Source organism: Stenotrophomonas sp. EMP41, from assembly GCF_047495535.1.
GTDB lineage: Bacteria > Pseudomonadota > Gammaproteobacteria > Xanthomonadales > Xanthomonadaceae > Stenotrophomonas > Stenotrophomonas sepilia.
This window is the reverse complement of sequence record NZ_CP179923.1, coordinates 2546706-2771129: the sequence shown is the minus strand read 5'-3', so window position 1 is coordinate 2771129 and position 224424 is coordinate 2546706. Positions and strand designations below refer to the sequence as shown.

The following is a 224424-nucleotide window of genomic DNA, read 5'->3' as shown; positions in this document are numbered from 1 at the left end:
CGCTCGCTGGCCGCCTGCGAAGGCGCGCTGCTGGTGGTCGATGCGGCGCAGGGCGTGGAAGCGCAGTCGGTGGCCAACTGCTATACCGCAGTGGAGCAGGGCCTGGAAGTGGTGCCGGTGATCAACAAGATCGACCTGCCCACCGCCGACATCGAGCGCGCCAAGGCCGAGATCGAGGCCGTGATCGGCATCGACGCCTCCGACGCCGTGCCGGTCAGTGCCAAGACCGGCCTCAACGTGCAGGACGTGCTGGAGGCGATCGTCCATCGCATCCCGCCGCCGGTGCCGCGCGACACCGACAAGCTGCAGGCGCTGATCATCGACTCGTGGTTCGACAACTACCTGGGCGTGGTCTCGCTGGTGCGCGTGATGCAGGGCGAGATCAAGGCCGGTGACAAGCTGCAGGTGATGTCGACCGGCCGCAACCACCAGGTCGACAACGTCGGCGTGTTCACTCCCAAGCGCAAGGTGCTGCCGGCGCTGCGTGCCGGTGAAGTGGGCTGGGTCACCGCCAGCATCAAGGACGTGCATGGTGCGCCGGTCGGCGACACCCTCACCCTGGCCGGCGATCCGGCACCGAAGCCGCTGCCGGGCTTCCAGGAAATGCAGCCGCGCGTGTTCGCCGGCCTGTTCCCGGTCGATGCCGAGGACTACCCGGACCTGCGCGAAGCGCTGGACAAGCTGCGCCTGAACGATGCCGCGCTGCGTTTCGAGCCTGAAAGCTCCGAAGCAATGGGCTTCGGCTTCCGCTGTGGCTTCCTGGGCATGCTGCACATGGAGATCGTGCAGGAGCGCCTGGAACGCGAATACAACCTGGACCTGATCAGCACCGCGCCGACGGTGGTGTATGAGGTCCTGAAGACCGACGGCTCGATCATCAACATGGACAACCCGGCCAAGCTGCCGCCGGTGAACCAGGTCGAGGAGATCCGCGAGCCGATCATCCGCGCCAACGTGCTCACGCCCGAGGAGTACATCGGCAACATCATCAAGCTGTGCGAAGAAAAGCGCGGCAGCCAGATCGGCATCAACTACCTGGGCAGCCAGGTGCAGATCAGCTACGAGCTGCCGATGGCCGAGGTGGTGCTGGACTTCTTCGACAAGCTCAAGTCGGTCAGCCGTGGCTATGCCTCGCTGGATTACCACTTCGTGCGCTTCGACGCTGGCCCGTTCGTGCGCGTTGACGTGCTGATCAACGGTGACAAGGTCGACGCACTGTCGCTGATCGTGCACCGCAGCCACGCCGACCGCCGCGGCCGCGAGCTGTGCGAGAAGATGAAGGACCTGATCCCCCGGCAGATGTTCGATGTGGCCATCCAGGCCGCCGTCGGCTCGCAGATCATCGCCCGCACCACGGTCAAGGCGATGCGCAAGAACGTGCTGGCCAAGTGCTATGGTGGCGACGTCTCGCGCAAGAAGAAGCTTCTGGAAAAGCAGAAGGAAGGCAAGAAGCGCATGAAGCAGGTCGGCCGCGTGGAGATCCCGCAGGAAGCGTTCCTGGCCGTACTGCAGATGGACAACAAGTAAGCCCGCACCGGCCTCGCGGGGCCGGTCGTCTGGTGACGTTGCAAAGGACCCTGAATGAAACTGTTTGAGATCCTCCTGGTCGTGCTGACCCTGGCCTCGGGCCTGATCCTGCTCGCCGACAAGCTGTACCTCGCCAAGCGTCGCGCCCAGCGTGCGGGCCTGCTCGATTCCGAGCCGGTGCTGGTGGACTACTCGCGAGCGTTCTTCCCGGTGCTGGCGATCGTGCTGATCGTGCGCAGTTTCATCGCCGAGCCGTACAAGATCCCGTCCAGCTCGATGATGCCGAACCTTCTGATCGGCGATTTCATCCTGGTCAACAAGTTCTCCTACGGCCTGCGCCTGCCGATCAGCAACACCAAGATCGTCCCCTTCGGCGAGCCGTCGCGCGGCGACGTGGTGGTGTTCCACTTCCCCGGCCACAGCGACAACGACCCGGCCAAGGGCGAGAACTTCATCAAGCGCGTGATCGGCGTGCCGGGTGACACCGTGGTCTTCGAAGGCGACGGCGTGATCCTCAATGGCGAACCGCTGAAGTACGACAACAAGGGCATCTACGCCGGCCACAAGGGCCAGGGCGAGGGCGCCAACCTGCTGGTCGAGCACCTGCCGGGCCGTACCCATACCGTGCTGGAGACCGACTATCCACGCGGCCAGGGCCAGTGGACCGTACCGGCCGGCAAGTACCTGGTGATGGGCGACAATCGTGACAACAGTGACGATGGCCGCTTCTGGGGCCTGCTGCCGGAAGAGAACCTGCGCGGCAAGGCCTTCCTGATCTGGCTGAACTGCCAGGGCTGGTTCTGCAAGGATGGCTTCGAGCCGTCGCGGATCGGCTCGAGCATCAACTGAGTACCTTCACATCCAACGCGTATCTGGGGAGAACGCAATGAAGACGATGAACACGCAGCGTGGCATGACCCTGACCTCGTTCCTGGCGGTCCTGATCGTGGTCGGTTTCTTCCTTTACATCGGCATGAAGCTGTTCCCGATGTACCAGGAGTATTACGCGGTGCGCTCGGCGATGAAGAGCCTGGCCAAGGAGCCGGGCGTGGGCAGCATGGAGCCGGCCCGGATCCAGGATCTGTTCTTCAAGCGCCTGTACATCAATTACTCGGAGAACGTGAAGCCGGCCAACGTGAAGTTCGACCGTCGCGACAATGGCTGGACCCTCAAGGTCAACTACGAAGTGCGCCGTCCGCTGGTCGGCAACCTGGATGTGGTTGGCAAATTCGATTCATCCCAGGACCTGACCCGAAGCGGTGCCGAATAAACCTTTCCAACGTGGTGACCTGATCGGTCATCCCTTCCGCGACCCGGCGCTGCTGAAGCAGGCGCTGACGCATCGCAGCGCCGGTGCGCCACACAACGAGCGCCTGGAATTCCTGGGCGACAGCATCGTCAACATGATGGCGGCCGAGGCGTTGTACCGACGCTGGCCCAAGGCTGACGAGGGCGCGATGACCCGTGCCCGCGCCGAACTGGTGCGTGAGGGCGCGCTGGCGGTGATTGGACGTACCCTGGAACTGGGCGAGCGGCTGATCCTGGGCCCGGGCGAAATGAAGTCCGGTGGCCACCGTCGTGATTCGATCCTGGCCGACGCGGTGGAAGCCGTGGTGGCTGCGATCTACCTGGATGCAGGTTTCGAGGCCTGCCGGGCGGTGGTACTGCCCTGGTTCAGCGCTTCGATCGAGGCACTGCCGGCCTCCGGCCGGCCCGAGAAGGACCCCAAGACCCGCCTGCAGGAATGGCTGCAGGCCCGACAGAAGGCGTTGCCGCAGTATGAACTGGTGTCAGAATCCGGTGACGACCACGCCAAGCACTTCCGGGTACGCTGCAACGTAGCCGACCCGGCCGCCAGCACCGAGGGCGAAGGCGCCTCGCGGCGGCTTGCCGAACAACAGGCGGCTGCGGCCGTCCTAGAACAACTGGATTCCAAGTGAGCGAACAAACTCCCCATCATTGCGGCAGCGTGGCCGTCATCGGCCGCCCGAACGTGGGCAAGTCGACCCTGACCAATGCCCTGGTCGGCGCCAAGGTCAGCATCGTCTCCAACCGTCCGCAGACCACGCGCCATCGCCTGCTGGGCATCGCCACCTATCCGGAAGGCCAGCTGGTGCTGGTCGACACCCCCGGCCTGCACAAGGTGCAGAAGCGGGCGATGAACCGGGTGATGAATCGCGCCGCGCGTGGCTCGCTGGAAGGCGTCGATGCCGGCCTGCTGGTGATCGAAGCCGGTCGCTGGGATGAAGAGGACAGCCTGGCGTTCAACGTGCTGCGCGACGCCGGCATCCCGGTGGTGCTGGTGGTCAACAAGATCGATCGCCTGAAGGAAAAGGGCGCGTTGCTGCCGTTCCTGCAGCAGGTGACCGAGGGTCGCGACTTCGCCGCCGTGCATCCGATCTCCGCGCAGAAGCGCAACGGCCTGGAAGCGCTGGTGCGCGACGTGCTGAAGCTGCTGCCGGAAGCCCCGCCGATGTTCGGCGAGGACGAGATCACCGACCGCAGCCAGCGTTTCCTGGCCGGTGAACTGGTGCGTGAGCAGCTGATGCGCCAGCTCGGCGAGGAACTGCCGTACGCCACCACTGTCGAGATCGAGCGCTTCACCGAGGACGGCAACCTGCTGCGCATCGGTGCGGTGATCTGGGTCGAGCGTGAAGGCCAGAAGGCCATCGTGATCGGCAAGGGCGGCGCCCGCCTGAAGGAGATCGGCGCCAAGTCCCGCCTGCAGATGGAGCGTCTGTTCGGGGCCAAGGTGTTCCTGGAGACCTGGGTGCGCGTGCGTGAAGGCTGGTCTGACGATGAGGCCGCGCTGAAGGCCTTCGGTTACGAATAAGCCGCGACGGTCGCTTCGATGATGATCGAGGACGACACCGGCTTCGTGCTGCATGCACGGGCCTACCGCGAGACCAGCCTGCTGGTCGAAGTGTTGAGCGCGCAGCATGGCCGTATCGGCCTGCTTGCGCGTGGCGTGTCCACTGCCAAGGGCCAGGTGCTGCGCGCCGCCCTGCAGCCGTTGCAGTGGATCCGCTTCAGTGCCCAGCAGCGGGGGGAACTGGCCCAGCTGCGCGGCGCTGAAGCATTGGATGCCGCGCCACGCCTGGTCGGCCAGGCGATGCTGGCCGGCTTCTACCTGAGTGAACTGACCCTGCGCCTGGCCCCGCGCCAGGACCCGCTGCCGGAGCTGTACCTCGCCTACGGCGAGGCGCGTGCGCGGCTGGCGGTGGGCGCAGGCCTGGCCTGGACCCTGCGCCGTTTCGAACGCGAGCTGCTGTCTGCGCTGGGCCTGGGTTTCGAGCTGGACAGCGCCAGCGATGGCCAGCCGATCGACCCGGCGGCGCGGTACGAACTGGACCCGCAGGAGGGTGCGCAGCGCCTGCTGAGCGAGCGCGGCGGGGAGCGCCGGGCGGCGGCCACTGGCTCGGCGCTGCTGGCCCTGGCGGCCGACGAAGAGCCGGATGCCGCCGATCTGGCCAGCCTGCGCCTGCCAATGCGGCGGGTGCTGGCCCATCACCTGGGGCCGCGCGGCCTGAAGTCCTGGGAAATGCTCGAGCAGCTCGCGCCGCGCAGGTAGGGGGGGGCTTTGGCAGGGCTTGCAGCCCTGCACCTGCCGAGGCCGAAGCAACAGCAACAGCAACAGCGTGCATTCCGTGGGATGGCGGGGTGGGTCCGGTTGAGGGGGGCGCTGCAAGTACGTCCATGTAAGCTCGGTCGCCGCATCCATGCGGCTCACGCCCCCTCAACCGGACCCACCCCGCCTTCGACAGATTCTTGCGAGCTGTCGGAACGGCGTGGGGTCGGATCCATTTTCCGCAGGAAAACGGATCCGACCCCGGATTGATTTCGACACCTGACAGAAATTCATCCACCCATGGCGTGGATGGTCCAACCGTCACCGGAAATCTGTCGGGGGTGGGGCGATGTGGGTGGGCAGGACCGTTGGCGCCATGGGCCCGAGGCATGCCTCGGGCGGGTTGGGCAGGACGCCCAACCCCGGTCTTGCCGTGTGCGCAGGACAGCGCACACGAGCAAGGCGCCATCGAGCCCCCATGGGTGAGGGCGGTTTGTTTGCGAAGCACTGCTTCGCAAGCGCCCGAACGCACAGCCGCCAGCGGCTGGGCCGGACCCCGGAGAGGGGTTTACGGCGTGTCCTGCCCACCCACACCGGCCCGCCCAACAAGCAGAAGGCCAGAGCCGCTCTGGCCCTGGCCTTTGGTGTTGCTCTGGCTTGAAGCATCTGCGGGTGCAGGGCGCAGCCCTGCCGAACAGTCCTCAATGCAGCAGGGCCGCCACCGCCGCGCGGAACCCATCCTGGGCTGGCCTGGATTCCGGTGCATGATGCAGCTGGCGCACCGCCCGGCCCAGCCGGGCCGCCCCCACGAAGCCACAGCTCGCCTGCAACCGGTGCAACTGGCTGCGCAGCTGGCGCTCGTCGTGCTGGTCCACCGCCTGCTCGACCGCGTCGCGCACACCGGGCAACTCGGCCAGGAACAGTTCGCGCAGTGCGATCAGGTGGTTGCGCTGGCCATTGAGCGCGGCCAACGCCGCAGTCTCGTCCCAGTCCTGCACCTGCAGTTCGACGGCGGCCGGGGCCTGCGCCACGAAAATTCCCGCCGGGCTGTTGACCAGGGCGCGGCGCACCGCTTTCAGCAGCTGGTCGCGTCCGAGGGGCTTGACCAGCGTGTCACTGAAGCCGGCTTCGCGCAGGCGGGCGTGGATGTTGGCATCGCCGTCGGCGGTATGCGCCAGCGCCGGCGTGTCCGGATGTGATCGGCGCAGCTCGCGCAGCAGCTGCGCGCCATTGCCGTCCGGCAGGTTGACGTCGATCAGCCACAGGTCATGCGAGCCGGGCTCGGCACTGGCCAGGGCACTGGCCAGGGAATCTGCGGTGTCCACATCCGCCGGTAACGTTTCCAACGCCGCCTTGAAAAAACCGCGGCTGATGATGTCGTCCTCGACAAGCAGGAAGCGGGGCCGTGCGGCCCGCGGGGTCATCTGCATCAGGGCTGCCTCCATGTCAGCTGTCCCAATCATCAAGCACGGCGGCCACGGGCGCAAGCGGGTCCGGGCCCCATCGGTCAGGATCTGCGACAATACGCCCCCATTTTTGCCCGCAGCCTGTTGCCACGTGGCCCGATCCCGCTCCCGCACCGACCGTACCCCGTTCCAGACCGAGATCCTCGACCTCAGCCATGATGGTCGCGGTGTCGCCCGCCGTGAAGGCGAGGGCGGCAAGGTCACCTTCGTCAGCGGCGCCCTGCCCGGTGAGGTGGTGATGGCTGAACAGACTGCCCGCAGCCGCCATTTCGACGAGGCGCGCACGCTGGAGGTGCTGCAGGCCTCGCCGCAGCGGGTGACCCCCAAGTGCCCCCATTTCGGTACCTGCGCAGGCTGCGTGCTGCAGCACCTGGACGAAGACCAGCAGATCGTCGCCAAGCAGCGCGTGCTGATGGATAACCTGGAGCGGATCGGCCATGTGAAGCCGGGCACCGTGCTTGCGCCGCTGGTCGGCGAGAGCTGGGGCTACCGCCGCAAGGGCCGCTTCTCAGTGCGCCGGGTCGAGAAGAAGGACAAGACCCTGGTCGGCTTCCGTGAACAGGATCCGCGTTTCGTCGCCGACCTCAGCCAGTGCCTGACCGTGATTCCGGAGATCGGCACCAAGGTCGAGGCGTTGTCCACCTTCATCGAAACGCTCGATGGAAAGCGTGACATCCCGCAGATCGAATTCATCGCCGGTGACCAGGCGGTGGTGCTGACCGTGCGCCACCTGCGGCCGCTCAGCGATGCCGACCGCGCTGCCTGGGCCGCCTTCGGCCAGCAGCATGGGTTCGTGATCTACCTGCAGTCCGGTGGCGTGGACACCGTGCAGCCGTTGGACGGGCAGGGCGTGGCGCTGTCGTTCCGGCTGGCGCCGTGGGATGTCGAGCTGGCGTTCCGCCCGTTGGATTTCATCCAGGTCAACGCCAAGCTCAACGAGAAGATGATCGCCCACGCCCTGGACCTGCTGCAGCCGGGTGAGGACGAGCGCGTGCTGGACCTGTTCTGCGGCCTGGGCAACTTCACCCTGCCGTTGGCCCGCCGTGTGCGTGAAGTGGTGGGTGTGGAAGGCGATGCCGGCCTCGTCGCGCGTGCGCGTGAGAACGCCGAGCGCAACGGCCTGGCGAACGCGCAGTTCTTCAGCGCCGACCTGACCCAGGACCAGCGCAGCACGGCGTGGATGCGCCAGGGCTTCGACAAGCTGCTGCTGGATCCGCCGCGCTCGGGCGCGATCGAAGTGCTGCAGCAGCTGCCGCTGAAGCAGTTCAAGCGCATCGTCTACGTCAGCTGCCACCCGGGCTCGCTGGCGCGCGATGCCGGCTATCTGGTCAACGAGCAGGGCTTCACCCTGGTCAGCGCCGGTGCCATGGACATGTTCCCGCACACCGCGCACGTGGAAAGCATCGCGGTATTCGAAAAGCGCTGAGCCGCTGTCATCACCCGTGGCGCATAATTGCGCCATGGGCATCGAAATCGAACGCAAATTCCTGGTCAGCAGCGATGGCTGGCGCACCGCCGCGCATCGGGTGATCCCGATGGCGCAGGGCTACATCAACGACATGGGCGCGCTCGATCGCGGCACCCAGAACGCCTCGGTGCGCGTGCGCATCGAAGGCGACCACGCCGCGCTGAACCTGAAGTCGCGCACCCTCGGCCATACCCGGCAGGAGTTCGACTACCCGATCCCGGTGGAGGACGCGCGCGCACTGCTGGCGCTGTGCGTCGGCGGCCTGATCGACAAGCGCCGCCATCTGGTCGAACACGCCGGCCTGACCTGGGAAGTGGACGAGTTCCTCGGCGACAACGCCGGCCTGGTGGTGGCCGAAGTCGAGCTGGAAAGCGCCGACCAGGCCATCGACCTGCCGGACTGGGTCGGCGCCGAAGTGACCGATGACGCCCGCTACTACAACGTTGCGCTTGCCAGCCGCCCGTATTCAGAGTGGTGAAGCCCCCCAAGAAAAGGGGACGGAGGGGATTAAGTCGTCTTTACCCCGCCTGTGCGGAAAGCGACTTAATCCCCTCCGTCCCCTTTTATCGGGGGAGGCGGTCCCCATGTCGTGGACATGAGAATCGACATCTACTCCGACGTGGTCTGCCCCTGGTGCTGGATCGGCAAGCATCGTTTCCAGCAGGGGGTGCAGTTGCTGGGCCCGAACGCGCCTGACCTCGATATCCACTGGCAGCCGTTCCAGCTGGACCCGGATGCGGACGCCACCCCGGTGCCGCTGCGCGAGGCCTATGCGCGCAAGTTCGGGGGCGTCGAGCGTACCGAGCAGATCCTCGGCCAGACCCAGACCACCGCGCGCGCGGAGGGGTTGCCGATGGATTTCAACCAGGGCCAGGTGCGGGTGACCACGCTGCCGGCGCACCGGGTGCTGTGGCTGGCCGGCGAGCATGGCGTGCAGGATGCGGTGGGTGAAGCGCTGTTCCGCGCCCACTTCGAACATGGGCAGAACCTGGCGGACCCTTCGGTGCTGATCAAGGCCGGCGTGGCAGGCGGCCTGGACGGTGGCGAAATCGCGCAGATGCTGGCCTCCGACCGCGGCCTGGCCGAGGTCGACGCCAAGCTGGCGCAGGCCCATGCATTGGGCATTTCTTCGGTGCCGACCTTCGTGATCGATGGCAAGTGGGCGATTTCCGGGGCGCAGCCACCCGAAGCCTTCGCCAACGCCCTGCGCCAGATTGGTGCCGAGCAGGGGGCGTCGGCTGCCGCAGCCGGTGACGAGGCCTGCGGCCCGGACGGCTGCAAGGTCTGAGCAGGTCGGCGTCAGACCCCCTGCGGGGATCTGACGCCGGGGTCGGATCTCCGCAGGGGCTCTGACCCCCACGTTTCCCTTTTGCCTTGACCACTGCGCCTGTCGGCCGGTTCTGCGACAATGCGGCACTGCGCCATGCGGGCGCGCGTTGTGGAGATCGACCATGCTGCTGATCGGCGTTGCCGGCACCGAACTGACCGCCCAGGAACGTGACTGGCTGCAGCACGATGCCGTGGCCGGGGTGGTGCTGTTCAAGCGCAACTTTGCCTCGCGCCAGCAGGTGACCGATCTGAGCGCGGCCATCCGTGCCGCTGCCCCGCGCCCGCAGCTGATCTGCGTGGACCAGGAGGGCGGCCGCGTACAGCGCTTCCGCGAGGGTTACAGCGATCTTCCGCCGCTGCAGGACATTGGTGCCCTGTACGCCACCGACCCGCAGCAGGCCCTGGCGCTGGCCGAGCAGCACGCGTGGCTGATGGCCAGTGAAGTCCGCGCCAGCGGCCTGGATCTCAGCTTCGCCCCGGTGGTCGACCTTGGCCGCGGCAACCGCGCCATCGGCAACCGTGCCTTCAGTGAAGACCCGCAGGTCGTGGCCGCGTTCACCGCAGCCTATGTGCGCGGCATGCACGCGGTCGGCATGGCCGCCACGCTCAAGCATTTCCCTGGCCACGGCACCGTGCTGGAGGACACCCACGTGGATACCGCGATCGATCCACGCGCGCTGGACGAACTGCGCGCGCAGGACCTGGTGCCGTTCCAGGCCGGCATCGCCGCGGGTGCCGATGCGGTGATGATGGCGCACGTGATCTATCCGCAGGTGGCACCGGAGCCCGCCGGCTATTCCCCACGCTGGATCCAGGACGTCCTGCGCGGCGAACTCGGCTTCCGCGGCGTGGTGTTCTCCGATGACATCGGCATGGCCGCCTCGCACAGCGCCGGCGGCGTGCCGGCACGCGTGCACGCGCACCTGGACGCCGGCTGCGACGTGGTGCTGGTCTGCCATCCGGAACTGGTCGATGAAGCCCTGCATGCGGTGCAGGGACGCTCCCTCAATACTGCTGCGCTGCTGGGCCTGCTCGGCCGCGGCGCGCTCGGCTGGGACGGCCTGCTGGCCGATGCCCGCCATGGCGACACCCAATCCCGTCTGCTTGAAACCCTTGGAAGAACCGTCTGATGCCCAACCTCACCATTTCCCAGGCCTTGGCCCAGGCTGACCTGCTGGTCGACCGCCCCACCATCGACAAGGCCATCGCTGCTATCGCCGACGCCATCGCGCGCGATTACAAGGGCGAGGTGCCGTTGTTCCTGTCGATCATGCATGGTGCGCTGCCGTTCGCCGGCCAGCTGGCGCTGGAACTGGGCGCGCGCGGCCAGGACGTGCAGTTCGATTACCTGCACGCCACCCGCTACCGCGGTGAAACCACCGGCGGTGACCTGGTCTGGAAGCACAAGCCGGCCACCTCGCTGTTCGGCCGCCGCGTGCTGCTGGTCGACGACATCCTCGACGAGGGCTACACCCTGCAGGGCGTTCGCACCTGGTGCCTGGAACAGGGCGCGACCGATGTGCGCATCGCTGCGATGACCGTGAAGAAGCACGACCGTGCGCTGCCTGATGTGACCGCTGATTACGCGGGCATCGAGCTGCCGGACCGCTACGTGTTCGGCTTCGGCATGGACGTCAACGAGACCCTGCGCTGCGTGCCGGCCATCTACGCAATGAAGGAATAACAGCGCGACCGCCCGCGGCGCGTCTTTTCCATCGCCGGCATCCTCGGGTGCCGGCGTTCGTCTTTTCATGGAGTGCTTCGAATGCAACAGATCGCCCTGGCCGTGATCGGCGGTACCGGTGTCTACAACCTGGCCAAGCTTGACGACGTGCAGACCCACGAGGTCGACACCCGCTTCGGCCGCCCGTCCGGTCCGGTGCGCGTGGGCACGCTGCTCGGCCATCGCGTGGCCTTCCTGGCGCGGCATGGCGAGGGGCATTCGCTGCCGCCGCACAAGATCAACTACCGCGCCAACCTGGCTGCGCTGCAGCAGCTGGGCGCGCAGCGGGTGCTGGCATTGAACACGGTGGGTGGCATCACCGAGAACTTCGGTCCGCGCGTGCTCGCCTGCCCGGACCAGATCATCGACTACACCTGGGGCCGCATCAGCACGATCTGTGAAGAAGAAGGCTCCGACGTGGTCCACGTCGATTTCGGCCATCCGTACACGCCGATGCTGCGCAGCAAGATCCTGGCGGCAGCCAAAGTGACCGGTGTCACGGTCCATGACGGTGGCTGCTATGGCGCAACGCAGGGCCCGCGCCTGGAAACCATCGCCGAAATCGCCCGCATGCGCCGCGACGGTTGCGATCTGGTGGGCATGACCGGCATGCCGGAAGCCGCACTGGCGCGGGAGCTGGGGCTGGATTATGCCTGCCTGGCGATCATCGCCAACTGGGCCGCCGGCTGCGGTGATGGCGAGGAGATTACGATGGCCGAAGTGCTGGCCAATGTGCAGGCGGCCAGCAACGGACTTCCGGAACTGGTGGGCGAATTGGCGCGGGGGTGATTGTCTTCCCCGAGCAAGCTTTGCATACTCAGCTTGTGCGCGGGTTCAGCGTACACCACCCATTCATTGCATAAGGTCTCGCATCACCATGCCGAACGGTACCGTCAAGTGGTTCAACGACGCCAAGGGATTTGGCTTCATCTCGCCGGAGGATGGCAGCGCCGACGTGTTCGCGCACTTCTCCGCCATCAACTCCAAGGGCTTCCGCAGCCTGCAGGAAGGCCAGCGTGTCACCTATGACGTGACCCAGGGCCCGAAGGGCGCCCAGGCTTCGAACATCACGCCGGCCGAGTGATCCACTCGACAGTGCGTTGAAAACCCCGCTTCGGCGGGGTTTTTTTTGCGCTGCGACAGGAATTGCGCTGCCGTGGGCGGAGGCCCCGCTGGGCATGCGGATTTGCGCTCGGGCACAATGCGCCCATGAAGGAACGACTGCGCATCGCCGTGATCGGCTACGGCACCGCTGGACAGGCATTGTCCATCCTGCTCTCCCGTGATGGCCACGAGGTGGAGATCTTCGAACGTGTGCCCACGCCCGGACCGGTTGGCGCCGGTTTCCTGCTGCAGCCCAGCGGCCTGCAGGTGCTGTGGCAGATGGGCCTGCTTGACGCCGTGCGCGCGCATGCCGCGCCGGTGCATCGCCTGTACGGCGATACGCCGTGCGAACGCACAGTGATGGACATGCGCTACGCCGGCCTGGACGCACGCCTGCACGGCCTTGGCATGCAGCGCGGGGCCCTGTTCTCGTTGCTGGATGATGCGCGCGCGGGTGCGGGCCAGCTGCATGCCGGCGTCAGCATCGCTGCAGTGGACGCCGAGCAGGGCCTCCTGCGTGACAGCGAAGGGCGCCTGCACGGTGCGTTCGACCTGGTGGTGGCCGCCGATGGTGCGGCCTCGACGCTGCGCGGCACGATCAAAGACGGTAACGGACTGGATCGCGTGTATCCGTGGGGTGCGCTGTGGTGCCTGTTGCCGGCGGAAGACTGGCCACACCTGCAGGAGCTGCGGCAACGCTACGTGGCCGCGCGCAAGATGATCGGGCTGTTGCCGGTCGGTACGCGGCCTGGTGATGACACGCCGCGCCTGAGCTTTTTCTGGAGTCTGCCACGCGCCGATTTCGAACGTTGGCAGGCCGACGGCATGACGCCCTGGCTGGACGAACTGCATGCGCTGTGGCCGCAGGCCAGTGCACGCTTCGCGCATCTGCGTGACGCCGGCCAGCTGGCACGGGCCGTCTACCGCGACGCGGTGATGACGCGCTGGCATCACGGCCGCATGGTGCTGGCCGGCGACGCCGCGCATGCGATGAGCCCACAGCTGGGCCAGGGCGTGAACATGGCGCTGCTCGATGCGCTGGCGCTGCGCGATGCCTTGCGCGCGCATGGTGGTGGTGCCGCGGCATTGCAGGCCTACCAGGCGCAGCGCAGGGCACACGTTGCGGTCTACCAGCGCTGGAGCCGTTGGCTGACGCCGCTGTTCCAGTCCGATCACGATGCCTGGGCGAAGGCGCGCGACGTGCTGCTCGGCCCGATGGGGCGCCTGCCGGGTGGGCGTGGCCACATGCTGCGTGTGCTCAGCGGTACCCAGCATGGCTGGTTCGGTTCGCTCGCGCTGGATCCGGCTTTCGTCGACGCGTTGGCCACTGCGGTGCAGGTGCCTCGCATCAACGCGATCACGGCCACTGCGTGAAACGCGTCGTCACGTGAATTAACGGTTGCATCACTGCGCATATGCGAGAAGTAGGTTGCACGCGATTGCGCGTCGCCCGTTTTCCTTTCCGTGATCAACATCGCGCGTGGCCCGGGAGGCGCTGCCGTCGCAGCCTGTTGCGGCCCGGATGTGCCGCCTGTTGTCGAAGGAGGATGCCATGTTGTTCGCGGTCGAGGAGCTGGAATCGGAAATCTGCAAGCTGCGCGGTCTGTTGCAGATGCTGCACGAGGACCAGCCCGACGTGCTGGAGGACGTGTTCGAGTTCCATGTCGGCAGCCTGATCAGTCATGCGTCGCCGGAGCACCACACGCGCATCCGCACCTGCGCGCAGGAGATGCTGGCGGCGATCCAGGCCTTGCCGCGGCGACGTGAAGGGGACACGCCTGAGTTCCAGCTGATGCCGCAGCTGGATATCCGTCCGGCCTGATTCAAGCCAGGGGCAGTGCCACCAGGCCGTTGTCCACGCAGGCGACCATCTGTTCGCCGGCAGCGGGAACAGGAACGATTCCGGCGGTGAACGCGGAGAAGGCCGGCAGGAGCGTCATCTTGTCACGCAGCCAGAATGCGGGGAAGCGCCGCCGCAACGGAGGCAAAGCGATCTGTGGATGCAGATGCCCGGCGATCACATGCAGCTCCGCATCGCGCACCGGTTCATGCCGAAGCAGGAACGGTGGCAGCCGTACTTCGTCGTGGATCTGCACCTGCAGCCCGGCATGCGGCAGCTGCCGGTCATGATTTCCGCGCAGGACATGCACGTCCAGTGCGGCATTGCGTTCGCGCCATGCCAGCCATTGCTGGTACCACGCAGCGCGATGCGCCGGGCCATGCAGGATGTCGCCCAGGATCCACACCTCGCGGCAGGCATGCCCGTCCAGCAGCCCCTGCAGGCGTTGCAGGTCCTTGCCGGTACCGCCGCTGGGCAGCGCGATGCCTGCGCGGCGGAATACATCGGCCTTGCCCAGGTGCAGGTCGGCGAGCAGCAGTGCCTGCCGCGCGGGCCAGTACAGTGCACGCGCGCCAAGCAGCACCAGCGACTCGCCTGCGCGCAGCAGCGGCAGTTCATCGGCCATGCCGACGCTCCAGCTGCTGGGCCACGCGTTGCACCCGGGTACGCCAGTCTTCGTTGCTGAACTGCCCGCGCAGGCGTTCGGCCCACAGCGGGAAACCCAACGGCGTGAGTGACGCCGGGCGCTGCACCGAGAGGGTCTGCATCCGAATCCTGGCCAGTACCTGTTGCAGCCCCGGCATGTCGAGGCTGTCATTCAGCACTTCCTGTTCCGCCAGCGCCAGCAGCAGGTGATCCGGGTCGTGCTCGCGCAGTACGTCGTAGAGCAGTCCCGCGGACGCCTGCAGCTGGCGCAGTGCCCTTGGCATGCCACCGGGCAGGCTGGGGACCAGCAGGCCGGCGACGCGTGCAATGCCGCGGAACTGGCGACGCGCCAGCTCGCCCAGGTTCACCGCAGCACGCAGATCATCCAGCAGCTGATCGGTGGCGAACAGCGCCCGCCATTGCGCCGCATCCAGATCGATGGCCTGTGCCGGTGCCAGCACCAGGCCGTGATCGTTCACCGCATAGCCGATGCTGTTGCGCTGCCGGCGGGTACAGCGCAGCGCCAGCAGGGCGGCCAGCGCCTCATGCACGTGGCGGCCAGCAAAGGGATAGACGAACAGGAACTGGCCTTCGCGACGCCGCACATCTTCCACCAGCAGATGGGCTGGGCCGGGAAGCGCCGACAACCGCTGCTGCAGTGCCAGCAAGGGTGCCAGCCAGCGTGATTCGGGGCTGTCGTCAGCACCGGACAGTACCCACTCCAGCTCGCGGCCCAGCGGCATCGACAGCGGCAACTGGCCGCCCTGCCAGCGCGGCACGACCCCCTCACCGCGTCCTCGTGCCAACCGGACGAAGGCGGTCATGTCGCGCAGCTGCACCAGCTCCAGCAGACGCCCGGCGAACTGGAAGCGGTCGCCACGGCGCAGGCGGCTGGCGAATTGTTCCTCCACGGCGCCCAGGCTGCCGCCGCGCAGGAACTGCACGCGCACGCTGCCATCGCTGCTGATGGTGCCGATCGACAACCGATGGCGCAGTGCCTGGCGACGGTCGTGCATGCGGTACCACCCATCGGCATCACGCACGACCTTGTGGAAATCGGGGTACTGGGCCAGCGCTTGGCCACCCTGCACGATGAATGTGAGCACGGCCTGCCACTGGTCGTCGCCGAGCGACGCGAAGGCATGGGTACGCCGCACCTGCGCCAGCAGGTCGGCGCTGTCGAAGCCGCCCGCCAGGGCGCGGCTGACCGCATGCTGGGCCAGCACATCCAGCGGCAGCGTCGGCGGCCTGCGCGCTTCGACCACGTTCCCGGCCAACGCACGGCGCACCGCAGCGTACTCGGCCAGTTCCAGCGCATGGCTGGGCACGCACAGGATGGAACCGCTGGCACCCGGGCGGTGGCGTGCGCGTCCGGCGCGCTGGCGCAGGCGCGCCACGCCCTTCGGGCTGCCCAGCTGCAGCACCTGCTCAACCTCGGGGAAGTCGACGCCGAGGTCGAGGCTGGAGGTGGCAACCACGCAGCGCAGCGCACCCGCGCGCAGGCCATCCTCCACCTGCTGGCGCAGCGCCGGATCCAGCGAACCGTGGTGCAGGGCAAGCGTGTCCGGTTCTTCCGGCCAGACTGCGGCCAGCGCCTGATGCCACAATTCAGCTTGCGCGCGCGTATTGGTGAACAGCAGGCTGCTGCGTGCCTGCATCAGTGCCTCCAGCACCCGTGGCAGCTGGGCCAGGCCGAGATGCCCGGCCCAGGGGAAATGTTCGCCAGGGTCCGGCAGCACGCTGCGCACGCTCACTGCTCGAGGGCGTACGCCCTGTACGATCGGTGCATCCGGTTGCCCGGGCAGCAGTACATCGCGCGCCTCATCCAGATTGCCCAGGGTGGCCGACAGTCCCCACAGCTGCGATGCAGGCGCGGCCTGGCGCAACACTGCCAGGTTCAACTGCAGCAGCACACCGCGCTTGTTGCCCAGCAGTTCGTGCCATTCGTCCACCACCACGCAGCGCAGCCGCCGCATGCGCGGCAGCGTATCCGGATAGCTCAACAACAGCGCCAGCGATTCGGGCGTGGTCACCAGTACGTCGATGCGGCCTTCGCGCGCCTGGCGTCGTTCGCGGTTGCTGGCGTCACCACTGCGCAGGCCGACACGCCAACCCAGCCCCAGCCCATCGACCACGGTCTGCAGCGCGCGCGCGGTGTCGCTGGCCAAGGCGCGCAAGGGGGTCACCCACAGCACCTGCAGCGGGCGTACCGCGCTGGCGCGGCGGGGGGAGGGCGGCGGGTCGATCATGGCCTGCAGCAGCGGCCCCCCGAACATCGCCAGTGTCTTGCCGCTGCCTGTGGGTGTGTGCAGCAGCCCGGATTCGCCAGCGAGATAGTGACGCCACATCGCGCGCTGGAACGGCAGTGAGCGCCAGTCTCTGGACGCGAACCAGTCTTCCAGCCGGCGCAGTGCCTGGCTGCGGTTCATCGTGCCAACGCCTGCAGCGTGGCCAACTGATCGGCTTCGCTGGCTGGCTTGTCGTGGCGCCAGCGCAGGATGCGCGGAAAGCGCACGGCAATGCCCGACTTGTGCCGGCTGCTGCGGTTGACCGCCTCGAAGCCCAGCTCGAAGACGTGTTCGGCGCGAACGCTGCGCACCGGGCCGAAGCGCTCGCGGGTGTTGGCGCGGATCCAGCGATCGAGCGCGAGGATTTCCTTGTCATCCAGGCCCGAATAGGCCTTGGCGACCGGTACCAGCGTGTCGCCGTCCCAGACGCCGAAGGTGTAGTCGGTGTACAGCGTGCTGCGCCGCCCATGGCCGGCCTGCGCGTACAGGAGCACCGCATCGATGGTGAGCGGATCGACCTTCCATTTCCACCAGTCACCGCGGCGGCGTCCGGCCTGGTAGGGCGAGGCATGCCGCTTCAGCATCAGTCCTTCCACACCGCGTTCGCGTGCCACGTCGCGCATTGCCGCCGCCTGAAGCCAGTCGTCGGCGTCAACGCCGGGCGAGAGCTGGATCCGTGCATCGTTCAGTGCACCGACGACCTCGGCGAGACGCGCGCGCCGCTGCTGCAGCGGACGTTCGCGCAGGTCCACGCCATCGAGTTCAAGCAGGTCATAGGCGAGCACCCGCACCGGCGTGTTGCGCAGGGTGGCCGCACCGGGTTTTCGGCGCTGGATGCGCGTCTGCAGCGCGGTGAATGCACGCGGCAGGTCCGCGGCTTCGTCCCAGGCCAGCAGCTCGCCGTCCAGCACGCAGCCATCGGGAAGCGCCATCGCCGCCTGTTCGATCTCGGGGAAGCGGCCATCCAGCCGCTCTTCGCCGCGTGACCACAAGGCGACCTCGCCGCGCCGGCGCAGCAGCTGCAGGCGGATGCCATCCCACTTCCATTCCAGCAGCCAGTCATCGATCGCACCGAGTCGTTCGGCAGGGTTGCCCTCCAGTGGCGAGGCGAGGAAGAACGGGTAGGGCTGCTGCCGGTCCAGCGGCAGCTCATCCGGCGACAGCAGCTGGGCCAGCAGCCCGGGCGAGGGCACCCAATCGCCCAGCATGCGCTGGGCGATGCGGGCAATATCCAGGCCGGACCACTCGGCCAGCGCCTGCTGCACCAGTCGTTGCGAGACGCCAACGCGCAGGGCGCCGGTCAGCAGCTTGTTGAACACCAGCCGTTCGCTGCTGCACAGCTGCTGCCAGCCGGCCACGACCGCCGCACGGCGCACCGCCTCGGGTTGGTTGGCCACCGCCAGCAGGTGCTGTTCGATCCATTCGGCCAGGGGGCGGTCAGGCGAGGCATGCGGTGGGTCATCCAGCAGCAGTGTCAGCGTTTCGGCCAGGTCACCCACCTGCGCATAGCTGTCCTCCACCAGCCACGGTGGCAACCCTGATTCCTCGGCGATCCACGCGCGCAGTTCGCCACTGGCGGCGATCTTCCTGCGCGCGCCGCCCACCTTGCCACCACTGAGCAGGTACAGCGCCCACGCCGCATCGTGCGCGCCTGCCTGGCCGAAGTAATCGACCAGTGCCGCTCGCTTGTCCAGCGTGGCAGTGCTGCGGTCCAGGCGTTGGTAGAGCGCGGCGAAGGTCTTCATTCCTCGCTCCCGAAATCGGTACGGAAGGCTTCTGCAGCCACGCCGCGTTCGCGCAGGAACGGAATCAACGCATCGGTATTGCCATGGGTGGCGATCACCCGCTGCGCGCCGGTCTGTTCGATCGTCTGCAGCAGTGCTGGCCAATCGGCGTGGTCGGAAATGACGAAGCCACGATCGACGTTGCGGCGGCGACGGTTGCCGCGCAGTTGCATCCAGCCCGAGGCGAAGCCCAGCTGGTGACGGCCGAAGCGGCGCATCCAGGGCGTGCCCGCAGCCGAGGGCGGGGCGAGGATCAACTGTCCGGCGGCATCAGGCTGGCGGCCCTGTTCGGCCACGGTGAGCGTCTCCAGCATCGGTACGCCGGCCTGCCGGTACACCGCCACGCCATTGGCGATGGCGCCATGCAGCCAGGCCGGGCGATCGTCCAGCGGCCGCAGTTCGGCCAGCACCCGTTGTGCCTTGCCCAGTGCATAGCACAGCAGGATCGCAGCCTCGCCGCGTTGTTCGCATTCGCGGCGCCACGCCACGATTTCGGCGGCGACGGCCGAAGTGTCCGGCCAGCGGTAGATCGGCAGGGCGAAGGTGGCTTCGGTGATGAAGGTATCGCAGGGCACCACTTCGAACGGCGCACAGGTTGGGTCAGGCTGCCGCTTGTAGTCGCCGGAAGCGACCCAGACCTGCCGCCCGTCGTCGATGCGCACCTGCGAAGATCCCAGGACGTGACCGGCTGGATGCAGCGATACCTGTACCCGGCCCAGGCGGAACGGCACGCCCTCGACGTGCGCCTGCACCGGCACATCGCCCAGGCGCCAGCGCAGGATCGGCAGGCTGCCTTCGCTGCAGTGGTACTCGCCCATGCCCGGGCGGGCGTGATCGCCGTGGCCATGCGTGATGACCGCGCGCGCTACCGGTCGCCAGGGATCAATGTGGAAATCGCCGGCGGTGCAGTACAGCCCTTCCGGGCGCAGCACCACCAGATCGTCGTTGGCTGCCATGCGATCACTGTGGCCTGCCGCTCGTGCAGACGGTGAGAACCGGCCTGAACACGGGCTTGGCAAGTCATGCGGCACAATCGGACCGCATACCTCTTGCCGCCAGGATGGACCGGATGAGTGGACCGAGCTTCAGCAGCGACGCGCCCTACGAAACCCATGTGGTGTTGAACCAGCCGCCACCGTTCGCGGGGCGCCAGTTGTGGACCGACGACGTGGCGCTGATGGAAGCCGTGCAACGCGAAGGCGCAGGCAGCTTCGCGCCACGGCTGGCGGTCTATGGCGCGCTGGCCGGCGACGAGCTGTACCGGCTCGGCTTCGATGCCAACCGCGATCGCCCACGCCTGCGCACGCATGATGCGCAGGGTCATCGCATCGATACGGTGGAGTTCCACCCGGCCTATCACCAGTTGATGGAAACGGCGAAATCGCACGGTGTCGCCGGCTTGTCCTGGCACGAACCGCAACCCGGCGCGCATGTCGCGCGTGCGGTGTTGAGCTACCTGCACCACCAGGCCGAGGCCGGCACCAGTTGCCCGTTGACGATGACCCATGCAGCAGTAGCGGTGCTGCACACGCAGCCGCACCTGGCCGAGTGGGCACGCAAGGCCGCAGCGCCGGTCTATGACCCGCGCGACGTGCCGGTGGCTGACAAGGCCGGCATCACCCTGGGCATGGGCATGACCGAGAAGCAGGGCGGCTCGGATGTGCGCTCCAACAGCACGCGCGCCGAACCGATCGATGGTGAGCGCTATCGCCTGGTCGGCCACAAGTGGTTCTTTTCCGCACCGATGTGCGATGGCTTCCTGGTGCTGGCGCAGGCGCCGGGAGGACTGACCTGCCTGCTGATGCCGCGTCGGCTGGCCGACGGTGACCGCAATGCGTTCCGCCTGATGCGGTTGAAGGACAAGCTCGGCGATTGGGCCAATGCCTCCAGCGAAGTCGAGTTCTGCGGCGCGCAGGCATGGCGGGTGGGCGAGGAGGGGCGTGGCGTGGCCACCATCATCGGCATGGTGATGATGACCCGCCTGGATTGCATGCTGGGCGCAGCGGCGGAAATGCGCATGGCGTTGGCGCAGGCGTTGCACCACGCACGCCATCGCCGCACCTTCGGCAAGCTGCTGGTCGAGCACCCGTTGATGACCAATGTGCTGGCCGACCTGGCACTGGAATCGGAAGCGGCCACGGTACTTTCGATGCGCATCGCACGCGCAGTGGATCGCGCAGGCGTGGATGCCAACGAAGCTGCGCTGGCACGGGTGGGAACGGCGCTGGGCAAGTACTGGCTGTGCAAGCGCGCGCCGGCCTTCGTCAACGAAGCGCAGGAATGCCTCGGCGGCGCAGGCTATGTGGAGGAATCGATGCTGCCGCGGCTGTACCGGCAGGCGCCGTTGAATTCGATCTGGGAAGGCAGTGGCAACATCCAGTGCCTGGACGTACTGCGCGCGCTGGCACGTGAACCGGAGGCGCTGGCGGCGCTGCGCGCCGAGCTGGCAGCAGTGGCCGATCGTGATGCGCGCTACGCAGCGGCCTTGCAGCGTTGGGCAGCGGCACCGGCACCGGATGAGTCGCAGGCGAGGCTGTTCTGCGAGCGCACTGCGCTGCTGTTGCAGGCCGCGTTGATGTTGCGGGCGGGCAGTCCAATGGCTGAAGCGTTCGTGTGCAGCCGGCTGGAAGGGCAGCATGGGCTGGTGTTCGGGACGCTGCCGGCGGGTGTGGATCTGTCGGCAATGCTGGCGCGCGCGCTGCCGTAGGGCGGCCAACGGCGGAGCCCCCTTGTGGTGGGCGGCGCGGAGTCTGCGTCGTGAGTGGGCTGCGGACGATTTCCGTGGGCGCACACCACGAAATCAACAGAAAATGCGAATTGCAGGAAGCAGAAAAGCCGCGGCAGTGCCGCGGCTTTTCCAGTAGCGCCGAGCCGATGCCCGGCTGCCGGTACGCCTTAGTGCTTGGCTTCTTCCTTGGCGGCGTTGGCCTTTGCGTCATTGGCGACATCACGGGCCTTGTCAGCAACCTTCTGTGCGGCGTCCGCAGTGGCGTCGCTGGCATGTGCAGCGGCGTCGGTGGCGGCATCCTTGGCCTTGTCTGCGGCGTTCGCGGTGGCGTCTGCGGCCTTGTCCAGTGCCTGCTGGGTATCGGCGGCGGCCTGCTCGGAAGCGGCAGCGGTCTTGTCGGCAGCGTTGCGGGTGGCTTCGGCGGCCTTGTCCACGGCGTCACGGGCGGCAGCGCCGGCGCTGTCGGCGGCCTGCTGCGCGTCCTGCTTGGCCTGTTCGGCTTCCGGACCCTTGCAGGCGGCCAGGGCCAGCAGCAGGGAGGCGGCCAGCAGCGTGGTGGTGATCGGGCGAATCTTCATGGCGGTCTCCGCTACTGCAATGGATGGGGACGCCAGCCTATTCATGCCGTTGTGAAGACGGGGTCGCGATCCGAGGTGCGCGCGCAGGCAGCAGGCCAAAGAAAAAGCCGCTGGCGAACCAGCGGCTTTTCCGGAACAGCCTGAAGAAAGAAGTTATTACTTCTTGGCTTCTTCAGCAGCGTCCTTGGCCTGCTCAGCGGTAGCTTCGGCAGCCTTGGCAGCGTCCTTGGCTTCGCCAGCAGCAGCGTCGGTCGCGGCAGCAGCGGTGCTGGCAGCAGCGTCGGTCGCAGCGTCAGCAGCGGTGGCGGCGGTGTTGGCAGCCTGCTGGGCAGCGTCGGCGGTCTGGGCGCCGGCAGCGGCGGCCTGGTCGGCAGCAGCCTGGGCTTCGGTGGCGGCTTCGTTGGCCGAAGCAGCGGCGTCCTGGGCAGCTTCCTGCTTCGAGCAGGCGGCCAGGGCCAGAGCCAGGGACATCGCGACCAGCAGCTTGTTGATGCTCATTGTGTAAATCCTCGTCGTTAGAATTAGGCAACGCGCATGCTGCGCGCCGACAACATGATGACAAGCCAAGATTGGGTGTCAAGCGATCCCGCATTCATTTTTGAGAAATCGTCGTTAAATCTTTTTAAATCAATTCGATGGCGATGGCTGTTGCTTCACCGCCACCGATGCACAGGGTGGCAATGCCGCGCTTGCCACCGCGCGTGCGCAGGGCATTGACCAGGGTCACCACCAGGCGTGCACCGGAGGCACCGATGGGATGACCCAGTGCGCAGGCCCCGCCATTCACGTTGAGCTTGTCGTGCGGGATGCCCAGTTCCCGCATCGGTGCCATCGCCACCACGGCGAAGGCCTCATTGATTTCGAACAGGTCGATCTGGTCCAGCGACCATCCGGTCTTGGCCAGCAGCGTGCGGATCGCGCCGATCGGGGCGGTGGTGAACCACTCCGGTTCCTGCGAATGGGTGGCGTGGCCGACGATGCGCGCCAGCGGGGTAATGCCACGTGCGTTGGCGTCTTCTTCGGTCAGCAGGACCACCGCAGCGGCGCCGTCGGAGATGCTGGAGGAGCTGGCGGCGGTGACGCTGCCGTCCTTCTTGAAGGCCGGGCGCAGGGTCGGGATCTTGGCGATGTCGGAGCGGCCGGGTTGCTCGTCGGTGGCGACCTCGACCTCACCCTTGCGGGTGGCCACCTTCACCGCGACGATCTCGTCGGCGAATGCCCCATTGGCCTGTGCGGCCTGTGCGCGCTTGACCGATTCGATCGCGTAGGCGTCCTGTTCCTCGCGGCTGAACTGGTACTTGTCCACGGCGCATTCGGCGAATTCACCCATGGCCTTGCCGTCGTAGGCGTTGACCAGACCGTCGTGGGCCATGTGGTCGATCGCCTGGAAGTTGCCGAAGCGGTTGCCCGTACGCGAGTTGGGCAGCAGGTGCGGGGCGTTGGACATCGATTCCATGCCACCGGCGACCACGATGCTGGCCGAACCGGCCTTGATCAGGTCATGGCCGAGCATGATGGTCTTCATGCCCGAGCCGCACACCTTGTTGAGGGTGGTGGCACCGGTCGACAGCGGAATGCCGGCGGCGATCGCCGCCTGGCGGGCGGGCGCCTGGCCGAGGTTGGCCGGCAGCACGCAGCCCATGAGGACTTCAGAGACGTCGCTGGCCGGCACGCCCGACTGTTCCAGGGCGGCCGCGATGGCGGCCGCGCCGAGGGTCGGGGTCGGCACGCCGTTGAACTGGCCGAGGAAGGAGCCGATGGCGGTGCGCTTGGCGGCGGCGATGACGATGTTGGACATGGCAATCTCGTTGATGCGTAAGCAATGTTCGGAAAGGAGACCGAGGACGTTGGAAGCGCCGCGATTTCCCGGCAGACTGCGTGGGGGTCGACCCAAGTATAGAGGGTCGGGGAGGGCCGCCGCTGGGCGGCACCGCACGCCTGCCGGGATGTAGGCAGGCCAACGTTCATGGGAAGGAATCGATGGAACGCACGATGATGGTGAGGTCGGCGCTGGCGTCGGCGCTGGCGATGGCATTGACGGCATGTGGCGGCGGCGGAGGCGGCGGCAATGTCCGCATCGATCCACCCCCGACCACCCCGACGCCCCCGACCACGCCCCCGCCGACCACACCGCCTCCGGCCAAGCCGCAGGAGCCGGCCTTCGACGCGCACCTGTCCGTGACCAATGCGCGTGCCGCACAGGCCGCCGGCCTGACCGGGCAGGGGGTGCGCATCGGCATCGTCGATTCGGGCGTGCAGCGCAACGCAGTGGCGCTGAACGGGCGCGTGGTCGCCAACCTCAACTACATCGACCCCGCCCGCAACAACCTGCAGGTGGACGACGTGGTGGGCCACGGCACGGCGGTGGCCAGCCTGGCCGCGGGTGCATCGGTGGGATCCTGGCCGGGCGGCATCGCCCCCGGCGCACAGATCGTTTCGGCGCGGATCATCGCCGACAAGCCGCCCGTCGATGACGGCAGCGGCAAGGGCAATTCCTTCAGCGGCCCATTGGGCGTGGCGCAGGTCCACCAGGACCTGATCAGCTACAACGTGAAGGTGATGAACAATTCGTGGGGCGGCCTGTACTGGACCGACCTGCCGACCACCGCGCAGGTGGCGGCCGAGTACCGGCCGTTCGTCATCAACCATGGCGGCCTGGTGGTGTTCGCGGCCGGCAACGATGCGCGCCCTGAGCCGAGCAGCCTGGCCGCGCTGCCCAGCCAGCTGGGCGTTGCCGGCTCGCTGCCGGCGGCCGATCTGGAGCGCGGCTGGCTGGTGGCCACTGCGGTGGATCCGTATGCACCGGGCACGCTGGCCAGCTACGCCAATGCCTGCGGCCAGGCTGCGCGCTACTGCCTGGCGGCGCCGGGCAGCGCGGTCTATCCCGATGCCAACGGCGGCAGCTATTACTGGAACTACGGCACGTCCTTTGCCGCCCCGCTGGTTTCCGGCGCCGCCGCCCTGGTCTGGCAGCGCTACCCGTACTTCGACAACAACCTGGTGCGGCAGACCCTGCTGGGCACCGCCAAGGACATCGGTGCGCCCGGCGTGGATGCGGTGTTCGGCTACGGCCTGCTCGACATCTCGCGGGCGATCAAGGGTCCGGGGCGCTTCGACTGGGGCGATGTGGTCGTCAATGTCGATGCACCGTCCAGTGGTTCGCTGTGGAGCAACGACATCGTCGGCAGCGGTGGCCTGGTCAAGCAGGGCGGGGGAACCCTGGTGCTGGGTGGCAACAACAGCTACAGCGGCGCCACCCGCATCGAGCGCGGCATCCTGTCACTACAGAACGGCAGCGTGATCCGCTCCAACGTGACGATCCTGGCGCAGCCCGATCCGGATTCGACCGGCCTGCAGTTCAATGGCGGTACGCCGCGCGTGATCGGCAATGTGGTCAACGGCAGCAGCGTGTTCCTGACCACCGGCAACACCACCGGCACCATCGAGGGCAACTACACCCAGCAGGCCGGCGCGCAGCTGATGATCGCGCTCGGTGCCAATGCGCTGCAGGTCACCGGCAACGCCACGATCAACGGGGGCGTGCGCGTGCACGGCTTCGTCTCCGGCTATGTGCCGCAGAACGGCAGCCGCCAGGACCTGATCCACGCCGCCGGCGGCCTCAGTGGCACCTTCAGCAGCCCGGCCACCTCCAGCGGCCTGCAGGGCCTGTCGCTGCTGCAGAGCAGCTATGGCTATGACAGCAACAACGCTTGGTTGAACCTGACCCAGGTCAGCGTCACGGCGGCAGCGACCGGGCTCACGGCCTCGGCGCAGTCGGCTGCGCAACGCGTGGACAGTGCGTTCAGCGCGCTTGATGGCGATACGACGCTGCAGGGCTCGGCCTTCGGTACGGCCGCCGGTGCGCTGCAGTGGACCGGCGGTGGCAGCAAGGGTCTCGAGGCCAGCTTGCAGAGCCTGTCCGGACAGGCGCATGCGCGGGCCGAGTCGGCCACCTTCGACAGCATCGACATGGCACGCCGCGCGATCGCCGAGCGCTTCGATCGCGTGCAGGCGGCGCCGCGCCTGCGCGGGGCCTGGCAGAGCGCGCTCGGCGAAGCCGGGCAGGGCAGTTTCGCCGGCAATGCCGCCGACAGCCGTGGTTGGATGGCCGGTCAGGACCTGCCGCTGGGCAGCAATGGGCTGATGGGTGTGGCCTTTGGCGAAACCCGCAGCAATGGTGGCAGCAGCTTCGGCGGTGATCGTGGGCGTGATCGCCAGGCGCAGGCGCAGCTGTACGCCGGCTGGAACCTGGGCCGGGGCTATGCGCTGGCCCAGGTCGGCAGCGGCCAGTTCACCCGTGCGCTGGATCGCCAGTTGCTGCTGGGCGCCGGCGCCTACGGTGTCTCTGCACGTTACGGCGGACGTTTCAGCAGTGCCAGTGTCGAAGGCGGCTATCGTTTCGGCCGCGCGGGTGCGTCGTTCACACCCTACGTGGGTGCCAGCAGCACGCGCGTGGATACCGATGCATTCAACGAACTGGGCGGGTTCGGCTTCGGCCTGCGCGGAGAGGCCAACCGGGTACAGCGCAGCCTGATGCTGGCCGGTATCCGCGGTGAACGCGGCTGGGGGCGCTGGACCGTGCGCGGGCATGCCGAATGGCAGCAGCGGCTCGATGGTGCCGATGCGGATTGGCAGGCCAGTTTCGTCGGCGTCGATGCCTGGGCGCCACTGGCGGGCTGGAACGCGCCGCGCGGCAGTGCGCTGTTCGGCGTGGCGCTGGAGTCGTGGTGGGGTCGCAACGGCCGCCTGAGCCTGGGCTTCGACCAGCGCGTCGGCGGCGAAGGCGCGCGCCAGGCGGCGTTGCGCTACAGCACCGGCTTCTGAACGGGCGGTCGCGCCGGGTCGAAAGGCCCGGCGCGACATCGGCAGGCTCAGCCGCCGCGCAGGTTGCCCAGGCGCGGGGTGCTGCGGCCCAGCGGCATCTTCAGCTTGCCGATCGACAGGATACGGCTTTCGGCGATGCGGTCGGCTGCGCGCTGCGGCGCGATGTTCTCGCGTTGCGACAGTTCGAAGATGCGGGTGAGGTTGTGGTAGATGCTGCGGATCAGGCGCATCGCGCGTTCGCGGTTGTAGCCATCGATCTCCAGCGACACGTTCATCACGCCGCCCGCGTTGACCGCGTAGTCAGGTGCATACAGGATGCCGCGCGCATGCAGTTCATCGCCGATTTCCAGGCTCGCCAGCTGGTTGTTGGCGGTACCGCAGATGATCTTCGCCTTGATCCGCGGCAGGGTGTCGGCGTTGATCGCGCCTTCCAGCGCGCACGGTGCGAACACATCGGCGTTCACTTCGTGGATCTCGTCCGGCTTGACCGCTTCGGCGCCGAAATCGCTGACCGCGCGATCAACCAGCGCGCTGTCCAGGTCGGTGACATACAGTTTGGCGCCGCGATCGCGCAGCAGCTTGACCAGCTCCATGCCGATGTGGCCCAGGCCCTGCACTGCGATGCTGGTCTTGCCCACTTCCTCATGGCCGAACTTGAAGCGCATCGCCGCCATCAGCGCCTGCAGCGCCCCGTAGGCGGTGAACGGGGCCGGATCGCCGGAGCCGCCATGGACCTGGTGCACGCCGGTCACGAACTGGCTCTCCAGGTAGATGTTCTCCATGTCGTTGACGTCGGTACCGACGTCCTCGGCGGTGATGTAGCGCCCTCCCAGCGAGTCGACATAACGGCCGAAGGCGCGGAACAGTACTTCAGTCTTGTCCACCTTCGGGTCGCCGATGATCACCGCCTTGCCACCACCGACGTTGAGGCCGGCCAGCGCATTCTTGTAGGTCATCGTCCGGCTCAGCCGCAGCACGTCGGCCAGCGCCTCGTCGGTGCTGGAATACGGACGCATGCGCACGCCGCCCAGGGCCGGGCCCAGGGTGGTGTTGTGGATGGCGATGATCGCCTGCAGGCCGGCATCGTGGTTGTGGCAGAACACCACTTGTTCGTGGCCGGTGGTGGCGAGGGTTTCGAATAGCATGGCGTCTCCGATGGCGCGAACAGCGGCGAACTGCAGCGAACGGCCAGTGAACGGTAGGGTCCCAAAACAAAAAAAGCGACGTCGTCATGGCTGGGGGACGGGTCGCGCGGCGCCATTCTAGTCCATTCCCCCGGCCGGTGCCGTCGACATCGCATGCCTTGCGGTTAAAGAAGATGAAAGTGCGGCCGATGCTGCGACGACGGCGGGTGGCCGGATTCGCGTGAAGAGGCAGGCGGTCAGTGACGGCAAGGGCACCACAACGACAGGGCAGGCGGCGATGACAGCGGCCTGGTGGCGATCGCTGCGCAGCTGGCTGGCGCGCTCGACCGGGGCGGCACCGTCGCGGCTGGTTGCTGCGTCCCGCCAGGCGGTGGCCGCCGCAGCGGCGAGCCTGCAGGGCGAGGCGCTGCCCCCGGCCGAGATCGCTGCACATCTGCAACGTGGCCTGCATGCGCTGGCCCTGTACCCGCGTCTGGCCGGTGAATCCACGCCGGTGCAGGCCGCAGGGCTGGGCGAGGCGGTGGCACGCGCGCTGCAGGACCGCGACTGGGCTACCCGGCAGTTGCCGCGCCGTCCGCAGCTGCTGCCGCAGCTGATCCAGACCGTCAACGACGATGCCGCCTCAGCGCGCGTGATGGCCGCGATCATCGGCCAGGACCCGGTGCTGACCGGCAACCTGCTGCGCATCGCCAACAGCCCCGCCTACAAGGTGCACGAGCGGCCCGTGGAAAGCCTGCAGCGGGCGGTGACACTGGTGGGTACCGAAGGCGTGCGGCAGATCATCAGCGCGGTACTGGTACAGCCGGTGATGCAGATGCAGTGCGATGCGTTCCCGCAGTTCAGCACGATCATCTGGGAGCACGCACTGCTGGCCTCGCGCGCGGCTGCGGACCACGCGCGCACGGTTACCTTCGGTGATGCCTTCGCCGCGCAGTGGCTGGGCCTGGTGCAGGGACTGGGCGCGTCACTGGTAATGCGCCAGCTGCTACAGGAAGCGCAGGCCCGCGGCGAGGCCGTGGAGCCGGCGTTGGCCCTGCAGCTGCTGCAGCAGTGGTCGTTACCGTTGGCGCAGCGGGTCGCCGCCGCATGGGAGCTGCCTGAGCCGGTTCACCAGGCCCTGGCGGTGGATGCAGAAGGGGCGCTGGCCGACAGCCTGCGCCTGGCCAGCGCCGCCGCAGCGGCCAGCCTGTTGTGCCGCCATGGGCATGCCAGCCAGAGCCGCATGCTGGCGCTGCTGGAGCAGCTGCCTTCAGCGCCGCCGCACGCATTGCGCTGGATCTGGCGTCGCCTGCATGGGCGCAGCGTGGAAACGCTGGATGAGGCCGGACAGGACCAGGCCGGCCCGACGGCCTGAGTGCTACAGCTGCGATTCGACAGGCAGCCAGCTGATCACCCGCGACAACCAGCGTTTGCGCGCCGTTGCCCCTGGCTCGGCCTCGACCCAGTGCGGTGGCGGCTCGCGCTCCAGCCAGCGCAACCGGCCACGGTCGTCCAGCGCCAGCCACCAGCTGTGCCTGGGGTCTGCCAGGCGCAAGTACTCATCGCGCAGCTGCGCCCCCAGCACCGGGTCGTCGAACAGTACGCCCATTTCGGTGTTGAGGTAGGCCGAGCGCGGGTCGAGGTTGAACGAGCCGACGAAGCCGCGGCGGTCGTCGACCACGAACGCCTTGGTGTGCAGGCTCGCGCCGCTGCTGCCGAACATGCCGGCATCGCCGGACTGCCCCTGCGCCTTCAGTTCGTACAGGTGGACGCCCGCTTCGAGCAACGGCACGCGGTAGTTCATGTAGCCGCCGTGCACGGCAGCGACGTCGTTGGCAGCCAGTGAGTTGGTCACCACGCCGACCTGCACGCCCCGCCCGGCCATGGCCGAAAAGCCATCCAGGCCTTCGTTGCCTGGCACGAAGTAGGGCGAGATCAACAACGTTTTGTGCCGGGCGGCCTGCAGCTCGCTGATCAGGGTCGATACCAGCCAGGCAGCGCGATCATCCCTGCGATGCTTCATCGGCGGGTCCGAGACGATGCGCACTGCTCTGCTCCAGTGCAATGGCTCGGGACTCGGGCGCTGCCGCTGGCGCGATTCGGCCACGCGCGCAAGGTAGGGCCGGGCCACGTCCCGCTGCGCCTCATTATCCGATTCGCGCACCAGCAGGCGCAGCTGTGCATCGGTATGGAAGGCAAGCGCGGATACCGGAATGGCGGCCTCGCTGTTCCAGTAGTCGTCGAAGATCCGGTTGGCCTGCTCCACGGCAGGGCCGGCGACCAGCAGGTCCAGATCCTGGAAGTTCACATCGGTGCGCGCGCTGAAGTACTCCTCGCCGATGTTGCGGCCACCGACGATCGCGACGCGGCCATCGGCGATCCAGCTCTTGTTGTGCATGCGGTGGTTCACGCTGAAGAAGCGTTGCACCATCTCCACCATGCGCAGGATGCCGGTCCGGTTGCGGAACGGGTTGTAGAGGCGGATTTCGATGTTGGGGTGCCGGTCCAGCGCCATCATCAGCGCGTCCTTGTCCTTGGCATTCATGTCATCGAGCAGGATGCGCACGCGCACACCGCGCTCGGCGGCGTCATGCAGCGCCTTGGCCATCAGGTGGCCGATCAGGTCGTCGTGCCAGATGTAGTACTGCAGGTCCAGGCTGCGGCCAGCGTGCGCGGTGATCATCGCGCGCGCGGCGAAGGCATCCATGCCATCACTGAGGAAGGCCACGCCTGATTGCCCGGGATGCGCGTCCTGCAGCGGCACGATCTGCTGGTCGATGTGGGTCTGCGCCGGCTGCAACGGCAGTACGTGCGAGGGCGCGCCCTGTGCCTGTGGCGTGAGATGGTCGGCCAGCAGCAGCCCGGACAGGACCAGCAGCAACAGCACGGCGAGGATGATTGCAGCGACGCGCAACAGGCGTCGCCACAGGGGCATGGGCTGGCTCATGCCTCGATGGTAGAGCCACGCCATGCGTGAAGGAATGCCTGCAGGATCGATAGGGCGTCACGGATGGGGGCGGACCCGTTTCCGCAGGAGGTGGCCCTGACCCGCAGGCCTCAGAACCGCTCGTCGCTGCCCAGGTAACGCCACTGCGCCGGCGGCAGCGGCCCCAATGCCACGCGGCCGATGCGCAGTCGGCGCACGGCCAGCACCTGAAGCCCAGCGGCGGTCACCGCCACGCGCAGCCCCTTGGCGGTCAGCCCCTTGCCGGCAAAGCGCAGGCGCTGCTCGCTTTGCCAGCTGACCTTGGCGCCGCCGGATTCCTGCTGCAGCCGCGCCAGCAGCCACGGTCCCCGCTCGGGGCCGCCTTCGGCCACTTCGATCAGGTATTCCTGTTCGGTGCGGCCCAGATTGCGCTGTAGATGGGCCTGCGTGGCCGGGTCCTGGCTGACCACCACCAGGCCGCTGTCGCTGGCCGGAAGGGCAGCGGCCAGCTGCAGGCCGTGGAAATGGCGCTGCAACGGACGGATGTCGCTGGCGTCGAGTTCGCTGCGGCTGTCACTGCTGACCAGGGCGCACAGGGCATCTGCGGCCACGCCGGCCGGCTTGTGCAGCAGCATGCTGACCCGCTCGGCCTTTTCATCGCTGGCCTGCTCGGCCACCACGATCACCGCGCTGTCGTCGACCGGCCGCTGCGGCTGTTCCACCACCTCCCCATTGACCGTTACCCAGCCGCCTTCGATATAGCGCCGCGCTTCGCCGCGGGGGATGCCGAGCAGGGCGGACAGGCGTTTGTCGAGACGGATCGGTTCCATGGCGGGCAGGTCGGGCAGGGGGCGCGCAGTGTAGCTGCTGCGGCCGGTCAGCGCTGGCCGCGGTTGGCCAGCTCGGTCAGGTACAGGCGGGTGTCGAACTCCAGCTGCAGGTAGTCCGGCTCCATGTGCTGGCACAGCTGGTAGAACGCCTTGTTGTGGTCGGCTTCCTTCAGGTGGGCCAGCTCATGCACCACGATCATGCGCAGGAACGCCGCTGGCGCCTGGCGGAATACCGTAGCGATGCGGATCTCGCGGCTGGCCTTGAGGCGGCTGCCGTGCACGCGGGAAATGGCGGTATGCGTGCCCAGCGCGTGCTTGATCACTTCCAGCGTGTTGTCGTAGCAGACCTTGTTGAGCGGCACCGACTTGCGCAGGTAGCGATCTTTCAGCTCCTGGGTGTAGTCGTACAGCTGGCGATCGCTGCGCACCTCGTGCGGGTCGGGGTAGCGCTGCTGCAGCCAGGGGCCGAGCTTGCCTTGCGCCAGCAGTTCGCTGACCTGGGCGACCAGGGGTTCGGGGTAGCCGGTGAGGTACTTCAGGACTGCCATGCAGGGGCGGCGGGGCGTCGGTAGAATGGAAGCATCCAAGATTACACGCGGTACGTACCGACCATGGCAAAGCCCAACGCGCTGCAGGAACAATTGCTCAAGGCCGGTCTGGCCAAGAAGTCGCAGGCCAGCGCCGCCGCGCGGGAGCAGGCCAAGGCCCGCCAGGGCAAGGCCGAATCGGCCTCGGCCGAGGTCCAGCGTGAGGCTGAACGTGCCCGTGCCGAGAAGGTCGAGCGCGACCGTGCGCTGGCCGCCGAGCGCAATGCCCAGGCCAGGCAGGCGGAACAGAAGGCGCAGGCCCGGCAGATCATCACGGCCCACGCGGTGCCGTACAAGGGCGACGATGAGTACCGCTTCAGCGATGGCGCGGCAATCCGCACCCTGCTGATTGACCCCAAGCTGCGCAAGGCGCTGTCGGTGGGCGTGCTGGTCATCGTCGCCCACGGCGACGGCTATGCGTTGCTGCCTCGCGCCGCCGCCGAAAAGGTGCGTGAACGCGCGCCCGAAGCCATCATCGTCGACCACGGTCAGCCGGGCTCGACCGCCGAGATCTCCACCGGCAACGCCGAGGACGACGCCTACTACGCGCAGTTCCAGGTGCCCGACGACCTGATCTGGTAAGCAAAAAGGGGACGGAGGGGATTAAGTCGCGATCGACCTGATTGGATCCGTTGGTGTTCTGCTCAGCTTGCTGAAGGCGCGCCGGGCATGGCTCGGCGCCACACAGGCCTGCTCCTTTGTGCGCGGGTGTATCGTCCCCATATCAGGCGACACACCTGCGGAGGAAGACCATGGCCACCGGTTGGGCGGGAGATGGTGCGGTCCAGGACCAGATCGACGCCACCGTCGACGATGCGATCGCCCGCGCGCGCCGCCAGCTGCGGCAGGGCCCGGGCCTTGAACACTGTGAGGAATGTGACGCGCCGATTCCGTTGGCGCGACGTCGTGCTGTGCCGGGAGTTCGCCTGTGCGTGGCGTGCCAGCAGGCGCACGACGAAGAAGAGCAGGCGCATGCCGGATACAACCGGCGTGGCAGCAAGGACAGCCAGCTGAGGTAGAGGGTGTTCGGCAGGGCTGCGCCCTGCACCCGCGGTAGTGCCGGCCGCTGGCCGGCGACAGCAACAGCAAAAGCTGGCATTCGGTGGGTTGGCAGGGCGGTGTCGGAGTGCGGGGACGCCGCAAGTACGTCCTTGTAGCAACTGTGTTGATGGAGGGGCTTGGCCCCTCCAGGAGACGGGCACGGTAGTGCCGGCCGCTGGCCGGCAGCCTTTGGTCTGCGCCCTGGCTGGCCTTAGGCAGGGACCAGCCCGTTTTCAGCGTCGCGCACCCGGGCGTTGAGAATCACCAGCATTTTCCGCATCACCGCCACGATGGCTACTTTTCCTTCTTTGCCCCGGGCTCGCAGCGACTGGTAGAAATCGCGCAGTCGAGGTTCATGCCGCATGGCCGACATGCTGGCCATGTAAAGCACCTGGCGGATCTCGGCCCTGCCGCCATGGATGCTTCGTTTGCCGCGCATGGTTCCGCTGTCGTGGGACATGGGGGCCACACCGACCAGGCTGGCGATGGCCTTACCACTGATCCTCCCCAGTTCGGGAAGATAGCTTGCCAATACCGCCTGCAGGCCAGGGCCAACGCCCTTCATCGACTTCAGGACAGCCAGTTGAGGCTGCTGGGCAACCTGCTCGGCAATTTGCTTTCCCAGACGTTCAACCAGCGTCTGCAAGCGGGTGATGTTGGCCTGCAGTAGCCGGCGCAATTCACGATCACCGACCATTTCCTGCTGCTGCCGCGCGATGGTCAGCGCGTGCATCGCCTGTCGACGTGCCCGCACGAATTCCCGCATTTTCTGCTGCCAAGGCTCCAGCGGCTGGTAGGCGGGAAGTTTCACCAAGGCCGCCATCTGCGCCAATGCATAGGCATCCAACCGGTCGGTCTTGGCCATCTGGCCCATCCCCTGGGCCAGCCTGCGGGCCCGCAGGGCATTGGCGCGGACCACCGGATGGCCCGCTGCGTGCAGAAAATCCAGCACCGGCCGCTCGTAACCGCCGGTGGCTTCCAGCACGATCTGGCTGACCGGACGCTTCTTCAGCCAAACATCCAATTCAGAAAAGCCGGAGCGGTTGTTCCAGACCTGCAGGGTCTCTCCATCCGTCGTACCGACATCCAGTTGGCGCTTGCTGACATCAATCCCGATCCCGTTCATCACCGGACTCCGTATAGTCTGGAAGGGTCGAGAGCTCCCCCGCTTGCCCAGTCTTATCACTGCGAGTGTCAGCTCCAGCAACTGTTCGGGCGGATCAAGGGAGATTCCGGCGTGGGCGCCAAGCTACATGGCGATCGTCGAGATCCAGGCTTACACGGCGGCCCACGCCGGCTCTCGACACCTACGCTGCCAGATTCCGATCAGATAAGGCTTGGCAGCCGCATCCATGCGGCTGACTGATCTGGCCCCCCGTCAGCGGACGCCAAGAAGCGATACTTTGATCGCACTTGGAGGCCCCTTATGTCCCGTATCACCCGTCGTAGCTACACCGATGAGTTCAAGCACCAAGCCGTGGAGCTGGCCGAGTCGCTCGGGCCGGCCGCAGCGGCCCGTCAGCTGGAGATGTCGGTCAAGACGCTGGCAAATTGGCTTGACGCGGTCCGTGCTGGCCGGTCGTTGACCTCTGAGGCTCGCAGGCCAGCCACCGACCTGGAAAGCGAGATCAGCCGCCTTCGGGCCGAGAACGCCAATCTGAAGATGGAGCGGGAAATCCTAAAAAAAGCGGCGGCGTTCTTTGCCAGAGAGTCCAAGTGAGGTACGCCTTCGTCGCCAGTCAAAGGACTCACTACCCGACCAGGTTGTTGTGTCGGGTTCTTGGGGTTTCTGTCTCTGGATTCCATGACTACCTGCGCCGGCAGTGTGCCCAAACGTGCGATGTCGATTCGGCCCTCCGTACCGAGCTTCGGGCCATTCATGTGACCAGCAAGCGCAGTTATGGGCGACGTCGGCTGGTCAGGGCTTTACGAGCCAGGAATCATCCAGTCGGCCACAAGCGCGTGGCACGGTTAATGGCCGAGGAGCGAATCCAGGGCAAGACCAAAGGCCGATTCCGACCCCAATCCTCTGGCGGCTCATCTCAGCTCGCTCCCAACCTGCTGGATCGGCAATTTGCCCCCGGAACCGGACCGACGGCGTGGGTCGGGGATATCACGTATGTCCCCACCCGCCAGGGATGGCTGCATCTGGCCGTGGTCATCAGCGTCCAGACCCGGCAGGTGCTGGGCTACAGCGTTTCCAAGCGTCTGACTGAAGAGCTGGTGGTGAAAGCATTTGCCAATGCTTGGGCTCTGCATCCACAACGACCCGGCCTGATCTTCCATTCAGATCGTGGTGGGCAGTACTGGGGAAACGAGTTTCGCCAGCTGCTGCAGTCCCATGGCGTGGTCCAAAGCATGAGCCGGCCTGGCAATTGCTGGGACAACGCAGTGGCCGAGAGCTTCTTTGCGACGTTCAAGACAGAAGAGGCTGCCGAGCCTTACGCCAGTAGGGAACAAGCCAGCCAGTCCATCGCTGCTTACATCCACGGCTTCTATAATCCAGCCCGGCTACACTCGGCGCTGGGCTACCACTCGCCTAACAACTATGCCCGGCAGCTCCGGGCTGCCGCCTGAAACGGCTTCATGGCGTCCGTTTTCAGGGGGCCAGATCAGACACCCCGCACTCCGACACCGCCCCGCCTCTGACAGATTTCCGCGATCGGGTAGATCCCGCCGTGCGTGGATAGATCTCCATCGGAATCGAAAATTTCGATATCGGAACGATTTGAGCCGAGCATGGCTCGGCCCTACAGAAAGCAATGCCCGACAGATCGCGGAAATCTGTCGAAGGCGGGGTGGGTCCGGTGGCGGGAGTGTCCGCGGCATGGATGCCGCGGCCAAGCCCCCAGGGACGGGTTTACGGCGTCTCCCGCGACCGGACCCACCCCGCCTACCCACGGATAGCCAGCTTTTGCCGTTGCTTCGGCTGTTGCTGGTGCTGTTGCTCCAGCTCGTAGCGGGTGCAGGGCGCAGCCCTGCCGAAAACCCCACCCTCAGCCGTCGCCCTGGATGCCGCCGGGTGCCTGTGCCGGATCGCGCCAGCGGCGCACCGTGCGCTGGAAGAACAGGTTGTTCGGCAGCTGCAGCACCGTGCCCTCGTGGCCGTCGCCGGTTTCCTGCAGCGTGGTGTAGATCAGGTTCACGTCGATCACCCGCCCCTTCAGGCCCGGCTTCTCGCCGTTCTCCAGCACCTCGATGTAGTCATGCAGGCGGAACGGGCGAGTGGTGAAGATCAGCAGCGTGCAGAAGATGTTGGAGAGCACGCTCCAGGCCGCGAAGAAGGCCACTGCGCCCACGGCCGCGAAGCCGGTGAACGCGGTCCACAGCACTGAAGGCTTCGCGCCGAGCAGGCTGAGGATATACAGCAGGGCGCTGAAATAGACCACGAAACTGGTGATCCGGCGCGCGCCCATCACCATTTCAGCTGGCAGCGTGTAGTGCTCGGCAAAGCGCCGGATCAGGCGACGGGCGAGTACCCGCAGCAGCCAGGCGACCAGCAGCACCAGCACGATCTGCAGGGCCACGCCCGCGTAGTTCAGCCATGGGTGGCTCCAGGCCGGCAGGTGATCCTTCAGCGACAACATCATGGGGGCGAAAACAGGTGGCGGGAACGGCCTCGATGTTACCCGGCGCGTGCCGGGGTTTCGACCATCGGTGACCACGCCAGGCAGACCAGCTCCTGTCGATGCTGCTGCAGGCAGGCGCGGCCGTTGTCGGGGCACAACCGCAAGGACAGGCCCGATGCCTGCAGCACGACGCAGGCGACGATTACCAGCAGGGCGGCGCAGGATGGGCTGGACATGGCGGAACTCCCTGAAGGTGTTTTCTCGAATGACCTTCCATGGATGCAGCCATCGTCGAAAAGGTTGCATGGCCTTGATCGGCGATCGGCTCTAAACCTTTTTCCGGGTCGCCGCATCCAAGCGATATGCTCGACACCACCATGCCAGCGCCGCCTGCCGCCCACGCCCCTGTCGACGAACCCGCCCTGGTGCGGGCGGCCGCCGCCGGTGACACGGCGGCCTACGAACTGCTGTACCGGCGCCATGCGCCGCGCGTGTTCGCCGTACTGTGGCGCCTGTGCGGGGGCCAGCAGGCGCGTGCCGAGGATGCCCTGCAGGAAGCCTTCCTGCAGGCATGGAAGGCGCTGCCGGGGTTCCGGTTCGAAAGCAGCCTGTCGACCTGGTTGCATCGGTTGGGCGTCAACGCCGCACTGATGGAACTGCGCGGGCGCGCCGCCGGGCAGGACCACGACAGTCTGGAGGAGGTCGACGGCGGCCTGCAGGAGCTGGCGGTGCACGACCGTTGTGCCGGTACCGAGCGCGACCTGGAGCGCGCACTCGCGACGCTGCCTCCGAGGGCGCGTGCGGTACTGGTACTGCACGACATCGAAGGCTGGAAACACCAGGAAATCGCCGAGCAGCTGCAGATGGCCGTCGGCAGTTCAAAGGCACAGCTGCATCGTGCGCGCGGTCTGCTGCGCGCACGGCTGGGAGACATGACATGAGTACACACGAACACGATTCCGACCACGATCTGCTGGCCCGGCTGCGCGCGCTGCCGAACGAGCGCGATGTACCCGCCGATGGCTGGGCACGCCTGTCCGCCCGGTTGCCACCGCGTGGACCGCGGGAAGCGCCCGCGCCAACGGACAACGTGGTGGCGCTGCCAGCGCGTTCGCGTCGGCGCGGGTGGTTGCCGGTGGGTGCGGCGTTGGCGGCCGGCCTGGCGCTGTACGCGGTGGCGCCATGGCGCCACGTGCAGCCGGATGCGCCGGTGCCGTCCACCCTGCAGTTGCAGGCTGCGGCGATGACCGAGCAGTACCGGCAGGCGGTGGCCTCGCTGCCCGCAGGCCGGGCACCGGAATGGCAGCCGGCGTTGCACGAACTCGATGAAAGCGCGGCACAGATCCAGGCCGCGCTGGCGCAGGATCCACGTGCGCCTCACCTGCTTGGCCAGCTCAAGCGCACCTATGCGCTGCGGCTGGAACTGACCCGGCAGGCGGCCTATGCCGCCGAGTCCGGCCTGACGACCTGAGGAGACCCCCCATGACACGAACCCTGATGACCTGCTGCGCCGCGCTGTTGCTGCTGCCCGCAGTGGCCCTGGCTGACACCCGGATCGACGAACGCCACAACCTGGCCGCCGGCGGCCGCATCGAACTGAGCAACGTGGCCGGCAAGGTGACCGTGCGTGGCTGGGACCGCAACGACGTGCAGCTCACCGGTACGCTCAGTGATGGCCTGCAGCTGCGCCAGGAAAAGAGTGCCAACCGCGTCCGCTGGGAGATCGAGTATCCGCGACGCAGCAACAACGGCGGCGCAACGCTGGTGCTGAACGTGCCGCGCTCGGTGGAACTGCTGCTGAGCACGGTCAGTGCCAGCCAGGACATCAGTGGCATCGATGTGCGACGGCTGCAGGCCGACACCGTCAGCGGCAGCCTGAGCGCGGCTGGCCGCAGTGGCGACAGCAAGCTCAACACGGTCAGTGGCAGCGTCAGCGCACGCCTGCAGACGCCGAAGCTGGATGTGAACACCGTCAGTGGCCGCATCGAGGCCGGCGGCGGCGTGTCCGGTGATATCGGTGCGCAGACGGTGTCCGGACGGGTCGAGGTCGACGCCGGGCGCGTGCAGCGACTGGCGGTGGAAACCGTATCGGGCAGCATTGACCTGTCGGCGGCCGGGCTGGCCCCGGGTGGCCGTATCAATGTCGAATCGGTGAGTGCGTCGGTCAATCTGCGCCTGCCGCGCGCCGTCTCCGCGCAGCTGTCGGTGAACAGCTTCAGCGGGTCGATCAACAGCGATGCTGGCCAGGTGGAGCGGCCGCGCTACGGCCCCGGCAGCCATCTTGATGCGCGGCTGGGCAGCGGCGACGGTGATATCCGCATCCAGTCGCATTCGGGCAGTGTTCGGGTAAGCCTGGATCGCTGAGCGCGATCCGGCAGGCCGCGGCGGCAGCGCCGCCGCGGTCGGTACTGGGTCAGCTGGCCTTCTTCAGCGCCCAGGTGGTGCCGAGGACTTCGATCTTGCCACCGGCCTTGCGGAACGCTGCCAGGTCCGAAGCGATCGAATCGCTGCTGACCACGGTGCTGGCGGCCGCGCCCTTGCGTTCGCTGCGGATGCTGTTGCTGGCCTTCGCGGGGGTCTTTGCCTTGCGGGGCATGGTTGCTCCTGTCAGGTGGAAGGGGAGGAAAGCGCCCAGGCATCGGCCTGGCGCAGGTAGTCCTGCCGCTCACGGCGGCAGTCACTGCCGCCCATCGAGAACTGGCGGCAGATCGCCGGGCGCTGCGAATAGATCGTGCAGCGCAGGTGATAGGGATCGATCGCCGCACACCAGCCTTCCTCGTTGCGCGCCATCACGGCACGGCCGTGGGTGTCGCGTGACAGGAACTGGCCGGGCACGTGGTCGCCAGGCTGCAGCAACACGGGCAACCGGCAACAGACCGCGTCACAACGGCGGCAGTCGATGGGTGCAGGTGCTGCGTCAGGTTGTAAGGCCACAGGGGCCTGGCGGGTGCCCAAAGCGGGTCTCGATGGCGGCTCCGGTGGTACGCGGACCATGAACGAGCCAGGAAGGCATGGCCGCTAGGCCCGCAGGGCGGGCCAGGCTGCACCGTGGACACACACCGGCGTGGCCGGTGGAAGATGCAGCAGGGTTCTAGCCGACCAAGAGTAACTTGGATCGCGTAACGTTTTGTTAATCCTGGCTGGCTGCCGCCAGCGCAAGGCCCTGGACCACGCCCAGCGAGGGCTCGCCGTGGACCATGCGGGCGCCCGGGAAGGCCTCCGCAACGGCCTGGCGCAGATATCCGGCGCGGGACATGCCGCCGGTCAGGAACACCGCGTCCGGGTCGCCGCCGATGTCGCTGCGGACCTGGGCCAGCAGTTCCCGGATCTGCTCCAGATAACCATGGGCGGCGGCGGCCAGGCCGTCGGCGCTGCTGTCGGCATGCAGGTCGCGGGCGATGTAGTCCAGCGTGCTGCGATGTTCGCTGGCGGCGCTGAGGGCGATCTTGGCGCGCTCGACGTCGCGGTACAGGCGGGCGGTATTGCCGGTGTCCTGCAGGGCCTGCAGGCGCGCGCCCCACGGATTGTCGACATGGTCATACTTGTGCTGGCGGAAGTCGCGCTGGCGGGTCATGTCCTGCACGGTGGCCGCTTCCACGTAGTGGTGGGCGGGCACGCGGGTGATGCCGCGGCCGAACAGCGGCATGTAGCTGGACAGGCTCAGCGCCAGGTCGATGTCGGTACCGCCGCGGGCGATGCCCCAGGCGCGGTGGATGCGCGGGGCGTCGTCGCCGCCGACTTCGGCGTGGGCGATGTCGGTGGTGCCGCCGCCGATGTCGACGATCACGGCCTGGTGCCGTTCGCGGCTTTCGGCGTGATAGTGCATGGCCGCCGCGGCTGGTTCCTCGAGGAAATCGATCTGGTCGAAACCGGCCTGGCTGGCGGCTTCGCGCAGGATGTCCAGCGCCTGGTCATTGCCGGCCGCACCGATCGAGCTGCGGAACTGCACCGGACGCCCGAGCAGGGCCGCTCGCAGCGGCTGGCCGAGCTGGGCGCTGGCGGTCAGGCGGATGTGTTCGAGGATGTGCGCGGCGATGCCGGTGATGGTCTGCTTGGCGCGTGGGTGCAGGTTGTAGCCGAGCATCGATTTCGGGCTCTGCACCAGGTTGCCTTCGTGTTCCTCGAAATAGGCTTCCAGCGCTTCGTCACCGTAGACCGCATTCTGCAGCAGGTCGCTGGCACTGCGTTCCTTGCCGGCACGGGCTTCCATCCATTCCCTGCGCAGCGCGCGCAGGGCTTCGCGGCGCAGCGCCTGCGGCGTGCGTTCCTGGCCGGCGGCGCGGGCCGCACGCGCAGCGCTCTCGATCATCTGCTGCAGCTGGTGCTCCTGGCCGTCATCGAGCTGGAAGTCATCCGGGTCGGGCACCACGCCGGGGAAGTACACGCTGGTGCGGAACTGCTCGGCGTCGCCGAAGCGGATCGGCAGCAGTTTCCCTTCATGCACGATGGCGGCGGCGGAGTTGCTGGTACCGAAGTCGATGCCGAGGCGCATGGGGAGTTCCGGGGGCGATCAGGGGCCGCGCACTCTGCTGCAGTTCGCCGCCGACTGCAAGGTCCCGCGGTTTCCTGTTCCAGGCCGGGTCAAGGAGGTCGCAGCGTACTGCCCGGAAAAGGCCGGGGAGCCGGGCGGTTACAATGGCGGCTGTTGATTCACTTTGAGGTACTTGCTGATGTCTTCTGCCCCCGCCTGCCCGCAGTGCACCCTGGAAAACACCTATGCCGATGGCGCGCTGTGGATCTGCGCCGACTGCGGCTTCGAATGGACCGCCGAGGAAAGTGCCGGTTCGACCCTGGTCGTGCGTGACAGCAACGGCAATACCCTGCAGGCCGGTGACACCGTCACCGTGATCAAGGACCTAAAGGTGAAGGGCTCCTCGATCCCGCTCAAGCAGGGCACCGTGATCCGCAACATCCGCCTGGTCGAGGACGATGCCGAGCACATCGAAGGCAATTCGGACAAGATCAAGGGCCTGGTCCTGAAGACCTGCTTCCTCAAGAAGGCCTGACCGGCCTTCAGCGCCTGGCCTGCTGCCGTGCGCGCCAGCGGGCCAGGCTGTCCAGCTTGGCCTGGTAGCGCGCCTGCTGCGGCGCCCCGCCCAGTTCCTGTGCACGCAGCAGCTCACGATCGGCGCGCCTGAGCTGGCCGGCCAGGAAATAGGCCCGCGCCAGCCCGAAGTGGAACTGGTGCGCGGTGTCGTACAGGCGCACGGCCTGCCGGTAATAGCGGATCGCCTGCTGCAGTTGCCCGGCGCGTTCGGCCTCGGCACCGAGCATGTACTGCGCGAACGGGTCTTCGCGCTGCACCGATTGCAACCGCTGCTCCAGCGCCCGGGCCTGCGCAATCATGCCGAGCTTGCGGTAGAGGGCGCTGGCGTTGGTCAGTGCAGCATCCTGGCGGCCGTCCAGTCGCAACGCCGTTTCCAGTGCCCGTCGCGCGGCGGCGGTATCGCCCGTGCGGTTTTCCAGCACACCCAGGTTGTTCCAGGTGGCAGCGAAGCTGCCGTCCTGCGCCAGCGCGGTATCGAAGAAGGTACGTGCGCCCGCCAGGTCGCCGCTGGCCATGCGTTCGGCACCGCGATTGTTGTAGAAGTGCGCCAACGCCCGCGCCTGGCTGATCGGCAGCGGCCCGCGGCGGTCGTACAGCACATTGCGATCCAGATCGACGGTGGCGAAGCGGCCGGCGAAGCCGACCCCGGCATTGACGTGGCCTACGCTGTAGACCAGGCCCTGGGCCTGGTCCTGGTACCACGACACCACCTGGCCGACCTCCTGCACGCGCGCCTGGATGCCGGCTTCGCGTGCCAGCGCGACGAACATCAGGGTAAAGGCCAGGCAGTTGGCGCGTCGCTGCTGCCAGATCTCGCTGACGGTGAGGGTCGCGTCGGCGTCGTACTGCAGGTCCATGCCATGGCGGTCGAAGATCATCTCCACCAGCGCCTGCAGGCGCTGCTCGCGCGAATAGCTGCGACGGGTCACCTGGGTGTGCAGCATATCGAGCATGGCCGGTGGAATCGCGAACACCTGCTGCGGCGTCGGAATCGTCGGCGCGGCGGTGCTGGCAGTGAGCGCAGGGGCTTCGTTCGCGTCAGGGTTGAGTGCGATCGCGGAGGGTGCCGCCAATGCGGCCAGCGCGAGCAGAACGGATCGGGCGGCAGGACGGTACATGACGGCTCCCGGCAGCGGCGGGCGCTCCCGCCTGAGGCGAGTGTAGACCTGTGCGCGCACACCTGCAGTGACCGCTGGTCGGTCCGCGCGTTCATCCACAGCCGGTGTGGACCAGCGCTCGACAAAGCTGTGGACAACCGCGTTGGGACCCCGTGCGAAGGGCGTTGTGAGGGTGTGGTGAAAAAATAGCCAGCTTGCCCGCCACCGGCGCAAGCGGGATGATCCGGTCATGGACTTCTCCCCGCTGACGCTCGCTCCGGCGCAGTGGCAGGCGCTGCAGGACAGCTATGCGACGCCACCACGTGCCTACCATCACTTCGGCCACGTGCGTGCGGTGCTGCAGCACTGCCAGGAGGTTGCCGACGGTCCAGGCTGGCAGCAGCCGGCCGAGGTCTACCTGGCCGCGCTCTACCACGATGCGATCTATGTGGCGGGGCGAAAGGACAACGAGGCGCGTTCGGCGCAGCTGGCCCTGCAAGCGATCGCACAGGCGCCGGAACTTGCCACGGTCGACGCGGCCCGGGTCGAGCAGCTGATCCTGCTGACTGCCCGCCATGGCGAGCTCGGCCCGGACGATGTCGATGCCGAGGCCGCGTTGTTCCTGGACTGCGACATGGCGATCCTGGCCGCGCCGGAACCGGTGTTCAGCGCCTATGATCGCGGCGTGGCCGAAGAGTACAAGGGCGTGGTGCCAGGCTTCCTGTATCGCGCCGGCCGCCGCCGTTTCCTGCAGGGCCTGCTGCGTGCACCGCGCATCTTCCTCAGCGCGTTTTTCCACCAGCGTCTCGACGCGGCCGCCCGCGACAACCTGCGCCGACAGCTGGGCCGCTGAACCAGCCCGGTACACTGGGGCCTGTTTCCACCGATTGCCGCGTCCAACCGTGTCCGTCCCTGATCCCGATCCCCGCCCGTTGCCGCCGGAAGAGCCCGGTCCGAACGAATGCTGCGGCAGCGGTTGCCCGCTGTGTGTGCTGGACCTGTATGCCGACGAGCTGCAGCGCTATCGCAAGGCGTTGGCCGAATGGCTGGCGCGGCACCCGGAGGCGTCCACATGAGGCGCGCGCGCCCAGCGGCACTGCTGGCACTGGCGGCGCTGCTGCTGTTCTTGGCCACCGCGCTGTGGACCCAGTTCGCACGCACCGATCTGGACTGGGTGCGGGCCACGCTCAGCCTCTACCTGCACGGGCCGTGGGGGCTGGCTTTGCGCGCGGCTTACTGCCTGCTGGCATTGGCGATCGCCCTGCTCGGCATCAGCCTCTACCGGAGCAGCATCGGCCCGCGGCGCAGCGCGGCGGCGCCGCTGCTGTTCACGGCCTCGGCACTGGGCCTGGCCACGGTCGCCATCGGTGACAGCTGGCTGCCGGAAGCGACGCCGCTGCTGGCACCGTTCATCCATGGGCTGGCGGCCAACACCGCGTTCCTGTGCGCCAGCGTCGGCATGCTGCTGCAGGCCTGGTACCTGCGCCGTGAACCGGGCTGGCAGTCCGCTGCGGGCCTGCTCTGGGGCTGGGCCTGGCTGGCGTTCGTACTGTTGTGGCTGCATGTGCTGTGGCGTGGCGGGCCGCCGCGCGGGTTGGGGCAGAAGGTCGTGATCGTGGTGATCGTAGGCTGGCTGCTGTACCTGGCGCTGGCACTGTACCGGCGCAGTCGGCGTACCACGGCCGACTGAATCGCCAACGGCCTGCACCGGTACGTGCCGTGCACGCGGTGGCGGCGTATCGTGTGCGCATTCCATCGGGGATGCGATATGAAGCGTGCAGGGCTGGGCAGGGCAATGGGTGTGGTTCTGGCGCTGGCGGCGCTGCCGGCAATGGCGGCGGCCAACGTGCAGCAGTTCAGCCACGGGCGGTTCGAGCAGATTCCGGTGCACATGCCGGCCGGCACTCCGCAGCGGGTGGTGATCTGGTTCCACGAACCCACCCCGGGTGGTGACACCAGCCGCCTGCCGATCGAAGCCCTGCGTGCCGACGGCGCCATGGTTGCCGCTGTGGACATCGCGCACCTGCGCGGGGTGCTCAAGCGCGAGGGTAATCCGACCTGCTCGTTCGGCTCCGGTGACGTCGAGAACTTCTCGCGCTGGCTGCAGGCGTCCCTGCATCTGCCCGGTTACCACCTGCCGCTGGTCGGCGGTGACGGCGAGGGTGCCGAGATGGCCTATTCGCTCGCGGCGCAGGCCGACACCCAGGTGTTTGCCGGCCTGCTGACCACCGGCTTCTGCCCGGATCACAACCATGAGCGCATGGTCTGCGGCGATGGTGTGAAGCACGACAAACTGCAGCCCGCCGAACTGAATTTCCCGTGGTTGAGTGCTGCTGGCGATCACGGCTGCAAGGTGGGCGAGGCCAGCCGGTTCGTCCAGCAGGTCGCCTTGGCACGCGAATTCAAGCGAACCGCGCGCGGTGATGCCTCACCCGGTCTGGTGGCCGCAGCGCGGTTGATCGGCGCGCAGGCCGGGGTCAGTCTGGCACCGCCGCCGGCCGCGCTGAAGGGCCTGCCGGTGGTGGAAGTACCGGCGACCGGCAGCGGCGATACGCTGGCGGTATTCGTTTCCGGCGATGGTGGCTGGGCCGGCCTGGACAAGGACGTGGCGTCGTCGCTCAACGAGCACGGCGTGGCCGTGGTCGGCATCGACTCGTTGCGCTACTTCTGGAGCGAGCGCACGCCGAAGGGCTTCGCCGCTGACCTGCAGAAGATCATCGACCACTACCGCCAGCAGTGGCACCGCGACAAGGTGATGCTGATCGGCTTCTCGCAGGGCGCCGATGTGCTGCCGGCCACCATCAACCAGCTCGATGCCGATACCCGCGCAGCGCTGGATCGTATCGTGCTGCTGTCGGTAGGCAGGAAGGCCGACTTTGAATTCCACGTCAGCAACTGGCTGGGCGGTGGCGGCGATGGCCTGCCGATCGCACCGGAAGTGGCCAGGCTGCCGGCGGAAAAAACCCTGTGCGTATATGGCGACAAGGATGAGGACGCACTGTGCCCGGACCTGCCGGCCAATGACGGGGTGAGGAAGGTGAAGCTGCCGGGTGATCACCATTTCGGGGGGGACTACGATCGCTTGGCCGAAGTGATCCTCAAGGGCGGTATGTAGCGCTTGGCAGGCGCCGACCTTGGTCGGCGCTGGGGTTGCATGTCGACCAAGGTCGACACCTACCGAGCAGCGGGTAGCGTCGAGCCATGCCCGACGCATCGCGGCTTCAGTTCCGCCGCGGATCCAGCGAGATCAGGCGCGTGGCATCCAGCAGCGCGGCCGGCAGATGCATGCCGCCGGGCGCCGCGAGATAGCGCGGCCGCCACTGCGGATCGAACTTCGACTTGAAGCGGCGCAGGCCACTGAACCCGTAGAAACGTTCGCCATGCCGCGCCAGCAGGCCGGCCAGCCGGTTCCAGCGGCCAGCCAGACGATGCTGTGCCAGCCCGGAAAGCGGCGCCATGCCCAGCGAGAATCGTGCATAGCCCTGTGCGCGGCCCCACAGGAACAGCTCGATGAAGAGGAAGTCCATCGTGCCCTTCGGTGCTTCGCTGGCGTGGCGCATCAGGTCCACCGACAGCTCGGCGCCGGCCGGTGCCTGCCACAGGTTGGCGAAGGCCACGATCTGGCCTCCGGCCTCGACCAGCGCCACCGGGAAGCGCACCAGGTAATCCGGGTCGTAGCTGCCGAGCGAGAAGCCTTTTTCGTCGCCGGCCTTGTCTTCCAGCCATGCGTTGGAGATCGCGTGCAGGCGCGGCAGCAGGCTGGGAATTTCCTCCACGGGCGCCACGCGGAAGGACAGGCCACCACGCTTGCCCCGGTTCCAGGCCTGGCGCAGGTCGGCGCGCTCGCGCCCTTCCAGGCCGAAATCATGCAGCGGCACCATCGCTTCTTCGCCCAGCTTGACCAGCCCCAGGCCGAGGTCGAGGTAGGTCTGCCAGTAGGACTCGCCGACCTGGTAGAAGACGGGGCGCAGGCCGAGGCGGTCGGCTTCCTCGCGGAAGCGCCAGATCAATGCGCGGGCGACCTCCGGCGGGCCGACCGGGTCGCCCATCGCGATCAGCGACCCCCCATAGCGCTGCATCATCACGAAGCCCAGTTTCGCTTCATCGCGCAGCACTGCCTTGTCAGCGGTCAGCACCAGGCAGGCCTGGGTGTCGGTGGCACCGGCCAGGACTGGCGCCAGCGATTGCAGCGTGGCTTCATCGGCGGCTGGCAGCGGGCTGCGCGTGCTGTGCAGCAGCCGCGCCAGGCCGAACATCACCAGCGCGATGGCCACCACCAGCAACGCACGCAACGCGCGCGGTGCGTTGCCGGAGACCGCGAACTGCCACCACAACTCGTTCTGGTATTCGACATGGCTGTAGGTGAAGAACAGCAGCCAGGTGACTGCGACCAGCACCAGGCCGAGGTTGCGCAGCCACGGCCACGACCAGGCTTCGTCCAGCAGCGCGCCCTGGCGGTAGAACTCGCGACGTGCGGCCCACAGTGCCATCGCCACCAGCAACGCCGAGACGGCGATCAACGGTTGGCCACCGCGCAGCCACAGCGGCAGCGGGGTGACCACGCACACCGCCATCGCCAGCATCCACGCCGCGTGGCTGCGCCGGGCCAGGCCCTGCCCGATCAGCAGCAGCGCGACACCACTGAGGCTGCCGATCAGGTGCGAGGTTTCCAGGATCGGCAGCGAGGCATTCACCAGGTGCCGGCGTGGCGTTGGCAGCGTGCCATCGATGACCAGCGCGGCGCCGATGCTGAACACCGCCAGCGCGATGATCTGCGGCAACCATGGGCGCAGTGCGTTCCAGCCGGCGCGGGTTGCCCCGGCACTGGCCTGCAGCGGCTGGCGCAGCGCGGGCGCAAGGGCGAGCAACGTGGCCAGCACCAGCGGTAGTACGTAGTAGGTGACGCGGTAGATCAGCGCCGCTGCCAGCACCGCCGCCGGTGCCACCTGAGGCAACAGCTTCAACAGGCTCCATTCGAACACGCCCAGGCCGGCCGGCACGGTCGAGACCAGGCCGGCCAGTACCGCGACGAGGTACAGGCCGACGAAGCCGGGCAGGCCGGTGGGCGTCGAGTCCGGCAGCAGCACATAGAACGCGGCGCTGGCCAGTACCAGTTCGATCACGCTGAGCACGGTGACGCCGAGCATGGTGCGGCGGTCGGGTAGCCACAACGCATGGCCGAACACGCTGAACTGCCGTCCATCGCGACCGACCAGCAGCACGGTACCCAGATAGGCGAGCAGGGCGACGATGCCGACGATGCGCACGGCATCGGGGTTCAATGGCAATGCCAACGCCGCTGCCGCCGGTTCCATGCAGAGTGCCACGCTGATCAGCAGCCACGCACCGAATACGAAACCGAGCGTGCTCATCAGCACCACCTGGCCGATCTGCGCCAGGTCCAGGCCGGCGCTGCGGTAGCCACGCAGGCGCACTGCGCCGCCGGTCAACGCCGCAAAGCCCACGGTCTGGCCCAGCGTATGCGCAAGGAAGGCGGTGATGCCGATGCGTGCCGGATGCACGCGGATTCCGCTGCGACGCAGGCCGATGGCATCGAAGCCGATCAGGCAGGCGTAGCTGGCCAGGCCGAGCACCACGGTGAGGGTGATCTGCATGCCGCTGAGCTGGCGGAACGCCTGGCGGATGGCGCGGTAGCCGTGCTCATCGAATTCGCTGGCCAGGCCATGCAGGGCCAGCGAGAGGATCAGCAGGGGAACGACAATGGTGATAACCCGCTTCCATGCCGGGGTGGAGGAAGCGGCGGCGGGGTTGGTGGCTGCGGTCATCGGCGCAAGGGTGCGTCAGGAGGGGCGAGTGCGGTGTCAACGCGGGGCGTGGCGCATCGTGCGCCTGTCGCCGCCATTTGACCAGCGGATGTGTCGGAGTCCGGTAGTGACGTCTCGCGCGGGGGACCCGTGCACCCACCGTTGACCGGATTGGAGGACAATGCGGGCCTGATCACCCGCAGGAGCCACGCCCATGATGGAGCGTTACGACGTCGGACCGCGCATGTCCGAAATGACCGTGTACAACAAGGTCGCCTACCTCTCCGGCCAGATTCCGGAAGACACCAGCCAGGACATCACCGGCCAGACCCGGCAGGTGCTGGCGGAGATCGACAAGCTGCTGGCGCTGGTCGCCAGCGATCGCCAGCACGTGCTGCGTGCGGAAGTGTTCCTGGCCGACATCGCCGACTTCGATGGCATGAACAAGGCGTGGGACGAGTGGGTGGTCGAGGGCGCGACCCCGGCCCGTGCAACCTTCGAAGCCAAGCTCGCCCACGCCGAGTGGAAGGTCGAGATCGTGGTGACGGCAGCGGTGCCGTAACCGGTGTACGGGGTCAGATCCCTTTTCCGTTGGAAAGGAGATCTGGCCCCGGCTGTAGCGGCACCAGCTCGATGCAGTCCACCGGGCACGGCGGGATGCACAGCTCGCAGCCGGTGCACAGGTCGGCAATGACCGTGTGCATGTACTTGGCGCCGCCGACGATGGCGTCCACCGGGCAGGCCTGGATGCACTTGGTGCAGCCGATGCAGTCGGCTTCGACGATCAACGCCACCTGGGCCGCCTTGTGCTCGCCGCGCGAACGATCGAACGGAATCGCCGGTACGCCCAGCACCTGCGCCAGCGCCCGTGCACCGGCATCGCCACCCGGCGGGCAGCGGTCCACACCCGCCTCGCCACGTGCCATTGCCTGCGCGTACGGGCGGCAGCCGTCATAGCCGCATTGCCCGCATTGGGTCTGCGGCAGCAGGCGGTCGAGGCGTTCGGTCAGGGGCGGGATCAGGCTCATGCTCATGCGTGGCGAAGGCTGCGCGTTGGGTTACTTCAGGGGCTTGCCGCGGAACCAGCGCTCGTGGGCCAGCGCCAGCATCGGCTTGTCTTCGGAACTGTCACCGTAGGCATGGATGCGCACGTAGCGCGACAGATCGAACTGGCGGCGGATGTGCTCGACCTTGCGCGGGCCACAGTCGCCACCGGCGTAACGGCCGGTCAGGCGGCCGTCCTGGCTTTCCAGCCGGTTGCAGATCAGCTGCAGGCCCAGCTGCTCGCACCACGGCCGCAGGTACAGGTCCAGCGAGCCGGACACGATCACTACGGTGTGCTGCTGTTCCTTGTGCCAGCGGATCTGCTCCAGCATTTCCGGGCGCACCACGTCGGGCAGGAACTCGCGCGAGAAGCCTGCGGCCAGCGTGGCGATGTCATCGCTGTGGCGGTCACTGAAGGTCAGGCGGGTGACGCGGGCGCGGATGCGTTCGGCCGAGATCAGCTTCAGCCTGTACGCGGCCAGCCACGGGCCGACTTTCCACCATGCCTGTGCCAGCTGTTCGGCGGTGGCCACGCGGCGCAGGAAGCGGCCATAGGTATCGCAGGTGGTCACGGTATGGTCGAAGTCGAACAGCGCCAGTTCCATTGCGTTGCTTCCCATCGCGTTGCCTCCGGTGGCCGGTACTGCCGGCGGGCGCGGCCGAGGCCACGCCCGCTGCAGGCATCAGCGGACCGGCATGCCCGGCTGCGCGCCGCTGTCGGCGTCCAGCAGCGCCAGTGCACCACCGTCGAAACCGGCCGACAGGATCATGCCTTCGCTCAGGCCGAAGCGCATCTTGCGCGGGGCCAGGTTGGCGATGAACACCACGCTGCGGCCGACCAGCTTCTCCGGCTCGCCGTAGCTGCCACGGATACCGGAGAAGATCTGGCGCTTGCCCAGTTCACCTGCATCCAGCTCGAAGCGCAGCAGCTTGTCCGAACCTTCCACGAACTCGCAGACCAGCACCTTGCCGATGCGCAGATCGAGCTTGGCGAAATCGTCGATGCCGATGTAGGCCGGCGCGTCGGCGCTCTTTGCGTCGTCCTTGGCCGGGGCGGCCGGCTTGGCGGCGGGGGCAGCGGCAGCGGCCGGCTGCAGGGTGTCCTTGGAGGCGTCGATCATGGCGTCAATCTTCTTCGGGTCGATACGGGTGAACAGCGGGGTGTACTCAGTGATGCGGTGGCCGAGCAGCGGCTGTGCCAGCTCGGTCCAGTCGTTCACCGGCGCGGCCAGGAAGGCCTCGGCCTGTGCGGCGGTGGCCGGCAGCACCGGCTTCAGGGCGGTGACCAGCACGCGGAACAGGTTCAGGCCCTGGCTGCACACGGCCTGCAGCTGCGCGTCGGCGCCTTCCTGCTTGGCGATGACCCACGGCTTGACGTCGTCGATGTAGCGGTTGGCTTCGTCGGCCAGGGTCATGGTCAGGCGGATCGCCGCAGCCGGGTCGTTGCGCTCGTAGGCTTCACGGATCGGCGCCAGCCCATCGACGAAGCGCTGGTACTGCGCCGCGTCGGGCAGCTGCGCGGCCAGCCGGCCGTCGAAGCGCTTGCTGATGAAGCCGGCGCAGCGGCTGGCCAGGTTGACGAACTTGCCGACCAGGTCGGCGTTGACGCGGGCGATGAAGTCACCCAGGTTCAGGTCGAGATCGTCGACGCCACCGCCGGACTTGGCGGCGTAGTAGTAGCGCAGCGCTTCCGGCTCCAGGCCGGCGTCGAGGAAGGTGCGGGCCATCACGAAGGTGCCGCGCGACTTGCTCATCTTGGCGCCGTCCACGGTCAGGTAGCCGTTGACGTGCAGGCGGGTCGGCGCGCGGTGGCCGGTCCCGTGCAGCACCGCCGGCCAGAACAGGCCGTGGAAATTGACGATGTCCTTGCCGATGAAGTGGTGCAGCTCGGTGGCGGTGCCGGCGCGCAGGTGCGCGTCGAAGTCCTCGCCGAGCTTGCCGCACAGGGTCTGGAAGCTGGACAGGTAGCCGATCGGCGCATCCAGCCAGACGTAGAAGTACTTGCCCGGCTGGCCGGGAATCTGGAAACCGAAGTACGGTGCATCGCGCGAGATGTCCCACGCGCGCAGGCCGCCTTCGGCATTGAGCCACTCGCCCAGCTTGGCCTTAACGCCCGGCAGCGCGACATCGCCGGCCAGCCATTCGCGCAGGAACGCATCGAAGTGGCCCACCTCGAAGAAGAAGTGCTCCGAATCGCGCATTTCCGGCGTGGCGCCGGAAATGACCGAACGCGGCTCCTTCAGGTCGGTCGGTGCATAGGTCGCGCCGCAGACTTCGCAGTTGTCGCCGTACTGGTCGGGGCTGCCACAGTTCGGGCAGATGCCCTTGACGTAGCGGTCGGGCAGGAACATGCCCTTGGCCGGGTCGTAGAACTGCGCGACCGAACGGCGGCTGATGTGGCCGGCCGCTTCCAGCTTCAGGTAGAACTGCTCGGTCAACGCCTTGTTGGCCGCCGAATTGGTCGAGTCGTAGTGGTCGAAGGCCACGCCGAAGGCGGCGAAGTCACGTTCGTGGCTGGCCTGGATGTTGGCGATGAAGGTTTCCGGGGTGACCCCGGCCTTCTCCGCGGCCAGCATGATCGGCGTGCCGTGGGTGTCGTCGGCGCAGACGAACCAGGTCCTGCCGCCGCTCATCCGCCGCGCACGTACCCAGATGTCAGCCTGGATGTAGCCGACCAGGTGGCCCAGGTGCAGCGGGCCGTTGGCGTAGGGCAGGGCGGTGGTGACGAGCGCGGTACGGGTCATGGTCGCGGGTGGATCCGAGGGGAACCGCAGATTATCGCATGCCCGCAACGACGTGACCCGGCCGGGGCCGGGTCACGGGGTTGAAACAGGCGGGGGCGCTTATTCGCGCTGCCAGGTCTGCGCGCGGCAGATGAAGGCGATGCAGCCGGACACGTCCAGCCGGGTGCCGCCGGGCTGCAGTTCCATCTTCGACTTGTAGGTCTTGCCGTTGGCCGGGTCGAGGATGGTGCCGCCGGACCACTTGTTGGCGCCGTCGGCCTTCAGGTTCCAGAGGATGGTCATGCCCTTCACCGGCTTGTTCCTGTTGGCGCCTTCACAGCCGTCACAGACCGGGTTCGGGCCCTTGTCCGAGTGCAGGATGTCGACCACCTTGCCGGTCAGCGTGCCGTTGGGGGCCTGGGTGATCTCGACGATCGACTTCACCTTGCCGGTCTTGTCGTCGATGGTCTTCCAGCGGCCGGCGGCGCCGTCGGCGGCCTGCGCCGAGAGTGCGGCCAGGCACAGCGGCAATGCCAGCAGCAGGGTCTTGAAGGTCTTGCGCATGGTCCCCTCCCAGGGTTCATTCCGGCACGATGCCGGCATGGGTCGACTGTATACCCATTCGGCGGAGTATGGGGAAGGGGGGCTTTGCAGGGCTGCGCCCTGCACCCGCGGTAGTGCCGGCCGCTGGCCGGCAACCTCAAAAGCAAAGGCGGCTATCCGTGGGAGGGCGGGGTGGGTCCGGTTGCGGGGGCCGCTGCAAGTCCCCCTCCGGGGCCCGGCCCAGCCGCTGGCGGCTGTGCGTTCGGGCGCTTGCGAAGCAGTACTTCGCAAGCAAAGCGCCCTCACCCATGTAAGCTCGGTCGCCGCTTGCTCGTGTGCGCTGTCCTGCGCACACGGCAAGACCGGGGTTGGGCGTCCTGCCCAACCCGCCCGAGGCATGCCTCGGGCCCATGCGGCTCACGCCCCCGCAACCGGACCCACCCCGCCTTCGACAGGTCTCCGCAATCTGTCGGAATGGCACGGCCTGCTCTTGGTGGGTGTCGATGGGGTCAGATCCCTTTTCCTTTGGAAAAGGGATCTGACCCCGGAACACACGCTCAACCGACCTCGTACAGCTCCAGCGGCAGACCGTCCGGGTCGGCGAAGAAGGTGAAGCGGCGGCCGGTGTACTCGTCCACGCGGATCGGTTCGCACACTACGCCGTGCGCTGACAGGCGCTGGATGAACGGCTCCAGCGTGGCCACCCGGAACGCAAGGTGGCGCAGGCCCTGGGCCTCCGGGCGGCTGGGACGGGGCGGTGGCGAGGGGAAGGAGAACAGTTCCAGCTGGCTGCCGTCGGGCAGGGCCAGATCCAGCTTCCAGGAGTCTCGCGCGGCGCGGTGGTTCTCGGCCAGTACGCGCAGGCCGAGGATACGGACGTAGAAGTCTTTTGAACGCGCGTAATCGCTGCAGATCAGTGCCGCGTGGTGGATGCCCAGCAGGGCGTCGGAACCCGTGTTCATTGCAGGGTGTCCAGCCAGCGCTGGGCGATCTTCAGTGCCAGCGGATAGGGTTCGGGGGCGTTGCGGTTGGTCAGCACGATCACGGTCAAGTGCTTTTCCGGGTGGCGCACGATCACGTTGCGGAAGCCGATGCTTTCGCCACTGTGCCATTGCACCGGGCCGTTCAGGCGCCAGCCGAAGCCGTAGTGCGGCACATCCGGTTCGGATGTCGATGTGGCCGGGCTGAACATCGCGCGGCGCGAGGCCTTCGACAGCAGGCGGTCGTCGTACAGCGCCGCATCCCAGCGGGCGAGGTCGTCCAGTGAGGAGTAGATCCCGCCATCGCCGAGCACGGCGCTGGTGGTGCTCTGGTCGGTGCGCTGCCAGCGGCCATCGATCCGGCTGTAACCATAGGCACGTGCGGCGATGACATCGACGCCGTCCTGGTGGGCCACGGTGTGGACCATGCCCAGTGGGCGGAAGATGCGCTGCTGCAGGAAGGCGGCGAAATCCTGGCCGGAGGCGCGGCTGACGATCAGTGCCAGAAGTGCATAGCCGCTGTTGCTGTAGTGGTACTGCGTGCCGGGTGGGAAATTCAGGCGGTCCTCGTGCGACAACAGGGTCAGCACGTCGGCGTCATGCAGCTGCCGAGTGTCAGCCGGATCCATCAGGTCTTCGTAGTCGAGCAGGCCACCGGTGTGCGAGAGCAGCTGGCGGATCGTGATGGCCGCCGCAGCCGGTGGCAGCTCGGGCAGCCACTGCCGGGCAGGTTGATCCAGCCCAAGCCGGCCATCTTCCACCAGCAGCAGCACCGCCGCGGCGGTGAACTGCTTGCTGACCGAGGCCAGCCGGAAGTTGCTGGCCGGGGTGACCGCGGTGCCGTCCTCCACCACCGCCAGGCCGTAGCCGCGGCGGAACACCGCTTGCCCGTCGTGCAGCACCAGGACTGCAGCGCCGGGTACCTGGCCGTCGTAGGCCTGCATCAGCCCGTCGATGCCCGCATCCGGTGGCGTCAGCACCGGTGCGGCGATACCCGTTGAAGGCAGCAGGCCCAGCACGATGGCGAACAGGGCGACGGCACGGCGCATGGTGGCTCCGGAAGGGTCAGGGTGAAGGCGTGGACGTCGTGCTGGCCGGCTGAACCATCCAGCGTTCCATCTTGCGGTCCAGCACGTCCAGCGGCATCGAGCCGTCCTTCAGCAGTTCGGCGTGGAAGCGGCGCAGGTCAAAGGCGGCGCCCTGGCGTGCCCTGGCCTTGTCGCGCAGGGCAACGATGGTGGTCAGGCCGGCGACGTTGGACAGTGCCTGGCCGGGCTGGGCCATGATCCGCTCCACCTCGGCGTTGGCGTCGTCACTGCTCATGTCCACGGTCTTCTGCAGGTAGCTGACGGCCTGCTGCTTGCTCCAGCCCTGTGCGTGCACGCCGGTATCGGCCACCACGCGGGCGGCACGCAGCAGGCGCGAGTACAGGTAGCCGATGCGGTCGTAGGGATCGGTGTAGATGCCCAGGTCTTCGCCCAGCGTTTCGGCGTACAGGCCCCAGCCTTCGACAAAGGCGAGATCGCCACCGAGGCGGCGGAAGCGCGGCAGCTTGGCCAGCTCCTGCTGCAGGCCCAGCTGCACGTGGTGGCCCGGAATTGCTTCGTGCAGGTACTGCACCGGCACGTTCCAGCGCTTGCGGCTGGGCAGGTCGCGGGTATTGATGTACAGCACGCCCGGTTGCCCGGCCGCCGACGGCTGATAGGCGGCAGCGGCGGCGGTCAGTGCGCGTTCCGGCTCCACCGCACGGACCTCCAGTGGTGCCTTCGGCAAGGTATCCAGCACCTGCGGCAGGCGTACGCTGACCTGCTGCTGCACCTGGCGGTAGCGGTTGATCAGCGCGTTGGCATCGCCGTACTGGAACTGGCGGTCGTTGCGCATGCTGCGCAGCAGCTTGGTGGGAGAACCGCGCAGCTTGGCGTCCTTCATTACCGTGGCGATCTGCGCCTGCAGTTCCTGCACGCGCTGTTCGCCCAGCGCATGCAGTTGTGCGGCGGTCTGGTCGCTGGCGGTGGTCTGCACGATCAGGTTGGCGTACCAGGCCTGGCCATCAGGCAATGCGCCCAGGCCGCTGCTGGCGCGTGTGGCCGGCAGGTATTCGGTGGCGATGAAGCCGCGCAGGGCGCGGTAGGCCGGCATGATGCGCAGCTCGATCATGCGCTTGTATTCGGCGCTGATGCGCGCCTTGTCCTCAGCCGGGATGGTGTTCGGCATGGTGCGGATCGGCGACCAGAAGATGCTCTCTTCGGCGGTCGGCTTGATCACCGCATCCAGCTGCGGCAGCACCTTTTCCATCAGGTCGCGCGGCTGCACCACGCCGGCCTTCATGCCCTGGCGCATGTTGTCGATGGCCTGGTCGAACAGCTCGGGAATGCCCAGCGAACGGCGTGACCAGGTGTCGTAGTCCTGCACGGTATTGAACGGCTGCGCGCCGGCACCGGAACCGAGGATCGCCATGATGCTGCCGATGTTGTAGTACTGGCTGATCGGCATCATCCAGCTCGGGTAGCGCTCGGCGGCCAGTGATGCGCGCGCGTCGCGCACGAAGATCTCGTAGCTGAGCAGGTCCTGACCCTGCAGGCCGTCACTGCCGAGCTTCTCGACCTTGCCCAGCCATTGCGTGGTGAAGTCGTGCGACTGCTGGCGCCAGGCGGCAGACAGGATGTTGGGCAGCTGGTCGTTGTAGCGGGCCTCGCCCTGGAAGGTCGCCTGCAGCGGATTCAATCGCATCGAGGCATCCCAGTACTCGTCGTACAGGCGCTCCAGCTGCACCTGCTTGGGTACGGCCCGGGCCGGTGCGACCGGACGCGGCGCGGCGCGGCGCGCCGAACTGCCACGGGCCGGCGCGGTGGCGCGGGCGGGCCTGGCCTTGGGCTTGGCGGCCTGGCGGGTCTGCGCGGCGGCAGGGCGGCTGGCCTTCTTCTTCGCTGCTTCGGCCGACGGCACGGCACTGAACAGGAACAACGCGGCGATGGCGGCGGCCAGGGCGCGGGTGGGATGCGGCATCAGGAGCTTCCGTGGAACACAGACCGTGGAGCTTGCACGATCCGGCCGCGTACGGCCAGCGTGAAGGCTCAGTCAGCTTTTTGCCGCTGGGGCTTCAGTCAGCCGCGGCCGCGGCGCGCAGGGCGGCGGCCCTGTCGGCACCCAGGTAGCGGGTGATCGCACGCCGCATCAGGTACAGCAGTGGAATCAAGGCAATCGCAAAGCCCATCTTGTAGATGTAGTTGACGCTGCTGACGGCCAGGAACAGCGAGGTCGGCCAGTGCTGCGGGCCGAGCACGAAGGCGATCCAGATCACCACGAAGCTGTCCACCACCTGGGAGATCGCGGTGGATCCGGTCGCACGCAGCCACACGTGGCGCTCGCCGGTGGCCTGGCGGATGCGATGGAACACTGCCACGTCGATCAGCTGGCCGAGCAGGAAGGCCACCAGCGAACCGGCGATGGTCCACATGCCCTGGCCGAACACCGCTGCGAATGCCGCCTGGTAGTCCGGCACGCCGTGGCCGTCCATCGAGGTGACCCACCAGCTGGCCGGCGCCAGCGAGATCGCTGCGAAGGCGAACAGGAAGCCATAGGCGATCAACACCACGGCCAACCACGAGATGAAGCGCACGCCGCGCTTGCCGAAAAACTCGTTGATCGTGTCGGTCATGATGAACACCACCGGCCACAGCAGGGTACCGGCGGTGAAGCTGAGCGAGCCGGTCTGGCCAAACAGGTTCCAGTTCAGCGGATCGATGCCGAGGGTGTCTTCCAGCGCGAAGATCTTCACCCCGATCAGTTCGGCCAGCACGGCGTTGCCGCAGAAGAACGCGGCCAGCACGATGAACAGCAGGACCGCGCGGTCCTGCAGCGGGCGCTCGATCGGCGCCACGGTGGTCATTCGCTGCGTTCGCCTGCGCGCGTGAACGGAACGCTGGACGGTGCGACTGCACCGCCGGAAATGATGAAGCTCATGGCCTGGTCGACGGTCCAGTCGGTCGGGGTCAGCAGCTCCACCGGCACGATCTCCAGGTAACCCGAAGTCGGGTTCGGCGTGGTTGGCACGTACACCGCGGCCAGTTCACGGTCGGTGCCGTGTTCCTTGATGACGCGGGTGACCAGGCCGACCGACTTCATGTCGCGGTGCGGAAAGTCGATCAGCACCACGCGCTGGGTGCTGCCCGGTTCGGTCTGCAGCATGTCCAGCAGCTTCTTGGCGCTGTCGTAGATGATGCTGGCCAGCGGAATGCGCTTGATCACCGCGCCGACCCAGCGCAGCAGGCGCTGGCCGAGCACGCGGCGGCTGGCCACGCCCACTGCCAGGATCACCAGCAGGGTGGCGAGCAGGGCGATGGTGTTCTGGATCCACTCGGCACGGACCCAGCCGAGGTAATGCGGGAAGCTTGTCGCGATCTGCTCGGAAAGCGGCACCACCAACGGGCTGGAAATGCCCGAAAGCAGCACGAACACGAACTTGACCACGACCCAGGTCAGCCAGATCGGCAGCAGGGTCAGCAGGCCAGTCAGGAACAGGCGCTGCAGGGAGGGGCGGGGGACCAGGGCGGGGGCTTCGAGCGACATGCGCGCATTGTAGCGGCCACGGCCGGTCGATTACGCTGGCCGATCGACTGCGGCAACGATGCATGGAAGGGAAGCTGTGTTGAAGATTCTGCGCGGACTGGGCTGGGCCCTGGCAGGACTGCTGGTGCTGGCCATCGTGGTGTGGTGTGCCTCGCGCATGTGGCCGGTGCCGGAATCACGGCTGCAGGCCCAGCAGCGGTTGCAGGCCCGCCTGCCCGCTGATGGCCGCAACGGCTTTGCGCTGCTGTGGACACTCGCGTTCGACGATCTCGACCCGGCCCAGCGCGATCAGGCGCTGGCCCGGGATGTACAGCGCTGGGAGGCGGATCCGCGCGGCAATGGCGGCGCCCGTCCGCAGCTGGCAGAGGACCACGTCGAGCTGCAATCACGGCCTTCGGCCAGCTGCGGACCGACCGCCAGTGACTGCCTCGCCCAGGTGCGCGCGGACCCGCAGCGCTTCGTCGATGCCCACGCTGGCCACCAGCAGCTGCATGCGCGCCTGGACCAGCTGGCCGATGCGGATCACTTCGTGTCGCCGTTCCGGCCAAAAGGGGAAGGCATCCTGGTGCCGATGCCGACCTATGGTTTGGTGATCGACGCCACCAGCGCACGCGCGCTGGCCTATCTGCAGGGTGATATCGACGGTGCGCTGCGTGGCAGTTGCCGCGGGCTGCAGCTGGGCCGTCGGCTGGTGACGGGCGGCAGCTACCTGGTGGAGAGCATCATCGGTGCCAGCCTGGTGCAGGCCAATGCCCAGCTGCTGGCCGACATGCTGGTCGAACTGCCAGCCGACCAGCCGCTGCCAGCGGAATGCGAGCAGGCGATGAAGCCGATGCGGGCCGCCGAACAGAGCCTGTGCCGTGCGATGCAGGGCGAGTATGCGATGAGCAGGGCTGCGATCGAAACCTCGGCGCAGGAGTTCGGTGGTGTGCTGGTACTCGATCGCCGCAGCACCCTGGCGCGCGTGGCGGGCAACCTGGGCTGGGCCTGTGGTGCGGCGGCGATGACCGCGCTGGAGGCGGACCGCCCGCTGCCGGTGCCGGCACCGCCGCAGCATGACTTCGGCTGCCTGTCGAACATCATGGGGTGCGTGCTGGCCGATATCGCGGGCCCGGCCTATCCCGCCTATTCGTCTCGGCCCCAGGATGCCGCTGCGATGGTGCGGCTGATCGGTGCGCAACGCTGGCTGCGACAGCAGGCCGAGGACCCTGTGGATGCGCTGAAGCGCTTGCCTGCCCAGTTCCGCTCGCAGGTGCGGGCACCGCAGTTGTCGGCCGATGGCCGCCGCCTGCAGGTACCGCGGCGCTCTGCGCCGCGCAGCACCGGCGAGAGCCCATGGTTGTCGGTACCGATGGTGGCGGGGGACGCCCCGCCCGCCGCCGCGCGCGACTGAGCAGCGGTGGCCAGTGCGCGCTGTCCTCGTCATCCTCGCGGCTGCCTTCGCTCCGCGTCGCACCGCAGGTGCACACGCGCATACGCGCGAATCGGAGCCTCCCTGGCAGGGCAGCAGAGGACAGCGCCCGCGCCGGATCAGCGCGCGTGTGGCTTCAACCGCAGATAGACCTGCTTGCGCACCTGGGCGACCACCTCGCCGCTTTCGTCGACGACGTCGTTGCTGAACCAGCGCAGCACCTTCTCGCCGCCCGCTGCTTCGGCACGCAGTTCGGCCAGCAGCGCATCGTCGATGCGGAACGAGGTGCGCACCGTGCCCCGGCCAGGCTTGAGGAAATCGATCGCACCGGCCCGGTCCCACACGTAGTAGTCACGGCCGAGGATGTGCAGCAGGCCCAGCATCCAGAACGGATCGGTCATCGCAAACAGGCTGCCGCCGAAATGCGTCCCCACGTAATTGCGGTTCCACGGCCGCAGCCGGAGTTCCACGTCGATCTGCCGGTAGTCGGGCGTGATCCGGGTGACGTGGATGCCGGTGAACAGGAACGGTGGCCAGAGGTTGATGCCGACGCGGAACAGGCGGGCGTTCATGCAGATCCGGGAGCGCAGGGCGGGGCGTCCAGTCTAACCATTCGCATGCGTATGTTGCACCCGGGGCAGGGATGTCATGCCCCGCCGTCGATCGTGTACCCGTCGCGGCCGTTCGCCTTCGCCTGATAAAGGGCGGTGTCGGCGCCTTCCACGAAATGGTGGGGCTGCAGTTCGCCGTCGGGCACGCGGGTGAATACGCCGATGGTGAGCGTGACGGTATCGTCGCTGCCTTCGCCCGGCGCCGGCAATGCGCGCACGCAGGCAATCAGGTCCTCGATCACCTGGCGTGCGCCCTCGGCCGGTGTATCCGGCAGCACCAGCGCGAATTCGTCGCCACCGTAGCGTGCCGCCATGTCGCGCGGGCGGCGCGCATGGGCGCCGATCAGGCGGGCGACATCACGCAGCACGCGGTCGCCGACCTGGTGTCCGTGGCGATCGTTATGGCGCTTGAAGTGGTCGACGTCGATCAGCGCCAGGCTCAATGGCTTGCCGCTGCGCCGCGCCGCATCGCATTCCTGCTGCAGCGACTGCTCGAAGCGGAGGCGGTTGCCCAGGCCGGTAAGGGCGTCGCGGTTGGCCTGGCGGTGCCAGGCCGAGATCCGCCACACCGCCCAGACCAGCAGTGCCAGCGTCACGCCCAGCATCGCGCTGGCCGGCGCCCACCACAGGTCACCCGTGCGCAGCAGCAGCCAGCTCAGCAGGGCAGGCATCGGCAACGAACACAACGCGACCAGCCAGGGCAGGCGCAGGCCGAGCAGGATCACGCACAGCGCCACCAGCACACCGCTGATGGCGTGCTGCCAGGCATGCGGTAGAACATCGATCTGCTTGTGCTGCAGCAGCATCGAGGCGATGTTGGCCTGGTACTCGCTGCCGCTCATCCAGAACTCGCGGGTGGTCGGGGTCAGCAGGCGGGGCGCGATGCCGCTGGCCGTCATGCCAACGACGATGCGGCGGCCATGCAGCATCGCCATGTCGACGTGGCCATCGAGAACGTCCGCATAGGACACCTGCGGCAGCCGCTCGGGGGGGCCGGCGTAGCGCACGCGAACGTAATCGTCGCGACGCCATTGATAGGGCGAGCCCAGTTCCGGGTCGGGATCGGGCAGGCCGCGTACGGCACCGGCAGGCAGGTCGGCCAGTGCCAGGCCCAGTGCCGGCCAGTGCGGCTGGCCGATACCTGCGTGCAGATAGACGCCACGGGCGACGCCGTCGCCATCCACCTCGACATCGGTGTGGCCGATGGCGGCAGCACTGGCAGCGATCTGTGGGATCGGCAGCATTTCCTCGGCCATGCGGTCGCCGGCCGCCGGTGCGGCCAGCACCGGCAGCACCACCCGGCCATTGCGTCGGATGGCGGCGGCCAGTTGATCATCCTGTCGGCTGTCACGGCGATCCGGTTCGGACAACATCAGGTCCAGCGCGACGCGTTCGGCGCCGGCATCGGTCAGGCGGTCAAGCAGGCGTGCATGCACCGAGCGTGGCCAGGGCCACTGGCCGATGCGCTGCAGGCTGCCTTCGTCGATGGCGACGATCAGCAGGCTGGGATCGGGGCGGTAATCCCAGTTGCCGACCAGCGCGTCATAGGCCGCCTCGTCCTGCCGCCACAGCCATTGTCCCTGGCTGGCCACGATGGTCAGCACGCCGGCCAGCAGGGCCAGCAGGATCCGCTTCGACCATGGCAGCGGCGAGCGCCTCACAACAACAACCAGAGCAGCAGGGCACCGCCACCCGCGCCGTAGCACAGGCGGCACGGCAGCGGGACCTGCTGGGCAGGCGAGAACGCGCTGGCGTGGCCGTCATCGTCGATGTACTGCACGCGTACGTGCAGGGTGCCGCTCCACGGGCGCTTGAAGCTCACCTGCGGCTGGTCCACGGTTTCGTCGACCAGCGGTGCCTTGAAGTCACCGCGGCGATCCACCTGCACCCGGTAGCGCTGGCCTTCGCTGCCGGCCTGCCAGCGCAGCGTCAGCTCGCCGTGTGCGGCCTCGGGCGGTTGCAGTGCCGGGTCCACTGGTTCATTGCTCAGCTGCAGCGGCAACGCCTGGCCATAGCGGCCCTGTCGGCCTTCGCCATCGCGCGAGGCCACGCGCCAGTAGTACTGGCCGGGCGGCAGCGGTTGCGCCAGGCGCAGGTCGGTCGCATGGGTGGCCTGCTCCTGCAGGGGCTGCAGGAAGCTGGGTTCGGTGGCGATCTGCAGGACGCTGCTGCGCGCACCGGGGGCCTGGCTCCAGCGGAAACGCGGTCGGTCGCTGTTGATCGTCTGACCATGCAGCGGCGATACGGTCAGTGGCGGTGGTGGCTGGTCACCGAGCTCGAAATCGGCGCTGGCATCCAGGCCTTCGACCCCCTGGGCGTCGACCGCGCGCAACAGGATGCGCAGCTGGCCAGGCGGCAGGTCGCCGATCGCCAGCCGGGTGTCGGCGGTGGTGGCGGCGAACAGCAGGATCTCCGGCGTTGCCGCCTGCACTACTTCCACCCGGTAATGATCGGCGCCATTGACCGGTTCCCAGGCAAGCAGGGTCGGCAGCGGCGCCAGGCGCAGCGCGTCATTGCGCAACGCCGGCGCCGGCAGCAGTGCGGAGACCGCAGCGGGCGCCGCATCGGCACTGCTGCTGCGGGTGGCCTGGCCCGGCCGGACCAGGCGCTGGCCATGGGGGTTGCCGACCTGCACCTTGCCCTGCAGGACCTCGGTGGCACCGACGTGCCCGTTATCCCCGGCGCTGACCCGGAACACCGTGCCGCGCACGCTGCTGGTGGCGGTGGGCGCATCGATGATGTAACGCGAGGCGGGACCGCGCGCCGGCGTCACCCGGTTGCTGGCTCGCCCCTGCTGCAGGCGCAGTCGGGTGTCGACCATGCCGGTGTGGCCGTAACGGCTCAGCTGGTCCAGGCGCAGGCGCGAGTACTCGCGCAGCTGCAGGCGCGAGGCATCGGCGAATTCCAGGGTGATGCTGGAATCGCCTTCGGTCTCCACGGTGTCACCGATATGCAGCTGTTCGCCGGCCTGGAGCGCGCGGGTCGCCGTGCCATCGGCGCCCGACAGCGCGACCTTGCCGCGCACGGACAGCACCCGGGCCGGCGCCGGTTCGGTGCGCAGCCAGCTGATCGGGAAGCGCAGCAGCTGGCCCGGCGGCAACTGGTAGGGGTTGTCGATGCGGTTGTGCTGCTGCAGCTGCTGCCAGCGTACCGAGGGCTTCAGGTAGAGCCCGCCCAGGTCCCACAGGGTATCGCCGGGCCGGACGCGATAGTTCCAGTCCTGGGCGCCGGCAAGGGCGGGCATCAGGAAGAGGGCGCAGAGCAGAGCGCCCGTTAAATGCATGGCGAACGACAGAGAGCGGACGACGGTCACAGTTTGCAATCCCGGCAATGCGGGGGTGCAGCTGCAAGACCCCATGGCCCCGACCTCATCCCCCCGAACGGATCGTGGCGACCGCATGGCCACCAGCGCGCGCATTATTGCCCGCGTTCAGTGCAGGGATTCTGAACGGGGCGGGCTCCCGTTCAGAACAGCAGCGACGCCATCCTGCGGCGGTACTGGCCGACCAGGTCCTCGTCGGAGATCACATTGAAGGCGTCGATCAGCGCCTTGCGCGGCAGGCCTTCCTCGAATCCGCGGTCGATCCGCAGCATTTCTAGGAACTGGGCCAGCGCGGCCTCGTCATGACCGCCGAGCAGCAGTTGCACGCCGCGCAGGTGGCGGGCCTTGAGGTCCTTGCCGTCAGCGGCGATGCGTGCCTCCAGCACCTCGGCGGCCGGGGCATCTTTCAGCGCGGCGGCGAAGGCCAGGCGGGCGCGGGCACGCACGGCGCGGTCGTCGGTGGCCAGATTGGCAGGCAGGCCGTCGATCAGGGTGCCTGCCTCGTCCACGCCACCGATCTGCAGCAGGGCCAGGGCCAGGTCGAGCTTCAGTTCATCCTTGTCCGGCTCGGCGGCGATCTGCGCACGCAGCACATCGACCTGCGCCTGCGGATCCAGCGGGGTGTCATCTTCGGGGACAGCATCGCCCACATCGGCCGGTACGATGCCGTGCTGGGCCAGGAACTCACGCAGCTGGCCTTCCGGGATGGCGCCCGGGAAACCGTCCACCAGCTGGCCGCCCTTGACCAGGAATACGGTCGGTACCGAGCGGATCTGGAAGGCCGCAGCGATCTGCTGTTCCTTGTCGACATCGACCTTGGCCAGCTCGAACGCACCGTTGTACTCGGCAGCCAGCTTTTCCAGCATCGGGCCGAGGGTCTTGCACGGCCCGCACCAGGTGGCCCAGAAGTCGACCAGCACCGGCGTCTGCAGCGACTTCTGCAGGACTTCGGCCTCGAAGGTCGCAGTGGTGGCGTCGAATACGTAGGTCGTCTCGGTCATGGGGGAGGCATCGCTTGGCATCTGGAGACCGATTCTATGGTGACGATCGATGTCCGTCTCAACCCTGCCATCACATCGCGCGCGACGCCCTCGGGGGCGTGGCACGCAGTACAGCTCGTGGATCACCCGCATTCCGGAGCTGACCGGCGTGGTGGCCGGGGTGCGCCGGAAGCACCCGGCCTGGCTCGCGCGCTTGGCGCACCGCGTCGCTGCCGCGACAATGCGCTGATCCATTCTTTTCCGGGTGACTGCGCGCAATGTCCATGGTCCGGCTTGATCGTTGGTTGGGACTGCTTGCTGCAGCCGTGTTCGTCCTGGCTGTGTCTGGCTTCGGTGCCGGCCTGGAGGGCTATGCACAGGCCCGCCACCCGGTGGCGCTGCTGGGTGCGCGGGGCGTACCGCATGCGCTGGCCTTCAATCTGCTTGGCTTCGTGCTGCCCGGCGTGCTCGCCGCGGTGGTGGCTGAGCGCCTGCGCCGCAGCCTGCCCGCCACTGCCGGCTGGGCACCGAGGGTCGGCAGCCAGATGCTGCTGCTGGCTGGCCTGGGCTTTGCCGCGATGGGCTTGCTGCCGCTGGACGTGGACGATCTGCATGGGCCGGCCAGCCAGCTGCATGCCAGTGCCTGGATGATCTGGGTGCTGGGCTTCGTCGCCGGGACCCTGTTGCTGGGCACGACGCAGCTGCGCCAGGCGCATGGCCGCGCCCTGGGCGCCCTGGCCCTGGGCTGCGGCGTGCTGGCTGCGGTGGCCGCGTTTGCCGTGCAGGGCGTCCTGCCGGCGCCGCTGGCACAACGGCTGGCGTTCGCCTGCTGGGTGGCCTGGCTGGCCGCCGCACTGCCGCTGTCGCGCCAACGCTGAGACGGCTCCCGGGGCATCGCGGCGCCCACCCCCAGCAGGCCGGATTGGAGACGTTTGCCGCACTGCGGTACGCTGTACCGCTTTGCCGCCGCATCCGCGTGTTCCATGACCAGCGCTGAAACCAACGCCTACGACCCGCAGCAGGTTGAATCCGCCGCCCAGCAGTACTGGGACGCCACCCGTGCCTTCGAGGTCGACGAGACTTCGGACAAGCCGAAGTACTACTGCCTGTCGATGCTTCCGTACCCGTCCGGTGCGCTGCACATGGGCCACGTGCGCAATTACACGATTGGCGACGTGATCAGCCGCTACAAGCGCATGACCGGCCACAACGTGCTGCAGCCGATGGGCTGGGACGCGTTCGGCCTGCCGGCGGAAAACGCCGCGATCAAGAACAAGACCGCGCCGGCGGCGTGGACCTACAAGAACATTGACCACATGCGCAGCCAGCTGAAATCGCTGGGCTATGCCATCGACTGGTCGCGCGAGTTCGCCACCTGCCGTCCGGACTATTACGTCCACGAGCAGCGCATGTTCACCCGCCTGATGCGCAAGGGCCTGGCCTATCGCCGCAACGCGGTGGTGAACTGGGACCCGGTCGACCAGACCGTGCTGGCCAACGAGCAGGTCATCGACGGCCGCGGCTGGCGCTCGGGGGCCCTGGTCGAGAAGCGCGAGATCCCGCAGTGGTTCCTGCGCATCACCGATTATGCCCAGGAGCTGCTGGATGGCCTGGACGAGCTGGACGGCTGGCCGGAATCGGTCAAGACCATGCAGCGTAACTGGATCGGCCGTTCCGAAGGCCTGGAAATCCAGTTCGACGTGCGCGACGTCGATGGTGGCGTGCTGGATCCGCTGCGCGTGTTCACCACCCGCCCGGACACGGTGATGGGCGTGACCTTCGTGTCGATCGCCGCCGAACACCCGCTGGCGCTGCACGCGGCGAAGAACAATCCGGAACTGGCCGCGCTGCTGGCCGACCTGAAGCAGGGCGGTGTGTCCGAGGCTGAACTGGAAACCCAGGAAAAGCGCGGCATGGATACCGGCCTGCGCGCGCTGCACCCGGTCACCGGCGAGCCGGTGCCGGTGTGGGTCGCCAACTTCGTGCTGATGGGCTACGGCACCGGCGCGGTGATGGCCGTTCCGGGCCATGACCAGCGCGACAACGAAGTGGCCAACAAGTACGGCCTGCCGATCAAGCAGGTCATCGCGCTGAAGGACCCGCGCACTGAAGAAGAGCGCAACTGGGACGGCAGCCGCTGGCAGGACTGGTACAGCGACAAGAGCCGTGCCTTCGAACTGGTCAACTCGGCCGAATTCGATGGCCTGGACTTCCAGGGCGCCTTCGAAGCGCTGGCCGAACGTTTCGAGCGCAAGGCCCAGGGCCAGCGCCGCGTCAACTACCGCCTGCGCGACTGGGGCGTGAGCCGCCAGCGCTACTGGGGCTGCCCGATTCCGGTGATCTACTGCGACAAGTGCGGTGCGGTGCCGGTGCCGGAGGAGCAGCTGCCGGTGGTACTGCCGGAGGACGTGGCGTTCTCCGGGACCGGTTCGCCGATCAAGACCGACCCGGAATGGCGCAAGACCACCTGCCCGGAATGCGGTGGCGCCGCCGAGCGCGAGACCGACACCTTCGACACCTTCATGGAGTCGAGCTGGTACTACGCCCGCTACACCTCGCCGGGTGCCCGTGACGCCGTCGACAAGCGCGGCAACTACTGGCTGCCGGTCGATCAGTACATCGGTGGCATCGAACACGCGATCCTGCACCTGATGTATTTCCGCTTCTACCACAAGCTGCTGCGCGACGCGCGGATGGTGGACAGCAACGAACCGGCGCGCAACCTGCTGTGCCAGGGCATGGTGATCGCCGAGACCTACTACCGCCCGAATCCGGACGGTTCGAAGGACTGGATCAACCCGGCCGATGTGGAAGTGCAGCGTGACGAGCGCGGCCGCATCACCGGCGCCACCCTGGTTGCCGACGGCCAGCCGGTGGTGGTCGGTGGCACCGAGAAGATGTCCAAGTCGAAGAACAACGGCGTGGACCCGCAGGCGATGGTCGGCAAGTACGGCGCCGACACCGTGCGCCTGTTCTCGATGTTCGCCGCGCCGCCGGAGCAGTCGCTGGAATGGAACGAGGCCGGCGTGGACGGCATGGCGCGTTTCCTGCGCCGCCTGTGGGCCCAGGTGCAGAAGCATGCTGCCGACGGTGCCGCCCCGGCGCTGGACGTTGCAGCACTGGATGCCAACCAGAAGGCGTTGCGCCGCAAGACCCATGAAACCATCGGCAAGGTCGGTGACGACTACGGTCGCCGCCACAGCTTCAATACCGCGATCGCAGCGGTAATGGAGCTGATGAACGCGCTGGCCAGGTTCGAGGACGACAGCGAGCAGGGCCGCGCGGTGCGCCAGGAAGCGCTGCAGGCCGTCGTGCTGCTGCTGAACCCGATCACGCCGCATGCCAGCCACGCCCTCTGGCAGTTGCTGGGCCATGGCGAGACGCTGCTGGAAGACCAGCCGTTCCCGCAGGCCGACAGCAGTGCGCTGGTACGCGATGCGCTGACCCTGGCGGTGCAGGTCAACGGCAAGCTGCGCGGCACCATCGAGGTGGCGGCCGACGCCGCGCGCGAGCAGGTCGAGGCGCTGGCGCTGGCCGAGCCCAACGCGGCCAGGTTCATGGAAGGCCTGACGGTGCGCAAGATCATCATCGTCCCGGGCAAGATCGTGAACATCGTCGCCGCCTGATGTACCTCGCACCGGCCACCCGCGCGGTGGCCGGTGCCTTTCCAGAAGCAGGGCCGGGTGCTTGATGGCCCTGCATTCACGCGGCTTCGGGCACGCTGTGTGTTGCCGTGATCGCCCGGCTCCGCCAGACTGTCTCCATGACCCGAATCCTGCTTGCCCTCGTTCTTGTCCTCGGCCTCGCCGGCTGCGGCTTCCATCTGCGCAACAAGCTGATGCTGCCGACCGACACCGCCCCGGTGAAGGTGGTATCCACCGCCCCGTACAGTGAACTGGTCAAGCTGCTCAATCGCAGCCTGCTGGCCTCCGGTGCCAGGCTGGCCGATGAGGACAGCAAGGAACCGAGTACCCAGCTGCAGGTGTTGTCCGAGCGCTGGGGTGACCTCCCGATCGCCATCGACTCGCAGGGTCGTGCGCAGGAGTACAGCCTACGCTATGCGGTGATCTTCATCTTCCGCCGCGAGGATGGCAGCGAACTGGTGCCGCAGCAGGTGATCGAACTGTCGCGCGACTACGTGTCGCCGCCGACCGACGCCACCGGTACCACCACCGAACGCGAAATCCTGGCCACGGAGCTGCGCCGGGAAATGTCCGCCTCGATCATCCGCCGTATCGACAGCGTGGTCCGCGCCGAGATCGAGAAGGGGGGCAGCCTGTCCGCGCCGAAGGCCAAGCCGATCGAGGGCGCGGTGCCGGCAGAGCCTGCCGCCGCCGCCAAGCACTGAGCGGCAGCGACGATGGAACTGCGTCCGGAGCAGCTGGCCAGCCAGGGCGCTGACACCGCATTGGCGCCGGTGTACCTGATCGCAGGCCCGGAAACACTGCGCGTGCTGGAGGCCGCAGATGCCATCCGCGCGCGTGCGCGCGCCTCGGGCATCGGCGAACGCGAAGTGTTCGACGCCGACGGGCGTGATTTCGACTGGAACCAGCTTGACGCCAGCTTCAATGCGCCCAGCCTGTTCAGCGCCCGCCGCCTGGTCGAGGTGCGCCTGCCCAGCGGCAAGCCGGGCAAGGAGGGCGCCGAGGTGATCAGCCAGTTCTGCGCCAACCCGGCGCCGGACGTGGTGTTGATGATCACCGCCAATGAATGGAGCAAGGCCCACCAGGGCAAGTGGGCCGAGGCGGTCAGCCGCATCGGCGTGCTGTCGGTGGCATGGGCGATCAAGCCGCACGAACTGCCGGACTGGATCGAGCGCCGCCTGCGCGGCAAGGGCCTGCGTGCCGACCCGGCTGCCGTGCAGCGCCTGGCCGAGCGGGTGGAGGGCAACCTGCTGGCCGCCGCCCAGGAAATCGACAAGCTGGCGCTTCTGGCCGACGGCCAGCCGTTGGATGTGGAACGGATGGAGTCGCTGGTGGCTGACGCTGCCCGCTACGACGTGTTCCGGTTGGTGGAGGCGACCTTCTCCGGCCAGCCGCCGGCGGTGCTGCGCATGCTGGCCGGCCTGCGCGGTGAAGGGGAGGCGGTGGCCGCATTGATGCCGATCGTGATCCGCGAACTGCTGGCGGGCGCAGGCCTGGCCCGCGTGCAGGCGCGTGGCGGCAACCTGGCCGCCGAAATGAAATCGCGCGGCATCTGGGAATCGCGGCAGGCGCCTTACAAGCGCGCGCTGCAGCGGCACCCGGAAGGCAAGCGCTGGGAGCGTTTCGTGGCTGAGGCGGGGCTGGTCGACCGCATCGCCAAGGGGCGCGCTGACGGCGACGCCTGGCTGGCGCTGGAACGCCTGCTGGTGGCCGTGGCCGAACCGCGTGCCGTGCGCCTGCTGGCGCGGGCCTGAGTGATGAGCCTGCGGATCTACTACGGGGGCACCTTCGATCCGGTGCACCTCGGGCACCTGGCGATCGCGCGTGCGGCCCGCGATGAGCTGCAGGTCGCCGTGCGCATGCTGCCGGCCGCCGATCCGCCGCACCGCGCGGTGCCCGGTGCCACTGCTGAGCAGCGCTGCACGATGTTGTCGCTGGCCATCGGCGACGAGCCGGGGCTGCTGCTGGACCGTCGCGAACTGGATCGTGCCAGCCGCTGCCCCGGTCGTCCGTCGTACACCGTCGACACCCTGCGCGAGCTGCGTGGCGAGCTGGGCCCGAGCCGGCCGCTGGCCTGGCTGGTGGGCGCCGACAGCCTGCTGGGGCTGTCCGGCTGGCACGAATGGGAGGCCCTGTTCGATCTGGCCCACTTCGTGGTGGCCGAACGGCCGGGCAGTCCGTTGCAGGCGTCGATCGATGGCGAGCTGGGGCGTGCTCTGCAAGGGCGCTGGGCCGACAATGAGCAGGCCCTGTTCGCCAGCCCGGCCGGTCGCATCCTGCGCCTTCACCACCCACTACGCGGGGAATCGGCCAGCGCAGTGCGCTCGCAGATTGCCGCTGGCGGTCCCTGGCGCGCACTGCTGCCACCGGCCGTGGCCGACTATGTCGCTGCACACGGGCTGTACCGCCCGGCCACCGCGTGAATGGCGCGGCCGCGCCATCCCCGTATAATCGCCCCCACGTTTATCGAGTCGATCCACTTTGAGCAACCAGACCCAGCCCCAGACCATCAAGGTCGATCTGCCCAGCCCGCCGCCGTCCGTGCCGGAACTGCTGGCCAGCGTCCGCCAAGCCACCGAAGACCTGAAGGCCAAGGACCTGGTCGAGATCGACGTGCGCGGCCGGTCCAGCGTTGCCGACTACATGATCGTCGTTTCGGGCACTTCGACCCGCCACGTCAAGTCGATTGCCGATGAAGTCGTGCGCTTCGCCAAGAACATCGACGTGATGCCGCTGGGTGTTGAAGGCGAGCGCGAAGCGGAGTGGGTGCTGGTCGATCTGGGCGACGTGATCGTCCACGTGATGCTGCCGCGCGTGCGTGAGTTCTACGCGCTCGAGCGCCTGTGGACCGTCGGCGACCAGCCGCCGTCCAGCGACGACGAAGTGGCCTGAGCCGCGCGTTGACGCATCCCTTCGACGGCGCCGATGGCGCCGTCGACGTTTTGGAGGACCGTTGATGAAAGCCCGCCTGATCGCCACCGGTGAACGCGCGCCCAGCTGGGTCGCGCAGGGGTTCGCCGAATACCAGAAGCGGCTGTCGCATTGGCTGCCGTTCGAGCTGGTGGAAATCGAACCCGGCCTGCGCGGCAAGGGGCGCGATCCGCGCCGTGCCACCGAGGATGAAGGCAAGCGGGTCATCGCCGCGCTGCCGAAGAACGCTTACGTGGTGGCACTGGACGTGCCGGGGCGGCAGTTGAGTTCCGAGCAGCTGGCGCAGCGCCTGGAGCATTGGCGCGGGCAGGGCCGGGACCTGGCGTTCCTGATCGGTGGCCCGGAAGGGCATTCGCCAGAGGTCTCCGCGCTGGCCGACGAAAAGTGGTCGATCGGACCGCTGACGCTGCCGCACATGCTGGTGCGTCTGGTGGTGGCCGAGCAGCTGTATCGGGCTGCCGCAATGATTGCCAATCACCCCTACCATCGCGCGTGAAGAGTGGTTATACTAGTCGTCTGCCCGAATAGCTCAGCCGGTTAGAGCACTTGACTGTTAATCAGGGGGTCGTTGGTTCGAGTCCAACTTCGGGCGCCACCTTGAGAAACCTGCATCGCGAGATGCAGGTTTTTTTTTGCCGTGTTGTGGCGGCGGGCCCATGCTCGGCTGCATCCTCCAAGCCAGGTACGCGTTCGGCGCTACAGCGTGATCTGGCCCTTCCAGAGCGCTACCAGCGTGGCGATCGCTACTGCCAGGATCGCGCCGAACAGCGCCCACTCCCAGCGCGTGAAAACCGGCTCGCCGCGCTGGCGCCGGACCTGCGCAAACAGAACAACGCCGGGCACGTACAGCAGCACCGACAGCAGCAGGTTGTTCAGGCCGCCGGCATACACCAGCCACAGCGCGTAGGCGCTGGCCAGCAGCGCGACCACGAAATCGCGCCAGCGCACGCGTGGCTCACCAGCGTAGGACTGCCCGCGCCAGGCCAGTTGCACGCCGAACGCGGTGGACAGGAAGTAGGGCACCAGGCTCATCGATGCAGCCAGCAGCACCAGGCCGGTGTAGCTGCCCGCATTGAACAGCACCAGCAGCAGGAACAGCTGGATCAGCCCGTTGCTCAACCACAACGCATTGGCCGGCACGCCACGCGCATTCTCGCGTCCCAGGAAGGCGGGCATTGTGCCGTCGCCAGCGGCGGCATACAGCACTTCGGCACACAGCAGCACCCAGGCCAGCAGCGCGCCCAGCACCGAAATGATCGAACCGGCGATGATCACCGTCGCGCCCCATTCGCCGACGATGGCGCGCAGCACATAGGCCATCGACGGGTTGGACAGCCCGGCCAGTTCGGCCTGCGACAGCACGCCCATCGACAGCAGGCTGACCAGGACCAGCAACAGCCAGACCCCCAGGAAACCGATCACCGTGGCACGGCCGACGTCGGCACGGCGCGCGGCACGCCGCGAATAGATGCTGGCGCCTTCGATGCCGATGAACACCCACACGGTGACCAGCATCATGCCGCGCAGCTGCTGGCCGAGGTCGCCGAGCGCAGGCGTGCCGAAGAAGTCGGCGCGGAACACCTCCATGCGGAACGCGCCGGCGGCCAGTACCAGGAACAGTGCGATGGGCAGCAGCTTGGCCACCGTCACCAGGCCGTTGACGATGGCTGCCGTGCGCAGGCCGCGCAGCACCAGCAGGTGGACGGTCCACAACAGTACGGACGAAGCGGCCACGGCGGCTGGCGTGTTGCCTTCGCCGAAGACCGGCATGAAATGGCCCAGGCCGCTGAAGATCAGCACGAAGAAGCTGGCATTGCCCAGTACCGAAGCGACCCAGTAGCCCCACGCCGCGGAGAAGCCGATGTAGTTACCGAAGCCTTCGCGCGCATATGCGTAGATGCCGGTGTCCAGGTCCGGACGGCGGTTGGCCAGGGCCTGGAACACGAAGGCCAGCATCAGCATGCCGGCACCGCTCAGCGCCCAGCCGATCAGCGCGGCGGCCGGACCGGCACTGCGCGCGACGTTCTGCGGCAATGAGAAGATGCCGGCGCCGACCATCGAGCCGACTACCAGTGCAGTCAACGCCGGCAGGCCGAGGCGTTGCGATGTCGTGGCCATTGAGATCCCCAGCGGCCCGGATGCCGCGAGCACACCCTAGCCATGTGCTCGTGAACATGGCTGCAAGGCCGGGCGTGCGGGAACCGGCATGGACAACGATCAGCCAGGAAACGACGAAGGCCCGGGCAACAGCCCGGGCCTTCGAAGCGAACAAAGCAGCAGGATTATTTGAACGTGTACTTGGCGCCGACAGTGAAGTACCGGCCAATGGCACCACTGAAGTGCAGCGGGTTGTAATTGACTGCACCGTAAGTGCTCGGGTCGAGCGGCGCGATGCGGTCGAACACGTTCTGCACCGAAGCGTTCAGCTCGAAGGCTTCGGTGATGTTCCAGCGGCCGGACAGATCGAAGGTGGTGAACGAGGAGATCTTCTCTACCGGCTCGCCGTCTTCATAGAAGGCCAGGTAGTCGCCGCCGCGGCGGTCCTTGTTCTCCAGCTTGCTGATGTAGTTGGCCACGCCGCTGATGCTCCACGGGCCCTGCTTCCAGGTGGTGCCGAAGTTGATGCGGTCCTTCGGCGTGCCGATGCAGTTGGTCACGTCGCAGTTGCCGTGGGTGCCCACGTAGTCGACGGTGGTATCACCCTCGGTGCGCTCGAACTTGAGCACATGGCTCCACTGCAGGTCCATTTCCAGCTGGCCCGGGCCGATGTCGAAGGTCTGCCGGATGTCGGTGTCGATGCCGCGGACGCGCGAGGAGTTGGCATTCACGTAGGCGGTATTGACGGCCAGGATGGTGCCGCTGTTGGCGACTCCGCCAATGTTGTTGGCATCGCGGAGAACGTTGCCCGCGGCGATGGCGTCGGCCGTGCTGCCCTGCGCGATTTCATTGGTGCGCTTGATTTCCCACGCATCCACAGTCAGCGAGGTGGTCGAGGTTGGCTGCAGCACGATGCCCACCGAATAGCTCTTGGACTCTTCCGGCTTCAGGTCCTTGTTCGGCCGCGTGATGATCGCCACCGAGCGCGCGGTGCATTCGTTGGCCGGATCGATGGCGCAACGCACCGGATCGCGGGCGTTGGAGAAAGCGGCCAGGCCACCGTCACCGTTCTCGGCCGGGTTCGGCGCGCGGAAGCCTTCAGCGTAGCTGGCGCGCAGTGCGATCCAGTCGGCCGGGGTCCACTTCACGCCCAGCTTCGGCGTGGCCTTGCCTTCGCCGCTTTCGTACTTGTCGTAGCGGACCGCAGCGCTCAGCTCCAACTGCTCCAGCACCGGTGCGGACAGTTCGGCGTAGCCGGCATACACATTCTGCGTGCCGTCGTAGGCCGAGTAGCCCAGGCCGATGATCTGGCCGATATCGGTGAAGGTCTGCGGCGTCAGGCTGTTGCTCGTCTTGCGCCACTCCGTACCGAAGGCCAGGCCCAGCGGACCGCCCTTGAGATCCATCAGGCTGCGCGAGATGGTGAAGTCGAACATGTCCAAGCTCGACTTGGCACGCGCGCTGATGGTCGGGCTGATGGCATCGTAGACCGACTGCGGCGTCTGCGAGGCATTGTCGCCGATGCGCCAGGTGCCATAGGGGCAGGCCGGATTGCCCAGCACGCAGCGTACTGCGTCATAACGCAGGAAACCCGTGCGCTTGTTGACCAGGTCGGTGCCGGAATGCAGGTAGGCGGTGTCGTAGCTCCAGTCGCCCCAGTTGCCCTTCACACCCACCAGGAAGCGGTTGAACTCATTGGTATTGTCGGTCACGCGCGGGCCCACGTCCCACGCGCTGTAACGCAGGCGGGCCGCGGTGGGCAGCGGGTTGTCCGGATGACCTGCATACAGCTGGGTCGCACCGGCACCGCTGTTGGCGTTGACAGGGCCGCCAGGGTAGCCCCAGCCGCCGGATACGCCGGATGGCGTATTGCTGAAGACCGTTTCCTTCTTCGAGTAACCGATCTCGGTATAGACCTCGCCGCCTTCACCAAACGCGAAGCTGGCGCGGCCGAACACGTTCACGTACTTCTCTTCCGGGCTCAGGTCGCGGTACTGCTGCGCCGGATCCCACAGGCAACCCTGGGCCTGCGCGGTCGCGTCACTCTGCCCGGGAATCGTGGTCAGCCCGGCGCAGCCCGGCAGGGCAACCAGATGGCCGGTGGCATCGAACACCGAACCATTGGGACCCACGCCGCCGGCGGTACCGCCCGACAGGTAGGCGCCGCCCAGGAACTGCGCGTCTGCAGCGTCGTAACCCCAGCGCCGGATATCGCCGGTGCCGATCCACTTGCGGTTCTTGCGGTCGCTGATCTTGATCGCGTCGGTCTTGCCGACGTCCAGGCTGAAGAACGCATTCCAGCCATCGCTGGACAGGTCGCCGGTGCCGGCAGTGAGGGTCGCCTTCTTCGCGTCGCCATCGCCGTCACCGGAGATGCCGTAGGAACCGCGCAGGATGGCGCCTTGGAAGTCGCTGCGCAGGATGATGTTGACCACGCCGGCGATGGCGTCGGAGCCATAGATCGCCGAGGCGCCGTCCTTGAGCACTTCCACGCGCTCGACGGCATCGAGCGGGATGGTGCTGAGGTCGGTGAAGACCTTCTGGCCGTCATCGGCCAGGCCGTAGGTGGCCATGCGGCGGCCGTTCAACAGCACCAGCGTCGAGCCGGCGCCCAGGCCACGCAGCGAGATGCCGGCGCCGCCACCGGCGAAGCCGTTGCCGAAGGTCTTGGGAATGGAGCCTGCGCCGTCGGCGGTCAGGGTCTGCAGGTACTCGGCGACCGTGGTCTTGCCGGTGCGGTCGATTTCCTGGCGGGTCACCACCTGCACCGGCGACGGTGTCTCGGTGTTGGTGCGCGGAATGTTCGAGCCGGTGACCGTGATGCGGTCGAGGTTGGTGGCCTGCTCCTGTGCAAAGGCTGAGGAAGAAGCCACGGCGCCGACCAGCAGCAGGGTGCTGCCAGCAAGGATATGGGTGATGGACGATGCCAGGGTGGTGCGGCGGCGGCTGGCGGGCCGTTGGATCGGGTGTTTCACAGCTTCTCTCCTAACTGGAAAACCGTAGCGTTGAGGGCTGTCGCCGGATCGATACCGGGACGCGCCAATCTAGGTTTCCAGCAGGTGACGACGTCGTGAATTTTTGCTTAATCAGTAACGCTTGGCCCTGGCATGTCCGCATTTGCCGGACAGTGGCAGGGGCCGGCCCGGCGCGAGGCCGGGCCGGTGGGACGCTCAGTCCGGCAGCGAGAACTGCACCGGCACCATGCCGATGGCCGGAACCGCCACGCCGTCACGCTGGGCGGGCTCGAAGCGCCAATGCTTGAGGACCTGCTGGCGGGCGGCCTGGTCCAGGTTGCGCGAGCCGCTGCTGCGCTCGACGCTGACCGCGACCGGCTGGCCACGGGTGTCCACTTCCACCCGCAACAGCACCGTGCCCTGTTCGTGGTTGCGCAGGGACTGGATCGGATAGGTCGGTGGCGGGGCGCTGCGGTACTGCAGCTGGGCGCCGGCCAGCGGGGTGGAGGTGTCGATGCTGGGCGCCAGCTGCGGCGGAGCCGGTTCGGCGGCCGGCAATGCGATGCCCTGGGTCTCTTCCACGGTCGCGGTGGGTGCGGGCAGTGGCGGTACCACCGGCTGCGTCCGCGGCTTCGGCACCACCTGGACGATCTCTTTGGGCGGAACCGGAGCCGGCGGCGTCGGCGGTGGCGGGATCCTCTCGATCAGCCTCACCGGAGTCTTTTCACGCGGGGCCTGCACGGCCTGGTAGGTCGCAGGGATGAGCAGCAACAGGAAGGCCAGCAGATGCAGGGCGATCGCTGCACTCCAGGCGGCTACGCGGGCGGGGTCGAAGTGCGGGGATGCAACGGGATAGGTACGAACCATGATCCACCTCCATGCCAGTGACGAAGTCCTCAACGCACCAGGGTCCGTGGCGGGGTTGCCGCACGCGGCTGGCAGTTCATCAGTAGCGCGGCATGGCGGCCACTGCCTAGAGGCAGGGGCATGCGCGTTGGGCTGGCCTTCAGCCAACGCCGCCGGAATACACGAAAAAGGCGGGCCCCCTGCGGGACCCGCCTGTGTCGGCCGTGCCGTACGCGATCAGCGGCCCAGTTCGAACACCACGTCCAGGTTGACCGAGACGGTCGATTCACCCGGTGCAACCGGGGTGGCCTTGTCCATCGCCGCGCCGGCGGCCATGGTGCGCATCATCGGCATCGGGCGGAAACCGCCGTTGCTGTTCTCGGAGATGCTGACGATGCGGCGCACCTGCAGGCCCAGCGACCTGGCGTAGGTCTGGGCGCGGGCCTGGGCTTTCTTCAGGGCGGCCAGGCGGGCTTCGTCATAGACCGGCTCGGGCTGGTCGATCTCGAAGCTGGGCCCGTTGATCTGGTTGGCGCCCTGCGCGGCCAGCGCGTCCAGCACCTTGCCGAGCTTGGCGATGTCGCGGACCTTCAGGCTGACCGTGTTGCTGGCCTGGTAGCCGGTGATCTTCGGTGCCTCATTGTCGGCATAGCGGTACTGCGGATTGAGGCTGACGCCGCTGGTCTGCACGTCGCGCTCGGCAATGCCGGCGGCCTTGATCGCGGCCAGCACCTTGTCCATCTGCTGGGCGTTCTGGCGCATGGCGCTGTTGCCGTCGGCGGCCTGGGTGACCACGCCGGCGGACAGGGTGGCGACGTCCGGTACACGGGTGGCCTCGGCGTTGGCCGAGATGTTCAGCAGGGTGCCTTCGGCCGGGGCGGCGATCGGCGGCGACGGCGGAGCGGCATGGGCGGTCATCGAGGTTCCAAGGGCGAGGGACAGGGCGAGCAGCAGCGGGGTGGCGGTCAGGCGCATGGGATCTCCTTGTTGTGGCGGTGAGGGTGGTGTCGTAGCGATGAACGCGCTGTGAGCCTGATCGGGGTTGCAGCGGTTCCGTAACGGGTTGCCGACGATTCAGACGGTGGCCTCAGGTTATGCTGTGCCGATGCTCTATCTTGCTTCCCGCTCCCCCCGACGCAACCAGCTGCTGGCCCGACTCGGACGCCCCTTCCAGGCCCTTGACCTGGAGGTCGTCGAGCAGCGCGCGGCCACTGAAAGCGCCGAACAGTATGTGTGCCGGGTCGCTGCCGACAAGGCGCGCGCCGGGCTGGCCCAGGTGCTGGCCGATGACCCGCAGGCGCGGGTGCTCGGTTCGGATACCGAGGTCGTGCTGGACGGCGAGGTCTTCGGCAAGCCGGTCGATGCTGCCGACGCGCGGGCGATGCTGGCGCGGCTGGCCGGACGCACCCACCAGGTGATGACCGCGGTGGTGGTGGTCGGCGCCGGCGGCCTGGACAGTGAGCTGGTCATTTCCGAGGTGACCTTCGCCCCGATCGATGCCGCCGACATCGCCGCCTATGTCGCCACCGGCGAGCCGCTGGACAAGGCCGGCGCCTACGCCATCCAGGGTGGGGCCGAACGCTGGATCGAACACCTTTCCGGCAGCTACTCCGGCGTGATGGGGCTGCCGCTGCTGCATACCGATCGTCTGCTGGCCCGCTGTGGCGTGCCGGTCCCCACTGCCGATGCCGCCAGGGAGGCTGCCGATGTCTGAGGAAATCCTGGTCAATGTGACCCCGCGCGAGACCCGGGTCGCGGTGATCGAGAACGGCATGCTGCAGGAACTGCACATCGAGCGCGGTTGGCGCCGTGGCGTGGTCGGCAACATCTACAAGGGCAAGGTGCAGCGGGTCATGCCCGGCATGCAGGCCGCCTTCGTCGAAGTCGGCCTGGAGCGCGCGGCGTTCCTGCACGCCAACGACGTGGTGCGGCCGGCGCCGGTGGCCAGCGCCGACACCGAGAACACCACCCTGCCGCCGCCGGCCAGCGTGCCGATCGTCGAGCTGCTGCGCGACGGCCAGGACATCGTGGTGCAGGTGGTGAAGGACCCGATCGGCACCAAGGGCGCCCGCCTGACCACGCAGATCAGCATTCCCTCGCGCTACATGGTGCTGCTGCCGCAGTCCAAGGTGGTGGGCGTGTCGGCGCGCATCGAGGACGAAACCGAGCGCGCCCGCCTGAAGGCGCTGGTGACCGAACTGTCGGCGCAGCACGGTGGCTACGGCTACATCGTGCGCACCAACGCCGAAGGGCAGCCGGCCGAGGCCATCGCCGAGGACATCGCCTACCTGTCGCGCGTGTGGAACGTGGTCGAGCGCCGCGGCCGCGAGGCGCCGTCGTGCAGCATCATCTATGAAGACCTGAGCCTGCCGCTGCGTTCGGTGCGCGACCTGATCCGCAAGGACGTGGACAAGGTGAAGGTCGACTCGAAGGAGACCTTCGGCCAGCTGCAGGCCTTCGTCGCCAAGTACATGCCGGTGCTGGCCGAGAAGCTGGAGCTGTACTCCGGCGATCGCCCGATCTTCGACATGTTCGGCGTGGAGGACGAGATCGGCCGCGCGCTGGACAAGCAGGTACCGCTCAAGTCCGGTGGCTACCTGGTGATCGACCAGACCGAGGCGATGACCACCATCGACGTCAATACCGGTTCGTTTCTCGGCCAGCGCAACCTGGAAGAGACGGTGTTCCGCACCAACCTGGAAGCGGCGCAGGCAGTGGCGCGTCAGCTGCGGCTGCGCAACCTGGGCGGCATCATCATCATCGACTTCATCGATATGGATGATGCCGAGCATCGCCGCCAGGTGCTGCGCACGCTGGAAAAGGCGCTGGCGCGCGACCATGCCAAGACCACGGTCTATGATTTCTCGCCGCTGGGCCTGGTGGAGATGACCCGCAAGCGCACGGTGGAAAGCCTGGAGCGCCAGCTGTCGGAAACCTGCCCGCAGTGCAGTGGCCGCGGCAGCATCAAGACCACCGAGACGGTGACCTACGAGATCTTCCGCGAGATCACCCGCGCGGTGCGACAGTTCGATGCCGCGCGCCTGCTGGTGATCGCGTCGACCAAGGTGGTCGCGCGCATTACCGACGAGGAGTCCGCGGCGGTGGCCGAACTGGAGGAATTCCTCGGCAAGAGCATCCGCTTCCAGGCGGACGAGCAGTACCTGCAGGAGCAATTCGATGTCGTTCTGCTCTGATCGTCGCCGGCCGCAGGCCGGCGGTGGCCGATGAGCGCGCCGCCGCGCCTGCGACTGCGAAGGATCCGCCGTCATTTCATTGCCGCCTGTGCGGTGGGCCTGGTCGGGCTTGCACTGCTGGTGGGCACGCTCAGCCAGCTGCTGCCGCTGGCCGAGCGCCATCCGGAGAAGATTGCCGCCTGGCTGAGCGAGCGGGCCGGCCAGCCGGTGCGTTTCGACCAGCTGCAGACCGCCTGGACCCGGCGTGGCCCGCTGCTGCAGCTGAAGGGCCTGCGCATCGGCGCCGGGCAGGGCCTGCCGATCGGCGAGGCCGAAGTCCTGGTGTCGATGTACAGCGGGCTGCTGCCCGGGCGCTCGCTGACCGAACTGCGCCTGCGTGGCCTGGCCCTGGACCTGCAGCAGGATGAACACGGACGCTGGTCGGTGCGGGGGTTGCCGCAATCCGACAACGGGGGGGATCCGCTGGATGCGTTGCGCCGGCTCGGCGAGCTGCAGGTGATCGGCGGCCGCCTGGGCGTGCACGCGCCGGCGATGGGCATCGACAGCACGCTGCCGCGCATCGACCTGCGCATGCGGGTCAATGGTGATCGCCTGCGCGTGGGCGTACGCGCCTGGGCGCAGCCCGAAGCGCTGCCGCTGACCGCGGTACTGGACGTGGACCGTGCGCGCGGCAACGGCCAGGCCTGGCTCGGCGCCGACCCGGTCGATTTCCACGCCTGGGCGCCCTTGCTGGCGGCCGGCGGCGTGCGCCTGAGCGAGGGCAAGGGCGAGCTGAACCTGTGGCTGACCCTGCGCGATTTCGCGCCGGTGGCGCTGACCACGGATTCGGACCTGCGCGACGTGCGCATCGATGGCGCACCGATACCCGGCATGGCGGCGCCGCAGCTGCAGCTGCAGCGGCTGCAGGCCCGCCTGCGCTGGCAGCGCCAGGCCGAGGGCTGGGCGTTGCAGGTGCCGCGCCTGCGCCTGAAGACCGAAGATGGCGAACAGCAGCTCGATGGCCTGCAGCTGCAGATCGGCAAGCAGCTGCGGGTGAACGCCGGTGCGGTGCAGGCCGGTACCGCGCTGCGCGGGTTGGCCCTGAGCAATCTCCTTGAACCGGGTCTGCGGCGCTGGCTGTTCCTGTCCAGGCCGCAGCTGGAGGTGCGCCGATTGCAGTTGGCCGGCGAACGTGATGGCCCGTTGCGGGCACAGGGCGAACTGCAGTCGCTGGGCTTTGCCAGCGTCGGCAATTCTCCGGGCCTGCGCGGCCTCGGGGGGCGTTTCGAAGGCGATGCCGATGGCTTCAGCCTGCAGCTGCAGCCGCAACGGCAGCTGCAGTTCGATTGGCCGACCGGCTTTGGCGTGCGGCATGACCTGCATCTGGCCGGACAGATCGTGGGGTGGCGCGACGAGGGCGGCGGTTGGCGGATCGGAACGCCGGCGATGCGCGTGGAAGGCACCGACTACGCGGCCGACGTGCGCGGCGGCGTCTGGTTCCAGGGCGACGGTACGCGGCCGTGGCTGCAGCTGGCCGCCAAGCTGGACGACGTGCCGATGACGGCGGCCAAGCGCTTCTGGATCCACTCCAAGATGAGCAAGGGCGCCACCGACTGGCTGGACATGGCACTGGCCGGCGGCCAGGTGCGTGGCGGTGTCGGCCTGGTCACCGGTGACCTGGACGACTGGCCGTTCGACAACAACGATGGCCGCTTCGAGGCCACCGGCCACATCAGCAATGGCGACATCCGCTTCCAGCACGATTGGCCGCTGATGCGCCAGGTTGATGCCGATATCGCCTTCATCGGCCCCGGCTTCGAGATGCGTGGACGTGGCGATCTGGCGGGCGTGGCGGTGCAGAAGTTCGAAGCCGGCATTCCGGACTTCGGCCATCAGCCGCTGTACGTGCGCGCCGACGCGCCGAGCGAAGCCGGCAAGCTGCTGGCGATGCTGCGCCAGAGCCCGTTGCACAAGGACTATGGCGATACCCTGGACAACCTGGTCGCCAGTGGCCCGGCACATGTGACGTTCGATCTGCTGCAGCCGCTGCACCACGATGAAGGTGGTGGTCATCTGCAGGGGACGGTCGACCTGACCGGCGTGAAGCTGGTCGACAAGCGCTTCCAGCTGGCCTTCGACAACATGCGAGGGCAGGCGCGCTACAGCAATGGCGGCTTCGGCGCCGAGGAACTGGCGGTGCGCCACCTCGGCCAGGATGGCCGCCTGAGCCTGCGCGCTGGTGGCTACGTGCACGACAGCACGCGGGCCTTCGAATCGCAGCTGACGGCGCATCTTGATGCAGGCGTACTGATCGACCGCGCACCGGAAATGGCCTGGCTCAAGCCCTACATCACCGGCACTTCAGCGTGGACCATCGCGGTCAACCTGCCCAAGGTGGCCCCGGGCGCGCCCGCGCCGCCGAGTGAACTGCGGTTGAGTTCGGAACTGGTCGGCACGCGGCTGGACCTGCCGGCACCGCTGGACAAACCGGCCGCCGAACCGCTGGCGACCACGGTGGCCGCGCAGTTGCCGATGGGCGCCGGCCGCATCGATGTGGCCTTTGGCCAGCGCCTGGCGCTGGCCGCACGCAGCCACAACAACCAGACCGGCGTGCAGGTCACGCTGGGCAGTGATCATGTTGATCGTGAGCCGCCGCCGAGCGGGCTGACGGTCAATGGCCGCAGCGCGACGCTGGATGCGCTGGAGTGGATCGGCCTGGCGCGGGGCGGCGGTGACGACGATGCGATGCCGCTGCGAGCGGTTGACGTCCAGGTCGGCCAGTTGAAGCTGATCGGCGGCGTGTTCGAGCAGACCCGGCTGCAGCTGCACCCGGGTCCACAGGCACTGGATGTGCGGTTGGACGGCCCGTCGCTGGCCGGGCGCCTGACCGTCCCCAATGCGGACGGTGGCACGATCAGTGGCCAGCTTGACCGCGTGCACTGGCAGTCACTGCCGGCGGTACCGGGTGCGCCGGCTGCACCGGCGCGGGTACAGGCCGGTGCCAACGACATGGACCCGGCCAAGCTGCCGCCGTTCGCGCTGGACATTGCCGACCTGAAGTTCGGCAAGGTGGTGCTGGGCCAGGCGGTGCTGCGCACGCGGCCGCTGGCCAACGGCCTGAACGTGGATGAGCTGCGTTTCCGCGCGCCGGACCAGGAGATCGACATCACCGGTCGCTGGCTCGGCCGGACCGGTGGTGCCCGTACCGAGTTGACCGCACAGGTGCGCAGCGAGGATCTGGGTGGGTTGATGCAGAATCTTGATTACGGCGGCCAGTTGCGCGGCGGTTCCGGCCAGGCGCAGTTGCAGGCCTCGTGGAGCGGAGGCCCGTCGGACTTCCAGCTGGGCAACCTGCAGGGCAGCCTCGACCTGCATGCGCGCAATGGCCAGCTGCTGGAGCTGGAGCCTGGCGCCGGCCGCGTGCTGGGCCTGCTCAGCGTCGCGCAACTGCCGCGGCGCCTGATGTTCGACTTCCGCGACTTCTTCTCCAAGGGCTTCGCGTTCAACCAGATCGACGGCAGCATGCAGTTCGGCCAGGGCATGGCGCGCACCGACAAGGTGCTGATCGAAGGCCCGGCGGCCAACATCACCATCCGTGGCCAGGCCGACCTGCGCAACCAGCGGTTCGACCAGACCATCGACGTCAACCCGCGCGCGGGCAACCTGCTGACCGTGGTCGGCGCGGTGGCCGGCGGCCCGGTGGGGGCCGCGCTGGGCGCGGCCACCAATGCGGTATTGTCCAAGCCGCTGGGCGAGATTGGCGCCCGAACCTACAAGGTGACCGGTCCATGGAAGGAACCGAAGGTGGAAGTGATCGAGCGCAGCCGCGACAAGACCCCATCACCGCCCGTGCCGGCGTCTGCACCGGCCATTCCGCCGACCGTCACCGACCTGCCGCGCTCGCGCTGAGCGCGGTTCCCTGTTCACGGGGCTTGCCTGAGCGCCCCCGCACCCCCAGATCGAGACCATGACTGATATCGCCCTGACGCTTGCCCAAGACCGCCTGCTGCGCCCCGGCGGCCTGGATACCGCTGGCCTGGAGCGCACCTTCGGCCAGTTGCTCGGCCCCGGTGTCGACTTCGGCGACCTTTATTTCCAGCACGCCCGCCGCGAGAGCTGGAGCGTGGAAGACGGCATCGTCAAGGACGGTGCCCATTCCATCGAGCAGGGCGTGGGTGTACGTGCGATTTCCGGCGAGAAGACCGGTTTCGCGTACTCCGATGACATCCATGCCGACGCGCTGCTGGCGGCGGCGCAGTCGGCGCGCGCGATCTCGCGTGAGGGCGGTGCGCAGTCCGGGCGATCGCTGCTTCGCGGCAATGCGCGCGCACTGTACCCGGCGCTGGACCCGATCGATGGTATCGGCAACGAAGCCAAGGTCGAGGTGCTCAAGCGCCTGGATGGTTACCTGCGTGCCGCCGACCCGCGCGTGAAGCAGGTGATGGTGAGCCTGTCCGGCGGCGTCGATACGGTGCTGATCGCCCGCAGCGACGGTGTGCTGGCGGCCGATGTGCGTCCGCTGGTGCGCCTGAATGTGCAGGTGATCGTCGAGCACAACGGCCGTCGCGAGTCCGGCTATGCCGGTGGCGGTGGCCGTTATGGCTACGAAGACCTGTTTGCCAGCGGCCGCCCCGAAGCCCTCGCCCAGGAAGCGCTGCGCCAGGCGCTGGTGAACCTGGAAGCGGTGCCGGCGCCGGCCGGCATGATGCCGGTGGTGCTCGGCCCGGGTTGGCCGGGCGTGCTGCTGCACGAAGCGGTCGGCCACGGTCTGGAAGGCGACTTCAATCGCAAGGGCACCAGCGTCTACGCCGGCCGCATCGGTGAGCGCGTCGCCGCGCCCGGGGTGACCATCGTCGACGACGGCACCCTCGACGGTCGCCGCGGTTCGTTGAACATCGACGACGAAGGCCACCCGAGCCAGTGCACCCCGCTGATCGAGGACGGCATCCTGGTCGGCTACATGCAGGACAGCCTCAATGCGCGGCTGATGGGCATGGCCCCGACCGGCAACGGGCGCCGTGAATCGTTCGCGCACCTGACCATGCCGCGCATGACCAACACCTACATGCGCGCCGGCGAGCACGACCCGCAGGAGATGATCCGTTCGGTGAAGAAGGGCCTGTACGCGGTCAACTTCGGCGGTGGCCAGGTCGACATCACCAGCGGCAAGTACGTGTTCTCGGCCACCGAGGCCTACCTGATCGAGGATGGCCGCATCACCACGCCGGTGAAGGGCGCGACCCTGATCGGCAACGGCCCGGAAACCATGCAGAAGGTGCGCATGGTCGGCAACGACCTGGCCCTGGACGAGGGCGTGGGCATCTGCGGCAAGGACGGGCAGAGCGTGCCCGTGGGTGTCGGCCAGCCCTCGCTGTTGATCGAGGGCATCACCGTCGGCGGTACCCAGGCCTGAGCGTGGCGAGGGCCACAGCAACCGCCCGGGCCGGCGCGGACTCAGTCCTCGTCGGCTTCGCCGGTCCCGATGTGGTCGGCGTCTTCGGCGCCGGCCTTCAGGCCCAGCGCCGCCGGCAGCATCAGCGCGCGCAGCACCTGGAAGATCTCGCGGTAGGCGCGCGGCGGCTTGTTCTTCGCCTTTTCGGCCTGCGCGTTGCGTACCAGGGTGCGCAGCTGCTGGCGGTCGGCCTGCGGGTAGTCGTCGAGCAGGGCGGCCAGCGCCTTGTCACCGTCGGCCAGCAGGCGGTCGCGCCAGTCTTCCACGCGGTGCATCATCGCCACTTCGCGGCGGCCGGTTTCGCTGTTGGCGTCCAGCGCATCGCGGATCGCGTCCAGCGTTGCCTCGTCCTCGCGGCGCATGTGCTTGGCCAGGAACGCCAGCTGGCGCTTGTGGGCGATGTGGGCGGTGATGCGCTTGCACTCGGCGATATGCGGCAGCAGGTCTTCCGGGATCGGCAGGCGCGCCAGCTGGGCCGGAGTCAACGACACCAGCTTCTCGCCCAGGGCCAGGACGTCGAGCGCGTCGCGCCGGTTCTGGCTGCGGCTCTTGTCGTGGAATTCACCGGTTTCTTCGTCGCGTCCGCGCATCGTCCCTACCTGATCTCAAAAAAAGTCGCCCGGCGTGATGCCGGGCCCAACCCGTACAGGATAAAGCATTGAACGTGATCGCCCCTGAAGTGGCCGTCGGCGACGACAGCCCGGCCCGGCTGGAACGGCTGGCCGACCTTTCCCAGCAGCTGCTCGACCGTGCCCGCGCGCTGGGCGCCAGCCAGGCCGAGGTCAGCTGCAGCGAGGATCGTGGCCTGGAGGTCAATGTCCGCCTTGGCGAAGTGGAGACCGTGCAGTCCACCCGCGACCGCGGCATCGCCGTGACCGTCTATTTCGGGCAGCGCAAGGGCAGTGCCAGCACTGGCGACCTGAACGAGGCCAGCCTGGCCGCTACGGTCGAGCAGGCCTGCGCGATTGCCCGGCATACCGAGGATGACCCGGCCGCCGGCCTGGCCGAGGCCGCACTGATGGCCACCGACTTCCCGGAGCTGGACGGTTGGCATCCGTGGGCGCTGCAGGCCGATGAGGCGGTGGACCTGGCCCTGGCCTGCGAGGCGGCCGGCCGCGAGGCCGATGCGCAGATCCGCAATTCCGACGGCGCTTCCGTGTCGAGCATGCAGAGCCTGTCGGTGTACGCCAATTCGCATGGCTTTTTCGGCCGTGAGCGCGGCACCCACCATTCGATCGGTTGCGCGCTGATCGCCGGGCAGGGCGACGGCATGCAACGCGATGGCTGGTATACCAGCGCGCTGGCGCAGGGGGACCTGGAAGACGTGGGCCTGGTCGGCCGTCGCGCCGCCGAGCGCACCGTAGCCCGCCTGCAGCCGCGTTCGTTGGCCACTGGCAGCATGCCGGTGCTGTTCGCCCCGGAAGTGGCGCGCAGCCTGGTCGGCCACCTGCTGTCGGCGGTGTCCGGCGGCGCGTTGTACCGCCAGGCCAGTTTCCTGCTGGACAGCGTCGGCCAGCGCCTGTTCCCGGAGTGGATGCAGATTGACGAACTGCCGCACCTGCGCCGCGGCCTGCGCTCGGCCGCCTTCGACGGCGACGGCGTGGCCACCCGTGCCTCGGCGCTGGTCCGTGACGGCGTGCTGCAGCGTTACGTGCTGGGCAGCTATTCGGCGCGCAAGCTGGGCCTGCAGACCACCGCCAATGCCGGCGGCGTGCACAACCTGCAGCTGGCGGCCAATGCCGGCTCGCTCGAAGAGATCGCCCGGCAGATGGGTGACGGCCTGCTGGTGACCGAGCTGATGGGGCAGGGTGTGAACGGGGTGACCGGCGACTACTCGCGGGGCGCGGGCGGCTTCCGTGTCGAGAATGGCGAGATCCAGTACCCGGTGGACGGCGTCACCATCGCCGGCAACCTGCGCGAGATGTTCAGCAGCATCGAGGCGGTCGGCAGCGACGTCGACCCGCGCTCGCACATCCGGACCGGCTCGATCCTGCTGGGGCGGATGACCATTGCCGGTAATGATTGATGGCGTCGATGGCGTAAGCTATGCCCGCCTGACGCAACCAGCTTGGTGCTGGTGGGTCAAGACCACCCAATGAAAAGGAGTTTTGTCGTGAGTGAATTCGATAACGTCCCGCCGCCGCCGGCAACCACCAATGCCCCGGCCGACCAGCGCACCATGGCGCTGGCCGCGCATCTGCTGGGCATCTTCACCTGGTTCATCGGCCCGCTGATCATCTGGCTGATCAACAAGGATGACGCCAGCAAGTCCTTCGTGACAGACCAGGCCAAGGAAGCGCTGAACTTCCAGATCACCATCACCATCGCGATGCTGATCTGCATCGTGCTGACCATCGTGATCATCGGCGGCATCCTGGCGCCGATCGTCGGCATCCTGAACCTGGTGTTCTGCATCATCGCCGCTGTGAAGGCCAACAACGGCGAAGCCTACCGCTACCCGTTCGCGCTGCGCCTGGTCAAGTAATACCGGCTGCACGCGCAAACAGGAACGCCCGGCATTGCCGGGCGTTCCTGTTTGGCGGCAGCGTCACCGTCAGCGATCAGTGATCGCGTTCCACCGCCAGCGTTGCCAGCGCGCGCAGCGCATCGGCTTCTTCGCCATGGCCGGCCAGCGTGGCCTGCATGCGTGCGGCCAGTTCGCGCAGCTGCGCCTTCGCACCGTCCATGCCGAGCAGCGCGGGGAAGGTGCTCTTGTCCTGCGCCTGGTCCTTGCCGGCGGTCTTGCCCAGCTGTTCGGAACTGGCTTCGACATCGAGGATGTCATCGCGGACCTGGAAGGCCAGGCCGAGCGCGTCGGCGAAGCTGTCCAGCTGGGCCAGCTGTGGTTCGTGGGCCTGGCCGCACAGCGCCCCCATGCGCACCGCTGCGCGGATCAGCGCGCCGGTTTTCAGCGCGTGCATGCGGGTCAGTGCCGCGAGCGTCTGTTGCTGGCCGGTGGCATCGATGTCCAGCGCCTGGCCACCACACATGCCGGAGGCGCCGGACGCGTGGGCCAGCGTCTGCAGGCAGGCCACGCGCAGCGTGGCCGGCAGCGGCGCATCGGCCAGCAGGCCGAAGGCGCGGGTCTGCAGGGCGTCACCGGCCAGGATCGCGGTGGCTTCGTCGAAGGCGATGTGGGTGGTCGGCTTGCCGCGTCGCAGCGCGTCATCGTCCATGGCCGGCAGGTCGTCGTGCACCAGCGAATAGGCGTGGATGAGCTCGACAGACATCGCCGCTGCGTCCAGGTGTTCCGGCTGCGCGCCGAACAGGTGGCCACTGGCGTACACCAGCAGCGGTCGCATGCGTTTGCCACCGCCCAGCACCGAATAGCGCATGGCCTGGTGCAGGCGCTGCGGTGCTTCGGCGGGCGAGGGCAGGGCGGCGTCGAGCTGGCTTTCGATACGGTCGCGCCAGCGCGCGAACAGAACCTCAGCCGTCATGGCTGGGCGGATCGAAAGGCTCGGATGCTTCCGGCTGCGCCGGATCGCTGAGCAGGCGCACGCGCAGTTCGGCCTGTTCCAGCGCCTGCTGGCACTGGCGGTACAGACCGACGCCGCGTTCGTAAGCACTGAGCGAGGCTTCCAGGCTCAGCTCGCCGGTTTCCATCTGCTCCACCAGCTGTTCCAGCGATTCGAGCGACTGCTCGAACTGGGCGACCGGGGAGGCGTTTTCGGGGGACTTCTTGACCATGCAGCAAGTGTGGACGGGCTGCGCGCGGGGGTCAATTCACCAGCCGCCGGGACGCCACTGCAGTTGTGCATCCTGGGCCTGCAACCAGCCTTGCAGCGGGGCCGCGATGACCACGTCGGCGGCGGCAAGCAGCTGAGGCCCATCGAAGATCAGCGGCAGCTGGGCCCGCCGCCAGGGGGCCAGGTGCTCGCGTTGCAGGCAGTCCTTCAGCGCATGCGAATGCGGGCGACCGGGCAGCACGATGCGCTCGCCGCCCACGCGTGCACGGACCTGAAGCGGGCGTTCGAAGGCCACGGCGCCCTGCAGGCGCAATTGGCCACCATCGGGCAGCGGCAGGGGGGCACGCCCATCCCATTCGGCCTGCCATCCGCAGGGCAGCGATGGCAGCTGCGCGGGCAGCAGATAGGCGTGATCGCGCCATTGCTGGATGGCATGCTCGTGCCAGCGCACCCGCGCCTGGCGATCGTTGCCGGCCGGCAGCAGTTCGTGCAGGCCCTGCTGCAGTACCGTGGCCGGCAGTGGGGCGGCACCGTGGCCGATCACCCAGGCGCGCAGCACGCGCGCGGCACGCCCCGGTGACACCTGGCGCAGCAGCTGCAGCGAAAGCACGCGTGGTGCCACTTCCAGGTGGGCGATCAGCTCGGCGTCTTCCTCGTCCAGCAGAGCACGGGTCTGCCCGCAGTGCATTGCGCTGCCCGCCAATGCCGCAGCCGCATGCGGCCAGCGCTGGCGCAGCAACGGCAGCACCTGCAGGCGCAGGAAGTTGCGATCGGCGTGGTCGTGGCCATTGCTGGGGTCTTCGATCCAGCGCAGCGCGTGCCGGCGCGCGTAGTCGAGCAGCGCGTTGCGCGTTGCCGGCAGCAGGGGGCGCCACAACGGATGCCCGCCAATGCGGCTGTGTGCGGACATCGCCGCCAGGCCGTCAATACCGGAACCGCGCAGGGCACGCAGCAGGAAGGTCTCGGCCTGATCGTCCTGGTGCTGCGCCAGTGCCAGCGTTTCGCCGTCGCGCAGTTCGGCCGCGAAGGCGGCGCGTCGCGCCTGCCGCGCCGCGCCTTCAAGGCCGAGGCCCGCGCGGTTGTCGATCTGCACGCGGTGCACGGCCAGTTCAATGCCCAGTGCCGCGCATTGCTGCTGGCAATGCAGCACCCAGCCGTCCGCATCGGCCTGCAGGCCATGGTGTACGTGCACCGCACGCAGCGCCGTGCCGGAGGCCTGTGCGCAGCGCCACAGCCAGTGCAGCAGCACGGTCGAGTCGACACCACCGCTGTAGCCCACCAGCAGCGGCGCATCCAGCGGAACGAGGGCAGGGAAGGCAGTCACGGCGGCAAGTATAGGGTTGCTCGGCAGGGCTGCGCCCTGCACCCGCTACGATCCAGAGCAACAGCAACAGCAGAAGCTGGTTTGCTGAGGGTAGGCGGGGTGGGTCCGATTGCGGGAGACGCCGTAAACCCATCCATGGGGGCTTGGCCGCGGCATCCATGCCGCGGACACTCCCGCAACCGGACCCACCCCGCCTTCGACAGTTTCCTGCGAACTGTCGGAACTGCTCTTGGGGTCAGATCCGTTTTCCTGCGGAAAACGGATCTGACCCCGATTTATTTCGATATCTGACAGATGTGTCGACCAAGGTCGACACCTACCAACAGCCGCCGGCAAACTGTCGAAGGCGGGGCACTGTGGGTTTGCGGGGTGTGAGCCGCATGGATGCGGCGACCAAGCCCCCAGGGACGGGTTTACGGCGTCCCCGCAAACCCACAGTGCCCCGCCAACCCACGGAATGCACGCTGTTGCTGTTGCTGTTGCTTTGGCCGTTGCTGTTGCTCTGGCGTGTAGCAGGGTGCAGGGCGCAGCCCTGCCGAAAAACCTACTTCACCCGGCGGCCCGCGCGGTCGATGCGGAACCACTCTCCGCCTTCCATCGGCGTGTGGCCATCGGCGTCCGGCGTGCCGCGGCGGCAGCCGTTGCAGACCTCGGCCACGCCATCCTGGAACGGCCAGGCGAAATCGAAGGTGCCCGGTACCACCTGGCGGAATTCCAGATCGAAGTAGCCCACGCGATTGCCGACGCGGCCGCGCAGCAGGCCTTCCTGCGGCGTTTCCGGGCCATTGTCCCAGGTCAGCACCGGCAGGCTGCGGCCCGTGCGGTCGACGTAGTGGAAGCCCTGGTCGGCATACACCACGGCCAGGCCGTGGTCGTCGTAGTTCAGGTCCTTCAGCGTATCGGCGCTGATCTTCAGCTGGTGACCGACCACCTCGCAGTTGGGCAGCGGCCACAATCCGTGTTCGTCGGTCAGCAGCTTGCATGCCGGTGCCTGTGCCAGCGCGCTGGCACTGGCCAGCACGCCGAGCAGGGCCAGCGACCGCGCGAAGCGGCCGCTGGCAGGGGCAGGGCGGGCCTGCCGCACGATCACTTGGCCTCGGCCTTGCGTTCGAACGCCGTCGGTGCCGGCAGCTGCACCGGCACGCCCTTGTCATCGCAGGTACCGGCCTGGCACAGGCGCTCGCGCAGGGCCGGAGTGGCCTGCACGATCATGTGGTAGATCGCATTCTGTTCCAGCGTGCCGCGGATCGCCTTGCTGCCCGGGCCGCGCGCCCAGATGCCGACGTCCTCGCCGCCGTGCGACTCGGACTTCATCGGCACCAGCGCCTCCTGCATGTAGTCCGGATGCTCGGTGTCGACCTCGCGCAGGTTCGGGCGGCCGTTGGCCGGTTCGAAGCTGCTCGGGTTGTGCGGGTAACGCTTCGGGCCGGCCGGCTGCTGGTTGCTGCTGCCGGTGTGGCCCGGGCCATTGGCGTAGCTCAGCGTGGTGTACGGCTGGCCGGTGCCATCCAGTGCGTAGTCCAGCTTGCCGGCGCCATCTTCGCCGCCCTTGTCCTTCACCTTGCCCAGGATCGGGTTGCCGCGCGCCGGGTAGCCGACGAAGTTCAGCGTGTGCGAGTGGTCGGCGGTGACGATGATCAGGGTGTCGTCGGCCGAGGTCAGCTCGTTGGCCACGCGCACCGCGTCGGACAGCGCCACGGTCTCGGTCAGTGCACGGTAGGCGTTGCCGCTGTGATTGGCGTGGTCGATGCGCGCCCCTTCGATCATCAGCACGTAGCCTTCCGGGTGCTTCGACAGATTCCTGATCGCTGCCGCCGTCAGTTCAGCCAGGCTCGGCTCGCCGCCCGGATCCTGCGGGCGCTCGTATTCGTAGCGCATGTGGTCCGGCTCGAACAGGCCGAGGATGGCCGGTGCATTGGCGGCGGCGGCCAGCTGCCTGCTGTTCCACACGTAGGCGCCCTGCGGGTGCGCCTGCTGCCATTCCTGCACCAGGCTGCGACCATCCAGGCGCTGGCCGACCTTGTCGTCGTATTCCGGATCGCGCTCTTCGACGGTGGTGAATTCACCGCGACCGCCACCCAGGGCGACCAGCGGGCCCCGGCCGTAGCGCGAGGTCGACAGCAGCTGCTGGGCGATGTCCTTGCAGCCCGCGGCCTTGGCCGCCTCGGTCAGGTCGGTGTCGTTTTCCCAGTTGCGCTCGGGCGAGTGCGCATAGGTGGCAGCAGGGGTGGCATGGGTCAGGCGCGCGGTGGACACCACACCGGTAGCCAGGCCGGCGCTGTCGGCCAGCTGCAGCCAGGTCAGCAGGCCCTTGGACAGACTGTCGGCGCAGTCGGTGCGGCTGCCGGCGCTGACACCGATCGCGCCCATGTGGGTCTTCACGCCGGTCGTGATGGCGGTCATGGTGCCGGCCGAATCCGGGGTCTGCGAATCGGTGTTGTAGGTCTTGCTGAACGCCGTGGCCGGGAAGCGTTCCCACGACAGCAGGTTCTCTTCGCCGGAGCCGCCCTTGCGCTGGCCCTCGTAGATGCGCGAGGCGGCCACGGTGGTCAGGCTCATGCCGTCACCGAGGAACAGGATGACGTTCTTGGCCTTGCCGGACATCGCACCGTTGGCCGCAGCCTGGGCGGCGCCGCTGCGGTACCACCACTGCGGGGTTTCGCCGGCCGGGTGGGCGACCGGGTCGACGGCGATCTTCAGGCCGGCCGGGGTGGAGGCAGGGGAGGTGCTGGCGCAGGCGCCGAGCAGCAGGGTGGTGGCGCAGGCGGCCAACAGGGAGACAGAACGGCGCATGGACGCAGGGATCTCACAAACTGTAACGGGACATTCATTATGCCCGCCCTCGCAAGGCACGCCGATGACACACTGATTTGCCGGCCGGGCGGTCGTTCTGCGGGCTGCCTTGGGCTATCGTGCCAGCATCCCTTCCTTCCCCTCTGGATTGCCTATGAAGCTGGTCTCTGCCTGGCTGCGGATTCCATTCTGGCAGCGCGTGGTCGGTGGCTTCGTGCTCGGTGCGCTGGCCGGCTGGGCGCTCGGCCCCGCCGCGGAAACGTGGTTCGGCCCGCTCGGCGAGCTGTACGTCACCCTGATCAAGATGATCGCCGTGCCACTGGTGTTCTTCGCGGTCATCAACGCGATCTCGTCGCTGCACGGGCAGAAGTCGGTGGCCGCGCTCAGTGGCCGTACCTTCCTGTGGTTCGTGATCACCGCTGCATTGGCGGTGTGCGTCGGGCTGGGCGTGGGCACCGTGCTGCAGCCCGGCGCGGGTGGCCTGCAGCTGACGATGGCCAGCAACTACGTGCCGCGTGAAGTGCCCAGCGTGGTGCAGGTGCTGCTGGACGTGGTGCCGGCCAATGTCTTCTATGCGCTGTCCGGCATCGGCACCAAGGTCAACGCGGCCGGTGAGACCGTGCTGGCCGCGGGTCGCGGCTCGATCCTGCCGGTGATCTTCTTCGCCGGCCTGGTGGGCTTTGCCATCGTCAAGCTGGGCGAGAAGGTGACCGAGGCGCGCAAGCTGGTCGGCCAGATGAGCGACATCATGATCCAGGTGACCCGCTTCGTGCTGGAAGTCACCCCGATCGGCACCTTCGGCCTGATCGCAGGCCTGGTCGGCAGCTATGGGTTCGAGAAGCTGCTGCCGCTGGGCCATTTCGTGCTGGCGTTGTACGTGGCCTGTGCGCTGCACATCGTGGTGGTCTACAGCGCGCTGCTGCTGGCGCACGGCCTGAACCCGCTGAAGTTCTTCCGGGGCGCGGCGCCGGGCATGCAGGTTGCGTTCGTCAGCTCGTCCAGCTTCGCTGCGATGCCGGTGGCGCTGCGTTCGATCACCCACAACCTGGGCGTGAACAAGGACTACGGTTCGTTCGCGGTGCCGCTGGGCGCGAGCATCAAGATGGACGGCTGCGGCGCGATCTATCCGGCGCTGTGCGCGGTGTTCATCGCGCAGTACAGCGGTGTGCCGCTGACCCCGGAGCAGTACGTGGTGGTGCTGATCGCTTCGGTGCTGGGCAGCTTCGGTACCGCCGGCGTGCCGGGTACTGCGGTGATCATGGCCACGGTGGTGCTGAGCGCGGCGAACCTGCCGCTGGAGACCATCGGTTACCTGTATGCCATCGACCGCATCCTGGACATGATGCGCACGATGACGAATGTGACGGGCCAGATGCTGGTGCCGGTGCTCGTGGCCAAGGAAACCGGGCTGCTCGACCAAGCGGTGTATGACAATCCGTCCAGCAATGTGGGCGTGGACGATCCTGACCCGACTCCGCCACGCGGCTGAGGTTGCTTGGAGATGAAAGGCCCGCCTGACCGGCGGGCCTTTTGCTTGGGAGGTGGCTTGCGCGGTACCGACCGAGGCGGGCACCTGGTAGATCCACGCCATGCGTGGATGGAGAGTGCCGACCAAGGTCGGCAGCTACCCATCCATAACGGGCCCAACAAAAAAAGCCGCTGCAGGGCAGCGGCTTTTCGTGTCAGCCGGCGCGGTAGCGCCAACTGGTCGGATCAGAGGTCGACCCGGCGGGCCTGCATGAACTTGTTGCCCCAGTAGCCACTGAGCAGGGTGTCCACGCGCACGTCCTTGCCTGAGCTCGGTGCGTGCAGGAAGCGGCCGTCGCCCACGTAGATGCCGACGTGGTCAACACGGCCCTTGCGACCGAAGAACACCAGGTCACCGGCGGCCAGTGCGGTACGGTCGTTGATCAGTTCGGCATTGTCATCGTGGGCCATCTCGCGCGAGACGCGCGGCAGCTCGATGCCCAGGGCCGAACGGAACACATAACCGACCAGGCCGCTGCAGTCGAAACCGCTGTCCGGGTTGCTGCCACCCCAACGATACGGGGTGCCCAGCAGGGTCATCGCGCGCCGCAGCAGCGACTGCACCTTGCCGTTGTCGGCGGCGGTACCGACAACGCTGCCATTGGTGGCGCTGCTGGTGTCGTAGTTGGCGAGCAGGCGGCTGAGGTCACCGGCCACCACGGCCGAGCGGTCCATCAGCGGAATGGTGTCGTTGGCGGCCAGGTGCGGCAGCAGGGCGGCCAGCGTGGCACTGGCGGCGGCATCGACTCGGCTGCGCTGCGGAGCGGCAGCCTCGGCCTTGGCGGCCGGTCGGGCGGTGTTCTCGGCCATCGGGGCCGGGGGTACATCGGAACGGTTCGGAGCAGTCTGCGACCAGGCCGGAAGGCTGGTCAGGCACAGTGCCAGGCCAAGCAACAACGGGCGGGCACTGCGTGAAGATACGGAAGTCTGGCCTTCGCTTTTCAGGTCGTCAGTCGTCACGCGTCGGTCACAGGAAAAAAACGATGGGGCATCATGCCCTGTAAAAGCGCCGATAAGTTAAAAATTCCGTTAGTAAAACGTTATACCGGCAGTGATTTACGTCACAGTTTTGAACATATCGCCTGTTCATTTTAGCGAAGGACGCGTTTCGCCCCTGTGTAGTGGTCCTTCCAGTAGGGACCGCTGAGCGAGTCGAGGCGCACGGTGCCGCCGGTGCTCGGCGCATGCACGAAGCGCCCCTCACCTACATAGATGCCGACATGGGTGACGCTGCCGCGGCTGCCGAAGAACACCAGATCGCCGGTGGCCAGGCGCTGCGGATCGATCTTCGGGCCCTGTACCGCGGCCAGGTCGCGCGAGGTGCGCGGCAGTCGCAGGTCCAGCATCTCGCGATAGACATAGGCGACCAGGCCGCTGCAGTCGAAGCCCGAATCCGGGGTGTTGCCGCCATAGCGGTAGGGCGTGCCGACCAGGCTGATGGCCCGCATCAGCACCGAGTTGGCGGCCTCGGGGTTGTCCGGCACGGTCTTCGGCCAGTTCGCCGTCGGCGGGGGCGGCGCCGGGCGGGTGGCCTTGCCGCCTCCACAGGCCGTCATCAACACGGGCAGGGCCAGCAGCAGGGCCGGGGCGAGAAACCGGCGCGGGCCGGACGAAACTGGCGTGATGTGCATGATCTCCGGATAATGCGCCACCTTGGATTGGCCGTCATGATGGCGGCGTCCCCGCCGGGCGACAACCCGCCCCAACCCGCCTGCCTCCGGCAGATCCAGACAGAGTTGCGCATGAAGATCGAAAAAGACCGCGTTGTCCGCTTCCACTACACCGTTTCCGAAGTCGGCCAGGAGCCGATTGAGTCGTCCAAGGACCGCGGCGAGCCGCTGGCGATCCTGATCGGCCACGGCAACATCATCCCGGGCCTGGAAAACGCCATGATGGACAAGGAAGCCGGCGCGACCTTCAACGTCGACGTCAAGGCGGCTGATGCCTACGGCGAGCGTCGTGAAGGCCTGTCCCAGCGCGTGCCGAAGAAGCACTTCGGCAACACCAAGCTGGCCCCGGGCCAGCAGGTCGTGCTGCAGACCAACTTCGGCCCGCGTGCGGTGACCGTGCAGAAGGTCGGCATGAGCGTCGTCGACGTCGACCTGAACCACCCGATGGCCGGCAAGGACCTGCACTTCGACGTCGAGATCGTCGACGTGCGCGAAGCCGGCAAGGAAGAGATCGACCACGGCCACGTCCACGGCGACGGTGGTCACCAGCACTGATCGCAGCGCGATCGTGATGGATGCAGCGGCCCGCTTCGGCGGGCCGTTGCGTTTCTGGAACACGGCGCGGCCATCCATGGCGTGCGGGCCGGCGGCATAATGGCGGACCTGCCTGACGGACGCCCCGTGAACGCCGCTTCTCCTTCCCTGCAGCCGGTGGCTTCCGGCGAACGCATCGCCGTGCTGGACGTGCTGCGCGGTGCCGCGCTGCTGGGCATCCTGCTGATGAACATCGAGGCCTTCAGCGGACCGCTGGATCTGGCCTTCACCGGCATCGACGTGCGTTGGCAGGGCATCGACTACTGGGCCGATGCCTTTGTGTACGTGTTCGTGCAGGGCAAGTTCTTCACCCTGTTCTCGCTGCTGTTCGGCGCCGGCTTCGCGGTGATGGCGCAGCGCGCTGAGGCCGCCGGGCGCGACTTCACCCCGTTCTACCTGCGCCGCAGCGCTGGCTTGCTGCTGATCGGCCTGTGCCACGCGCTGCTGGTCTGGTCCGGCGACATCCTCGTGATGTACGCGTTGGTCTCGTTGCCGTTGCTGGCCTGCCGCGAGGCCCCGCGCAGCTGGCTGCCGTGGATGGGCGTGATCGTCTATCTGGGCGGCGTTGCGCTGATGCTGCTGGTCGGCGCGATGGTGTCGATGGCTTCGGCCGAAGAGGTGCGGGGCATGCTTGCCGAGGCGCAGCAGAGCATCGATCTGCAGCGGCAGGTGTACGGGCAGGGCAGCTGGGCGCAGGCCACTGTGCAGCGCCTGAGCGAGTTCGGCACTTCGATGGGCGCGCTGCTGATCACCGGCCCGGAAGTGCTGGGCATGTTCCTGATCGGCAGCTGGTTCGCCGGCAGCGGCGCGTTGGCGACGCCGGAGCGCTTTCCGCGGCTGTACGCGGTGCTGCGTTGGGGGGCACTGCCGCTGGGCCTTGTGGTCACACTGCTGGGTGTTGCCTGGAAACCCTACCTTGCACCCGGCGCCTACAACCTGCCGGTGACGGCGGCGATGGCGCTGGTGACGATCGGTGGCCTGCCGATGTGCCTGGGTTACCTCGCGTGGATCGTGCATTGGCGTGCGCGGTTGGCCTGGCTGGCACCGGTCGGGCGCATGGCGCTGACCCACTATCTTGGCCAGTCGCTGCTGTGTACCTGGACCTTCTACCACTATGGCCTGGGCAGGTTCGAGACGATGCCGCGCAGCGTGCAGCTGTTGTTCGCGCTGCTGCTGTTTGCCGCGCAGGTGGTCTTCTCGCACCTGTGGCTGCGCCATTTCCGCTTCGGCCCGATCGAGTGGGTGTGGCGTGCGATGACCTATCGGCAGTGGCCATCGATGCGGCGCAGGACGGAGCAGGGGTGAGCGATGGGCGCGCATGCGCTGTGCTGACCGGCCGCGCGCCCGCGCATCCTCACGTCTGGCTTGCAGCGGGGCGTGGCATGCTCGGCATCAGCATGAGCGCCGGCACCGGCCAGCTGATCGCCGATCTCGTCTGCGGCCGCACGCCAGCGATCGATCCTGCCCCTTACCGACCCGAGCGATTCCGATGAGCACTGCACCCTATGATTACGACCTGATCGTCCTTGGCGGTGGTTCCGCCGGCCTGGCTGGCGCGATCCGCGCCGCGCAGCACGGCAAGCGCGTGGCGCTGCTGGAACCCGGCGAACTGGGCGGGACCTGCGTCAACGTCGGCTGCGTGCCGAAGAAGGCCATGTGGCTGGCGGCCGACCTGCACGAGCGCATCGGCCTGGCCAGTGCGATGGGTTTCGATGTCAAGGCACGCCCGGCATTGTCGTGGAAGGAGCTGGTGATCCATCGCCAGGCCTACATCAGCAACATCCACACCAGCTACCACAAGCGCCTGGACGAAACCGGCGTGGTGCGCATTCCGGCGCGCGGTCATCTGCTCGATGCGCATACCGTGGCCTGCAGCGATGGCGTGCGTTACAGCGCTGAACACATCCTGATCGCCACCGGTGCGCATCCGCTGCGTCCGGATATTCCCGGCGCGGAACTGGGCCTGGTTTCCGATGACTTCTTCGATCTGCGTGCGGCACCGGCCGAGGTGGCGATCATTGGTGGTGGCTACATCGCGGTGGAACTGGCCGGGTTGCTGCAGGCACTGGGCAGCAAGGTGAGCCTGCTGGTGCGGGGCAAGCGGTTGCTGGAGCGCTTCGACTACGAGTTGACCGACCAGCTGGCCGAGAACCTGAAGCAGCAGGGCGTGCGGATCCATTTCGGCTACCGGCTGCGCGAACTGCAGCGCGACGGTGAGCGTGTGCGTGCGTTCGGCCATGACGGCCCACTCGACAGTGTGTTCGATGCGGTGTTCTTCGCTGCCGGCCGCCGGGGCAACAGCCGGGGCCTGGGCCTGGAAGCGCTCGGCATCGGCATCGGAGAGCACGAGCAGGTGCAGGTGGACGAATGGCAGACCACCTCTGTGCCGAGCGTGCACGCGGTCGGTGACATCGCCGGAAAGGTTGGCCTGACCCCGGTCGCGGTGGCCGCTTCACGGCGGCTGATGGACCGCCTGTTTGGTGGTCGTCCGCAATCGAAGATGGATTACGAGAACGTGGCCAGCGTGGTGTTCTCGCACCCGCCGCTGGGTGCAGTGGGCATGAGCGAAGAGGAAGCGCGCGCGCGTTTCGACCAGGTGAGCGTTTACCACAGCCGTTTCCGCCCGATGCTGCAGGCGCTGGCCAACGGCACCCAGCGCAGCCTGTTCAAGATGGTGTGCGCGGGCCCGGAGGAGCGCGTGGTGGGTATCCACCTGCTGGGCGAAGCGGCCGACGAGATCCTGCAGGGCTTTGCCGTGGCAGTGAAGATGGGCGCGACCAAGGCCCAGTTCGACGCTACCGTGGCGATCCACCCGACCTCGGCCGAGGAAGTGGTGCTGATGCGCTGACGTGCCCGTTGTAGCGCCGAGCCCACGCTCGGCTGCTTTTCGCCCCGGCTTGGCGGAGTCGAGCGCGGGCTCGACGCCACGGGACAGCAGGCGCCCCCATGCGACAATGGGCGCCCCCACGCCTTACCGGGCCGCTCTGCGCGGCCCGCCGTCGTCCTGATGTCCACTCCCGCTTCCCGCATCGCTACGGCTTCCCCCCGCATCGCGCTGGGGGGGATCGGCCTGGCTGCGATCGGCGCCATTGCTGCTTCCGGCAAGGCCATCATCGTCAAGCTCGGCCTGCGCCATGGCGTGGATGCCACCACGCTGCTCGCCCTGCGCATGCTGATGGCGCTGCCCTTATTCGCGTTGATGGCCTTGTGGGCCGCGCGCCGGGCCACGCCGCTGTCCTGGGCCGACCGTGCCCGCGTGCTGTGGCTGGGCTTCACCGGCTATTACCTGTCCAGCCTGCTCGATTTCCAGGGCCTGCAATACATCAGCGTGACGCTGGAACGGCTGATCCTGTACTTGAACCCGACCCTGGTGCTGCTGATCAACGTGCTGCTGGCGCGGCAGCGGCCGGGACGCTGGCAGATCGGCGCGCTGGTGCTGAGCTATCTGGGCGTGCTGCTGGCGTTCGGCCACGATCTGCAGCGCGAGGGCGGCCAGATCATCGTCGGCAGCCTGCTGGTGCTCGGCAGTGCGCTCAGCTACGCGCTGTACCTGTTCGGCAGTGGGCAGGTGGTGGCGCGCATCGGCGCGGTGCGGCTGACCGCCTATGCCAGCTGCGTGGCGGGCGTGCTGGTGCTGCTGCATTTCGCGGTGACCCATCCGCTGCCACTGCTGTGGCAGGCACCGGCACCGGTACAGTGGTTGTCGCTGGTCAACGCCACCGTGTGCACGGTGCTGCCGGTGCTGGCGATCATGCTGGCGGTGCAGCGCGTGGGTTCGTCGCTGGCCGCGCAGGTCGGTATGCTGGGCCCTGTTTCCACCATCGTGATGAGCCTATGGCTGCTCGACGAACCGATGGGGCCGGCACAGATCGCCGGCACCGTGCTGGTGCTGATCGGCGTTCTGCTGGTGACCCGCCTGCGGCGCTGACGCCGGAGCAGGCGCGTGCGCGCATCCTGGCGGTGATCCGCGCGATCCCGGCGGGGCAGGTGATGGGGTACGGGCAGGTGGCGATGCGCGCGGGCCTGCCCGGGCGTGCACGCCTGACCGCGCGCATCCTGGGCCAGAACGACGACCCGGAGCTGCCCTGGCACCGCGTGCTGCGCTCGGATGGGCGCATCGCCATGGAAGAAGGGTCGGCGGGCTGGCGCGAGCAGTCGCAGCGGCTGCGTGCCGAGGGCGTGGTGGTTGAGAACGGCCGGGTGCGGATGCCCACGACCGATCCGGCGGTAGCGCTGGATGCTGCCGTATGGGGGCCGGGCTGAGCGCCCCCGGCGACTGAACAGGCCGGACCTGCGGGTCGCCAACAAGGCGCGGTGCTGCGGCTATGATGGAGGTCGTTCCATGCCGGTGCTCCCATGTTCCCGCGACTGCCAACCGTCACCAAGGCCCTGCTGATCGCCAACGCGATCCTGTTCCTGCTGCAGCAGCCGTTCCTGCTCGGCATGCAGACCTTCGAGCCGTTCATGCTGCAACCGTTGCAGCAGGGCTTCGATGCGTTCTCGCCGGGTGGCAACTTCCAGCTTTGGCAGCTGCTGACTTACGGTTTCCTGCATGGCAGCTTCATGCATCTGTTCTTCAACATGCTGGCGGTCTTCATGTTCGGCGCGCCGCTGGAGCAGACCTGGGGTGAAAAGCGCTTCCTGCTGTATTACCTGGTCTGCGTAGCCGGTGCCGGTGTCTGCCAGCTGCTGGTGGGTACGCTGCTGGAGAACCCGGCCACGGTGCTGGGGGCCTCCGGCGGCGTGTTCGGCCTGTTGCTGGCCTACGGCATGCTGTTCCCGAACCAGCGGGTGATGCTGCTGTTCCCGCCGATCCCGATGAAGGCGCGTACCTTCGTGATCCTGTTCGGCGTGGGCGAACTGGTGCTGGGCATGACCGGCTTGCAGCCGGGCGTGGCCCACTTCGCGCACCTGGGCGGCATGTTGTTCGGCTGGTTGCTGATCCGCTACTGGCGCGGGCAGCCGCCGTTCAACAAGCGCCGCCCGCCGGGCCCACCGAAGCGCCCGAACCATCTGCGCAGCGTGAAGTGAGACGCGATGCGCCTCGCTTCACGCGGGGCAGGTGCCAACCTTGGTTGGCACACCTTGGCCAGGATCATTTGACGCGGTAGGTGCCGACCGTTGGTCGGCATGCCTCTACAGATCCTGCAACACCACCTGCGCCGCATTGTGACCTGGCGCGCCGGTCACGCCACCCCCGGGATGTGTTCCCGACCCACACAGATACAGGCCGGGCAGGGCACCACGATAGCCAGCCTGGCCAACCATCGGCCGTGCCGAGAACAACTGGTTGGCACTGAGCGCTCCGTGGAAGATATCGCCGCCGATCAGGCCGAAGGTGCGCTCCAGATCCAGCGGTGACAGCACCTGGCGGCCCAGTACGCTGCCAGCGAAACCCGGCGCATATCGTTCAACGGTGGCGATCATCAGATCGGCCACCGTTTCACGATGATCATCCCAGTGACGCCCACCGGGCAGCACCGGCGCCACGTGCTGGCAGAACAGGCTGGCGACGTGCTTCCCCGGCGGCGCCAGCGAATCGTCCAGCGTGCTGGGAATGAGCATTTCCACGATCGGTTCGCGTGACCAGCCATTGCGACGCGCATCCAGCCAGGCACGGTCCATGTAATCCAAGCTTGGGGCCATGATGATGCCGGCGCTGAGGTGATCGCCGGGACCGGGCAGGGCGCGGAAGTCCGGCAGCTGCGACAGCGCGACATTCATCCGGAACGTGCCGGAACCGCAGCGCCAGTTCGCCATGCGTTCTCGCGTTGCGTCCGGTACCTGCTCCGGTGCCAGCATCTGCTCGTACAGCAGCTTTGGATTGACGTTGGCGATCATCGCGCGTGCGCGCAGGATTTCGCCATTGGCCAGCACCACGCCCACGACACGACCCTGCTCGATCAGCAGGCGTTGCACACCGGCATCCACGCGCAGCTCAGCCCCGGCCTCCCGCGCGGCAGTGGCGATGGCCTGGCTGATCGCGCCCATGCCGCCGATCGCATGGCCCCACGCACCTTTCATGCCATTGCACTGGCCGAATACGTGGTGCAGCAGCACGTAGGCACTGCCCGGTGTATACGGGCTTGCGTAGTTGCCGACGATGCCATCGAAGCCGAACAGCGCCTTGATCGGCTCGCTTTCGAACCAGCGGTCCAGGTACTCGGCCGCCGACAGCGTAAAAAGGTCCAGCAGCTCCTGCCGCAGCGAGGCATCCAGCGTGGCCAGTTCACGACCGAGACGGCCCATCTGCCACAGGGCGGGCAGGGCACGCCAACCGCCTGCTGCACCCAGGTCCGGCGGCGCGCGCAGGGCCCAGGCGCGCAGCACATCAGCGAAGATCTCCAGGCGCGCTTCGTATTCGGGTAGCCGCTGTGCATCCCGCTCGGAAAACTTCGCGATCTCGGCCTGGGTGTGGCCCGGTGCCGACAGCAGGTAACGGCCATCCTGCAGCGGCAGGAAGTTGTTGGCCGGGCGGTTGATGATGCGCAGCCCATGCGCGTGCAGCTGCAGGTCGTCGATTACCTTCGGCTGCAGCAATGACACCGTGTATGACGCCACCGAGTTGCGGAACCCGGGGTGGAATTCCTCGGTGACCGCAGCACCGCCCAGAACGCCACGACGTTCCAGCACCAGCACCTTCTTGCCAGCGCGCGCGAGATAGGCCGCGCAGACCAGGCCGTTGTGGCCGCCACCGATGATGATCGCATCCCAGGACATCAACACCTCGGAAAAAGGGGACGGAGGGAATTAAGTCGCAAGTCGCATTGGGTCCTCGGCAATGGGGAATAACGACTTAATCCCCTCCGTCCCCTTTTTTGATTGCCGCTTCGATGGTGGCAATGTCGATCTTCTTCATCGGCATCATCGCGTTGAAGGCGCGCTTGGCCAGTGCCTTGTCCTGGCTGGTCACCGCTTCGATCAGCAGGCGTGGGCTGATCTGCCAGGAAACGCCCCATCGGTCCTTGCACCAACCGCACTGGCTCTCCTGTCCGCCGTTGCTGACGATGCCGTCCCACAAGCGGTCAGTCTCGGCCTGGTCCTCGGTCTGGATCTGGAAGGAGAAGGCTTCGCTGTGCTTGAACGCGGTGCCGCCGTTGAGGCCGACGCAGGGGATGCCGTAGACCGTGAATTCGACCGTCAGTACGTTGCCTTCCTTGCCGTCGGGGTAGTCGCCGGGTGCGTGATGGACTGCAGTCACAGCGCTGTCGGGCAGGAGGCTGGCATAGAAGGTGGCGGCCTCGAGCGCTTCCTTGTCGTACCACACGCAGATGGTGTTCTTGTGGGCCATGGTCGGGCTCCGCAGCGGACGAAGGCGCAGCGATAGCACGCCTGGTGTTAACCCGGGATCGTGCTGCATCCGCAAAAAATAAGGGCGCCCGAAGGCGCCCTTTGCATTACCAGTGCGGCAGCCGGCTCAGCGCCAGACCTTGATCTGGTCGGCTTCGCTGCGCTGCATCGGCTGCCCGGCCTTGCAACTGAAGGTGGCACCGAACGCCGGCAGGTTGGCCAGCGTGCCGTTGCTGCGCCACAGGCCCGGTGCGCGGATGTCGGCGGTCAGGCGGCGCGCGGCCTCGTTCGGCGACAGCTGCTGTGCCCACAGCGTCGACCAGGCGCGGAAGAAGCCCTGCTGCTGTGCCTGCTTGGCCTTGGGCTCCTGCGCAGCATACGCCGCCCATGCCAGTTCCAGGCCGGCGATGTCGGCCAGGTTTTCTTCCTGGGTGAGCGTGCCGTTGACCTTGGCACCCTTTACGCCCGGGAAGTCGTAGGCGCTGTACTGCGCGGCCACGCGATTGCCGAGCAGGGTCCAGGCGGTCTTGTCGGCCGGGGTCCACCAGCTGCGCAGCTCGCCCTTGGCATCGACCAGCGCGCCCTTGGCATCGATCGCACGGGTCAGCTCATGGCCGACCAGGCCACCGAAGCTGCCGAATTTGTCGGCGGTGTCGGCCTTGGCGTTGAACACCGGGCCCTGCAGGATCGCGGCGGTGACGATCAGGCGGTTCTGCGCCAGGTCGTAGGCCAGCGACGGCTGCTGCGGCAGCACGTCCCAGCGGCGGTCGGCATTGCCCTTGCCGATGCGCTTCATTTCCTCGCGGTGGCGCCAGGTCGAAGCAATCAGCATGTTGCCACCAAACGAGCCGCGCCCCATCGGCTGCACGCTGTAGTCCAGGTCGCGCAGCGGCGTGCCGATCTCGATCTTCAGCGCAGCCAGCTTGGCTTGCGCTTCAGCCTTGGCTTCGGCGCTCATCCAGCTGTTGTTCTTGACCGCTTCGATCTGTACTTCGCGCAGCTTGTCGACGATCCACGCCGCCTGGCGACGATCTTCGGCCGACAGGTAGCGCGCGGCATATTCGCGGCCGACCATCGGGCCGGCGGCCACGTTGATCGCATCGAGCACGCTTTCCCAGCGCTGCGGTGGCAGGGTTTCGCCGCGCAGCACGCGGCCGCGGAATTCGAACTCGGCGTCGCGGTAGGCCTTGGACAGGTACGGCGCCATCGAATCGCCCACGCGCCAGCGCAGGTAGGCTTTCCACTGGTCCGGCTTGAGCTTGGTGACCATGCCATCGAGCTGCTTGAACAGGCCCGGATCGGCCAGCGACACCAGGTCGTCATCCACGCCCTGTGCCTTCAGGAACGCGTCCAGCTGCAGGTTGCGGTAGCGGCTGTTGAGCTCCTTGGTGGAGATCGGCGCGTAGTTGTTGAACGGGTTGTTGATGCCGGCCAGCGACTGCGCGTTGCGCGCCAGCTCGGTCTCCAGTGCGATCACCGCCTGCGATTCGGCATCCAGCTTGGCCGCCGGGGTGCCGGTCAGCGCCAGGATCTGCTTGACGTAGTTGCGGTAGCGGCCCATCAGCGCCACGGTATCGGCGTCGGTGCGGGTATAGAACGCCGGATCCGGCAGGCCCATGCCGCCCTGCATGAAGTAACCAATGTGGCGGTCCAGCGCCTTCAGGTCGACGTCCGGGCCGAAGTTGAAGGCGACCGGGATGCCCACCTGGTGCAGCGCGGCGATCGAGGCCGGCACATCCTTGGCCTTCTTGATGGCGTTGATGCGGGTCAGCAGCGGGGCGATTGGATTGGAACCGTCCGCTTCCACGGCGGCTTCGTCAAGGCCGCTGGCCCAGAAGTCACCCAGCAGCTTCTGCACGTTGCCCTGCGGCGACTTCATCGCGGCGTCGAGCAGGTCGCGCTGCTGCTGGCGGCTGCGGTCGACCAGCTGGCCGAGCGCGGTAGTGGCACCGGTCTGCGGCACCGGGTTGGCCTTCAGCCAGCCTGCATTGGTGGCGTCGTAGAAGTCGCTGCACTGGGCGCTGACGGCCGGGGCGCGTGCGGCCTTCTTCTTGGCGGCGGCAAACGCATCGTGGGTCGGGACCAGAGTCGCCAGGCTGATGCCCAGGGCGATGGCAAGCGGACGGAAGTTGGGCATGTGGAACGAATCCGTGATGGATTGAGGGCGCGCGCACTATAGCAAGCCGGGCATGGGCGCGGCATGCACGCATCACGGTGGCTCCGCCAAGCCGTGCGCCGACCAAGGTCGGCGTCTACCAACGGCGTGGGCCATGCGTGGATGACGGGCGCTGTGAAAAACAAAGGCCCGGGAATTCCCGGGCCCTTGCAGGTAGGCCGCAACGTCAGCCGCGACTTACCAGATCACCACCTGCTGCTCGCCGGTGCGGGCCATCGGCGAACCGGCCTTGCACTGGAACGCGGCGGCGAAGGTCGGCAGGTTCGACGGCGCACCCATGGCGCGGAACTGCGCCGGGGCGTGCGGGTCGGTGGCCAGGCGGACCTTGGCGTTTTCCGGGGTGTACTTGGTACGCCACACCGTGGCCCAGTTGAAGAAGAAGCGCTGGTCGCGGGTGAAGCCATCGACCTTCGCATCTTCCTTGCCGGCGGTGGCCTTCTGCAGCGCGTCGTAGGCGGTGGCCAGGCCACCCAGGTCGGCGATGTTCTCGCCCAGGGTCAGGTGGCCGTTCACCGCCTGGCCGTCGACCTTGTACTGGTCGAACTGCTTGACCAGCTTGCCGGTGAGGCCTTCGAAGTTCTTCTTGTCGGCCGGGGTCCACCAGTCTTCCATGTTGCCGGTCGGCCCGAAGCGTGCACCCTGGTCGTCGTAACCGTGGGTCATTTCATGGCCGATCACCGCACCGATGCCGCCGTAGTTCAGCGCGTCGTCGGCCTTCGGATCGAAGAATGGCGGCTGCAGGATGGCGGCCGGGAACACGATCTCGTTCTGCAGCGGGTTGTAGTAGGCGTTGACGGTCTGCGGGGTCATGCCCCACTCGGTCTTGTCCACCGGCTTGCCGATCTTGGACAGGTTGAACTTGTAGTTGAACTCGTTGGCCGCGCGCACGTTGCCCAGGAAGCTGTCGCGCTGGGTCTGCAGGCCCGACCAGTCGCGCCACTTGTCCGGGTAACCGATCTTCGGGGTGAAGGTCTCCCACTTGGCGATGGCCTTGGCTTTGGTTTCCTCGCTCATCCAGCTCAGGCCCTGGATGCGGTCTTTCAGCGCGGCGGCCAGGTTCTTCACCAGCTCTTCCATCTTCGCCTTGGCTTCCGGCGAGAAGGCGACCTTCACGTACAGCTGGCCGAAGGCTTCACCGGCATCGTTCTCGATGGTGCCCAGCACGCGCTTCCAGCGCGGCTTCTGTTCCTTCTGGCCGTTGAGGGTCTTGCCGTAGAACTCGTAGTTCTCCTGCACGAAGGCGTCAGCCAGGTACGGCGAGGCGCTGTCCACGGTGTGGAAGCGCAGGTAGGCGCGCCACACCGACGGGTCGGTATCGCCCAGCGCCTTGCTCACTTCTTCATGGAAGGCCGGCATGGCCAGCGAGAACTTCTCCGGCGCGGCCACGCCCTGCGACTTGAAGAACTCGGTCCAGCTGAAGTTCGGAGTCAGCTTGTCGGCGTCGGCCAGGGTGACCGGGTTGTAGTACAGCTCGACGTTGCGCGACAGCTCGACGCGCGACTTGGAGGCCTTGGCCAGGCGGGTTTCGAACTTGACCACGTCTTCGGCCTGCTTGGCCGCGTCGGCCGCGGCGACGCCGGACAGCTCCAGCACCTTGGCGACGTGCGCCTGGTAGGCCTTCAGCTTGTCGGCGTTCTTGGCATCGGTGTAATAGGTGGTATCCGGCAGGCCCAGGCCGCCCTGGCTGGCGTAGGCCATGTTCATGGCCGAGTTCTTGAAGTCGGCTTCGGCACCGAAGCCGAACAGGACGTTGTCACCCTTGGCGGCGCTGCTGCGCAGGTAGTTGGCGATCGCCGCCTTGTCCTGCAGGCCGTCGATGGCCGCCAGGTCGGCCTTCAGCGGCTCGATGCCCTGCGCGTTGATCTTGGCTTCGTCCATGCCGGTGGCCCACAGGTCGCCGACGATCTTCTCGATGTGGTTCGGATTCTTGACCTGCGCCACCTGTTCGGCCAGCTGGTGCTGCACGGCCACCGAGCGCTCGTCGAGGATGGTGAACGCACCCCAGCTGGTGCGGTCGCCCGGAATTTCATTGGCGGCCAGCCACTTGCTGTTCACATAGTCGCCGAAGGCGCCGCAGGCGTCCTTGGTGGTATCCAGATCGCTGGGCTGGAAAGCGTTGTAGGCCGGCAGCTTGCTTTCGTCCAGCGTGTAGTTGGTGGCTTCGGCCGCGGCCGGCGTGGAGGCGGTGGCGTCCTTGGCCGGGGTTTCAGTCTTGCCGCAGCCGACCAGCGCGGCCGAAACGGCCAGGGTCAGCAGCACGATCTTGGGAGTACGGGTCACTTTGATGGCCTCCAGGCCGAGTGAGTCAGGGAAAGGCCGTGGGACGGCCGTGGGCCGAACGATACGCCGCCGGCCAGACCTGCAAGGGTGTCGAAGGTCATGGCCGGGTGCAAGGGGGCCGCTTGGTGGCCCGGAAAAGACAGACCCGGCAAAAGCCGGGTCTGTCGGGTGTTGCGGTTCTGGATGGATCAGAACTTGTACGTGGCGCCCATATACATGTAACGGCCGATGTTGTCGTACATCGCTGAACCGACATCGGAGCCGAAGTAGTTCACCGGCGGGTCCTTGTCGAAGGCGTTGTCGATGCCCAGGTAGACGTCGATCTTGTCACCCGGGAAGCGGTAGCCGAACTGGAAGTTGTGGTACGTGTACGAGCCGTTGCGGATCGGACTGGTCTGTCCCGGGTTGGCCTGGTAGCTCTTCGGCTGCACACGCAGGTTCGGGCCGACGTAGGTCATGTCCCACGACGCGCGCCACTGGCCCAGCGAGTACTTGGTCTGCAACTGGCCGCGCCAGCGCGGATCGGTCACCCAGGTGACGTTCTCGTCGTACTCGTTCGGGAAGGCCTGGAAGGCCCACTCGCGCGACTGCAGCAGACGAGTGCCCACCAGGCGGATGACGGTGTCACCCTCGGCCAGCTTGAAGCGGTAGTCCATTTCCAGATCGACGCCGACGCGACGCGAGCGGGCCAGGTTTTCGTTCAGCGCAACCCAGCGGCTGATCGAGTATTCCGGGAAGGTGCGGCCGCCAGCATCGGTCTTGCCGCCCACCGGTGCGCGTTCGATGAAGCCGCAGAAGCTGTTGTTGATCCCCCCCGGCGAATCCACGCAACGGGTTGCATTGGTCTGCGCGGTCACCGCACCAATGGCGTCCTTCAGACTGATCCACCAGTAGTCGACGGACATGCCGAAGCCCTGCAGGAAATCAGGCTGCCAGACCAGGCCATAGGTGAAGCTGCGTGCGCGTTCCGGCTTCAGGTCCGGATTGCCGCCGCTGACGCCCGGGCGGGTGGCAGTGTAGGTGTCGACCCAGCCGACCGGCACGCCCAGTGCCGAGCAGTTGGCCTGGCGCAGTGCCGGGTCCGCTGCGGTGTTCGGGCGGTTCGGGTTGGTGGCCAGGTAGTTGCAGGGGTCGTTGACCGTGGCGAAGTTTTCGCTCTGCGGGTTGTACAGCTCACCGATGCTCGGTGCGCGCACCGCCTGCGACAGGGTGCCGCGGGCACGCAGCGACGGGATGATGGTCCAGTCCAGGCCCACCTTCCAGGTGGTGGTCTTGCCGATGCTGCTGTAGTCCGACCAGCGGCCTGCGGCGTCCAGGGTCAGGTTGTAGATGCCCGGGATGTCGGCCAGCAGCGGCACGGTGGTTTCAACGAAGGCCTCGCGCACGTCGTACTTGCCCATGCGGTTGGGAATGGCGTTGAGGAAGGTCAGGCCCTGCGCGGCCAGCGGATCGGTGATTTCGCGGCTCTTTTCGCGGCGGTATTCAACGCCACCAGCCACGCCGACGTCACCGGCCGGCAGGCTGAAGAGCGAGCCGTTGGCCAGCGATGCGCTGAACACCGACTGCTGCAGGCGCGAGTAGTTGAACGAATTGACGTTCATCCAGTCACGCGCGGCCTGGGTCACCGCGCCGTTGCCGAACACCGAGAACGGCACGCAGCCTTCGCGGGCGAACTGCGAGTACACGCGGTTGCCGTTGTTGGGGTTGGTCGCGTTCGGGTTCAGCGTGGTGCGGCAGACGATCTGGCCAGTGGCCGGGTTGACCACGGTATCCAGGCCAGCCTGCCAACGCTCGTTGATACGGTTGTTGAGGTTCCAGCGCTTGACTTCGCTCTGGCCCCAGTTGCCGTAAACGTCGTAGGTCCAGTTCTCGGTCAGATTGCCTTCCATGCCCAGCACAAAGCGCTGGGTGTTGCGCTCCACGTGCTCACCACGCTGGCCGGCGTCGACGTTGAAGCGGCTCAGGGTCAGCTGGCTCAGGCCGGCGCTGGTCATCAGTGCACGCAATTCCGGCGACACGTAAGCGTTATCGCGCTGGATGCGCAAGGTCTGGTCGAACGACGGCTGTGCCAGGAAGTCCGACTCGGTTTCGGTGTACTTGCCTTCGAAGTACAGGCGATGGTTGTCGGTCAGGTCGAAGTTGACGACCGTGTTGATGCTCTTGCGGTCGAACTTCGGCTGCAGGTCGGCAACCGAGTTCAGGTCGGCGAAATCACAGTTCACACAGCTGGTTGCGCTGACCACGGTGCCGTCATAGCGCTGCTTGCGGAAGGTGCCATCCGGGTTGAACTGGTATCGGTTGCCCCAGGTAGCCGGATTGTTCGGGTTGAAGGTGCCGATGTTGAAGGTACCGCCGAAGGAGATCGAGTGGTTGCCGCCCGGGCCTGCAAGCACGGTTTCCGGGTTGCTTTCGCTGGACGGCTTGCTGCTGTCGTAGTTCGGGTTGCGCACCGACACCAAGAACTCGTTGCCGATGGCGCGGTCGGTGCGGACGAAGCGGTCCTGCTTGCTGTACTCAAGGGCGACGGCGGCGTTGCCGCGGCCACCAGCGAAGTCGGTGCCGGCCGAGGCGCTGATGAAGGAGCGGTTGAAGCCGCCTTCGCTGGCCATGCCGGTCTGACCGCGCACTTCGGCGCCGTCGAAGGACTTCTTCATGATGAAGTTGACCACGCCAGCCACGGCGTCGGCGCCGTACACGGCCGAGGCACCACCGGTGATCACTTCCACGCGCTCGATCCATTCCACCGGGATGGTGTTGACGTCCACGGCCGAGGAGCCCGAGGTCGCGCCGACGTGGCGGCGGCCATTGACCAGCACCAGAGTGCGCGAGGTGCCCATGCCACGCAGGTCCATCAGACCCACGCCGGCGGTGCCGATGAAGCGGGTCGAGTTGCCCAGCGTGTAGGTCGGCGTCAGCGCTGGCAGGCGCGTCATCAGATCGCCGATGTTGTTCGCACCGGTGGCACGAATCTCCTCGGCGGTGATGGCCGTGACCGGCGAGGGGGTCACAAAGCCCGTACGCGCAATGCGCGAGCCGGTCACACTGACGCGATCGAGGTCGATCGGGTTGGAGGAGGCTTCCTGCGCGAAGGCAGGTGCTGCGGCCACGGCGAGCAGACCGACGAGCAGGGCGCTGCTGAGCGGGTGACGGCCAGGTGGGCGGTTGTACGTCATCGTTATGGGTCCCCTAATGAATTGAAGCGTGCTGTTCCGTCCGTTCGTTACATCTAAGTTCATATAACGGGCGTCGTTCATGGAACCTAACACGGCCTTAACGAGAAATGCATACAAATGTCACAAAATGGTACTAGGCCCAGTTCGCAGCTAGCTGAAAGTGCAACAAATACAATCATTTAATATCAATTGTGATCTGTCGGCGGCAACTTGATGACGCGAAGCTGAATGTGGTGAGACGCGCACTTTGCGCAAATAGGCGTGTCATCCGTCCAGGAGTGGGTGTTTATCAGCGGGGCGGAGGAAGCTGCCGTAGTTCGCCTACAGCGTGGCGGTCCACTTGGCTGGCGACTAGGCCGCCGATGCGTCGGAACGTGCCTTTGCTTAGCTTTCGTAATTCCAAATCGACTTCGGGTTGCCCAGCAGGTCCTGGAAGTCCTCACCCGGCTGCGCCTGCACTTCATGCTTCAGCATGTTGGTGTAGTTGTCCGAGAACTGCAGCGAACCGAAGCCGCCGATGTCTTGCAAGTACGTGAAGCCGACGATAAGGCCCTGCAGGTTTTGGCAGGCCATACTCATTTTCGGGGTGCACAGCGAGCTCAGGTTGCTGGCCGAATCGCGTACGACCCAGTCGGCCATGTTCTGACGGGGGGCGAGGAGCTCTTCGGCGAGTCCTTGCGGAGTAGTACTCGGCCAGCAGCAGCCGGTCTATGCTGGCTGCATCAACTTCGTTCTCGATCTTGCAGTTGTAGCAGTCGGCCGAGTTCGACAGGTTTCTACAACGGGGATATGGGCCGATTCGGCCAAGTTGCACTCGATTTCTACGGCTACATGCCGAAGAATAGTGGTCAGGCGGCGAACGCGGATGTGCGGTTCGTGGAGCGCGTGGATACGTTCGATGAGCCCAAGTGCCAGTTCCGCTGGGGCCGGGAATGGGCAGGCCCTGTTCCACCAGGGCCTGTTCTTCCATCCGCTCAGGCCGGACACGAAAAAGCCCCGCCATGGCGGGGCTTTTCCGTTGCTGCGGTTGCGGGATTACTTCACGCCGAACGCGTACTTGGCCTGCACGTAGATCGCGCGCCCGTAGGCGTTGTACAGGTAGTTGTTGTACGGCTGGCCGCTGGTGCCGGCGAAGCTGTAGCGCTGGTTGTCCGGCATCTTGTTGAACACGTTGTTGACCATCAGCGACAGGGTCAGGTTCTCCATCGCGCGGTAGTTCACACTCAGGTTGTAGGTGGTGTAGGAACCCCACTTGCCTGCCTTGTAGCCGGAGCTGTGGACGTAGTCATAGCCGTTGCCCACGTAAGCCATGTAATTCGGCGTCTTGCCGATGTAGTTGGCATACAGGGTGGTGGTCCAGTTGTCCTTGGCCCAGCCGATCGAACCGTCCGCGCGTACCTTGGCGTACGAGTCATACACCCACATCGCATACGGGTCGTGCAGCAGGTCCAGGAACTCGTCACCCGGCTGCGGCTGCAGCTTGCGCTTGAGCATGTCGGTGTAGTTGGCCGAGAACTGCAGCGAACCGAAGCGGCCGATGTCCTGCACGTACTTGAAGCTGGCGGTCAGTGCTTCCAGGTTCTGGCGGGCGACATTCATCTTCGGCGTGTAGATCTCGTCGAGCACGCCCGATGCATCACGGGTGATCCAGTCATCGACGTTCTGGCAGCTGGCCGAAGTGTTGTTGGACTGGCCGTTGCGGCAGTAGTACTCGGCCAGCAGCAGCTGGTCGGAGCTGAGCGTATCGACCTCGTTCTTGATCTTCCAGTTGTAGTAGTCGACCGACAGCGACAGGTTGTTGATCGGTGCCCACACGACGCCTGCATTCCAGACGTCGGCGGTGATCGGCTCCAGGTCGGGGTTGCCCGAGCGGGTGCCGAACACCGAGACGCTGTCGTACGGGCAGCCGGTGGTGTTGGCCGGGTCGTAGCCCAGCTGGCCGCAGCGGTAGTAGTCGGTGGAGCCGTTGGCGTAGTAACCGCTGCGACCCTGGAAGGCATCGGACAGGGTCGGTGCGCGGAACGCCGTGCCGTACTTGCCACGGAACAACAGGCTTTCGATCGGGCGGAACTCGATGCCGACGCTGTAGGTGGCCTTGTCCACGGTGTTGCTGCCGATCTTGAAGGCGTCATAGCGGCCGGAGCCGGTGACGGTCAGCGTTTCCAGCAGCGGCATGCGCAGTTCGGTGGTCACCGCGTAGTTGCTGCGATGGCCGGCACCGGATACGGCGGTGGTCCCCCACACGCTGCCGTCCATCAGGCCCGGGTCGGGCGTGTAATCCCAGCCTTCACTGCCGCCTTCCAGAACCACGGCGAAGCCGGCATCGCCACCCGGCAGCTTGAACAGCGAGCCATTGGTGACCTGGGCGCGGGCCAGGTTCTGCCAGGTGCGGCTTTCGCTGTAGCTGTAGCCGGTGAAGCTCTGGAAGTCACCGGCGGGCAGCGGTGCGTAGAACGCTTCCCAGTTCGGGCTGTAGATGTTGTAGCCGGTGCTGGTGGTACCCAGCACCGGGCCCAGCACGCGCTGCTCGAAGTAGTCGTTGATCGGGTCGTTCCAGCGCACGAAATTGCGCTCGGTCAGCTTGTACTCGCCACGGGTGAAGCTGAGGCTGTAGTCCCAGTTGCCTGCGGTGCCGCGGCCGCCGAGGGTGACCTGGTAGGCCTTGTTGCGGTCGGTGTTCATGATGTCGCGGTAACCGCCGCCGCCGATGTCCTCCGGCGCGAACACGCGCTGCAGGTTCATGTACTGGCCGCTGGCCTGGTCGTAGAAGCGGCCCCAGCCCGAGGAGGTGCCCCACCAGGTGTAACCGGAACCGGTGGCGTACTTGACCTCCTCCAGGCTGTACAGCGCGTCGCCGAACAGCTGGAAATTGTCGTTCACGTCGAAGGTGGCCGAGCTGTAGATCTGCCCGCTTTCCTTGCCGTTCTTGATGGTCTTGTAACCGGTGCCGTAGACCGAGCCGCAGGCCTGGCCGGTCGGGCGGGTACCGAGCACGGTGGTGCCGTCGAACTGGCCCGCCACGTTGGCGCACCGGTTCGGGTCCATCATCGCGTAGCGGTTGTTGGCGGCCGGCAGCAGCACCAGGAAATCGTTGGAGACGTACTGCGGGCTGTAACCGTCGGGGTTGTTGACCTTGGTCAGGTCGCGCTGGTAACCCCAGATCGGGCTGGTCTTCTCATACTGCACGTTGACCAGTGCATTGAAGCGGTCATCCTTGGAGTTGAAACCGCGTGCGCCGCTGAAGCGGAAGCTGTTGCCGCCACCTTCGCTGTAGGCACCGCCGCGCACGTTGAGCACGCCGCCATCCATGCGCTCCTTGAGGATGATGTTGACCACGCCGGCGATCGCGTCCGAGCCGTACAGCGACGACTGGCCACCCGGCAGGATCTCGATGCGCTCGACGATGTCGATCGGGATGCCGCTGATGTTGTTGAAGGTATCGCCGCCGTTGTACAGCGCCGGATACGAGAGCATCGGGCGGCCGTTGATCAGGTACTTGGTATAGCCCGGGCTGAGGCCGAACATGCCCGCCGCTTCGGCGCCCTGGGTGAAGGATGCGGAGGTCTGGCCACCCTGCAGGCCGCCCGTGGACAGCGAGGACTGCTGCAGGACATCGGCGACGCTGGTGAAACCGCGGGTCTGGATATCCTCGGCGGTGACGGTCAGGACGGGCGTGTGGTTCTCGATCTCGGTCTGAGGAATCAGCGACCCGGTGACGGTCACACGATCAAGCTGGGTCGGCGCATTGCCGTCCTGGGCCAGGGCAGTGCCGGAGGCCAGGAGGGTGCCGAGCAGGGCGAGGGTCAGAGGGTGGCGCGAGAGCGTGGAACGTTGGCGAGACATGGTGGATCCCCGTAGTGAGCAATGTCTTGGCGGCGCATTCCCTGCGCATTAACAATTCGTTCAGTGTGACTCCATTCAGGTCGACCGTAACACGTCGTTAACGCTGCCAACACGGGCCTGTCACATCAAGGTGCCGTTGGGAGATGAAAAAACGCTTCAGAATCAATGGATAAGGCGATTTGTTTTGGCATGTTTCAAAAGATGGCGACGTGCAAAGGAGCATGTCAGCATGACGGATATGCCTTGTAGATCAATGCGTTGTCCTGGATCAGCGTTCCCGGTAACCCGGATGTTTATGCGTTGTGGATCACACTTTCTGCTATAGGCCGGACAGGGGGGCGGGGCGCAGTGGTGCTTAAAAAAAAGGCCCCGCCGAAGCGGGGCCTGGTCCAGACACGGCGTCCGGAATACGACGGGATCAGAAGTCGTACTTGACCTGGGCCGAGATCTGACGGCCGTAGACGCTGTAGAAGCCGTCGTTGAACGGGGTCGATTCGTTGCCCGGGTAGTTGTAGCGCTGGCCTTCCGGCAGCTTGTTGAACACGTTGTTGACCATCAGCGACAGGGTCAGATCGTCCTGTGCCTGGTAGTTCAGGCTCATGTTGTACGTGGTGTACGAGCCCCACTTGCCGGCCTTGGCGCCGGAGGCGTGGACGTAGTCATAGCTGCGGCCGGTGTAGGCCAGGTAGTTCGGGGTGCTGCCGACGTAGTTGGCGTACACGGTGGTGGTGAACTTGGAGATGGCCCAGCCCACCGACACGTCGCCGCGTACCTTGGCGAAGTTGTCGTAGTACCACATGTTGTACGGATCGCTCAGCAGGTCCAGCTTCTGCGCACCCGGCAGGGCCACCACTTCACGCTTCAGCATGTTGGTGTAGTTGCCGGAGAACATCAGCGAACCGAAGCGGCCCAGGTCCTGCTGGTACTTGGCACCGACGGTCACCGCTTCCAGGTTCTGGCTGGCCACGTTGAGCTTCGGAGTGTAAACGCGGGTCAGGTTGCCACCGGCGTCGCGGGTCACCCAGTCGGTCACGTTCTGGCAGCTGGCCGAGGTGTTGTTCGGCAGGCCGTTGTGGCACTGGTACTCGGCCAGCAGCAGCTGGTCGGTGCTCAGGGTCTTGACCTCGTTCTTGATCTTCCAGTTGTAGTAGTCGACCGACAGCGAGAAGTTGCTCACCGGGGCCCACACCACGCCTGCGCTCCACACGTCGGCGGTGATCGGCTTCAGGTCCGGGTTGCCGGACTTTTCGCTGTACACCGAGGTGGTCTTGTAGAACGAGCAGGCTTCGTCACGCAGCGCGTAACCCATCTGGCTGCAGCGGTAGTAGTCGTTCTGGCCGGAGGCGAACGAGCCGCTCATGCCCTGGAAGGCATCGGACAGGGTCGGCGCGCGGAATGCGGTGCCGTACTTGCCGCGCAGCAGCAGGCTTTCCACCGGACGGTATTCCAGGCCGATGCTGTAGGTGGCCTTGTCGACGGTCTTGTCGGCGATCTTGAAGGCGTCATAGCGGCCCGAGGCGCTGACGGTCAGCGACTCGAACACCGGCATGCGCAGTTCGCTGGTCACCGCGTAGTTGCTGCGGTGGCCGGCACCGGCCACGGCGCTGGCGCCCCACGCGTTGCCATCGACGAAGGCCTGGTCGGGTGAGTAGTCCCAGCCCTCGCTGCCACCTTCCAGCACGACGGCCAGGCCGGCGTCGCCGCCCGGCAGGGAGAACAGCGAACCGTTGGTCACCTGCACGCGACCCAGGTTCTGCCAGGTCTTGCTGCGGTGGGTGCCATAGCCGGTGAAGCTGGCGAACTGGTCCGGCGTGATCGGCGAGTAGAAGGCGGTGTAGTTCGGGTTGTAGATGCCGAAGCCATCAGCAGTGGTGCCCAGGCGCGGGCCCAGCACGGTGTCGCCGAAGAAGCCTTCGATCTTGTCCTTCCAGCGCGCGAAGCGGTTCTGGTCCAGACGGTATTCGCCGCGGGTGAAGCTGGCGCTGTAGTCCCAGTCGCCGACCATGCCCTTGCCGCCCAGGGTGACCTGGTAGGAACGGCTCTCATCGGAGTTCAGGATGTTGTTGTAGTGGCCCGGGCCGATTTCTTCCGGCGCGAAGGCGCGCTGCAGGTTCACGACCTTGCCCAGGCCCTGGTCGTAGAAGCCGCCCATCACCGACTTGGTACCCCACCACAGGGCGCTGGAGCCGGAGGTGAACTCGGTCTTTTCCTTGCTGTACAGCACGTCGGCGAACAGCTGGAAGTTGTCGTTCACGTCGAAGGTCATCGACGAGTAGAACTGGCCGCTGTTCTTGCCGTTCTTCAGGGTCTTGTAGCCGGCGCTGTACACCGAGCCGCAGGATTCGCCCGATGCACGCTTGCCGACGGTGGTGGTGCCGTCGTAGAGGCCTGCCACGTTGGCGCAGCGGGTCGGGTCCATCATGTACAGCTTGTTGTCGGCGTTGCCGATGACGGCAAAGTCGTTCGACGGCAGCTGCGCGGTGTAACCGACCGGGTTGTTCTGCTTGGTGATGTCACGCTGGTAGCCCCAGATCGGGCTGCCGTTCTCGATCTGCACGTTGACCAGCGCGTGGAAGCGGTCGTCGAACGCGTTGAAGCCCTTGGCGGCGCTGAAGCGGATGTTGCTGCCACCACCTTCGGTGTAGGTACCGCCACGGATCGACATCGTGCCGCCGTCCATGCGTTCCTTCAGGATGATGTTGACCACGCCGGCGATCGCGTCCGAGCCGTACAGCGACGACTGGCCGCCCGGCAGGACTTCGATGCGCTCGACGATGTCGATCGGAATGCCGCTGATGTTGTTGAACGACTCGCTGCCGTTGTACAGCGCCGGATACGAGAGCATCGGGCGGCCGTTGATCAGGTACTTGGTGTAGCCCGGATTCAGGCCGAACATGCCGGCGGCTTCGGCGCCCTGGGTGAACGCACCCGAGGTCTGGCCACCCTGCAGGCCGCCGGTGGTCAGCGATGACTGCTGCAGCACTTCAGCAACACTGCTGAAGCCGCGGGTCTGGATGTCTTCGGCGGTGATGGACATCACCGGGGTCTGGGTTTCGACCTGGGTCTGCGGGATCAGCGAACCGGTGACGGTGATCTTGTCCAGGTTGGTCGCCTTGTCCTGGGCCATTGCCGGGGCGGCGGCCATCAGAGCGGAAATCAGGGCGACGGCGAGCGTGTTGCGACGTGCGGTATTGCTGACGTGTTTCATGTAGTTCCAATGGAGAGCAAAAAACAAAAACGGCACTGCGCATGCGCCATCGCGCGGGCCGGAACAGCGGGCTCCGCAGCTCAAAACAGTGCTGATCGAACGTAACATGAACTTAACAATCTGTGCACGAATCCGTCGCAATCCTGAATTTCAGTCAGGTTACGTCCAGCTTGTATGATGTTGGGTTATCCCCCTGACTCCGCCGGTGCTCGTTGTGAACAGTTCTCCCCGCCGTCCCCATGCCAGCCAGGTCCAGAAGGGACTTGCGCCGCATGCCCGCATCCGCAATGTCATCGCGGTCGGTTCGGGCAAGGGCGGCGTCGGCAAGTCCACCACCTCGGTGAACCTGGCCGTGGCGCTGCAACAGCTCGGTGCGCGGGTGGGCGTGCTCGACGCCGACATCTACGGCCCCAGCGTGCCGGCCATGCTGGGGCTGTCCGGCCGCCCGGAAAGCCCGGACAACAAGAGCATCGAGCCTCTGCGTGCGTTCGGCGTGGACACCATGTCGATCGGCTACCTGATCGAAGAAGACACCCCGATGATCTGGCGCGGCCCGATGGCCACCTCGGCGATGACCCAGCTGTTCAACGATACCCTGTGGGACGACCTGGATTTCCTGCTGATCGACCTGCCGCCGGGCACGGGTGACATCCAGCTGACCCTGACCCAGAAGATTCCGCTGGCCGGTGCGGTGATCGTCACCACGCCGCAGGACATCGCCACGCTGGATGCGAAGAAGGCGCTGAAGATGTTCGAGAAGGTCGAGGTGCCGGTGCTGGGCATCGTCGAGAACATGGCGGTGCACACGTGCAGCAGCTGCGGGCACATCGAGCACCTGTTCGGCGAGGGCGGCGGCGAGCGCATGGCCGCGCAGTACGGCGTGCCGCTGCTGGGCTCGCTGCCGCTGCAGATCGGCATCCGCGAGCAGGGCGATGCAGGCACGCCGATCACCGTGGCCCAGCCGGATTCGGCACCGGCCCAGGCCTACCGCCATGCCGCGCAGCGCCTGATCGAGGAAGTCGGCAAGCGCCCGCGGGCCTCGATCCCGATCCTGTCCTCGCTGCTGTAAGTGCAGGTGCAGGGGCCGCCGGCGCAGGCCGGCCCCCTGCTAGAATCCTCGCGCCCCCTCGTATCCCCCCAGGACAAAGCATGAGCATCAAGAGTGACCGTTGGATCCGCCGCATGTCCGAGCAGCACGGCATGATCGAGCCGTTCGAGGCCGGGCAGGTCAAGCAGGCCAACGGCCAGCGCATCGTCAGCTACGGCACGTCCAGCTATGGTTATGACGTGCGCTGCTCGCGCGAGTTCAAGGTGTTCACCAACATCAACTCGACGATCGTCGATCCCAAGCACTTCGATCCGGGCAGCTTCGTGGATATCGTCGGCGATGAGTGCATCATCCCGCCGAACAGCTTCGCGCTGGCGCGTACCGTGGAGTACTTCCGCATTCCGCGCGATACCCTGGTGGTGTGCCTGGGCAAGAGCACCTACGCGCGCTGCGGCATCATCGTCAACGTGACGCCGCTGGAGCCGGAATGGGAAGGCCACGTCACCCTGGAATTCAGCAACACCACGCCGCTGCCGGCGCGCATCTACGCCAACGAAGGCGTGGCGCAGATGCTGTTCTTCCAGGCGGCCGCCGATGACATCTGCGAGACGTCGTACCGCGACCGTGGCGGCAAGTACCAGGGCCAGACCGGCGTGACCCTGCCGCGGACCTGAAGATTGCAGGCGATTTGTGGAGCCGAGCCATGCTCGGCTTCAATGCCGGGCCGCCGGGCATGGCTCGGCTCTACATGAAGGAAGGCGGCGCAATGCGCCGCCTTCCTTACTTGCCGCGACCGAACAGCATCGCGATGCCGACACCCACCAGGGCCACCGGCCACCAGGTCATCAGCAGCTTGGACAGGTTCAGGTGCGTCCAGCCGAGATTGCTGGCGAGCATGAACAGGCCGATCAGGATCAGCAGGACGGCGGCAACGAGGTTGAATCGCATCGGGTCGGCGGAGGCTCAGGACAGGGCCGGATATCCTAGCCGTTCCTTCCAGTAGGCGACATGCTGGTCCAGCGCCGCCGGCTCGTAGCGGTGCGCCGGGCCGCTGCCCCAGACCGGGCCCGGCCAGGCCGGATCACCGTCATGGCGGCCGATCACATGGAAGTGCAGCTGGCGCACGATATTGCCCAGCGCCCCGATGTTGATCTTTTCCACTCCGTCGGAGCCCTTCAGGGCCTTGCAGGCGCGGTTGAGCTCGGTGCGCAGCTTGTCCTGCTGCTCGCCGTCCAGCTCGATCCACTCGGTGACCCCGGCCAGGCGCGGTACCAGCACCAGCCAGGGGAATCGTTCGTCGTTCATCAGTCGCACTTGCGACAACGGTCCTTCCGCCACCAGCACGCTATCGGTGGCCAGGCGTGAATCGAGTTCGAATTCGCTCATCCAAGATGCTCCGAGAAGAAGTCCAGGGTGCGTTGCAGCGCCAGGGCGGCGCTGTCTGGATCATACGCATGTCCGACCTCCCGGTTGAAGGCATGATCGGCCGGATAGACGTAGGTGGCCATCTGCGGCAGCTTCTCGCGGTGGGCCTGCACTGCTTCCGGCGGGATGCTGCGGTCCTGGGCGCCGAAGTGGAAGATCACCGGCGCCTTGGGTGTCTCATCAAGGAACTGGACGTTGCGTGCGCCGTAGTAGCTGACCGACGGCAGCCCCAGGCGCACTGCGGACAGCATCGCCACCGTACCGCCCCAGCAGTAGCCGACGGTGCCGACCTTGCCGTAGGGGGCCAGCCGGGTGGCCGCGGCGCGGACCACTTCCAGCGCCCGCTCCATGCCCAGCGCGCCGACCCGTTCCAGGCCCTGCTTCACGCCTTCGGCGTCGTAGGGCAGCGCGTCCGGATCGGCGTCGGGGCCATCGAGCAGGTCAAAGAACGAGGGCGCCAGCACCGCATAACCTTCCGCCGCGAAGCGCTCGGCCACGCTGCGGATATGCGGATTGGCGCCGAAGATTTCCTGCACCACCACCAGGCCGCCGCGCGCGGTGCCTTCCGGCAGGGCCTGCCACGCCCGTACCGGGCCGTGATGCGTATCCAGGGTGATCCATTCGGCCATCGTCATCTACTCTCGTTGCAGGGGACAGGGCTGCATTGTCGTTGCTGCGCGGGTTAGCGCGGTGTCAGTGGCTGTGCGCGATCGGGCGGCTGGCCGTTCAGAGCGACGCCGCCAACCCCGGTATACTGGCGCCCTTTCAGGCCCCGGCCCCCAGGAACCCCTGCCATGGCGGCAGGGGCCCAGGCCCCCAGAGTCCCGCGATTTCCATGTCCCAGCTGAACCCCAAAGTCGGCTTCGTCAGCCTTGGCTGCCCGAAGGCCCTCGTCGATTCCGAGCGCATCCTCACCCAGCTCCGCTCGGAAGGCTACGACATCGTCCCGTCCTACGATTCGGCCGACGTGGTGGTGGTCAACACCTGTGGCTTCATCGATTCGGCGGTGACCGAGTCGCTGGACGCGATCGGCGAGGCGATGAACCAGAACGGCAAGGTCATCGTCACCGGCTGCCTGGGCAAGCGCCCGGAGCAGATCCGCGAGGCGTACCCCAACGTGCTGGCGGTGTCCGGCCCGCAGGATTACCAGAGCGTGATGGAAGCGGTGCATGAAGCACTGCCGCCCAAGCACGATCCGTTCGTGGACCTGGTGCCCGACTACGGTATCAAGCTGACTCCGCGGCACTACGCGTACCTGAAGATTTCCGAGGGCTGCAACCACAAATGCAGCTTCTGCATCATTCCGTCGATGCGCGGCAAGCTGGTCTCGCGCCCGGTTGACGAGGTGCTGCGTGAAGCCGAGCGCCTGGTGCGTGGCGGCGTGCGCGAGCTGCTGGTGGTATCGCAGGACACCTCGGCCTACGGCGTGGACGTGAAGTACGCCGAAAAGATGTGGCGCGACAAGGCCTACCAGACCCGTTTGAAGGCGCTGTGCGAAGGCCTGTCGGAGCTGGATGCATGGGTGCGCATGCACTACGTCTACCCGTATCCGCACGTGGACGAAGTGGTGCCGCTGATGGCCGAGAACCGCATCCTGCCGTACCTGGACATCCCGTTCCAGCATGCCAGCCCGCGCATCCTGCGCCTGATGAAGCGCCCCGGCGCGGTGGAGAAGACCCTGGAGCGCGTGCAGAACTGGCGCCGTATCGCGCCGGACATCACTGTGCGTTCGACCTTCATCGTCGGCTTCCCGGGCGAGACCGAAGCCGAGTTCGAGGAACTGCTGTCGTTCCTCGACGAGGCGCAGCTGGATCGCGTCGGTGCGTTCGCCTACTCGCCGGTCGAGGGTGCCACCGCCAACGAGTTGCCTGACGCCGTGCCGGAAGAGGTGAAGCAGGAGCGTCTGGCCCGCTTCATGGAGAAGCAGGCGCAGATTTCCGCCGCACGCCTGGAAGCCAAGATCGGCACCGTGCAGCAGTGCCTGGTCGACGCCATCGAAGGCGATATCGCCGTGGCCCGCTCCAAGGCCGATGCCCCGGAGATCGACGGCCTGGTGCACATCCAGAATGCCGACCAGGTGCCGCTGCGCGTGGGCGAATTCGTCGACGTGGAGATCACCGAGAGCGACGAGCACGACCTGTACGGTGACGCGCTGGCGGCCGCCCCCCGTCCGGCGTTCGACCTCAAGGTGCTGTGACCGCAGCGACGGCCGCCACCGGCAACGGCGGCGGTTCACGGCGCTTCGTACCGCCGCCACGTGCGGCGGTAGCTGCACGGCGGTTCGAGCACCCGTTGTTTGCCGGGCTTCAGGACTTCCGTGACCTGCTGGACGGCACCGCATGGCCGTCCATCGCGGCGCTCGATGCACGCCTGGCCGTGCCTGGCAAGCGCCTGGTTGAACAGGACGCCGCGCTGCTGGCCGATGGCCTGCACTACGAAGTGCGTATCGCGCAGGGACGCATCGCCACCCGTGCCGGCAACTGGCACGACCTGTTCAATGCGCTGGTGTGGGCCTCACAGCCGCAGCTGAAGCGAGCGCTCAACGTGCGGCAGTGCCTGCATATCGAGGGGATGCCACCCGGCCAGCGCAACCGCGCGCAGGCCGCCTTGACCCAGTTCGACGAAGCCGGCGTGATCGTGCGTGTGCGCGATGGCACTGTGCTGCGCGCATGGGATGGGCATGACTGGCCTGCAGTGTTCGAGCCGACGCGCTGGCACAGCGGCGACATCGCCATCGTGGCGGTGTTCGGGCATGCGCTGATGGAGCAGGCGCTGCTGCCGGGGCGATTGCTGGTGGGCAAGTGCGTGGTGGTGCAAAGCGATGCCGATGCGGCCTGTGTTGACGCGGTGACCGCGGCCATCGCCGAGGGCAGGGCAGTAACCGATCCGCTGCAGCTGCGGCCGTTGCCATTGGCCGGTATTCCCGGCTGGCATGGCGTGCAGGATTCCGCCTTCTATCGCAATGCCGACTATTTCCGCCCGTTGCGTGCGGGGCGCACATACCCACCGCCGTTGTAGAGCCGAGCCCATGCTCGGCTGCGCGGCGCATCAGCCGAACATGGGCTCGGCTCCGCATGGACAGCGAGGTCGAGCATGGCTCGACGCTACACAGGCTCGTACTCCACCCCGATCACCGCAAAGGTGAACTGCCCGCCAGGCAGCTCCACCGAGAACTCATCATCCAGCCGCTTCTTCAGCAGCGCACGCGCCAGGGGGGAATCGATGCTGATCCAGCCCAGGCCCGCATCGGTCTCATCCGGACCGACAATGCGATAGCGGCTGGTGTCGCCGCTGTCCACATTCTCCAGTTCCACCCACGCGCCGAAGAACACTGCCAGCGGATCGGTTGGCGTGGTATCGACCACGCGCAGCGATTCCAGCCGCTTGGTCAGGTAGCGCACGCGGCGGTCGATCTCGCCCAGTTGCTTCTTGCGGTAGGTGTACTCGGCGTTCTCGGAACGGTCGCCTTCTGCGGCAGCGGCGGCGAGCGCTTTCACCACCTCCGGGCGACGCACGCGCCATAGCTCATCCAGTTCGGCCTTCAGTCGCGCATGCCCGGAGGCGGTGATCAGGGCGGTGCTTTTTTCTGCGGGGGGACGCCAACGGGACATGCAATACGGCTTCTTTTCTGGATGACGAACGGGGAGCGGGGTCGGAGCCCTCCCTGGCGGGAGGGATCCGACCCTGGGGTCAGATCCCTTTCCAGCGGAAAGGGCTCTGACCCCGGCCGTGGCAGATCAGCGCTTGCCGCCGAAGATGCCACCGAGGATGCCGCGCACGATCTGGTTGCCCAGCTTGGTGCCGACAGTGCGCGTGGTCTGCTTGGCCATGGTTTCGATCATGCCCTGGCGGCGCTTGGTGCCGAAGATCGCATCCTTGATGGCCTGGCCGAAACCACCCTCCTGTGCTTCGTCCTGCTCGCGGCTGCGCGCGGCCGGCGCCTGTGCCTGCTCGATGCTCTTCTGCGCGCGCTGGGCCAGCAGTTCGGCGGCCGATTCGCGGTTGATCGCGGTGTCGTAGCGGCTGCCGACCGGGCTGCCGGCGCGTACCTGTGCGCGCTCGGCCTCGGTGATCGGGCCCATCCGGCAGCGCGGCGGCGCGATCAACGTCTGCTGCACGGGCATCGGCACGCCCTTGTCCTGCAGCGTGGATACCAGCGCCTCGCCGGTGCCGAGCTGGCTCAGTACCTTGGCCACGTCCAGCTTCGGATTCGGCACGAACGTCTCGGCCGCGGTTTTCACCGCCTTCTGGTCGCGCGGGGTGAACGCACGCAGTGCGTGCTGCACGCGATTGCCCAGCTGGCCGAGAATGTTGCCCGGCACGTCGTCGGGGAACTGCGAGCAGAAGTACACGCCCACGCCCTTGGAACGGATCAGGCGCACCACCTGCTCGATGCGCTGCACCAGCGACGGCGGTGCATCATCGAACAGCAGGTGCGCCTCGTCGAAGATGAAGACCAGCTTCGGCTTGTCCAGGTCGCCCACTTCCGGCAGCTGCTCGAACAGTTCCGACAGCAGCCACAGCAGGAAGGTGGAATAAAGCCTGGGCTTGAGCACCAGCTGGTCGGCGGCGAGGATGCCGATCATGCCGCGGCCGTCGTGGTTGACCCGCATGATGTCGGCCAGTTCAAGCGCCGGTTCGCCGAAGAAATTCTCGCCACCGTCCTGCGCCAGGCGCAGCACCGAACGCTGGATGGCCGCGATCGACTGCGCACTGACCAGGCCGTACTCGGTGGAAATGTCCTTGCGCTCCTCGGCGACCAGGCCGAGCAGGGCGCGCAGGTCGTCCATGTCCAGCAGCAGCAGGCCGCGGTCGTCGGCCAACTTGAATACGATGTCGAGTACCCCGGCCTGGGTGTCGTTCAATTCGAGGATGCGCGCCAGCAGGGTCGGGCCCATCTCGCTGACCGTGGTGCGCACCGGGTGGCCCAGCTTGCCGTACAGATCCCAGAAAAGGGTCGGGCTGGCGGCCGGCGCATAGTCGGCCACGCCGATCTCGGCGGCACGCTGGAGCAGGTTCTCGGCGCCGCTGCCGGGCACGGCCAGGCCGGAGACATCGCCCTTCACATCGGCCAGGAACACCGGCACGCCCCGTCGCGAGAAGCCCTCGGCCAGGGTCATCAGGGTCACGGTCTTGCCGGTACCGGTGGCGCCGGCCACCAGACCGTGGCGGTTGCCGAGTTTCGGCAGCAGGGTGACGGCAATATCGTCGGTAATGCCTTTGCCGAGCAGAATCGGATCCATGGTCCAGCCCTTGTGATGAATAGTCCAATGTTAACCGCCGGCAGTGACGGTCCGAAGGTCGGCTTGCCCGGACCTTGGCGGCGCCGCTACTCTGCCTGCCTGTTTCGCACACAGTGCCATCAATGCCCGTTCCTGTCCTGATTTCCCGCGGTTGGCCGCTGCTGGCCCTGGCCGGCCTGGTTTCCCTGGCGCCCGACGCCTACGCACAGCGGGTTTCGGCCCGGGACAAGGTGAAGGTGGATGCGCTGCAGCAGCGCATGACCGCCGCCGAAAAGCGCTACGGCGATGCCCTGCTGCTGGTCGCCAACGCCGATCCCAAGGGCAGCAACGAGGCCGATGCCGCGCTGGAGGACATGGAAGATGTCCTCAACGACTGCGTCAAGCAGAAGGGCTGCCAGATGGGGACCCTGCTGGCCAGCTACAAGCGGCTGCTCAAGCACGACGCCGATGCCGCCGCCAGCGATGACGTGGCCGACGAGGGCGGTGACCGCCTGGAAGCCGACCCGGACCACATCGGCCCGCTCACCGCCGACGTGCCCGAGGCCGCGCGCGCTGCCGCGCTGCTGAACGACAAGCGGCACGCCTTCGACACGATGGTCGAGTACAACCCGGCGGTGCAGGCCGGCATCCGCCGCTGGCTGACCGACATGCGCCCGGCGCTGCTGACCAGCTACGAGAATTACCAGAACCTGCGCGCGGTGATGTGGCCGGAGTGGGAGAAGCGTGGCCTGCCCGAGGCGCTGCTGTTCGGGATCATGGCCAAGGAATCCAATGGCCGTGTGCATGCTTCCTCGCGCGCCGGCGCCGCCGGCCTGATGCAGTTCATGCCAGCCACCGGCCGCCGTTTCGGCCTGGGCCCGGACGGCACCGGCTTCGATACCCGCTTCGACGCGCGCAGCGCCGCCGAGGCCAGCGCCAGCTACCTCAACGAGCGTCTGCGTGAACTGAACAACAACGTGGAAATGTCGGTGGCCGCCTATAACGGTGGCGAAGGCCGTGCTGCGCGCGTGTTCAAGCAGAGCGGTGGGCAGAGCTTCTGGACCGACAGCGTCTACAACCAGTTCCCGGGCGAGACCAAGGACTACGTGCCGATGGTGATCGCCGCGGCCTGGATCTTCCTGCACCCGCAGCAGTACGGCGTGGAGTTCCCGAAGATCAGCGCGCAGCCGGCCACGCTGCGGCTGGCCAAGTCCACCACCATCTACGAACTGACCATCTGCCTGGGCAGCCACGGCACCCGTGATGGTTACATGCGCGCGCTGCGCAACCTCAACCCGCGTTATGAAGCCGATGGCTGGATTCCGGCCGGTACGCTGATCAACGCCACCACCCGCATCGCCGGCCTGTACCAGCGAAATTGTGTCAGTGGTCCGCGTGCCGACCTCGCCCGCACGCTGATCACCGCTGATCTCAACGCGGCGATCAAGCGCCCGACCGCGGCGAGCTATACCGGCAGCGTGGCGGTGGGCGGCGTGGTGCCGGTGGCCGACGCGGCTGCATCCACCAGCGTGCCGACCGCACCGGTGGCTGCAGTGGCGGCACCGCGCCCGGCGCCGGCCGCCCGGCCGAAGCCGGCGCGCAGCCACAAGGTGGGCCGGGGGGAGACCCTGGGCGCCATCGCCGCGAAGTTCCAGTGCGACCTGCCGACCCTGGCCCGCGCCAACGGCCTGAAGGCTCCGGCCTACAGCCTGCGCCAGGGCCAGACGCTGAAGCTGCAGGGCTGCGACAAGTAATTCCCAAGACCACTGGAATCCGTATGGACCTCGAAGCCACCCGCAACCTGTTCGCCAACCTCCGCGAGAACACCGACTGGGACATCAATGGCCCGTTGCTGTGGGGGTATTTCTTCGTCCACGCCAGTGCCGAGCCGCTGCGGGCGCTGGCCCAGCACCTGCAGGCGCAGGGCTACACGTTCGTGGAACTCTTCGAGCAGGAGCCGGAAGAGGGCGACGCGCCGTTCCACGTGCTGCACGTGGAGCGCGTGGAAATCCACGACGAAGCCTCGCTGGACCGCCGCAACCAGGAATTCGCGGCGCTGGCCGCGGAGCACGGCGTGGAAGACTACGACGGCATGGACGTCGGCCCGGCACCGGTCCTGCAGTAATCGTCCTGCGTCTGTAGAGCCGAGCCCATGCTCGGCTCTACAGACCCGGTAGTGCCGGCCGCTGGCCGGCATCCCGTTGAATTCATCCACGCATCGCGTGGATCTACGGTCAGCGCAGCTTTGCCAGCGCCTGGCCCAGCTGCACCGGATGCTCGGCATCCAGATGCGGTGCGAACTCGGCCACGCCCGGCGGCAGCAGCACCACCACGGTCGAGCCGTAATTGAAGCGTGCCATCTCGGCGAAACGCTCCAGCTTGATGCCCTGGCCGCGGTAGTCCTTGCGGGTGATGCGGTCGCCGTAGGCCGGGATCTCCTCGCCGCTCCACACGGTTTCCACGCCGGACACCAGCAGCGCGCCGACCATCACGCTGGCCATCGGGCCGAAGCTGGTGTCGAAGTGGCAAACCAGGCGCTCGTTGCGTGCGAACAGGCGCGGTACGCCGTTGACGGCTGCGGGACCGACACTGAACAGGCGTCCTGGCACGTGCACGGTTTCACGCAGGGTGCCGGTCCACGGCATGTGCACGCGATGGTAGTCGCGCGGCGACAGGTACACGGTGGCGTACAGGCCATCGTTGTAAGGCTTGGCATCCTCGGCGCTGCCCAGCAGTTCGGCGGCAGTGAACGACTGGCCCTTGGCCTGGAAGATGCGGCCGGCCTCGATCCTGCCGAGCTGGCTGATCCTGCCGTCGGCCGGCATCACCAGGCTGCGCGGATCGGCGTCGGCCACGCGGGCGCCCGGCTTCAACGCGCGGGTGAAGAACTGGTTGAAGGTCGCATAGCTGCGCGGGTCCGGGTTGGCCGCTTCGTCCAGGTTGACGTTGAACTTGCGGGTGACGGTGTCGATCAGCCAGCGCGACACGCGCGGATCGTCCGAGTACGCCAGCGAGCGTGCCATCGAGGACAGCAGGCGATGGGGCAGGGCGTACGTCAGGGCGGTGGTGAGGCTCATGGGGCGGTTTTCTCGGTCAGCTTGTGCAGGTCGCGGGCGATCGCCGGCGCGTTGAACGGAGGGCGCACCAGGCCGGCAAGGCGGCCCTGCGGGTCGAGCACGGCCAGGCTGGCCGAATGCTCGACGGTGTAATCCTCGGCGTTCTCGTCGAAATGCTTGCCCGGCACTTTCTGGAACACGAAGCCCAGCGAGGTGGCGAAGCGCTCGAGCGAGGGGATATCGGCGGTGGCAGCCAGGGTGTCCTTGTGGAAGCCGTGCACGTACTCGCCGAGGCGGGTGGCGCTGTCGCGGTCCGGGTCGACCGAGATGAACAGCACGCGTGGGCGCAGGCTGTCGGGCAGGGCTTCCCACTGGTTCTGCGCGCCGGCCAGCTCGGCCAGGGTGGTCGGGCAGACGTCCGGGCAGAAGGTGAAGCCCAGGAACACCAGGGTCCAGTGGCCCTTCAGCTCGCCCGGGATCAGGCGAGTGCCGTCGGACTGGGCCAGGTTGAAGTCGGGCAGTTCACGCGGCTGCGGGTACAGGGTGATCGCTTCGGTGGCCGGGGCGTTGGCCGGCGGCTTCGGCGCGAACACCTGCTGGGCGGCGAGCAGGCCGAGCCCCGCGGCCAGGGCGATCAGCAGGATGATGCCGGCGTTGCGATTGAACATGGGGGCTCCCGCGCGAAATGGGCTCCATCATACCGGCTGCGGCCCGATCGTTTCCGCCGCAACGGATGCCGCCGCGGGCGCCAGCCCCTATAATCGGGGGCCACTTTGCCCGCAGTACCGCCATGACCGCTGAAACGGCCGCCGAACTCCATACGATCATCGATCTGATCCGCTACGGCACCAGCCGTTTCAACGAAGCCGGGCTGACCTTCGGGCACAGCTACGACAATGCGCTGGACGAGGCCACCCAGCTGGTGCTGCACAGCCTGCACCTGCCGCACGACCTCGGTCCGGCCTACGGCCAGGCACGCCTGCTGCAGGCCGAAAAGTTGCGCGTGCTGGAGCTGTTCCAGCGTCGCATCGATGAACGCATCCCGGCCGCCTACCTGACCGGTGAGGCCTGGTTCGCCGGCCTGAGCTTCAAGAGCGACGCGCGCGCGCTGGTGCCGCGCTCGCCGATCGCCGAACTGATCGAATGCGGCTTCGAGCCGTGGCTGGCCGGCCGCGATGTCAGCCGTGCGCTGGACCTTTGCACCGGTTCGGGCTGCATCGCCATCGCCATGGGCCACTACTACCCGAACTGGGAAGTGGACGGCGTCGACCTGAGTGACGACGCACTGTCGCTGGCCGAGGAGAACAAGGAGCGCCTGCAGGCGCACAACGTCACCCTGATCAAGTCGGACCTGTTCAATGGCCTGACCGGCCGCCACTACGACCTGATCGTCACCAACCCGCCGTACGTCACCAACGACGAGACTGATGCCCTGCCGCAGGAATATTCCTACGAGCCGGAAATGGGCCTGCGTGCCGGTGATGATGGCCTGGACCTGGTGTTGAAGATCCTGCGCGACGCCCCGCTGCACCTGAGCGAAGACGGTCTGCTGATCTGTGAAGTGGGTGAGTCCGAACAGCATCTGGTCAAGCTGCTGCCGGAAGTCGATTTTTCCTGGATCGAATTCAAGGTCGGCCAGATGGGCATCTTCGCGGTCGAATGCCGCGAGCTGATCGCCCACAGCGCACGCATCACCGAACTGGCGGCGCAGCGCCCGTGAGCTCCAATTCGTTCGGCAAGCTGTTCACCGTCACCACGTTCGGCGAGTCGCACGGGCCGGCCATCGGCTGCGTGATCGATGGCTGCCCTCCGGGGCTGGCGCTGGACGCGGCCGAATTCGCCCACGACCTGCAGCGCCGTGCGACCGGCAAGAGCCGGCACACTTCCGCGCGTCGCGAGGCCGACGAGGTCGAGATCCTGTCCGGCGTATACGAGGGCCTGACCACCGGCACCCCGATCGCGCTGCTGATCCGCAACACCGACCAGCGCAGCAAGGACTACGCCAACATCGGCCAGCAGTTCCGCCCGGGCCATGCCGACTACAGTTACTGGCACAAGTACGGCATTCGCGATCCGCGCGGTGGTGGCCGTTCCTCGGCACGCGAGACCACCATGCGCGTGGCCGCTGGCGTGGTCGCCAAGAAGTGGCTGGCCGAGCGTTTCGGCGTCACCGTGCGTGGCTACCTGTCGCAGCTGGGCGACATCACCCCGGCCGGTTTCGACTGGTCGGCGGTGGAAGACAATCCGTTCTTCTGGCCGCACGCCGCACAGGTGCCGGAACTCGAGGCGTACATGGATGCGCTGCGCAAGTCCGGTGATTCGGTCGGTGCGCGCGTGGACGTGGTCGCCGACAACGTGCCGCCGGGCTGGGGTGAGCCGATCTACGGCAAGCTTGATGGCGAACTGGCCGCTGCGCTGATGAGCATCAATGCGGTGAAGGGCGTGGAGATCGGCGACGGTTTCGCCAGCGCCGCGCAGAAGGGCACTGAACACCGCGACCTGCTGACCCCGCAGGGCTTCGCCAGCAACCATGCCGGCGGCATCCTCGGTGGCATCTCCACCGGCCAGCCGGTCGTTGCGTCGATCGCCCTGAAGCCGACTTCCAGCCTGCGCCTGCCGGGCCCGTCGCTGGATACGGCCGGCAACGTGGTCGAGGTGATCACCACCGGACGCCACGATCCCTGCGTCGGCATCCGCGCCACGCCCATCGCCGAGGCGATGGTGGCGCTGGTGCTGATGGACCAGGCGCTGCGCCATCGCGCGCAGTGCGGCGATGTCGGCACGATCACCCCGCGCATTCCCGGGCAGATCGATGGCTGACACGCGGCCGACCGTGTGGGTGAGCCAGCCGCTGATCGAGGCGGCCATCGCGCCGCTGCGCGATCGCGTGCAGTTGCGCAGCACCGACACCGTCACCGCCTGGTCGCCGGACCAGATCGCCGCACAGCTGGCCAGCGCCGACGGCGCGATCATCACCCTCAACGAGCGTATCGGTGCGGCCCAGGTGGCGGCGGCCACGCAGCTGCAGGTGATCGCCAACGTCGGCGTCGGCTACAACAACCTGGATGTCGACGCGCTCAGCGCGGCCGGCATCCTCGCCAGCAACACGCCGGACGTGCTGAGCGAAACCACCGCCGATTTCGGTTTTGCCCTGATGATGGCAACCGCGCGCCGGATCACCGAGTCCGAGCGCTGGCTGCGTGAAGGGCAGTGGCAGCAGTGGTCGTTCCAGACCATGCTGGGCGCGGATGTCCATGGCAGCACGCTGGGCATCCTTGGCATGGGCCGCATCGGCCAGGGCATCGCCCGCCGCGGCGCGCACGGTTTCGGCATGAAGGTGCTGTACCACAACCGTTCACGGTTGTCGGCCGATACCGAGGCGTCGCTCAGCGCGACCTACGTGGACCTGGATACACTGCTGGCACAGTCCGACCATCTGGTCACGGTGCTGCCCTACACGCCGGCCTCGCATCACATCATCGATGCGGCTGCGCTGGCGAAGATGAAGCCGACGGCAACCCTGGTGAACATCGCCCGCGGCGGCATCGTCGACGAACTGGCGCTGGCCGACGCACTGGCCAACGGCCACCTGGCGGCCGCCGGCCTGGATGTGTACGAGGGCGAGCCGACGGTGCGCCCGGAGCTGCTGGCGCTGCGCAACGTGGTGCTCACTCCGCATATCGGCAGCGCCTCGCTGGCCACGCGCACGGCGATGGTACAGCTGGCCGTGGATAATCTGGCTGCCGGGCTCGGCCTGGACAGCGGCCCGTCGCGGATGCCGAGCGCGATCAACGCTGACGCGGCGATGGCCGCGCGCGTGACGCTGGGCAAAAAAACCGGGAAACGATAGGGAACCTCCGCGCGCCCCGCTTGAGGAGGTTCCCCGAACCCAGCTGTCGTGCGTGATTTCCCCCATTCCCGTTTTCGTGAGAGTTCCCCATGAGCAATGCACAGCGCAGTTTCCACGTCGCCGTCGTCGGTGCCACCGGCGCCGTTGGCGAGACCATGTTGTCGATCCTGGCCGAGCGTGATTTCCCGGTCGGCACCCTGAGCGTCCTCGCCTCCGAGCGTTCGGCCGGCGGCGAGATCGAATTCAACGGCCAGAAGGTCAAGGTCCAGGACCTGGCCACCTTCGATCCGACCGGTGTCGAGATCGCGCTGTTCTCGGCTGGCGGCAGCGTGTCCAAGGAATACGCACCGAAGTTCGCCGCCGCCGGTGCGGTGGTGATCGACAACTCCTCGGCCTTCCGTTACGACGATGACGTGCCGCTGGTGGTGTCCGAGGTCAACCCGGAGCAGGTCGCCAACCGTCCGCGCGGCATCATCGCCAACCCGAACTGCTCGACCATGCAGATGCTGGTGGCGCTGGCGCCGCTGCACCGCAAGTACGGTATCGAACGCATCAATGTGTCCACCTACCAGTCGGTGTCCGGCGGTGGCCGCTCGGCGATGGAGGAACTGGGCAAGCAGACCGGCCAGCTGCTCAGCTTCCAGGAGATCGATCCGCAGCGCTTCCCGGTGCAGATCGCCTTCAACCTGATCCCGCACATCGATGACTTCCAGGACAATGGCTTCACCAAGGAAGAGATGAAGCTGATCTGGGAAACCCGCAAGATCCTGGGTGACGACAGCATCCTGGTGAACCCGACCGCGGTGCGCGTGCCGGTGTTCTACGGCCACTCCGAGTCGGTGGCGATCGAGACGCGCGACAAGGTCACCGTCGCTGAAGCGCGCGCGCTGCTGGAGCAGTCGCCGGGCATCGAAGTGGTGGATCGTCACGAGGCCGGTGGTTATCCGACTCCGGTTACCCATGCTTCGGGGACCGATGCGGTGTATGTCGGCCGTATCCGCGAGGACCTGTCGCACCCGCGTGGCCTGAACCTGTGGATCGTGTCGGACAACGTGCGCAAGGGCGCTGCCCTGAACGCCGTGCAGCTGGCCGAGCTGGTCGCCGCCGAACAGCGCTGATCACAGCGGTTGCCTCACCGGTAGTGCCGGCCGTTGGCCGGCATTGCCGTGATGGGGGCGTGCGTGTCTGCCGGCCAGTGGCCGGCACTACCGAAGGTCCCCCCTCGGTGGGTGCGGACCCCGGTCCGCACGCTTTATAGTGTCGCCCATGAATAAACGGGCCAGGGGCGCAAAGCGCCCGCTCCTCTATCTTTCCACCGCGCTGCTGGCCCTGGCCAGCAGTTCGGCGCTTGCCCTGGGCTTGGGTGACATCCGTGTCCTGTCCAAGCCGGGCCAGCCCCTGCTGGCCGAAATCCCGGTAGTCTCGGCCGATCCGTCCGAACTGGAGAACCTGCGCGTCGCGCTGGCCTCTGCGGTCACCTTCGAACGCGTCGGCCTGCAGCGGCCGGCCGGGCTGGTCAGCGAGCTGCAGTTCGAACTGACCCGCAATGCGCAGGGCAGGGCGGTGGTGCGGGTGACCTCGCAGACGCCGGTCGAAACCCCGTCGCTGAGCTTCCTGATCGAGGCCGACTGGGGCCAGGGCCGCCTGGTGCGCGAATACTCGGCACTGGTTGATGCGCCCTCCAGCGCACTGGCGGTGGCCGAACCGGAAATCGTCGCGCCGGCTGGTACCCTCTCCAACACCATCGTCCGTGACGCTGCACCGGCACCTGCACCGGCCGCTGCGGAGAGCGCAAGCACACCTGCGCCGTCCGCTGCGGCAGCGCCGGCACCTGCATCGGCTCGCCCGCGTGCAGGGGCTGCACCCGCTGCCGCGCAGGCAGCCGATGGCAGCGTCATCGTCCAGCGTGGGCAGACCCTGTCGCAGATCGCCAGCGCGGTGGCCCGCGGCAACCAGGTCAGCCGCGACCGCGCGATGATCGCCCTGCTGCGGGCCAACCCCGAGGCCTTCATCCGCGGCAACGTCAACCTGCTCAAGCAAGGCGCCGTACTGCGCATGCCCGACAGCGATGCACTGGCGGCGGTCGATGCCGCCGAGGCCGCAGGGCTGGTGCGCGAGCACGCCGCGCAGTGGCGGCAGGCGCGCACCGTGCCGCAACCGGCGGGTACCGTCGCCCCGGTGGCCGCGGCGGCAACCACGAACGCTTCTTCCCCGGCCGCGGCCAATGGGGCACGACTTGAAATCGCCCCGGCACTGGCTTCCGACGCCGCGCGCGCGGGCACAACCACCGGCACTGGAGCCGGCAGCGAGGGTGACATGCTGGGCAATGAACAACTGCGCCAGGCACGCGAGGACATCGCGACCCGCGATGCCGAGATTGGCGAGCTGAAGCAGCGCGTGGCCGACCTGGAAAAACTCAAGGAACAGCAGCAGTCGCTGATCGCGATGAAGGATAACGACCTGGCCGCCGCGCAGCAGCGCCTGGCGCAGGCACCGGATACCCGCGATGCGGCAACGCCGTGGTACTGGCTGGGGCTGCCGGTGCTGCTGCTGGCGGCCGGTGCAGCCTGGCTGCTGCGTCGTCGCAAGCCGTCGCCGCTGCCGCCGCTGCGGGAAGAAGACGATGCCGCCGGCCTGGCCGCTGCGGTACCGGCGGGCGCGGCGCTGGATACGCTGGCCGAGCAGTCCTCGTGGTCGTCGGTGGTGCCCGAAGCGGGCCGCCAGGAGCCGGCGATGCCGGCTTGGGCGAGCGAAACCGGGGGGCAGGATGACGTGGTTGCCGAACCGGTCGCCGACGTCGCCGCCCAGGCTGACTGGCAGGCGCAGACGCTGCGCGATGACGAAGTGGTGGAGCTGCCCGAGGCAGTGACCGACCTGCCGCGCTGGGACGAGCCGGTGACCACGCAGGAGGATCCCGCGCCGGCCGCCGCCGTGCAGGATGAGCCGCTCGCGCAGGCGGCCCCTGGTGAGGTGGCAGTACCGGACTACGCGCTGCACGCCGAACAGCAGCCGCAGTTCCGCGGCGTGTTCGACCTGCCGGCCGAGCACCATGACGGCGAGGCTTCAGGCGCGGCGCCGCACGACGCGCTGGCCGCCGCGGCGCATGAAGAGGGTACTGCGGCACCGGCCAGCGATGCCGGCTGGGCGCCGCGCGCCGGGCAGGAGCGCCTTGAGCTGGCCATCGCCTACCTCGACCTGGGCGATGCCCAGACCGCGCGGACGTTGCTGCAGGAAGTGGCCGAGGGCGGGGACCTGCACTGCCAGGCCCAGGCCCGCGAACTGCTGGCCCGCCTGCCGTGATCGACCCTGCCGACAAGGATCCCGCCATGAGCCGCGAGCGCCGCATCGACTACGTTGAATTCGCTTCCACGGATCCTGCAGCCAGCCGCGCCTTCTTCGAGAAGGCGTTCGGCTGGTCGTTCGTCGACTATGGCAGCGACTACACCGCGTTCGACGACGGCCGCCTGCAGGGCGGCTTCTTCCGCGGCCAGCCGCTGCGTGCCAGCGATGCCGGTGCGCCGCTGCTGGTGCTGTACGCTGACCAGCTGGCACCGATCGAAGCGGCGGTGCTTGACGCTGGCGGTGAGATCGTGCGGCCGGTGTTTTCCTTCCCCGGCGGCAGCCGTTTCCAGTTCGTCGAGCCCGGTGGCAACGAACTGGCGGTCTGGTCCGAGCGCGATCCGGCCTGAGCGCCGCCCCTCCCGCAACATCTGAGGTAGCACATGCGTTACGCGCTTGGCGTCGAGTACGACGGCAGCGATTTCAGGGGCTGGCAGAACCTCGGCGAGGGCGGCCCCAGCGTGCAGGCCAGCCTTGAGCAGGCCCTGTCGTCGGTGGCCGATTCGCCGCTGCAGGTGGTCTGTGCCGGCCGCACCGATGCCGGCGTGCACGGCCAGTGCCAGGTCGTGCATTTCGATACCGACGTGGTGCGCGATCCGCGCGCCTGGATGCTGGGCACTACCACCCGCCTGCCGCGCTCGATCGCAGTGCGCTGGTGCGTGCCGGTGGCCGAGGATTTCCACGCACGTTTCTCCGCGCGCGCACGCCGCTACCGCTACCGCCTACTCAACCGCGAAGTGCGGCCCGCGCTGGACCGGCAGACCTTGAGCTGGGAGCGCCGCGCACTGGACGAGACCCTGATGCACGCCGCCGGCCAGGCCCTGCTCGGCGAGAACGACTTCAGCGCGTTCCGTTCGGTGCAGTGCCAGGCGCTGCACGCCCGGCGTGAGCTGCAGTCACTGCAGGTCAGCCGCCAGGGCGAGGTGATCGAGGTCGCCGTGCAGGGCAATGCATTCCTTCATCACATGGTCCGCAATATCGTCGGATCGCTGATCCTGGTGGGCAGTGGCGAGAAGCCGGTGGAATGGATCGCCGAACTGCTGGCCGGGCGCGATCGCACCGTAGCCGGTCCCACCGCACCGCCGCAGGGCCTGGTGTTCCTTGGGCCCCTGTACCCCGACAACTGGCACCTGCCCGCCGAGGTCACGCTATGAGCCGCTCCTACTACCGCACACGCATCAAGTTCTGTGGCATGACCCGGGCCGGCGACGTCCGCCTGGCCGGTGAACTGGGCGTGGACGCGGTGGGCTTCATCTTTGCCCGCGAAAGCAGCCGCCGGGTTGCCCCGGCCGAGGCGCGCGCGATGCGCCAGGCGATCGCGCCGATGGTCGACGTAGTGGCGCTGTTCCGCAACAACAGCAAGGAAGAAGTGCGCGAGGTGCTGCGCACGGTACGGCCGACCCTGCTGCAGTTCCACGGGGAGGAAGACGAGAGCTTCTGCCGCAGCTTCAACATGCCCTACCTGAAGGCGATCGCGATGGGGGGGCGTGAAGAAATCAACGCCCGCACCCTGCAGCTGCGCTATCCCAGCGCCGCCGGCTTCCTGTTCGACAGCCATGCCCCGGGCGGCGGCGGCGGTACCGGCGTGGCCTTCGACTGGGGCCGCATTCCGACCGGCCTGCACCGGCCGTTCCTGCTGGCCGGTGGCCTGAATCCGGAAAACGTCTACGACGCCGTGCTGGCCACCCTGCCGTGGGGCGTGGATGTCTCCAGCGGCATCGAACTGGAGCCGGGCATCAAGGATGGCTACAGGATGCGCACCTTCGTCGAAGAAGTGCGTCGTGCCGATTGCGCGGTTCTGGAGTGATTGGCGTCACTATCTGCCGTGATTTGGACCTGGATTTGAGCCTGCACGCATTCTTCACATAGGATGGACCCAAGCGCGCCTGCCATGAGGGCCGGCGCGGGGATCGACGGGGCGCGTCCGGCGCGTCCCGAACGGGCGGCCGCCGCCCACAGCCCAGGAAGGCAAGCGATGCAGGAGTTCCTCACCGTCGTGTTCGGTTTCCCGACCCTGCCGTACAGCATCGTGCTGGCGGTGGCGGTGCTGTATTGGGCACTGGCGGCCTTCGGCCTGGTCGACGACGGGTTTGGCGATGCGGGCGCCGATGGGGCGCTGCATGGCGACCCACATGATCTGCAGGGACTGTCCGCGCTGCTGGCGCGCTGGGGCCTGGGTGGGGTTCCCCTCATGCTTGTGGTGACGCTGCTGGGCTTCTTCGCCTGGATCGTTACCTATTTCGTCCATCTGTTCGTGCTGTTGCCGCTGCCGGACCTGCTGCGCTGGGCGATCGGTGCGGTCGTGGCCCTTCTGGCACCGTTGCCGGCGGTGCCGTTCACCGCACTGCTGCTGCGCCCCGTCCGCAGGTTCCTGCTGCGCCTGCGCCCGGTGGCGCAGGCCTCGCTGCTGGGGCGTACCGGCGTGGTTGCCTCGCCGAAGGTGGATGCCCGCAGCGGTCACGCCACCTTCGACGATGGCGGCGCCGGACTGGTGCTGCAGGTGCGCAGCGAGATCGAACTGCAGCGTGGCGAGCGCATCGTGCTGATCGAACACGTGGCTGATCAACACCATTACCGGGTGGTCCGCGCCGACGCGGTCGCCCTCGACTTCCAGGACAACCTGCTTCCGGGCAACAAGGAGAATCACTGATGACGTTGGCAACCATGGCCCCCTTCCTGATCGGCGTAGCCGTGCTGCTGGTCGCACTGCTCGGCCTGGCCGGCCTGTTCAAGGCCTTCTACCGCAAGGTCGACCAGGGCGTGGCCCTGATCGTCAACGACATGAGCTCCACGCCCAAGGTGCACTTCACCGGTGCGCTGATCATCCCGGTGCTGTACCGCGCCGAGCTGATGCGGATCAGCCTGATCACGCTGCAGATCGACCGCCGCGGCAAGGAAGGCCTGATCTGCCGCGACAACATGCGTGCCGATATCGCAGTGGCGTTCTACCTGCGGGTCAACGAGACCCAGGCCGACGTGCTGCGCGTGGCCAAGGCCATCGGTGCCGACCGTGCATCGGACAAGCATGCCGTCGACGAGCTGTTCAACGCCAAGTTCTCCGAAGCGCTGAAGACGGTCGGCAAGAAGTTCGACTTCACCGAACTGTTCGAGAAGCGCCAGGAGTTCCGCGACGAGATCATCGCGGTGATCGGCAATGATCTGAACGGCTACGTCCTCGAGGACGTGGCGATCGACTATCTGGAGCAGACCCCGAAATCGCTGCTGGACCAGTTCAACATTCTCGATGCGCAGGGCATCCGCAAGATCACCGAATTGACCGCCGCGCAGAACGTGGTGACCAACGAGCTGGAGCAGAACGAGAAGCTCGCCATCACCAAGAAGAACGTGGAAGCGCGCGAGGCGCTGCTGGCCCTGGAACGCCAGCAGGCCGAAGCCGAAGCACGGCAGAAGCGCGAGATCGAGACCATCCGCGCACGCGAGGAGGCCGAGACCGCCAAGGTGCAGGAGGAGCAGCGCCAGTTGTCCGAGAACGCCCGCATCGAAGCGCAGCAGCTGATCGAGATCCGCGACCAGAACCGCCTGCGCGAAGTGGAAGTGGCCGAGCAGAACCGCCAGCGTGCCGTCGCCATCGAGGCCGAGCGCGTGGAGCGCGCACGCCAGCTGGAGCAGGTCACCACCGATCGTGAAGTGCAGCTGCAGGGCGTGGAGCGTGACAAGGTGGTCGAGCAGGGCAAGATGGACGTGGCCAACATCACCCGTGAACGCATCTCCATCGACAAGACCGTGGCGCAGGAAGAGGAGCGCATCAAGGAAGTGCGCGAAGTCTCCGAGGCCGACCGCCAGAAGCAGGTGCTGATCCTGGAAGCCGAGGCCAAGGCGCAGGAAGCGCTGGTGCGCGAAGTCAAGGAAGCGCAAGCGCGCGAAACCGCTTCAAAGCATCGCGCGGTGGAACTGACCACGCTGGCCCAGGCCGAGCACGAAGCGGCCGGCAAGCAGGCCGAAGCCAAGCGCCTGTTGGCCGACGCGCTGCGCGCCGAACAGGCAGCGCCGGGCCTGGCCGAAGCGCAGGTGCGTGAAGCCTCGGCGCTGGCCATCGAGAAGGTCGGCATCGCCGAGGCCCGCGTGATCGAAGCCAAGGCCGAAGCCAGCCTGAAGCAGGGCAGCAACGAAGCCCGCGTGCTGGCCGAGACCCTGCAGGCGCAGGCGCAGGGTGAGGAAAAGATGGGCCTGGCCCGTGCCACCGCCACCGAGTCGCTGGGCAATGCCGAAGCCGGGGTGGTGCAGAAGAAGCTGCTGGCCGAGGCCGAGGGCCTGGTGCGCAAGTTCGAAGCCATCGCCTCGCTGAGTGACCAGGCACGTGGCCATGAAGAGTTCCGCATGATGCTGGACAACAGCCTGAAGCAGGCGCTGGCCTCGATCGAAGCCGGCAAGGAGGTCTCGCGCGAGAACGCCAATGTCATCGCCAGCGCGCTGCGCAACGCCGATATCGACCTGGTCGGTGGCGACGGCGGCATGTTCGAGAACCTGGTCAAGGCGGTGTCGCTGGGCAAGTCGATCGAAGGCTTCGCCGGCAAGAGCCCGATCGTGCAGGAGCTGATGCAGCGCTACCTGGGCGTGGCCGTGGCCGAACCGGCACCGCGCCAGATCGCCGAGGATGCCGACGCGGTACCGACCGTGTCGGCGACCGTGGTCGACAGCGCCCGTTGATGCATCGGGCGATGGCCGCCGCGGCCATCGCCCGCCCGCGCCGGCCGCAACCGCGGCCGTCCGCCCGTGAGCCGGAAACCTGCTGATGTCTGAAACCCATCCGTCCGCCGAATCCACCGCACCGGAGGCCGTCGGCAGCACCGTCGACCAGGCTGTCGCCCAGGGCGGCGCCTACGAAGTCCTGCGCCGCCGCCTGGCCGAGCAGGGCCAGCGCCTGCAGGGCCTGGCCGAAACGCTCAACCGCCAGCGCCTGGCCGAGTTCGGCGACAGCCGCCTGGAGGTGGTCGGGCGCTTCCGCATCCGCAGCGACAACAACTGCGTCGGCCGTGACATCGTGCAGGTGGGCCCGGACCGCCTGCTGTTCGGCTACAACGTGTTCATCGGGTTGAAGACCCAGACCCGCATCGAGGATGTGTTCGGTCTGTACCGGCTGGTGCAGGGCAGCGACGGCTACGACGTCGCTGCGCTGGAACTGAAGGGCAGCTTCCTCGACCAGCCCGGCTTCGTGCACGATTTCAATGAGCTGTATGCCTACTACAAGCACGCGCGCCTGCTGCAGCTGATCGTGGTCGGCGACAAGCTGCTGGCCTCGTTCCAGATCGGCGAGCGCAGCAGCGACGTGCGCGTGTTCCGCTGGGCGCTGTCGCGCGAGGGCGAGCTGACCTACCTGGATGCGCGCGGTGAGCGCGATATCGCACTGCCGCCGCCGTTCGACTTCGAATGGACCCGGGCGACCCGCGACCTGGCGGTCAACGGCCGCCATTCGCATCTGAACATCCTCGACACCCTGTTCGTTGAGACCACCGGCGGCGACCTCACCATCAAGGTCGAAAACAACACCGAAACCGGACAGGGCATCTACAGCGAACCCGTGGAGGACAGCACGCAGTCGCTGGACGACGCCCAGTTCGAGTTCGCCCGGGTCGGCTCGCTGGTATTGCTGAAGGTGCTGCCGTACCGCGAGACAGAGTGGCGCGGCCTGATCTACAACACGCTGACCGGCGGCATCGTGCGCAATGATGCGATCGTGCAGGCCTGCGTGCAGCTGCCCGAAGACCATGGCGTGATCTTCCCGGGTGGCTATTACCTGCAGGGCGGCGAGCACAAGGCATTTGATGCCTCGATGGCCGGCATGCAGTTCAAGCGCAGCATCCGTTCGCCAAACGGCGAGGACGTGCTGTACATCTTCTACGAGCGCGAAGGCGGGCGCTCGGCGCTGTTCGTCTACAACACCATCCAGCGCGTGCTGCAGAACCCGGTGTTCGGCCATGGCTACGCCTTGATGCAGGACGGGCGCATGGTGCTGTTCCATGCCGAGGGCAGCGAACCGACCCGCATCCATCCGATGCAGGTCTGGCAAACGCCGTTCAGCAGTGACGAGTTCGCCGCCAATCGGCCGCCCGGCAACACGTTCATGGGCCGCATCGGCAACGCCGAGCTGGTGCGCGGCATCTCCAACCTGTTCAACCTGGCGCGCGAGATCGATGGCCAGGACGTGTCGGTACAGCGCTACCAGCGCCTGGTGGCCGATACGCGGCGTCTGTTCGATGCGCACCACTGGCTGGGTGATGCGGCCTGCGATGGCGCCGAGGCGCTGCTGCGGCAGATCAGTGCGACCGGCGAATCGGTGCTGGACGAATACGAGAAGGTGCAGTCGATCCGTCAGCAATCGGCACAGGCGATGGTGGAGGCCGAGGCCGCGCACAAGGCACTGCTGGGCCGGCTGCAACCGCAGAACTGGAGCGAGGTGCAGGCCTTCGTCGAGGCCCTCAACGCGATCACCGCATTGCGCGGGCGGCTGCTGACCCTCCGCGAGCTGCGCTACATCGACACCGCGCGCATCGAGGCGATGACCGTCGAACTGGTGGAGGCACAGGACCGTGTTGGCGCCGCCACCGGTGACTTCCTCGCCGGCGAGGAAGCGCTGGCGCCGCTGGCCACGCGCCTGCAGGCGCTGGATGATGCCGCGCAGCAGGCACAGACGGCGCGCCAGCTGGACGAGCAGTTGGAAGGCCTGCGTGGCATGGCGTCCGACCTGGACATGCTGTCCGAGCTGATGGCCGGCCTGAAGGTGGACGATGCCACTGCGCGCACCCGCGTGGTCGAGTCGATCTCGGTGCTGTACGGTCGCCTCAACCAGGCCCGCGCGCGTGCTGACCAGCGCCGCAGGTCACTCGGTTCGGCCGAGGCCGTGGCGCAGTTCGCCGCCCAGTTCGCGCTGTTCTCGCAGTCGATCACCAGCGCGCTGGCGCTGTCCACAGACCCCGAACGTGCCGACGAGCAGTTGTCGCGCCTGCTGGTGCAGCTGGAGGAACTGGAGAGCCAGTTCGGCGAACACGAGCAGTTCCTCGGCGACATCCTGAGCAAGCGCGAAGAGCTGGTCGAGGCCTTCGAAACGCACAAGCAGGCGTTGCTGGATGACCGCCAGCGCAAGGCGCGTTCGGTGCTGGATGCGGCCAATCGGATCCTCGACGGCCTGGCCAGGCGCACCGAGCGCTTCGCCACCGCCGATGAGCTCAACGCGTTCTTTGCCGGTGATCCGCTGATCCTCAAGCTGCGTGAGCTGGCCGAGCGCCTGCGCACGCTGCACGACAACGTCAAGGCCGACGACATCGAGGCGCGGCTGAAGGGCGTGCGTGACCAGGCGGTGCGCCAGCTGCGCGACCGCAGTGACCTGTACGAAGCCGGCGGCAACGTGGTGCGGCTCGGCCCGCGCCATCGCTTCAGCGTCAATACGCAGGCACTGGACCTGACCCTGTTGCCGCGTGGCGATGCGTTGGCCATCCATCTGACCGGCACCGATTTCCTGGAGACCCTGCACGATCCGGAGCTGGACGCACTCAAGCCGTTCTGGCCGGTCACCCTCGACTCGGAATCGCCCACGCTGTATCGCGGCGAGTATCTGGCCGGCAGCCTGCTGCTGGCCGCGCAGGAGGGGCGCGATGGCCTCGATCTGGCTGCGCTGCAGCACGACGTCGCCAACCCGGAAGCACTGGATCAGCGCGTGCGTGCGTTTGCCGCGCCGCGCTATCGCGAAGGCTATGAGCGTGGCATCCATGACCATGATGCCGCGCTGATCCTGCGTGCGTTGCTGCCCTTGCAGCAAGCCGCTGGCAGCCTGCGCCATGCACCACGGATACGTGCGCTGGCGCTGTTGTTCTGGGCAGGCGAGCAGCGCCGCGAGGCGGTGGCGCAATGGCCGGCGCGGCAGGTGGGCGCCGAGGCGCTGGCACGCCTGCTGGGGTCCGACGAAGGGCGTCTGGCGTTGCGCACAGAAATGGCCGAGGCGCTGCTGGCGTATGCGCAATCCCACGCGTTGCCGTTCGACGCCGATGCCGCGGAGGCTGCAGCCGCCTATCTGGGCGAAGAACTGGCGGCAGGCGATCCGGTGTTCAGCAGCAGCCGCCACGCGGTGGCGCTGCTGGAGGCATTGGCCCAGCAGCTGGAACAGGCGGGGCAGCGTGAGGCGGTCGAGCGTGCCCTGCAACGTGGCCAGGATCCACTGGCTACGCGTTGGTCATTGGCTGGGCAGTGGCTGCGCGCAGTGGCGCGGATGCCGGCGCATGCCCAGCATGCCGGCTATGTCGACGAAGCCGCCGCGTTGCTGCTGGTGCAGCGCCAGTTGCGCACCCGTACCCGCGATGCCGCACTGCAGGCGGAGGTCAGTGGCCTGCTGGGCGAACACGCGCGCATCAGCAATGGCACGCTGTTGGTGTCGCTGGATGACTTCCTCGCGCGCCTGCAGCAGCACCTGCGCCATTTCGTGCCGGCATTCCATGCTTACCAGGCGCTGCGCCAGAGCATCATCGGTCGCGAGCGCGAGACCCTGCGCCTTTCCGAATTCAAGGCGCGGCCGTTGTCGTCTTTCGTGCGCAACAAGCTGATCAACGATGTCTACCTGGGCGTGATCGGTGACAACCTGGCCAAGCAGATGGGCACGGTCGGCGAGAACAAACGCAGCGACCTGATGGGCCTGCTGATGATGATTTCGCCCCCGGGCTATGGCAAGACCACGCTGATGGAATACGTGGCGCACCGCCTGGGCCTGGTCTTCATGAAGATCAACGGCCCGGCGCTGGGTCATGAGGTGCGCTCGCTGGACCCGGCCCAGGCACCGGACGCGACCTCGCGGCAGGAGCTGGAGAAGCTCAACCTGGCGCTGGAAATGGGCAACAACACCATGCTGTATGTGGACGACATCCAGCACACCCATCCCGAGTTCCTGCAGAAGTTCATCTCGCTGTGCGACGGCACCCGCCGTATCGAGGGTGTGTGGCGCGGTCGCACGCGCACCTACGACATGCGCGGCAAGAAGTTCTGCGTGGTGATGGCCGGCAACCCGTACACCGAGTCCGGCGAGGTGTTCAAGATTCCGGACATGCTGGCCAACCGTGCCGACATCTACAACCTCGGTGACGTGCTCGGTGGCATGGAGGCTGCCTTCACCCTCAGCTACATCGAGAACAGCCTGACCTCCAATCCGGTGCTGGCGCCGCTGGCCACTCGCGACATGGCCGACCTGTATGTACTGGTCGACCGCGCGATGGGCAAGGAGGTCTCGACCAACGGCCTCAGCCACGCCTACAGCAGCGCGGAGATCAACGAGATCACCGCCACCCTGCAGCGCATGCTGCGTGTGCGCGACGTGGTCTACCGGGTCAACCAGCAGTACATCGCCAGTGCCGCACAGGACGACCGCTACCGCACCGAGCCGCCGTTCCGCCTGCAGGGCAGCTACCGCAACATGAACAAGCTGGCCGAGAAGATCTCCCCGGTGATGAACGAGGACGAACTGCAGCAGTTGATCTCCGACCACTACCTGGGCGAGGCGCAGCTGTTGACCACCGGCGCCGAAGAGAACCTGTTGAAGCTGGCCGAACTGCGCGGCGTACTGGATGACACGCAGGCACAGCGCTGGGCACAGATCAAGCGCGACTTCCTGCGCAACAAGGCCATGGGGGCCGACGACAGCGATGTCGGCGGGCGCGTGGTTGCGCAGCTGGCCGATATCGCCACCGCCCTGCAGCTGCCACCGCCCGCGCCGGAAGCGATCGCCGTTGCGGACCCGGCGCCGTGGCCGGCGCTGCTGGAGGCCCTGGATCGCCTTTCAGAAGCGCGTCCCGCCGCTGCGCCGGCGCCGGTCGCGGCAGCCCCCAGCGTGCCGTCCACGGCCCTGGCCGAAGACCTGCAGGCGGGCCTGGCGCCACTGGTGGAGCTGCTGGCGGCATCGCAGGCGCAGCAGGTGCAGGTGTCGCAGACCCTGGCCGCGTTCGCCGGCTGGGCGCGACAGCAGGTCGAACGGGGCACGCCGAGCGCTGTGGTGGCGCAGCGTGCGCGCGCGCGCCGCGCCGCGACGCCGGAGGAGCGGGCGCTGGATGAGGCGCTGATGCGCCACTTCTATGGCGAGTCATTGCCACCGGAAGACGGCGATGGCATGCCGGCATCCACGCCGAAGCCGCCGCCGCTGCCGTGACCACGCGCGTGCCCCTGCCGCCACCGATGCTGCCGGATACGGTCGATGTCGCCGCGCTGGCCGACTACGGTGCGCCGTTGCTGCAGGCGCTGGCGCGGCGCGAGACGCCGTTGCCACCGGGTGCGGGCGAGCGCTTGGTCGCCGCGCTGGCACGCATCGCGCTGGCCCTGCAGGCCGGCAATCCGGCGCAGATCCGGCAACAGGAAGGCTGGTGGGGGCGGCTGCTGGGGCGCGATGTCGCTCGCGAAGCTGAGGGGCACGCGCTGCAGTCGCAGCTGGGCGTACTGGCCCTGCAGGCGCGTGAGCAGGCCCAGCACCTGCAGCAGCACATGCAGCTGCGGGCCATGGCCATCGTTGAACATTCCGCGGCGGCCGCGGCGCTGGACGGCTGGGCCGAACTGGCTGCGTCGCGGCTGGCGACGCTGGATATCGCCGGCCAGGCCGCGCTGTCGCATCGGCTGGACCATCTTCGCCGGCTGGCCTCGCTGCGCCGCCTGGAAGCCGGCCAATGGCAGCTGCTGCAGGACCAGGACAACATGCTGCTGCAACGCTTCGCGCGCATCCATGACGTGCTGCTGCCGGCCTGGCGGCAGGCTGCACTGGCGGGCCAGGCCGCTGCGGGCGCTGCGTTGGCTGGCAAGGCTGCCACGTTGCACGCACAGATCGATGACGAGGTGGCCGCGGCTCAGGCTAGACTGCCTTGAGCCGGCCGCCGCTGCCGCTTACCCAACTGCAAGGAGACTGCCCGATGACCCAGGACAGCCAGACCCCCGCTGCCCTCGTACCCGGCACGACCACCGCCACTGCGCTCGATGAAGGTGCGCTTCAGGCGCTGGGACTGGTCCGCGAGGATCTGCCGCGCATCGCCGAGATCCGTCTGGAACTGGACGATCTGCGCCCGGGCAACCTGCAGGTGTTCGGCCGCGAGGCGGCCACGCGCACCGCCGCGTTCTCCAGCCAGTTGCTGGACCAGGTCCGCAATCGTGACCTGGATGCCAGTGGCGAGAAGCTGGGCGAGGTGGTGCGCATCGCGCGCAGCCTGAAGCTGGATGGCTTCGCCCAGCGTTCGAAGGTGCCGGTGATCGGTGGCCTGATCGACCGCATGCGGGCCTCCAAGGGCGAGCTGGTGCAGAAGTTCAGCGACACCAACGCGCAGATCGAACAGCTGCTGGCCGACGTCGGCGTGCAGCAGGCGTTGATGGGCAAGCGCGTGGGCGAGTTCGACCGCATGCACGACATCGTCCGCGAAGAACGTCGTGCGCTCGGCCTGTATGCGGCAGCGGGCAAGCAGCGGCTGGCCGAACTGCAGGCCGAACAGCTGGCCGGGCAGGGCAGCGAGGACCCCCAGCAGCGCATCCGCCAGGGCGAGATCGACAATGCGATCCGGTTGATCGAGAAGCGCGTGTCCGACCTGCAGCTGATGCAGCACGCCGCCGACCAGTCGCTGCCGATGATCCGCCTGATCCAGGCCAACGCGCTGCAGCTGATCGAGAAGTTCAACACCGTCCGCGACATCACCATTCCGTCGTGGAAGCGCCAGTTCGCCATCCAGCTGTCGCTGGGCGAACAGAAGGCTGCGGTCGAACTGTCCACGGCCATCGATGATGCTACCAACGAACTGATGCGCCGCAATGCCGACCTGCTGCGCCAGGCCTCGGTGGATACCGCGCGCAGCAACCAGCGCGGCGTGATCGACGTGGCCACGCTGCGCCATGTGCACGACCAGCTGATCGCCACGGTGGAAGAAGTGCGCAGCATCCATCGCGAAGGGATGCAGCAGCGGCAGCAGGCCGAAGTCGAGCTGTCGCGCCTGCGCGAAGACCTGCAACAGCGCCTGGCCACACCGACCGCCAGCTGAAAAAAGGGGACGGAGGGAATTAAGTCGTTTGTGCCACTTGCGACTTAATTCCCTCCGTCCCCTTTTTGTTGTCAGCGGAGTTGCTGGCCCAGCCAGTCGGCGAGCGCATCCACGCGCGCATCCGTTGGTCCGTCCGGTCGCGCCAGCACCCAGAAACCACCGGTGGCGGCAAACCCCCACGGCGCGACCAGTCGCCCGGCGGCCAGGTCCTCGGCCACCAGTGGCTCGGGTGCGATCGCCGGGCCCAGCCCGGCCACCGCTGCCTCCAGCAGGTAATACAGATGCTCGAAGGCCGTGCCCAGCTGCAGCTTCGCGGGGTCCAGAGCGTGCGCCTGCGCCCACGCCGGCCACGCCTGCGGCCGTGAACTGGTGTGCAGCAGCGTCTCCTGCAGCAGCGCCGAGGGCGGTACATGCCGCAGCCGCTGCGCCGCCGGATGCGAGGGCGCCACCACCACGCCGACCCGTTCCGGCGCCAGCTCACGCACCTGCCAGCCCCGGGGCCACGGCCCCTGCGCCAGCAGCAGCACCGCATCCAGGGCCGCCTGTGCCTCGGTGAAGCTGCCATCCAGCGCTGACCACTGCAGGCGCACGCCGGGCAGGGCGGCCTGCAGCGCAGGCAGGCGCGGAATCATCCAGCGCGCCAGTACGCTGCCGCTGCAGCCCAGCACCAGCGCCGGGGCCGCCGCCGGCCGTCGCAGTTCGCGCACGCAGTCTTCGATGCCGCCGAAGGCCTCGCTGCACGCTGCCTGCAGCCGCGTGCCCGCAGCGGTCAGGCGCAGGCCGCGACCGGCACGCTGGAACAGCGCCAGGCCGAGATGGTCTTCCAGCAGCTTCAGCTGCCGGCTGACCGCACCATGGGTGACATGCAGGTCGTGTGCGGCGCGGCCAACGCCGCCGAGACGGGCGGTGGCCTCGAACGCACGCAGCGCATTGAGCGGTGGCAGCAGGGAGCGGCTCATGTGAGATTTCCTGACGATATGCGCCAGATAATATCCATTTTACGGTCAAGACCCGTGCGCTAGAGTATCCACCTGTCTCGATACCAGCGGTCGCTTCCATGTCTGCCTCCCCCATTGCCGACTACCACGCCTTCCCGGATGCCCAGGGCCATTTCGGCCGCTACGGCGGCAGCTTCGTCGCCGAAACCCTGGTCGGTCCGCTGCAGGAACTGGCCCAGGCCTATGACCAGGCCCGTCAGGATCCGGCATTCCAGGCGGCCTACGACCGCGACCTGGCCCATTACGTGGGCCGGCCGAGCCCGATCTACCACGCCCAGCGCCTGAGCGACCACGTCGGCGGCGCGCAGATCCTGCTCAAGCGCGAAGACCTGAACCACACCGGCGCGCACAAGATCAACAACACCATCGGCCAGGCGCTGCTGGCCGCGCGGATGGGCAAGACGCGCATCATCGCCGAGACCGGTGCCGGCCAGCACGGCGTTGCCAGTGCCACCGTTGCCGCCCGCCTGGGCCTGGAATGCGTGGTGTACATGGGCGCCACCGATATCGAGCGGCAGAAGATCAACGTCTACCGCATGAAGCTGCTTGGCGCGACGGTGGTGCCGGTCACCTCCGGCTCGGCCACCCTGAAGGACGCGCTCAACGAAGCGATGCGCGACTGGGTGACCAACGTGCAGGACACCTTCTACATCATCGGCACCGTGGCCGGCCCGGATCCGTATCCGCGCATGGTCCGTGACTTCAATGCCATCGTTGGCCGCGAGGCGCGCGAGCAGATGCTGGCCGAGTACGGCCGCCTGCCCGATGCGATCACCGCGTGCGTCGGCGGCGGCAGCAACGCCATCGGCCTGTTCCACGCCTTCCTCAACGATCGCCAGGTCGAGATCGTCGGCGCCGAAGCCGCCGGCGACGGCATCGGCACCGGCCGCCACGCCGCATCGATCGCCGCCGGTCGGCCGGGCGTGCTGCACGGCAACCGCACCTATGTGCTGTGCGACGACGACGGCCAGATCATCGAGACCCACTCGGTGTCGGCCGGCCTGGACTATCCGGGCGTCGGCCCGGAGCATGCTTTCCTGGCCGATACCGGCCGTGCGCGCTACCTCGGCATCACCGATGAAGAAGCGCTGCAGGCCTTCCACCTGCTGGCGCATACCGAGGGCATCCTGCCGGCACTGGAGTCCAGCCACGCACTGGCACAGGCGATCAAGCTGGCGCGTGAGCGTCCGCGTGACCAGATCGTGCTGTGCAACCTGTCCGGTCGTGGCGACAAGGACGTGCACACCATCGCCGCGCGCGAAGGGCTTGTGCTGTGAATCACGTGCTGCGCCACGGCGGGGCGCTGGTGCTGGTGATCGGCATGGGCGGCTGCACGCCGCCCGATCCACCGGTGCTTGCCCCGGCCCCTGCCACCCCTGCGGCGATCGCCCCGGCACGCGAACCGGCCAGCAACGACGATGAGGCCGCACATCGCCCGATCGAGGACGCGGCGATGTCCACGGCAGGCGATGGCGGCGAGGACCAGGCGGCCCGGGCGGTGGTGTCGGTGGCCCTGGACCATGCCGGTGAGGTGCTGATCGGCCAGCCCTTCAGCGAACTGCAGGGCGAGGCGCAGTGGCACTCGGCCGGGCTGGGCGAGTCGACCGCTGGGCGTTGCGAGTACTACGAGCGCGGCACGCTGCCCGAGGGCGTAGCGATGATGGTGCAGGACGGCGACGTGGTGCGCTTCGACCTGGCCCCCATTGACGATTCCGGCCAAGTGGTGCTGCAGCCGGGGCCGTTCGGCCTTCATCTGGGCATGCCACGCGCGCAGGCACTCCAGCAGTTGCCCAAGGGCGTTTCCACGCAACCCTATGGCGATGATGCGGAGGCCGGCGAGAGCCTGCTCTGGCAGGACCCCGGTTCCGACCTGGCGATCCGCGTGGAGATCGTCGACGGCACCATCTCCCGAATGTACTGGGGCGCCAGCGGCGCCGTTGACCTGATCGAAGGATGTACCTGACATGTCCGTATCCCGACTCGATGCCTGCTTCCAGCGCCTGCGCGAACAGCAGCGCAAGGCGCTGATTCCCTTCATCACCGCCGGTGATCCCTCGCTGGGGGCCACCGTGCCGGTCATGCACGCGCTGGTCGAGGCCGGCGCCGACGTGATCGAACTGGGCGTGCCGTTCTCCGATCCGATGGCCGATGGCCCGACCATCCAGCGCAGTTCCGAACGCGCGCTGGCGCGGGGAGCCGGCAGCCGCTACGTGCTGCAGGCCGTGGCGCAGTTCCGCGAGCGCGATGCGCAGACCCCCGTGGTGCTGATGGGCTACCTCAACCCGGTGGAGATCCATGGCTACGCGGCCTTCGCCAAGGCCGCCGTCGATGCCGGCGTGGACGGCGTGCTGCTGGTCGACCTGCCGCCGGAAGAAGCGGGCGACGCCCAGCAGGCGTTCGACGCAGCCGGCCTTGCGCTGGTCCTGCTGGCGTCGCCGACCACCAGCCAGGCGCGTGCCGACAAGCTGCTGGCCCTGGCCCGTGGCTACCTTTATTACGTCAGCTTTGCCGGTGTCACCGGCGCGTCCGAGCGCCTGGACAGCGATGCCGCCAGTACCCGCCTGCAGGCGTTGCGCGCGCGCGCGTCGGTGCCGGTGGTGGCGGGCTTCGGCATCAAGGATGCTGCCAGTGCCGCGGCCATGGCCCGCCAGGCCGACGGCGTGGTGGTGGGCAGCGCGCTGGTGGCGGCGCTGGCTGAAGCGGGCTCGGCGGAAGAGGCCGCGCAGCACGCCCGGGCCTTCCTCGCCCCGCTGCGGCAGGCGCTGGACGCGTAACGGTAGTGCCGGCCGCTGGCCGGCATCCTCCCGAGGGTTCGCGTGCAAGGGCTGCCGGCCAGCGGCCGGCACTACCCATTGGTCTGCACGCAAGGGCTGCCGGCCAGCGGCGGGCACTACCCATTGGTCTGCACGCAAGGGCTGCCGGCCGGCGGCCGGCACCGCCCAGCACCTAAACGTACGTCCCAGCATGGTTTTTTCCGGCTGCCCCGCGGCTGGCAAGGGGGTGCACGGGCGGGGAAAGCGGAGCTAGACTGTCCGCCTTTGCGGCCCCCGGGCCGCCCTGAACGGAAGTGTCCTCCCGCATGAGTTGGCTCAGCAAGTTGATGCCGTCCGGCATCCGCACCGACAACACCCCCAGCAAGAAGCGCAGTGTCCCCGAGGGCCTGTGGGAAAAGTGCAGCAACTGCGGCAGCGCGTTGTACCGTCCGGAACTGGAAGAGAACCTGGAAGTCTGCCCGAAGTGCGGCCATCACATGGCGATCCGCGCGCGTGCGCGCCTGGCCGCCCTGTTCGACGCTGACAGCACCACCGAGATCGGTGCGCGCCTGGGGCCGACCGACCTGCTCAAGTTCAAGGACCAGAAGAAGTACAGCGAGCGCATCAAGATCGCGCAGAAGAACACCGGCGAGTACGACGCGCTGATCGCCATGCGCGGCCTGCTCAAGGGCCGTGCGCTGGTGGCATCGTCCTTCGACTTCGCCTTCATGGGCGGCTCGATGGGCTCGGTGGTCGGCGAGCGTTTCGCACTGGCCGCAGAAACCGCGGTCGAGATCGGTGCGCCCTACGTGTGCTTCTCGCAGAGCGGTGGCGCCCGCATGCAGGAAGGCCTGTTCTCGCTGATGCAGATGGCCAAGACCTCGGCCGCGCTGGGCAAGCTGCGTGAAGCCGGGCTGCCGTACATCTCGGTGCTGACCCATCCGACCACCGGTGGTGTCTCGGCCTCCTTTGCGATGCTGGGCGACATCAACATCGCCGAACCGCAGGCGCTGATCGGCTTCGCCGGCCCGCGCGTGATCGAGCAGACCGTGCGCGAGAAACTGCCGGAAGGCTTCCAGCGCTCGGAGTTCCTGCTCGAACATGGTGCCATCGACCAGATCTGCGACCGCCGCGAGCTGCGCGACCGCCTGTCCGACCTGCTGGCGATGCTGGGCCGTCAGCCGGCGCCGGAGGTGGCTTGATGGGAGGCCGCAAGTACTTCGGTACTGATGGCATCCGTGGCCGGGTCGGCCAGGGCGTGATCTCGGCCGACTTCGTGCTGCGCCTGGGCAACGCCCTGGGCCGTGTCCTGGTCGCCCAGCGCGGCCAGGACGGGCGCCGGCCGATCGTGGTGATCGGCAAGGACACCCGCATTTCCGGCTACATGTTCGAGGCGGCACTGGAAGCCGGCCTGGTGGCCGCCGGTGCCGACGTGCAGCTGCTGGGACCGATGCCGACTCCGGCGGTGGCGTTCCTGACCCGTACGCTGGGCGTGGATGCCGGCATCGTCATCAGTGCCTCGCACAACCCGCACTACGACAACGGCATCAAGTTCTTCTCCGCCCAGGGCGAGAAGCTCGACGATGCCACCGAGCTCGCCCTCGAAGCGGCGCTGGACGTTCCGTTCACCACCGTCGAATCGGAGAAGCTGGGCAAGGCGTCGCGTGGCCGCGAGGCGGTCGGCCGCTACATCGAGTTCTGCAAGGCCAGCGTGCCGCGCGCGTTCGACCTGCGTGGCGTACGCCTGGTGCTGGACTGCGCGCACGGCGCCACCTACCAGATCGCACCGCTGCTGTTCCGTGAGCTGGGTGCCGAGGTGATCGGCATTGGCGCCGAGCCCAACGGCGTCAACATCAACGCCGGCGTGGGCTCCACCCATATCGACAATCTCGCGGCCAAGGTCCGCGAAACCCGCGCCGATCTCGGCATTGCCTTCGACGGCGACGGCGACCGCGTGCTGATGGCCGACGACCAGGGCAACCCGGTCGACGGCGATGATCTGCTGTACATCCTGGCCCGAGCATGGAAAGCCGAAGGCCGCCTGCGCGGCCCGGTGGTCGGCACGCTGATGAGCAACTACGGCGTGGAGAAGGCCTTCGCCGATCTGCAGATTCCTTTCGTGCGCAGCAACGTCGGTGATCGCTATGTGCACCAGGCGTTGATCGAAGGCGGTGGGGTGCTCGGCGGCGAAGCCTCCGGCCACCTGCTGTGCCTGGATCGGGCCACCACCGGTGACGGCATCGTCAGTGCGCTGCAGGTGCTGGTGGCGTTGCGCAACAGCGGGCAGACCCTGCGCCAGGCATTGAAGGGACTGGTGCGGGTGCCGCAGAAGACGGTCAACGTGCGGCTGGGCAATGTCTCGGCCAAGGCAACGGTGCAGGCCGACAGCGTGCAGGCCGCGCTGGCCGTCGCGCAGCAGTCAGTGGCCGGCCGTGGCCGTGCATTCCTGCGCCCGTCCGGTACCGAGCCGGTGGTGCGTGTCACGGTCGAGGCCGATGATGCATCGCTGATGCAGGACACGCTGGACCGCCTGTCCGCGGCGGTACGTGAAGCCGCCGCCTGAGGCAGCTGTGCATGCGCCCTAACAAGAACGCCCCGTAAAGCCGGGGCGTTTTTCGTTCAGGCGGCAGGGCTGCGCGAGGCTCACGGCCCCGGCACCATCTTCTTCTGCCGCGCCTTGAAGCCATTGAACAGCGGCGCGATCAGCGGGTTGTAGCTTTGTGCGATGCGCTTGCGCAACCAGCTGGCCGGGCGGTTGCGGATCGCGAAGCGGTAGATGCGTTCCGGATCGCCGCCGACCACGTTACGGCCGAACGGGTGGGTGGTGTGCAGGTAGCGGAAGCCGTGCTCGCGTGCCACCTCGATGTGATCCTGGTCGAAATCGCCGTACGGCCAGCACAGCGTATCGGACACCTCGCCGAGCTTGTCCCGCAGGACCTCGCGCGAGACTGCCAGATCGTGGCTCAGGCCGGCACGGCGCTGTGCGCGGTCCAGGTCGTCGCGGCGCAGCCAGCGGGTGTGGGTATGGGTGTGGCAATGCACTTCGAAGGTGCCGGCGGCGATGGCCGCGCGCGCTTCGCTCCAGCGCATCATCACGTCGTCGCTGCGGTTCTGCTCGTAGATCGCCGCTTCGCAGCCGCGATGGTCCGGCGTGGCAGGCAGCACTGCCCCGGCAAGCCCCGCATGGGGCCGCTCCGGGCCTTCGCCCATCCAGCCGGTGACCACGAACACCACTGCGTGCATGCCGTACTTCTGCAGGATCGGGTGCGCATACACCCAGTTGTCCAGGTAGCCATCGTCGAAGGTGATCACGATCGACTTGCGCGGCACCGGCCTGCCGGCCAGGAAGCCGGCGTACTGGTCCAGTGTCAGCGAAGTCCAGCCGTTGCCGGCCAACCAAGCGATCTGGCTTTCGAAATTCTCTGGTGACACGGTGATCATGCCCGGCGACGGACTGACGTGGTGGTGCATGAGCACCGGTACGGTTCGGGCATCAGCCATGTCCCAGCTCCTTCAGCCACTGGCGGTAGTAGTGTTCGGTGGTCTCACCGTGGCCATCGGGGGTGAACCGGTGCGCGCCGTGCATCCAGTCCCACCCGGCGCGGCCCATCTGCCGTCGCCGTTCCGGATCTTCCACCAGCAGGCGCAGTGCGCCTGTCAGGGCTGCATTGTCGCCCAATCGGGTGAGGATGGCATTGCTGCCATCGACCACCATCTCCGGCACGCCACCCACGCGCGTGGCCACGATCGGCACTCCGACATAGGCGGCCTCCAGGAACACGGTACCGGCCGCTTCCTTGTGCGAAGCCAGCGCGAAGATGTCGAAGCCGGCCATCAGCCGGCAGGCGCCATCGCGGTAGCCCAGCAGATGCACCTGTTGCTGCAGCCCGTGCTCGTCGCGCAGCGCCTGCAGCCGATCCATGACCGGCTGGCCATCGCCGATCACCACCAGGTGCAGGTTCGGATGCGTCCTGCACAGCGGCACCATCGCCTGCAGGAGGTCGGCATGGCCCTTGGGTTCGCGCAGCACCGCCACGCAACCGACCACGATGTCCTGTTCGCCGAAGCCGAGCTCGGCGCGCACTTCCGCGCGCACCTCCTGCAGGCATTGCCAGGGATCGGCCTTGCGGATCTCGCTCCAGCGCGGCGGGACTGCCACTGGCGGCACGATGCCGATGTGCTCGGCCGGAATGCCGCGCTCGGCCAGCAGCTGCTTGACGAAGCTGCTGACGGTCAGCACCCGGTGCGGCAGGCCGGTATAGGTCAGCAGCGAGTTGACCGGGCTCATCAGGTGGCGCGAGCGTATAACCAGCGGTGTTCCGCCCAGGCGTGCGCCGGCGGCGGCGATCAACGCGTCACGGCGGCTGGTGGTGTTGACCACGTCGTAGCGCTCGCGACGCACCAGGCGCGAGACCGACCAGATGCCGCGCAGCAGGCGCAGCAGGCCCCCCATGCGCAGGGTGTGCACGGTGAAACCGTCGTCGCGGGCCAGCTTGGCCAGTCGTGCTTCGGGCTGGCACAGCAGCGCCACCTCATGGCCACGCGCGCGCATCACCTGCATGTGGCGGAAGATGTAGATCTCCTGTCCGCCCATTCCCTTGGCGGCTTCGGTGTGCAGGATGCGCAGCGGACGGTTCATGCGGGATCGATCCTTGAGGGTCAGCGGTTGCGGAAGCGGGTCAACGCTTCCCATGCAGTGCGTACGGCAGCCGCATCAGGGGCCTGCTGGGGCAGCGGGAGGTAGTGCCGGTCCAGCGCCGTGGCGTTGCCGAATTTGTCGAACACGTAGATCGCGTCGCCATGGCGTATCGCGCGCTGCGACCAGCTTTCGACCACCAGGGCACGCGGGCCCTGCGGTTCGGCCAGCAGGTCCTGGCCGGTGCTGAAATCGCTCAGCGCGTTCTCGCAGCCCAGCGCATGGCGCATCAGTGTCGGTACCCAGTCTTCGTGCGAGCTGGTGCGGGCGTCGCGGCCAGCGGCCATGCCTGGCCAATGCAGCACGAACGGGACCTGCAGCTGGTAGTCGGAGAAGTTGCCGTTGTGGCCCCAATAGTTCAGCTTGAGGTCGTTGAACTCTTCGGCATGGTCGCCGGTGACCAGCACGATGGTGTCCTCGGCCAGGCCCTGTGCGCGCAGGTCGTCCAGCAGCGAGCCGATCAGGCTGTCTGCGTAGTGCACGGCGGTGCGGTAGCGGTTGAGTTCCGGCGTCGGGTCATGCTCCGGGCCGAATTTGAGGAAGTCGATGTCCGCGGCCATCGGCGTCGCCACGGGCGGGTAACCGTCGGGCATGTGGTAGGGCGCGTGGGTGGAGTCGAGGAACACGAAGCCGAACCAAGGGCGCTGCGCCGCCTGGCTGGCGCGGATGTTCTGCTGCAACGCGCTGATGATCGCGCGGTCGCGGCCGTCGGACTTCAGTGCCGATGGCCCCTGGTGCAGCTGGTCGCGCACATCGGCGAATGCGGTGCGATCGAATTCCGGGCTGTACAACGGCGCACTGCCGTACAGGTGCAGGTCGTAGCCCTGCTGGCCCAGCACCTGGAACAGCTGCGAGCCACGCTGTTCGTCGAGCATGCTTGGCCAGTAACCACCGGGCAGGCCGTACAGCAGCCCGAACAGGCCGTAGCGGGTGGCATTGCCGGTGCTGAAGTGGTGATCGAACACACGCGCGTCCTGCGCCAGCGTCGACGTGTTGGGCATCAACTGCGGTGTCAGCACGTCCTGGCGCAGCGATTCCAGCACCACCATCAGCACATTGGGGCGATGCGGGTTCTGGCAGCGCAGCGGGTGCAGCGGGTACTGCAGCTGCGCATGGCGCGGGTCGGGCAGGCCGGCCTGCTGCTGGCTGACCACGCCCAGGCGCCGCATGAAGCTCTTGGCGGTGATCGGTTGCGCCCACGGCAGGTAGTTCCACTGCACGATCACATCGCGGTCGCCGCGGGCGTCGTAGTAGGCGGTGGCCACCTGGCCGCCGGCCATCAGAAGCGCGACCGCTGCCCACGCCTGCAGCACCCGTCGCCGGCGTGGCGCTGCCGGCAGCAGCTTCCAGCACGCCCAGGCCAGCAGGCCTTCGGCGGCGAAGACCGCGGCGACCAGCAGCGCGACCTGCAGCCAGGTCTTCCAGGACAGGGCGACCTGGTCCTGCAGGGCGCCGCCGAACACCATGTTCACGACCATGGCGTTGAGGTGGAAGCGGTACAGGGTGAAGACCTTGGCGTCGACCAGCAGCAGGCACAGCCACAGGCCCTGCAGGAGAACGGCGCTGATGCTCAGCGTACGGGCAGTGCGTGGCCACAGCCCCAGCAGCAACGGCAGCAGGCCGGCCAGCGCGCCGAACGCGAGCAGGTGGCCGGGCAGGGCGATCGCGAGGTAGGCCAGGCCCGCGCTGCCGCCTGGATTGTCCCGTAGCGGCACGTTGCCCAGTGCGATCGCCGCAGCCAGGGCCGCATTGCCGGCGACGAACAGCGACCACCAGGCCAGCCGGCGCCAACGCCGGGTGGAACCTTCAAGGGCGGGTGCGGCAGGGGCGGCTGCGGACATGCGGGGCGGATTCAGGAAGCGGGCAAAGGGTCGGGCCCAACGTGACGGAAGCGTTAATCCGCGCGCGGGTCGCGCATTGTATCGGTTTGTTTCTTCGTATCGAGTGGCGTCCCCCGGGCGATCTGTCACAATGTTCAGGCGGGCCATGAATGCGCTGGCCCCCCAGACCCAATGACAAGCCAGGAACCGCTGTGAGCCAGATCCCCACCCTCGACATCACCCGTTTCGACAGCGACCGCGAGGCCTTCGTGGCCGAGCTGGGCGCGGCCTATCGCCAATGGGGATTCGCGGGCATCCGCAACCACGGCATCCCGCAGGCCGACATCGACGCGGCCTACGATGCCTTCAAGGCCTTCTTCGCCCTGCCGGAAGAGGTCAAGCGCAAGTACCACGTGCCTGGCAGCGGCGGCGCCCGCGGCTATACCCCCTTCGGCGTGGAGACCGCCAAGGGCTCCAAGCACTTCGACCTGAAGGAGTTCTGGCACATCGGCCGCGAGATCGCCGACGACTCCAAGTACCGTGACGTGATGGCGCCGAACCTGTGGCCGACCGAAGTGGAGGGCTTCCGCGAGCGGGGGTACGGCCTGTACCAGGCGCTGGACAACCTGGGGTCGCGCGTGCTGTCGGCGCTCGCCCTGCACATCGGCCTGCCGGAGAATTTCTTCGCCGACAAGACCAACTTCGGCAATTCGATCCTGCGCCCGATCCACTACCCGCCGATCACCACCGACGACATCCCGAACGTGCGTGCCGGTGCTCATGGCGACATCAACTTCATCACCCTGCTGGTGGGTGCGAGTGCCGCGGGCCTGGAAGTGCAGTCGCACGACGGCGAGTGGGTGCCGTTCACCTCGGACGCGGACACCATCGTGGTCAACATCGGCGACATGCTGCAGCGCCTGACGAACCATGTGTATCCGTCGACCATCCACCGCGTGGTCAATCCTCCGGGCGAGCTGGCGCGCCAGCCGCGCTACTCGGTGCCGTTCTTCCTGCACCCGAACCCGGACTTCCTGATCGACGTGCTGCCCTCGTGCATCACCCCGGAGAACCCGAGCCGGTACCCGGAGCCGATCACCGCCCACGGCTTCCTCGAGGAGCGCCTGCGCGAGATCAAGCTGAAATAAAGAGAAGCGAGGCCGCCGAAAGGCGGCCTTTTTCTTTGCAGGGTTGCACCCTGCACCCGCGGTAGTGCCGGCCGCTGGCCGGCAAACCCAAAGCCAAAGCGGCTCTGGGTTTCTGCGTGTTGGGCGGGGCGGCGTGGGTTGGCAGGACACGCCGTGAACCCCCAGACCGGCCCAGCCGCTGGCGGCTGTGCGTTCGGGCGCTTGCGAAGCAGTGCTTCGCAAGCAAAGCGACCTCACCCCTGGGGGCTCGATGGCGCCTTGCTCGTGTGCGCAGGACAGCGCACACGAGCAAGCGGCGATCGAGCTTACATGGACGTACTTGCAGCGCCCCCTGCGCAGTCCCACCCGCCCGGCCAAGCCCCAGATCTAGCCGGGCTCTCCGCGACCAACCAACCCCCCCCCCCGCCACGAGGGGCTGCGCCGTTGGCTGAAAATCCATGTAACCGCTTACACGGAAACGGATTTTTCCCGCAGCGGGTATCATGCTCGGCTGACTTCACACAGGAGCCACCCGCTCATGCGCCGCAAGATCGTCGCCGGAAACTGGAAGCTGCATGGCAGCCGTCAATTCGCCAATGAACTGCTGGGGCAGGTGGCCGCCGGTCTGCCGCTGGACGGGGTCGAGGTGGTGATCCTGCCGCCGCTGCCGTACCTGGGCGAGCTGGTCGAGGACTTCGGCGGGACCGGCCTGGCGTTCGGCGCGCAGGACGTGAGCAGCAATGAGAAGGGTGCCTACACCGGCGAGGTCTGTGCAGCCATGCTGGTTGAGGTCGGGGCCCGCTATGGCCTGGTCGGCCACTCCGAGCGCCGCCAGTACCACCATGAAAGCAGCGAGCTGGTCGCGCGCAAGTTCGCCGCCGCCCAGCATGCCGGCCTGGTCCCGGTGTTGTGCGTGGGCGAGACCCTGGAACAGCGGGAGGCCGGGCAGACCGAAACAGTCATCGCCAGCCAGTTGGCGCCGGTGCTGGAACTGGTCGGTGCGGCCGGTTTCGCCAACGCCGTGGTCGCCTACGAGCCGGTCTGGGCCATCGGCACCGGCCGTACCGCCAGCAAGGAGCAGGCACAGCAGGTGCACGCGTTCATCCGTGGCGAAGTCGCCCGTATCGATGCTAGAATCGCTGATTCACTGCCCATTGTTTACGGCGGTAGCGTGAAGCCCGACAATGCCGGGGAACTGTTCGCGCAGCCGGATGTCGATGGTGGGCTGGTCGGCGGCGCCTCCCTGGTGGCCGCGGACTTCCTGGCCATCGCACGGGCGGCGGCCGCGAACTAATCCTAGAAGTATTGTCCGAGGGCGGTTTCCAATGCTGATGTTGATCCTCAATGTCGTCTACGTGCTGGTCGCTGTGGCCATGATCGCGCTGATCCTGATGCAGCGTGGCTCGGGTGCGGCGGCAGGTTCGGGCTTTGGTGCTGGTGCCTCGGGCACGGTGTTCGGTGCGCGTGGCGCTTCGAACTTCCTGTCCAAGTCGACCAAGTGGCTGGCTGTGGTGTTCTTTGGCATCAGCCTCTTCATGGCCTGGTATGCCGGTCACGGTACCCGTCCGGCGGCCGACCAGGATCTGGGTCTGATGTCCGCCCCGGCAGCGACCGCTCCGGCGGCTCCGGCGGGCGAGCTGCCGGCCGTCCCGAAGGCCGATGCGGTTCCGGCCGCCCCGGTTCCGGCCGCAAATGTGCCGGCTCAGGCGGAATCTTCGGTTTCTGGTGAAGAAAAGCCTTCGGAAGGCTCCCAGAAAGACTGAAGCCGGTTACAATACGCGGCGCATCGGGAAGATAGTCTGATGTGATCGTTTGCCCAGGTGGCGGAATTGGTAGACGCACTACCTTGAGGTGGTAGCGACGCAAGTCGTAGGGGTTCGAGTCCCCTCTTGGGCACCATTTGTAAGTAAAGCGGGTTCGTCTGGCGCGCAAGGCGCCAGGCAGATTCCCGTCCACTCCCCCATGCCAAAGCGCCTGCAGGCGCGGCGGCAGAGGCAAGAGAGAATCGCTGTGCTGGCCGAATATTTGCCGTCTCTGCTGTTTCTGATCGTTGCCACCGGTATCGGCGTTACGCTGATGCTGGTTGGTCGATTCCTCGGTCCCCGCCGCCCCGATCTGGAAAAGCTGTCGCCGTATGAGTGCGGCTTCGAAGCCTTCGAAGACGCGCGCATGAAGTTCGACGTGCGCTACTACCTGATCGCGATCCAGTTCATCGTCTTCGACCTGGAAATCATCTTCATCGTGCCGTGGACCCAGGTCTTCATGGAACTGGGCGCCCGTTCGCTGGTCACCATGGGCCTGTTCGTCGGCATGCTGTTCCTCGGTTTCATTTACGTCTGGAAGAAGGGAGCGCTGGAATGGGAGTGATTCAGACTCTCGATGGCCTCATGAACAACCCGTCGCCGGAAGGCCGGGTTGATGACATCCTGCGGCCGGAAGGCGACAACCCGCTGCTGGAAAAGGGCTTCGTCACCACCAGCGTCGACGCACTGCTGAACTGGGCGCGCACCGGCTCGATGTGGCCGATGACCTTCGGCCTGGCCTGCTGTGCGGTCGAGATGATGCACGCCGGCGCCGCGCGCCTGGATCTTGACCGCTACGGCGTGGTGTTCCGCCCGTCGCCGCGTCAATCCGACGTGATGATCGTGGCCGGTACCCTGGTCAACAAGATGGCCCCGGCGCTGCGCAAGGTCTACGACCAGATGCCGGACCCGAAGTGGGTCATCTCGATGGGTAGCTGCGCCAACGGCGGTGGCTATTACCACTACTCCTATTCTGTCGTGCGCGGCTGTGATCGCGTGGTGCCGGTGGACGTCTATGTCCCGGGCTGCCCGCCGACCGCCGAGGCGCTGGTGTACGGGATCCTGCAGCTGCAGAAGAAGATCTGGCGTACACAGACCATCGCCCGCTGACCCCTTCACCTGACTAGAGCGCGCCAAGCCCCCATGGCAGAGCAAGCATCCTTCATCGACCGACTCTCCGCACGTTTCGCTGGTGCGAAGGTCATCGTGGTCGAACCCCGCGGCGAAGTGACGCTGGAAGTGCCTGCCGCCGAGTGGCACGCCACCGCCCTGGCGCTGCGTGACGAGTTTGGTTTCGAGCAGGCCGTGGATCTGTGCGGCGTCGACTACCTCGGTTATGGCTCCGACGAATGGGACACCGCCGACGTGTCCTCGCAGGGCTTCAGCCGAGGCGTCGAAGGCAAGGCCCAGGGCCGCTTCGCGTGGGGCGAGTTCCCCACCGAGGAAAACGGTGCCGACGGTGCCCGCCCGCAGCACATGCCGACCCAGCGCTTCGCCGTGGTCGCGCAGCTGCGCTCGTACCAGCACAACCTGATGATGCACCTGCGCTGCTTCGCCCCTGACGAAGCGCTGCCGGTGGTGTCCTCGCTGACCAGTATCTGGCCGGGCCTGAACTGGTTCGAGCGCGAGGCGTTCGACCTGTACGGCGTGATCTTCGAGGGCCACCCGGACCTGCGCCGGATCCTGACCGACTACGGTTTCGTTGGCCATCCGTTCCGCAAGGACTTCCCGCTGATCGGCAATGTCGAAGTCCGCTACGACGAAGAGAAGAAGCGCGTGATCTACGAACCGGTCACCTCGGTGGAGCCGCGTGTCGGCGTGCCGCGCGTGATCCGCGACGACGCCCGTCTGCAGACCGCAGAAGGTGAGCGCGCGCAGGAGGCAGTGAAGTGAGCCACGTACACCAGGCCGGCGAAGCATTCGCCAGCAACGCCGCCGAAAGCCGGCAGGAAATCCGCAACTACACCATGAACTTCGGTCCGCAGCATCCGGCCGCTCACGGTGTGCTGCGCCTGATCCTGGAAATGGACGGTGAAACCATCATGCGCGCCGACCCGCACGTGGGTCTGCTGCACCGTGGTACCGAAAAGCTGGCCGAGTCCAAGCCGTTCAACCAGTCGATCGGTTACATGGATCGACTGGATTACGTGTCGATGATGTGCAACGAGCACGCCTACGTGCGCGCGATCGAGACCCTGATGGGCATCGAGGCGCCGGAGCGTGCGCAGTACATCCGCACCATGTACGACGAGATCACCCGCATCCTCAACCACCTGATGTGGCTGGGCTCCAACGCGCTCGACCTGGGTGCGATGGCGGTGATGCTGTACGCCTTCCGCGAGCGCGAAGAGCTGATGGACTGCTATGAAGCAGTCTCCGGCGCACGCATGCACGCGGCGTACTACCGTCCGGGCGGTGTCTACCGCGACCTGCCGGACCACATGCCGAAGTACAAGGAATCGCGCTGGCACAAGGGCAAGGCGCTGAAGCAGCTCAATGCTTCGCGCGAGGGCTCGCTGCTGGACTTCCTGGAGAACTTCACCGTCGAGTTCCCCAAGCGCATCGACGAATACGAAACCCTGCTGACCGACAACCGTATCTGGAAGCAGCGTACCGTCGGCATCGGCGTGGTCACTCCCGAACTGGCCCACCAGTGGGGCATGACCGGCGTGATGCTGCGCGGCTCGGGCATTGCCTGGGACCTGCGCAAGAAGCGTCCGTACGCCAAGTACGATGCCGTCGATTTCGACATCCCGCTGGGCAAGGAAGGCGACTGCTACGACCGCTATCTGGTCCGCGTTGCCGAAATGCGCGAATCCAACCGCATCATCAAGCAGTGCGTGGCGTGGCTGAAGGCCAACCCGGGCCCGGTGATGGTGAAGAACTTCAAGGTCGCTCCGCCCAGGCGCGAGGACATGAAGGACGACATGGAAGCGTTGATCCACCACTTCAAGCTGTTCAGCGAAGGCTACTGCGTGCCGGCCGGCGAGACCTACTCGGCGGTGGAAGCCCCGAAGGGCGAATTCGGCTGCTACCTGGTCTCCGATGGCGCCAACAAGCCGTTCCGCGTGCACCTGCGTGCGCCGGGCTTCGCCCACCTGTCCTCGATCGATTCGGTCGTGCGCGGCCACATGCTGGCCGACGTGGTGGCGATGATCGGCACCTACGACCTGGTGTTCGGCGAGGTTGACCGGTAATGCCGTCCGCCACGCCAACGCCCGCTGCAGGCAGCCGGCGCAAGCCGGCGCCGCAGTTTCTGGAATTTCACGTTATGCATTTCGCTGAGGTCGGCCGATGAAGGCGACAGGTAATTTCGAGGCGGCGCGCGACGTCGACCCGATGGTGGTGCTGAGCGACAAGACCCGCGCTCACATCGATCACTGGCTGTCCAAGTTCCCGCCGGACCGCAAGCGCTCTGCCGTGCTGCAGGGCCTGCATGCGGCCCAGGAGCAGAACCAGGGCTGGCTGACCGACGAACTGATCGCCGGCGTGGCCAAGTACCTGGACCTGCCGCCGGTGTGGGCCTACGAGGTCGCCAGCTTCTACTCGATGTTCGAGACCGAGAAGGTGGGCCGCAACAACGTGGCCATCTGCACCAACATCAGCTGCTGGCTCAATGGCGCCGAGGACATCGTGCGCCATTGCGAGAAGAAGCTGGGCATCAAGCACGGTGAATCGACCCCTGACGGCCGCGTCTACCTCAAGCGCGAGGAAGAGTGCCTGGCCGGCTGCGGTGGCGCGCCGATGATGGTCATCAACGGTCACTACCATGAGCGTCTGACCCTGGAAAAGGTCGACGAGCTGCTGGACGGGCTGGAGTAAGGGCATGGCACATCACCACGAATCCAAGGGTCCGGTCGGCCCCGCGCCGCTGCCGCACCAGGTGGTCTATACCACCCTGCATTACGACACCCCGTGGTCGTACGAAAGCTACCTGAAGACCGGTGGCTACGCTGCCCTGCGCAAGATCCTCGAAGAGAAGATCCCGCCGGAGCAGGTCATCGAGATGGTCAAGGCCTCGGGCCTGCGCGGCCGCGGTGGCGCCGGCTTCCCGACCGGCCTGAAGTGGTCCTTCATGCCCAAGGGCAACATGCAGAAGTACATCCTCTGCAACTCGGACGAATCCGAGCCGGGCACCTGCAAGGATCGCGACATCCTGCGCTACAACCCGCATTCGGTGGTGGAAGGCATGGCGATCGCCTGCTACGCCACCGGTTCGACCGTGGGTTACAACTACCTGCGCGGTGAGTTCCACCACGAGCCGTTCGAGCACTTCGAGCAGGCCCTGGCCGACGCCTATGCGAACGGGTGGCTGGGCAAGAACATCCTCGGCAGCGGCGTGGACATCGACATCTACGGCGCGCTGGGCGCCGGCGCGTACATCTGCGGCGAAGAAACCGCGCTGATGGAATCGCTGGAAGGCAAGAAGGGCCAGCCGCGCTACAAGCCGCCGTTCCCGGCCAACTTCGGCCTGTACGGCAAGCCGTCGACGATCAACAACACCGAAACCTACGGTTCGGTGCCGGCGATCATCCGCAACGGCCCGGAGTGGTTCAAGGGCCTGAGCCTGACCGCCAATGGCGGCCCGAAGTGCTTCTCGGTGTCCGGCTGCGTGCAGAACGGCGGCAACTTCGAAGTGCCGCTGGGCACCACCTTCGACGACCTGCTGGAAATGGCCGGTGGCCTGCGTCCGGGCCGCAAGCTCAAGGGCGCGATCCCGGGCGGTGTGTCGATGCCGGTGCTGACCGCGGCCGAGCTGAAGGGCCTGCCGATGGACTACGACACCATCCGTGCACTGGGTTCCGGCCTGGGTTCGGGCGCGATCGTCGTGCTCGACGACAGCGTCTGCTGCGTCAAGTTCGCCTGCCGCATCAGCCAGTTCTTCCACAAGGAATCCTGCGGCCAGTGCACCCCGTGCCGTGAAGGCACCGGCTGGATGCACCGCGTGCTGGAGCGCATCGTCGCCGGCAAGGCCACGATGGAAGACCTGCACCAGCTGAAGGCAGTGGCCGGCCAGATCGAAGGCCACACCATCTGTGCGTTCGGCGAAGCGGCTGCATGGCCCATCCAGGGCTTCCTGCGCCAGTTCTGGGACGAGTTCGAGTACTACATCGTCAACGGTCATTCGATGGTTGACGGCAAGAAGGTGGAGGCAGCCGCTGCATGAGCGCGCAACCCGTAAATCCGAGCGTCCCACCCGATCACGTCACCATCGAGATCGATGGCAAGTCGCTGGTCGTGCCCAAGGGCTCGATGATCATCCAGGCCGCCGACAAGGCCGGCATCTCCATTCCGCGCTTCTGCTACCACGAGAAGCTGCCGATCGCCGCCAACTGCCGCATGTGCCTGGTGGACGTGGAGAAGTCGCCGAAGCCGGCGCCGGCCTGCGCCACCCCGGTGATGGACGGCATGAAGGTCGCCACCCGCAGCGAGAAGGCGCTGAAGTTCCAGCGCTCGGTGATGGAGTTCCTGCTCATCAATCACCCGCTGGACTGCCCGATCTGCGATCAGGGCGGCGAGTGCGAGCTGCAGGACGTGTCGCTGGGCTATGGCCGTTCGGTCAGCCGCTTCAACGAGCGCAAGCGCGTGGTGCCGGACGAGGACATGGGCCCGCTGGTCGCTACCGAGATGACCCGCTGCATCCAGTGCACCCGCTGCGTCCGCTTCACCGCCGACGTCGCCGGTACCTACGAACTGGGTGGCATGTACCGCGGTGAGAACCTGCAGATCGGTACCTTCGACGGCAAGCCGCTGACCACCGAGCTGTCCGGCAACGTCGTCGACGTCTGCCCGGTCGGCGCACTGACCAACAAGGTGTTCCAGTTCCGCGCCCGCCCGTGGGAACTGACCGCGCGCGAATCGCTGGGCTACCACGACGCGATGGGTTCGAACCTGTTCCTGCACGTGCGTCGCGGCGAAGTGCTGCGCACCGTGCCGCGCGACAACGAAGCGGTGAACGAGTGCTGGCTGTCCGACCGTGACCGCTACTCGCACCAGGGCCTGTACAGCGAAGACCGTGCGGTCAAGCCGCTGCGCAAGGTCAATGGTGAGTGGAAGGAAGTGAGCTGGGCCGAAGGCCTGGCCGCGGCCGTCGAGATCCTCAAGGCCAACCAGGGCGACAACCTGGGCGTGCTGGTGCATCCGTCCACCTCGAACGAGGAAGGCGCACTGCTGGCCCGCCTGGCCAAGGGCCTGGGTTCGGGCAACATCGACCACCGCATCAACAACCGCGATTTCTCCGACGCCGCAACCGCCGAAGTGTTCGGCCTGCCGCTGGCCGAAATCGAAGGCGCCGACCGCATCGTCGTTCTGGGCAGCAACATCCGCCACGAGCTGCCGCTGCTGCACGCCCGCCTGCGCAAGGCGCAGACCACCAAGGGCGCGAAGATCCACGTCATCAATCCGGTGGACTTCGACTTCGCCTTCAGCATTGCCGGCAAGCAGATCGTTGCCCCGTCAAAGTTCGTCGACGCGCTGGCCAACGCCGAGCTGCGTTCGGCCGTGCAGGGCGGCAACAACACCGTGCTGATCGTTGGTGGCATCGCCGAGAACCACCCGCAGGCTGCCGCGATTCGCGCCGCCGCGCGTGACTTCGCCGCCGCCACCGGTGCCAGGCTGTGCCGCATCCCGCAGGGTGCCAATGCCGTCGGCCTCACCCGCGCCGGCGTGCTGCCGGCCGGCAAGGACGTCGCCGCGATGCTGGCGCAGCCGCGCCAGGCCTACGTGGTGTACGGCCTCGAGCCGGGCCTGGACTTCGCCGACGCCCCGGCCGCCCGCAAGGCGCTGGCTGGCGCGCAGGTGGTGGCCTTCAGCCAGTTTGCCTGCGCCTCGACCCGCGACGTTGCCGACGTGATCCTGCCGATCGGTGCGCTGCCGGAAATCGATGCCACCCTGACCAACCTCGATGGTCGCGAGCAGTCGGCCCGTGCCGGCGGCAAGCTGCCGGGCGAGGCCCGTGAAGGCTGGCGCGTGCTGCGCGCACTGGGCGGCGACATGGCGCTGGCCGGTTTCGACTTCACCGACCTGGCCGGCCTGCGTGCCAGCCTGGCCACGGTGTCGGTCAACGTCGCCGCTTCGGCGCAGCCGGCGGTTGCCGGCGAAGGCCTGGAAGTGGCTTCGACCGCCGCGATCTACCGCACCGATGCGGTGGTCCGTCGCGCGCCGGCGCTGCAGTCGCATCCGCTCAACAACGCCCCGCGCATCGTGCTGAACGCTGAAGATGCCGCTCGCCTGCAACTGCAGGAAGGGCAGATGGCCAAGGTCGGCACCGATGCCGGCAAGGCCACCCTGCCGGTGGTGGTCGACGCCCGCGTCGCTGCGGGTTCGGTCTGGATTGAATCGGGCCACGGCGCGACCGCGCCGCTGGGTGCCGCTCGCGTATCGGTGGTGGCTGCATGAACGAATTGCTGTTGAACGCGGTCGATCCGCTGCACCAGTGGCTGCTTGGCCTTGGTGACATCGGCGCGCTGATCTGGATCATCCTGAAGATCCTGGTGATCGCTGTTCCGGTGATCATCTCGGTGGCCTTCTACGTGGTCTGGGAACGCAAGCTGATCGGCTGGATGCACGTCCGCCACGGCCCGATGTACGTGGGCATGGGCATCTTCCAGGCCTTCGCCGACGTCTTCAAGCTGCTGTTCAAGGAAGTGGTCCAGCCGAGCAGCGCCAACAAGGCGATCTACCTGCTGGCGCCGCTGATCACCCTGGCGCCGGCCTTCGCGGCCTGGTCGGTGGTGCCCTTCGATTCGCAGATCGTGCTGTCCAACGCCAACGCCGGCCTGCTGTATCTGCTGGCGATGACCTCGCTGGGCATCTACGGCATCATCCTGGCCGGTTGGGCGTCCAACTCGAAGTACGCGTTCCTGGGCGCCATGCGCGCCTCGGCGCAGATGATCAGCTACGAAATCGCCATGGGCTTCGCCCTGGTCGGCGTGATGATCGCCTCGGGCAGCCTGAACCTGAGCAACATCGTCGCTGCGCAGGCCGGCAGCTCCGGTTTCTTCGACTGGTTCCTGCTGCCGCTGTTCCCGCTGTTCGTCATCTACTGGGTGTCGGGCGTGGCTGAAACCAACCGCGCGCCGTTCGACGTGGTGGAAGGCGAGTCGGAAATCGTTGCCGGCCACATGGTGGAGTACTCCGGCGGCGCGTTCGCCCTGTTCTTCCTGGCCGAATACGCGAACATGATCCTGATCAGCTTCCTGATCTCGATCTTCTTCCTCGGCGGCTGGCTGAGCCCGGTCCAGGGCTGGGTCGATTTCGGCAATGTCTCGCCGCTGGTCGACTGGATCTGGAAGGGCGGTGCACCGTGGTTGTTCGTCAAGGTGTTCTTCTTCGCCAGTGCCTACATCTGGTTCCGTGCCAGCTTCCCGCGCTTCCGCTATGACCAGATCATGCGCCTGGGCTGGAAGGTCTTCATCCCGCTGGCCATTCTGTGGATCGCGGTTACCGCCGTCATGGTGTTCTTCGGCGTGATTCAAAAGGGCGTCTAAGTGATGAACAGGATTACCCATTACTTCAAGAGCCTGCTGCTGCTCGAACTGCTGGCCGGCCTCTGGCTGACGCTGAAGTACAGCTTCAAGCCGAAGTACACGATGATGTACCCGATGGAGAAGTTCCCGCAGTCGCCGCGCTTCCGTGGCCTGCACGCCCTGCGCCGTTATCCCAACGGCGAAGAGCGTTGCATTGCCTGCAAGCTGTGTGAAGCGGTGTGCCCGGCGCTGGCCATCACCATCGACTCGGCCAAGCGCGAGGACGGCACCCGCCGCACCACCCGCTACGACATCGACCTGTTCAAGTGCATCTTCTGCGGCTTCTGCGAAGAAAGCTGCCCGGTGGACTCGATCGTCGAAACCCACATCCTCGAGTACCACTTCGAGAACCGTGGCGAAAACATCGTTACCAAGCCGCAGCTGCTGGCCCTGGGCGACCGTCTCGAGTCCGAGATCGCCGAGCGTCGTGCCGCCGATGCCGCTTACCGCTGAGGTCGAGAGATGGATTGGGTAAATATCGCTTTCTGGGTGTTCGCCATCGCGGCAACGGTTTCGGCCGGTGCGGTGATCAGCGTGCGCAACCCGGTTCACGCCGTGCTCTGCCTGGTGCTGACCTTCTTCTCCATTGCCTGCGTGTGGCTGCTGGTGGGTGCCGAGTTCCTCGGCGTGGCCCTGGTGCTGGTCTACGTCGGCGCGGTGATGGTGCTGTTCCTGTTCGTGGTGATGATGCTGGACATCGACCCCACCAAGCTGCGTGAGGGCTGGGTGCGCTACCTGCCGGTCGGGCTCATTGTCGCGGTGGCGATGCTGGCGCAGATGCTGATCCTGATCGGCGTCAAGGCACGCTCGGTCACGCCGTTCCCGGCCGACAACGCCGCTGCGGTCGCCGCCGACAGTTCCAACATCACCTGGCTGGCACGCACGCTGTTCACCGAGTACCTGCTGCCGTTCGAGTTCGCCGCCGTCATCCTGACCGTGGCCGTGGTTGCCGCCGTCATGCTGACCCTGCGCCGCCGTACCGGCGTCAAGAGCCAGAACCCGGGCGAGCAGACCATGGTCAAGGCCGGCCAGCGCCTGCGCATGGTCAAGATGGGTGCCGAAGCACCGGTCGTGCACAGCAACAGCAAGCCGGCCACCGGCGAGGAGACCCAGCCGTGATTACCCTTGGCCACATCCTTGCGCTTGGCGCGGTGCTGTTCGCCATCAGCCTGGCCGGCATCTTCCTCAACCGGAAGAACGTCATCGTCCTGCTGATGTCGATCGAACTGATGCTGCTGTCGGTGAACATCAACTTCGTCGGCTTCTCGCGCCAGCTGGGCGATCCGTCCGGCCAGCTGTTCGTGTTCTTCATCCTGACCGTCGCCGCCGCGGAAGCCGCCATCGGCCTGGCGATCCTGGTGACCCTGTTCCGTACCCGCCGCACGATCAATGTCGGCGAAGTCGATTCGTTGAAGGGCTGATCCACAGATGGAAATCACTCTCTCCAAGAGTCTGTTGATCGCAGTGGTGCTTGCACCGCTGTTCGGCAGCATCATCGCCGGCCTGTTCGGTCGCCAGGTCAAGCGCTTCGGCGCGCAGACCATCACCATCCTCGGCGTCGCGGTGGCCTGCGGCCTGTCGATGTACACGCTCTACCAGCTGCTGTGGGGCGGCGCGCAGCCGTTCAACCAGAACATCTATACGTTCTTCGAAGTCGGCCAGTACTCGGCCCACGTCGGCTTCATGGTCGACAAGCTGACCGCGATGATGATGGTGGTGGTGACCTTCGTGTCGCTGCTGGTCCACATCTACACGATCGGCTACATGCAGGACGATCCGGGTTACCAGCGGTTCTTCAGCTATATCTCGCTGTTCACCTTCTCGATGCTCACCCTGGTGATGAGCAACAACTTCCTGCAGCTGTTCTTCGGCTGGGAAGCGGTGGGCCTGGTGTCGTACCTGCTGATCGGCTTCTGGTTCAAGCGCCCGACCGCGATCTTCGCCAACATGAAGGCCTTCCTGGTCAACCGCGTCGGTGACTTCGGCTTCCTGCTCGGCATCGCCGGCGTGCTGTGGGTGTTCGGCACCCTGGACTACTCGCAGGTGTTCTCGCAGGCCGGCATGCTGGCCGACCCGCGCGCCCAGTTGCAGATCTGGGACGGCACCATCCTGGGCATGCAGCTGCTGAACGAGCCGGTGATCTGGTCGATCGCCACGGTCATCTGCATCTGCCTGTTCATCGGTGCCATGGGCAAGTCGGCCCAGGTCCCGCTGCACGTGTGGCTGCCCGACTCGATGGAAGGCCCGACCCCGATCTCGGCACTGATCCACGCCGCGACGATGGTGACCGCCGGTATCTTCATGGTCACCCGCATGTCGCCGCTGTTCGAGCTGTCGCAGACCGCGCTGAACTTCGTGCTGTTCATCGGTGCCACCACCGCCTTCTTCACCGGCCTGATCGGCATCGTGCAGAACGACATCAAGCGCGTCGTCGCGTACTCCACGCTGTCGCAGCTGGGCTACATGACGGTTGCACTGGGCGTGTCGGCCTACTCGGCAGCCGTGTTCCACTTGATGACCCACGCCTTCTTCAAGGCGCTGCTGTTCCTGGGTGCCGGCTCGGTCATCATTGCCATGCACCACGAGCAGGACATGCGCAAGATGGGCGGCCTGCGTAAGTACATGCCGATCACCTTCATCACCATGTGGATCGGTACGCTGGCACTGGTGGGTACGCCGTTCTTCTCCGGCTTCTACTCGAAGGACACCATCATCGAGGCCGCCGAGCTGCACGCGCACCTGTCCAACAACTGGGTGGCCACCTACGGCTACTGGGCGGTGCTGGGTGGCGTGATCGTCACCAGCTTCTACAGCTTCCGCCTGCTGTTCCTGACCTTCCATGGCAAGGAGCGTTTCCGCGACGTGCATCATGACGATCATGGTCACGGCCATGACGATCACCACGCCGCCGACGCCCACCACGGCGATGCGCATCACGATGACCACGGCCATGGCCACGGTCCGCATGAGCCGCACGAAACGCCGTGGGTGGTGACCCTGCCGCTGATCCTGCTGGCCATCCCGTCGATCGCCATCGGTTTCTTCAGCATCGGTCCGATGCTGTACGGCACCGACTGGGCCGGTCACCACGCGCACGATGCCATCAAGGGCCAGGCGCATACGTTCTTCACCGGCGTGGTCGACTTCTACGATCCGGCCAAGAACACCATCGGCTTCCTGGGCGAGGAGTTCCACGGCCCGGTCGCCTTCGCGCTGCACGGCATGATGGCTCCGGCGTTCATGCTGACCGTTGCGGGCTTCCTGCTGGCCGCACTGTTCTACCTGTGGAAGCCGGACCTGTCGGGCAAGGCCCGCAAGACCTTCGCTCCGCTGGTGTCGGTACTGGAAAACAAGTACGGCTTCGACAAGCTGTGGATCGATGGCTTTGCCGGTGGCAGCGTCAAGCTGGGCAAGGTCTCGCGCTGGATCGACAGCAACATCGTCGACGGCGTGGTCAATCTCTCGGCACGTGTTGTGGACGTCGCAGCCGGCGTGCTGCGTCGTACCCAATCCGGTTTCCTCTATCACTACGCCTTCGCGATGATCATCGGCCTGATTGCCCTGCTGGGCGTGCTGATGCATTACCTGCGTTGATGACCTGTACGGAATAAGAAGACGTGTCGAACTGGCCTCTACTCAGTGTCCTCATCTGGCTGCCGATCATCGGTGGCGCCCTGATCCTTGCGATCCGTGATGCGCAGACCGCCCGCTGGGCGTCGCTGGGCGTAGCGGTGCTGACGTTCGTGGCGAGCCTCTCGCTGCTGAGCGGCTACAACGCGGGCATCGACGGTCTGCAGTTCGTCGAGACCCATGCCTGGATCCCGGCGTACAAGATCGGCTACAACCTGGGCGTGGACGGCATTGCCGTGGCGCTGATCCTGCTGACCACCCTGGTCAGCGTGCTCGCCCTGATCGGCGCCTGGAGCGCCATCGACAAGCGCGTGAACCAGTACGTGGCAGCCTTCCTGATCCTGGAAGGCGTCACGGTCGGTATCTTCGCGGCGACGGATGCGATGCTGTTCTACGTGTTCTTCGAGGCGATGCTGATCCCGATGTTCCTGATCATCGGTGTCTGGGGCGGCCCGCGCCGCATCTACGCTGCGCTGAAGTTCTTCCTGTACACCTTCCTCGGCTCGGTGCTGATGCTGGTGGCACTGATCTACCTGTACATGAAGGGCGGCAGCTTCCAGCTGGCCGACCTGTACGCGCTGCCGCTGTCGGCCAAGGAACAGACCTGGATCTTCTTCGCGTTCCTGATCGCCTTCGCGGTCAAGGTGCCGATGTTCCCGGTCCATACCTGGCTGCCGGATGCCCACGTGGAAGCGCCGACCGCCGGTTCGGTGATCCTGGCCGCCATCGCCCTGAAGATCGGTGGCTATGGCTTCCTGCGCTTCAACCTGCCGATCGTCCCGGACGCGTCGCAGGAATGGGCCTGGCTGGTGATCGCGCTGTCGTTGATCGCAGTGATCTACGTCGGCCTGGTCGCCCTGGTGCAGGACGACATGAAGAAGCTGATCGCCTATTCGTCGATCGCGCACATGGGCTTCGTCACCCTGGGCACCTTCATCGCCCTGTGGCTGGTGCGTGAAGCCGGCAACGCCGACGCCGCCCGCCTGGGCCTGCAGGGCGCCATGGTGCAGATGATCTCGCACGGCTTCGTGTCCGGCGCGATGTTCTCCTGCGTCGGCGTGCTGTACGACCGCATGCACAGCCGCCGCATCGCCGATTACGGCGGCGTGGTCAACGTGATGCCGTGGTTCGCCACTTTCGCCATGCTGTTCTTCATGGCCAACGCGGGCCTGCCGGGTACCAGCGGTTTCGTCGGCGAGTTCATGGTCATCCTGTCGGCCTTCCAGCGTAATCCGTGGATCGCGCTGGGCGCGGCCACCACCCTGATCATCGGCGCCGCCTACACCCTGTGGCTGTACAAGCGCATCTTCTTCGGTGAGGTGGCCAACAGCCATGTTGCCGAACTGAAGGACATCAACGGCCGCGAATGGCTGGTGCTGGGCGTGTTCGCCATCGGCGTGCTGGCCCTGGGCATCTATCCCAAGCCGCTGACCGACCTGATGGAGCCCTCGATCGCGAAGCTGGCGATGCAGATCGCATCCAGCAAGCTGCTGTAATTCCAGGATTTGATGATGACCACCTCGCCGCTGCTGCCATTGACCGCCGCTGACCTGCCACCGCTCGCTCCCGAGCTGGTGCTGATCGGCAGCGCCTTCGCCCTGATGATCCTCGACCTGTTCGTCAGCAACCGGAACAAGATCGTCACCCACCTGTTCTCGCTCGCTGCGCTGGCCGTGGTGCTGTTCATGCTGGCCACCGGCGTGGGCGGGCAGGGCGAGGTCTTCCATGGCATGTTCGTGCGCGATACCGCCGCGGACGTGATGAAGACCGGGATCGTGCTGCTCAGCGGCCTGACCCTGGTCTATGGCTGGCGTTACCTGCGTGACCGCAACCTGTTCCAGGGCGAGATCCCGGTGCTGATCCTGTTCGGCACCGCCGGCATGATGATCCTGGTGTCGGCCGGCAGCCTGCTGATGGTCTACCTGGGCCTGGAACTGCTGGCGCTGTGCTCCTACGCCCTGGTCGCCAGCAACCGCGAAAACGGCCTGGCCTCGGAAGCGGCGATGAAGTACATCGTGCTCGGCTCGCTGGCCTCTGGCCTGCTGCTGTACGGCATGTCGCTGATCTACGGCGCTACCGGCAGCCTGCACCTGGACGTCATCCGTGACGCCATCCCGCACTCGGAAGAGCGCGTGCTGCTGATCACCGGTGCGGTATTCATGATCGCCGGCGTCGCCTTCAAGCTGGGTGCCGCACCGTTCCACATGTGGCTGCCGGACGTGTACCAGGGTGCCCCGGCACCGATCGCACTGTTCATCAGCTCGGCGCCGAAGCTGGCCGCCTTCGGCATGGCCTACCGCCTGCTGGAAATGGGCGTGGGTCCGCTGTCGACCGAACTGCAGCTGCTGATCGCCGGCCTGGCCGCAGTCTCGCTGGTCATCGGCAACCTGATGGCCATCGCGCAGAGCAATCTCAAGCGCATGCTGGCGTTCTCCACCGTCTCGCACATCGGCTTCCTGCTGATGGGCATCGCCGGTGGTGGCGCGCAGGGCTATGCCGCTGCGCTGTTCTACGCACTGGCCTACGCCATCATGTCGACCGCCGCCTTCGGCGCGATCATCGCGCTGTCGCGTGCCGGCTTTGAAGCCGAGAACATCGAGGACTTCAAGGGCCTCAATGCCCGCAACCCGTGGATGGCCGGCCTGGTGCTGTGCATCATGGCGTCGCTGGCCGGCATCCCGCCGTTCCTGGGCTTCTGGACCAAGCTGGCGGTGCTGGGCGCGGCCGTCAACGGCGGCCTGCTGTGGCTGGCCATCCTGGGCGTGCTGTGCGCCGTGGTTGGCTGCTTCTACTACCTGCGCGTCATCAAGGTCATGTACTTCGATGAGCCGGTGGGCGAGGCCATGCCGCGCAACAACGACCGCGTGCTGGGTGTGGTGCTGGGCGTCAATGCCTTGGCGCTGCTGGCCCTGGGCCTGGCCTGGAACCCGATCATGGTCTGGTGCCAGCAGGCATTTGCGCATCTTGCATAAAAGTTGACACAAAGCTGCGCGATTCGTGTAATATGCGCAGCCTGAGTTGTCACTGCAGCGGTTCAGCCAGAACATCGTTGCGGTAGCCCTCCTCGAAAGAGCAGGGCAGCAGTTCAAACACTTCCGGTGCGGGGTGGAGCAGTCTGGCAGCTCGTCGGGCTCATAACCCGAAGGTCGCAGGTTCAAATCCTGCCCCCGCTACCAACGTCCGATCGGCGCCAACCGGTTTGATGAATGAGGGAAGGCTTGCAGTTTTTGGAGCCATCGCTCATAATTCCGCTTCTGATGCGGGGTGGAGCAGTCTGGCAGCTCGTCGGGCTCATAACCCGAAGGTCGCAGGTTCAAATCCTGCCCCCGCTACCAAGTAAGAAGATCGCCTTCGAAGTCCTGCTTCGAGGGCGTTTTTCTTTGGGTGGGTTCCGTTTTTGTAGGGTCGAGCCGTGCTCGACTGCCGGTATGGAAAAGGGATCTGAGCCCTGGCCCCGCACCTTGCACCAGCGCGGTGCAGCCGCTATCATCAGCGGCCTAGCAGTACCCCTGAAGGCGGCCTCCCAGCGGGAGTCCGGACCCGGAAGGAGGGCCGCAACCGGCAGGCAATGCAGGTTGCAACCGGAATCCAGTCACCGGAGTCTTTCCGGAAAAGGGGCCCAACGGGCCCTTTGTCGTTTCCGGGGCGTCATGTTTCCACGCCGGCCAAGGCCGGCACCCAACCATAGAGATCAAGGCAGGCTGTGAGCGACAAGGCAACCGACATCGCGAATCTGCTCGCCCCGACCGTTGTGTCGCTGGGCCTGGAGCTGCTGGGCGTTGAGTATCTGCCGGCCCCCGGCGGTGCGACCCTGCGCCTTTACATCGACGTGCCGCTGGCTGAACAGCCCGAGCGCATCATCAATGTCGACGACTGCGAGCGGGTCAGCCGCGAAGTCTCGGCGCAGCTGGACGTCGAAGACCCGATCAGCGGCAATTACACGCTGGAAGTGTCCTCGCCGGGCGTGGACCGCCCGCTGTTCAACCTGGAGCAGTTCGGCCGCCACCAGGGTGAATCGGCCAAGGTTACGCTGAAGCTGCCGCAGGACAACCGTCGTCGCCTGCAGGGCCGCATCGAAGCGATCGACGAGGCCGCGGGCACCGTCACCCTCATCGTCGACAAGGCTGAAGTGGTCGTGTCGGCCGACAACATCGACAAGGCACGGATCATGCCCGACTGGGTGGCGCTGGGGCTGGCCCCGAGCAAGCCGACCGGTCCGGCGCCGAAGCGTCCGAAGCCGAACACGAATTCTTCTTCCAACGAGCCGGCGGCAAAGAAGCCGCGCGCGGAGTGAGCCAATGAGCAAGGAACTGTTGCTGGTAGTCGACGCAGTCGCCAACGAGAAGGGCGTGCCGCGTGAAGTGATCTTCGATGCCATCGAGGCCGCCCTGGCCTCGGCAGCGAAGAAGCGCTATCCCGAGGAGGAAGTGCTGACCCGCGTGGTCATCGACCACAAGGATGGCAGCTACGAAACCTTCCGCCGCTGGGAAGTGGTGGCCGATGACGTGGTCATGGAATCGCCGGATCGCCAGATCCGCCTGATGGACGCCGTCGACGAGGCCGAAGGCGTCGAGGTCGGCGACTACATCGAAGAGCAGATCGAGAACCCGGACTTCGGCCGCATCGCTGCCCAGGCCGCCAAGCAGGTCATCGTCCAGCGCGTGCGCGAAGCCGAGCGCCAGCAGGTCGTGGATGCATGGAAGGATCGCGTGGGTGAGCTGATCACCGGTGTGGTCAAGCGCGCCGAGCGCGGCAACATCTACGTCGACCTCGGTGGCAATGCCGAAGGCTTCATTCCGAAGGACAAGGGCATTCCGCGCGACGTGCTGCGCGCCGGCGACCGCGTGCGCGGCTACCTGGCCGAAGTGCGCTCGGAGCCGCGTGGCCCGCAGCTGTTCATCAGCCGTGCCGCCCCGGAATTCATGATCGAGCTGTTCAAGCTGGAAGTGCCGGAAGTCGGCCAGGGCCTGGTGGAAATCAAGGCCTGCGCCCGCGATCCGGGCGACCGCGCCAAGATCGCCGTGCTGGCCCACGACCAGCGCACCGATCCGATCGGTGCCTGCATCGGCATGCGCGGTTCGCGCGTGCAGGCCGTGTCCAACGAGCTCAATGGCGAGCGCGTCGACATCGTGCTGTGGAACGACAACCCGGCCAACTTCGTCATCAACGCGATGGCGCCGGCCGAAGTGCAGTCGATCATCGTCGATGAGGACAAGCACTCGATGGACCTGGCCGTTGCCGAAGACCGCCTGGCCCAGGCGATCGGCAAGGGCGGCCAGAACGTGCGCCTGGCCAGCCGCCTGACCGGCTGGCAGCTCAACGTGATGACCCAGGACCAGGTCACCGCCAAGTCGGAGGCCGAGCAGGCTGCCGCCCGCCAGCTGTTCATGGACAAGCTGGAAGTGGACGAGGAAATCGCCGGCATCCTGGTCAGCGAAGGCTTCGGCACCGTCGAGGAAATCGCATATGTCCCGGTCGGCGAACTGCTGGCCGTGGAAGGTTTCGACGAGGACATCGTCGAAGAGCTGCGCGCTCGTGCCCGCGATGCGCTGCTCAATGAGGCCCTGGCAGTCGAAGAAGGCCTTGAAGACGGCCAGCCGGCGCAGGACCTGCTGTCCCTGAAGGGCATGGACGAAGCCACCGCATACGCGCTGGCCGGCCACGGCGTGCGTACCAGCGAGGATCTGTCCGACCTGGCCGCCGACGAGGTCATGGACTTCGGCATCGAAGGACTGGATCAGGCGCGCGCCGCTGCGCTGATCCTGGCCGCCCGTGCCGAGGAGATCGCCCGACTGGAACGCGGCGAATGAGCCGGCAATGAACAGGGCCCTGAGCCGCTCAGGGCGTAGAATCCGCGCCACCTCCAGATGCGGGGGGGCGCCCACAAGATCATAGGATCCGAATGTCGCAGCAAACCACCATCCGCAAGCTTGCCGAACTGGTCAACACGCCGGTCGAAAAACTGCTGGAACAGCTGGCCGGTGCCGGCATGAAGTTCAGCGGTCCCGACCAGGTCGTGACCAGCTCCGAGAAGGTAAAGCTCCTGGGCTTCCTTCGTCGTTCGCACGGCAAGCCCGAGCAGGCCCCGGAAGAGTCCGATCAGTCTGCGAAGAAGATCACGCTCAACCGCCGGAAGCAGCAGGAAGTGACGGTCAATTCCGGTCGCAGCAAGACGACCGTGAATGTCGAGGTGCGCCAGAAGCGTACCTACGTCAAGGATGGTGCTCGCGCCATGACGCCGGACGAAGAGCGCGCCGACATCCTGCGCAAGCTGGAAGAGTCGCGTGCGCGCAACCTCGCCGAACAGCAGGCCCTGGCCGAGAAGGATCGTCTGCGCGACGAGGCCATCGTCCGTGCCCGTGAGGAAGAGGCCGCCGCCAAGGAACGCGCCGAGGCCGAGAAGAAGGCCGCCGAGGAAGCTGCGGCTGCGGCCAAGGCGGCCGAGGCACTGGCCGCCAGCAAGCCCAAGCGTGCTCCGATCGACGAAACCGCGCCGCGCCCGCCGCGCGCCCCGGCCGCCGCCCCGGCTGCGCCGCGTGGTGCTCCGCCGCCGCCGCCGCGCAACGACGACCGCAACAACCGCAGCGCGCCGCGCAACGAGCGTGGCCCGGGCGACCGCTTCGCCGGCCAGATGCACCTGTCGGCCGCCGACCGTGCGCGTCGTGGCAACAGCAACAACAGCAATTCGCGTGGACGTCCGGGTGGCCGCAACCAGTCCGGTGGCCGTCGCGACATGTCGCGTGGTGGCAACAATGCCGGTCCGCACGCGTTCGAGCGTCCGACCGCCCCGGTCGTGCGTGAAGTCGCGATCGGCGAGACCATCACCGTGGCCGACCTGGCGCAGAAGCTCGCGCTGAAGGGCGGCGAGGTGGTGAAGGCGCTGTTCAAGATGGGCGTGATGGCGACCATCACCCAGTCCATCGACCACGACACCGCTGCGCTGGTGACCGAAGAACTCGGCCACAAGGCGATCCGTGCCAACGACAATGATGCCGAAGACGCGCTGCTGGCTTCGACCGGTGAAAACCAGGGCGAAGCCGTGCAGCGCCCGCCGGTGGTCACCATCATGGGTCACGTCGACCACGGCAAGACCTCGCTGCTGGACTACATCCGCCGCACCAAGGTTGCCCACGGCGAAGCCGGCGGCATCACCCAGCATATCGGTGCCTATCACGTCGAGACGCCCAAGGGCGTCATCAGCTTCCTGGATACCCCGGGCCACGCCGCGTTCACCTCGATGCGTGCCCGCGGTGCCAAGCTGACCGACATCGTGGTGCTGGTGGTTGCTGCCGACGACGGCGTCATGCCGCAGACCAAGGAAGCGATCCAGCACGCCCGTTCGGCGGGTGTGCCGCTGATCGTGGCGATCAACAAGATCGACAAGTCCGGTGCCGACCCGATGCGGGTCAAGAACGAGCTGCTCTCCGAGCAGGTCGTGGCCGAAGAGTTCGGTGGTGACATCCAGATGGTGGAGATCTCGGCCAAGACCGGCCTGGGCATCGACGACCTGCTGGACGCGGTGTCGGTGCAGGCCGAACTGCTGGAACTGAAGGCCGTCGACGAAGGCCGCGCCTCGGGCGTGGTGATCGAATCGTCGCTGGACAAGGGCCGCGGCCCGGTCGCTACGGTGCTGGTGCAGCAGGGCCGCCTGAAGAAGGGCGACTACCTGGTGTGCGGTATCCAGTACGGCCGCGTGCGTGCGCTGTTCGACGAAACCGGCAAGCAGCCGGAGTTCGCCGGCCCGTCGATCCCGGTGCAGGTCCTGGGCCTGTCCGGTGTGCCGGAAGCCGGAGACGACTTCGTGGTGGTCGAGGACGAGCGCCTGGCCAAGGATGTTGCCCAGCAGCGTGAGACCAAGCGCCGTGAGTCGCGCCTGGTCGCCACCGCTGGCAGCCGTATGGAAGACATCATGGCGACCCTGGGCAAGGGCGAGGGCCAGCAGGTCCTCAACCTGGTCATCAAGGCCGACGTGCAGGGTTCGGTGCAGGCCCTGAGCCAGGCGCTGGTCGCGCTGTCCAACGAGGACATCCGCATCAACGTGATCCACTCCGGCGTGGGCGGCATCACCGAATCGGACGCCAACTCGGCGGCTGCTTCGAAGGCCACCGTCATCGGCTTCAACGTGCGTGCGGATGCTTCGGCCCGTCGCATCATCGAATCCAACGGCGTCGACCTGCGTTACTTCTCGATCATCTATGACGTGATCGATCAGGTGAAGCAGGTGGCATCCGGTCTGCTGGGCGTGGAGATCCGCGAAGAGATCATCGGTATCGCCGAGGTCCGCGACGTCTTCCGCAGCTCCAAGCTGGGCGCCGTTGCCGGCTCGATGGTCATCGAGGGCGTGGTCAAGCGCAACAAGCCGATCCGCGTGCTGCGCGACAGCGTGGTGATCTTCGAAGGCGAGCTGGAATCGCTGCGTCGCTTCAAGGAGAACGTCGAGGAAGTCCGCAACGGTACCGAATGCGGTATCGCGGTGAAGGCCTACAACGACGTCAAGCCGGGCGACCAGATCGAGTGCTTCGAGCGTATCGAAGTGCCGCGCACCCTGTAATGCTGCAAGGTGGCCCGACCAACGGTCGGGCCCTACCATGTACCTGTAGCGCCCGGCCGTTGGTCGGGCGACAATCGAATCAAAGGTAGTGCCCGACCGTTGGTCGGGCGACAACTGAACCAAGAGCTCCTCGTGCCCAAGACTTTCCATCGAACCGACCGTGTCTCCGCCCAGCTGCGCCGTGAACTCGGCACCCTGGTGCACAACGCCGTGCGCGAGCACGGGTTGCCCTCGGTGAGCGTGTCCGACGTGGAAATCACCCGCGACATGGCCCATGCCAAGGTGTTCGTCACCGCGCTGATGCCGGAACGCTCGGCTGAAGCCGTGGCCGGCCTGAAGGAGCTGGGCTACCGCCTGCGCATGGATCTGGCCCGCGCGATGAAGCTGCGCCACGTGCCGGAGCTGCATTTCCACTACGACGACTCGGTCGACCGTGGTGAGCACATCGACAACATCCTGCGCGACCTGCCCGATACGCTGGCCGCGGAGAAGCGTCGCGGGAGCGACGAAGAATAACCGCGCGACGCCGGGCATGCCCGGCGTCGTTGCATTCCGGCTGTGCGACGTCTGACGCAGACCGCGCTGCGGCAGCCGAGCATGGCTCGGCCCTACACATTCCTGCCATGACCCGAATTCAGTTCCGCCGCCTGGATGGCATCCTGCTGCTCGACAAGTCGACCGGCATGAGCTCCAACGCCGCCCTGCAGGTGGCGCGCCGCCTGTTCCGTGCCGAGAAGGGCGGCCACACCGGCAGCCTCGACCCGTTGGCCACCGGCCTGCTGCCGCTATGCTTCGGCGAGGCAACCAAGATCGCCGGCCTGCTGCTGGGTTCGGCCAAGGCGTACGATGCCGAGATCGTCCTCGGCCAGACCACGGACACCGATGATGCCGAGGGCCAGGTACTGCTGCAGCGCCCGGTGCCGGCGATCAGCGCCGAGGCCCTGCAGGCTGCGCTGGCGCCACTGACGGGGAACATCCGCCAGCGGGCTCCGATCTATTCGGCGCTGAAGCAGGGCGGTGAACCGTTGTATGTGAAGGCCCGCCGCGGCGAGGCCATCGAGGCCCCGGAGCGCGAGGTCCAGGTGCACGCCATCGAGGTGCTCGAGCAGCAGCCGGAACGGCTGCGGCTGCGCGTGACCTGTGGCTCCGGCACCTACATCCGGAGCCTGGCACGCGACCTGGGCGAGGCGCTGGGCTGTGGTGCCCACATCAGCGCACTGCGTCGGCTCTGGGTCGAGCCGTTCCGTGAGCCGGTGATGGTCACCCTGGACCAGCTGCGGGCGATGGTCGAGGCGGGTGACGAGGCAGGCATGGACGCGCTGCTGCTGCCGCTGGCAGCCGGCCTGGCTGAATACCCGCGGGTCGACCTGGATGCCGACCAGGCCCACCGCTTCTGCGTCGGCCAGCGCCAGCGCGATCTGTCCTGGCCGCGTGGCCTGGTGGCGGTGTTTGGTCCGGACGACGCTGTCCAGGGCCTGGGCCAGGTCGACGAAAGCGGCCTGCTGGCCCCGCAGCGCCGTTTCAACCTCTGACCGGGGCAGGGTGGTTCAGCCCCGGTCCTTGTCCCGGAAGCCCCTGGCCGTTACAATTTCGCGGCCGTTTTCCGGCAACCTGCCTCGCGCAGGTTTCATCCTCGTAGTCCACGGCGAGCCTGGCGGTGCGCGAAGCGCGTTCCTGCCGGCCACGCATCACAGAGAAAAAAGAAATGTCGATCGACACCCAGAAGGTCATTGAAGACAACAAGCGCAGCGCCGCTGACACCGGCTCCCCGGAAGTCCAGGTTGCCCTGCTGACCGCCCGCATCGAACTGCTGACCGGCCACTTCAAGACCCACAAGAAGGATCACCACAGCCGCCGCGGCCTGCTGCAGATGGTCAACCGCCGTCGCAGCCTGCTCGACTACCTGAAGAAGAAGGACGTCGAGCGTTACAAGGCCCTGATCGAAAAGCTTGGCCTGCGTCGCTAAGCAACGAATCCCCCGCGGCGCAGCGATGCGCCGCGGTTTTGTTTTGTAGCACCGCAATCCCCGATTCAGGCCGGAACGATCCGGCCACCCGCTGGCGGCAAGGGTCGCCGACGGTCCAATTCGCAGACAGCATCCCCAAGGACACCCTCCGTGGCAAAAATCACCAAAACCTTCCAGTACGGCAAGCACACCGTCACGCTTGAGACCGGCGAAGTCGCCCGCCAGGCCAGCGGTGCGGTCATCGTCAAGATGGACGACACCGTACTGCTGGTCACCGCCGTCGCCGCCAAGAGCGCGCGCGAAGGCCAGGACTTCTTCCCGCTGACCGTCGATTATCAGGAAAAGTTCTACGCCGGCGGCCGCATCCCGGGTGGTTTCTTCAAGCGTGAAGGCCGTGCGACCGAGAAGGAAACGCTGATCTCGCGTCTGATCGACCGTCCGATCCGTCCGCTGTTCCCGGAAGACTACAAGAACGAAGTGCAGATCATCGCCACGGTCATGTCGCTGAACCCGGACGTGGACGGCGACATCCCGGCCCTGATCGGCGCCTCGGCTGCCCTGGCCCTGGCCGGCACCCCGTTCATGGGCCCGATCGGCGCTGCCAAGGTCGGCTACAAGAACGGCGAGTACATCCTGAACCCGACCGTCAGCGAACTGGCTGACTCGCAGCTGGAACTGGTCGTTGCCGGTACCTCCAACGCCGTGCTGATGGTCGAATCCGAAGCCGCGCTGCTGTCCGAAGAAGTGATGCTGGGCGCCGTGACCTTCGGTCACCGCGAAATGCAGAAGGTCATCAACGCGATCAACGAGCTGACCGTCGAAGCCGGCACCAAGCCGTCGACCTGGGAAGCCCCGGCCAAGAACGACGCGCTGATCTCCGCGCTGAAGGAAGCCATCGGCCCGCGCCTGGGCGAAGCCTTCCAGGTGCGCGACAAGCTGCAGCGCCGTGACGCCATCTCGGCGATCAAGAAGGACGTGTTCGAAGCCCTGGCGGGCCGCGTGGCCGCCGAAGGCTGGAACCCGGCCGAGCTGTCGAAGGAATTCGGCGAGCTGGAATACCGCACCATGCGTGACTCGGTGCTGGACACCAAGGTCCGCATCGACGGCCGTGCGCTGGACACCGTCCGCCCGATCGCCGTGAAGACCGGCGTGCTGCCGCGTACCCATGGTTCCTCGCTGTTCACCCGCGGCGAAACCCAGGCCATCGTGACCATCACCCTGGGCACCGCCCGTGATGGCCAGGTCATCGATGCCGTTGCCGGTGAGTACAAGGAAAACTTCCTGTTCCACTACAACTTCCCTCCGTTCTCGGTGGGCGAGTGCGGCCGCATGATGGGCCCGAAGCGCCGCGAAATCGGCCACGGTCGTCTGGCCAAGCGCGGCGTGCTGGCTGTCATGCCGTCGCTGGAAGCCTTCCCGTACACCATCCGCGTCGTTTCGGAAATCACCGAGTCGAACGGTTCCTCGTCGATGGCCTCGGTCTGCGGCTCGTCGCTGGCGCTGATGGACGCCGGCGTGCCGGTGAAGGCCCCGGTGGCCGGTATCGCCATGGGCCTGGTCAAGGAAGGCGACCGTTTCGTGGTCCTGTCCGACATCCTGGGTGATGAAGATCACCTGGGCGACATGGACTTCAAGGTGGCCGGTACCGCTGAGGGCATTTCCGCCCTGCAGATGGACATCAAGATCGAAGGCATCACCGAAGAGATCATGAAGCAGGCCCTGCAGCAGGCCAAGGCTGGCCGTCTGCACATCCTGGGTGAAATGGCCCACGGCCTGACCGCTCCGCGTGAGGAGCTGTCGGACTACGCGCCGCGCCTGCTGACCATCAAGATCCACCCGGACAAGATCCGCGAAGTGATCGGCAAGGGTGGCTCGACCATCCAGGCCATCACCAAGGAAACCGGCACCCAGATCGACATCCAGGACGACGGCACCATCGTCATCGCGTCGGTCAACGCCATTGCTGCCCAGGCTGCCAAGGCCCGCATCGAGCAGATCACCTCGGACGTCGAGCCGGGCCGCATCTACGAAGGCAAGGTCGCCAAGATCATGGACTTCGGTGCGTTCGTCACCATCCTGCCGGGCAAGGACGGCCTGGTCCACGTGTCGCAGATCTCCAGCGAGCGCGTCGAGAAGGTCGGCGACAAGCTGAAGGAAGGCGATGTGGTCAAGGTCAAGGTGCTGGAAGTCGACAAGCAGGGCCGTATCCGCCTGTCGATGAAGGCCGTCGAAGAAGGCGAAGGCGCCAGCGCCGAATAATCGGTACTGCTGATCGTGCGGTGGGTGAGGACCGTTGGTCCTCACGCTTTCGCAAATGAGAAAGCGGGCTTCGGCCCGCTTTTTCTTTGCCTCGATGTTGTGGAGAGACGCTCATCCAGGTCGCTGCATGTCCTGCTGCAGTGCATGAGGGCCGCCACGCGGCCATCGTTCTGTCACGGTTGCACGGATCGCGCCTGTCCATGGGACGACATGCCGCGACATCCGTACCGCAGCCCCATCGGTTTGCTAACGTGGCGGCGCCTTCGAACCGGGAGATCCCATGTTCCGCCAGACCGTGGCCGTCCTTGCCGTGCTGATTGCCGGTGCCTTGCCCGTTGCCGCGCACGCAGCGCCCGCGCAGCCGCCGATCTTCGGCGCCTATTACCCGGGTGGATCGGCCGAGCGCTATCCGGTGTCGAGCATTCCGGCCGAGCGCCTGACCCACCTGTTCTACGCGTTCTCCACCATCGAGGACGGGCGCTGCACGATCGGTGCGGAAGCGCCGAAGAATTTCGCCGCACTGGCCGAACTCAAGAAGGCGCACCCGCACCTGCGCACGCTGATCTCGATCGGTGGCTGGGGCGCAGGCGGCTTCTCCGATGCAGCGCTGACCGAGGCCAGCCGCAAGCGCCTGGTCGACTCTTGCATGGCGCTGTTCTTCGAACGCCACGCCGGCAGCTTCGATGGCGTGGACATCGACTGGGAGTTCCCGGTCAGTGGCGGACCGAAGGAGCTGGCGCATCGCCCGCAGGATCGCGCCAACCTGACCCGGCTTGCGCAGGCCTTCCGCACAGCACTGGATGCGCGGGGGCGCAAGGCGGGGCAGCCGATGCTGCTGACCGCCGCGCTGGCCGCCGGTCGCCTGCAGACCGATGGCCCCTATGATCCGGTGGCGAGCTACGAACTGCCGGCGCTGGCGAAGGTGTTCGATTTCATCAACCTGATGAGCTACGACATGGGCACCGGCTTCTCGTCGGTGTCGACCTTCAATGCGCCGTTGCATGAAGTGCCGGCCGATCCGCTGGCGCCGGAGCTGCGCCGCTGGAACAACGTCGCCGGGGCGGTGCAGTACTACCGTGAACATGGCGTGCCGGCCGACAAACTGGTGCTGGGCGTGCCGTTCTACGGGCGCGGCTTCAAGGTCACCGGCGATGCCGCGGATGGGCTGTACCAGGCCTACAGTGCACCGGCCGATGCCGGCGATTGGCGGGTGATCAAGGCGCGCTATCTGGACCAGCCGGGTTGGACGAAACACTGGCAGCCGCAGGCGCAGAGCCCGTGGTTGTACAACGCCGCGCAGAAGATCTTCATCAGCTATGAAGACCCGCGCTCGATCGGCCTGCGTGCCCGGTTCGCCCGCGAGCAGGGCCTGGCCGGGGTGTTCATGTGGGAGCTGACCGGTGACGACGAGCAGGCCAGCCTGCTCAACGCCATGCTCGCCCCGTGGCAGAAGGCGCGCATCGGTGATTGAGTCGCCTGCTGGCGCCGGGCCATGCCCGGCGACGCTTCAGTTCGCCCAGACGCTGTTGGGATCGCCGTTGCGGGCGCGGCGCTGGCTGGCGACGGCCAGGCGGGCGAAGCCGAAGGCCATGGCCAGCGCGATGGCATCGACCCAGAACAGCGGCCACTGGCCACGCCCGGCGGCGCGCCACAGCCAGTCACCATTGAGTGCACCGTGCAGGACCGGCACCAGTGCAGTGCTGATCGCTGCGGCCCACAGCAGTTCGCGCGCGGCCTGCGCGGGGCGGCGCAGTGCAGCCCACAGCGCACAGGCTGCCCAGCTGCCGAAGCAGGCCCAGCGGATGCCGTGGTCGACCGCCGACGGTGCCAGCCGCTCCAGCACCAGTGCGGTGACGAACGCGACCGAGATCGCCACGCACAGGCCGATGCACACGCCGACCGTGGCCCGCGCCATGTTCACACCGGCACGCGGCTGTTGCGGCTGGCGACGCTTGCGCCGCGACTCGATCCACAGCAGGTTGCCGGAGTAGAACAGGAACGCACCGCCGAGGCCGAGCAGGAAGTACAGCCAGACCACCACGCCGTTGCCGAACTCACCGAAGTGCAGCGCGTAGGCGGCGCTGAGCGTGGCGTGGTTGGCGTCGCGCTGCCCTGGCAGCTGGGAGGCCAGCAGGTCGCCGCTGGCCACGTCCAATGCCACGGCACCAAGCGGACCGAGGGTGCCACTGGCCTCGCCGGTGATCTCGATCGTGGCGTTGGCGTCGCTGCCATTGGCCAGCTTCAGGTACGCCGGCTCGAAGTTGGCCACGCCTTGCGCGCGGGCCACTTCAAGTGCGCGCGCATGCAGCACGCGCAGGCTGCCCGGTGGCGCCGGAATCCCGCTGGCCTCGCGCACCGGCGCAGTGTCCATCGCCGTCGGTACCGCCTGCAGCGCCTTGCCGTCGTAGATCAGTGGGTTGAGCAGGGCCATCTGCACGAACACCAGGCACAGCAGGGCGCCCGTGACCGCGAACATCAGGTGGAAGGGCAGGCTGAGCACGCCGATCACGTTGTGCGCGTCCTGCCACAACTGCTTCAGGTTGCGGCCCGGGCGCAGCGCGAACAGGTCGCCGAACAGCTTCGGCAGATGGATCACCAGCCCGCTCAGCAGCGCCATGCCATACAGCAGGCTGACGATGCCCATCACGTAGACGCCGGCCACCGGCAGGCCGAGGCTGTAGTGCAGTTCGTTGACCAGTTCGGCCAGTCCGGTCTGCGGCGGCGCGGGGCTGCCGGCGATCTGGCCCGGCCAGGCGTAGCGCCAGCTGCCGTCATCGGCCTGCCAGTACGCCAGGGGCTGCGGGTGTTCGGTACCGGGGAAGGTCATGCCCACGTGGCGGCGCGCTTCCGGGTGTGTCGCCAGCACGTCTTCCAGCAGGTACTGCGCATCGTCCAGGCCCGCCGGCAAGGCGGTGGCGGCGCCCGGGGTCTGCCACAGCGGCAGGTCATGATGGAACAGGGTCAGCGCACCCGCATAGAAGGCCACGAAAAGGCCGAAGCCGGCGACCAGGCCGACCCAGGTGTGCAGGGTGGTGAACGTGCGCAGCGTCTGCGAACTGAACTTCATGGCGGGGATCTCATTGCACCGCGCCGGTCAGGCGCAGCAGCCCGAGCACGGCGAAGCCGGCCGCGGCGCTGCCACCCAGAACCAGCCAGGCGCGCAGTGCGCTGCGGAAGCTGAACGCCCACAGGGCGGCCAGCATCCATAACGGGATGAAGGCGATCAGGGTCGGCACCAGCGCACGCTGCCACGGGCCGGGCGGCAGCCAGGCCAGCAGGCCGGTAGCGGCGGCCGCAAGCAGGAAGCCAGCGATGATGCCGGCGAAGGCGCGCGGCCACATCAGGGCGACTCCGTGCCCGGGCGATGCCAGGCGGCCAGCGCCGGCAGCAGCATCGCAGCGAGCATCCAGGTGCACAGCATCGCCACCAGACCGGCAGCGAAGCCGAGTTCGGCCATCCACAGCCACAATGCGGCAGCTGCGGCGACCAGGCCGATCTGGCGGCCGAGACGACCGGCACGGCGCAGGCGGGGCCAACGGCAGTGCGGCGAGGCGGCATAGAAGGCCAGTGCCGAAAACATCGCTGCCAGCATGCCCAGGCTGCAGAAGCCCAGGGTGGAAAGGCCGACGGTGATCATTGTGGGCGGGCGCCGCGGCAGTGGGCCGGCGAACGCGGGGCACGGGCGGGGCCGGCGGGAGCCGGTCGGAGCGGGTGGCGCATCACGAGGTCCTGGGGGAAGCGGGCAGGCTGGCACGGGGCGGGCTGCGCGGACATGGTAATCATTGCGTTTTCACGCCGCCAGCGCAGGCCATTCAGCGGACCGTACGGCAGCCCTTGGGCTTTCCGGTGCGCTGGTTTAAGATCGTCGCAGACTCCTGACTGGAACAAGGTGGCCCGCGCCCAGCGCCGGCCGAGCGTGCGACATGAGCACTACCACCGCCCACTGTTGACCTGCCCCCGAAGGCCCTGTGTTCCAGGCGCCCTCGCGGCGCTTTTTTATTGCCCGGGCCGCGGCCCGGGAACGCTTTCCAGCCCGCCCCGCGGGCCCCGCACGAAGCCAATGCGATGATCAACATTACCCTTCCCGACGGCAGCCGCCGCGAGTTCGAAAATCCCGTCAGCGTCATGGACGTCGCCCAGTCGATCGGTGCCGGCCTGGCCAAGGCCACCATCGCCGGTTCGGTCGATGGCGTGCTGGTCGATGCCAGTGACGTCATCGACCACGATGCCAGCCTGCGCATCATCACCGCCAAGGACGAGGAGGGCGTGGAGATCATCCGCCACTCCTGCGCCCACCTGGTCGGCCACGCCGTCAAGCAGCTGTACCCGGACGTGAAGATGGTGATCGGCCCGGTGATCGCCGAGGGCTTCTACTACGACATCTATTCCGAGCGCCCGTTCACGCCGGACGACATGGCCGCAATCGAGAAGCGCATGGGTGAACTGATCGCCCAGGACTACGACGTCATCAAGAAGATGACGCCGCGCGCCGAGGTGATCGAGATCTTCAAGGCCCGTGGCGAGGACTACAAGCTGCGCCTGATCGAAGACATGTCCGACGACATCCAGGCGATGGGCATGTACTACCACCAGGAATACGTGGACATGTGCCGCGGCCCGCACGTGCCGAACACGCGCTTCCTGAAGGCCTTCAAGCTGACCCGCATCTCCGGCGCCTACTGGCGCGGCGACGCGCAGAACGAACAGCTGCAGCGCATCTACGGCACCGCCTGGGCTGACAAGAAGCAGCTCGAGGCGTACATCAAGCGCATCGAGGAAGCCGAGATGCGCGACCACCGCCGCATCGGCAAGCAGCAGGACCTGTTCCACCTGCAGGAAGAGGCGCCGGGCCTGGTGTTCTGGCACCCGAAGGGCTGGGCACTGTGGCAGGTGGTCGAGCAGTACATGCGCAAGGTCTACCGCAGCAGCGGCTACGGCGAAGTGCGTTGCCCGCAGATCCTGGACGTGAGCCTGTGGAAGAAGTCCGGCCACTGGGACAACTACCAGGACAACATGTTCTTCACCGAATCGGAGAAGCGCACGTACGCGGTCAAGCCGATGAACTGCCCGGGCCACATCCAGGTGTTCAACCAGGGCCTGCACAGCTACCGCGACCTGCCGATCCGCTACGGTGAGTTCGGTTCCTGCCACCGCAACGAGCCGTCCGGCGCGCTGCACGGCATCCTGCGCGTGCGTGGTTTCACCCAGGACGACGGCCACGTGTTCTGCACGGAAAACCAGATCGAGTCGGAAGTGACGGCCTTCCACCAGCAGGCGCTGGCGGTTTACCGGCACTTCGGTTTCGACGAGATCCAGATCAAGATCGCGCTGCGTCCGGAATCGCGCCTGGGTGACGACGCCACCTGGGACAAGGCCGAAGGCGCGCTGCGCTCGGCACTGACCGCCTGTGGCGTGGAATGGCAGGAGCTGCCGGGCGAGGGGGCCTTCTACGGCCCGAAGATCGAGTACCACCTGAAGGACGCGATCGGCCGTACCTGGCAGCTGGGCACCATGCAGGTCGACTTCATGATGCCCGGCCGCCTGGGCGCCGAGTACGTGGACGAGAACAGCCAGAAGAAGCACCCGGTCATGCTGCACCGGGCCATCGTCGGCTCGATGGAGCGCTTCCTGGGCATCCTGATCGAGCACCATGCCGGCCAGTTCCCGGCCTGGCTGGCGCCGACCCAGGTGGTGGTGGCCAACATCACCGACGCCCAGGCCGACTATGTCGCGGGCGTGACCAAAACCCTTGCGGAGCAAGGCTTCCGCGTCAGCTCGGATTTGCGTAACGAGAAGATCGGCTATAAAATCCGCGAGCATACGTTGCAGCGCGTGCCCTACCTGCTGGTCATCGGTGACCGCGAGAAGGAAAATGGGGCTGTGGCGGTGCGTACGCGTTCTGGCGAAGACCTGGGCAGCATGAGCCTGCAGGCCTTCATCGAGCGGCTCCACGCCGAGGGCGCGTAAGCAAAGGTCCGGTCCGGGGGCACAGGCACCCGGGCCGGTTCGATACCCTTGGGAGAACGTAATATCAGCACCCCTGACAACAAACAGAACCGCAAGAATCAGGAAATCCGTGTGCCGCGCGTCCGCGTGATCGGCAGTGACGGAGAAATGATCGGCGTGTTGTCGCGCGACGAAGCGCTGTCCATGGCCGAAGATGAAGGCCTGGACCTGGTCGAGATCCAGCCGCAGGCCGATCCGCCGGTCTGCAAGATCATGGACTTCGGCAAGTTCAAGTTCGAAGCGCAGAAGAAGGCCAGCGAGGCCAAGAAGAAGACCAAGCAGGTCGAGATCAAGGAAGTGAAGTTCCGTCCGGTCACGGACGAGGGCGACTACCAGATCAAGCTGCGCAAGATGCGCGGGTTCCTTGAAGAGGGCGACAAGATCAAGGTCAACATCCGCTTCCGTGGCCGTGAAATGAGCCACCAGGAACTGGGTCGTGAAATGGCCAACCGGATCGAGGCCGATCTGGGCGAGGACATCGTCATTGAATCCCGTCCGCGCCTGGAAGGGCGTCAGATGGTCATGATGATCGCGCCGAAGAAGAAGACCTGAGGCCTGACGGGCCGCCTTCCGGGGCGCCTGGCTGAATGGTTCAGGGTAAGGGGACGCCGCTGGCGTCCCTTTGCTTTTGCAGGATGCCGGTGAAGTGCCGGCGAAAGGGTTGCAGGGGCTGGTGGCAGGGCGGTTTTGCCTGTATCATGCCCGGCTCGACCCACCCAGGACGGGTCGTACGCCGATCATGGCAGGACGGAAAGAGCGGCCCAGGCCGCCGCCAGATCAGTCAGAAACCAGGGTCACCCCCATCAAGGACATTGCAATGCCCAAGATCAAGACCAACCGGGCAGCGGCCAAGCGTTTCCGCAAGACCGCCTCGGGCAAGTACAAGTGCGGCCACGCCAACCGTAGCCACATCCTCACGAAGAAAGCGACCAAGCGTAAGCGTAATCTGCGTCAGACGGGCCATGTCCGTGCAGAAGACGCAGGCCGTCTGGACCGCATGCTCCCTTACCTCTGAGGAACTGAAAAATGGCACGAGTTAAGCGTGGCGTACAGGCGCGTCGCCGCCACAAGAAGATTCTGGATCTCGCCAAGGGCTATTACAACGCCCGTCGCAAGGTCTTCCGCGTTGCCAAGCAGGCAGTCATCAAGGCACAGCAGTACGCCTACATCGGCCGTAAGCAGAAGAAGCGCAACTTCCGTTCGCTGTGGATCACCCGTATCAATGCGGCTGCCCGCATCAACGGCCTGAGCTACAGCCGCTTCATGAACGGCCTGCTGAAGGCTGGCATCACCCTGGATCGCAAGGTCCTGGCTGACATCGCCGTGCACGACGCAGCCGGTTTTGCTGCGCTGGCCGAAAAGGCCAAGGGCGCGCTGGCGGCATAAGTCCTTCCCGATGCCGTAACCGTTCACTCGGAACGGTGTCAGGTCAAGGCAATGCATGGGGAAGGGCGCAAGTCCTTCCCCATTCTTTTTTGGGTTCCGGCGAGGCCATGGCGGCAGCGCGGGGACGGCGGTGGCGACAGGGGTCGGCCCTTCGCGCATCGCGATGGCAGATCGACTGGAGTTCCGGCCCCCCATGAGTGACATCCAATCCCTCACCACCCAGGCGCTGGCCGATGTGGCCGCCGCACAGAGCCCCGACGTGCTGGAACAGCTGCGCGTGGCCCTGCTTGGCAAGAGTGGCAGCATCACCTCGCAGCTCAAGCAGCTCGGCGCCCTGCCGGCCGACGAGCGCAAGGCCGCCGGTGAAGCGATCAACCAGGCCCGTGACGCGCTGACCCGCGCGCTGGGCGAGCGCAAGGCGGTGCTGGAAGACGCGGCACTGGATGCGCGCCTGGCGGCCGAAGCCATCGACATCACTCTGCCGGGCCGCAATGGCGACCGCGCCGGCCTGCACCCGATCACCCGCACCCTGGAGCGCATTACCGGCATCTTCGGCCGGCTGGGCTACGAGCTGTCGGAAGGGCCGGAGATCGAGGATGACTGGCACAACTTCGAGGCGCTGAACTTCCCGCCGCACCATCCGGCGCGCGCCATGCACGACACCTTCTACTTCGGCGATGGCCGCCTGCTGCGCACGCACACCTCGGGTGTGCAGGTGCGCTACATGGGCGACCACGCGCCGCCGCTGCGCATGATTGCCGCCGGCAAGGTGTACCGCAGCGACAGCGACCAGACCCATTCGCCGATGTTCCATCAGGTCGAAGGCCTACTGGTGGACGAGCATTCGACCTTTGCCGACCTGAAGGGCACGCTGGCCGAGTTCGTGCGCGCGTTCTTCGAGCGCGATTTCGAGATGCGCTTCCGTCCCAGCTACTTCCCGTTCGTCGAACCGGGTGCGGAAGTGGACATCGCCTGGCAGCAGCCCGATGGCAGCACGCGCTGGCTGGAAGTGCTCGGCTGCGGCATGGTGCATCCGAACGTGCTGCGCAACGTCGGCATCGATCCGGAGCGCTACACCGGCTTTGCGTTCGGCATGGGCGTGGAGCGTTTCGCGATGCTTCGTTACGGCGTCAACGATCTGCGTGCGTTCTTCGAGAACGACGTGCGATTCCTGAAACAGTTCGCGTAAGCCGCAACCATGTAGAGCCGAGCCATGCTCGGCTGCTCCTAAATTCGCAGGCCCAGGCGCATGCGCCGGGCCCACCAGGGTGACACCATGAAATTCTCCGAAAACTGGCTGCGCAGCCATGTCCCGACCGGCGCCTCGCGCGATGAACTGAGTGCAGTGCTGACCGCCATCGGCCTGGAAGTGGAAGAAGTGACCGCGCTGGGCGAAGGCCTCGATCACGTGGTCGTGGCGCGCATCGTCGAGGCCGTGCGCCATCCCGAAGCCGATCGCCTGCAGGTGTGCAAGGTCGATGCCGGGCAGGGCGAACTGCTGCAGATCGTCTGCGGCGCACCGAACGCGCGCCCGGGCCTGGTCGCGCCGCTGGCCATGGTGGGTGCGCAGATCGGCGAACTGAAGATCAAGCCGGCCAAGCTGCGCGGCGTGGAGTCCAACGGCATGCTGTGCTCGGCCAAGGAGCTGGGCCTGGACAACGATGCCTCCGGCCTGCTGGAACTGCCCGATGATGCCCCGGTCGGCCAGGCGCTGGTCGAGTACCTCGGCCTGCCGGACGCCAGTATCGAGATCAAGCTGACCCCGAACCGCGCCGACTGCTTCAGCCTGCGCGGCATCGCCTACGACGTCGCCGCCGCCGCCCGCAGTGAAGTGCTGGATTTCGCCGCCGACGCCATTCCGGCGGCCGGCAGCCGCGAGCTGGCCATCCAGCTCGACGCCGGGGCTGAAGCGCCGCGTTACCTGGGCCGTGTCATCGAAGGCGTCAACGCCGCCGCCAGGACTCCGCTGTGGATGGCCGAGCGCCTGCGCCGCAGTGGCGTGCGTCCGGTTTCGCTGCTGGTCGACATCACCCAGTATGTGATGCTGGAGCTGGGCCAGCCGATGCACGCCTACGACCTCGGCACCCTGCAGGGCAGCATTGCCGTGCGCCGTTCGCGCGCGGGCGAGAGCCTGAAGCTGCTGGACGGCCGCGATGCTGCGCTGGACGACAGCTTCCTGGTAGTCACTGACGCCGATCGTGCGATCGGCCTGGCTGGCCTGATGGGCGGCTTCGACACCCGTGTCACCGACGCGACCACTGCCGTGTTCCTGGAGGCGGCGCACTTTGCGCCCGCTGCGATCATGGGGCGTGGCCGCAAGCTGGGCCTGCACACCGATGCCGGCCATCGCTTCGAGCGCGGCGTCGATCCGGCGCTGCCGCGCATCGCGATCGAGTACGCCACCCGCCTGGTGCTGGACCTGGCGGGCGGCACCCCGGCGCCGGTGACCGAGGCCGTGCGTGAAGCCGATCTGCCGCAGCCGGCGACCATCGTGCTGCGCCGCGCCCGCATCACCCGCGTGCTCGGCATCACCATCGACGATGCCGAAATCGAGCGCATCCTGCGCGCGCTGGGCATGGACGTGGCCGCCACTGCCGACGGTTGGCAGGTGGTCGCGCCGAGCCGCCGCTTCGACATCGCCATCGAAGAAGACCTGATCGAAGAGCTGGCCCGCATCCACGGTTACGAGCAGATCCCGACCACGCTGCCGGGCGGTGCTTCGCGCGTGGCGATGCCGAGCGAGACCCAGCTGGACGCGCTGAGCGTGCGCCGCCAGCTGATCGCCCGTGACCAGCAGGAAACCGTCAATTTCGCCTTCGTCGACGATGCGCTGCTGACCCAGTGGCAGCTGCGCGACGGCCTGGTGCCACTGGCCAATCCGCTGTCGGCCGAACTGGCGGTGATGCGCCCGTCGCTGCTGCCGGGCCTGGTCGCCACCCTGGGCCGCAACGCCGCCCGCCAGCTCGGTCGCGTGCGCCTGTTCGAACTGGGCCGCGTGTTCGCCCAGCAGGCCGGCGGGGCGTCGACTGGCGAAAGCCGGCCGGCACCGCTGGAAACCCTGCGCGTGGCCGCTGCGGTCTGCGGCGAGGCGCAGGCGGTGCAGTGGGGCCTGCCGACTCGCAAGGTCGACTTCCATGACCTGAAGGGCGACCTGGAATCGCTGGCGGCTGCCAGTGGTGCGGTACTGGAGTTCCGCCCGTCGGCCCGTGCCTACGGCCACCCGGCGCGGTCGGCCGAGGTGTTCCGCGATGGCGTGGCGATCGGCTGGATCGGCCAGATCCACCCGCGCCTGGCCAAGGCGATGGATATCGAGGCCGATGTCTACGCCTTCGAGCTGGATCTGGAACCGCTGACCGCCCGGCGCCTGCCACGTGCCGGCGAGCTGTCGCGCTTCCCGGCGGTGCGTCGCGACCTGGCGTTCCTGGTGCCTGAACAGGTGGCCTGGACCGATCTGGCGGCGACCGTCCGCCAGGCCGCCGGCCCGCTGCTGCGCGACCTGAACCTGTTCGACCGTTACGTCGGCCAGGGCGTCGAGCCGGGATTCAAGAGTCTCGCTATGGGCTTGATTTTGCAGGACAAGTCGCGCACTCTGACGGACCGCGACGTGGATGCGGTGGTGGCCGAGGCGGTCACTGCCATCGAGCGTGAACACCACGCCCGGATCCGCGGCTGAGCGGGCAGCACTCGGGGGTAGCAGGCAATGGCATTGACCAAGGCGGAGATGGCGGAAAAGCTGTTCGACGAAGTCGGTCTGAACAAGCGGGAAGCCAAGGAATTCGTCGACGCGTTTTTCGATGTGCTGCGTGAAGCATTGGAACAGGGACGTCAGGTGAAGCTGTCGGGCTTCGGTAATTTCGATCTGCGGCGCAAGAACCAGCGCCCGGGTCGCAATCCCAAGACCGGCGAGGAAATTCCGATTTCCGCCCGTACGGTGGTGACCTTCCGGCCGGGCCAGAAGCTCAAGGAGAGGGTGGAAGCTTATGCTGGATCCGGGCAGTAATCGCGAACTACCGCCGATCCCGGCCAAGCGCTACTTCACCATCGGTGAAGTCAGCGAGCTGTGCGACGTCAAGCCGCACGTCCTGCGCTACTGGGAAACCGAGTTTCCCAGCCTTGAGCCGGCCAAGCGCCGAGGCAACCGCCGCTACTACCAGCGCCATGACGTGCTGATGGTGCGGCAGATCCGCAGTCTGCTGTACGAACAGGGCTACACCATCGGTGGTGCACGCCTGCGCCTGGACGGTCCCGATGCCCGCGAGGAATCGGCGCTGAGCAACCAGATCATCAAGCAGGTGCGCATGGAGCTGGAAGAAGTGCTGCAGTTGCTGCGCCGCTGATCCCATTTCCATCGTAATCCGCTATACTTCACGGCCCGCCGCACTGGCGGGCACATCGCAGCATCAGTCGGGGCGTAGCGCAGCCTGGTAGCGCATCTGCCTGGGGGGCAGAGGGTCGTCGGTTCGAATCCGGCCGTCCCGACCACTGTGATCAATCAAGAAGCCCGCGCAGCGATGCGGGGGCTTTTTTGTGCGTGCGGTGTATGCTGCGCGCCACTCGTACTACCGCGGCTGCTGAACCCGGTACTCACGAGAACACATCATGGAATCTGCAAGAAACCGTGCCTGGCGCCGCAGCCAGGCACGCAACCGCGGTGGCGACCGCGCCACGACCGCGTACAGCTACAAGCCCGAGAAGAACTGGAAGCTGCTGTATACGCGCGATGCCAAGCTCGCGCGTGCACGCCAGCTGGGTTTCACCTATCCGGTCCTCAGCGCCCGCCAACTGCAGGAACAGCAATGATCAACCTGCTGTTCGTCTGCAGCCGCAACCAGCTGCGCAGCCCGACCGCCGAAGCCATGTGGCGACGGCGGCCAGGCTTCAACGCGCTGTCGGCCGGCACCAGCCCGCACGCACGACGCCCCATCGGCCCGGCGGATATCCGCTGGGCCGATGTCATCTTCGTGATGGAGGCCAAGCATCAGCAGCGCCTGCGGGCCGTGTACGCGCGCCTGCTGGAACACAAGCGCGTGCACTGCCTGGACATCCCCGACGACTATCGCTGCATGGATCCGGCGTTGATGGACCTGCTGGCCGCCAAGGTGGCCGTGTACCTCGATCAACTGCCGGCGAAGCGGTAGATCAGCTCCGGATCGGCTTCGTCCAAGCCCTGCACGATGCCGCTGCCGGTGAGAACCCGAGGCGAGCATCGCCTCGCGGATATGCAGCACCGTCGAGGAAGGATCGGGTGGCGTCATCGACGGCTCCTGGACTGGATGCGCCCAGTCCATCGATCACGTCGGCCGTGTCTGCGTATCCGCCAAAGCCAGCGTGTGGTCGGCAGTCAATACACGCGGAACTCGGCGCGGCAGCCGTCGCTGACCCACACCCCGCGGCGGTCCCAGCCCCAGTTGCGGTCCTCGACGCACGGCGTCACCGACTTCTGCTTGACCAGGCGCACTTCATGGCGCACCCGGATGCGGCATTCCTTGTCCTTCTGCTCGTAGGACTCGCAGACCAGGCGCTCGCCGTCGTCATCCCGGTCACGATCCCGGCCGCGCCCCGGCCAGCGGCCGCGTCCCTGTTCGTCGGCCACGAACTCAGCGCGACAGCCTTCGGTGACCCAGAGCATGCGGCGGCTCTGGCCCCAGTTCTGGTCCTCGACGCAGCGGGTGACCGACAGCTGCCTGGCCATGCGCATGCGGCCTTCGATCGGGCACTGCTGGGTCTTGTTGAACTGCGACTCGCAACGCAGCGGCGGAATGTGATCGCTGTCGTAGTCCTGGGCGGCCACCGTGGTGGCCACGAGCAACAGGGCCAGGGTGGAGGTGGCAATCGGCAGCAACAGGCGATGGGTCATGGAGAGCCTCGGCAGGGGGAATGGGCCGCAAGAATGGACCAGCCCGAGGCCGCCGGAACGGATCGTTCCGGCGCTGGCTCAGTGGGGATTTAGTAGTGCGCACCGGCCCATGCAGGGCCTTACATCCCTTATCATCGCGGCACATCCGATCGCATCGGCTTACACCTTCTTACATGTCTCCCACGCATGCCGGCGCAGCCTGTGGCTGCCGTCACTGGCACGCGGTCGGCCTGTGGAGGAGGATGCGCGGACCACGACGACCACAGGGGGTTGCGTTGATCAGCAGTACCGTCATTCATCGCTTGGCTGGCGCAGAGGCCGGGCAGGTGCGTGTCCTGGACACCACGTTCAAGGGCAAGCATGTGTTCATTGCGTGGGGCCTGCGCGGGCCGGAACTGACCCGCAGCGCAGACCCGCCCGCCACCGTGGCTGCGCGCAAGGCGTTGCACGCCGTGGCCGGCCACAGCGAAGGGCCGCGCAGCCCGGAGGTGTTCATCGCCAACCAGTCGGCGGTGGCGATTACCGTCTATCGGCTGCTGACCGAGGCGCGTTCGGGCGATTCCATCTTCTTCCTGTGCGATTCGCAGGCCGTGGTCGACTGGCTGATCACCGCACTGGAAGTCCAGGGCGAAGGCTGACGCCGCGCGCGGTCAGGCCAGCGCCGCGTCCACCGCGGCGAGCGCGTGCAGGGTGGTGGTGTCGAACAACGGCACCGCACTGTCTTCGGGGCGCACCAGCAGCATGATCTCGGTACAGCCGAGGATGATCGCTTCGGCGCCGCGCGCGACCAGGCGCGCGATCACGCCGGCGTACGCCTGCCGCGAGTGCTCGCTGGCCACGCCGGCGATCAGCTCCTGGTAGATGATGTCGTGCACGCAGCGGCGATCATCAGCCTCCGGAACCAGTACCTGCAGCCCGAAGCGGTCCTGCAGCCGTTCGCGGTAGAACGCCTGTTCCATGGTGAAGGCGGTGCCGAGCAGTCCCACCTTGCGGATGCCTGCCTGCAGGATCGCCGTGGCGGTCGGGTCGGCGATATGCAGCAAGGGCAGCGGGCACTCAGCTTCGATCCGGCCGGCCAGCGTGTGCATGGTGTTGGTGCAGATCACCAGCAACTCGGCGCCACCGGCCTGCAGTCGCCGCGCGGCATCGAGCATGTGGTTGCCCAGCACATCCCACTGACCGTCGTGCTGCAACTGCTTGATGCCGGCGAAATCGACCGACCACAGCAGCAGTTGTGCCGAATGCGCGCCACCGAGGCGGTGCCGCACCGTCTCGTTGATGAGACGGTAGTACTGCGCCGAGCTTTCCCAACTCATGCCGCCGATCAGGCCAAGGGTCTTCATGCTCAGCTCCATGCCAGGGAGTCGTCATTGCAGCACAGCAGGTGTGGCAGTTGCACCATACATTAGTAACTGCTAATGTGTTGATCATGATCGAGAACGCCCTGTTCAAGGCGCTGGCTGACCCCACACGCCGCCGCATCTTCGAAAAGCTGGCCGATGGCGGGCGGCATGCCAGCGCGCTACGCGAGGGCATTGCGATCAGCCAGTCTGCGATGTCCCAGCACCTGGCAGTGCTGCGCGATGCAGGGCTGGTGCGTGAGCAGCGCCAGGGGCGCTTCGTCCACTATGAAGTCGATCCGCGCGGGCTGGCCCACATCGGACGCTGGCTGCAGCGATACCGGGCCTACTGGCCGGCGCGGATGTCCGCACTGCAGAACCTGCTGGAGGAGATGGACTGATGGACGATGTACTGAAGGAAGCGGCTCCCGCGCTGGTGATGGAGCAGCGGTTGCCTGCGCCGCCGGAACGGGTCTGGCGCGCACTGTTCGATCCGGCACTGCGTGAGCGCTGGTTGCCTGCCGCCGATCTTGCCGATCCACAGCCCTGCCTGTGCGAGGAGGGGCGGGCGCTGGGATTCCGCTTGCGCGATGCACAGCCCCCACATCTGCACAGCCTTGTGTGTTTCCGGCTGCGCGCTGATGAGGATGGGGGAACGGTGCTGACCATCGTGCATCGGCTCACCGACCGGCGCGCGCTGATACCGCCGGCGTCCAACGATGACCATCGCACGGTGATGCGCGCGGCTTGAGCCGGCGCCTGGATCGAACGCTACAGGGAGCAGGCACATGCGGGACAGAATGCAGCTGGTACCGATGGTGGTGGAACGCAGCGAGCGCGGTGAGCGCTCCTATGACATCTACTCGCGGCTCCTGCGCGAGCGCATCATCTTTCTCAACGGCGAAGTCGATGACACCGTATCGGCGCTGGTCTGCGCGCAACTGCTGTTCCTTGAATCTGAAAATCCGGAGAAGCCGATCCATCTGTACATCAATTCGCCGGGTGGGGTGATCTCCAGCGGCCTGGCGATGTACGACACGATGCAATACATCTCGGCCCCGGTGCATACGCTGTGCATGGGCACCGCGCGGTCGATGGGTTCGTTCCTGCTGATGGCCGGCGAGCCGGGTCACCGCGCGGCGCTGGCCAATGCCAGCCTGCATGTGCACCAGCCGCTGGGCGGGGTGCAGGGCCAGGCTTCGGACATCTTCATCCACGCCGAGGAGATGCAGCGCACCAAGCAGCGCATCACCCAGCTGTATGCGCGGCATTGCGGACGCAGTTTCGAGGAGGTCGAACAGACCCTGGACCGTGATCGGTTCATGAGCGCCGAGCAGGCATGCGAATGGGGCCTGATCGACCAGGTACTGGTACGGCGCGACGCGCTCGCGGCCTGAGCCTGCCTCTGTAACCACCGCATCCATGCTGCACTGTGTGTGCCGCGCCAGGCCGGCGCACTCTATGCTGGTTGGATGTTCTGAAGTGGACGCCCGATATGGCCATGCATACCTGGTGGTGGTTCCTGGCCACGGTCTTCGTGCTGTGCGGGACGCCTGGGCCGAATATGTTGCACATCCTTGGGCGAAGCGTCGGGCTGGGGTTCCGTGGCAGTGTGCCGGCCATGGCCGGCTGCCTGCTGGCGATGCTGCTGGTGCTGGCGGCTTCCGCAGCGGGCCTGAGTGCGCTGCTGCATTCCTCGCCCATGCTGTTCGAGGTGCTGCGCTATCTCGGTGTGGCCTACCTGGCCTGGCTCGGCATCAAGGCGTGGCGTGACAGCTGCCGGCCCGCCTCCACGGTGGGCGGCGACGCCGAGCCGCCGCTGGCGCCGGTGCACGGCGCAGGCGCGGTGTTCCGCGGCGGCCTGTGGGTCGGCCTGAGCAATCCCAAACTACTGCTGTTCGCCGCAGCGTTCCTGCCACAGTTCGTCGATCCGTCGCGCAGCCAGGCCGTGCAGTACAGCGTGCTGGTGGCGACCTTCGCGGCCTGCGAACTGTTCTGGTACGTGATGTATGCGGCCGGTGGCCACGGCCTGCGCCGTTGGCTTGCAAAGCCATTCGCACGGCGCTGGTTCGAGCGGCTGGTGGGAAGCGTGTTCCTGGCCTTCGCCGTGGCGCTGCTGCGCTTCCGGCCGCGTTGATTCACGCCGCACACGCGGCCCGTTCACGAGCGCCGCATCGGTGGCGGCCTAGCCTGATCGCACCGTTTGCATTCCCTGCAGGGAAAGGACTGACATGATCAAGTGGGCCATCATCGGCATCATCGCGGGCGTGCTGGGCTTCGGCGGCATCGCTGGCGCCGCCGTAGGCATCGCCAAGTTCCTGTTCTGGGCAGGCATCATCATCGCCGTAGTGCTGTTCCTGATCGGCATGAGCGTGGCGAAGAAGGTCAGCTAGCGCCGGTCGCGCGGCAGCGTCTTCAGTGCGCGCTGCTGCGCGAGAACAGATTGATCACCAGTACGCCGGCGCAGATCAGGCCGATCCCGATCAATGCCGGTGCATCCAGCCGCTGCTTGAACACCACCAGGCCGATCAGCGAGATCAGCACGATGCCGACACCGGACCAGATCGCATAGGCGATGCCGGTCGGCACCGACTTCATGGTGACCGACAGCAGGTAGAAGCACAGCCCATAGCCAACCAGCGCGCCCACTGTCGGCCATAGCCGGCTCATGCCGTTCGAGGCTTTCAGCAGTGACGTGGCAATCACTTCCAGCACGATGGCGGTGGCCAGGTAGATATAGGGGCTCATCGCGGGCTCCGGGTCACTGCGGGTCGCACAGCTTGAGGGCCTGCTCGGCCATCGCCAGCGCATTGAGGCGCTCTTCTTCGTCCAGCGGCCGGCCATAGGCGGTGGCCCAATAGCCGTCGGCCGCGCAGCGTGCCGCGTACAGGCGTGGATCGCCCGCTTCGCCGGGAAACTCGGCCAGCATCGCGCGCTTCCAGTCGCGCCAGTGCGCGAGCAGGGCCGGCTCCATCAGGTTGCCCAGGGTCAGGCCAATGTCGTTGTCCTGTTCCTGCTGCAGCAGGTGCTCGAAATTGGCCTGCACATAGGCACGGGTGAAGCAGCCGTGGCCGGGCGTGACGTCCTGCAGTAGCGCGCGCACGCGTGCCTCGAACTCGCCGATGAGCGCGCCGATGGCTTCATCGACCAGCGACTGCTTGCTGCTGAAATGATGGAACAACGCACCCTTGCTGACACCGGCGGCCTGCGCGACGTCCTGCACGGTCAGCGCGGCCAAGCCATTGCGGCCGATCACTTCGATGGTGGCCTGAAGCAATGACTGGCGCACGCTGTCGGGCGCCTTGCGGCGCGAGCGGGGAGGGGGTGAGGACATGATGGAAAGAAACCGACTGGACGGTATGATTGTAGCGCAGCCGGACCGCGTCACCGGCGCGACCATCGGCCGCCGCCCCGGTGGGGGCCGGATCAATCGTCGATGCGAGCGAAGCGCGCCTGCGGGCCGTGTTCGCCCGGAACCTGCTCGATGAACATCGGGTAGGGGCGTACCCACAGGCCGCCTTCGCCATAGAGTGCGCGATAAAGCACCATCGGTTCCAACGTCTCGCTGCTGCGGACGATGTCGATCACTTCGTATTCGCCGCCCTTGAAGTGGCGATACCGGCCACGGGCGAGGTCGGGCAGGGGACTCAGCTCAGCCATGACGGGTCGTGATCACTTGCGCGCCGGGCTGGCGGGCGTGGCGCAGTACGCGTCGATGGCTTCGGCCGTGTTGGCCAGGCCCTGCGCCTGTGCCAACTCCCAGGGGCGCTCGCAGCGCTGGCTGTGTTCGCACCACTGATAGCCGGCCGAGCCGATACAGCCGTGCGCATCACGGTCGCCCCCCACCACCGGTGTCGCTGGCGACGCCTCAGCCGCATCAGCGCGCGCGGTCGCCGTGTCCTGGCTGGCACAGCCGGCCAGAGCCAGCAGGGCCGGGATCAGAAGAAGCACCTTCATGTGCGAGCTCCGTGCGTAAAGCGATATTTTCTGCCGCAAATAGCTCGCCAGCAAGCGCTCAATGCACGGCGGCGCGGATCAACTCTTCGATCAGGATCAGATAGCTGGCCACGAAATAGAACTTCAGCAACGTCGAACGCTGGTGCGAGAAGAAGGTGCGCATGTGGAAGGGGCCCCTGTTGATGACGGTAGTGTGAAGCCCAGCTGACTCCGTGACAAGGATCACGGAATGAACGAGCTAAACGGACTCAGGGATGTGAGGAAAGCCAAGATCCGATGCGAAGGCGCGGCATTTTCGTACAAATCTGATAGGCCATCCCGGAGGCGGTCGCTAGCCTGATGGTGTAACGGCAAGCGGCCCGCCTGCCACTGCACCCTTTCATCCGCAGGAGCCTCCCGATGGTCATCACCGTCCAATGCAATGCCCAGCGCTGGTCCGTACTGCATCCGCAGGTGAGCGACACCACGGGTTACGCCCGGGGCGCCGACGCCTTTGATGCCGCCGCCGCGCTGGCCCTGGAGCATCACCGCCGCACCGGCCAGCGCAGCACGGTGCGGGTCGAGGCGCTCGGCAACACGATAGACGCGCTTTACGTTGGAGAGTGACGCCAGCCCCCGTAGCGCAGTCAGCCACGGTTGAGTTGTTTGAATGGGGGAACAACTGCCATCGCGCCTCCCTCTGTGCGCCGGGCCGTGAATCCCGGATGCTTGCGCCATCGTATTCATCTGGAGATCTCGATGGGCAAGGCACTCACTTGGCGCACCCTGGCCTGCACCCTGCTGCCGATGCTGGCGGCCGCCGGCGGCGCCCAGGCGCAGAGCTATGGCTACGGCTACGACGACGACCGCTATGGCGGCCGCGATGGCAGTGGCATCGTGCGCTGCGAGTCGGTCAAGAACCGCAGCAATGAGTGCCGCCTGGATGGCCGCGCGCGGTTGATCCGCCAATTGTCCGGTTCGCCTTGTGTGGAAGGCGAGACCTGGGGCCAGTCGCGCAACGGCGTCTGGGTCACACAGGGGTGCCGTGCCGAGTTCGTGGGCGAGTACCGCCGCGGCGGCGGCTGGGGCGGCAATGGCGGCGGCTGGGGCAACGGCAGTGGATGGGGTGGTGGCGATGTGGTCACCTGCCATTCCAATGGCCACCGGCAGGAGTACTGCGATGCCCGCATCCGCCGGGGCGTGCGCCTGATCCGCCAGGACTCGCGCAGTGCCTGCATCGAAGGCCAGAGCTGGGGCTGGGATCGCCGCGGCATCTGGGTGAGCGATGGCTGCAGGGCGCAGTTCCAGGTGAACTGAGCTTTACGGGTTCAACCCGTGAAAATCAGAATAATCTGATACAGCTCACATTTTGAACGCCGTATCGTCTGTGAGCAGGGCGCCTTGCGTGCCCTGATTCCCGGTGATGTCGATTGCCGTAGCCGGCATCAGCATCGCGCCGCCGTCGATACGCTGCCTCAAGGAGTGAGCTGCATGTTGATCCGCCTGCAATGCGAACAGCGCCAGTGGCGCGTGCTGCACCCGGATAGGCCGGAGCCGATCGAGTTCCGTGACGGCGCACGAGCCTATGACTTTGCCGAGACCCTGGCCCGCCTGCACTTCGTCGACACCGGGCAGCGCGCGGCCGTGCGCGTGGAGGCCAGCGGGGCGTTCGTGGAAGCGGTCAGTTACGGTTGAGCGTGGGGCGCCTGCCGGGGCAGGCCTGCGGGTTTCCGCCATCCACGCATGGCGTGGAGCCACCTGCTTCCACTGTGGAAGGTGCGAGCCTTCGGCTGCACCTTCCCGTGATGCGTGGATTCCCGAACGGCCTCAGCCCGCTGCACTCAGCGGCGGGCTGCCTGCGGCCAGCTGGGGCCAACGCTTGAGTACGGCGGCGCGGATGCCGGCCGCATCGATACCGGCTTCGGCCAGCAGGTCCTCGCGGCTGGCGTGGTGCTGGTAGCTGTCGGGCAGGCCCAGGTGCAGGATCGGACGCAGCACGCCTTCGGCATTGAGCAGTTCACCGACGCCGGAACCGGCACCACCGGCCACGACGTTGTCTTCGATCGTGACCAGGCCCTCGTGCTGGGCGGCCATGGTCAGAACCAGCTCGCGATCCAGTGGCTTGATGAAGCGCATGTTGACCACGCTCAGGCCCAGTTCGCGGCCGACCTGCTCGGCGGCGGGCACGGTGCTGCCGAAGGCAAGCAGGGCGATGCGGTTGCCCTGCAGGCGCAGCTCGCCCTTGCCGATCGGCAGGGTCGACAGGTCGGTGCCGGCCGCAACGCCGGTACCCGTACCGCGCGGGTAGCGCACGGCAGCCGGTCCCGGGTGCTGCAGGCCGGTGCTGAGCATCTGCCGGCACTCGGCTTCATTGGATGGTGCCATCACCACCATGTTCGGCACGCAGCGCAGGAAGCTGAGGTCGAGGTTGCCGGCGTGGGTCGCGCCGTCCGGACCGACCACGCCAGCGCGGTCGATCGCAAACAGCACGTCCAGATCCTGGATGGCCACGTCATGTACCAGCTGGTCGTACGCGCGCTGCAGGAAGGTCGAGTAGATCGCCACCACCGGCTTGCCACCCTGGGTGGCCATGCCGGCGGCGAGGGTGACCGCATGCTGTTCGGCAATCGCCACGTCGAAATAGCGCTGCGGGTATTCCTTGCTGAAGCGCACCAGGCCGGAGCCTTCGCGCATCGCCGGCGTGATGCCGTAGAGGCGCGGCTCGGCGGCGGCGGCATCGCACAGCCAGTCGCTGAATACATCGGTATAGGTCGGCTTCTTGGCCCCGGCCTTGGCCACCAGGCCCTTGTCCGGATCGAACGGGCCCACGGCGTGGTAACCGATCTGATCGCCTTCTGCCGGCTCGTAGCCCTTGCCCTTAGTGGTCATCACATGCAGCAGCTTCGGGCCCTTGGAGGCGCGCAGCGTCTTCAGCGTGGACAGCAGGGCCGGCATGTCGTGGCCGTCGATCGGGCCGGTGTAGTGGAAGCCCATTTCCTCGAACATCGTGGAGGGCACGAACATGCCCTTCCAGTGTTCTTCCCAGCGCTTCACGAAGCGTGCCGGATTGTTCTTCTTGTCACCGAGAATCTTCTTGCCGCCTTCGCGCAGCGCGTTGAGCGTGCGGCTGCCGGTGGCGCGGCCCAGCATCTTGGTCAGGCCGCCCACGGCCTCGGAGATCGACATGTTGTTGTCGTTGAGGATCACCAGCAGGTTCGGCTCCGGCTCCATGCCGCCAGCGTGCATCAGCGCTTCGAACGCCATGCCGGCGGTCATCGCGCCGTCACCGATCACCGCCACGATCTTGCGGTCGTCGCCTTCGGACTGGCGGGCGATGGCCATGCCGAGCGCGGCCGAGATCGAGGTCGAGGAGTGGCCGACACCAAAAGTGTCGTACTCGCTTTCCTCGCGCTTCGGGAACGGCGCGATGCCGTCCTTCTGCTTGACGGTGTGGATCTCGTCGCGGCGGCCGGTCAGGATCTTGTGCGGGTAAGTCTGATGGCCGACGTCCCAGACCAGCTGGTCGTGCGGTGTCTGGTACAGGTAGTGCAGGGCCACGGTGAGCTCGATAACGCCCAGGCCGGCGGCGAAGTGACCGCCACTCTTGCCCACCGATTCAATGAGGTAGGCGCGCAGTTCGTCGGCGACCGCCCTCAATTCGGATTCGTCGAACGTGCGCAGGTCATCCGGTGTCTGGATGCGCGCGAGGCGGGGATAGCGGGCAGAGTCGATCATCATGTTCGCACTTTTTCTGAACGCCCATTTTCGCCCTCAAACGGGGGTGGGGCAAGCAAACGCCGCCGTCCGTGACAGGACGGTGAGGGTTGCATTTTCGGGCGTTCAGGTGCTCAGTTTCGAGCGCTTGGGCAACTGCGCCTTCAGGAAGGCCATCTGGTCGGCCAGGATGTTGCGGTTGGACAGGATCAGGTGCTCGATCCAGCTGGGCCGGTAGGGCACTGCCAGCAGGGGCATGCCGGCCTGCTGCGGGGTGCGGTCGCTCTTGCGCGAATTGCAGTGGAAGCAGGCGGTGACCACGTTTTCCCAGCAGTCCAGGCCACCTTTGGACAGCGGCATGACATGGTCGCGGGTGAGCGTGGGACGGGTGAACTGCTGGCCGCAGTACATGCACAGATGGGCGTCGCGGGCGAACAGGGCCTGGTTGGTCAGGTTCGGCGTCGGGTCGATCGCGCGGGAGCGGGCGTGGCCGCGGGCGGCGATGATCGGGTGCAGGTCCATGCCGCTCTGCAGGCCGCTGAAGCGGTTGGTGCCACCGTGGATGTGCAGGCAGGGATCGCCGAGCGTCCAGGCCACTGCCTCGCGGGCGTAGAGGCAGGCCGCATCCTGCCAGGTGATCCAGTCCAGTACGCGTCCGTGGGCATCAAGCGAGAGCAGCCGGACCGAACCGGGGCGATGCAGCGTCGTGGCGTTGGGCGATGCTTCGGCGCCCGGAGCAGAAAACGGAGCTCCGGCTTCGATCAGACCCAAGCGTGTAGTGTCTGTCTCCATCGGGAGAACAGCTTATACCTGAATGTTGACGATTTGTGTATCGCCTGTCGGCGATACGCAAATCGTCAACATTCAGGTCCGCGCATTCCTCCTATCCCCCGCACCTGTCGGTGCGCCCCCCTTAACAAAGGGGGGCTCTTCTCCAGATGGATTCCGGTGGTTCTCATCCACGCGTGGCGTGGATCTACGCAGATCGCGGGGAACTGTCAGAGGCGGGGCGGTGTGGGTTGGCAGGACCGTTGGCGCCATGGGCCCGAGGCATGCCTCGGGCGGGTTGGGCAGGACGCCCCAACCCCGGTCTTGCCGTGTGCGCAGGACAGCGCACACGAGCAAGGCGCCCTCGAGCCCCCAAGGGTGAGGGTGCTTTGCTTGCGAAGCACTGCTTCGCAAGCGCCCGAACGCACAGCCGCCAGCGGCTGGGCCGGACCGCGGAGCGGGGTTTACGGCGTGTCCTGCCAACCCACACCGCCCCGCCATCCACCGGGATGCAGCTGTTGCTTTTGCGGTTGCCGGCCAGCGGCCGGCACTACCGGTGCCGGGCGGCAGCCCGGCTCAGGCGCCGAAGCGCTCGTCGTCCATCGCCATCAGCGGGGCGGCGCCGGACTGGATCGCGGCGGCGTGGCTGAGCGTGCGCGGCAGCACGCGGGCGAAGTAGAACCGCGCGGTTTCGCGCTTGCCCTGGGCGAAAGCGGCGCCGTGTGCGCTGGCGTCGGCGGCGGCGACGCTGCGGGCCCACCAGTAGGCCAGCACCACGTAGCCCGAATAGAACAGGTAGTCGTAGCTGGCTGCGCCCAGTTCGTCCGGATTGCCGGCCGCGCGCTGCAGCACGTCCATCGTCAGCTTGCCCCATTCGGCGGCCTTGGCGCGCAGCGGGCCAATGAACTCGGCCAGCGCTTCGTTGCCCTCGTGTTCCTTGGCGAAGGCTTCGATCTCGGCCAGCATCAGCTTCAGGCCGGCGCCCTGGCTGGACGCGGTCTTGCGGCCGATCAGGTCCAGCGCCTGGATGCCGGTGGTGCCTTCATACAGCGTGGTGATGCGGGCATCGCGGGCCAGCTGCTCCATGCCGTGCTCGCGGATGTAGCCGTGGCCACCGAAGCACTGCAGGGCGTTGTAGGTGTTCTCGATGCCCCATTCGGTCTGGCAGGCCTTGGAGATCGGGGTCAGGAAGCTCACCAGGGTGTCGGCGCGCTCGCGCTCGGCCGCATCTTCGGCATGGTGGGCGACGTCGATCAGGGTTGCGGCGTGCAGCGCCAGCAGGCGGCTGCCTTCGACCAGCGACTTCACCGTCAGCAGCATGCGGCGCACATCCGGGTGGACCAGGATCGGGTCGGCCGGCTTGTCAGGGAACCTGGCGCCGCTGAGGGCGCGCGACTGCAGGCGCTCACGGCTGTACTTCAGCGCGTTCTGGTAGGCGCGCTCGGACAGGCCGATGCCCTGCAGGCCGACCCCCAGGCGCGCGGTGTTCATCATGGTGAACATCGCCTGCAGGCCCTTGTGCGGCTGGCCGACCAGGTAGCCCTGCGCGCCATCGAAGTTCATCACGCAGGTGACCGAACCCTTGATGCCCATCTTGTGCTCGATCGAGCCGCAGCGCAGTGCGTTGCGCTCGCCGACGTTGCCGTCGCGGTCGACCTTGAACTTCGGGGTGACGAACAGCGAGATGCCCTTGGCACCCGGGGGAGCGTCGGGCAGCTTGGCCAGCACCAGGTGCACGATGTTCTCGGTCAGGTCATGCTCGCCGGCGGTGATGAAGATCTTGGTGCCGGTGATCGAATAGCTCCCATCGGCGTTCGGCTCGGCCTTGGTCTTGAGCAGGCCGAGGTCGGTACCGCAGTGCGGTTCGGTCAGGCACATGGTGCCGGTCCAGCGGCCCTCGATCAGCGGCTTGAGGAAAGCCTCGTGCTGCCAGGCCTCGCCGTGCTGCTTCAACGCTTCGATGGCGCCGTGCGAGAGCAGCGGGAAGTTGCCCCACGCCAGGTTGGCGGCGTTGATCATTTCGTTCAGCGGCACGCCCAGGGTGTGCGGCAGGCCCTGGCCGCCCAGCTCCGGCGAGGCGGTCAGGCCGGTCCAGCCGCCATCGACGAACTGGTCGTAGGCCTGCTTGAAGCCGGGCGGGGTGGTCACTTCACCGGTGGCCTGGTCGAGCACGCAGCCGATCTCGTCGCCGACGCTGTTGAGCGGGGCCAGCACGGTGGCGCTGAAGCGGCCGGCTTCTTCCAGCACGGCATCGACCACGTCGGCGGTGGCGTCGGTGAAGCCCAGCCGGGCGAACAGGGGTTCGACCTTGAGCACGTCGTGCAGGGCGAAACGAAGGTCGGAAAGCGGGGCGGTGTAGCTGCTCATCGGTACGTCTCGATTTGATCAGGGCGGGGGAGAGCGGCGCCGGGCGCCGCCACGAAAGGCGGGTTCAGCGCAGCACGCCCGGCAGGCCCGGGGCCTGGTTGAGGGTGCTGCGGCTGCTGATGTCGAAGCTGCGCTGCTTCTTTTCCTGCGGGGTGGCCGCCACCGTTCCCTTCAGGCCATAGGCCAGGGTGCGGTTGCTGGCCAGCGCATCGGCCACCACCAGGCGCGCGGCCGAGCTGGGCACGAGGTCGATATTGATGACGTCGGCGGAGGTGCCGCCGATGGAGATGCCGGGCCTGGCCTGCAGGGTGCCGGCCTCGTTGTCGCCGACGGTCAGCGCCAGCGAGACGTCATCGAAAGTCATCGGCATCGAGCTGAAGTTCTGCAGGCGCAGGGCCACGGTCCAGTTGCCGTCGGCACGCACGGTCAGCTGCTGCAGGCTGGCCGCCGGTTCCGAAACACGCTTGACGATGCCGTTGTTGCAGGCAACAAGGGCGAGGGTGCACAGGACAATCAAGGCGATACGGAAACGGTGGAGCATGGGCGCAAGTCCTCTGGAGGGGTGCGTTTGGATAAGCATACTACGGCGTATGGTCGTTTGGATCGCCTGTGGCGACCCGTCGCAGAGGGTAGCGCGTGAAGATGGCGGCCGGGCGTGCGCGGCGCCGGATGGCGCGCGCGCGGCGCCGCGGTTGCGCCGCGGTTCAATCGGCGGGCGTATCGCGAAGCGGAGCCATCAGGCGCAGTGGGCGCAGGTCGTAGCCCATGGCCTCGGCTTTTTCTTTCAGCGCTTCGAAGCGTGCGCGATCCATTTCCGGCAGGCGCGAGAGGATCCACAGGTACTTCCGGTCCGGTTCACCGACCAGCGCCCACTGATAGTCCGGATCCAGCGCCAGCACCCAGTAGTCGGCCCAGACCAGCGGGACCCAGCTCAGCCAGTCCGGCGCGAAGCGCACCTGCAACTGGCCGGGATGGCCGGCCACCGTGCGTGCCACGCCCTCGGCGACCACGCGCTCACCGTCGCCGTTGCGGCAGGCGTTGGTGACACTGATGCGGCCATCGCTGCGCAGTCCGTAGTTGGCGGTGATCTCGCTCACGCACTGCTTCTGGAACGAGACCGGAAGATGCGCAATCTCGTGCCACTGGCCGGCGTAGCGATCGATGTCCAGGCGCTCGACCGCGCGCACAGGTTCAGTGGCGATCACCGGGAAGGCGGCCAGCAGCAGGCAGGCGAGCAGGGCGGGGCGCAGAGGCATCGTTAGGCTCCAGGCAGGAGTCTGGAGCGTAGGTGCCGCCGCGCATGCCGGTGTAAATGTTTCGTCAACCGGGCGTGTGCGCAGGCGCCGCATCCGCAACTTGTGCAGTGCGCGAAGCACGGACAAAAAAAAGACCTGCATCTCTGCAGGTCTCGAAAGATGGTGGCCGAAGACGGAATCGAACCGCCGACACGGGGATTTTCAATCCCCTGCTCTACCAACTGAGCTACTCGGCCAAACTGTGTGGCAATCACGATCAACTGCGATTCCCGAAAAAAGACCCGCATTTCTGCAGGCTGTCGAACGTGGTGGCCGAGGACGGAATCGAACCGCCGACACGGGGATTTTCAATCCCCTGCTCTACCAACTGAGCTACTCGGCCACGTAGTTCATTGCAGCGAGGTCGCTGCCAAGGACGCGCATATTACGGAGGTCAGTCGCCTACGGCAAGCATTTTGGCAAAAAACCTTCACATTGCCGTCTGCGCAGGTGCAAGTACTTGATCCGCCGTCGCGGGGCGGGGGCGCGCTGGATGCCGATTCATCCGGGCGCGGCGGCGCGGTGATCATCGCCTGCGGCGGAATTCAGCGGGCCACGGTGATCGACAAAAGCGGCGTGGCGGGGCCAGCGCGTGGACGGCACCGACACCTGACATGGAACGCTGTTTTCGTGACCGCCATGGGGGAACGCTGCGGCGTAGTGTCGGCGTTCCCTTCCTGACGCTGGCAACAGCAGAGATCGTCGTCATGTCCGACTCATCGACCACCACCCGCATCGTGCTGGCGTCGCGTCCGCAGGGGGCGCCTACTGCAGCCAATTTCCGCCTGGAGCATGCCGCGCTGCCGCCCTTGGGCGACGGCGAGGTGCTGCTGCGTAATCGCTACCTTTCACTGGATCCGTACATGCGTGGACGCATGGATGAGGGACCGTCCTATGCCGCGCCGGTGGCGGTGGGGGCTGTGATGGAAGGCCAGACCGTGGCCGAGGTGCTGCAGTCCAGGGCTGAGGGTGTCGCAGTGGGCGAACTGGTGCTGGCGCCGGGCGGGTGGCAGACCCACGCGGTGCTGCCGGCCAAGGCGCTGGGCCGCCGCCTGGATCCCGCCGGGCTGCCGTTGAGTACGGCGCTGGGGGTGTATGGCATGCCAGGCTTCACCTCCTATTCCAGCCTTCATGAAATCGCCCGCCTGCAGCCGGGAGAGACGCTGGTGGTGGCCGCCGCAACGGGGCCGGTCGGTGCGACTGTGGCGCAGCTGGCCAAGCTGCAGGGCGCGCGCGTGGTGGCCATCGCCGGTGGCGAGGCCAAGCGTGCCTATCTGCAGACGCTGGGCGTGGACGTTGCGCTGGATCATCGCGCTGCTGGTTTTGCCGAGCAGCTGCGCGCGGCGGTGCCTGCAGGTATCGACGTGTACTTCGAGAACGTCGGGGGCCATGTACTGGATGCGGTGCTGCCATTGCTCAACGACTTCGCCCGCATTCCGGTGTGCGGCACCATCGCCACCTACAACAATCGTGGCGTCGCGCAGCCTGGCCCGGACCGCCTGCCGGCGCTGTTCAGCCAGATCCTGCGCCAGCGCCTGACCGTGCGCGGTTTCATCGTGCACGACTTCAAGCACCTGTGGCCGGACTTCGAGCGCGAGATGGCGCAGTGGCTGCGCGAGGGCCGCGTCCAGTACCGCGAGGACGTGGTGGAAGGGCTGGAGAAGGCGCCGGAAGCCTTCTTTGGCCTGCTGCAGGGGCGCAACTTCGGCAAGCTGGTGGTGAAGCTGGATTGAGGGCTTGGCGGGTGTGCCGGCCAAGGTTGCCGGGTACCGCGCCGCGTCAGCCGTTGGCGACCTTTTCCCGGCGCAGCAGTTCGCGCTTGCGTGCCACGCCCCAGGCATAGCCGGACAGGTCGCCGTCGCGGCGCACCACCCGGTGGCAGGGCACCGCCACGGCCAGCGGATTGCTTGCGCAGGCGCGTGCCACCGCGCGGCTCGATCGCGGCGCGCCGATACGCGCGGCGATATCGGCATACGAGGCCGTCTGTCCACGGGGAATCTGCTGCAGCGCCTGCCAGACCCGTTGCTGGAAAGCCGTGCCGCGGATATCCAGCGGCAGCGTGGCGCCTCGCGAGGGATCCTCGACCAGGCCCACCACCTGTGCCACCAGTTGTTCATAGCCGCTGTCGGCCCCGACCAGTTCGGCCTGGCGGAAGCGCTGCTGCAGTGACTGCAGCAGCGCTTCCGGATCGTCGCCGAGCAGGATCGCGACCACGCCGGTGGCGCTGCTGGCCACCAGCACGCTGCCCAACGAACTTTCGGCAAGCGCGAAGTGGATGACTTCGCCGCGTCCACCGGCACGCCATTGCTTTGGCGTCATGCCCAGCAGCTTTGGCGCGTTCTCGTAGAAGCGACCACTGGAACCGAAGCCGGCATCGTGGAAGGCGTCGGTGATGCGTTCCTGCTGTTGCAGCCCGGTGCGCAGGCGATCGGCGCGCAGCGCGGCGGCGTACTGCTTCGGGGTCAACCCGGTGGCCTGCTTGAACAGGCGATGCAGCCGGGTCGGGCTGCAGCCGGCGATGTCGGCCAGCTCCTGCAGCGAGGGCTCGTCGAGGCTGGCCTGCAGATGGCGGCAGACCCGTTCGACGCGGGCATCGAGGGCGGTGGTGGCGGTGCTGTCCATGGGCGGATTCTGGCACGTGCCGGTTCTGCGGAAACTCCGTTTCCTGCACCTGGCCGCGAGGCCCGGAAACGGAGTGTTGGTGGGCCGGAGACGCGGCATCGTGGCGGCCACTCCACAACCGGAACCACTCTCATGCGCCTGAACAACAAGATCGCCCTCATCACCGGTGCCAGCGCTGGCATTGGTCGTGCCAGCGCCCTGCGCTTTGCTGCCGAAGGGGCAAAACTGGTGCTCAATGCGCGGCGGCCGGAGCCGCTGCAGGAACTGGCCGGGCAGATCCGTGCCGGCGGCGGCGAGGTCGTGGTGCATGCCGCCGACGTGGCCGAGCCGGGCACGGCGCAGGCGTTGGTCGATCTGGCCCAGCAGTCATTCGGAGGCCTGGACATCGCGCTCAACAATGCCGGCATGCTCGGCCCCGGCGTGCCGGCGGCGGAGTTCCCGGTAGAGGCCTGGCGCGAAGTGATGGCCACCAATCTCGATGCCGCTTTCCACGCGGCACGCGCGCAGTTGCCGGCATTGCTGGCACGCGGGGGCGGCTCGCTGGTGTTTGTCGGCACGTTTGTCGGCCACACCGTGGGCTTCCCGGGCATGGCCGCCTATGCGTCGAGCAAGGCCGGGCTGATCGGCCTGAGCCAGGTGATTGCCGCCGAATACGGCGCGCGCGGCGTGCGCAGCAACGTGCTGCTGCCCGGGGGCACCGATACCGAGATGGGCCGGCAGGCGGCACCGACCGGTGATGCGCGTGATTTCGTGCGATCGCTGCACGCGCTCAAGCGCATGGCCGAACCGGAGGAGATTGCCAATGCGGCGTTGTTCCTGGCCAGCGATGAAAGCAGCTTCGTTACCGGTACCGCAATGCGCGTTGAAGGCGGCGTGTCGATCACCCGAACCTGAGCGCCATCACGTGCGAAGCGAGTAGCGGATGCCGCTGCTGGCCATGAATCCCTTCGGGTCGAACCGGGCCCAGGCCTCGCCCCAGCCGAAGCGGGCGTGGCCACCTGCCAGTGTGCGCCCCAGTGCCGTGGCCAGAGTGCGCCGCATGAAAGCGACTTCGGCATCGATCGCGGCCTGGGTCGGCCAGCCGTCTTCCAGTGTCGCATCAGGCAGATCGACGCCCATCGTCACCCTGTCGAGCTGTTGCCCGTGGAAGCCCAGGCTGATGCCAGCGGGCGCACCGCCCAGGCTGAGCCGGTGCAGGCTGAGCCAGTGATAGCCGGTGCCGACATCGCGCTCCCCTCGCACCAGCGCGGCAAAGGCGACGCGCGCTTCGTCCAGTGACAAGGTGGGGCCGATCAATGCTGGCAGGTTGCCGAGCTGGATCCTGCCGTCGGTCGCATTGAGGAGCATCGGCAACGCGTGAGCTGCGTGCTGGGCAGGGGAGGGCATGGCACACCGGTGAGCGTGGTGCCCCGGATTCTGGCCGCGCGGGGCGCTGGCGGCAAGCCGCTTCCTGCACACGATGTTGGCATGGGACTGACCCGCGGCTCACCCGGCAACCTCTAGCGTGGTGGCAACGCTGGCCTGCTGCCGGCGAGGGAATTTTCGATGAACGAGCAAAGCAGGGATCAGGACCCGAAGCAGGGTATCCAGGAAAGCCGCCAGGACAGGAAGCAGGACGATGTGGCCAAGCAGCGGCCGGGGCAGCGCGATCAACAGGTGCGCGATGCGCACTCGCGCGGCCCGCAACGCAAGGATGGCGACCAGGAGCCGGCCTGAGCCGGAGGCGCTGAAAAGAAAAACCCGCAGATCACGGCGATCTGCGGGTTCTTCTGAAGAGTGGTGGAGCCAAGGAGGATCGAACTCCTGACCTCGTCATTGCGAACGACGCGCTCTCCCAGCTGAGCTATGGCCCCACGGCAGGCTTTCAGTGTAGCGCCGCCCGCCGCGCTTGCCAAGCGCCCGGCCGGGACGGGGCAGGGACGGGATCCACCGCCGTCCCGGGCCGTTTCAGGCCAGGGCGTGGCGCAGCAGATCGCCCGCGCGTTGTACCGCGACTGCAGTGGCGGTGCTCACCGCCTGCAGGTGCATGCAGGCGTGGATCATCCCCGGCAGCCGCTCCAGCGTGCAGCCGACACCCGCAGCCTGCAGGCGTCGCGCGTAGTATTCGGCCTCGTCGCGCAGCGGGTCGTGCTCACAGCTGAGCACGGAGGCGGGCGCCAGCCCCTTCAGGTCGGTTGCGTGGGCCGGCGAAGCCAGCGCCGGCGGCTCGGCCAGATCCCCCAGATAGGCCTGCCAGCAGCGCTGCATCAGTTCGGCGCTGAGGTAGTAGCCAGCGGCGTAGTCGCGGTAGGAATCGCTGTCCATGCCGGCATCCAGCGCCGGATACAGCAGCAGTTGGTGGCACGGTTGCGGCAGGCCCAGTTCGCGCAGCAGCAGGCAGCAGGCGGCCGCGAGGTTGCCACCGGCGCTGTCGCCCCCGATCGCCAGCCGCTGTGGGTCCAGGCCGAGGCGCTCGGCGTGGTCCTGCAGCCACTGCCAGGCGTCAGCGATGTCGTACAGCGGCACTGGGAACGGGTGCTCCGGCGCCAGCCGGTAGCCCACGGCGGCGACCACGCAGCCGCTGGCATTGGCCAGCGCACGGCAAGGACCGTCATAGACCGCCAGCGAACACTGGAACCAGCCACCCCCATGGGCGAACAGCAGGGCCGGCGCGGGCCCATGGGACAGTCCTTGCGGCGTGTAGAGGCGGAGCTCCAGCGCCTGCCCGTCGCGAGCGATCACGGTGTGTTCGACCACATGTGCTACCGGCTGCAGCGCGCCCTGCAGCTGTGGCAGCGCGTTCTCGCTGATCGCGCGCAGTTCGCGCAGGTCCTCCGGCAGCGGATGGGCCGCGACGGCGTCAACGAACTGCTGCAGTGCCGGCTCAAGCAGCATGGCGTGCCTCCTGCAGGAACGGCAACAACTGTGCGAGGAACGCCTGGGGCGCTTCTTCCATGATGAAGTGGCCGCAGCCCGGGACGATGCTGCCGCGCACATCATCGGCATGCGGTTGCAGGGTCAGCATCGGCGCATCGGCGGTGGCGTGTTCGGCGCCGATCGCGAGCACCGGCATCGGCAGCCGGCGCTGCGCGCGCAGCTTGTTCTGGCGGATGGTCTCCGGAATCGCGCGGTACCAGGCGAAACCTGCCCGCAGCGCGCCGGGGCGGCTGTAGGCGGCGATGTAGGTATCGGCGGCCACCGCATCGCGCCGGTACGACCAGCGGTCGAACATGAATTCCAGGTAGGCGCGTTCGCGTCCGCTGATGAGCGCCTCGGGCAGGTCGGCCACCTGGTTGAACATGAAGTGCCAGAGGAAGATGTTGTCGGCCGGTGCGGCGAAAATGCCGGGTTCCGGCGCGAGGCCGGGAATCACCGCTTCGGTGACCGCCAGCTGGCGCACGGCCTGCGGCTGGTCGCTGGCCAGTGCATAGGCGATCCACATGCCGATGTCATGGCCGACCACCTGGTAACGGTCGTGGCCAAGCGCCAGCATGGTCTGGTGCAGTACTGCGGCAGCACTGCCGGTGTCGTAGCCGTGGGCGGGACGGTCGGATTCGCCGATGCCCGGTGGATCAACGGCGATTGCTTCGAAACCGGCCTCGGCCAGTGCTTGCAGAACGTGGCGCCACGCGTACCAGGTCTGCGGCCAGCCGGGAATCAGCAGCACGGGCGCACCGTGGCCGGCGGAGACGCAATGCACGCGCTGGCCATCGATGCGCAGGTAGTGGTGGCGCAGCGAAGCGTCGCCGGCAGCGCCGGCGGAAAGGAAGGTGGTCATGGGAATGCTCCGTTGGGGCTCAGGCAATGCCGAGCATCTGCTGCATCTGTGCGGTGCTGATCGGTGCACCGGCGAAGTCGTCGAAGATCTTGTCGGTGACCGGAATGATGTGGTCGCTGATGAACGCGGCGCCTTCGCGCGCGCCAGCTTCCTGGTCCTTCAGGCAGCACTCCCATTCCAGCGTTGCCCAGCCCTGGTAGTCGTACTGCGCCAGCTTGGAGAAGATCGACTTGAAGTCGACCTGCCCATCGCCCAGCGAGCGGAAGCGACCTGCGCGCTCGGTCCAGTCGGCATAACCGCCATAGATGCCCTGGCGGCCGCTGGGGCGGAACTCCGCATCCTTGACGTGGAACATGCGGATCAGTGGGTGGTAGATGTCCAGATACTCCAGATAGTCCAGCTGCTGCAGCACGAAGTGGCTGGGATCGAACAGGATGCGGCAGCGCTCGTGCTGGCCGACGCGCTCGAAGAAGCGCTCGAAGCTGGTGCCGTCATGCAGGTCTTCGCTGGGGTGGATCTCGTAGCAGAGATTGATGCCGTTGTCCTCGCAGGTGTCGAGGATCGGTCGCCAGCGTCGCGCCAGTTCATCGAACGCGGCGTCGACCAGGCCCGGCGGGCGCTGCGGGAACGGGAACAGGTAGGGCCACGCGAAGGAACCGGAGAAGGTGCCCATGTCCTGCAGGCCCAGCCGACGCGAGGCACGAGCGGCAAGGTGCAGCTGTTGCTGGGCCCATTCGCTGCGGGCCTTCGGATTGCCGCGCAGTGCTTGCGGGGCGAAGCCATCGCAGAGTTCGTCGTAGGCCGGATGCACGGCCACCAGCTGGCCGAGGATGTGGGTGGTGAGCTCGCTGACCTGCAGGCCGTGCTCGGCCAGGGTGCCGCTGATGTCGTCGCAGTAGTCCTGGCTGTCGGCGGCGGTGGCCAGGTCGAACAGGCGTGCATCCCAGGCGGGAATCTGCAGCGCCTTGAAGCCGAGGCCAGCGGCCCATGCGGCGATGCCGGCAAGTGAGTTGAACGGGGCCTGGTCGCCGGCGAACTGCGCCAGGTGCAGGCTGGGGCCCTTGAGGGTCTGCATGTGTTGCTCCAATTGTTTGTCGAGCGACAAAGAATAGGCGCGACCCTCGCGATGGTCAACAGCCGCGTTACACTGCGCGCCTCACTCGAGCAGGCAGGCAGATGGCAGGGCGACCGCGCGAATTCGACAGGGACCAGGCGTTGCGCAAGGCGATGCTGCTGTTCTGGCAGTGCGGCTATGAAGGCACGTCGATGTCGGCACTGGTCGAAGCACTGGGCATTGCCTCTGCACGCATCTACGCCGCGTTCGGCAGCAAAGAGCAGTTGTTCCGCGAAGCCGTGGCGCTGTACGAAGAGGGCGAGGGTGGTTTCGCGCCACGCGCGCTGGAGCAGGCCACGCTGCGTGAGGCGATCGGGTCCATGCTGCGCGAGGCGGTGCTGACCTACACCCGTCGTGGACGCCCGCATGGCTGCCTGGTAGTGTCCTCGGCCAGCAGCGTTTCGCCGGATGGCGAGGGCGTGCGCGACTGGTTGGCTGGTCATCGCCGCGACCGCACGGCGGCGATCATCGCGCGCCTGCAACAGGCACAGTCAGAAGGGGAGCTGGCCGGCGATGTGGCGGTGCAGGCGCTGGGGGATTACTTTGCGACGGTGCTGCACGGCATTTCCGTACAGGCCCGTGACGGCATCAGCCGCGAGCGCCTGCTGACGACGGTCGATGTGGCGCTGGGCCCGCTGAAAAAAGGGGACGGAGGGAATTAAGTCGCTTCTGGCATGCGTGGTGGACCGGCGCGCCTGCGGGGCGCGGAGGTCGGCCACTGTGCCGAATACGCCTTAATCCCCTCCGTCCCCTTTGGCGCAACGAAATCGTAACAATTTGGGGGATAATGGCCGCTTGCGCAGTTTCCCCCCTTCTTGCCGCCCGGCTCGCGCAGGCCGCACGGACGCCTCCTCAGAGCATTCCATGCCCTTCCATTCCGATTCCCGCCGCCTGTCGGGTCTGTCGTCTTCCTTCGTTTCCTTCCGCCGCCATCCGCTGGCCCTGGCCTGTGCCGGCCTGGCCCTGGTCGGCAGCTTCGGTGCCGCCGCGCAGGACAGCGCGCCGACCCCGACCGGCCTGGACACGATCACCGTGACCGCCGAGCACCGCGAGCAGAACCTGCAGGAAGTGCCGGTCTCGGTGGGCGTGGTGCAGGGCGAGCGCATGCGCGACTTCACCGCCGGCGGCGACGACACCCTGCTGGCACTGTCCGGCCGCGTGCCGAGCCTGTATGCGGAGACCACCACCGGCCGCATCTTCCCGCGCTTCTATATCCGTGGCCTCGGCAATATCGACTTCTACCTGGGTGCCTCGCAGCCGGTGTCGATCATCCAGGACGATGTGGTGCTGGAGCACGTGGTGCTGAAGTCCAACCCGGTCTATGACGTGGACCAGGTGGAAGTGCTGCGTGGCCCGCAGGGCTCGCTGTTCGGCCGCAACACCACCGCCGGCATCATCAAGTTCGACACCCTGAAGCCGACCCAGGACTACACCGGCCGGGTCAACGCCAGCTACGCGACCTACAACAGCGTGTCGATCGACGGCGGCTTCGGCGGCCCGATCAACGACATCGCTTCGTTCCGCGTGTCGGCGCTGTACCAGCACCGCGATGACTACGTCGACAACACCTACAAGGGCCCGAGTGCCGACGGCACGGTCAGCCCGAAGAAGAACGCGATGGGCGGCTTCGATGACCGCAACGTACGCGCGCAGCTGCTGCTGACCCCGAGCGACCAGTTCTCGATCCTCGCCTCGGCCCACGCCCGTGACTACGAAGGCACCTCGACCCTGTTCCTGCGCGGTGCGCTGACCAAGGGCTCGAACAAGACCGACGTGCCGCGCGACCAGGTCGCCTACGACGAAGCCGGCAACAACCCGCAGGCCTACAAGACCTACGGCGGCTCGGTGAAGGCACGCTACGACTTTGGCGCGATCGACTTCACCTCGATCACCGCCTATGAGACCACCTCTGGCTACAGCCGTGGTGACACCGACGGCGGCGCTGCGGTGAACTTCCCGGTGAACGGCGTGCCGAACGGCTACGGCCAGTCGATGGGCCGCATCCGTGACCTGGACCAGTGGACCCAGGAATTCCGCCTGGCCAGCCATGACGACAGCGCGCTGCAGTGGCAGGCCGGTGCCTTCTACTTCAACGGCAGCGACACCACCGACTTCTACCAGCGCGCCTGGTTCCTGCAGGGTGCGGCGCGCAACCCGAACAACTGGGTGCGCCTGCGCAACAAGAACACCTCGTGGGCCGGTTTCGGCCAGCTGAGCTATGCCTTCACCGACAAGTTCACCGTCACCGCCGGCCTGCGCCAGACCCGGGACGAGAAGCACACCCGCCTGCTGAAGACGGCTGACACTGCCGCTGGCGTGGTCACCTACAAGGGCCGCACCGACGTCAAGATGTCCGACACCACCCCGAGCTGGGATCTGAGCGCGATGTATCAGATCACGCCGGACGTGAGCGTCTATGCCAAGGTCGCCCGCGGCTTCCGCGGCCCGACCATCCAGGGCCGCTCGGCCGTGTTCAATGCCGACTTCA

Annotated in this window: 208 protein-coding genes, 8 tRNA genes and 1 pseudogene (2 of these 217 running past the window's edge); 131 read left to right on the top strand and 86 right to left on the bottom strand. The window is 67.0% G+C overall.

Annotation, left to right across the window (positions count from 1 at the left end; genetic code table 11):
• The 6 genes in view from lepA to recO are tightly spaced (at most 54 nt apart) and all read left to right on the top strand, a layout consistent with a single transcriptional unit that may run on beyond the window.
• On the top strand, positions 1–1527 hold the 3' portion of the coding sequence (gene lepA, locus ACMGRF_RS12805; protein WP_049416245.1) for a translation elongation factor 4. 267 nt of this gene lie to the left of the window's left edge; the window shows 1527 of its 1794 coding nt (coding positions 268–1794); its start codon lies off the left edge, out of view; it ends in the stop codon at positions 1525–1527.
• A gap of 54 nt (positions 1528–1581) precedes the next feature.
• On the top strand, positions 1582–2376 hold the full coding sequence (gene lepB, locus ACMGRF_RS12800) for a signal peptidase I (RefSeq protein WP_014038087.1): 795 nt from the start codon (positions 1582–1584) through the stop codon (positions 2374–2376).
• Positions 2377–2413: 37 nt separating this feature from the next.
• Positions 2414–2797, top strand: a complete 384-nt coding sequence (locus ACMGRF_RS12795) for a DUF4845 domain-containing protein (RefSeq protein ID WP_014038086.1) — start codon at positions 2414–2416, stop codon at positions 2795–2797.
• Positions 2787–3467 carry a ribonuclease III gene (gene rnc, locus ACMGRF_RS12790; RefSeq protein WP_014038085.1) on the top strand — a complete coding sequence of 227 codons (681 nt, stop codon included), beginning with the start codon at positions 2787–2789 and terminating at the stop codon, positions 3465–3467. Before ACMGRF_RS12795 ends, rnc begins: the two co-directional genes overlap by 11 nt.
• Positions 3464–4360: a GTPase Era gene (gene era / locus ACMGRF_RS12785; protein WP_005410599.1), complete on the top strand. Its 897-nt coding sequence runs from the start codon at positions 3464–3466 to the stop codon at positions 4358–4360. Before rnc ends, era begins: the two co-directional genes overlap by 4 nt.
• Positions 4361–4378: 18 nt before the next feature.
• On the top strand, positions 4379–5098 hold the full coding sequence (gene recO, locus ACMGRF_RS12780; RefSeq protein WP_049447075.1) for a DNA repair protein RecO: 720 nt from the start codon (positions 4379–4381) through the stop codon (positions 5096–5098).
• 698 nt (positions 5099–5796) lie between these two features.
• Here recO and ACMGRF_RS12775 read toward each other — a convergent pair.
• Positions 5797–6525 carry a response regulator gene (locus ACMGRF_RS12775; RefSeq protein WP_049413068.1) on the bottom strand — a complete coding sequence of 243 codons (729 nt, stop codon included), beginning with the start codon at positions 6523–6525 and terminating at the stop codon, positions 5797–5799.
• A 127-nt stretch (positions 6526–6652) separates the two neighbouring features.
• Here ACMGRF_RS12775 and rlmD point away from each other — a divergent pair, with 127 nt between their 5' ends.
• The 9 genes from rlmD to ACMGRF_RS12730 all read left to right on the top strand — a co-directional run bounded on the left by rlmD (position 6653) and on the right by ACMGRF_RS12730 (position 14007).
• Positions 6653–7987, top strand: a complete 1335-nt coding sequence (rlmD, locus tag ACMGRF_RS12770; protein WP_049413033.1) for a 23S rRNA (uracil(1939)-C(5))-methyltransferase RlmD — start codon at positions 6653–6655, stop codon at positions 7985–7987.
• 34 nt (positions 7988–8021) lie between these two features.
• Positions 8022–8507, top strand: coding sequence for a CYTH domain-containing protein (locus tag ACMGRF_RS12765; protein ID WP_031270571.1), 486 nt, complete (start codon positions 8022–8024; stop codon positions 8505–8507).
• A gap of 117 nt (positions 8508–8624) precedes the next feature.
• Positions 8625–9317: a DsbA family oxidoreductase gene (locus ACMGRF_RS12760; protein ID WP_049413070.1), complete on the top strand. Its 693-nt coding sequence runs from the start codon at positions 8625–8627 to the stop codon at positions 9315–9317.
• Between the two features lie 163 nt (positions 9318–9480).
• Positions 9481–10488: a beta-N-acetylhexosaminidase gene (gene nagZ / locus ACMGRF_RS12755; RefSeq protein WP_049413037.1), complete on the top strand. Its 1008-nt coding sequence runs from the start codon at positions 9481–9483 to the stop codon at positions 10486–10488.
• Complete coding sequence (locus ACMGRF_RS12750) at positions 10488–11042, top strand: hypoxanthine-guanine phosphoribosyltransferase (protein WP_005418223.1); 555 nt, start codon at positions 10488–10490, stop codon at positions 11040–11042. Before nagZ ends, ACMGRF_RS12750 begins: the two co-directional genes overlap by 1 nt.
• Positions 11043–11123: 81 nt before the next feature.
• Positions 11124–11870: an S-methyl-5'-thioinosine phosphorylase gene (locus tag ACMGRF_RS12745; protein ID WP_005418222.1), complete on the top strand. Its 747-nt coding sequence runs from the start codon at positions 11124–11126 to the stop codon at positions 11868–11870.
• 88 nt (positions 11871–11958) lie between these two features.
• Positions 11959–12165: a cold-shock protein gene (locus tag ACMGRF_RS12740; protein WP_005410590.1), complete on the top strand. Its 207-nt coding sequence runs from the start codon at positions 11959–11961 to the stop codon at positions 12163–12165.
• Between the two features lie 125 nt (positions 12166–12290).
• Positions 12291–13559, top strand: a complete 1269-nt coding sequence (locus ACMGRF_RS12735; RefSeq protein WP_049437987.1) for an FAD-dependent oxidoreductase — start codon at positions 12291–12293, stop codon at positions 13557–13559.
• 178 nt (positions 13560–13737) lie between these two features.
• Complete coding sequence (locus ACMGRF_RS12730) at positions 13738–14007, top strand: hypothetical protein (RefSeq protein WP_049413041.1); 270 nt, start codon at positions 13738–13740, stop codon at positions 14005–14007.
• A gap of 1 nt (position 14008) precedes the next feature.
• Here ACMGRF_RS12730 and pdeM read toward each other — a convergent pair whose 3' ends face one another.
• Genes pdeM through ACMGRF_RS12710 form a run of 4 tightly spaced genes read right to left on the bottom strand, consistent with a single transcriptional unit; the run spans position 14009 to position 19698 of the window.
• On the bottom strand, positions 14009–14650 hold the full coding sequence (gene pdeM, locus ACMGRF_RS12725; protein WP_180881141.1) for a ligase-associated DNA damage response endonuclease PdeM: 642 nt from the start codon (positions 14648–14650) through the stop codon (positions 14009–14011).
• Positions 14640–17099 carry a ligase-associated DNA damage response DEXH box helicase gene (locus tag ACMGRF_RS12720; RefSeq protein ID WP_180881142.1) on the bottom strand — a complete coding sequence of 820 codons (2460 nt, stop codon included), beginning with the start codon at positions 17097–17099 and terminating at the stop codon, positions 14640–14642. The genes pdeM and ACMGRF_RS12720 overlap by 11 nt, the downstream gene beginning before the upstream one ends.
• Positions 17096–18703: an ATP-dependent DNA ligase gene (locus ACMGRF_RS12715; RefSeq protein ID WP_049437994.1), complete on the bottom strand. Its 1608-nt coding sequence runs from the start codon at positions 18701–18703 to the stop codon at positions 17096–17098. Before ACMGRF_RS12715 ends, ACMGRF_RS12720 begins: the two co-directional genes overlap by 4 nt.
• The gene (locus ACMGRF_RS12710) at positions 18700–19698 is read right to left on the bottom strand and encodes a ligase-associated DNA damage response exonuclease (RefSeq protein WP_049413051.1); all 999 of its coding nucleotides are present in this window, start codon (positions 19696–19698) and stop codon (positions 18700–18702) included. The genes ACMGRF_RS12715 and ACMGRF_RS12710 overlap by 4 nt, the downstream gene beginning before the upstream one ends.
• A 113-nt stretch (positions 19699–19811) precedes the next feature.
• Here ACMGRF_RS12710 and ACMGRF_RS12705 point away from each other — a divergent pair, with 113 nt between their 5' ends.
• A complete protein-coding gene (locus ACMGRF_RS12705) occupies positions 19812–21449 on the top strand; it encodes an acyl-CoA dehydrogenase family protein (RefSeq protein ID WP_049437998.1) in 1638 nt (545 codons plus the stop codon).
• Between the two features lie 188 nt (positions 21450–21637).
• On the opposite strand, the gene ACMGRF_RS12700 is transcribed toward ACMGRF_RS12705, so the two are convergent.
• The 3 genes from ACMGRF_RS12700 to ACMGRF_RS12690 all read right to left on the bottom strand — a co-directional run bounded on the left by ACMGRF_RS12700 (position 21638) and on the right by ACMGRF_RS12690 (position 23846).
• Positions 21638–22048 carry a hypothetical protein gene (locus ACMGRF_RS12700; protein ID WP_049413055.1) on the bottom strand — a complete coding sequence of 137 codons (411 nt, stop codon included), beginning with the start codon at positions 22046–22048 and terminating at the stop codon, positions 21638–21640.
• Positions 22049–22204: 156 nt separating this feature from the next.
• Positions 22205–22546 carry a hypothetical protein gene (locus ACMGRF_RS12695; RefSeq protein ID WP_049413058.1) on the bottom strand — a complete coding sequence of 114 codons (342 nt, stop codon included), beginning with the start codon at positions 22544–22546 and terminating at the stop codon, positions 22205–22207.
• Positions 22547–22670: 124 nt separating this feature from the next.
• Entirely contained in the window at positions 22671–23846 is a 1176-nt protein-coding gene (locus ACMGRF_RS12690) for a thiolase family protein (RefSeq protein ID WP_049413060.1), read from the bottom strand.
• 182 nt (positions 23847–24028) lie between these two features.
• On the opposite strand from ACMGRF_RS12690, the gene ACMGRF_RS12685 reads away from it, so the two are divergent.
• Positions 24029–26872, top strand: a complete 2844-nt coding sequence (locus ACMGRF_RS12685) for an autotransporter serine protease (protein WP_180881143.1) — start codon at positions 24029–24031, stop codon at positions 26870–26872.
• 47 nt (positions 26873–26919) lie between these two features.
• Here ACMGRF_RS12685 and ACMGRF_RS12680 read toward each other — a convergent pair whose 3' ends face one another.
• Entirely contained in the window at positions 26920–28017 is a 1098-nt protein-coding gene (locus ACMGRF_RS12680) for a Glu/Leu/Phe/Val dehydrogenase dimerization domain-containing protein (protein ID WP_414485256.1), read from the bottom strand.
• 277 nt (positions 28018–28294) lie between these two features.
• Between ACMGRF_RS12680 and ACMGRF_RS12675 the strand changes: the two genes are divergently transcribed.
• Positions 28295–29371, top strand: coding sequence for an HDOD domain-containing protein (locus tag ACMGRF_RS12675; protein ID WP_099488487.1), 1077 nt, complete (start codon positions 28295–28297; stop codon positions 29369–29371).
• 3 nt (positions 29372–29374) lie between these two features.
• On the opposite strand, the gene ACMGRF_RS12670 is transcribed toward ACMGRF_RS12675, so the two are convergent.
• The 3 genes from ACMGRF_RS12670 to ACMGRF_RS12660 form a co-directional block, all read right to left on the bottom strand.
• Complete coding sequence (locus ACMGRF_RS12670; protein WP_049414250.1) at positions 29375–30967, bottom strand: phospholipase D family protein; 1593 nt, start codon at positions 30965–30967, stop codon at positions 29375–29377.
• Positions 30968–31053: 86 nt separating this feature from the next.
• Positions 31054–31752, bottom strand: a complete 699-nt coding sequence (locus tag ACMGRF_RS12665; RefSeq protein WP_262223080.1) for an RNA pseudouridine synthase — start codon at positions 31750–31752, stop codon at positions 31054–31056.
• Positions 31753–31799: 47 nt separating this feature from the next.
• Positions 31800–32300, bottom strand: coding sequence for a M48 family metallopeptidase (locus ACMGRF_RS12660; protein ID WP_100478561.1), 501 nt, complete (start codon positions 32298–32300; stop codon positions 31800–31802).
• 63 nt (positions 32301–32363) lie between these two features.
• Between ACMGRF_RS12660 and ACMGRF_RS12655 the strand changes: the two genes are divergently transcribed.
• Together ACMGRF_RS12655 and ACMGRF_RS12650 are read left to right on the top strand one after the other, a co-directional pair.
• On the top strand, positions 32364–32921 hold the full coding sequence (locus ACMGRF_RS12655; protein WP_414485255.1) for a DUF2058 domain-containing protein: 558 nt from the start codon (positions 32364–32366) through the stop codon (positions 32919–32921).
• A gap of 170 nt (positions 32922–33091) precedes the next feature.
• Positions 33092–33358 (top strand): DksA/TraR family C4-type zinc finger protein, encoded by a 267-nt coding sequence (locus ACMGRF_RS12650; RefSeq protein WP_049414241.1) that lies wholly within the window; start codon positions 33092–33094, stop codon positions 33356–33358.
• Between the two features lie 233 nt (positions 33359–33591).
• Here ACMGRF_RS12650 and ACMGRF_RS12645 read toward each other — a convergent pair whose 3' ends face one another.
• Positions 33592–34506: an IS110 family transposase gene (locus ACMGRF_RS12645; RefSeq protein WP_049417105.1), complete on the bottom strand. Its 915-nt coding sequence runs from the start codon at positions 34504–34506 to the stop codon at positions 33592–33594.
• 300 nt (positions 34507–34806) lie between these two features.
• Here ACMGRF_RS12645 and ACMGRF_RS12640 point away from each other — a divergent pair, with 300 nt between their 5' ends.
• Complete coding sequence (locus ACMGRF_RS12640) at positions 34807–35100, top strand: transposase (RefSeq protein WP_006388655.1); 294 nt, start codon at positions 34807–34809, stop codon at positions 35098–35100.
• Positions 35097–35957 carry an IS3 family transposase gene (locus ACMGRF_RS12635; RefSeq protein ID WP_099485319.1) on the top strand — a complete coding sequence of 287 codons (861 nt, stop codon included), beginning with the start codon at positions 35097–35099 and terminating at the stop codon, positions 35955–35957. The genes ACMGRF_RS12640 and ACMGRF_RS12635 overlap by 4 nt, the downstream gene beginning before the upstream one ends.
• A gap of 419 nt (positions 35958–36376) precedes the next feature.
• On the opposite strand, the gene ACMGRF_RS12630 is transcribed toward ACMGRF_RS12635, so the two are convergent.
• Positions 36377–36970: a mechanosensitive ion channel family protein gene (locus tag ACMGRF_RS12630; protein ID WP_080354711.1), complete on the bottom strand. Its 594-nt coding sequence runs from the start codon at positions 36968–36970 to the stop codon at positions 36377–36379.
• Between the two features lie 35 nt (positions 36971–37005).
• Positions 37006–37185 (bottom strand): hypothetical protein, encoded by a 180-nt coding sequence (locus ACMGRF_RS12625; protein ID WP_049415771.1) that lies wholly within the window; start codon positions 37183–37185, stop codon positions 37006–37008.
• Positions 37186–37311: 126 nt separating this feature from the next.
• Between ACMGRF_RS12625 and ACMGRF_RS12620 the strand changes: the two genes are divergently transcribed.
• Genes ACMGRF_RS12620 through ACMGRF_RS12610 form a run of 3 tightly spaced genes read left to right on the top strand, consistent with a single transcriptional unit; the run spans position 37312 to position 39313 of the window.
• Positions 37312–37890, top strand: a complete 579-nt coding sequence (locus tag ACMGRF_RS12620) for an RNA polymerase sigma factor (protein ID WP_005418173.1) — start codon at positions 37312–37314, stop codon at positions 37888–37890.
• The gene (locus ACMGRF_RS12615) at positions 37887–38420 is read left to right on the top strand and encodes a hypothetical protein (RefSeq protein WP_049415770.1); all 534 of its coding nucleotides are present in this window, start codon (positions 37887–37889) and stop codon (positions 38418–38420) included. The genes ACMGRF_RS12620 and ACMGRF_RS12615 overlap by 4 nt, the downstream gene beginning before the upstream one ends.
• Before the next feature lie 11 nt (positions 38421–38431).
• Entirely contained in the window at positions 38432–39313 is an 882-nt protein-coding gene (locus ACMGRF_RS12610) for a DUF4097 family beta strand repeat-containing protein (RefSeq protein WP_049438246.1), read from the top strand.
• A gap of 49 nt (positions 39314–39362) precedes the next feature.
• Here ACMGRF_RS12610 and ACMGRF_RS12605 read toward each other — a convergent pair whose 3' ends face one another.
• The 3 genes from ACMGRF_RS12605 to ACMGRF_RS12595 form a co-directional block, all read right to left on the bottom strand.
• Complete coding sequence (locus ACMGRF_RS12605; RefSeq protein ID WP_005410566.1) at positions 39363–39545, bottom strand: hypothetical protein; 183 nt, start codon at positions 39543–39545, stop codon at positions 39363–39365.
• Positions 39546–39556: 11 nt separating this feature from the next.
• Entirely contained in the window at positions 39557–39808 is a 252-nt protein-coding gene (locus tag ACMGRF_RS12600; RefSeq protein WP_032954387.1) for a YkgJ family cysteine cluster protein, read from the bottom strand.
• Between the two features lie 271 nt (positions 39809–40079).
• Complete coding sequence (locus ACMGRF_RS12595) at positions 40080–41441, bottom strand: Hsp70 family protein (protein WP_049415763.1); 1362 nt, start codon at positions 41439–41441, stop codon at positions 40080–40082.
• A gap of 178 nt (positions 41442–41619) precedes the next feature.
• Between ACMGRF_RS12595 and ACMGRF_RS12590 the strand changes: the two genes are divergently transcribed.
• Positions 41620–41955, top strand: a complete 336-nt coding sequence (locus ACMGRF_RS12590) for a zinc ribbon domain-containing protein YjdM (RefSeq protein WP_010482882.1) — start codon at positions 41620–41622, stop codon at positions 41953–41955.
• A 7-nt stretch (positions 41956–41962) separates the two neighbouring features.
• Here the strand turns inward: ACMGRF_RS12590 and ACMGRF_RS12585 are convergent, their stop codons facing one another.
• Positions 41963–43114 carry a transglutaminase domain-containing protein gene (locus tag ACMGRF_RS12585; protein WP_049438245.1) on the bottom strand — a complete coding sequence of 384 codons (1152 nt, stop codon included), beginning with the start codon at positions 43112–43114 and terminating at the stop codon, positions 41963–41965.
• A gap of 229 nt (positions 43115–43343) precedes the next feature.
• Here ACMGRF_RS12585 and ACMGRF_RS12580 point away from each other — a divergent pair, with 229 nt between their 5' ends.
• The 4 genes from ACMGRF_RS12580 to ACMGRF_RS12565 all read left to right on the top strand — a co-directional run bounded on the left by ACMGRF_RS12580 (position 43344) and on the right by ACMGRF_RS12565 (position 46208).
• The gene (locus ACMGRF_RS12580) at positions 43344–43946 is read left to right on the top strand and encodes a hypothetical protein (RefSeq protein ID WP_049415755.1); all 603 of its coding nucleotides are present in this window, start codon (positions 43344–43346) and stop codon (positions 43944–43946) included.
• Between the two features lie 49 nt (positions 43947–43995).
• Positions 43996–44169: an oxidoreductase-like domain-containing protein gene (locus ACMGRF_RS12575; protein WP_049415754.1), complete on the top strand. Its 174-nt coding sequence runs from the start codon at positions 43996–43998 to the stop codon at positions 44167–44169.
• The gene (locus tag ACMGRF_RS12570) at positions 44166–44783 is read left to right on the top strand and encodes a DUF998 domain-containing protein (protein WP_049415752.1); all 618 of its coding nucleotides are present in this window, start codon (positions 44166–44168) and stop codon (positions 44781–44783) included. The genes ACMGRF_RS12575 and ACMGRF_RS12570 overlap by 4 nt, the downstream gene beginning before the upstream one ends.
• A gap of 78 nt (positions 44784–44861) precedes the next feature.
• A complete protein-coding gene (locus tag ACMGRF_RS12565) occupies positions 44862–46208 on the top strand; it encodes a virulence factor family protein (RefSeq protein ID WP_049415749.1) in 1347 nt (448 codons plus the stop codon).
• Between the two features lie 106 nt (positions 46209–46314).
• Here ACMGRF_RS12565 and mprF read toward each other — a convergent pair whose 3' ends face one another.
• Positions 46315–48879 carry a bifunctional lysylphosphatidylglycerol flippase/synthetase MprF gene (gene mprF, locus ACMGRF_RS12560; RefSeq protein WP_049415746.1) on the bottom strand — a complete coding sequence of 855 codons (2565 nt, stop codon included), beginning with the start codon at positions 48877–48879 and terminating at the stop codon, positions 46315–46317.
• A 193-nt stretch (positions 48880–49072) separates the two neighbouring features.
• Between mprF and ACMGRF_RS12555 the strand changes: the two genes are divergently transcribed.
• Positions 49073–49420: a RidA family protein gene (locus tag ACMGRF_RS12555; protein WP_005418155.1), complete on the top strand. Its 348-nt coding sequence runs from the start codon at positions 49073–49075 to the stop codon at positions 49418–49420.
• 13 nt (positions 49421–49433) lie between these two features.
• On the opposite strand, the gene rnfB is transcribed toward ACMGRF_RS12555, so the two are convergent.
• From rnfB to ACMGRF_RS12510, 9 genes are all read right to left on the bottom strand, one after another.
• Positions 49434–49886 carry an Rnf electron transport complex subunit RnfB gene (gene rnfB / locus ACMGRF_RS12550; RefSeq protein ID WP_049415744.1) on the bottom strand — a complete coding sequence of 151 codons (453 nt, stop codon included), beginning with the start codon at positions 49884–49886 and terminating at the stop codon, positions 49434–49436.
• Between the two features lie 30 nt (positions 49887–49916).
• Entirely contained in the window at positions 49917–50507 is a 591-nt protein-coding gene (locus ACMGRF_RS12545) for an HAD family hydrolase (protein ID WP_005418147.1), read from the bottom strand.
• Between the two features lie 78 nt (positions 50508–50585).
• The gene (gene metG / locus ACMGRF_RS12540) at positions 50586–52646 is read right to left on the bottom strand and encodes a methionine--tRNA ligase (RefSeq protein WP_180881152.1); all 2061 of its coding nucleotides are present in this window, start codon (positions 52644–52646) and stop codon (positions 50586–50588) included.
• Between the two features lie 99 nt (positions 52647–52745).
• A complete protein-coding gene (locus ACMGRF_RS12535; RefSeq protein ID WP_049415741.1) occupies positions 52746–53189 on the bottom strand; it encodes a DUF2147 domain-containing protein in 444 nt (147 codons plus the stop codon).
• 536 nt (positions 53190–53725) lie between these two features.
• Positions 53726–54130, bottom strand: a complete 405-nt coding sequence (locus ACMGRF_RS12530) for a VOC family protein (RefSeq protein ID WP_049414434.1) — start codon at positions 54128–54130, stop codon at positions 53726–53728.
• Positions 54127–55197: a serine hydrolase domain-containing protein gene (locus tag ACMGRF_RS12525; protein WP_414485254.1), complete on the bottom strand. Its 1071-nt coding sequence runs from the start codon at positions 55195–55197 to the stop codon at positions 54127–54129. Before ACMGRF_RS12525 ends, ACMGRF_RS12530 begins: the two co-directional genes overlap by 4 nt.
• Positions 55198–55213: 16 nt before the next feature.
• Positions 55214–57154, bottom strand: a complete 1941-nt coding sequence (locus ACMGRF_RS12520; protein ID WP_049414432.1) for a DUF885 domain-containing protein — start codon at positions 57152–57154, stop codon at positions 55214–55216.
• Between the two features lie 94 nt (positions 57155–57248).
• Positions 57249–58037, bottom strand: a complete 789-nt coding sequence (locus tag ACMGRF_RS12515; protein WP_049414431.1) for a queuosine precursor transporter — start codon at positions 58035–58037, stop codon at positions 57249–57251.
• Positions 58034–58717 (bottom strand): DUF502 domain-containing protein, encoded by a 684-nt coding sequence (locus ACMGRF_RS12510; protein ID WP_005418129.1) that lies wholly within the window; start codon positions 58715–58717, stop codon positions 58034–58036. The genes ACMGRF_RS12515 and ACMGRF_RS12510 overlap by 4 nt, the downstream gene beginning before the upstream one ends.
• 76 nt (positions 58718–58793) lie before the next feature.
• On the opposite strand from ACMGRF_RS12510, the gene ACMGRF_RS12505 reads away from it, so the two are divergent.
• Entirely contained in the window at positions 58794–60110 is a 1317-nt protein-coding gene (locus ACMGRF_RS12505; protein ID WP_099485984.1) for a hypothetical protein, read from the top strand.
• Between the two features lie 137 nt (positions 60111–60247).
• Here the strand turns inward: ACMGRF_RS12505 and ACMGRF_RS12500 are convergent, their stop codons facing one another.
• The 4 genes from ACMGRF_RS12500 to trxA all read right to left on the bottom strand — a co-directional run bounded on the left by ACMGRF_RS12500 (position 60248) and on the right by trxA (position 65062).
• Entirely contained in the window at positions 60248–60700 is a 453-nt protein-coding gene (locus tag ACMGRF_RS12500; RefSeq protein WP_049414429.1) for a DUF4442 domain-containing protein, read from the bottom strand.
• Positions 60701–60774: 74 nt separating this feature from the next.
• On the bottom strand, positions 60775–62400 hold the full coding sequence (locus ACMGRF_RS12495) for a CHASE2 domain-containing protein (protein ID WP_414485253.1): 1626 nt from the start codon (positions 62398–62400) through the stop codon (positions 60775–60777).
• A complete protein-coding gene (locus ACMGRF_RS12490) occupies positions 62397–64097 on the bottom strand; it encodes a FecR domain-containing protein (RefSeq protein ID WP_049414427.1) in 1701 nt (566 codons plus the stop codon). Before ACMGRF_RS12490 ends, ACMGRF_RS12495 begins: the two co-directional genes overlap by 4 nt.
• A gap of 107 nt (positions 64098–64204) precedes the next feature.
• Complete coding sequence (gene trxA, locus ACMGRF_RS12485; RefSeq protein WP_005418123.1) at positions 64205–65062, bottom strand: thioredoxin; 858 nt, start codon at positions 65060–65062, stop codon at positions 64205–64207.
• A gap of 257 nt (positions 65063–65319) precedes the next feature.
• Between trxA and ACMGRF_RS12480 the strand changes: the two genes are divergently transcribed.
• From ACMGRF_RS12480 to ACMGRF_RS12445, 8 genes are all read left to right on the top strand, one after another.
• Positions 65320–65919 (top strand): DUF998 domain-containing protein, encoded by a 600-nt coding sequence (locus ACMGRF_RS12480; RefSeq protein WP_049414425.1) that lies wholly within the window; start codon positions 65320–65322, stop codon positions 65917–65919.
• A 105-nt stretch (positions 65920–66024) separates the two neighbouring features.
• Positions 66025–68667: a leucine--tRNA ligase gene (leuS, locus tag ACMGRF_RS12475; protein ID WP_180879321.1), complete on the top strand. Its 2643-nt coding sequence runs from the start codon at positions 66025–66027 to the stop codon at positions 68665–68667.
• A gap of 137 nt (positions 68668–68804) precedes the next feature.
• Positions 68805–69389, top strand: a complete 585-nt coding sequence (gene lptE, locus ACMGRF_RS12470) for an LPS assembly lipoprotein LptE (protein ID WP_049439146.1) — start codon at positions 68805–68807, stop codon at positions 69387–69389.
• 12 nt (positions 69390–69401) lie between these two features.
• Entirely contained in the window at positions 69402–70439 is a 1038-nt protein-coding gene (gene holA, locus ACMGRF_RS12465) for a DNA polymerase III subunit delta (RefSeq protein ID WP_049414424.1), read from the top strand.
• 3 nt (positions 70440–70442) lie between these two features.
• Positions 70443–71108, top strand: a complete 666-nt coding sequence (nadD, locus tag ACMGRF_RS12460) for a nicotinate-nucleotide adenylyltransferase (protein ID WP_049414423.1) — start codon at positions 70443–70445, stop codon at positions 71106–71108.
• A gap of 58 nt (positions 71109–71166) precedes the next feature.
• Positions 71167–71577 carry a ribosome silencing factor gene (gene rsfS / locus ACMGRF_RS12455; protein ID WP_005418109.1) on the top strand — a complete coding sequence of 137 codons (411 nt, stop codon included), beginning with the start codon at positions 71167–71169 and terminating at the stop codon, positions 71575–71577.
• Between the two features lie 64 nt (positions 71578–71641).
• Positions 71642–72112 carry a 23S rRNA (pseudouridine(1915)-N(3))-methyltransferase RlmH gene (rlmH, locus tag ACMGRF_RS12450; RefSeq protein ID WP_005418108.1) on the top strand — a complete coding sequence of 157 codons (471 nt, stop codon included), beginning with the start codon at positions 71642–71644 and terminating at the stop codon, positions 72110–72112.
• 22 nt (positions 72113–72134) lie between these two features.
• Positions 72135–72211 (top strand) — tRNA-Asn (locus ACMGRF_RS12445).
• A 101-nt stretch (positions 72212–72312) separates the two neighbouring features.
• Here ACMGRF_RS12445 and arcD read toward each other — a convergent pair.
• The 4 genes from arcD to ACMGRF_RS12425 all read right to left on the bottom strand — a co-directional run bounded on the left by arcD (position 72313) and on the right by ACMGRF_RS12425 (position 78488).
• Complete coding sequence (gene arcD / locus ACMGRF_RS12440) at positions 72313–73734, bottom strand: arginine-ornithine antiporter (protein ID WP_180879317.1); 1422 nt, start codon at positions 73732–73734, stop codon at positions 72313–72315.
• 164 nt (positions 73735–73898) lie between these two features.
• Positions 73899–76688 (bottom strand): TonB-dependent receptor, encoded by a 2790-nt coding sequence (locus ACMGRF_RS12435; protein WP_164283123.1) that lies wholly within the window; start codon positions 76686–76688, stop codon positions 73899–73901.
• 195 nt (positions 76689–76883) lie between these two features.
• Complete coding sequence (locus ACMGRF_RS12430) at positions 76884–77534, bottom strand: energy transducer TonB (protein ID WP_100478539.1); 651 nt, start codon at positions 77532–77534, stop codon at positions 76884–76886.
• A 216-nt stretch (positions 77535–77750) separates the two neighbouring features.
• Positions 77751–78488, bottom strand: coding sequence for an SIMPL domain-containing protein (locus tag ACMGRF_RS12425; protein ID WP_049412455.1), 738 nt, complete (start codon positions 78486–78488; stop codon positions 77751–77753).
• A 130-nt stretch (positions 78489–78618) separates the two neighbouring features.
• Between ACMGRF_RS12425 and ACMGRF_RS12420 the strand changes: the two genes are divergently transcribed.
• From ACMGRF_RS12420 to tldD, 4 genes are read left to right on the top strand one after another with little or no spacing between them, the layout of a single operon-like run.
• Positions 78619–79227: a Maf family nucleotide pyrophosphatase gene (locus tag ACMGRF_RS12420; RefSeq protein WP_049438094.1), complete on the top strand. Its 609-nt coding sequence runs from the start codon at positions 78619–78621 to the stop codon at positions 79225–79227.
• A complete protein-coding gene (gene rng, locus ACMGRF_RS12415) occupies positions 79220–80707 on the top strand; it encodes a ribonuclease G (protein WP_049412462.1) in 1488 nt (495 codons plus the stop codon). The genes ACMGRF_RS12420 and rng overlap by 8 nt, the downstream gene beginning before the upstream one ends.
• A 30-nt stretch (positions 80708–80737) precedes the next feature.
• Positions 80738–84595 carry a YhdP family protein gene (locus ACMGRF_RS12410; protein ID WP_180879313.1) on the top strand — a complete coding sequence of 1286 codons (3858 nt, stop codon included), beginning with the start codon at positions 80738–80740 and terminating at the stop codon, positions 84593–84595.
• A 58-nt stretch (positions 84596–84653) separates the two neighbouring features.
• On the top strand, positions 84654–86099 hold the full coding sequence (tldD, locus tag ACMGRF_RS12405) for a metalloprotease TldD (protein WP_099485977.1): 1446 nt from the start codon (positions 84654–84656) through the stop codon (positions 86097–86099).
• 41 nt (positions 86100–86140) lie between these two features.
• Here tldD and yjgA read toward each other — a convergent pair whose 3' ends face one another.
• Positions 86141–86728, bottom strand: coding sequence for a ribosome biogenesis factor YjgA (gene yjgA, locus ACMGRF_RS12400; RefSeq protein WP_049412470.1), 588 nt, complete (start codon positions 86726–86728; stop codon positions 86141–86143).
• Positions 86729–86796: 68 nt separating this feature from the next.
• On the opposite strand from yjgA, the gene pmbA reads away from it, so the two are divergent.
• Positions 86797–88164, top strand: a complete 1368-nt coding sequence (gene pmbA, locus ACMGRF_RS12395) for a metalloprotease PmbA (RefSeq protein WP_049412473.1) — start codon at positions 86797–86799, stop codon at positions 88162–88164.
• Positions 88165–88251: 87 nt separating this feature from the next.
• A complete protein-coding gene (locus ACMGRF_RS12390) occupies positions 88252–88623 on the top strand; it encodes a DUF4870 domain-containing protein (protein WP_005418071.1) in 372 nt (123 codons plus the stop codon).
• 76 nt (positions 88624–88699) lie between these two features.
• Here ACMGRF_RS12390 and ACMGRF_RS12385 read toward each other — a convergent pair whose 3' ends face one another.
• The 5 genes from ACMGRF_RS12385 to ACMGRF_RS12365 all read right to left on the bottom strand — a co-directional run bounded on the left by ACMGRF_RS12385 (position 88700) and on the right by ACMGRF_RS12365 (position 93944).
• Positions 88700–89578 (bottom strand): polyprenyl synthetase family protein, encoded by an 879-nt coding sequence (locus tag ACMGRF_RS12385; protein WP_049412476.1) that lies wholly within the window; start codon positions 89576–89578, stop codon positions 88700–88702.
• Entirely contained in the window at positions 89568–89828 is a 261-nt protein-coding gene (locus tag ACMGRF_RS12380; protein WP_049412480.1) for an exodeoxyribonuclease VII small subunit, read from the bottom strand. The genes ACMGRF_RS12385 and ACMGRF_RS12380 overlap by 11 nt, the downstream gene beginning before the upstream one ends.
• Before the next feature lie 36 nt (positions 89829–89864).
• The gene (gene tilS / locus ACMGRF_RS12375; protein WP_162838147.1) at positions 89865–91151 is read right to left on the bottom strand and encodes a tRNA lysidine(34) synthetase TilS; all 1287 of its coding nucleotides are present in this window, start codon (positions 91149–91151) and stop codon (positions 89865–89867) included.
• 544 nt (positions 91152–91695) lie between these two features.
• Positions 91696–92241, bottom strand: coding sequence for a WG repeat-containing protein (locus ACMGRF_RS12370; protein WP_049438972.1), 546 nt, complete (start codon positions 92239–92241; stop codon positions 91696–91698).
• Positions 92238–93944, bottom strand: a complete 1707-nt coding sequence (locus ACMGRF_RS12365) for an alkaline phosphatase (RefSeq protein WP_099496204.1) — start codon at positions 93942–93944, stop codon at positions 92238–92240. The genes ACMGRF_RS12370 and ACMGRF_RS12365 overlap by 4 nt, the downstream gene beginning before the upstream one ends.
• Positions 93945–94098: 154 nt before the next feature.
• Here ACMGRF_RS12365 and ACMGRF_RS12360 point away from each other — a divergent pair, with 154 nt between their 5' ends.
• The gene (locus tag ACMGRF_RS12360) at positions 94099–95433 is read left to right on the top strand and encodes a dicarboxylate/amino acid:cation symporter (RefSeq protein WP_049417108.1); all 1335 of its coding nucleotides are present in this window, start codon (positions 94099–94101) and stop codon (positions 95431–95433) included.
• Positions 95434–95657: 224 nt separating this feature from the next.
• Here ACMGRF_RS12360 and ACMGRF_RS12355 read toward each other — a convergent pair whose 3' ends face one another.
• Both ACMGRF_RS12355 and ACMGRF_RS12350 read right to left on the bottom strand, forming a co-directional pair.
• On the bottom strand, positions 95658–96431 hold the full coding sequence (locus tag ACMGRF_RS12355; protein WP_053090844.1) for a C40 family peptidase: 774 nt from the start codon (positions 96429–96431) through the stop codon (positions 95658–95660).
• A gap of 131 nt (positions 96432–96562) precedes the next feature.
• Positions 96563–97102 (bottom strand): C40 family peptidase, encoded by a 540-nt coding sequence (locus ACMGRF_RS12350; protein WP_005418044.1) that lies wholly within the window; start codon positions 97100–97102, stop codon positions 96563–96565.
• Between the two features lie 111 nt (positions 97103–97213).
• On the opposite strand from ACMGRF_RS12350, the gene ACMGRF_RS12345 reads away from it, so the two are divergent.
• The 7 genes and pseudogenes from ACMGRF_RS12345 to ACMGRF_RS12315 all read left to right on the top strand — a co-directional run bounded on the left by ACMGRF_RS12345 (position 97214) and on the right by ACMGRF_RS12315 (position 102766).
• Entirely contained in the window at positions 97214–97696 is a 483-nt protein-coding gene (locus ACMGRF_RS12345) for an FKBP-type peptidyl-prolyl cis-trans isomerase (protein ID WP_005418041.1), read from the top strand.
• A 99-nt stretch (positions 97697–97795) separates the two neighbouring features.
• On the top strand, positions 97796–99040 hold the full coding sequence (locus ACMGRF_RS12340; protein ID WP_099496205.1) for a DUF418 domain-containing protein: 1245 nt from the start codon (positions 97796–97798) through the stop codon (positions 99038–99040).
• A 29-nt stretch (positions 99041–99069) separates the two neighbouring features.
• Positions 99070–99228, top strand: a pseudogene (locus ACMGRF_RS12335) (amino acid dehydrogenase); the annotation flags it as partial.
• Positions 99225–100583, top strand: a complete 1359-nt coding sequence (gene gorA / locus ACMGRF_RS12330; RefSeq protein ID WP_414485252.1) for a glutathione-disulfide reductase — start codon at positions 99225–99227, stop codon at positions 100581–100583. The pseudogene ACMGRF_RS12335 and the gene gorA, both read left to right, overlap by 4 nt.
• Positions 100584–100742: 159 nt before the next feature.
• Complete coding sequence (locus ACMGRF_RS12325) at positions 100743–101663, top strand: DMT family transporter (protein WP_049417111.1); 921 nt, start codon at positions 100743–100745, stop codon at positions 101661–101663.
• Entirely contained in the window at positions 101570–101998 is a 429-nt protein-coding gene (locus tag ACMGRF_RS12320) for an MGMT family protein (RefSeq protein WP_414485251.1), read from the top strand. Before ACMGRF_RS12325 ends, ACMGRF_RS12320 begins: the two co-directional genes overlap by 94 nt.
• Before the next feature lie 93 nt (positions 101999–102091).
• On the top strand, positions 102092–102766 hold the full coding sequence (locus ACMGRF_RS12315) for a rhomboid family intramembrane serine protease (RefSeq protein ID WP_049417113.1): 675 nt from the start codon (positions 102092–102094) through the stop codon (positions 102764–102766).
• A gap of 105 nt (positions 102767–102871) precedes the next feature.
• On the opposite strand, the gene ACMGRF_RS12310 is transcribed toward ACMGRF_RS12315, so the two are convergent.
• The 8 genes from ACMGRF_RS12310 to ACMGRF_RS12275 form a co-directional block, all read right to left on the bottom strand.
• The gene (locus ACMGRF_RS12310; protein WP_100478552.1) at positions 102872–104455 is read right to left on the bottom strand and encodes a phytoene desaturase family protein; all 1584 of its coding nucleotides are present in this window, start codon (positions 104453–104455) and stop codon (positions 102872–102874) included.
• 76 nt (positions 104456–104531) lie between these two features.
• On the bottom strand, positions 104532–105026 hold the full coding sequence (locus ACMGRF_RS12305; protein ID WP_414485250.1) for a VOC family protein: 495 nt from the start codon (positions 105024–105026) through the stop codon (positions 104532–104534).
• Positions 105027–105152: 126 nt separating this feature from the next.
• On the bottom strand, positions 105153–107162 hold the full coding sequence (locus ACMGRF_RS12300) for a M13 family metallopeptidase (protein ID WP_049417116.1): 2010 nt from the start codon (positions 107160–107162) through the stop codon (positions 105153–105155).
• Positions 107163–107378: 216 nt separating this feature from the next.
• On the bottom strand, positions 107379–109481 hold the full coding sequence (locus ACMGRF_RS12295; protein ID WP_111096838.1) for a M13 family metallopeptidase: 2103 nt from the start codon (positions 109479–109481) through the stop codon (positions 107379–107381).
• A 188-nt stretch (positions 109482–109669) separates the two neighbouring features.
• Entirely contained in the window at positions 109670–112654 is a 2985-nt protein-coding gene (locus tag ACMGRF_RS12290) for a TonB-dependent receptor domain-containing protein (RefSeq protein WP_049417119.1), read from the bottom strand.
• Between the two features lie 384 nt (positions 112655–113038).
• Positions 113039–113293 (bottom strand): hypothetical protein, encoded by a 255-nt coding sequence (locus tag ACMGRF_RS12285; RefSeq protein WP_312548507.1) that lies wholly within the window; start codon positions 113291–113293, stop codon positions 113039–113041.
• Positions 113294–113689: 396 nt separating this feature from the next.
• Positions 113690–116497 (bottom strand): TonB-dependent receptor domain-containing protein, encoded by a 2808-nt coding sequence (locus tag ACMGRF_RS12280; RefSeq protein ID WP_049459580.1) that lies wholly within the window; start codon positions 116495–116497, stop codon positions 113690–113692.
• A 418-nt stretch (positions 116498–116915) separates the two neighbouring features.
• Positions 116916–119705: a TonB-dependent receptor plug domain-containing protein gene (locus ACMGRF_RS12275; protein ID WP_049436234.1), complete on the bottom strand. Its 2790-nt coding sequence runs from the start codon at positions 119703–119705 to the stop codon at positions 116916–116918.
• Between the two features lie 214 nt (positions 119706–119919).
• On the opposite strand from ACMGRF_RS12275, the gene apbC reads away from it, so the two are divergent.
• On the top strand, positions 119920–120774 hold the full coding sequence (apbC, locus tag ACMGRF_RS12270; RefSeq protein ID WP_049414747.1) for an iron-sulfur cluster carrier protein ApbC: 855 nt from the start codon (positions 119920–119922) through the stop codon (positions 120772–120774).
• Between the two features lie 80 nt (positions 120775–120854).
• The gene (gene dcd / locus ACMGRF_RS12265) at positions 120855–121427 is read left to right on the top strand and encodes a dCTP deaminase (RefSeq protein WP_005418012.1); all 573 of its coding nucleotides are present in this window, start codon (positions 120855–120857) and stop codon (positions 121425–121427) included.
• A 106-nt stretch (positions 121428–121533) separates the two neighbouring features.
• On the opposite strand, the gene ACMGRF_RS12260 is transcribed toward dcd, so the two are convergent.
• Genes ACMGRF_RS12260 through ACMGRF_RS12250 form a run of 3 tightly spaced genes read right to left on the bottom strand, consistent with a single transcriptional unit; the run spans position 121534 to position 122807 of the window.
• Complete coding sequence (locus ACMGRF_RS12260; RefSeq protein ID WP_414485249.1) at positions 121534–121701, bottom strand: LiaI-LiaF-like domain-containing protein; 168 nt, start codon at positions 121699–121701, stop codon at positions 121534–121536.
• Positions 121702–121716: 15 nt separating this feature from the next.
• Positions 121717–122139, bottom strand: coding sequence for an HIT domain-containing protein (locus ACMGRF_RS12255; protein ID WP_049414742.1), 423 nt, complete (start codon positions 122137–122139; stop codon positions 121717–121719).
• Positions 122136–122807 (bottom strand): dienelactone hydrolase family protein, encoded by a 672-nt coding sequence (locus tag ACMGRF_RS12250; RefSeq protein WP_049414745.1) that lies wholly within the window; start codon positions 122805–122807, stop codon positions 122136–122138. Before ACMGRF_RS12250 ends, ACMGRF_RS12255 begins: the two co-directional genes overlap by 4 nt.
• Positions 122808–123013: 206 nt before the next feature.
• Here ACMGRF_RS12250 and rimO point away from each other — a divergent pair, with 206 nt between their 5' ends.
• Together rimO and ACMGRF_RS12240 are read left to right on the top strand one after the other, a co-directional pair.
• The gene (rimO, locus tag ACMGRF_RS12245; RefSeq protein WP_099496210.1) at positions 123014–124375 is read left to right on the top strand and encodes a 30S ribosomal protein S12 methylthiotransferase RimO; all 1362 of its coding nucleotides are present in this window, start codon (positions 123014–123016) and stop codon (positions 124373–124375) included.
• Complete coding sequence (locus ACMGRF_RS12240) at positions 124372–125196, top strand: DUF3025 domain-containing protein (RefSeq protein ID WP_414485248.1); 825 nt, start codon at positions 124372–124374, stop codon at positions 125194–125196. Before rimO ends, ACMGRF_RS12240 begins: the two co-directional genes overlap by 4 nt.
• Before the next feature lie 86 nt (positions 125197–125282).
• On the opposite strand, the gene greB is transcribed toward ACMGRF_RS12240, so the two are convergent.
• Entirely contained in the window at positions 125283–125789 is a 507-nt protein-coding gene (gene greB, locus ACMGRF_RS12235; RefSeq protein ID WP_005418006.1) for a transcription elongation factor GreB, read from the bottom strand.
• A 126-nt stretch (positions 125790–125915) separates the two neighbouring features.
• On the bottom strand, positions 125916–127421 hold the full coding sequence (locus tag ACMGRF_RS12230) for a helicase HerA-like domain-containing protein (protein WP_414485247.1): 1506 nt from the start codon (positions 127419–127421) through the stop codon (positions 125916–125918).
• A gap of 122 nt (positions 127422–127543) precedes the next feature.
• Between ACMGRF_RS12230 and ACMGRF_RS12225 the strand changes: the two genes are divergently transcribed.
• Both ACMGRF_RS12225 and ACMGRF_RS12220 read left to right on the top strand, forming a co-directional pair.
• Positions 127544–129154, top strand: a complete 1611-nt coding sequence (locus ACMGRF_RS12225; protein WP_049414734.1) for a transglycosylase SLT domain-containing protein — start codon at positions 127544–127546, stop codon at positions 129152–129154.
• A gap of 23 nt (positions 129155–129177) precedes the next feature.
• Positions 129178–129525 carry a ribonuclease E inhibitor RraB gene (locus tag ACMGRF_RS12220; RefSeq protein ID WP_099485961.1) on the top strand — a complete coding sequence of 116 codons (348 nt, stop codon included), beginning with the start codon at positions 129178–129180 and terminating at the stop codon, positions 129523–129525.
• A 109-nt stretch (positions 129526–129634) separates the two neighbouring features.
• Here the strand turns inward: ACMGRF_RS12220 and asd are convergent, their stop codons facing one another.
• Both asd and ACMGRF_RS12210 read right to left on the bottom strand, forming a co-directional pair.
• Complete coding sequence (gene asd, locus ACMGRF_RS12215; RefSeq protein WP_134709029.1) at positions 129635–130477, bottom strand: archaetidylserine decarboxylase; 843 nt, start codon at positions 130475–130477, stop codon at positions 129635–129637.
• Positions 130474–131124 (bottom strand): SCO family protein, encoded by a 651-nt coding sequence (locus ACMGRF_RS12210; protein WP_049440828.1) that lies wholly within the window; start codon positions 131122–131124, stop codon positions 130474–130476. Before ACMGRF_RS12210 ends, asd begins: the two co-directional genes overlap by 4 nt.
• A gap of 122 nt (positions 131125–131246) precedes the next feature.
• Here ACMGRF_RS12210 and prmB point away from each other — a divergent pair, with 122 nt between their 5' ends.
• From prmB to ACMGRF_RS12145, 13 genes are all read left to right on the top strand, one after another.
• On the top strand, positions 131247–132176 hold the full coding sequence (gene prmB, locus ACMGRF_RS12205) for a 50S ribosomal protein L3 N(5)-glutamine methyltransferase (protein ID WP_049414727.1): 930 nt from the start codon (positions 131247–131249) through the stop codon (positions 132174–132176).
• Positions 132173–133276, top strand: coding sequence for a chorismate synthase (gene aroC, locus ACMGRF_RS12200; protein WP_049414726.1), 1104 nt, complete (start codon positions 132173–132175; stop codon positions 133274–133276). Before prmB ends, aroC begins: the two co-directional genes overlap by 4 nt.
• The gene (locus tag ACMGRF_RS12195; protein ID WP_100478521.1) at positions 133269–134306 is read left to right on the top strand and encodes a 2-hydroxyacid dehydrogenase; all 1038 of its coding nucleotides are present in this window, start codon (positions 133269–133271) and stop codon (positions 134304–134306) included. The genes aroC and ACMGRF_RS12195 overlap by 8 nt, the downstream gene beginning before the upstream one ends.
• Positions 134307–134395: 89 nt before the next feature.
• Entirely contained in the window at positions 134396–135424 is a 1029-nt protein-coding gene (locus ACMGRF_RS12190) for an aspartate-semialdehyde dehydrogenase (protein WP_019660602.1), read from the top strand.
• A 148-nt stretch (positions 135425–135572) separates the two neighbouring features.
• Positions 135573–137606 (top strand): FimV/HubP family polar landmark protein, encoded by a 2034-nt coding sequence (locus ACMGRF_RS12185; protein WP_099485955.1) that lies wholly within the window; start codon positions 135573–135575, stop codon positions 137604–137606.
• Positions 137607–137632: 26 nt separating this feature from the next.
• Positions 137633–137995 carry a VOC family protein gene (locus ACMGRF_RS12180; RefSeq protein ID WP_049414720.1) on the top strand — a complete coding sequence of 121 codons (363 nt, stop codon included), beginning with the start codon at positions 137633–137635 and terminating at the stop codon, positions 137993–137995.
• A gap of 33 nt (positions 137996–138028) precedes the next feature.
• Positions 138029–138799 carry a tRNA pseudouridine(38-40) synthase TruA gene (gene truA, locus ACMGRF_RS12175; protein ID WP_049414719.1) on the top strand — a complete coding sequence of 257 codons (771 nt, stop codon included), beginning with the start codon at positions 138029–138031 and terminating at the stop codon, positions 138797–138799.
• Positions 138796–139452 carry a phosphoribosylanthranilate isomerase gene (locus tag ACMGRF_RS12170; RefSeq protein ID WP_049414718.1) on the top strand — a complete coding sequence of 219 codons (657 nt, stop codon included), beginning with the start codon at positions 138796–138798 and terminating at the stop codon, positions 139450–139452. Before truA ends, ACMGRF_RS12170 begins: the two co-directional genes overlap by 4 nt.
• A 168-nt stretch (positions 139453–139620) precedes the next feature.
• Positions 139621–140295 (top strand): DUF1449 family protein, encoded by a 675-nt coding sequence (locus ACMGRF_RS12165; protein WP_049414716.1) that lies wholly within the window; start codon positions 139621–139623, stop codon positions 140293–140295.
• Entirely contained in the window at positions 140295–142313 is a 2019-nt protein-coding gene (locus tag ACMGRF_RS12160; RefSeq protein ID WP_049414714.1) for a hypothetical protein, read from the top strand. The genes ACMGRF_RS12165 and ACMGRF_RS12160 overlap by 1 nt, the downstream gene beginning before the upstream one ends.
• 85 nt (positions 142314–142398) lie before the next feature.
• The gene (locus tag ACMGRF_RS12155) at positions 142399–147786 is read left to right on the top strand and encodes a DNA repair ATPase (RefSeq protein WP_414485246.1); all 5388 of its coding nucleotides are present in this window, start codon (positions 142399–142401) and stop codon (positions 147784–147786) included.
• A gap of 8 nt (positions 147787–147794) precedes the next feature.
• On the top strand, positions 147795–148490 hold the full coding sequence (locus ACMGRF_RS12150; RefSeq protein WP_414485245.1) for a hypothetical protein: 696 nt from the start codon (positions 147795–147797) through the stop codon (positions 148488–148490).
• 44 nt (positions 148491–148534) lie between these two features.
• A complete protein-coding gene (locus tag ACMGRF_RS12145; protein ID WP_099496159.1) occupies positions 148535–149644 on the top strand; it encodes a toxic anion resistance protein in 1110 nt (369 codons plus the stop codon).
• A 71-nt stretch (positions 149645–149715) separates the two neighbouring features.
• Here the strand turns inward: ACMGRF_RS12145 and ACMGRF_RS12140 are convergent, their stop codons facing one another.
• Positions 149716–150603, bottom strand: a complete 888-nt coding sequence (locus ACMGRF_RS12140; protein WP_049438793.1) for a LysR family transcriptional regulator — start codon at positions 150601–150603, stop codon at positions 149716–149718.
• Between the two features lie 98 nt (positions 150604–150701).
• Between ACMGRF_RS12140 and trpB the strand changes: the two genes are divergently transcribed.
• The 5 genes from trpB to glmM all read left to right on the top strand — a co-directional run bounded on the left by trpB (position 150702) and on the right by glmM (position 155958).
• Positions 150702–151919 (top strand): tryptophan synthase subunit beta, encoded by a 1218-nt coding sequence (gene trpB / locus ACMGRF_RS12135; protein WP_049414706.1) that lies wholly within the window; start codon positions 150702–150704, stop codon positions 151917–151919.
• On the top strand, positions 151916–152605 hold the full coding sequence (locus ACMGRF_RS12130) for a hypothetical protein (protein WP_049438795.1): 690 nt from the start codon (positions 151916–151918) through the stop codon (positions 152603–152605). Before trpB ends, ACMGRF_RS12130 begins: the two co-directional genes overlap by 4 nt.
• Position 152606: 1 nt before the next feature.
• Positions 152607–153416, top strand: a complete 810-nt coding sequence (gene trpA / locus ACMGRF_RS12125) for a tryptophan synthase subunit alpha (RefSeq protein ID WP_262222749.1) — start codon at positions 152607–152609, stop codon at positions 153414–153416.
• A 305-nt stretch (positions 153417–153721) separates the two neighbouring features.
• Positions 153722–154597, top strand: coding sequence for an acetyl-CoA carboxylase, carboxyltransferase subunit beta (accD, locus tag ACMGRF_RS12120; RefSeq protein ID WP_005417947.1), 876 nt, complete (start codon positions 153722–153724; stop codon positions 154595–154597).
• Positions 154597–155958, top strand: coding sequence for a phosphoglucosamine mutase (gene glmM, locus ACMGRF_RS12115; RefSeq protein WP_049414697.1), 1362 nt, complete (start codon positions 154597–154599; stop codon positions 155956–155958). The genes accD and glmM overlap by 1 nt, the downstream gene beginning before the upstream one ends.
• Positions 155959–156038: 80 nt before the next feature.
• Here glmM and ACMGRF_RS12110 read toward each other — a convergent pair whose 3' ends face one another.
• Genes ACMGRF_RS12110 through ACMGRF_RS12100 form a run of 3 tightly spaced genes read right to left on the bottom strand, consistent with a single transcriptional unit; the run spans position 156039 to position 159932 of the window.
• A complete protein-coding gene (locus ACMGRF_RS12110; protein ID WP_049414699.1) occupies positions 156039–156896 on the bottom strand; it encodes a polysaccharide deacetylase family protein in 858 nt (285 codons plus the stop codon).
• On the bottom strand, positions 156889–158034 hold the full coding sequence (locus ACMGRF_RS12105) for a glycosyltransferase family 4 protein (protein WP_099496163.1): 1146 nt from the start codon (positions 158032–158034) through the stop codon (positions 156889–156891). Before ACMGRF_RS12105 ends, ACMGRF_RS12110 begins: the two co-directional genes overlap by 8 nt.
• Positions 158035–158054: 20 nt before the next feature.
• Positions 158055–159932 (bottom strand): DUF3413 domain-containing protein, encoded by a 1878-nt coding sequence (locus ACMGRF_RS12100; protein ID WP_414485244.1) that lies wholly within the window; start codon positions 159930–159932, stop codon positions 158055–158057.
• Positions 159933–160081: 149 nt separating this feature from the next.
• On the opposite strand from ACMGRF_RS12100, the gene ACMGRF_RS12095 reads away from it, so the two are divergent.
• From ACMGRF_RS12095 to ACMGRF_RS11960, 28 genes are all read left to right on the top strand, one after another.
• The gene (locus ACMGRF_RS12095) at positions 160082–161059 is read left to right on the top strand and encodes an isopenicillin N synthase family dioxygenase (RefSeq protein WP_049414703.1); all 978 of its coding nucleotides are present in this window, start codon (positions 160082–160084) and stop codon (positions 161057–161059) included.
• 517 nt (positions 161060–161576) lie between these two features.
• Positions 161577–162332 (top strand): triose-phosphate isomerase, encoded by a 756-nt coding sequence (tpiA, locus tag ACMGRF_RS12090; RefSeq protein ID WP_049415228.1) that lies wholly within the window; start codon positions 161577–161579, stop codon positions 162330–162332.
• Positions 162333–162363: 31 nt separating this feature from the next.
• Positions 162364–162801 carry a preprotein translocase subunit SecG gene (gene secG, locus ACMGRF_RS12085; RefSeq protein ID WP_049415231.1) on the top strand — a complete coding sequence of 146 codons (438 nt, stop codon included), beginning with the start codon at positions 162364–162366 and terminating at the stop codon, positions 162799–162801.
• A gap of 51 nt (positions 162802–162852) precedes the next feature.
• Positions 162853–162937, top strand: a tRNA-Leu gene (locus ACMGRF_RS12080).
• Positions 162938–163048: 111 nt separating this feature from the next.
• Positions 163049–163405, top strand: a complete 357-nt coding sequence (locus ACMGRF_RS12075) for an NADH-quinone oxidoreductase subunit A (RefSeq protein WP_005417937.1) — start codon at positions 163049–163051, stop codon at positions 163403–163405.
• Entirely contained in the window at positions 163396–163950 is a 555-nt protein-coding gene (locus tag ACMGRF_RS12070; protein ID WP_005417936.1) for a NuoB/complex I 20 kDa subunit family protein, read from the top strand. The genes ACMGRF_RS12075 and ACMGRF_RS12070 overlap by 10 nt, the downstream gene beginning before the upstream one ends.
• Before the next feature lie 33 nt (positions 163951–163983).
• Positions 163984–164733, top strand: coding sequence for an NADH-quinone oxidoreductase subunit C (locus ACMGRF_RS12065; RefSeq protein WP_010486428.1), 750 nt, complete (start codon positions 163984–163986; stop codon positions 164731–164733).
• The gene (locus ACMGRF_RS12060; RefSeq protein WP_005417935.1) at positions 164730–166037 is read left to right on the top strand and encodes an NADH-quinone oxidoreductase subunit D; all 1308 of its coding nucleotides are present in this window, start codon (positions 164730–164732) and stop codon (positions 166035–166037) included. Before ACMGRF_RS12065 ends, ACMGRF_RS12060 begins: the two co-directional genes overlap by 4 nt.
• A gap of 97 nt (positions 166038–166134) precedes the next feature.
• On the top strand, positions 166135–166662 hold the full coding sequence (gene nuoE, locus ACMGRF_RS12055; protein ID WP_005410460.1) for an NADH-quinone oxidoreductase subunit NuoE: 528 nt from the start codon (positions 166135–166137) through the stop codon (positions 166660–166662).
• A 4-nt stretch (positions 166663–166666) separates the two neighbouring features.
• On the top strand, positions 166667–168007 hold the full coding sequence (nuoF, locus tag ACMGRF_RS12050; protein ID WP_005417934.1) for an NADH-quinone oxidoreductase subunit NuoF: 1341 nt from the start codon (positions 166667–166669) through the stop codon (positions 168005–168007).
• The gene (gene nuoG, locus ACMGRF_RS12045) at positions 168004–170238 is read left to right on the top strand and encodes an NADH-quinone oxidoreductase subunit NuoG (RefSeq protein WP_414485243.1); all 2235 of its coding nucleotides are present in this window, start codon (positions 168004–168006) and stop codon (positions 170236–170238) included. The genes nuoF and nuoG overlap by 4 nt, the downstream gene beginning before the upstream one ends.
• Positions 170235–171329: an NADH-quinone oxidoreductase subunit NuoH gene (gene nuoH, locus ACMGRF_RS12040; RefSeq protein ID WP_065186670.1), complete on the top strand. Its 1095-nt coding sequence runs from the start codon at positions 170235–170237 to the stop codon at positions 171327–171329. Before nuoG ends, nuoH begins: the two co-directional genes overlap by 4 nt.
• 3 nt (positions 171330–171332) lie before the next feature.
• Positions 171333–171821 (top strand): NADH-quinone oxidoreductase subunit NuoI, encoded by a 489-nt coding sequence (nuoI, locus tag ACMGRF_RS12035; protein WP_005417924.1) that lies wholly within the window; start codon positions 171333–171335, stop codon positions 171819–171821.
• Between the two features lie 9 nt (positions 171822–171830).
• Positions 171831–172487 (top strand): NADH-quinone oxidoreductase subunit J, encoded by a 657-nt coding sequence (locus ACMGRF_RS12030; RefSeq protein WP_005417923.1) that lies wholly within the window; start codon positions 171831–171833, stop codon positions 172485–172487.
• Entirely contained in the window at positions 172484–172789 is a 306-nt protein-coding gene (gene nuoK / locus ACMGRF_RS12025; protein WP_005417921.1) for an NADH-quinone oxidoreductase subunit NuoK, read from the top strand. Before ACMGRF_RS12030 ends, nuoK begins: the two co-directional genes overlap by 4 nt.
• 7 nt (positions 172790–172796) lie before the next feature.
• Positions 172797–174962 (top strand): NADH-quinone oxidoreductase subunit L, encoded by a 2166-nt coding sequence (gene nuoL, locus ACMGRF_RS12020; protein ID WP_099495804.1) that lies wholly within the window; start codon positions 172797–172799, stop codon positions 174960–174962.
• Positions 174963–174985: 23 nt separating this feature from the next.
• Entirely contained in the window at positions 174986–176494 is a 1509-nt protein-coding gene (locus tag ACMGRF_RS12015; protein WP_005410452.1) for an NADH-quinone oxidoreductase subunit M, read from the top strand.
• A 15-nt stretch (positions 176495–176509) separates the two neighbouring features.
• On the top strand, positions 176510–177970 hold the full coding sequence (gene nuoN / locus ACMGRF_RS12010) for an NADH-quinone oxidoreductase subunit NuoN (RefSeq protein ID WP_049415243.1): 1461 nt from the start codon (positions 176510–176512) through the stop codon (positions 177968–177970).
• 127 nt (positions 177971–178097) lie between these two features.
• Positions 178098–178174: transfer RNA gene (locus tag ACMGRF_RS12005), tRNA-Met, on the top strand.
• An 82-nt stretch (positions 178175–178256) separates the two neighbouring features.
• Positions 178257–178333, top strand: a tRNA-Met gene (locus tag ACMGRF_RS12000).
• A gap of 368 nt (positions 178334–178701) precedes the next feature.
• Entirely contained in the window at positions 178702–179292 is a 591-nt protein-coding gene (gene rimP, locus ACMGRF_RS11995; RefSeq protein ID WP_414485242.1) for a ribosome maturation factor RimP, read from the top strand.
• Positions 179293–179296: 4 nt separating this feature from the next.
• Complete coding sequence (nusA, locus tag ACMGRF_RS11990) at positions 179297–180808, top strand: transcription termination factor NusA (protein WP_005417911.1); 1512 nt, start codon at positions 179297–179299, stop codon at positions 180806–180808.
• A 92-nt stretch (positions 180809–180900) separates the two neighbouring features.
• Positions 180901–183549, top strand: a complete 2649-nt coding sequence (gene infB, locus ACMGRF_RS11985; RefSeq protein ID WP_099596726.1) for a translation initiation factor IF-2 — start codon at positions 180901–180903, stop codon at positions 183547–183549.
• A 132-nt stretch (positions 183550–183681) separates the two neighbouring features.
• Entirely contained in the window at positions 183682–184065 is a 384-nt protein-coding gene (gene rbfA / locus ACMGRF_RS11980) for a 30S ribosome-binding factor RbfA (RefSeq protein WP_005417890.1), read from the top strand.
• 107 nt (positions 184066–184172) lie between these two features.
• Positions 184173–185081, top strand: coding sequence for a tRNA pseudouridine(55) synthase TruB (gene truB / locus ACMGRF_RS11975; protein ID WP_049438563.1), 909 nt, complete (start codon positions 184173–184175; stop codon positions 185079–185081).
• A gap of 173 nt (positions 185082–185254) precedes the next feature.
• Positions 185255–185515: a 30S ribosomal protein S15 gene (gene rpsO / locus ACMGRF_RS11970; protein WP_005417886.1), complete on the top strand. Its 261-nt coding sequence runs from the start codon at positions 185255–185257 to the stop codon at positions 185513–185515.
• A 150-nt stretch (positions 185516–185665) separates the two neighbouring features.
• Positions 185666–187774 carry a polyribonucleotide nucleotidyltransferase gene (gene pnp / locus ACMGRF_RS11965; protein WP_049413671.1) on the top strand — a complete coding sequence of 703 codons (2109 nt, stop codon included), beginning with the start codon at positions 185666–185668 and terminating at the stop codon, positions 187772–187774.
• A gap of 280 nt (positions 187775–188054) precedes the next feature.
• A complete protein-coding gene (locus ACMGRF_RS11960; protein ID WP_049413670.1) occupies positions 188055–189245 on the top strand; it encodes a glycoside hydrolase family 18 protein in 1191 nt (396 codons plus the stop codon).
• A 36-nt stretch (positions 189246–189281) separates the two neighbouring features.
• Here ACMGRF_RS11960 and ACMGRF_RS11955 read toward each other — a convergent pair whose 3' ends face one another.
• From ACMGRF_RS11955 to ACMGRF_RS11945, 3 genes are read right to left on the bottom strand one after another with little or no spacing between them, the layout of a single operon-like run.
• Positions 189282–190841: a PepSY-associated TM helix domain-containing protein gene (locus tag ACMGRF_RS11955; RefSeq protein WP_414485241.1), complete on the bottom strand. Its 1560-nt coding sequence runs from the start codon at positions 190839–190841 to the stop codon at positions 189282–189284.
• Between the two features lie 10 nt (positions 190842–190851).
• On the bottom strand, positions 190852–191115 hold the full coding sequence (locus ACMGRF_RS11950; RefSeq protein WP_049413666.1) for a hypothetical protein: 264 nt from the start codon (positions 191113–191115) through the stop codon (positions 190852–190854).
• Positions 191115–191411: a hypothetical protein gene (locus ACMGRF_RS11945; protein WP_005410439.1), complete on the bottom strand. Its 297-nt coding sequence runs from the start codon at positions 191409–191411 to the stop codon at positions 191115–191117. The genes ACMGRF_RS11950 and ACMGRF_RS11945 overlap by 1 nt, the downstream gene beginning before the upstream one ends.
• Before the next feature lie 428 nt (positions 191412–191839).
• Here ACMGRF_RS11945 and thrS point away from each other — a divergent pair, with 428 nt between their 5' ends.
• The 11 genes from thrS (at position 191840) to ACMGRF_RS11890 (ending at position 200304) form a co-directional block, all read left to right on the top strand.
• Positions 191840–193741 (top strand): threonine--tRNA ligase, encoded by a 1902-nt coding sequence (gene thrS, locus ACMGRF_RS11940; protein ID WP_262222731.1) that lies wholly within the window; start codon positions 191840–191842, stop codon positions 193739–193741.
• A gap of 48 nt (positions 193742–193789) precedes the next feature.
• Positions 193790–194332, top strand: a complete 543-nt coding sequence (gene infC, locus ACMGRF_RS11935; protein WP_080104334.1) for a translation initiation factor IF-3 — start codon at positions 193790–193792, stop codon at positions 194330–194332.
• 265 nt (positions 194333–194597) lie between these two features.
• Entirely contained in the window at positions 194598–194795 is a 198-nt protein-coding gene (gene rpmI / locus ACMGRF_RS11930) for a 50S ribosomal protein L35 (protein WP_005410436.1), read from the top strand.
• Positions 194796–194806: 11 nt separating this feature from the next.
• A complete protein-coding gene (gene rplT, locus ACMGRF_RS11925; protein ID WP_005410435.1) occupies positions 194807–195166 on the top strand; it encodes a 50S ribosomal protein L20 in 360 nt (119 codons plus the stop codon).
• A 193-nt stretch (positions 195167–195359) separates the two neighbouring features.
• Entirely contained in the window at positions 195360–196355 is a 996-nt protein-coding gene (locus tag ACMGRF_RS11920) for a phenylalanine--tRNA ligase subunit alpha (RefSeq protein WP_057497483.1), read from the top strand.
• Positions 196356–196442: 87 nt separating this feature from the next.
• Positions 196443–198839: a phenylalanine--tRNA ligase subunit beta gene (gene pheT, locus ACMGRF_RS11915; RefSeq protein ID WP_414485240.1), complete on the top strand. Its 2397-nt coding sequence runs from the start codon at positions 196443–196445 to the stop codon at positions 198837–198839.
• Between the two features lie 27 nt (positions 198840–198866).
• Positions 198867–199166, top strand: coding sequence for an integration host factor subunit alpha (locus ACMGRF_RS11910; RefSeq protein ID WP_005410432.1), 300 nt, complete (start codon positions 198867–198869; stop codon positions 199164–199166).
• On the top strand, positions 199147–199503 hold the full coding sequence (locus ACMGRF_RS11905; protein ID WP_005410431.1) for a MerR family transcriptional regulator: 357 nt from the start codon (positions 199147–199149) through the stop codon (positions 199501–199503). The genes ACMGRF_RS11910 and ACMGRF_RS11905 overlap by 20 nt, the downstream gene beginning before the upstream one ends.
• Before the next feature lie 68 nt (positions 199504–199571).
• Positions 199572–199648 (top strand) — tRNA-Pro (locus tag ACMGRF_RS11900).
• Between the two features lie 117 nt (positions 199649–199765).
• Positions 199766–199966 (top strand): hypothetical protein, encoded by a 201-nt coding sequence (locus tag ACMGRF_RS11895; protein ID WP_099487335.1) that lies wholly within the window; start codon positions 199766–199768, stop codon positions 199964–199966.
• Positions 199963–200304 carry a low molecular weight protein tyrosine phosphatase family protein gene (locus ACMGRF_RS11890; protein ID WP_049438198.1) on the top strand — a complete coding sequence of 114 codons (342 nt, stop codon included), beginning with the start codon at positions 199963–199965 and terminating at the stop codon, positions 200302–200304. The genes ACMGRF_RS11895 and ACMGRF_RS11890 overlap by 4 nt, the downstream gene beginning before the upstream one ends.
• Before the next feature lie 203 nt (positions 200305–200507).
• Here the strand turns inward: ACMGRF_RS11890 and ACMGRF_RS11885 are convergent, their stop codons facing one another.
• Positions 200508–201023 carry a DUF3011 domain-containing protein gene (locus ACMGRF_RS11885; protein ID WP_049413661.1) on the bottom strand — a complete coding sequence of 172 codons (516 nt, stop codon included), beginning with the start codon at positions 201021–201023 and terminating at the stop codon, positions 200508–200510.
• Positions 201024–201265: 242 nt separating this feature from the next.
• Between ACMGRF_RS11885 and ACMGRF_RS11880 the strand changes: the two genes are divergently transcribed.
• Positions 201266–201661: a hypothetical protein gene (locus ACMGRF_RS11880; RefSeq protein ID WP_049413660.1), complete on the top strand. Its 396-nt coding sequence runs from the start codon at positions 201266–201268 to the stop codon at positions 201659–201661.
• A gap of 12 nt (positions 201662–201673) precedes the next feature.
• Here ACMGRF_RS11880 and ACMGRF_RS11875 read toward each other — a convergent pair whose 3' ends face one another.
• A complete protein-coding gene (locus ACMGRF_RS11875; protein ID WP_111096539.1) occupies positions 201674–202366 on the bottom strand; it encodes an aspartate/glutamate racemase family protein in 693 nt (230 codons plus the stop codon).
• Positions 202367–202452: 86 nt separating this feature from the next.
• Here ACMGRF_RS11875 and ACMGRF_RS11870 point away from each other — a divergent pair, with 86 nt between their 5' ends.
• The 5 genes from ACMGRF_RS11870 to ACMGRF_RS11850 all read left to right on the top strand — a co-directional run bounded on the left by ACMGRF_RS11870 (position 202453) and on the right by ACMGRF_RS11850 (position 204756).
• A complete protein-coding gene (locus tag ACMGRF_RS11870; RefSeq protein ID WP_049413659.1) occupies positions 202453–202764 on the top strand; it encodes an ArsR/SmtB family transcription factor in 312 nt (103 codons plus the stop codon).
• Positions 202764–203114: a polyketide cyclase gene (locus ACMGRF_RS11865; protein WP_049438192.1), complete on the top strand. Its 351-nt coding sequence runs from the start codon at positions 202764–202766 to the stop codon at positions 203112–203114. Before ACMGRF_RS11870 ends, ACMGRF_RS11865 begins: the two co-directional genes overlap by 1 nt.
• Before the next feature lie 37 nt (positions 203115–203151).
• Positions 203152–203760 carry an ATP-dependent Clp protease proteolytic subunit gene (locus tag ACMGRF_RS11860; RefSeq protein WP_005417839.1) on the top strand — a complete coding sequence of 203 codons (609 nt, stop codon included), beginning with the start codon at positions 203152–203154 and terminating at the stop codon, positions 203758–203760.
• A 98-nt stretch (positions 203761–203858) separates the two neighbouring features.
• The gene (locus ACMGRF_RS11855; protein ID WP_414485239.1) at positions 203859–204500 is read left to right on the top strand and encodes a LysE family translocator; all 642 of its coding nucleotides are present in this window, start codon (positions 203859–203861) and stop codon (positions 204498–204500) included.
• A gap of 94 nt (positions 204501–204594) precedes the next feature.
• Positions 204595–204756, top strand: a complete 162-nt coding sequence (locus tag ACMGRF_RS11850) for a DUF1328 domain-containing protein (protein ID WP_414485238.1) — start codon at positions 204595–204597, stop codon at positions 204754–204756.
• Between the two features lie 22 nt (positions 204757–204778).
• Here the strand turns inward: ACMGRF_RS11850 and ACMGRF_RS11845 are convergent, their stop codons facing one another.
• From ACMGRF_RS11845 to ACMGRF_RS11830, 4 genes are all read right to left on the bottom strand, one after another.
• Positions 204779–205111: an SMR family transporter gene (locus ACMGRF_RS11845; protein ID WP_099494819.1), complete on the bottom strand. Its 333-nt coding sequence runs from the start codon at positions 205109–205111 to the stop codon at positions 204779–204781.
• Between the two features lie 13 nt (positions 205112–205124).
• Positions 205125–205697 carry a TetR/AcrR family transcriptional regulator gene (locus tag ACMGRF_RS11840; RefSeq protein ID WP_049413655.1) on the bottom strand — a complete coding sequence of 191 codons (573 nt, stop codon included), beginning with the start codon at positions 205695–205697 and terminating at the stop codon, positions 205125–205127.
• Between the two features lie 92 nt (positions 205698–205789).
• A complete protein-coding gene (locus ACMGRF_RS11835; protein WP_049413654.1) occupies positions 205790–206023 on the bottom strand; it encodes a DUF1653 domain-containing protein in 234 nt (77 codons plus the stop codon).
• 12 nt (positions 206024–206035) lie between these two features.
• Complete coding sequence (locus ACMGRF_RS11830) at positions 206036–206320, bottom strand: hypothetical protein (protein WP_049413653.1); 285 nt, start codon at positions 206318–206320, stop codon at positions 206036–206038.
• A gap of 399 nt (positions 206321–206719) precedes the next feature.
• On the opposite strand from ACMGRF_RS11830, the gene ACMGRF_RS11825 reads away from it, so the two are divergent.
• The 3 genes from ACMGRF_RS11825 to ACMGRF_RS11815 all read left to right on the top strand — a co-directional run bounded on the left by ACMGRF_RS11825 (position 206720) and on the right by ACMGRF_RS11815 (position 207994).
• The gene (locus tag ACMGRF_RS11825; protein ID WP_099542612.1) at positions 206720–206926 is read left to right on the top strand and encodes a hypothetical protein; all 207 of its coding nucleotides are present in this window, start codon (positions 206720–206722) and stop codon (positions 206924–206926) included.
• Between the two features lie 132 nt (positions 206927–207058).
• Complete coding sequence (locus ACMGRF_RS11820; RefSeq protein ID WP_049413636.1) at positions 207059–207616, top strand: DUF3011 domain-containing protein; 558 nt, start codon at positions 207059–207061, stop codon at positions 207614–207616.
• 174 nt (positions 207617–207790) lie between these two features.
• Positions 207791–207994 (top strand): hypothetical protein, encoded by a 204-nt coding sequence (locus ACMGRF_RS11815; protein WP_005417823.1) that lies wholly within the window; start codon positions 207791–207793, stop codon positions 207992–207994.
• A gap of 132 nt (positions 207995–208126) precedes the next feature.
• On the opposite strand, the gene dxs is transcribed toward ACMGRF_RS11815, so the two are convergent.
• The 7 genes from dxs to ACMGRF_RS11780 form a co-directional block, all read right to left on the bottom strand.
• Positions 208127–210034, bottom strand: a complete 1908-nt coding sequence (dxs, locus tag ACMGRF_RS11810) for a 1-deoxy-D-xylulose-5-phosphate synthase (RefSeq protein WP_099487342.1) — start codon at positions 210032–210034, stop codon at positions 208127–208129.
• A gap of 105 nt (positions 210035–210139) precedes the next feature.
• Complete coding sequence (locus ACMGRF_RS11805) at positions 210140–210805, bottom strand: HNH endonuclease (RefSeq protein WP_032954353.1); 666 nt, start codon at positions 210803–210805, stop codon at positions 210140–210142.
• 552 nt (positions 210806–211357) lie between these two features.
• On the bottom strand, positions 211358–213148 hold the full coding sequence (locus ACMGRF_RS11800) for an acyl-CoA dehydrogenase C-terminal domain-containing protein (RefSeq protein WP_049416664.1): 1791 nt from the start codon (positions 213146–213148) through the stop codon (positions 211358–211360).
• A gap of 64 nt (positions 213149–213212) precedes the next feature.
• A complete protein-coding gene (locus tag ACMGRF_RS11795) occupies positions 213213–213689 on the bottom strand; it encodes an LEA type 2 family protein (protein ID WP_049439009.1) in 477 nt (158 codons plus the stop codon).
• Positions 213690–213852: 163 nt separating this feature from the next.
• A complete protein-coding gene (locus ACMGRF_RS11790; RefSeq protein WP_049416669.1) occupies positions 213853–214404 on the bottom strand; it encodes a lipocalin family protein in 552 nt (183 codons plus the stop codon).
• A gap of 160 nt (positions 214405–214564) precedes the next feature.
• Positions 214565–214640, bottom strand: a tRNA-Phe gene (locus tag ACMGRF_RS11785).
• 70 nt (positions 214641–214710) lie between these two features.
• Positions 214711–214786: transfer RNA gene (locus ACMGRF_RS11780), tRNA-Phe, on the bottom strand.
• A gap of 364 nt (positions 214787–215150) precedes the next feature.
• On the opposite strand from ACMGRF_RS11780, the gene ACMGRF_RS11775 reads away from it, so the two are divergent.
• On the top strand, positions 215151–216176 hold the full coding sequence (locus tag ACMGRF_RS11775; protein WP_414485237.1) for an NADP-dependent oxidoreductase: 1026 nt from the start codon (positions 215151–215153) through the stop codon (positions 216174–216176).
• A 46-nt stretch (positions 216177–216222) separates the two neighbouring features.
• Here the strand turns inward: ACMGRF_RS11775 and ACMGRF_RS11770 are convergent, their stop codons facing one another.
• Complete coding sequence (locus tag ACMGRF_RS11770) at positions 216223–217065, bottom strand: bifunctional transcriptional activator/DNA repair enzyme AdaA (protein ID WP_099542617.1); 843 nt, start codon at positions 217063–217065, stop codon at positions 216223–216225.
• A gap of 132 nt (positions 217066–217197) precedes the next feature.
• Between ACMGRF_RS11770 and ACMGRF_RS11765 the strand changes: the two genes are divergently transcribed.
• Positions 217198–217959, top strand: a complete 762-nt coding sequence (locus ACMGRF_RS11765) for an SDR family oxidoreductase (RefSeq protein WP_100478502.1) — start codon at positions 217198–217200, stop codon at positions 217957–217959.
• 6 nt (positions 217960–217965) lie between these two features.
• Here ACMGRF_RS11765 and ACMGRF_RS11760 read toward each other — a convergent pair whose 3' ends face one another.
• Entirely contained in the window at positions 217966–218451 is a 486-nt protein-coding gene (locus ACMGRF_RS11760) for a hypothetical protein (protein ID WP_414485236.1), read from the bottom strand.
• Between the two features lie 159 nt (positions 218452–218610).
• Between ACMGRF_RS11760 and ACMGRF_RS11755 the strand changes: the two genes are divergently transcribed.
• Entirely contained in the window at positions 218611–218781 is a 171-nt protein-coding gene (locus tag ACMGRF_RS11755; protein WP_162838143.1) for a hypothetical protein, read from the top strand.
• Between the two features lie 61 nt (positions 218782–218842).
• Here ACMGRF_RS11755 and ACMGRF_RS11750 read toward each other — a convergent pair.
• The 4 genes from ACMGRF_RS11750 to ACMGRF_RS11735 form a co-directional block, all read right to left on the bottom strand.
• Positions 218843–218918, bottom strand: a tRNA-Ala gene (locus ACMGRF_RS11750).
• 94 nt (positions 218919–219012) lie between these two features.
• Entirely contained in the window at positions 219013–219939 is a 927-nt protein-coding gene (locus tag ACMGRF_RS11745) for an alpha/beta hydrolase (RefSeq protein WP_414485235.1), read from the bottom strand.
• On the bottom strand, positions 219929–220822 hold the full coding sequence (locus ACMGRF_RS11740; RefSeq protein ID WP_049416652.1) for an alpha/beta fold hydrolase: 894 nt from the start codon (positions 220820–220822) through the stop codon (positions 219929–219931). The genes ACMGRF_RS11745 and ACMGRF_RS11740 overlap by 11 nt, the downstream gene beginning before the upstream one ends.
• A 19-nt stretch (positions 220823–220841) precedes the next feature.
• Positions 220842–221897 (bottom strand): sugar phosphate isomerase/epimerase family protein, encoded by a 1056-nt coding sequence (locus tag ACMGRF_RS11735; protein WP_049416650.1) that lies wholly within the window; start codon positions 221895–221897, stop codon positions 220842–220844.
• 101 nt (positions 221898–221998) lie between these two features.
• Here ACMGRF_RS11735 and ACMGRF_RS11730 point away from each other — a divergent pair, with 101 nt between their 5' ends.
• Together ACMGRF_RS11730 and ACMGRF_RS11725 are read left to right on the top strand one after the other, a co-directional pair.
• On the top strand, positions 221999–222598 hold the full coding sequence (locus ACMGRF_RS11730; RefSeq protein WP_414485234.1) for a TetR/AcrR family transcriptional regulator: 600 nt from the start codon (positions 221999–222001) through the stop codon (positions 222596–222598).
• Between the two features lie 202 nt (positions 222599–222800).
• On the top strand, positions 222801–224424 hold the 5' portion of the coding sequence (locus tag ACMGRF_RS11725) for a TonB-dependent receptor (protein WP_049416646.1). It continues 707 nt past the right edge of the window; only the first 1624 of its 2331 coding nucleotides appear in the window; it begins with the start codon at positions 222801–222803; its stop codon lies off the right edge, out of view.

Excerpts from the sequence above, each read along its gene's own strand:
- ACMGRF_RS12305 (WP_414485250.1), bottom strand. The coding sequence starts at position 105,026 with ATGGCCCACAAGAACACCATCTGCGTGTGGTACGACAAGGAAGCGCTC.
- ACMGRF_RS11865 (WP_049438192.1), top strand. The coding sequence starts at position 202,764 with ATGGACGATGTACTGAAGGAAGCGGCTCCCGCGCTGGTGATGGAGCAG.
- ACMGRF_RS11800 (WP_049416664.1), bottom strand. The coding sequence starts at position 213,148 with ATGAGCAGCTACACCGCCCCGCTTTCCGACCTTCGTTTCGCCCTGCAC.
- ACMGRF_RS12195 (WP_100478521.1), top strand. The coding sequence starts at position 133,269 with ATGGCTGACACGCGGCCGACCGTGTGGGTGAGCCAGCCGCTGATCGAG.
- ACMGRF_RS11840 (WP_049413655.1), bottom strand. The coding sequence starts at position 205,697 with ATGTCCTCACCCCCTCCCCGCTCGCGCCGCAAGGCGCCCGACAGCGTG.
- yjgA (WP_049412470.1), bottom strand. The coding sequence starts at position 86,728 with ATGCGCGGACGCGACGAAGAAACCGGTGAATTCCACGACAAGAGCCGC.
- ACMGRF_RS12685 (WP_180881143.1), top strand. The coding sequence starts at position 24,029 with ATGGAACGCACGATGATGGTGAGGTCGGCGCTGGCGTCGGCGCTGGCG.
- ACMGRF_RS12665 (WP_262223080.1), bottom strand. The coding sequence starts at position 31,752 with ATGGAACCGATCCGTCTCGACAAACGCCTGTCCGCCCTGCTCGGCATC.
- nuoN (WP_049415243.1), top strand. The coding sequence starts at position 176,510 with ATGACCACCTCGCCGCTGCTGCCATTGACCGCCGCTGACCTGCCACCG.
- ACMGRF_RS12310 (WP_100478552.1), bottom strand. The coding sequence starts at position 104,455 with ATGTCCTGGGATGCGATCATCATCGGTGGCGGCCACAACGGCCTGGTC.
- ACMGRF_RS12760 (WP_049413070.1), top strand. The coding sequence starts at position 8,625 with ATGAGAATCGACATCTACTCCGACGTGGTCTGCCCCTGGTGCTGGATC.
- ACMGRF_RS12365 (WP_099496204.1), bottom strand. The coding sequence starts at position 93,944 with ATGCGCCGTTCTGTCTCCCTGTTGGCCGCCTGCGCCACCACCCTGCTG.
- ACMGRF_RS12545 (WP_005418147.1), bottom strand. The coding sequence starts at position 50,507 with ATGGAACTGGCGCTGTTCGACTTCGACCATACCGTGACCACCTGCGAT.
- ACMGRF_RS11960 (WP_049413670.1), top strand. The coding sequence starts at position 188,055 with ATGTTCCGCCAGACCGTGGCCGTCCTTGCCGTGCTGATTGCCGGTGCC.
- ACMGRF_RS11755 (WP_162838143.1), top strand. The coding sequence starts at position 218,611 with ATGAACGAGCAAAGCAGGGATCAGGACCCGAAGCAGGGTATCCAGGAA.
- glmM (WP_049414697.1), top strand. The coding sequence starts at position 154,597 with ATGGGAGGCCGCAAGTACTTCGGTACTGATGGCATCCGTGGCCGGGTC.
- ACMGRF_RS11835 (WP_049413654.1), bottom strand. The coding sequence starts at position 206,023 with ATGGCTGAGCTGAGTCCCCTGCCCGACCTCGCCCGTGGCCGGTATCGC.
- ACMGRF_RS11745 (WP_414485235.1), bottom strand. The coding sequence starts at position 219,939 with ATGCTGCTTGAGCCGGCACTGCAGCAGTTCGTTGACGCCGTCGCGGCC.
- ACMGRF_RS12340 (WP_099496205.1), top strand. The coding sequence starts at position 97,796 with ATGGCGGACCTGCCTGACGGACGCCCCGTGAACGCCGCTTCTCCTTCC.
- truB (WP_049438563.1), top strand. The coding sequence starts at position 184,173 with ATGACCCGAATTCAGTTCCGCCGCCTGGATGGCATCCTGCTGCTCGAC.
- ACMGRF_RS12190 (WP_019660602.1), top strand. The coding sequence starts at position 134,396 with ATGAGCAATGCACAGCGCAGTTTCCACGTCGCCGTCGTCGGTGCCACC.
- ACMGRF_RS11765 (WP_100478502.1), top strand. The coding sequence starts at position 217,198 with ATGCGCCTGAACAACAAGATCGCCCTCATCACCGGTGCCAGCGCTGGC.
- ACMGRF_RS11850 (WP_414485238.1), top strand. The coding sequence starts at position 204,595 with ATGATCAAGTGGGCCATCATCGGCATCATCGCGGGCGTGCTGGGCTTC.
- tpiA (WP_049415228.1), top strand. The coding sequence starts at position 161,577 with ATGCGCCGCAAGATCGTCGCCGGAAACTGGAAGCTGCATGGCAGCCGT.
- ACMGRF_RS12490 (WP_049414427.1), bottom strand. The coding sequence starts at position 64,097 with ATGGGGTCTTGCAGCTGCACCCCCGCATTGCCGGGATTGCAAACTGTG.
- ACMGRF_RS12315 (WP_049417113.1), top strand. The coding sequence starts at position 102,092 with ATGTTCCCGCGACTGCCAACCGTCACCAAGGCCCTGCTGATCGCCAAC.
- ACMGRF_RS11740 (WP_049416652.1), bottom strand. The coding sequence starts at position 220,822 with ATGACCACCTTCCTTTCCGCCGGCGCTGCCGGCGACGCTTCGCTGCGC.
- ACMGRF_RS11890 (WP_049438198.1), top strand. The coding sequence starts at position 199,963 with ATGATCAACCTGCTGTTCGTCTGCAGCCGCAACCAGCTGCGCAGCCCG.
- ACMGRF_RS12140 (WP_049438793.1), bottom strand. The coding sequence starts at position 150,603 with ATGAGCCGCTCCCTGCTGCCACCGCTCAATGCGCTGCGTGCGTTCGAG.
- ACMGRF_RS12570 (WP_049415752.1), top strand. The coding sequence starts at position 44,166 with ATGAGGCGCGCGCGCCCAGCGGCACTGCTGGCACTGGCGGCGCTGCTG.
- ACMGRF_RS11905 (WP_005410431.1), top strand. The coding sequence starts at position 199,147 with ATGCTGGATCCGGGCAGTAATCGCGAACTACCGCCGATCCCGGCCAAG.
- ACMGRF_RS12160 (WP_049414714.1), top strand. The coding sequence starts at position 140,295 with ATGACGTTGGCAACCATGGCCCCCTTCCTGATCGGCGTAGCCGTGCTG.
- ACMGRF_RS12430 (WP_100478539.1), bottom strand. The coding sequence starts at position 77,534 with ATGGTTCGTACCTATCCCGTTGCATCCCCGCACTTCGACCCCGCCCGC.
- ACMGRF_RS11910 (WP_005410432.1), top strand. The coding sequence starts at position 198,867 with ATGGCATTGACCAAGGCGGAGATGGCGGAAAAGCTGTTCGACGAAGTC.
- prmB (WP_049414727.1), top strand. The coding sequence starts at position 131,247 with ATGACCGCTGAAACGGCCGCCGAACTCCATACGATCATCGATCTGATC.
- ACMGRF_RS11770 (WP_099542617.1), bottom strand. The coding sequence starts at position 217,065 with ATGGACAGCACCGCCACCACCGCCCTCGATGCCCGCGTCGAACGGGTC.
- ACMGRF_RS12615 (WP_049415770.1), top strand. The coding sequence starts at position 37,887 with ATGAGTACACACGAACACGATTCCGACCACGATCTGCTGGCCCGGCTG.
- ACMGRF_RS12765 (WP_031270571.1), top strand. The coding sequence starts at position 8,022 with ATGGGCATCGAAATCGAACGCAAATTCCTGGTCAGCAGCGATGGCTGG.
- nadD (WP_049414423.1), top strand. The coding sequence starts at position 70,443 with ATGAGCCTGCGGATCTACTACGGGGGCACCTTCGATCCGGTGCACCTC.
- ACMGRF_RS11945 (WP_005410439.1), bottom strand. The coding sequence starts at position 191,411 with ATGATCACCGTCGGCCTTTCCACCCTGGGCTTCTGCAGCCTGGGCATG.
- ACMGRF_RS12595 (WP_049415763.1), bottom strand. The coding sequence starts at position 41,441 with ATGCGCCTCGGCATCGACTTCGGTACCAGCAACTCCGCCGCCGCCATC.
- ACMGRF_RS11855 (WP_414485239.1), top strand. The coding sequence starts at position 203,859 with ATGGCCATGCATACCTGGTGGTGGTTCCTGGCCACGGTCTTCGTGCTG.
- ACMGRF_RS12715 (WP_049437994.1), bottom strand. The coding sequence starts at position 18,703 with ATGAAGACCTTCGCCGCGCTCTACCAACGCCTGGACCGCAGCACTGCC.
- recO (WP_049447075.1), top strand. The coding sequence starts at position 4,379 with ATGATGATCGAGGACGACACCGGCTTCGTGCTGCATGCACGGGCCTAC.
- ACMGRF_RS11735 (WP_049416650.1), bottom strand. The coding sequence starts at position 221,897 with ATGCAGACCCTCAAGGGCCCCAGCCTGCACCTGGCGCAGTTCGCCGGC.
- gorA (WP_414485252.1), top strand. The coding sequence starts at position 99,225 with ATGAGCACTGCACCCTATGATTACGACCTGATCGTCCTTGGCGGTGGT.
- ACMGRF_RS11760 (WP_414485236.1), bottom strand. The coding sequence starts at position 218,451 with ATGCCCTCCCCTGCCCAGCACGCAGCTCACGCGTTGCCGATGCTCCTC.
- ACMGRF_RS12555 (WP_005418155.1), top strand. The coding sequence starts at position 49,073 with ATGATGGAGCGTTACGACGTCGGACCGCGCATGTCCGAAATGACCGTG.
- ACMGRF_RS12705 (WP_049437998.1), top strand. The coding sequence starts at position 19,812 with ATGAGTGGACCGAGCTTCAGCAGCGACGCGCCCTACGAAACCCATGTG.
- ACMGRF_RS12425 (WP_049412455.1), bottom strand. The coding sequence starts at position 78,488 with ATGCGCCTGACCGCCACCCCGCTGCTGCTCGCCCTGTCCCTCGCCCTT.
- ACMGRF_RS12565 (WP_049415749.1), top strand. The coding sequence starts at position 44,862 with ATGAAGCGTGCAGGGCTGGGCAGGGCAATGGGTGTGGTTCTGGCGCTG.
- greB (WP_005418006.1), bottom strand. The coding sequence starts at position 125,789 with ATGTCCCGTTGGCGTCCCCCCGCAGAAAAAAGCACCGCCCTGATCACC.
- ACMGRF_RS12065 (WP_010486428.1), top strand. The coding sequence starts at position 163,984 with ATGGCAGAGCAAGCATCCTTCATCGACCGACTCTCCGCACGTTTCGCT.
- ACMGRF_RS12510 (WP_005418129.1), bottom strand. The coding sequence starts at position 58,717 with ATGTCGCTCGAAGCCCCCGCCCTGGTCCCCCGCCCCTCCCTGCAGCGC.
- ACMGRF_RS12350 (WP_005418044.1), bottom strand. The coding sequence starts at position 97,102 with ATGCACATCACGCCAGTTTCGTCCGGCCCGCGCCGGTTTCTCGCCCCG.
- ACMGRF_RS11870 (WP_049413659.1), top strand. The coding sequence starts at position 202,453 with ATGATCGAGAACGCCCTGTTCAAGGCGCTGGCTGACCCCACACGCCGC.
- tldD (WP_099485977.1), top strand. The coding sequence starts at position 84,654 with ATGACTGATATCGCCCTGACGCTTGCCCAAGACCGCCTGCTGCGCCCC.
- arcD (WP_180879317.1), bottom strand. The coding sequence starts at position 73,734 with ATGGCCACGACATCGCAACGCCTCGGCCTGCCGGCGTTGACTGCACTG.
- ACMGRF_RS12740 (WP_005410590.1), top strand. The coding sequence starts at position 11,959 with ATGCCGAACGGTACCGTCAAGTGGTTCAACGACGCCAAGGGATTTGGC.
- ACMGRF_RS12720 (WP_180881142.1), bottom strand. The coding sequence starts at position 17,099 with ATGAACCGCAGCCAGGCACTGCGCCGGCTGGAAGACTGGTTCGCGTCC.
- asd (WP_134709029.1), bottom strand. The coding sequence starts at position 130,477 with ATGAGCCTCACCACCGCCCTGACGTACGCCCTGCCCCATCGCCTGCTG.
- ACMGRF_RS12165 (WP_049414716.1), top strand. The coding sequence starts at position 139,621 with ATGCAGGAGTTCCTCACCGTCGTGTTCGGTTTCCCGACCCTGCCGTAC.
- ACMGRF_RS12745 (WP_005418222.1), top strand. The coding sequence starts at position 11,124 with ATGCAACAGATCGCCCTGGCCGTGATCGGCGGTACCGGTGTCTACAAC.
- nuoG (WP_414485243.1), top strand. The coding sequence starts at position 168,004 with ATGAGCGCGCAACCCGTAAATCCGAGCGTCCCACCCGATCACGTCACC.
- ACMGRF_RS12750 (WP_005418223.1), top strand. The coding sequence starts at position 10,488 with ATGCCCAACCTCACCATTTCCCAGGCCTTGGCCCAGGCTGACCTGCTG.
- ACMGRF_RS12255 (WP_049414742.1), bottom strand. The coding sequence starts at position 122,139 with ATGAGCGAATTCGAACTCGATTCACGCCTGGCCACCGATAGCGTGCTG.
- ACMGRF_RS12410 (WP_180879313.1), top strand. The coding sequence starts at position 80,738 with ATGAGCGCGCCGCCGCGCCTGCGACTGCGAAGGATCCGCCGTCATTTC.
- ACMGRF_RS12530 (WP_049414434.1), bottom strand. The coding sequence starts at position 54,130 with ATGAACACGGGTTCCGACGCCCTGCTGGGCATCCACCACGCGGCACTG.
- ACMGRF_RS11860 (WP_005417839.1), top strand. The coding sequence starts at position 203,152 with ATGCGGGACAGAATGCAGCTGGTACCGATGGTGGTGGAACGCAGCGAG.
- rimO (WP_099496210.1), top strand. The coding sequence starts at position 123,014 with ATGTCCCAGCTGAACCCCAAAGTCGGCTTCGTCAGCCTTGGCTGCCCG.
- nuoI (WP_005417924.1), top strand. The coding sequence starts at position 171,333 with ATGAACAGGATTACCCATTACTTCAAGAGCCTGCTGCTGCTCGAACTG.
- rnfB (WP_049415744.1), bottom strand. The coding sequence starts at position 49,886 with ATGAGCCTGATCCCGCCCCTGACCGAACGCCTCGACCGCCTGCTGCCG.
- dxs (WP_099487342.1), bottom strand. The coding sequence starts at position 210,034 with ATGATCGACTCTGCCCGCTATCCCCGCCTCGCGCGCATCCAGACACCG.
- leuS (WP_180879321.1), top strand. The coding sequence starts at position 66,025 with ATGACCAGCGCTGAAACCAACGCCTACGACCCGCAGCAGGTTGAATCC.
- thrS (WP_262222731.1), top strand. The coding sequence starts at position 191,840 with ATGATCAACATTACCCTTCCCGACGGCAGCCGCCGCGAGTTCGAAAAT.
- ACMGRF_RS12775 (WP_049413068.1), bottom strand. The coding sequence starts at position 6,525 with ATGCAGATGACCCCGCGGGCCGCACGGCCCCGCTTCCTGCTTGTCGAG.
- ACMGRF_RS12170 (WP_049414718.1), top strand. The coding sequence starts at position 138,796 with ATGAGCCGCTCCTACTACCGCACACGCATCAAGTTCTGTGGCATGACC.
- ACMGRF_RS12500 (WP_049414429.1), bottom strand. The coding sequence starts at position 60,700 with ATGAACGCCCGCCTGTTCCGCGTCGGCATCAACCTCTGGCCACCGTTC.
- ACMGRF_RS12290 (WP_049417119.1), bottom strand. The coding sequence starts at position 112,654 with ATGACGTACAACCGCCCACCTGGCCGTCACCCGCTCAGCAGCGCCCTG.
- mprF (WP_049415746.1), bottom strand. The coding sequence starts at position 48,879 with ATGACCGCAGCCACCAACCCCGCCGCCGCTTCCTCCACCCCGGCATGG.
- ACMGRF_RS12585 (WP_049438245.1), bottom strand. The coding sequence starts at position 43,114 with ATGTACCGTCCTGCCGCCCGATCCGTTCTGCTCGCGCTGGCCGCATTG.
- ACMGRF_RS12515 (WP_049414431.1), bottom strand. The coding sequence starts at position 58,037 with ATGACCACCGTGGCGCCGATCGAGCGCCCGCTGCAGGACCGCGCGGTC.
- ACMGRF_RS12795 (WP_014038086.1), top strand. The coding sequence starts at position 2,414 with ATGAAGACGATGAACACGCAGCGTGGCATGACCCTGACCTCGTTCCTG.
- ACMGRF_RS12345 (WP_005418041.1), top strand. The coding sequence starts at position 97,214 with ATGAAGATCGAAAAAGACCGCGTTGTCCGCTTCCACTACACCGTTTCC.
- ACMGRF_RS12580 (WP_049415755.1), top strand. The coding sequence starts at position 43,344 with ATGGACTTCTCCCCGCTGACGCTCGCTCCGGCGCAGTGGCAGGCGCTG.
- ACMGRF_RS12680 (WP_414485256.1), bottom strand. The coding sequence starts at position 28,017 with ATGCTATTCGAAACCCTCGCCACCACCGGCCACGAACAAGTGGTGTTC.
- lptE (WP_049439146.1), top strand. The coding sequence starts at position 68,805 with ATGACCCGAATCCTGCTTGCCCTCGTTCTTGTCCTCGGCCTCGCCGGC.
- ACMGRF_RS11885 (WP_049413661.1), bottom strand. The coding sequence starts at position 201,023 with ATGACCCATCGCCTGTTGCTGCCGATTGCCACCTCCACCCTGGCCCTG.
- ACMGRF_RS11950 (WP_049413666.1), bottom strand. The coding sequence starts at position 191,115 with ATGTGGCCGCGCGCCTTCGCCGGCATCATCGCTGGCTTCCTGCTTGCG.
- truA (WP_049414719.1), top strand. The coding sequence starts at position 138,029 with ATGCGTTACGCGCTTGGCGTCGAGTACGACGGCAGCGATTTCAGGGGC.
- ACMGRF_RS12325 (WP_049417111.1), top strand. The coding sequence starts at position 100,743 with ATGTCCACTCCCGCTTCCCGCATCGCTACGGCTTCCCCCCGCATCGCG.
- ACMGRF_RS12275 (WP_049436234.1), bottom strand. The coding sequence starts at position 119,705 with ATGAAACACGTCAGCAATACCGCACGTCGCAACACGCTCGCCGTCGCC.
- ACMGRF_RS12155 (WP_414485246.1), top strand. The coding sequence starts at position 142,399 with ATGTCTGAAACCCATCCGTCCGCCGAATCCACCGCACCGGAGGCCGTC.
- ACMGRF_RS11875 (WP_111096539.1), bottom strand. The coding sequence starts at position 202,366 with ATGAAGACCCTTGGCCTGATCGGCGGCATGAGTTGGGAAAGCTCGGCG.
- ACMGRF_RS12695 (WP_049413058.1), bottom strand. The coding sequence starts at position 22,546 with ATGAGCATCAACAAGCTGCTGGTCGCGATGTCCCTGGCTCTGGCCCTG.
- ACMGRF_RS12525 (WP_414485254.1), bottom strand. The coding sequence starts at position 55,197 with ATGCGCCGTGCCGTCGCCCTGTTCGCCATCGTGCTGGGCCTGCTGCCT.
- pdeM (WP_180881141.1), bottom strand. The coding sequence starts at position 14,650 with ATGGCCGATGAACTGCCGCTGCTGCGCGCAGGCGAGTCGCTGGTGCTG.
- ACMGRF_RS12070 (WP_005417936.1), top strand. The coding sequence starts at position 163,396 with ATGGGAGTGATTCAGACTCTCGATGGCCTCATGAACAACCCGTCGCCG.
- ACMGRF_RS12700 (WP_049413055.1), bottom strand. The coding sequence starts at position 22,048 with ATGAAGATTCGCCCGATCACCACCACGCTGCTGGCCGCCTCCCTGCTG.
- ACMGRF_RS12380 (WP_049412480.1), bottom strand. The coding sequence starts at position 89,828 with ATGGTCAAGAAGTCCCCCGAAAACGCCTCCCCGGTCGCCCAGTTCGAG.
- trpB (WP_049414706.1), top strand. The coding sequence starts at position 150,702 with ATGTCTGCCTCCCCCATTGCCGACTACCACGCCTTCCCGGATGCCCAG.
- ACMGRF_RS12675 (WP_099488487.1), top strand. The coding sequence starts at position 28,295 with ATGACAGCGGCCTGGTGGCGATCGCTGCGCAGCTGGCTGGCGCGCTCG.
- ACMGRF_RS12300 (WP_049417116.1), bottom strand. The coding sequence starts at position 107,162 with ATGCCCAACTTCCGTCCGCTTGCCATCGCCCTGGGCATCAGCCTGGCG.
- ACMGRF_RS11730 (WP_414485234.1), top strand. The coding sequence starts at position 221,999 with ATGGCAGGGCGACCGCGCGAATTCGACAGGGACCAGGCGTTGCGCAAG.
- nuoH (WP_065186670.1), top strand. The coding sequence starts at position 170,235 with ATGAACGAATTGCTGTTGAACGCGGTCGATCCGCTGCACCAGTGGCTG.
- ACMGRF_RS12625 (WP_049415771.1), bottom strand. The coding sequence starts at position 37,185 with ATGTCCAGCCCATCCTGCGCCGCCCTGCTGGTAATCGTCGCCTGCGTC.
- ACMGRF_RS12480 (WP_049414425.1), top strand. The coding sequence starts at position 65,320 with ATGTCCATGGTCCGGCTTGATCGTTGGTTGGGACTGCTTGCTGCAGCC.
- ACMGRF_RS12670 (WP_049414250.1), bottom strand. The coding sequence starts at position 30,967 with ATGGCGTGGCTCTACCATCGAGGCATGAGCCAGCCCATGCCCCTGTGG.
- ACMGRF_RS12220 (WP_099485961.1), top strand. The coding sequence starts at position 129,178 with ATGGACCTCGAAGCCACCCGCAACCTGTTCGCCAACCTCCGCGAGAAC.
- rpmI (WP_005410436.1), top strand. The coding sequence starts at position 194,598 with ATGCCCAAGATCAAGACCAACCGGGCAGCGGCCAAGCGTTTCCGCAAG.
- ACMGRF_RS12250 (WP_049414745.1), bottom strand. The coding sequence starts at position 122,807 with ATGGCCGAATGGATCACCCTGGATACGCATCACGGCCCGGTACGGGCG.
- ACMGRF_RS11920 (WP_057497483.1), top strand. The coding sequence starts at position 195,360 with ATGAGTGACATCCAATCCCTCACCACCCAGGCGCTGGCCGATGTGGCC.
- ACMGRF_RS12590 (WP_010482882.1), top strand. The coding sequence starts at position 41,620 with ATGTCTTCTGCCCCCGCCTGCCCGCAGTGCACCCTGGAAAACACCTAT.
- trxA (WP_005418123.1), bottom strand. The coding sequence starts at position 65,062 with ATGACCGAGACGACCTACGTATTCGACGCCACCACTGCGACCTTCGAG.
- ACMGRF_RS11825 (WP_099542612.1), top strand. The coding sequence starts at position 206,720 with ATGGTCATCACCGTCCAATGCAATGCCCAGCGCTGGTCCGTACTGCAT.
- secG (WP_049415231.1), top strand. The coding sequence starts at position 162,364 with ATGCTGATGTTGATCCTCAATGTCGTCTACGTGCTGGTCGCTGTGGCC.
- ACMGRF_RS12660 (WP_100478561.1), bottom strand. The coding sequence starts at position 32,300 with ATGGCAGTCCTGAAGTACCTCACCGGCTACCCCGAACCCCTGGTCGCC.
- ACMGRF_RS11955 (WP_414485241.1), bottom strand. The coding sequence starts at position 190,841 with ATGAAGTTCAGTTCGCAGACGCTGCGCACGTTCACCACCCTGCACACC.
- ACMGRF_RS12180 (WP_049414720.1), top strand. The coding sequence starts at position 137,633 with ATGAGCCGCGAGCGCCGCATCGACTACGTTGAATTCGCTTCCACGGAT.
- ACMGRF_RS11880 (WP_049413660.1), top strand. The coding sequence starts at position 201,266 with ATGCGCGGACCACGACGACCACAGGGGGTTGCGTTGATCAGCAGTACC.
- ACMGRF_RS12145 (WP_099496159.1), top strand. The coding sequence starts at position 148,535 with ATGACCCAGGACAGCCAGACCCCCGCTGCCCTCGTACCCGGCACGACC.
- infB (WP_099596726.1), top strand. The coding sequence starts at position 180,901 with ATGTCGCAGCAAACCACCATCCGCAAGCTTGCCGAACTGGTCAACACG.
- accD (WP_005417947.1), top strand. The coding sequence starts at position 153,722 with ATGAGTTGGCTCAGCAAGTTGATGCCGTCCGGCATCCGCACCGACAAC.
- ACMGRF_RS11805 (WP_032954353.1), bottom strand. The coding sequence starts at position 210,805 with ATGGAGACAGACACTACACGCTTGGGTCTGATCGAAGCCGGAGCTCCG.
- ACMGRF_RS12385 (WP_049412476.1), bottom strand. The coding sequence starts at position 89,578 with ATGACGGCTGAGGTTCTGTTCGCGCGCTGGCGCGACCGTATCGAAAGC.
- ACMGRF_RS12100 (WP_414485244.1), bottom strand. The coding sequence starts at position 159,932 with ATGTCCGCAGCCGCCCCTGCCGCACCCGCCCTTGAAGGTTCCACCCGG.
- ACMGRF_RS12710 (WP_049413051.1), bottom strand. The coding sequence starts at position 19,698 with ATGGCAGCCAACGACGATCTGGTGGTGCTGCGCCCGGAAGGGCTGTAC.
- ACMGRF_RS12645 (WP_049417105.1), bottom strand. The coding sequence starts at position 34,506 with ATGAACGGGATCGGGATTGATGTCAGCAAGCGCCAACTGGATGTCGGT.
- ACMGRF_RS11820 (WP_049413636.1), top strand. The coding sequence starts at position 207,059 with ATGGGCAAGGCACTCACTTGGCGCACCCTGGCCTGCACCCTGCTGCCG.
- ACMGRF_RS11845 (WP_099494819.1), bottom strand. The coding sequence starts at position 205,111 with ATGAGCCCCTATATCTACCTGGCCACCGCCATCGTGCTGGAAGTGATT.
- ACMGRF_RS12225 (WP_049414734.1), top strand. The coding sequence starts at position 127,544 with ATGCCCGTTCCTGTCCTGATTTCCCGCGGTTGGCCGCTGCTGGCCCTG.
- ACMGRF_RS11795 (WP_049439009.1), bottom strand. The coding sequence starts at position 213,689 with ATGCTCCACCGTTTCCGTATCGCCTTGATTGTCCTGTGCACCCTCGCC.
- ACMGRF_RS12320 (WP_414485251.1), top strand. The coding sequence starts at position 101,570 with ATGGCTGCTCGACGAACCGATGGGGCCGGCACAGATCGCCGGCACCGT.
- ACMGRF_RS12730 (WP_049413041.1), top strand. The coding sequence starts at position 13,738 with ATGTTGTTCGCGGTCGAGGAGCTGGAATCGGAAATCTGCAAGCTGCGC.
- ACMGRF_RS11830 (WP_049413653.1), bottom strand. The coding sequence starts at position 206,320 with ATGAAGGTGCTTCTTCTGATCCCGGCCCTGCTGGCTCTGGCCGGCTGT.
- nuoE (WP_005410460.1), top strand. The coding sequence starts at position 166,135 with ATGAAGGCGACAGGTAATTTCGAGGCGGCGCGCGACGTCGACCCGATG.
- nuoL (WP_099495804.1), top strand. The coding sequence starts at position 172,797 with ATGGAAATCACTCTCTCCAAGAGTCTGTTGATCGCAGTGGTGCTTGCA.
- ACMGRF_RS11815 (WP_005417823.1), top strand. The coding sequence starts at position 207,791 with ATGTTGATCCGCCTGCAATGCGAACAGCGCCAGTGGCGCGTGCTGCAC.
- nagZ (WP_049413037.1), top strand. The coding sequence starts at position 9,481 with ATGCTGCTGATCGGCGTTGCCGGCACCGAACTGACCGCCCAGGAACGT.
- nusA (WP_005417911.1), top strand. The coding sequence starts at position 179,297 with ATGAGCAAGGAACTGTTGCTGGTAGTCGACGCAGTCGCCAACGAGAAG.
- ACMGRF_RS12030 (WP_005417923.1), top strand. The coding sequence starts at position 171,831 with ATGGATTGGGTAAATATCGCTTTCTGGGTGTTCGCCATCGCGGCAACG.
- ACMGRF_RS12630 (WP_080354711.1), bottom strand. The coding sequence starts at position 36,970 with ATGATGTTGTCGCTGAAGGATCACCTGCCGGCCTGGAGCCACCCATGG.
- lepB (WP_014038087.1), top strand. The coding sequence starts at position 1,582 with ATGAAACTGTTTGAGATCCTCCTGGTCGTGCTGACCCTGGCCTCGGGC.
- ACMGRF_RS12535 (WP_049415741.1), bottom strand. The coding sequence starts at position 53,189 with ATGCGCAAGACCTTCAAGACCCTGCTGCTGGCATTGCCGCTGTGCCTG.
- ACMGRF_RS12185 (WP_099485955.1), top strand. The coding sequence starts at position 135,573 with ATGAATAAACGGGCCAGGGGCGCAAAGCGCCCGCTCCTCTATCTTTCC.
- ACMGRF_RS12280 (WP_049459580.1), bottom strand. The coding sequence starts at position 116,497 with ATGTCTCGCCAACGTTCCACGCTCTCGCGCCACCCTCTGACCCTCGCC.
- ACMGRF_RS11790 (WP_049416669.1), bottom strand. The coding sequence starts at position 214,404 with ATGCCTCTGCGCCCCGCCCTGCTCGCCTGCCTGCTGCTGGCCGCCTTC.
- rplT (WP_005410435.1), top strand. The coding sequence starts at position 194,807 with ATGGCACGAGTTAAGCGTGGCGTACAGGCGCGTCGCCGCCACAAGAAG.
- ACMGRF_RS12640 (WP_006388655.1), top strand. The coding sequence starts at position 34,807 with ATGTCCCGTATCACCCGTCGTAGCTACACCGATGAGTTCAAGCACCAA.
- ACMGRF_RS12230 (WP_414485247.1), bottom strand. The coding sequence starts at position 127,421 with ATGGATCCGATTCTGCTCGGCAAAGGCATTACCGACGATATTGCCGTC.
- ACMGRF_RS12605 (WP_005410566.1), bottom strand. The coding sequence starts at position 39,545 with ATGCCCCGCAAGGCAAAGACCCCCGCGAAGGCCAGCAACAGCATCCGC.
- holA (WP_049414424.1), top strand. The coding sequence starts at position 69,402 with ATGGAACTGCGTCCGGAGCAGCTGGCCAGCCAGGGCGCTGACACCGCA.
- ACMGRF_RS11775 (WP_414485237.1), top strand. The coding sequence starts at position 215,151 with ATGTCCGACTCATCGACCACCACCCGCATCGTGCTGGCGTCGCGTCCG.
- ACMGRF_RS12690 (WP_049413060.1), bottom strand. The coding sequence starts at position 23,846 with ATGTCCAACATCGTCATCGCCGCCGCCAAGCGCACCGCCATCGGCTCC.
- rng (WP_049412462.1), top strand. The coding sequence starts at position 79,220 with ATGTCTGAGGAAATCCTGGTCAATGTGACCCCGCGCGAGACCCGGGTC.
- ACMGRF_RS12095 (WP_049414703.1), top strand. The coding sequence starts at position 160,082 with ATGCGCTGGCCCCCCAGACCCAATGACAAGCCAGGAACCGCTGTGAGC.
- ACMGRF_RS12620 (WP_005418173.1), top strand. The coding sequence starts at position 37,312 with ATGCTCGACACCACCATGCCAGCGCCGCCTGCCGCCCACGCCCCTGTC.
- nuoF (WP_005417934.1), top strand. The coding sequence starts at position 166,667 with ATGGCACATCACCACGAATCCAAGGGTCCGGTCGGCCCCGCGCCGCTG.
- pheT (WP_414485240.1), top strand. The coding sequence starts at position 196,443 with ATGAAATTCTCCGAAAACTGGCTGCGCAGCCATGTCCCGACCGGCGCC.
- ACMGRF_RS12360 (WP_049417108.1), top strand. The coding sequence starts at position 94,099 with ATGAAGCTGGTCTCTGCCTGGCTGCGGATTCCATTCTGGCAGCGCGTG.
- ACMGRF_RS12285 (WP_312548507.1), bottom strand. The coding sequence starts at position 113,293 with ATGGCCGACTGGGTCGTACGCGATTCGGCCAGCAACCTGAGCTCGCTG.
- ACMGRF_RS12610 (WP_049438246.1), top strand. The coding sequence starts at position 38,432 with ATGACACGAACCCTGATGACCTGCTGCGCCGCGCTGTTGCTGCTGCCC.
- ACMGRF_RS12110 (WP_049414699.1), bottom strand. The coding sequence starts at position 156,896 with ATGGCTGATGCCCGAACCGTACCGGTGCTCATGCACCACCACGTCAGT.
- metG (WP_180881152.1), bottom strand. The coding sequence starts at position 52,646 with ATGACCCGTACCGCGCTCGTCACCACCGCCCTGCCCTACGCCAACGGC.
- ACMGRF_RS12650 (WP_049414241.1), top strand. The coding sequence starts at position 33,092 with ATGGCCACCGGTTGGGCGGGAGATGGTGCGGTCCAGGACCAGATCGAC.
- ACMGRF_RS12260 (WP_414485249.1), bottom strand. The coding sequence starts at position 121,701 with ATGCGATTCAACCTCGTTGCCGCCGTCCTGCTGATCCTGATCGGCCTG.
- ACMGRF_RS12105 (WP_099496163.1), bottom strand. The coding sequence starts at position 158,034 with ATGAACCGTCCGCTGCGCATCCTGCACACCGAAGCCGCCAAGGGAATG.
- dcd (WP_005418012.1), top strand. The coding sequence starts at position 120,855 with ATGAGCATCAAGAGTGACCGTTGGATCCGCCGCATGTCCGAGCAGCAC.
- ACMGRF_RS12520 (WP_049414432.1), bottom strand. The coding sequence starts at position 57,154 with ATGCCGCATCCCACCCGCGCCCTGGCCGCCGCCATCGCCGCGTTGTTC.
- ACMGRF_RS11895 (WP_099487335.1), top strand. The coding sequence starts at position 199,766 with ATGGAATCTGCAAGAAACCGTGCCTGGCGCCGCAGCCAGGCACGCAAC.
- ACMGRF_RS12210 (WP_049440828.1), bottom strand. The coding sequence starts at position 131,124 with ATGTTCAATCGCAACGCCGGCATCATCCTGCTGATCGCCCTGGCCGCG.
- rlmH (WP_005418108.1), top strand. The coding sequence starts at position 71,642 with ATGAAAGCCCGCCTGATCGCCACCGGTGAACGCGCGCCCAGCTGGGTC.
- trpA (WP_262222749.1), top strand. The coding sequence starts at position 152,607 with ATGTCCGTATCCCGACTCGATGCCTGCTTCCAGCGCCTGCGCGAACAG.
- rpsO (WP_005417886.1), top strand. The coding sequence starts at position 185,255 with ATGTCGATCGACACCCAGAAGGTCATTGAAGACAACAAGCGCAGCGCC.
- ACMGRF_RS12655 (WP_414485255.1), top strand. The coding sequence starts at position 32,364 with ATGGCAAAGCCCAACGCGCTGCAGGAACAATTGCTCAAGGCCGGTCTG.
- ACMGRF_RS12420 (WP_049438094.1), top strand. The coding sequence starts at position 78,619 with ATGCTCTATCTTGCTTCCCGCTCCCCCCGACGCAACCAGCTGCTGGCC.
- ACMGRF_RS12735 (WP_049437987.1), top strand. The coding sequence starts at position 12,291 with ATGAAGGAACGACTGCGCATCGCCGTGATCGGCTACGGCACCGCTGGA.